Below are 230214 nucleotides of genomic sequence, written 5' to 3' on the forward strand. Positions count from 1 at the left end.
TCGCAACTTTGAAATCCCTGATATTTTGTTCCTGGTGATCCAAATAAAGCGTCCCCTTATTCCGGATACCCTCTTCCATTTGCCAGGTGATCAATTGGGCCAACAATGATCGTTGAGGCATGATAAGCGCTGCACCAAACTGATTAGCCTGCCATTCTACCCAATGTTTTTCTTTTTCCAGCACATGTTTGCGTGTTTCCTTATTGTAAGCGGAGTCGGCTTGTGCCTCATATAATTGCTGGGACATTTCTAAATGCTCATGAAGAAAAAAATGTCCAATCTCATGCGCGCAGACGAAAGCAAACTGTCCCGTATCAGTTAAAGCAGGATTAATATAGATACTTTTATTTTCGCGGTCATAAAAGCCGTTCAAATGCGCCTTCCCTTCCGGCATCGGGCCATCTGTAAAAAAATTCAAGCCGTATTTTTCCGCCAGATAAAGTATAAATTGATCCATTGGCAAAGGTCTGCCACGATACAAAATAGAGCCATCGAACTCGCTAATAATCTTTTTAGTCATGTCCTCGATCAGGTTCTTTGACAAATGCTCCAGGCCCGAAATCTCCTGACCCGGCTGCTCCCAATAAATCTTCGAATTTAGCTGACTTGTCAAATGATGTCCGATCAGTTTGTCCCAATCTTCGCTGTCCATTTCATTCTGTTGCAAAAGGTTACGGATTTCAGCAAGCTTATTTGCCTGTTCGCTCCAGGAGACTACCGGTGCAAAATCAACAAGCGGATGTTTTCTCCTCGATTTATTATGGAGAACGATGTTCGCTTTGCTATCCTTATCCACTTGGATAAACATAAAACGGCGATTTTTAAGAATATTGAGCGCTGATTTTTGCATGCGGCCTGTCGTCACAAAAACACCTTTTACATATTCACCCGCGACCTGCCCGATCTTCGCCACAAATTCCTCAACATCATTGACCGGTACATCACCACTATAATCTTTACATTCGATCAAATAAAGCAAATGACAACGTTCTGCACCTTTTGGCCAAACCTCAATACTCAGATCGAAAATGATATCACCTTCCCGGTCTTTTGAAAAATAAGGCGGCTTCCTGAACACTCTGCATGTTTCAGGCAATAAACCAAAATTACCTTCCGCAATAGAAGTTTGTATAATATCGTAAGCTCTCTCTTCAAACAGGTCTCCCTTAAGCGTAGTATTCATTTATAATTATTTATTTCCGTAAAAATACTGGTATCTCCATAACTTAAAAAATATTTAACCTGCTAATTTTTAACATCATACCATGGAATAGTGGAGAAATAAATTGATAATATTTTTAGCATTATTCGTTATTTTGCATTCCATTTACTAAAATATGCAATGTCAGCTTTGTCTTCAAGAAAAGAATCTGTTAAAGAAATCGCATATTTTCCCGAATTTCCTTTATAAGAATATTTTCGGCGAAGAACACCGGCTGGTGAACATCAACCTGGGAAATTTCGATGACTTTCATTTTACACACTCGGGTTTTTATGACAAGGAAATTTTATGCCGGGAATGTGATGGAACGATATTGAGCCGTTTGGAAACCTACGCCAGCAATAAACTATATTTCAACGGCAGTGAACGCTCCCGAAGTGAGGTTAGAACAGAATTGCTAAGCGGCGGTGATGCCGTGCCAGCTATCAGATTTCATAACATGGACTATGCAAAGATTAAATTATTCCTGCTATCGTTACTGTGGCGCACGCATATTTCTAAACAAGCTTTTTTTAAAGAGGTGCAATTAGGCCCCTATGCAGAGAAATTACGCCGGATGCTCTTAAATCATGATGCTGGCAAAGAAGATGAATTCGAAGTCATCTTAATGCATATCGATTCCAAAAAAACCCGGCCTGAAAAAGGATTATTCCAGCCCCGCCAGCTAAGGATAGATGGCAATTATCAATATGCTTTTTACATTGACCGCATCATTTATCATTACAATATTTCCCCGCACAACAAATCCAGCATTTACACCAAAGGCATTGTTAAAAATGACGGCATCTTTGACATCTGCCTCCTGACAGACGCCATGGCCAGGAGTTATTTCGATTCCATCCTCGGCCAGCGGATCACGCTCAAAAGTAATCCTGTAAAATAATTATGTATTACTAAAATAATTAGTATTTTAGTAACCTGTTCTTATGTTATTAGTTGGCTAGGCGTAATAAATAGGGCGAAAAATATATTTCAGGATAGTTCTTTGTATATTAGTTGATTAAACCTCAATAGTAATCACCAAAGATTTCTAAATGACCGAAACCGATTTTTCCGCTAAAGAACCCTCATTAGGTTATTATTATCAATTAAGGCTGGGTCTATATCTTATTTTAAAAGCAAAGGCCAAACCAAAATCAATTATTAAGATTGAAAACCTGGATGATATTGTCATAGAGGATGTGGATACAATGGATTTGTTTCAAACCAAACTGCATATCAATTCGATCGCAAATTTGACCGATGCCAGTCCCGACTTTTGGAAAACGATCCGGGTTTGGAGTGAGAATATTAAAAATGGCTACGTAGATGTAAAAAATACGGTGTTTACGTTAATGACGACTGCCGCAATAGGTACTGACTCTTTTATTGAAAATCTAAAAACCATCGATGAACTTAGGGATACAGGCAGTATTCAAAAAGCAATGTTGAAAATCGCTTCTGAATCCACAAGTGTCGCTAACGCAAAAGGGTACGCAGCCTTCCAAAGTTTGACAGAAGATGAGCAGTTCGATCTAATCAACAACATTACTGTACTTGATAATAGCTTGTCGATCGACCAGGCATTGACATCCATTCAGGCGGAATTGAGATATTCCACACATCCTAAGAAGTTAGATTCTTTAATCGAAAGATTAGAAGGTTGGTGGTTTCAACTGTGCATATTACTGCTACAGGATAAAATTGATCATATCTCTCTTGAAGAAATACAAATTAAAATTGCCGGCATCAATGATTCCTTGAAAGATGACAACCTGCCAGATGATTTCGCTAACCCGATAGAGATTGATGAAGAATCATTGGAAGACTATCAAGATAAATTGTTTGTTTCTCAGCTTAAATTAATAGCGGTAAAATCAAATATGCTGCGGAGTGCGATAAATGATTTTCACCGGGCATTTAAACAACGCTCTAAATGGCTAAGAGAAGAATTAACAAGCGTTGACGACGAAGAGCTTTTTGAAAAGAGGTTGGAGGATCACTGGAGCAATATTTTTGCCATGATCAAAGATGATTGTGAAGGAATGGACGAAGCCAGCCTGCAAAAGATCGGCCACGACTTTTATAAGAAATTCTATATTGAAAAAGTCCCGCCGATCAAGATCCGTGAACGTTTCACCTCGGAGTATTTAACCAGGGGCAGTTGCCACATTTTGTCTGACAAGAAAAAGATTGGCTGGCACCCCAATTACACAGATCTATTGAACTATATATGATTACTAAAAATTGGGAAGACCGGTCCATAATTACAGCTAACCTCCTAAATCCTGCATTTTGCGGGGAGGTGATCCGCAGAACCGTGATCAGTTTCAATGAAAATGAAAAAGGGTTGGCTATGCCTTTTGTATTGGCGTTTTTGATACTGCCAATTGTGTTACATAAACGGACTAGACAAAAAATGCCGGTTAAGTCCACTACTTACTTTCATTCATGGGTTGAAGAAAATGAGGCTGTTTTTATAGGTTTCGCAGATAGAGCTAAACAAATGATGCCGTTCACCAGGGAAGCTATTTCTTTTTTAATGATCCAGCAGGCAATGACTGTGGATGAAGAAGGATTTGTTTACGCCGGTCGATATAAAAAAGCAACCCCGAAAGGCGAAAATACGGAGGAGATAAACGAGATCTATAAAAAAGCCGAATTGCTTGGCAAATGGTTAAGACTCACGGGTAATCCTCAAACTATATTTATGTTTTTAAAAATCAGACCCTAATGCAGCTCAAAAACATCATTCTATATAAAGACGCCGAGCACGTTCGTGTGCTGCCATTTGAACTTGGTAAAGTTAATATCATCACTGGTGAATCAAAGTCCGGTAAGACCGCTATCATTGATATCGTAGATTACTGTCTGGGAAGTACGGACTGTAAGATCGCGGAAGGTGTGATCAAAGATCAGGTTCATTGGTTCGGTCTGACCGTGGTATTTGAGAGCAAAGAAGAATTTTTTATCGCACGGTTAAATCCTAATGTTAGGGGCACGCAAACCGTTTCCGAAATTTATTTAGAAGAAGGGCCTTTTGAAAGCGCCCCGCCTTTTGACAACATTCATAACAACAGTAATACCGCCGGACTAAAGGAACTACTGTCCCGTAAAATTAATATCGCTGAAAATTTGCAAATGGTCGAAGGTAATACCCGTGACGCCTTAGAAGTCAATTTTAAACACTCCAGGATCTTTTGCTTTCAACCCCAAGGACTTATTGCGCAGAGGGATTATCTTTTTTACAATCAAACAGAACCCTTCGTTCCTCAGGCGATCAAGGATAGTCTTCCATATTTCCTGGGGGCGGTCAGGGAAGACAATTTAAAGATCGAACAACAGATCACTCAAAAAAGACGAGAGCTAAACAAGCTTTCCCGTGATAAGAACGAAGCTGAAAAAATTCATGCGGAGGGCGTCAGTAAATCATTTTCCTTAGTCGAAGAGGCTAAGCAAATAGGAATAATGAACAAATCAGTCGTTGTCGGCAGCGTCCCTGAAGCACTTGTAGCATTAGATGGCATTAAAGATTGGGAATATCAAGTTAATATTGAACCCACGGGAGAAAACTCTGCCTTAAAACAACTGATTGACCAAAGATCAGCTTTAAGGGAGGAATTAGGCACATTGGAAGATACCATTAACGCTACGCAAAGCTTTGTAAATAATAATTTCTCCTATTCAGATGAAGTGGAACACCATAAAATCAGATTAGAAACCATACACCTTTTTCACGAAACAGATCATGATCACAAGAAATGCCCATTGTGCGAAAGTCAGTTATCAATCGAAATACCCAAAGTTGATGTCATTCTGCAATCTTTAAATTCACTTAGTAAAAGCCTGGAATCAACCGTTCGTGAAAAACCGCGCTTAAACAACTATCTCAAAGAACTTGCCGAAAAACAGGAAAATTTCAAATCTGAGATCGTAAAAGTAGAGCAAAGTCTGTCCGCCCTCTACACAGAACGTGAAAATGCCAGAACTTTAAGAGACCTTAACTTAAGACGCGGAAAGGTCATAGGACGTGTCAGTCTATTTTTAGAAAGTGTTGATTTTACAGAAGACAAATCGATCGATTTGAAAATTGCGGCATTGAAAGCAGAAATCGAAAGTTTAATGTCGGGAGTAGATAAGGAAACAAAAGATGAAAAACTGGTTTCTATATTGAGTAAGATCAATTTACAAATGTCTAAATGGGTGGATAATTTAGATGTGGAATACAAAAACGCGCCAATAAGATTCGACATCAATAAATTAACAATTTTTGCCGATACAATGAACAAACCGATCGGCTTGGGACAAATGGGTAGTGGCGCCAACTGGGTTTCCTATCATCTTCTTATCCATTTCGCTTTACATCAGCATTTCATCCAGGCTCAAAGACCGGTTCCACACTTTTTAATGCTCGATCAACCATCCCAGGTTTATTTCCCACCGGAAAAGGACATAGACAATACCGGCGAAATTCGGGAAAGCGCTGATGAGGTCGCTGTACGTCAAATGTTTGAATTTATCATTGATACGACCATAGCCATGGAAAATGCGTTTCAAGTTATAATTACAGACCACGCCTTCTTAAAAACAGATAAATTCAGAAGCCATGTCCAGGAAATCTGGCGAGATGGCGTTAAACTGATCCCCGAAAGCTGGTACCAACAAGAAGATTAAGTCAAAATATTAGACTCCTAAAACCACAAAAAATTGCTAACAGCTACACCTACCAAACGCGGCACCGGAATATCCATTTGGGGTGACGATGAAGATCTCCGGGCGTTATATCAACTTGTCCATACCCTTGCCGGTGACAGCGAGTATACTAACGACTCAAAAGGCGGGCGAGTACAAATATTACATTGCTTTGCTTACGAGATAAGACACGCGTACCAAGAAAGCCGCCTAACAAAACCCGTGACCATCACTGAAGGGGTTCACCAAACTGATTTTGGTTTCAATTTTTCTTGGATCGATCTATTGTTCACCTTAAACTGCCTGCGATTTAATGCTGCTTATACACCAACTGAACCTGATGATCAAACAACCCTCGATCGTTTAGAACAAATCACCCGGCAGGCGCTTCAAGAATTCGACACCAAAGGAGCGCAGGAAATAGAGCGGTTCGTAGGTCCGCATCTGCTCAATGTAAATCATCCCTGGATCTGGCAATTCAACCAACAACTTGAAATCGACTACATGGAAATGAATGTCAACAAAACCCGGTTTCGTAATATACCAAATCTATTGCGCCGAACAGAAAAATGGAGTCCGCTTCATTCCTTTCTAATCGGTAACATTAAAGCAACCGCTAAAGAATTAAATTGCGACGTTTATGAAATTGAGTATTTGGAATACCCAAATATCAAATGGTGAAACTCAGGCATCCAGATCTGCACCCACATACCGCCCGCCGCGTACTTTGTCTTTACCAAAGCGTCTAATATACTGTTCGGTGATCCGGTCTTCCATGCTGTACTTTACCTGATAGCGTACGTCTGCGACCCGCACGGGTTGGTGCACTTTCGTCCAGTAAGCGCCTTTGCCATTGAAATGTAGGTTCATGCGGTTGACCAAGTCAAGTGTGTAACCAATATAATAGCACCCATCGGTCAATTCCAGCACATAAACGATCCCGCTTTCCTGGTGGCGTAGCCGGCCGGCTAATTTATGGAAAGTGGTGTTGTAATCCCAACCTTCCATTTTCATGACGAAATCGATCAGGTCGCCGCTTTCCCCGCAAACTTCACATTTATAACTGCCTTTCCTGGCGTTCCAGATCAACGTTGGATAAGGACCTTTATGAAACGGGCAGTTGCATTGTAACTGTCTATTCATGCTTACATATTTGCGCACGGTATCCTGGATATTCGTTAATCGCGCTACTTCCTTTCTTAACATATCAGATCATTTTAAAACGTTCCGGCCCGACGGCCATTAATCCTTCACAGATGATGCCCAGTGCGGCGCAGGTGGCTTGGAGTGTGCTGAGGTACCTGCTTTCGGTGTTGCTGAATGCGGGCCAGCCGTTGCGGCTGAGGAGGATGCGGGTGGCGCCGGCTTTGAGGGCGAGTTGGGTGATCCAGCTGATGTTGGGCAGGACGGCGCCGGCTTCGCTAAAGGCGAGCAGTTCCCGTCCGGCGGAGATCAACAGGAGGGTGTATTGTAATTGGGTTTCGCGTTCGAGCAGGGCCGCAGGTAGGCATAGCAGGCTTGTTCGTCGGGCAGGTATTGTCCTTTGGGTTGCAGGCGGCGGCTGAACTCGGTGGCGGCAAGGATGATGGTGGCTTTCGCCGGGCCGATGCCTTTAAATTCGCAAAGTTTGTCCATGTCCATACTGGCTACCGCAACGATATCATTTTGCTGTAGCAAGGTCTCACAGATCAGGTGCAATGGCACCTTTGGTGTGCCCGAGCGCAATAGAATGGCCAGTAGCTCACTGTCTGTTAAGGAAGCCGCACCGTTGAATTGGAGTTTCTCTCTTGGCCGCTCCATTGGCGGCAATGATTTAATGTTCTCCATAACTATAACGTCTTAAGATCATCGCCACTGCTTCCACGAAAAACTCAAAATCACGCTCGAACAAAATAATTGTTGAACGATCATACTGTCCAGGCTCTTTAGTATCCGACCGGGTGATCTGTAAATATGGCTTCTTGTTTTTCGCTTCCATCAGGTCCACGAAATAATGCCTGTCCTCATCCCCGAAATGCTCCGAGTCTAATCTTCTTTTTTGTATCGTTTCCATAACTGATTGATTTGTTGGTACAAAATTCAGTGAAACAAAAATTGATTTGGTTGTTTTAACCTTTTATAGCCGTTTCTAAACGTTTAGCTTATGGAAGAAAAACTTTGTTTGAATTGCGGGGAGCCGGTCGGTTCCGGCCGTAAAGACAAGAAATATTGCAGCGATGCTTGCAAGACGGATTATAACAACAACAAGGACGAAAGCAGCACCCCTGAAATGAGCCTGGCCAAATACATGAAGCGGGTACAACAAATTTTAGTAAAGAACCGGGAGATACTCGACCGGTGCTTAGGCGATAAGGACACCATTTCCATGGACAAACAAGACCTGGACGGCCGGGGATTTATCTTTAAGTATTTTACCAGCCGCACCCGTGTCATAAAAACCGGCGAAATTTATTGCTTCTGTTTCGAACTGGGCTATAAAGAAATGGAAGACGAACGCGTGATCATCGTCCGCCGGGAACGGGAGATCGTTACTTGATCTGCCGGTAACTGATCGCTTCGGCCAAATGAACCAGCGTGATCTGCGGCGCAGCCGCCAGGTCGGCGGCAGTGCGGGCCACTTTTAAAATACGTTCATATGAACGCGCACTCAGTTTATACTGTGCCATCGCCTGGTTCAATACTTCTTCTTCGGTCTTGCCCAACCTACAAAATTCCCTAACCATGCGGGTATCCATCAGCGCATTACAAACACCTGCCCGTCCCATCTGAATATTGCGCGCAGCGATCACCCTCTTACGAATGGTTGCGCTGTTTTCAGTTTTAGTTATTTTCATATCCGCCGGGCCAACCCCGATATGCAGGTCGATCCGGTCCAATAATGGCCCTGAAATTTTACTCCTATAAATCCTGATCACCTGTGGTGTACAGGTGCATTTGCGATCTGGATGTCGAAAGAACCCACAGGGACAAGGATTCATCGCCGCCAGCAAAACAAAGTTCGCCGGAAAATTAACCGAGTAGCTGGCCCGCGAGATCGTGATCTGCCGTTCCTCTAAGGGCTGCCGCAACACTTCCAATACTTTACGCTTAAATTCCGGCAGTTCATCCATAAACAATACCCCATGATGCGCCATAGAGATCTCACCCGGCATCGCTACCGGCCCGCCACCGACCAAAGCGATATCGCTCGCCGTATGATGCACCGACCGGAACGGGCGCTGGGTCATTAAACCGATACTATCTAACTGTCCCGCCACGGAATAAATACGGGTCGTTTCTAAGGCTTCTTGTAAACTGAGCGGTGGCAAGATACCCGGCAACCTCGTCGCCAGCATGGTCTTACCCGTACCCGGTGGCCCGATCATCAAACCGTTATGACCACCAGCCGCCATGATCTCCAAAGCCCGCTTCACGTTTTCCTGGCCCCGCACATCGGAAAAATCCGCTGCATAGAGTCCATCATCTTTGGCAAATAATTCCCGGGTCTTGATAACGACTTTTTCAGCTTTAGTCGTTCTATTCAAAAACTCAACCACTTCCGTCAATGTTTCAAAACCAAAAACCGCCAGGTCACTGACCATAGCGGCTTCATTCGCATTCTCTTTAGGCACCACCAAGCTTTTAAAGCCAGCCTTTCTTGCTTCAATAGCCACCGACAAAGCCCCCTTGACAGGCCGCAGTTTTCCTTTTAAGGACAGCTCACCTGTAAACAAAAAATCCTCCATCTTTTCCGGTGCCAACTGACCCGAAGCTGCCAAAATACTCAGTGCAACAGGCAGGTCAAAAACAGCGCCTTCCTTACGAATACCTGCCGGTGCCAAACTGATCAATATCTTCTGCCTCGGCATATCAAACCCGCAAGTTGTAATCGCGCTTTCCACCCGAAACAAACTCTCCTTAACCGCTTCACCCGCCAGGCCCACGATAAAATAACTAACCCCGGCACAGATCCGCGTCTCCACCTCAATAAACACGGCGTCGATACCCACCAACGCCGCGCTATTTACACTCACCGTCATTAATTCTCTTTCTTATCCAGCATCATCACTTCACTCACGATCACCTCGGTCACGTAATGTTTCGCGCCATCTTTGTCCGTATAAAAACGGTTCGCCAAACGCCCCTCAATAGCGATCTGGCTGCCCTTGTCCAAATACTTTTCCGCGATCTCCGCCTGCCGGTTCCACAAAATAAGCTGGTGCCAATGCGTCTCCTGCACCGTTTCACCCTTACCATTTTTCTTGTAATAATTGGTCGCCAAACTGATCTTCGCCACCTTCTTATCCTCATCAATTGCCTTCAACTTCGGTGCCGCGCCCAACCTCCCGGTCAACCGCACGCTGTTACTTAAATTATTCATACCACAAAACTCAGCAGTTACATTTCAATTAGTCGCCAAATACCCGTTTACAACCGTTTCTATCCGTTTAAGGCAGCTGCGTAACGATAAAGGATCGGAACGCACCGGGCTCTCGGCGCTATCTCCTGCGGAGGATAACCCTGCCGATCCCTGCCGCATCAGTACGGCATTTTATCAAAAGCCTCCAGGCCGATAGAAGTGGCTGCGCAGGAAGACAAACACATACACAGTTATTCCCAGAATAAAGAGTGAAAAAGAAAACAATGCTCGGAATAGACGGCGCATACGAACGCATAATGACCTCCGCTGCGCTGCGGCCACCCTTCGGGACTTATAGTTCTCCAGCACCTTACTATACCGGCATTTAAGGGCTTTCTTTTTTACTCTTTTTTCTTTGAAAAAAACTACCCGGGGAGGGTCGCAAAGCAAATCGGGATAGAATAGGAAGCGAAACAGAAATTATTCATTTAATAACAAAAGACATGGAAATCACAGGAAGATTGGTAGCAGATGCTACAGTAAGAGCGGTAAACGCCGACAAAAATGTAACAGGTTTTAGGGTTGCCATTAACCGCAACTATAAATCACAGGGGGAACAAAAACAGGAAACGGCCTATGTAGAATGTACCTACTGGCGCACCGATGCGATAGCATCCTATTTAACAAAAGGTATGGTGGTGCATTTACAGGGATTTATGACCGCCGAGCCGTGGGTAAGCCGTGATGGTGAACCAATGGCAAGCCTGAAATTCCGCACGGATGATATTACCATGCTGACCAAATCGGCAAGTAGTAGCAATAAAAAAGACCAAAGTAAAGCCACCGAAAAGGGGAACAAAACAGGTGTACTCAAACCGAGTAAACAATTTAACTAAGCGTTTAGAGCCGTTTCTAATCGGTTAAATGGCAGACTAATACAAGGCAGTAAATCAATTTTGAACATTAAAAAATTAAAGTCATGGCACACAATCTTTTTTATAACAACGAAACAGAAAAACACAGTTTTTTCAGCGTAAAGGAAAAAGCATGGCACGGTTTGGGGCAGATCGTAGAAGATTACCCAACAAGTGCCGAAGCTATCCGCTATGCGGGTTTAAATTATACCGTAGAGAAACGCCCATTATTTACCAATTCCTTAGCGAATGAATTAGCGGATTTGGATAATGGCGAATTTCCCAAGACCGATGTACCCAATTTTTTTGCTACCGTCCGCACGGATAATAATTCAGTTTTGGGCGTGGTCGGCAAGGACTACGAAGTGGTACAAAATGCGGATGCGTTCCAGTTCTTTGATGCGATTGTTGGCGGGGAAAGCGGTATCAAATACGAAACCGCAGGCGCATTGGGCAAGGGCGAACGCATATTTATTACGGCTAAACTGCCCGATTATATCAAGGTAGGTAAACAGGATTTAATAGAACAATACTTATTCCTGACCACTTCGCACGATGGTTTTGGCAGTATCACCGCCGCTTTTACACCAACCCGTATCGTTTGCAACAATACCTTAAATGCGGCTATGCGCAACCATTCCAATGGTATCAAAATACGGCATACCGCTTCGGCAAACGACCGTTTGAAACAGGCACATACGTTAATGGGTATTTCGCACATCATGGCGCAGGAGTTAGAGGAACTGTTTAATCATTGGGCAAAGGTGCGTATCACGGACAATGAAGTTAAAAAACTGATACAGGTCGCTATGGCACCCAACAAGGAAGTAATCAGCAATTTGGAATTGGGTTTGGTGGACAAACTATCGACCACTTACACCAACATCGTGGAGAATACCTACGCCTATGCGATGGGCAACCCGACACAGCAGATGGAAACCACCGCGGGGACATTGTTCGGCGCATATAACGCCATTACAGGCTATTACCAAAACGTCCGCAATTTCAAAGACGGCGATGCCAAATTCAAATCCATCATGGACGGGACAGCCAAGCAACGGGCGCAGGTTGCTTTTGACCTTTGCGGGGACTTTGCCCGTCATGGTGCGGATGCGCTTAACCTTTTTAAAAACTAAGAACATGCAACCATTAAGAATGCTCACAAATGTAACAAAAGCAAGGCTTTTGCACAGCTTGTTAATTCAGGAGATACCCGGTTTTTTAGGGTATCTCAACGAATTGACCGACACGGTTTTGAATGACAAGGAACGTATTGCCGCCGAGTGGAACGACCAGTTATTCGGGATGGATTTTTGGTTTGAACTGGTCGAACAAGCACAAAAAGTATTGCGCAAATACCCTAAAGACCTGTGCAAAAGTGCCAGTTTATTTGCTGACCAGTTATTTGAAGGTTACACCGCCATTTTCACCGTACACGGCTTAACGCAATATGTGGCGCTTGGCAAGCATATCGACCCTAAGTTTAAACCCGCCGTAGAACTCTTATTTAGCTGATATGAAAGCGCATCAAAATTATACTATTCCCTGCGGTTTGCTCTTGATTGGCATTTGCTTACTTATCCGCTACCATATCGGCAGGCGCAGGTTTAACCGCAGGGGAATTGGTGGCTTACAGCATTTTTTCAGTTACCGCAAAGCGGTTGCCGTTGGCTTTTTGGAAAGGCTTTTATTATTTATTGCTAACATCTGCGGTTTGGCAGGCTTGTTTTTGCTTGTATTGAACGCCTATAACTCATAAACGATGAGAACGATACAGATTGACCTTTATGGTTTAGACGAACTATCAGAAGAAACACGGGGTAAAGCCTTGCAGGCTTATAGCCATATCAATGTTGATGACGATTGGTGGCAGTTTATTTATGAAGATGCTAAAATGGTGGGCTTAAAGCTTACAGGTTTTGACATTGACAGGGGTGCATATTGTAATGGTGAATTGATAGCCGATGCCAAAATATCTGCTGATTTGATATTAGCTAATCACGGCGAAGTGACGGCAACTTACCAAACGGCAAAAGCATTTATCAGCCAATGGCAGGGTGATAGTGATAATCAGGAAGAACTGGACAATAGATTTTTGTCGGGCATTCTTAAAGACTACTTAGCCATTCTGCGGTATGAGTATGATTATTTGACAAGCGAACAGGCTGTTATGGAAGCCATTATAGGCAATGATTATCTATTTACCGCAGACGGTAGAAAAGCAAACCGATTAGAAAATTTAGTAAAAATCCAATGAGCACATTAACCAATAACACAGACCGCCGAGCCATTCAATTATTGGCGAACACTTTGCGATTTTTTGAGGGCACGGCAAACTTAGGCATGACCGCCATTGATGCCAATGAAGCAAGGGAAGCAGAGAATTTAATTAAGCGGATCATTGAAAGTAACGGATTTAAAGCCCGTTACGAAAAAGGTCAAAGAACAATTTTAACAACTATTAAAAATCACACATTATGAAAACTAATTTTTTTCAGCAAATAGCAGATTTAGGCTTTAGTGGCAATTTCCTGCTGAATATCCATCAGGATGATAAAGGGCTACAAACCGTTTCGGTAGTCCTAAAAAAAGACAAGGCAGTTGACGGCTTACCACCCATGCTTTTCAGGGCGACCGCTGACGAATTGGACGAGGGTTTTTTTGACAAACTCGCCGAACCTGTAACGTTAACCAAAGGATTGATTAGCAATATTGAAAGCTATAAAACCGAATTGGATAAAGCTAACAAGAACGCCAAACCCGATAAGTCCAATAAAGCGGCTGTTACCGAACCTGACGATGACGACAAAGACGATGATAGCAACCTGTTCACGCCACCCGAGGACGATAAGGAGGCCAAAGCCGAAAAGAAACGCTTATATGATGAAGCGTTGGACAAGGTTAAGACATTGGCACAAAATACCAAGTACGCCGAAGCACTCGCCCAATTACCCGATGTAGCTGATTACCCCGACAAGGCCGAAGCCATCGAAGCTAAACGCAAAACCTTGCAGGCGGGTAAGGAAGCCTACGACAAATTAACCGCCAGTTTTAACGATTAATCAAAATTCAGTATGAAAACGATGATTTTACCAAGGGTATTCCTGCACAAAGAGAATGGACAGGATATCCGGTTGACCGACCCGAATGACACTTTTACGATAGCCGATGTGCAGAATTTCTATGCAGGTACTTATCCCATCCTGACCAATGCGAAAATTACCGGCCCTGAAATTAAGGACGATGAAGCGCAGTACCGTTTTGAAAGTACGATGGGGACGAAAGGATAATAGATGAAAGCGATAACAAAAAACAGAATAGTAAAAATTAACAGGAAAGGCGACCAATGGAAAATACAACAGTTGTTCGGAGAGTTGGCAGAGCGGTTAGACCGCCTGCCCGATGCAGACGAGGTGCGGCGCAATCCGTTAAGGAGCGCACCCGCAGAGTTAACGGAAATGGTTTTTTAAATCACAGCTTCCTCCCGTTTTGGACTTTTTCAGGTAACCGGGAGCGGATAGCAAGGGAGTATTTCAGCTCCCTTGCCAATCTCTGCAAGCATTACAACTTAGCTATACCACAAAGCTGTTTATCTTTTCCGCAGGATATTTTTAGCACTTGGCAGGACGTAGAAAAACAGGTGCGGGAAGTTGACCGGGAACATCATTGCATGATTTTACAGGATAAGGGAAAACAGGCGGTTTTATCGGTGGTCAAGACCTTTGATTTGAGCCAATGCCTGTTTTATATCCCTGTACGGGCCTACTGGAATTGGTCGCAATGCGTTAAACACGAGCGCATCACCGAACTGGTTACCGTCTTGTTCGCTTATCTGCACCAAGTGGTAGATATACCCTTTTACGCCGAGAACGGCAGTTTTATGGATTACCAATATGATACGTTAGAGCAATGGATAAGTGAAGCGGAGGACGAGGGTAACAATGACGAGGAACAAAAAGAATGGCGGCAGGAGCAGGAAGATACCCTTTACGAGTTGAGACGGGCAGGCGGTCACATCATGCCCATTATCAAAAACCCCGACTGGTTGAATAAGATGGAGGGGGTTATTTCCAATTACCATCATCAAGACAAATGGGAACTGGAATGGGAATTACTGGCTATTGAGTTTTTACAGCTTTATCACCAATATCCAAAACGCTCCCTGCCTGAATGTATCCATCGAGATTTGGTTTATCCCGACGAGGACGAGCGCATCACCTGCTATCAATATACAGGCTTTTATTGGAGCGGTAAGGATTGTTTCAGAGATGAACTCAACGAATTGATTAATTCCAATTTTCAGGAAATGCGTGTAATGGATGAACCCACAGCGGTGTATTTCTTTGATACGATGCCGGAGCCTGACCGCAAGGATTTTGATTTCGAGACCCGATTGTTCGATTTGATGGAACGCTTACGGGATTTACTAAATGATTACGACCATGAAGAACATTACCCAACAGTTTAACAGCGGCTTTGCGCCGTTCAAAGCCCTGCTGATTTACAGGCATGATAAGGAGGAGCAAATCAACCAGTTTCAAAGGGACGAAAAGGAAACCCATATCTACGTGGAAAGCTACGATATTGGAAAAAGCGGTCAGCCGATTAATGCCCATCCGTTGAGCCAAAGCGAAATGATTGCCTTAGCAGACCTTTTACAAACCTCAAAAGAACTGCAAAGCAGTTACCTCAAAAGTAATGGTTTGTTACCGCAGAACGTCTTGTATATCAATCAGCAGGCTAACGGCTATGCGGTATGGTACACGCCACCGCAGGAAGTGAACTTGTTTTTTGTGGATAGCCTGCATATACCAACAGGCAAATTTAATATCCCTGCCATGCTTTGGAAAGCTAATGCGGAACGTTTGACGGTATATGCTTTAAAAGGGAAAGCCAAACCAACTGAAAATACCAAACTTTGCCATGCGCCTTACCTCAATATTTATGCGGGTGGGCAGGTCTGTATGGGGACGGTACAGATCAATATTGGCAAAAGCACCTGTTTAGAGGATTTTATGCAAACATGGGAGCGGTATTTCTTTAACAGCAATTTCAGCCATTCCATTAATGGCAACAACAGCACCAAATCCAATACCACCGATTTGTGGCGTTCCCTTGCGGGAACAGGTCAGCAATTCCCGCAAAACGAATTAATCCAAACCAATTTAACCCTTAAACAAATCATCACATGAAAACTAAAAAAACAGATAAACCTGCTGTACACATTATACAAAAGGAATTGTTACAGCCCTATAACCCTGTTACCGTTAATTTAATTGGTGCAGGCGGTACTGGTGGTCAGGTATTGACCGCACTCGCAAGAATGAACCATGCGCTTATCGCTTTAGGCCATGCAGGATTATTTGTCAGGGTATTCGATGATGATACCGTTGATACCGCCAACCTCGGCAGGCAGTTGTTTACTACAGCCGAATTGGGGCAACCCAAATCAGTTGCTTTGATTAACCGCATTAACCGTTTTTTTGGCACAAACTGGAAAGCCGAAACTTTGCGTTATGATAAGCAATCCATAACGGATAGGGATTTAGCCAGTGCGGTAATTACCATATCCTGCGTGGACACCGTAGCCGCCCGTTACGAAATAGCAGGGATATTAAAATCCCTCGCTAAAAACTATGGTGGACGTAACCAGGTCAAATACTGGATGGATTTTGGCAACAGCCGTTCCAGCGGTCAGGTCGTTTTGTCCACTTTGGAAAAAATAAAACAACCCGCTTCTGATTTATACAGAACAGTTGAAAACCTGCCATTGGTTACCGATGAATTTAAGGAACTGCTGTTATCGTCCGAACAGGCTGACAATACGCCGAGTTGCTCGCTGGCCGAAGCACTCACCAAGCAGGATTTGTTCATTAACTCTGCTTTAGCAAATTGTGGCGCATCCCTATTATGGCAATTATTTCGGGAGGGGATTTTATTCAACCGTGGGTTTTTCCTGAACCTGAAAGATTTTAGAACACAGCCGCTTAAAGTGGCTTAACAGCACAATTATGAAAATCACAGATTTAAACGGCTTTGACCTCGAAATAGATAACTTGCAACTGGCCATTATGCAGGCCGATGATTACCGCTATTATGCACACCTAAATCCTGAACACCGATTAGCGGATGAGCGATTGCAAAGCTATTGGGAAGATATTTATCAAAAATTAATACAATTACAATCATGAATTACATAGTTATAGAAATGCATGGTGGTGCAGAATACGCCATCATCGTAACAGACGAGAACGGACAAAACAAAGTATTTGAAGAACGACAAGAAGCCGAGGCAGAAGCTGCCGACTGTCAGGACGGTATCGTTATTGAACTTTAAAATAATTTGGCTCCCCACCGGGGAGCCTTTTTTCGCCCCGTGTTTTGCCTGTTGATTGTTTTTAGCGGTGCAAAACACGGGGCGCTGCTATGGGCTGACTGCTATAAAAACTCCTCTTAACCGGATATGTTTTGCCAGCTTACAACGTGGTATTTTGTCCTTTTCTCATTTTCAGATCCGCCATAGATCAGCGTCTTATTCACCTTTGCGGGAGCGGCAATTTCTTCAAACCGGTCCATTTCTTTAAACAAACCAGTGCTAATAGTTTGTGTGGCCTTTATCTCGAAAATGGAAAAGTTCTGACCCTCTTTCATGAGCAGATCAACCTCATGCGCGTTGCTATCCTGCCAAAAATAATAGTCCTGATGTAAGTATAAATGCTGGTTCTGTTTTTGATATTCTGCCAGGATCATGTTTTCAAATATGTGCCCTTTCAGTCTGTTCTCTTCCAATTCTTCAGTAGTTCTTGTTCCTAACAAGTGATTTAAAAGACCGGTATCATAAAAATATAATTTAGGGCTTTTGATCAATCGTTTATTGAAGTTCTGGTGGTAAGGCTGCAAAAGAAATACGATATAACTGCTTTCAAGTATAGAAAGCCAGGCTTTGGCGGTGTTATGTGATATATCGCACTCATTAGCCAGGGCACTAAAATTCAGCAATTGTCCGGCACGACCGGCACACAAACCTAAGAAGGTGCGAAATAGCTTAAGATCCCTTATATTCATTAATTCTGTCACATCTTTTTCTATGTATGTCTGAATATAATTCGCATAAAAAATAGCCGGATCAATATCTCTGTCAAATATGGCCGGATAGAATCCTTTGATACTCGCCTGTGTGTACGAATTTGCTAATAGATCCTGTTGTTTTAACTCTGTAAAGTCTAAAGGCAGTAATTTGAATAAAGCAACCCTACCTGCCAGCGTTTGAGTAATGCTATTTAAAAGATGAAAATTTTGAGAGCCTGATAGGATATATTGTCCCATCATTTTAGATTCGTCAACTCTGCCTTGTATGTAAGAAAATAGTTCCGGCACCCGCTGCACCTCGTCAAGAATAACTTTCTGATCATACTGATTTAGAAAACCAATAGGGTCATCCAACGCAAACGAGCGGGTATTGGGGTTTTCAAGGCTTACATACCTGTAATCACTGAACAACTCTTTTAACAAAGTGGTCTTTCCCGACTGTCTTGGACCGGTAACAGCCAATACCGGAAATTTGCTTGTTTGAGCCTTTATAATAGGCGCGATTTGTCTTTGAATAAACTTGCTCATAACTATAAATCTAAGCAAAAATAAAGATTACTTACAATTTACATAATATAAATTTACAAAATACATAACAATTACTTACAATTTGCATAATAAACACACTATGTTTATATCTTGGCAATTCGATTACTAGCTGATAATCATGATTACCTGAAAAGCACTGATCGGGAACATGCGCCTGGTGACGTATTGAGGTGAATTTAAAAAATAGTATTCCTTAATTAATTCTACATTACGATACGTGATGCTAAATTCAATCATTAAACCTCATATTTGCAGTTAATGATGGAATAACAAACATAATTTATTAGATAAAGCATTGTATTGTTGTAAAATAATTGTATTATTGTTGATAAAAGCAAGCATTAATACCATTAAAAGCATTTAGTGATGGAAAAAACTAACACGGATTGGTATGCCATGAGCGATCAGGGCATTTTAACCCTCATCGGCCAGTTCATACAGGAAAGCCGTTTACAGCAAAATAAAACTCAGCAACAAGTCGCGGATTCCGCCGGAATCAACCGTTCCACCGTTGGCCAGATCGAAAAAGGGAATGGCGGTACACTACTTTCTTTATTGCAGATCTTAAGAGTATTGGGCCAATTACCTATACTGCGAACTTTTGAAGTAGAACAAAAAGTAAGTCCCTTAGCTTTAGCTAAGCTGGATCAGCAGAAAAGACAAAGAGCGAGGAATAACAACAATGATATCCCCAACACTAAAGTTAACTGGTAATGATCAATAGTGCATTTATAAATCTTTGGGATGAGCGTGTTGGCGCAATAGCATGGGATGCTGATAAGGGAGTGGCTAATTTTGAATTTGAACCTGCCTTTTTACGCAAAGGTTTGAATATTGCCCCGCTAAAAATGCCTGTTAATGCTGCAAACGGAAGGATCTTTTCATTCCCCGAATTACGAGAAAGCCAAACCTTTAAGGGATTACCCGGACTGTTAGCGGATGTTTTACCTGACCGCTATGGAAATACCCTGATCAATGCCTGGCTGGCAAGGGTTGGCCGCCCTGCGGATAGTATGAACCCGGTAGAAATGTTATGTTTTATCGGTCAACGTGGTATGGGAGCGCTGGAATTTGAACCTGTTGAACCAAAAGGCAGGAACACCTCTACCAAGTTAGAAGTAGATAGCCTGGTTGAAATATCGGAAGCTATACTATCGGGTAGAAAAGACTTTCATACAGACCTTTCCAAAGATGAGGAAAAGGGATTGCTGGACATTTTAAAGATCGGCACCTCCGCCGGTGGTGCCAGGGCTAAGGCTGTTATCGCGTACAATCCAAAAACGGGTGAAGTCCGAAGTGGACAAGCCGAAGCACCAAAGGGGTTTACTCAATGGCTCATTAAATTTGATGGGGTGCATGATGCGCAATTCGGCACCTCAAGGGATTACGGGCGTGTTGAGATGGCTTACCATTTAATGGCGGTGGCCTGCGGCATTGAAATGACCGAGTGCCGGTTATTGGAAGAACATGGACGGGCACACTTTATGACCAGGCGGTTTGACCGCATCCCGGATAAGGGCAAGGTTCACGTTCAAACCTTTTGCGCTATACAGCATTTTGATTTTAGCCAGGTAGGTTCCTACAGCTATGAGCAACTTTTCCAAACCATGCGTTCTTTAAGACTTGATTATCCGCAGGCTGAGCAAATGTACCGCCGGATGGTTTTTAATGTTTTGGCGAGAAACTGTGACGACCATACCAAAAACTTTGCCTTTACGATGGATAAAAACGGGCAGTGGGCATTAGCCCCGGCTTATGATATTTGCCACGCCTACCGCCCGGACAGCCCTTGGGTCAGCCAGCAATCGTTAAGTGTCAATGGAAAAAGACAAGGTATAGACCGTAAAGACCTATTGGAAGTAGCCCGGCAAATGACCATTAAAAAGCCCGATGAGATCATCAGGCATATAGAAGATGCCTTAAAATCATGGCCGGATTTTGCGGTACAATGCCATGTGGAAACAACGTTACAAAAGGCAATAGCCGAGACCTTTGTATCTGTCTGAATAACAAGTTGACAGACCGTAGCAACAGTTATTGACCTGATGCTACCTTTTTAAATCAGCCATTCATTTTTGTTTTACACGACTGCATTTTGCAAGCGTATCCACTGGTAGCCTTGGTTGGGCTCGAACCTGGAACCATAATTTTAAATTATAGGGAAAACCGATATTTTTTAGTATTTTTGAGTATGCTTGAGAGGTAGGATACCAGCATGGCTACCATAGCCATGAAAATACCATTTAAGTGATTGAATATCAGCGATATTATAAGATACAGGAATAGCCCAGGTGGGCGCACTCTGGTAAACAAACAAGCCTTCCCTAACAGGAAGGTTTTTTTGTGTGTGTATGTTTGAGGATCGCTTTGACATACAGCGCATTAAGGCTAGATTGGTATTTTAATACTAACAGAACAAATAATTTGCATCATATTGCCGATCCGTGCCGGTCATTATTATCCAACTTATGCTGGAGCATGACAGACACGATCTACCATGACAAACCGAATTTATCTTTCAGCCAGCCGCACTGTTTCCTGTTCCGTCATCGGTTAGTTTATGCCCCATAATTATCTATTTCCTCCTGACCTTTGCACGATATAAAGAACGACATTGACTCATTGAACATAAACTGCCGTCCTGCATCAAAGAGGTTGATCCTTAATCCGTTAATACTAATTGATCCTGACATTACCCAATGCGTTGGGAATGGTGAGCCATGGCCAATACTTTTTCAAGATAATTTCTGAATTTTGGAAAATAGAGGTATACAATTACATGGCCTCTTCGGCCTTACCATCGAACCACAAAAATGGGGTAATGTTCTGATTCGATTTTAAATTACTCATAATTATTAAATTTATTAACATACTAAATAATTATTTCGAAACAATTAATCTGTCTTGTAGTTCAAACATCAGTTAATACTTGCAGTAAAATGAAATTATGCGTATCGCCCATCTTATATTAACCTATACAGACCCGTACCAGACTGAAAGGGCAATAAAAAACATGTGGCATGCTGATTTCGACTTTTATATACATGTGGATAAAAAGTTTGATATTAAACCGCACCTGTTTTTAAAGGAGATTCCTAACGTATATTTTATATGTGATAGGGTGGATGTTAAATGGGCCGGATTCAACACGGTATTGGCTACCTTTAAATGTATAATGGAGATTGTTGAAACGGGAATTAAGTATGATTTTATAAACTTTTTAAGCGGACAGGACTATCCCCTGAAATCTGCATTAGAATTGTGGGATTTCTTTTTTAAAAATATTGGGAAGGAGTTTTTAAGTTACCGGGATATTAAAAATGATTGGAAAGAGGGTTTGCTAAGAATGGAAAAATATTATTTTACTAATCTCAACTTTAAAGGGAAAACCTTTTTGGAAAAAGTTGTAAATTTTATAATGCCAAAACGCAAAATCCCTTATGATTTGCATCCTTACGGCAAATCAATGTTTTGGATGTTAAGCCCTGACGCTGCCATGTACGTTGCACATAGGGTTCAAAACGATGTTAAATTGGTTAATTTTTTTTCACTGTGTTGGGGTAGCGATGAATTTGTTTTCCAAACAATTCTGTTAAATTCTCCCTACAAGAACAATATAGTGAATGAAAATTACCGTTATATTGATTGGTCACTGGGCGGTGCAAGTCCTAAAATTCTTGACGAAAGCGATTTTCATTCTATTAGCAAATCAAACATGCTTTTTGCAAGAAAGTTGAATTTTCCTCAAAGCACAAAACTTGCTGATATGATAGATACTTATTTGTTGAAGCTTAAATAGTTTATGGCCTATATTATTAATTTATTAACATTTAAGGACACACGCGGTACATTAACGGTATTGGACCAGGTAGTAAATTTTGAGATTAAGCGACTGTTTTATATTTATAATGTTGATTATTCCAATCGCGGAGGTCATCGGCATCACGAAACTCATCAGGCTGTTATATGTATTCAAGGCTCCTGTAAGATAATTAATGACGATGGAATCAAACAAGAAACGTTTGTGTTAGATTCGCCCGAAAAGTGTTTAATAATAAGGCCCGAAGACTGGCATATAATGCATGATTTTTCTACAGATGCTATTTTATTAGTATTGGCATCAACAGCATTTGATCCTAAAGATTATATTTATGAGCCCTACAATCACACCTTATGAAGATCTAAGGTTACTAAACCAACCTTTTGAAAATCAATTTAAACAAAAATTAAATAGTTTTTTAGAAGAAGGGTGGTACATTTTAGGCAAGGAGGTTGCGCTATTTGAAAAAGAGTTTGGTGAATATCATAATGAAAAGTATGTTGTAGGCGTGGCCAACGGCCTGGATGCGCTTATCCTGTCTTTAAAATGCTGTAATTTCGAAAAAGGCCGCGAGGTAATTGTTCCGTCAAATACTTATATAGCGACAATTTTAGCTATATTGCATTGTAATTTGATCCCGGTATTAGTAGAACCTAACATTCATACCTATAATATCGACCCCGAAAAAATTGATGCGGCTATAACAATTCATACTGTTGCTATAATGGTTGTGCATTTGTATGGGCAATGCTGCGATATGGCTGCAATACAATCAATCGCTGAAAAATATAAAATAAAAATAGTTGAGGATTGTGCTCAAGCTCATGGCGCTACCTATAAAGGGAAGTTAGCAGGCACGTTTGGCGACTTTGCCGCTTTCAGTTTTTACCCTACTAAAAATTTGGGGGCATTAGGCGATGCCGGAGCTATTATTTGTAAATCAGACACAGATTACGAGGTGCTTAGACAGCTACGCAATTATGGCTCTGGCCAAAAATATCATAATAGTTTAATTGGTTATAATTCAAGATTAGATGAAATTCAGGCATCATTTTTAAGAGTAAAACTTCCTTATCTCAACCAAATAAATGAGCACAAAAACAAACTTGCATTGATCTATCTGGAACATTTAAACGATGTATTTATTAAACCCCTGGTAAAGCCCAATTATTATAATGTGTACCATATATTCAATATAAGGCATCCTGATCGAGACAAGATCAGGGCATACTTGTTAGAAAATGGCATTACGACCGAAATACATTACCCTATTGCCCCGCATAAGCAAACGGCTTTAAAAGCAATGAATCATTTAAATTTCCCCATTTCATCAGAGATACACCAAACAACTTTGAGTTTGCCTTGCTCTTATATACATAGTGTTGAAGATGTTCACAACGTAATAAAGATTTTAAACAAGTTTAATTGAGCGACTATGTATTATTTGATAAAGGAAATGGTTCCCTCTATATTTCATACTTTAAAATGGTACAGCTTTAAATATGGGTGGAAAGGTGATTACAAAACATATGAAGATGCTAAGGCTCAATGTGCCGGTTACGACGAGGATCATATTTTACAAAGAATTATTGATACAACCAACAAAGTTAAAAACGGAGAAGCCGTTTATGAACGTGATGGTATTATTTATGATGAAATCAAAGAAAATTTTCATTTATTGAGCACGCTTTTACTTATTGCAGGCAAAAATAATAATAAGCTTACCTTTATTGATTTTGGTGGCTCACTCGGAACTTCATACTATCAAAATATAAGTTATTTATCGCACTTAACTCAATTAAACTGGTGTATTATTGAGCAGCCAAAATTTGTTGACGCCGGAAAAAAGGCTTTTGAAAACGAGCATGTTAAATTTTACAATTCTTTAGAGGATTGCCTGGCTGTGCATCCACATCCGGATTTAGTATTGTTTTCAAGTTCATTACAATATATGAGCGATCCCTATAAGGTCTTAAAAGTTATTCAGTCATTCAAGATTCCTTATATTTTAATTGATCTTATCGGCTATAATGACAAAAAGCAGGATAGAATAACTATTCAGCATGTTCCGCCGGTTTTTTACGGCATTGAGGCATCTTATCCGTGTATGTTTATCAATCGGGATAAATTGGAAGCTCAACTATCTGAAGTTTATAATAGGGTATTTGACTTTATTGTTGAATCAGAGAAATATTACATTGGTTTAAAGCCCTTTAAATACGAAGGCTCGTTATGGCATATTAAGACGTTGACTGATACCAATGTTCAATGAATGAAGTAATATACTAAGTTGGTTAGAGTAGAAGACTCATAATCTTTTGGCCCCTGGTTCGAGCCCAGGTGGGCGCACAAATTAAACCCTCTTAGTTTTACTAAGAGGGTTTGTTGTTTTGGCTGTAAAAATTTCTTTAAGCTCCCGCTACCAATAAATTCTTAACTATCAAATTGTGGGTGTCCCTGGTACTTAAGTGCGCACTTGCATGCCGATGCCTGTGTAAAGCAGTTTTGCAAAGGCCTGAAAATATCGGAAATTAACCCTCTTGTGGGAAATGCCGGCAGAATTTTATTTTAACCTGCTGCTTTTAGTTACCCGTTCTATTACCGCAGCCAGTTCATCAAGCTCAAATGGTTTAGCCAAATAAGCGTCAGCTCCGGCACTTTGCGCTAATGAGGCGATGTCGGCATTAGCTGAAAAGTAAATTACGGGCACTTGCCGGTACCTGACCGAATTTTTTAGGGTTTGGGTAGCGATAATCCCGCCCTGGTTAGGAATCCAGTTATCCATGAAGATGACTTCCGGGTTAATATTCGCCAGTTTGTCCAGGATATGGTCGCAGTCGGTAAAGGTATATACTGTCCAGCCCTGTTCGGTCAGGATATAGGAAAAAATGGTGAGTATATCTTCCTCATCATCAAAGATGGCCAGGGTTTTTCCTACAGATTCGTTTGCTAAAGACATCATAAGGGAGTTGGAAAAAATCAGACGACAGCTTTTGTTTTTACAATCGGCATGGTGAACAGGAAGCAGGTGCCTTTATTAAGTTCGCTTTCTACCCTAATCGTGCCGCCATGCATGTTTACAAAATCTTTTACTAATAATAAGCCCAGGCCGGTACCCTTTTCTTTACTGGTACCCAGTAAAGAGGCGGCACTTACCTGGCCAAACAGCATTTCGCGGGTTTGGGTTGACATGCCCACTCCGCGGTCCCGGATGCAAAGTTCTATCATCCCATCGCTGGCCGTAGCGGTTACAGCAACACTCTCGCCCCCGGCGGGCGTGTATTTTATAGCGTTAGTTACCAGGTTTTGCAGGATGGAGCGGAACATCAGCGCATCGGCGTGGATATACAGGTCCTCGGCCACCTGGTTCTCAAGCATGATCTCCTTCTGCTGCGCATTTTCCCGGAGAAGTTCCAGCGACTCGTTAACATATTGCCGCAGGTGCAACTCATGAGGGCTGAAGTTGGTCTTTTCGCGCTGCTCCTTGGCCCAATCTACCAGTTCATTCAACTGGTCTAATATCTTATGCGATGTACGGTGAATAATACTGGCGAACATTTTAATCCGCTCGGGTTGCAGCTTTTCAGCATCGCGCGAGAGATTTTCGGAGGTGGCCAGCAGCGCTGTTAGCGGGTTACGCAGGTCATGCGAGATAACCGATAAAAACTTGTCCTTTGACAGGTTCAGCTCCTTTAATTCCTGGTTGACGCCTTCCAGTTGCAGGGTGCGATCCAATACCCGCTGTTCCAGGCCCTGGTTCATTTGAATGAGTTCCTGGTTAATGGCCTGCAATTTTTCTTCCTGGCGTTGCAGTAGCTGGTTCTTACGGTACAGCTCAGTAAACACAGCTACTTTTGACCGCAGCATTTCAGGATTGAACGGCTTGCGGATAAAATCTACCGCGCCTGCTTCGTAACCTTTAAATACGGCGGCTTCTTCGTAATCGTGTGCAGTGATAAAAATGATGGGGATCTGCCGCAACTTATCACGCTCATAAATGAGCGCCGCGGTTTCGTAGCCATCCATAATGGGCATTTTTACATCCAGCAGGATCAGCGAAAAGTCTTCCTCCCTCAATAAAAGGCGCAAGGCTTCCCGTCCTGAGGTAGCTCTGTAAAAAGTATATTTTTCCTTATCCAACACAACCTCCATTGCTAACAGGTTGTTTTCGTTATCATCTACAAGGAGTATTCTTGTTAGTGGTTCTTCTGACATCTGCGTTTCGGCTATAGCGTTTGGTTCCATTATTATTTTATTTGATCAGCCACACCCGCATTAGGGCTAATAACTGCTCGGTTTTCACGGGCTTGGTAATATAATCTGACGCGCCGGACGAGATACATTTCTGCCGGTCGCCAATCATCGCTTTCGCGGTCACCGCAATAATAGGCAGGCTCTTGTTCCGCTGTTCCTTGCGGATGATCTGTATGGTTTCATAGCCATCCATTTCCGGCATCATGATATCCATCAGCACAATATCAATGCTCTTGTCATTGTTCAATATTTCCAGCGCTTCGCGCCCGCTTTCGGCTGTTACGACGTTAATTTTAGAGCGCTCAAACACAGCGGTCAGCGCAAACAGATTGCGTACGTCGTCATCAACTACCAATACTTTCCGGTTATCCAAAATATCTTTGGTATCCCTGATACTGTTGATCATTTTTAGCTTGCTTTCACTGATATATTTTTTATCAATATGCAGTGTAACCAGTATCTCTTCCAGCAAGTGTACATGAGAGTTAGGGGTTTTGGTAATGATTTTATGGTTAAGGCGTTTTAACTGGATCAACTCGTCCTGGGTAAAGTCGCGGGCCGAATGCAGTAAGATCAAGGTTTGCGACTGCTTAAGCAGGTTAATCTTATTCAGCAGTTCCATGCCGTTGGCATCAGGCAACACGTAATCCAATACAATGCAATCGAACAACTCCTTTTTCAGTACCGACAGCGCTTTTTGCGCAGTGGTTGCACTAAACACTTCGATCCGGTCGTTAGCCAGCAATTCAGTTACGCGCTGTAGTTCCTCTTCATTGTCCTCAATAACCAATACTTTTCTTTTGGCGTACTGGTGGAAGTTAACTATCCCCGAAATCAGTTCGGCCAGTGAAGTATTGGACAGTGGTTTAAGGCTGAACGATTTGGCACCAGACTTTAAAGCCAGGAGCTTGTTATCCTCGCCCGAGATTATATGTATCGGGATATGCCTTAAATTGATATCAGTTTTTAATAACTTCAAGATCTTCCAGCCATTAGACTCGGGCATGTTTACATCCAGGGTTATGGCGACGGGGTTGTATTTGATAATACTGTCAAATATCTCCAGGTAGCTTATTGCTACCACCACCTTCAGGTTAAGATCATGCGCCTTGTCGATGAGTATTTTGGTAAAGCGGATATCATCTTCTATAACCAGCAATACCCGATCTTCGGCCACAATATTGTGGCGGTCATCATCTATGGCCAGTTCGGCAGTATCAATAAGGTTGGTGCGTTGGTGCGCAGCCGGATAAACCTCTTTTACTTTAACCGGTGCCGATTTTTCTTCATTGTATTTCAGCGGCAGATAAAGCGTAAACGTACTGCCTTTGCCTAATTCACTGCCTACGGTGATAGTACCGCCCAATAGTTCGGCGAAACCTTTACTGATGGATAGCCCCAAACCTGTACCGCCGTATTTACGGCTGGTTGAACCTTCGGCCTGCTGGAAGGCCTCGAAAATGATGCCCTGGGTGTTTTTAGAAATACCGATACCGGAATCTTCGATAGAAAAGGCAATGACCGAATCATTTGGACTAAGCGGGTTTTCCTGTCCGGGGGCAGGCCGGAAGATACTTAGTTTCACGCGGCCCTTTTCTGTAAACTTAAATGCGTTTGATAATAGGTTTTTTAAGATCTGGTTAAGGCGCTGCATATCTGTTTCCATCAGTTCGGGCAGGCCATCCTCCATCCCGATCTCGAATTTAAGGTTCTTCGCTTCAGAGATCGGTTTAAAAGTAGATTCAACAAACGCGGTAATCTCTTTAAAACTTACCGGCATAACATCCGCAGCAATAACACCCGATTCGATCTTAGAAAGATCAAGGATATCATTGATCAGCTGGATCAGGTCATCGCCGCACGAATGGATGGTTTTTGCAAACATTCTTTGTTTCTCGGTTAAGTTACCTTCGGGATTTTCAAATAGCTGCTGTGCCAGTATCAATAAGCTGTTAAGCGGTGTACGCAACTCATGCGACATGTTGGCCAGGAACTCAGACTTGTACTTAGATGTCAGCGTAAGCTGCTCTGCTTTTTCTTCCAGCGAGCGCCCTTTATCATGCAACTCATCATTCGCGCGCCTTAACTCTTCCTGTTGTGCCGAAAGCTCGCCCGCCAGCGATTGCGACTGTGATAACAGCTCCTCAGTACGGGTATTGGTTTCGATATTGTTCAACACGATACCGATACTCTCGGTTAACTGATCCAAAAAGTCGATATGCGTATCACTAAAGTTTTCAAAAGAGGCCAGTTCAATAACCGCTTTTACATTATTTTCAAACAGTACCGGTAGTATCACCAGGTCGATAGGAGCGGCGTTACCAATACCCGAGCTGATCTGCAGGTATTCATTAGGCACATTAGCCAGCCTGATACGCTCCTTATCGGTTGCGCACTGGCCTACCAGTCCTTCACTTAACGAGAATTCCTGGTCTATCAGCTTGCGGCTCCTTTGCGCGTAGCCGGCAAATAGTTTCAGTTTAGGTTCGTCAGATAGTTCAGGCTGCTCTAAGATATAGAATGCCCCATAGCGCGCGTTTACCAGCTCTGCCAGCTCTGATAATACTTTGTTAGCCACCGCGTTGCGGTCGCGCTGGCCCTGCAGCATCTGCGCAAACTTGGCAAGGTTGGATTTTAGCCAATCCTGTTCGTGGTTACGCAGGGTGGTGCCTTTAAGATTGGCAATCATCTGGTTAATGGTATCCTTCAACGCTTCCAACTCGCCTTTTGCCTCCACGCGGATGGTCCGGGTCAAGTCGCCCTTGGTTACTGCCGATGCAACTTCGGATATGGAACGCACCTGCACGGTTAAGTTTTGTGCCAGCTGGTTTACGTTCTCCGTCAAATCTTTCCAGGTACCTGACGCGCCCGGCACACTGGCCTGGCCACCCAAACGGCCCTGCACACCCACCTCACGGGCCACTGTAGTTACCTCATCGGCAAATACCGCCAGGGTGTCAATCATTTCGTTAATGGTATCGGTTAACTGCGCCACCTCGCCCAGGGCGTTAATGGATAAGCGCTGTTTTAAGTTTCCTTTGGCAATACCGGTTGCCACCTTTGCAATACCCCGGATCTGCCCGGTTAAATTGGAGGCCATCTGGTTTACCGAATCCGTTAAATCCTTCCAGGTACCGCCTACACCTTTTACGTGCGCCTGGCCGCCCAGTTTACCTTCGGTACCCACCTCGCGTGCCACACGCGTTACTTCGGATGCGAACGAGTTTAACTGGTCCACCATCGTGTTGATGGTGTTCTTCAGGTCCATAATCTCGCCTTTTACGTCGATGATTACCGTTTTAGAAAGGTCACCGCTGGCCACCGCTTTGGTTACTTCGGCAATGTTACGCACCTGCGAGGTTAAGTTACTGGACATCTGGTTTACAGAATCCGTTAAATCCTTCCAGGTCCCGGCTACGCCCGGCACAAACGCCTGGCCGCCCAGGTTACCGTCGGTACCCACCTCGCGCGCCACGCGCGTTACTTCGGATGCGAAACCACGCAGCTGGTCAACCATGGTATTAATGGTTTCTTTTAACTGCAGGATCTCGCCGCGCACGTCAACCGTAATTTTTTTGGATAAGTCGCCGTTGGCTATCGCGATGGATACATCGGCTATGTTACGCAACTGGGCCGTTAAGTTACCCGCCATTTTATTTACCGAGTCGGTTAGATCCTTCCAGGTACCATCCACACCCGGCACATTGGCCTGGCCGCCTAATTGCCCTTCAGATCCCACCTCGCGTGCCACCCGCGTTACTTCGGATGCGAAACCACGCAGCTGGTCAACCATGGTATTAATAGTGTCTTTCAACTCCAACAACTCGCCTTTGGCATTTACGGTAATCTTACGCGAAAGGTCACCCTTGGCCACGGCCGTAGTTACCTCGGCAATGTTACGTACCTGCGAGGTCAGGTTATCGGCCATTTTATTTACCGAGTCGGTTAAATCTTTCCAGGTACCGCCTACACCCGGCACGTTGGCCTGGCCGCCCAGCTGCCCTTCCGAGCCAACCTCACGTGCCACCCGCGTTACTTCGGAGCCGAATGAGTTGAGCTGATCCACCATCGTATTGATCGTGATCTTTAGCTCCAGCATTTCACCCTGTACGTCAACCGTAATCTTTTTGGATAAGTCGCCCTTGGCCACCGCGGTGGTTACTTCGGCTATATTACGCACCTGGCCGGTTAAGTTACCCGCCATCTGGTTTACAGAATCTGTTAAATCTTTCCAGGTACCACCTACACCCGGTACGTTGGCCTGACCACCCAATTGCCCTTCCGAACCCACCTCACGCGCCACCCGCGTTACTTCGGACGAGAAGGAGTTAAGCTGATCCACCATCGTGTTGATGGTGTTTTTCAGCTCCAGCAACTCGCCTTTGGCATCCACCGTTATCTTCCGGGATAAATCCCCTTTTGCTACCGCGGTGGTTACCCCGGCAATGTTACGCACCTGGTCGGTAAGGTTACTGCCCATCTGGTTTACAGAATCGGTCAAATCCTTCCAAACCCCGCCTACACCTTTTACACGGGCCTGCCCGCCCAGTTTACCCTCGGTACCTACTTCCAGTGCCACCCGTGTTACTTCGGAGGCGAACGAGTTTAGCTGATCCACCATGGTATTAATGGTTTTCTTCAGCTCCAGCATTTCGCCTTTTACGTCAACCGTAATCTTTTTAGAAAGGTCACCATTTGCTACCGCGGTGGTTACACCCGCTATGTTACGCACCTGCGAGGTAAGGTTACCCGCCATACGGTTTACAGAATCTGTTAAATCTTTCCAGGTACCCGCAACGCCGGGCACCTTGGCCTGGCCGCCCAGTTTACCTTCGGTACCCACCTCCAGCGCCACCCGCGTTACTTCGGATGAGAAGGAGTTTAGCTGATCCACCATCGTATTGATGGTGTTTTTTAGTTCCAATATCTCGCCTTTAGCTTCCACCGTAATCTTTCGTGAAAGGTCACCCTTGGCCACCGCGGTGGTTACCGCCGCTACGTTACGAACCTGCGCGGTAAGGTTACCCGCCATCTGGTTTACCGAATCGGTCAGCTCGGCCCATACACCGGCCACACCTTTAATTTTTGCCTGCTCGCCCAGCTTACCTTCTGATCCTACCTGTCGTGCAACGCGGGTTACCTCCATCGAGAATAACTGCAGCTTTGAAAGCATCTGGTTTGATTCCTTGGCTATCCGCAAAAATTCTCCTTTTAGCGGATGGCCTTTGATCTCCAACGGGATATGCTTGGAAAGGTCGCCGTTGGCTACCGAGTTGATCATGCCGGCAATCTCTAACGTCGGCGAGGTCAGGTCCTCAATCAGGTTATTTAAGGAGCTTACACCGTTGGCCCATTCGCCTTTAGCATCGGTAAGCGTTATGCGCTTGGATAGGTTTCCCTTTTTACCGATCGTTTTTTCGGCCGAGGAGATCTCGGCCACAAAACGCTCGTTCATGTCAATAATTTCGTTAAGTACCTCGCATATCCGGCCATTAATGCCTGCCTGGGTTACCGGCATACGCACATCCAGCTTGCCGTTTTTTACCAGCGACAATACTTTTAATAATTCTTTCAGGTCAAGAGAATCAGCAGGATTAAGTTCGGTCACTTGGGTCCCGGCTAATACTTCATTTAATAAAATATCGTCCTTCATTTGGGGTTAGGTTATTTTGTTGATCGTAAAAATTGCGCGATATACTAATTTTATATTTGTAAAAACTAAACTGTATTAGCTTTAAAAAAGCCGGGTAACCTTGATTTATGTATACGTAGTTATTTTATTACGTAATTTTATACGTAGTTATTGTATAGGTGGTTATTGAAAAAAAAGACTAAAAAATCCCCGGCACGTGCAAATTATCGATGTATAGCCTGTACGAAACAACGGTGATAATTATTTTGTTTTAAGCAATTATATTTTTTTGGTTAATATTTTTCGGTAATAAATATAAGGCATCGATGCAGGATATGCAAGGCAAAATGAGAGGGGGGATCTATTTATCCCGGTTTAGTACACGGGTAGGCGTAGCTGTATAGGGCCGAAGCTATAAAAACTTCAGCGGGCAGGTTAATTTTAAACTGTGGCAGTGTTATTATTCAAACTGTAGTTCCCACTTATCTTCGCCGGCATCTACAACCCTAAAAATTCGTCTTTCAACCGACTGGCTGCCGTCGGCCGAACTGAGGCGCACAACATCATGATCATGAAACTCTTCTGTTTTTGACACCATAATAGCGTTTACGCCATGCGGATCGCCGGGGACTGTTAAAATTTTCATATGATTTACGGTTTATATAATCAGCTAACAACGCAGGGTTAAATAAGTTTTTGTTGTTTTTGGGTGGCTGGAACCTACCCGAAGGGCTTAAGAAAGTAGGTCCGATTTGTGATTGAGCGGGTTGCCGGGGGTACCGATCTCAACAACTTTGGTGCCGCCGGCATTCACAAATCCTTTATACCCAAATGTAGTAGTAACATAATGACCGGTACCCTCACGTACAGTATTCAGATGTTTTGCCTGCAAAGGATCTTGGCTGAGTATATAGAGCTCGGGTTTCGACCAGGTTTTTTTCATGTAATTTTTTTTAATGGAAATCGACTGTAATTTGCAAGTAATATGCAACATTTCAGTTAATTATTTATTGCTTTTAACTAAAATTTTCTTATTATGAAATGCACTCGCGCCAAATCTAATTGTTAACCGTCAAATATTTGGTAATATTGAAATAGCATTATCGCGCCAAAACCCGGATCATGAAAAAATTAATAGCTGCATTTGTATTACAAGGTTAGATCAAAGGGAGGCTGACGTGAAAGACGGCCCCCTTGGTGGTATTGTCGTTGATGCGGATGGTGCCCTGATGTTGCTCGACCAGCAGCTTGCAGATGTATAAACCCAGGCCGGTGGTGGTTTCGCCCGAGGTGCCCGGTCGGCCCGCCGGCGTGAATTTCTCGAAGATGGAAGCTTTCAGTTCCTCCGGGATGCCTATGCCCCGGTCGGCGATGCTGACGATTAATTCGGCCCTGGTATTTTCGGCGGTTACAGTAATCTGGTCGCCGGGGTAACTGAATTTTATGGCGTTGCTGAGCAAATTGCCGAACACCCGCTGCAGGTGCACGGCATTGCCGGATACGGTAGCCTTTGTTGCTTTAGGTACATGCGTAAGGGTAATATTTTTTTCGGTAAGCGCCAGCTTAGCCTGCGTATAGCAGCGTTCAAGAATTTCATTAACATTCACTTCATTATATTGAACAACGCTTTCAGTTAGATATTCTGATTCCAGGAACAGGTTAAGCAGTTCCAGGATATAATCGACAGACTGACGCGAATAGCCTATTAGCTCTTTATTTTCCTGTTTTTTTATATTGTCGGCCAGCAGGTTATTGATGGTGTAAATATTTGTTAAGGGGTTTCGCAGGTCGTGCGCCAGGCCCTGGAGCTGCCGTTGGTTATATAAACTTACCCGCTGGTAATAATTTAAAATATCTTCGCGGCAAATGATACCTGAAAAGACGCTGCCCTCGTTAACCGGTAAAGCCTCGCAGAACGATTCGTTCATGATGGCCAGCACTTCGGACACTTTTTGAGTGGGATATACCGTAGGTTTAAGCTTGACACAGTCGGCTATTAAATTATAAGTGCTTGAGGCAACATCACCGGCGGTGATGATGCCGAATATTTTTTCGTCATCTAAAACCACAAGTGCGGGTTGGGTAGACAGGGCATGCCTTATAGACTCGACACCCTTGTAGGCATCGGCGGTTTCATATTGCCTCCGGAAGAGCTTATCGATGGTCATAGGTCCTCAATTTCAATTTCCGCCATCGTTATTTTTAATTTAAAATCTACTTTGATCAATTCGCCGTCTGATATAAAATCAAAAACCCTTTCCCTTAATATAGCGAGGATTTTTGTGACCGATAGTTTAGCGAGCAACCGCTTATTAATAAAAACCGCCTCCACCTTTTCGTGATCGACCTCAAACATCTCATAGCCGTTAGGCATCAGCATTTCGAACGATTTACGTAAGCCAAGTTTGCCCTGGCTGCCGTTGCGGCCCAAAATAAGGATGTCCTGGAAAGGAGGGAGCTTAATTTCCTGGAAACTAAGGTTGATAGTATACTTAAATGTGGGCTCTTTTATCATAAATCATTGGGTAATTTATTATGATTAGGTGGTTGATTTAATTGTTTTAAAGTTGCTGGAATAAAGCAGGTATAAACGGGTGCTATCCGGGTATATGTGGGTACCGTAATTGCAAATCGTGATATTGACAGTGTATCTTCCCGCGTACCGCGCCAAAACCATAAAAACACCTTATTTAAAAACGTTTTATATTGAATATATAAATTATGTGCCATGCGAAGGTTAAGGTATTTGCAATATCGATTTTTACACGGTTAAAAATACTAACTTTTAGTCACTCCTTTTAAGAATAATGATATTCTTACATTATTTAAACAGTGTGTTGTTTCACTAAACTTATCACGCCGCCAAAATAAGCAATTTTCATTTGTTTGAGCATCAGTACCTAACAGGTAAATTGAACGTCAAAATACTTACTTAAAAGTTGTTTGATTTTTGTTTCACCCTGAAACAAAAAGCCTGTTTCAATCCCCAAAAAACTATCATTTTACAATTATTTGATTATCAGTCACAAATAGTAAAATAATGTGTAAAAATCATGACGTATAAGTTGTTTCATTTTGTTTCATCGGTTTTTGGCAAATTTCTTATTTTCAAGCTGTTAAGTCGAAATCCTGTTTCACTTGTTTCATTTGTCTCGCGTTTTTGTGAAACAAAACAAGCACGCCAAACACTATCATATCTGCCTTTGCCAACGCCTCTTTTTTTATTAGGTTTGTATATGACCAAATCCCCTTTGCAATTTGCGGTACGCCTGTTTGGTGGTATGCTGCTGGTAGTGATGTCGTTAAGTTTCAAGGCATCGGCTCAAAACGTTTATAATTTCACCAGTGGGCTTTCCATAAGGGTTAGCGCCAATTATAACCGGGCGGCGTTTTACCAGGACGCGTTGGCGTACGCCCTGTATACGGCCACCGTTAAAACCCCGGCAGAGGGCGCTACCCTGGGTACAAACCCCGACCAAAAATGGACGAAGGTAACGGCTGACACTGCTAAGAAATTCAGACTGCGGGGCGGCGAGGGCAGCTATCTGTACTTCGGCTACGACTCGCCAAAGGAACAGGTGGCCATATTAAACTTTAGCGGTAACAGCGCAGTCTTCGTAAACGGCCAGCCGCACATGGGCGACCCATACAGTTTTGGCTGGATGAACATTGTAGTTAAACTAAAAAAGGGCCGTAACGATTTCTTCGCCCGCGGCAGGGTAGTGCAGGGCAGCCTGACGTTCCCCGATAAACCGGTATTACTGGACGTAAGGGATGCTACCAGGCCGATTATCCCGGCAGGCAGCGGCACGGCTAAAATGAAGGTGGGTGTAGTGGTTATTAATACTACCGCCTTAAGGCTTACCAACCTGCAAATTGTAAGTACGCTGGGCGGCAAACAGGCCCGGAGCACACTGCAAGCCATCCCCGCTTACGCTACCCGTAAGGTTTATTTTGATATTGACGGCACCACTATACAGGGGAAAGGCATGAACGATTGCGCGCTTGAACTGCAGCAAAACGGAAAGTTAATTGACAGGGCCACCCTTAAAATTGAAGGCGTAACCAAAGGCGATAAATACAGCGAAACGTTTGTGAGCGCTATTGACGGCAGCCTGCAATACTACTCGGTAGCGCCACAGGTTGGCGGCCAGGTGGATGGGGCGGCGCTGTTCTTTTCGGTACACGGTGCAGGGGTTGAGGCTATTAACCAGGTAAGGGCCTATAAATCTAAAGACTGGGGCAACCTGGTTAGCCCTACCAATCGCCGCCCGCGTGGCTTTAACTGGGAAGACTGGGGCCGCCTTGACGCGCTGGAGGTATTGGCCATAGCCAAAAACGAATTTAAACCCGACCCGCAGCATATTTACCTTACCGGCCACTCGATGGGTGGGCATGGTACCTGGTTCCTGGGTGCCACGTACCCGGATAAATGGGCGGTGATTGCGCCATGCTCGGGTTACCCTACATTGAAAACTTATGGGTCGGCAGATGGGATCATCCCGGATACCAGCTCGACCGCCTTCGGCAAGCTGCTGTTAAGCGCAAGCAACCAAAGCGATGTGCCCAAACTGGCGCAGAACTACAAGCAGGTAGCTGTACATATCTTACATGGCGACGCGGATGAAACCGTACCGGTAATGTTTGCCCGGCAGATGAAGCAGTTGTTAGCCGGTTTCCATGCCGATTTTCAGTATTACGAGTACCCGGGCGGCTCGCATTGGTGGAGCGATGAGGCGGTGGATTTTCAGCCGATATTTGATATGTTTAAAAGGCATACCATACCAAAGGATAATGATATTAATGTGATTGACTTTACGACGGCCAGTCCTGGGATATCGGCCTCCAACCATTGGGCAACGATATACCAGCAAGTGGTGCCGTTCCTGTACAGCAGGATACAGCTAAAAAGGAATAATAAATCAAGCACCATATCAGGCACGTCAGAGAATGTCGAGCTGCTTAAGCTAAAGCTTTCAGGCTTTGACAAAGGCCGGACCGTGAATGTTATGCTGGATGACCTGGCCGCAATTAAATACACCACGCTAAGCAATAATGACAGCATCTACCTAAAAAAAGCCGATAAAGAATGGAAGCTTGTTGACCAGCCTGATCTGCATGACAAAGGCCCGCACCGCAACGGTTCGTTTAAAGAGGGCTTTAATAAAAACCTGCTATACGTATATGCCACCGGTGGTACCGTGCAGGAGCAGCAATGGGCCATAGGTAAGGCACGCTATGATTCCGAGAGCTGGTATTACCGCGGTAACGGGGCTTTTGATATCATCAGTGATAAGGAATATTCGAAAGCTAAATACCCGGGCCGCAATGTGGTGCTGATAGGCAATGCTAATACCAACGCTGCCTGGAAAACCTTGCTGAGCGATTGCCCGGTATCGGTAGCCAACGGCAGTATTAAAGTAGGCACCAAACAGTTTACCGGTACCGACCTTGCCGCTTACTTTGTTTGGCCGATGGCAGGCACCGCCGATAACACGATAGCCGTAATTGCCGGAACAGGCATTGAAGGTATGAACGCTGCCAATGCCAACCAGTACTTTACCGGTGGCAGCGGCTTTGCCGATATAATGGTGTTTAGGTTAGGTATGTTAAAGGATGGGATAAACCAGGTTGTGCATGCAAGCTTTTATGATAACCAGTGGAAGGTGCAATAGTAACATGCTTTTTAAAAATATAGGTGTTAGGGGATGTATGCTGATACTGATCTTGTCGGCCTTTGGGGTAGCACAGGCGCAGGATAAGATAGCCTGGATAAGGCCCGAAACAGCATCGGGCAGTAAAACCTGGGGGATACATAACGGCATTGTATTTAGCATATGGCCCAACGGCGTTGAGACTGGTGATAAAGGTACCGGTGGCCCGCGGGGGTTAATAAGGGTAGGCTATGAGTACGGGGGCAAGGTATACCTCATCAATTATATCGCCATTGAGCCTGTGGTTGATAGTAAGATGGAGTTTAGTGAGATCTCGCCCTCGGCTATTGATGGTAGATGGGGTAAGGTGTTTTGGGCAAGCGATAACGAAACGGATAATGCCTATAATCCCGCCAGTTTAAGCAGGGGCATCATATCTCACCCAGACCCTAACAAACCAGAGACAGAACAACTAACCTTATTTGTATTTACCGAACAGTTCTTAGACAAAGCCAACCCTTACCTCAAGCTAAGCATCCGCAGCGACCGGCCCGAAGAAATAGGTATTGAGCTATTTAATAAAGCAAACAGCGCCAAAATGGATAGATGCGCGCTTACCGCTACCATGGGTAACTATTCGCGCTTAAGGCTGTTGCACCTTAATAATGGGGTTATAGATTCCAGGAAACTGTATAGCGGGTATACAGGTATTGATTTTATTGAAAAAGAAGCCTATCCGATAGCTCAATTCCTGCGGCTTAAGGATGGCAGCCCCATCGCGATAGCAACATCAAGCGAAACCCTTGCAGAGTTAACCTCATGGCCCACTGACAGTGCTTACATTGCTAAACGGGGCTGGCGATATCGACCCAATTTTAAACTGACACAATACTGGCGTAAGGATGCCACAGGTTATGACCGTTCGACTGTAGTAAGGGTAAACGGACGGACAAAGTATTGGGCCGTAGCCAGTAAAGATCCCAAACAATATGTAGACCTGCCCGGCGGCCCTGCGTTTGAAAACTTTGAGTTGCGGGAGCCATATTACACCGGTCAGAAGTTTTATTATGGCCTTACCCGTAAAACTGTAGCAGAGCTAATTAAGCAATAAATGTTTAAATTGAACCACATTAAAAGCATTTAAAGCGATGTTAAAAATTATTAAAATTCCTATTACTTGTATTGTAGTCTGTTTATTATTAGCGATAGGTTTTTCGTCATGGAAGACCGGGGCTGCAACTATAGTTAAATACCAACAAAAAGATACCAGCCTGCGCGACGTAATTTACGGCAGCAATGTTAATGCCGATGGCAAACAGCAAAGCTTAATAATGGATATCTACTTTCCACCCAATGTAGCCCCCGGTAAAACCTATCCAATGGTGATGCTGATACATGGTGGTACATTCTTAAACGGAAGCAAAGGCAATCTAACCACACATTGTAAAGAACTGGCCGATTCAGGTTTTGTGGCAGTTTCTATAGATTACCGCCTGGGCTGGAATGCCCTAAGCGCCCTTGGCGGATGCGATAAAGTTGATGTAAATAGCCTGACGCTGGCTAATTATCGCGCCATACAGGATACTCACGCAGCTATGCGTTTCCTGGTAGCAAATGCCGGTCAGTATCATATAGATGCAAAATGGTTATTTATTGGCGGGGGTAGTGCAGGTGCTATTACCGCGCTTGATATTGCCTACGTAAACCAAAAATTTGCTAATGATAAGTTTGCTGTCGCCGTTACTGCTTTAGGCAATATTGATACAGCCAGCAATAAATACACTAACAAATTTAAAATAAAAGGCATTTGTGATATGTGGGGCGCTTTACCTGATTCTACACTCATCAACAAAAAAACCGCTTTACCAACCATATTTTACCACGGCACTGCCGATAAAACTGTACCATATGATAGGGGATATTACATGCCAAATTGCACACGTGTACCTGAGTTGTTTGGTTCGGCGTGTCTTTACAGGCAAATGGTAGCAGCAGGGAAGGTGGCAGTATTTAATACATCAATAGGTGGCAAGCATGGCCCTGTAGAGTTTACGGGTAAAGTTATAGCCAGTAATACAGCCTGCTTTTTTCACAAGGTGATGCAGGGGAAAGCTAAAGGCGGCGAATTTGATAAGGTGATTATGGGTTGCCACTAACAAACGCCGTGTTAACTACCTGTCATTTTTAGAAAATATGCGGATGGTTTTCATATACCTGCCCATATAATAAGTGTTAAGTGGAGTTTCTGTAACTCCCCAGGCTTTGCCCGATGTGGAATGAATAAACTTTAACCCTTCTTTAGGCTGGTTAATAATGATGCCCATATGGCCTATTTTACGGATGGTGCTGTCTGTGCCGGTAAATAGTATCAAATCGCCGGGTTTGGCATTTTTAAGGTCGACCTCGCGGCCCACATAATTAAAATCTGCGGATGTACGGGGCACCAATATCCCAAAGTGGTTAAACACATGGGTAATAAAACCCGAGCAATCAAATCCCTGCGCCGGGTCTATCGATCCATATTTATACGGGATACCAATAAGCGTATGCGCGAACCCTATAACTTGAACAGGTGTAGTACTGCCGGTAAGTATGTTGGTGTAGCGGTGCACACTATCAGCCTTGCTGACATCAAGCGGCGGATATATTTTCGCTTCGATAGGGTCCGGGCCGCTGCACGAAAATAGATTGATTAACAGGATGAACGCTAAATTATACATACGCATACTTACACTACGCAAAACAGGGACAAATGTTCTGTCGCTGCTGCAAGGTTAATATTTCAATACCGCCAAAATAGGCGCATGGTCTGATACTTTGGGCTCAACTATTACTTCGTGTGAAATTACTTTAAAGTCAGATCCCGGGGTGAAACTGATATAATCAATCGTTTTGTTGGGCCTATCAGCGGGAATAGTAAAACCACAGGTTTGGCAGCTTCGGGTAAAGTGCTGGTCCAGTTTATTAATAACGTTTGTTCCCGGTTGCGCGTTCAGGTCGCCGGCCAGTATAAATGGTAGTTTTATGGTTTTAGCAATATCGATGATCTCCTTTATTTGCAGGTCGCGGTTGGTTGGTGGGCCTTGCGCATCTAAATGCGTGGTGCCAAACATAATGGATTTACCGCCCGGTAAACGGATCTCGGCGGTAAGCAATACGCGGTGTTCGCCTTTGGTGCTTTCAAGGGTAGGCAGTTTATGTACTACCGGGTTAATCAAGTTGTATTTGGATAGGATGGCTACGCCATATTCGCCGCCGCCGTAATCAATCGCCTTGCCAAAATAAACATTCATACCCGTTTTCTTTCCAAGTTCAACGGCCTCGTCAATCTTTCCATCCCTGCCGGTATTTACGTCTATCTCCTGTAGGGCCACTATATCCGGGTTTTGGTTTTTGATAGCGGCAGCTGTTCCGTCAATATCAATTAAGCCGGTTGCGGGCGGGCTGCAATGGCGCACATTGTAGCTCATTATGCGTATGATGTTTGTTGCAGACACCTGCGACTTGTGTACAGTGCATGACCCTGTAAGGATGATTATAAACGTTAGGGATAAATACTTCTTCATAGTAACAATTGATTGGCTTTATAGGGACTAATGTAAGCTGATTTTAACTATCAAACCAATAGCAATAAATAAAACAGGATAATATGCCTTACTAATTAGGTAAAAACCTAAAATATTACACCGCTTTAATTCTATTTCTTTGGATTGGTAAGGTATGAGTTGTTGACTTATTAAGTCAAACAACGATATCGATCCATAATAACTAAATTAGCTAAAGTTTAAAACCATAACTATGATATTTAAAAGATTGCACCTGGTAGCATTGTTTCTTTTTTTAACCGTGTTTGCGGCGCAGGCACAAACAACCGCTGTTGATGCTACGGCAAATCAGCATCTGAAAAAACTACAGCAGCAATTTATCGATGAGCGTTTTGGTATGTTCATCCACTTTAACATCCCAACATATATGGATGCCGATTGGCCCGACCCGGAAGCATCACCATCAAACTTTAATCCAACCAAATTAAATTGCGACCAATGGGCTAAAGCGGCAAAATCGGCCAACATGACCTACGGTTGCTTAACCACCAAGCACCATAGTGGCTTTTGTATATGGGATACCAAAAGCACCGACTATAACGTAATGAACAGCCCGCTTAAGCGCGATGTTGTAAAAGAATATGTTGACGCTTTCCGCAAAAATGGCATAAAGGTATGGTTGTATTATTCGATATTGGATACCCACCACAAACTACGCCCTAACCAGATCACACCAAGCCATATAGAAATGGTTAAAACCCAAATAACCGAGCTGCTAACCAAATATGGCAAGATAGAAGCCCTGGTTATTGATGGCTGGGATGCCCCATGGTCGCGTATAAGCTATGATGATATCTCTTTCGAGGATATCTATCACCTGGTAAAAAAACTACAGCCTGACTGCTTATTGATGGATTTGAACGGTGCCAAATATCCTAAATTGGGCTTATACTATACTGATATAAAAACATACGAAATGGGTGCCGGCCAGCGTATGGAAGCTGGCAGCAATACCATGCCTGCATTAGCCTGTTTGCCTATCCAAAGCTCATGGTTTTGGAAATCAAACTTCCCGACTACACCAGTTAAAACTGCAGCCAGTTTGGTTAATGATTATTTGATTAAATTAAATAATGACCGTTGTAACTTCATCCTTAATGTAGCGCCAAATAAAGACGGTTTGTTTGATGATAATGCTATTGCCGAGTTAAAAGAAATAGGCAAGATCTGGAAAAACGATGGCCCATTGGCTGCATTGCCAGATAATGATGCGCCTATTATATCATCAAACCTGGCTAAAAACCAGGCAGCCAATTCAAGCTGGAGCGATGATATGAATATCAGCGACTTTGCCAATGATGACAGCTTTAATACTTCATGGCAATCAAGCCCAACCATTAAACAACCATGGTACGAGATCAGCTTTAAACATGAAACCGGTTTGAATACCATTGTAATAGCCGAGCGCCGTGCCAATATCAACAAATACAAACTGGAATATTACGCGGCAGGTGAGTGGAAGCCGATATTAGATGGTGATAAAACTACCAACGTAAAAATACATCGCTTTAACCGCATTTGGGCCAACAAAATCCGTATGCAAATTATTGGCTATAACCGTACACCATCAATATCCGAATTCGAGGTTTACAACGAGCAACGATAGATTATGAATATCTATTAAATTCTATAGATTTAATAGACTTGTTGTAATGATTTGTTGAATTTTTGAGTTGTTTTTCAACAAAATTGACATTGTGTTAAAAATTAGTTAAATTTCAATCGTAAACGCTTAGCGGCGTTTATAGTTAACTGAATTTTTATTGGTTTTTAGCACGGTTGTACATTGGAAACAATTTCCAGGCGAAGTTTTTTAAGCAAAGGATCAATGCTGGCTGGCGGGGCGTACCCGGCAATGCTGGCGTTGGGCATGCTGCGCCCGGCACCCGCCCACGCGTTTAACCTGGAAGGTAACGGCAACGGCAAAAAGATAATTATTTTAGGCGGAGGCCTTGCAGGTATGACCTGTGCTTACGAGCTGAATAAGCTGGGCTATAATTGTACAATCTTAGAAGCCCGGAGCCGGGCCGGGGGGCGTTGCTGGAGCATCCGTAATGGCAGCACCAATACCGAAACCGATAAACCAACCGCTACAGCCAAATTTGACGATGGCCTTTACTTCAACGCCGGCCCGTCGCGCATCCCGCACCATCATCAACTTACTTTACATTACTGCAAAGAATTAAATGTGCCCATACAGGTTTACAATAATGTAAACGAAGGGGCTTATTATTTTGCCGAAGGTAAGGGGCCGCTATCCAACAAAAAAATCCGCGTACGCGAAGTTCATAACGATATGCGTGGCTACATGGCCGAGTTGCTTACCAAGAGCGTTGATAGCAGCACCCTGGATAAAGCATTAACTAAAGAAGAAGCGCAAAAAGTACTGGAATACTTAGCTGCCGAAGGCGGGCTGGATATTGATAAGCTATATAAGGCATCGGCCCGCAGGGGCTATACAGAAACACCGGGCGCAGGGGATAGACCGGGGAAGATCGGCCAGCCGCATAAATTGGCAGACATGATCCAATCCGGTTTATTAGACCCTGATTCTTACAATGTTGCCGAATATACGTATGAGTTGCAAATGACCATGTTCCAGGCTATAGGGGGCATGGATATGATAGCTAAGGCCCTGCAAACTAAAGTAACACCTATGCTGAAGTTAGGTGCCGAGGTAACCAATATAACCAACCTGCCCGAAGGCGTAAAGGTAGCTTATAAGGATGCGGCAGGCGCACATGAATTACAGGGAGATATCTGTATCTGTACCATCCCCCTGCCCGTATTAAGTAACATCAATAATAATTTTTCGGGCGATGTAAGCCGTGCTATCGACTACATCAACTACATGAAGACCGGTAAGATAGGCCTGCAATTTAAACGCCGGTTTTGGGAGGAGGATGACCATATTTATGGCGGTATTACCCATACTAATAACGAATTAACCCAGATCTTCTACCCATCATACGATTACCTTGGTAAAAAGGGGATACTAATAGGTTATTATAACTTTAATGATAAAGCAAAACGCACCGGCGATTTAAGCTATGCGGAGCGAGAAAAACTGGCTTTGGAAAAAGGCCGGTTAGTACACCCGCAATATGATCAGGAGTTTGAAAAATCGTTCTCGGTAAGCTGGCATAAAACCAAATATAATTTAGGGGGATGGGCAGAGTACAATACCGAGACGCGAAAAACCCAATACCCGGTATTATTAAAGCCGGATAAACAGGTATACTTTGCCGGCGAGCACTTAACCTATTTAAACGCGTGGATGGCCGGCGCGTTTGAGTCGGCCAGGAGTGTGGTAAGCGCGGTACATGCACGCATAACAGAACAGCGGGTAAGCTATCCCGCAACAAATATTAAAGGATAAAATTAACTAACTCACGCTAAAACAGTAACAAGATGTCAAACGAAATTAACCGCAGAAACTGGATCAAAACCAGCGCTATGATGGCCGGGGGACTGGCCTTCCTGGGTGGTACGGCAGATAAACTGGCCGCTGCACCCCTCATTAAAAAATTAAATCAGGGTGAAGAAGTGCTAACCGAGGAAATGTTCCTTAGAGGTGCGCCTATCGAGTTAAAAGCCAGGTTAAACGCAAACGAGAACCCGTTCGGCCCATCACCAGCTGCCAAGAAAGCTTTGATGGAAGCCATTGATAATAGTTTCCGTTACCCTATGCGTTCTATCGGCGACCTGGCCGAGAAGATAGCTAAATACGAAGGTGTTTCGCCATTTAATAATGTCATGATGGCTGCGGGTTCAACACCATTGTTGATGGCTGCCGCTATGCATTATAGCGAGGGGGGTAAAGATATCATCACCGGCGATCCATCTTACGAGGATCTGCCATCACGTGCCGTAAAGTTTGGCGCCAAATGGGTAAAGGTTCCGTTGACACCTGATTATAAATTAGATCTTGACGCTATGGAGGCGAAGGTTAACTCAAATACAGGTCTTGTTTATATTTGTAACCCCAACAACCCTACCGCGACAGTTGTTGATACTGCAAAATTGAAAGCCTTTATTGACAGGGTATCAAAAAAAACTACCGTATTTGTTGATGAGGCTTATATTAACTATCTGCCAGATCCGGATGCTGTAACTATGATTGGCTGTGTTAAAGCAGGGCAGAACGTTATTGTAGCCCGCACCTTCTCTAAGTTATATGGTTTTGCCGGTTTACGCTGTGGCTATATCATAACTCAACCCGAAATTATTGGGACACTATCTAAGTATGCCGATGGCTTTGGCTTATCTGCTCCAACCATTGCCGCTGCAATGGCTGCTTATCAGGAAAAAGACTTTTTACAGGATGCGTTAAAAAAGACGATGGCGTCGAAAGAGTATTTGTATAGTGTGTTAAAAAAAGAAGGTTACGAATACATCCCGTCATCGGCAAATTTTGTGATGTTCCCATTAAAAATGGACCGGAATAAATTCTCTGACGAGATGTACAAACGTGGCGTAGGTATCCGTACCTGGAAACTGAACGGTAAAGATTATTGCCGGATCAGCATAGGCCGTATGGACGAAATGGAAGCTTTTGCCGATGCCTTTAAACAAATATCATAACACCAAACAGGAATAATAATGCGTAATATATTTTTAACCTTTTGCCTGCTGTATGTAACCGCGACTACATCGGCACAGCAAAAGACCCCGAACCCTCGCCCGTTAACAATGGATGAGTATACCAAGGCAAAAACTTATACTATTGCCGACCTTGACAAGGATACCTATGTTAAGTTTGACGGTGCCTATGTGCTTGACCGTTATGAAAGCCGGAAGCCATACTTTATTACCGGCAGCGATAACTTAAAAAAACGGATAGACCTTTACAAGTTCATAGCCAAAGAGGGTATGCAGGAAATTGGCCTGATGGTATTTTATACCAGCGAAACGGGCAAACGCTACCAGGCTTTAGTACCCGATTTTACTGCAGACGGCAAGGTTTGGGGGGCTTATTTTCAGGATATTGATGATATTAATAAAGTAGAGAAAAACTTTATTCTGAAGTTATCTTATGTGCTTTCAAAGGAAATGAGCTTTCAGCAATACAAGGTATTGAATGGTGGTAAGGACATGAAAGAAGAATCGGCCACTTATGGTAACGATATCTGTTTCCCCGGCGATGAATTGGTGACTATGGGTAACGGAACTAAAAAGCTGCTGAAAGATATTAAAAGCGGCGATAAGATAATTACCGTCGACCCGATTACGCACCAACCATCTGCAACTAAAGTTAGAGAGCTAACAGTACATGCAGCTAAAAACTATGCGTTAACGCAATTGGTACTGGTATTGGCAACCGAAACGAATACAGCAGCTGCAGTAAATATTAACCTGCGTGCCAAAGTTTTAAAAGCAACACCTAATCACCCTATGATGACCAAAGACGGCAGCGCCAAAATGGGCGATGTAGCGTTAGGTCAGCAGGTGCTTTGCTTGAACGAGCAAACCGGCAAATACGAAGCCTTTACCGTGCTGCAAAAGACAGAGCATGGCGGCGGTATGCAAAAGGTTTACAATATAGTTGCCGAAAAAGGCAGTACATTTTCAATGAACGGTGTTATGGTAATGCAAAAATAGTATTGTAGCAATCAATCTGTTACAAAGCGGGTAGCCTAAAACTATCCGCTTTTTTGTTTATTTGCGTTAACTAATTATGATCAAGCAGTTTTTATTTATTATTGGTGTTTTATTTGGGGTGACTACTGGGGAGGCGCAGCAGCGGAAAATCCCGACAGATATTGCAGGTAAACAAATATTGTACGGTAAGGACCTGATTGCCCGTACGGCTTATTATTTTGGCCCCAAAGGCAAACTTGGTCATTTAACTAATGGTATGAATTGCCAGAATTGCCATAACGCTGCCGGCACTAAGTATTACGGACTGAATCTTATTTCTACCGCCGCCAACTACCCGCAATATATGCCGCGTACCGGCGATGTAATGTCAATAGCAGGGCGTATTAATGGCTGTATGCAGCGGAGTTTGAACGGGCGGGCCTTAGATACCACCAGTCGCGAAATGAAAGCTATGGTAGCTTACATGAAGTGGTTGGGGAAAGGTGTAGCAAAAGGGCAGAAGCCACCCGGCAGCAGTGTTTTAAAACTGGCTTACATGGATAAACCTGCCGATCCGATAAAAGGCAAAGCGGTTTTTAGGCAAAAATGCCAGGTTTGCCACGGCGCAGAAGGGCGTGGACTAAAAGTTGCTAACGGCGCGGTTTATACTTACCCGCCGCTATGGGGTAATGATAGTTATAATGATGGCGCAGGCCTTTACCGTATAACAACGTTTGCCGCTTTTGTAAAAAGCAATATGCCTTTTGGCACTACTTATAAAACCCCGCAATTAACCGATGAAGAAGCCTGGAATGTAGCTGCGTTTGTTAATTCGCAACCAAGACCACATTTTGATCAAAGTAACGACTGGAAGGATATAAGCAGGAAACCTATTGATTTCCCGTTTGGCCCGTACGCAGATCCATTTAGCGAAAGCCGGCATAAGTTTGGCCCTTACCAACCAATTGCAGATGCGCGAAAATCAACCGGTAAAAAATCATAACTTTATATTTTAAACAACACATACATGAAAAACTTAGTTAAATACTTCGTAATTATTTTAGCAGTAGCATCAATAAAAACTGCATCGGCACAATCAAATGCAGATTTTAAAGGGGCTGAAGCAAAATTACCACACTATAAAGCCCTTTATTTTGTTGACGATACGGCGTCTGCCAAAATAGGCATGACACTGCGCAACATCAACAATGCTATTGAAGACCCGCGTTTAAAAGGTAAAGTTGAAGTAGAGTTAGTTGCTTTTGCAGGAGGATATACTATGTTTTTGAAAGCCGGTAAGTATGAGTCGCAATTAAAAGCTTTACAGGCAAAAGGTGTCGTGTTGGCTGAATGTGAAAATACCATCAGAGAAAGAAAAATTGACAAAGCTACTTTGTTCGACTTTATAGGTTACGTACCAAGCGGCAATGGCGAGATAATCATCCGCGGTAACGAGGGCTGGACAATTGTACATCCATAATAATATAGATGATGAAAAAGGGACTGCTATTAATAACTTTTGTATGTAGCGGACTGTTTGCATCAGCGCAGGATATTAAGGGTAATTATGCTATTAAAAATGTGCAAACCGGAATGTTGTTGCGCATTAAAGATGCTAACTCAAAAACCGGCACCCCAATAGTGGCCTATTATCCAGAGAACTGGAAATGTATGACGTGGGATTTTAAAAAGACTGAGGCGAACACTTACCAGTTGCGTAACCTTTTTAGTAATAAAACCTTACAGCCAACAACATTGGCGAGCGCAAATGTGCCGTTTAACGAACAGCTACTTATTCCCGGCGAAGCTAAACAGCAATATGAGTTTATTCCGGTTAAGAAAGATACTTACCTGATCAAACTTAAAGGTACTGATCTGTACCTAACTCCGGCCGATCCAAAAGGCGAAGTAAATTCGGCTATTGTATTGGCAGCCAAAAAAGGTACGCCCGACCAGCAATGGTTTATTTATGAGCAGGCGCCTACTATGTAAGCCATGTTGAGAGCCACCGTGGGCAAGTGGTATAGTCATTGTAGATTAAGTACCGACATACTGGTTTAGTGTAACCAGGTTATTCAAGGCATCACCGGCGGTATTGTTAAAATAGATATAAACGGTTTTACCTTCCTCCACCCACTCTTTAATGTACAAGCCGTATTCATATAAAATATCGTCTTCATAGCTACCGCGGTACCGGCCACCCGGTCCGTGAAAGCGTACATATACTACATCTGTATCAATAGGCTGCATAGGTGCCGCCGAAGCAGGCATATCATGCAATACAAAACTGGAATTATATTTCTCCAACAATTCATAAACATCGTCGCTATACCATGACGGATGCCTGAATTCTACCGTTAATTTCCAGCCGTTGTTAAGTTGGGTAACAGTGGCTAATAAATTATCCAGTTGTGTGGCATTTGCTATCGTGTTGCTGGGTGGTAGTTGGATCAGCAAACAGCCTTTTTGAGCTTTTGGTATATCTATGGCCTGCATAAAATTTTGTACATCCTGCGGTTTGAAAACCAGCTCCTTGTTATGGGTGATCTCCTTCCATAATTTGTAGGTGAATTTAAAATCATCAGGTACTTCGTTGCTCCATTTGGTAACTGTAGCGGCTTTAGGTAGTTTATAAAAAGAGCTATTAATCTCTAAACTATTAAACAATGTAGCGTAATAGGACAGCCTTGATCTGTCCCGGTGTTCGGGCGGGAAATCGCGCTTGGGTATGGGTGTTAACAGGCCGCTGGTGCCGGCATAAAAATTTTTGGTGGTATCCATAGCTAAGCAGTCGCTGGTTGTTTGTTAACCGTTTTATTACGGATGAAAATTAATGCCATTAACGCACCTAAAAAACCCAGCCCCGCGGATATTCTCATAATATTAGCGTAAGCATTGATAAACCCTTCGTGATAGGCTTTTTCTATAACAGGTTTGTCTTGAACTGCAATATTTGCAGGCACTTTGGCATTACCCAGGTCAGTCACTTGCTGCATTACCAATTGTTTGTCTTTTGTATTAAGTGGAACAGTTTTTATTTGTGATTGCAAAGCGCCCGAAAAGAACAGCACGGCCAGCGCGCCAAATATCGCGTTAGCAAACACGCCCGAGATCCGCGTCATAGCATTGTTAATGCCCGATGCTGTACCCGAGTAATGATCGCTTACTGATGCCATTACGGCGGCTGTAAGTGGTGCAACTGTAAAGGACATGCCCAGGCCTAAAACCAGCACACCGGGGAAGAAAGTAGTCCAGTAATCTGCCGGCCCGCCGGTTTGTTTAACAAACGATAAGATGAGCAAACCTGCGCCGGCTATTGCAGGGCCAAGTACGAGAAATAAGCGTGGGCCATGCTTGTCGGCCAAACTACCGGCAAAGCGGGCAATGGTTATCATTAAAACCGTAAAAGGCAAAAAAGTTAATCCTGATTGCAATTGGCTATACCCCTGTATCTGTACAAGGTTAAGCGATAAAAACAACATACCTGCACCCAAACCTGCATACAGGAAAAACGTAAGTAAATTGGCGCCGCTAAACGTGCTGTTGGAAAATAATTTAAGCGGCATCATTGGGTTGGTGCTCGTTATTTCAATAATTATAAATATTACCAGGAAAACAGTACCGGCAACAACCGAGCCGTAGGATTGGATATTAACCAGGCCGACAGCCGGCATACGCAAAAAGCCAAAAGTTATTAAAGCTAAACCCAGGGCTATGGTTATAGCGCCTGCAAAATCAAGGCTTTGTTTGTTATCCTGGTCTTTTATCTCGGTTACTTTAAAAGCCAGCATTAGCAAGGCCGCTACGCCAAACGGAACATTGATAAAAAATATATAGCGCCATAAGCCCGCATCGGCTAAGGCGCCACCCAATATTGGCCCGCCCATAGTTACAACTGTAGTAAATGCCGACCATGTGCCGATAGCTCTACCACGCTCTTTAGCGTTGATGGATGATGAGATAAGTGATAAGCTGCCGGGTATCATTAAAGCCCCGCCAATGCCTTGTAAAAGCCTGCAAATAACCAGCGTTAAAACACTGCCTGATAATCCACACGCCGCCGAGCCGGTGATGAAGATAAAGATCCCCACCATAAATATTTTTTTGCGACCCAACTTATCTCCCATGGCACCACCTATTAAAATAAGTGAGGCCAGCATGAGGAGATAGGCGTTCAAGATCCAGAACAGATCGGCGCCCGTAGCTTTTAAACTTCGCTGTAGTGCCGGTAAAACCACATTTAAGGCCGTCGCATCAATAAATGCCATAGCCGAAGCGAGAATGGTTGATACCATTATCCATTTACCTGCCGCACTGTTAAGCGCTACTGTTGCCATTGTAAGTTAACGTAGTTAAAATAATTGAGTTTCAATTATTTTCTAAAAAGAGCCAACGGATAATTTATGGCTTATAGCTTCCTGCTTCTTGCATGGTAAAAAAGTAAAACTGATACTGAAATTTAGAGCCCATATTTAAAAATGCAGTAAATAGCTCTAAAGCCATCTTTCCAGCCAATTTTTTTTCCATCTTCATAGGTACGGCCGTAATACGATATACCGACTTCATATATACGGATGCGTGGTATTTTTGCAATTTTCATGGTAACCTCGGGCTCAAAGCCAAAACGTTGTTCTTTTAAAACAAGGCTCTGTATAATTTGGGTGTTAAACAATTTATAGCAGGTTTCCATATCTGTAAGGTTAAGGTTTGACAGCATATTAGATAAAAATGTTAAAAATTTATTACCTATAGTATGCCAAAAAAACAAGATTCGATGGGGGTTGCTGCCCATAAATCTTGAGCCATAAACAATATCAGCAAAGCCCTTACATACAGGTTTTAACATGTCATTATATTCGTCAGGATCGTATTCAAGGTCGGCGTCCTGTATAATAAGGTATTCGCCGGTAGCTTTGGCAATACCGATATGTAAACATGCACCCTTGCCCTTATTAAAGGGTTGTTTTAAATACACAATATCAAGCACTGCATTTTCTTTATGGTAATCAGCTATTGCCGAAGCCGTATTATCGGTTGAGCAATCATCAACAATTATAATCTCTTTTTTAATATTGTTTATAAGCGTTACATTTTTTATTTTATCCAATATCAAATGTATAGTACTACCCTCATTATATGCCGGGATAATTATGGAAAGCTTATTAATATTCATTGATGTATTATAGCTTAATTAGTATTGGCTAAGGCTTTATAAATTGCATATCCGGTGCTCTGGTATATTTTTTCAAATTTTTTATATTTTTCAAACCGGGTAAGATATTTTATTGAATCTTTTTTAAACTGATTCTGTGGATATAGTAAATAAATATTCCCGGCATTTTTTCCATAATATAGCGTGGTTTTATGCCTGGCATCATTATTAAAATGAAAGTTAAGAAAATTATCTTCTAATAATACCCTGTTATTTCTAATTTCTAATGCCATATGTGGCGCCGTTAAATAAAATATATCCCTGCCTTTATTATTCAGGTTATCAAGGCTATGAATTTTATTGATCAAATCTTGCGGGTAAGGGGATGTCAAACCACTATAATCGCTTACAGTATTTTTACTTTTAATATGAAGTTTAATAGCGTTAATGTAAGTTATTGCATTAAATGCCGTATACATAATAACCAACCCCCACAGCAACGTTTTAGCTAATTGCCCTCGCCAAAATATAATAAATAATGTGGGGGTAAGTAACACAGTAATGATCATGAAGTGACGATATTCATAAGATACATCTACATTCATAAAATAAATTAATGTATAAAAGCATATGCTCACCCCGGCAAAGCATAGCAATACAGTTTTATATAATGGAGTTATATTACGGCTTTTAATTATCAAATAATATACTGGTAATACAACAACCATCCCAATTAACCAATGGATTGTCTTGTTTAGTGTATGTAACGAAAAGAACCCCAAAAATGGCGCAACAACAGGATATGCCAATATTCGTAGCTGTATCCTGATTCCTAAAGATGAATCGCTAATATTTCTATTATGGTTTAAAAATAAGAATTTAGATGCTACAAGGTAGATAACTAAGGCTATGCCTAAGCAGGAGCCATTTATAAATATCTTTTTGAAATCAAGATTTTTAAATGAGATGAAAGGTAAAACCGAAGTTGATAAAAACAGGTAAAGCAAAGCGCCGCAAAAAATATTGGTAAATGATGCTTTAAGAAAAAAGCCAATTGCTGATAAAAGAACTAATAAAGCTAAGTTTGAAAAATTTAGCCGGTCGCGCTTAATTACCCAATAAATAAACCAGGGGCAATAGGCAAGCATTAAAATTCCACCACCGTCATACACAAACAAATTGTCCCAAAAAAAAGGCTGAAACAACGTGAAAAGCAATAAACAAAGTGCAGTTATTGAAGTTGGGTAGCCATCTTTAGCTATCCTGTCTTTTTTTTTAATTAGCTTTGAGTATAGTTTATAGATACCAAAGCCGGAGAATAAAAGGCAAATTACGATAAGTATTTTTAACGCGATACTGAGCCTTACGTTAAGGCATTTTTCAATAAGCATAGGTAACGCAAACTGGCCTGGCGACCACCACGACACAAACTCGTTTTCGTCTTCATTTATATTTGAGGTTTTTGGGTGTTGATAATGGTTAAACGGTATGTGCCTGTAACCGTTGTCTGTCATTTTAAGTGTCAAGGCCGTATCCGGAACCAAATTTTGAAATGATACACAAACAACAATCATAGCTATAACTATATAACTAAAAATTGCTATGTAAAGAATGTTTTTAAGTTTGCTATTATTCAAATATCAATGAGTTTAAAACCGGTGTTATTTATGATATTGCTTTAATTCTGTCTTTAATTGTTGTATCTGTTCTTGCGCCTGATGGTTTTCCAGGAAATAATAAATTGCCGCAATTAAAAATATCTTACCTAACACAAATACACCGGCCATTATCCATCTCCATGCTTTATGCACGCGCATTTGGCTTGACTCGGCCTCAACCTCAATAAACTGGTTACCGTTGTTGTAATAATGACGGTTGTTGGCTCCGCGATCACTTATTGGTGGGGTGTCGCCAGGTACAATAAGTGCGTTAATGCCACGCTCTATTTTTTCAAACATTCCCGGTGGTGGCGGTATTGAAATATGGCGGGCAAGAGTTTCGAGATCGGTTTCTAATTGAAATAATGCGTCTTGTATTTCAGGATATTGTCTTTTTAACAGCAGCAATTGCCGGATTTCTTCTTCTGAAGCCGAACCCAATACATAGGACTCCAATACCCCGCTTTCTATGTATTTTTTAATTTCCATTTAATCTCCTTATAATACAAAATGCTTCTTTCAATAAAGTTTTTATCAGCTCTTCAGATTTGTTTATCTCCCTCGATAGCTCGGCGGTAGTTTTCTTGTTATAGTAAATACTGCAAAAAACATGCTTTTGTGCTGTAGTCATTTTATCAAGATACTTACAGGCTATGCTATTATTTATATTGACAACAGCTGGTGCTTTATACCCTTTTACCGAATCATGAAAAGGTATAAGTTCTTCCCTGGCAAATCTTAATAACTGTACCCAGTTATTATTTTCACTCCAATTTGTACAGTTATTTTTTTGGGCTATTGTATTAAAAGTTTTTAGCAGATACTCTTCAGCTACCACTTTGTCTTTAACTACCTCATTAATATAGCCCAATAACATAGCCGCATAATTATCATATAATATATGTATGCTCGGCGGTTTATTTTGTAGTAACACCTTTCCTTGTTTTCTCATAATTATTCCTAATCCAAGTAAATCCGCGTCCCAAAAAAGTCATGATAGGTATTTACGCGTAAAATTATAAAACTTTGCCGTACTTTATAATTGTATTTTAACTGTTAAGCAATAGGTTTAATACCGTTTATTTAAATTTATTTAAACAGGTAGTTGTAATAAGCTAACTTGTACCTGATAATTATTATAAACCATTAATAACCAGTGCGATGAAAAAGATTAACAATGGTGTTTGCCTGGCCTTGATTGCCGTCGCTATAGCAAATGTTGTTTATGGGCAATCATTGCCACGATTTAAAAAACATGTTATCACCAACGATTTTATATCAGAGGGAGTTGCCGTAGGCGATGTCAACCATGATGGTAAAACAGATATCCTGGCAGGCACCTGCTGGTTTGAAGCACCCGATTGGAAACGCCACGAGATAGCACCGACAAAAAGCCTGAAACCAGGCACCGAATACAGCGATTCATTTCTTGATAATAGTATTGATGTTAACCTTGATGGCTGGACAGACCAGGTAATAGTTGGCTACCCCGGCGAACCCGCAGTATGGTATGAGAATCCTAAAAATAAGGAGGGCTATTGGAAAAAACATGCTGTAATGGATGGGGTAGGTGTTGGCAACGAATCGCCAAATTTTGTCGATGTTGATGGCGATGGGCGCATAGATATTTTATGTGCCGATGTAAAAGCTAAACAAATGGTTTGGCTAAGCCCGCCAACTAAAAAAGGCGATACTATCTGGACGAGATACCCAATCAGCGCGGCTAATATTCCGGGAACGGACCGCTATTCGCATGGATTAGGCATGGGTGATATTAATAAAGATGGCCGTAACGATGTAATGATAAAAAGTGGTTGGTGGGAGGCACCGGTTGACCGCAAACAGCCCGACTGGGTTTTTCATCCGGCGAACTTTGGCGATGATTGCTCAGAAATGTATGTGCTGGATGTTAACGGCGACGGATGGAATGATGTAATAAGTGCGTCGGCGCATAAATATGGCATTTGGTGGCATGAGCAGGTTAAAGATGCGCAGGGAAATATCAACTGGAAGCAACACGAGATAAACCGGGATTTTTCGGAAACGCATGGTATGGCGTTAAACGATATTGATAATGACGGCTATCCTGATCTTGTTACAGGTAAAAGGTGGTATGCGCACAACGATACCGATACTGATCCTGGCTCGCACGAAGCGTCAGTAATTTACTGGTTTGAGTTTACGCCGGGCATAGCGCCTTACTTTGTTCCGCACCAGATTGATAACGATTCAGGTGTGGGTTTGCATGTAATTGTAAAGGATATGAATAAGGATAAAAGGAAAGATATTGTGATATCTAACAAAAAAGGCGTATTTTATTTCGAAAATACACGTTAAGAATATCAAATACTATCATCTATGCCTTTAACCCGTAAACAAGCCTACCGCCGAATAGAAATTACCCGTATACTATTAATTGCCATAGGCATAGCCTGCGCGGCCTTTGGTTTAAAAGGATTTTTGATCCCTAACGAGTTTATTGATGGTGGTGTTACCGGCATTTCCTTATTGATAAGCTCCATAACCGGCTGGCCAATATCTATATTGATACTGGTAATTAATATCCCGTTTATCTGGCTGGGTTATAAACGGGTAGATAAGCTGTTTGCCCTTAAAACACTCATAGCTATAATTATTTTAGCACTGGTATTGTATTTCGTTACTTTCCCATTAGTAACTAAGGATAAATTACTTACCGCTGTTTTTGGGGGATTCTTCCTGGGTACAGGTATAGGGCTGGCCATGCGCGGCGGCAGTGTTATTGATGGTACTGAACTGTTAGCTGTTTATATAAATCCGCGTTCTGCGTTATCTATCGGGCAGATAATCCTGGTGATTAACATCTTTATATTTGGGATAGCGGCTTTCTTTTTAGGGATCGAATCGGCTTTGTATTCAATCCTCACTTACCTGGCGGCAACGCAAACCATCAACTATATAGTACAGGGTTTTGACGAATTTACATCAGTAACCATCGTGTCGCCCAAAAGCGAACTGATAAAAAATGTAATAATGCGCCACCTGCATAGGGGCGTAACGGTTTACAAGGGCGAACGCGGCTTTGGCAAAACAGAAATCACCAATAAAAATGTAGATATTATAGTAACTGTAATAACCCGCCTTGAGGTGCAGCGCCTTGTTGCACGTGTGCAGCAAATTGATCCCGCTGCTTTTATTGTTACCAATTCCGTATCAGGAGTACGGGGTGGGTTAATAAAAAGGCAACCGTTAGATCATTAATTAGTAATTATCGTAAATGTGGTTTGGCATACCCTATTTTTACAAGTATCTAGCCGTAATGGTAGCGATTGCGCCATAAAATCGGATTTTGGCAGATATTTTAAAGTCTTTTTGTCAGTAAAAGTGATTTGTGTCATGTTGGTGACAAAATGTCTGTTAAAATTTTTAATTTTATTAAAGAGGTGTAAATCGCAAATTTATAATCGCAATTTTTGACGAAAATAAAAAAAAAGGCATTTTTTTTTGGTCAAAATCAAATTCTGAGTGCTTTTTCTGCTTTTTGAGTGATGAAAAATCGTAATATTTCCAATTGTCAGCATTTTTTTGGCTTATTTCTGATATTTCCTGAAAAGTTAATTTATTTAATTTTTTAAGACACCTTTTTTTTCTGATCGATTTTAAATCGCAAATAATCTATTCGCCAAACCAAATAATTAAATGCGAATTTTTTAATTAAGCAATTTCAAAAAAAGGCTTTTTTGATGATAAAAGGCCATAAAATTTTATGGCATATTTTGTGACGCAGGCAGTGCATATAGAATGCAATTTGTTCTTGTCTCGTGATCCCTATGGATATCAGAAAGAAATAATTGTTTTTCTGAAGAGATATTAATTATTTAATCACATTAAATCAAAACATCATGTTAGTAGTATTAGAAGTTGTTGCATTATTAGCCGCCATTATTGTTCCTTTAGCTTACGGTGCTAAAAGAGCCGAGTCAAGAAGGTCATCAAACTAATAAGTAAAAACTTAATAGTATAAAAAAAGGGATAGCGAATGCTATCCCTTTTTTTGTTTTATAAATTCTTAATTATTCAGCATAATTCCCAATCGGCTTAGTTCGATTTCGCCGGTGCCCGTTAATATTACAATGCGCGAGTTTGCTTTAGGTCTGATCCAATGCAGGGTATGCATTTGTTTCAGCATAGCCGCGCCCAGTGCCCCGGCTAAGTGATGTTTCCTTTCGGTCCAGTCTAAACAAGGTTTTGCAAAATTACGTTTTGCTCTCCTGATGTCGGTTACATTCAAACCCATTTGCCCGAACCAGTGCTCGCCATTTGTACTAACTGTAAATTCATTATTACCAGGTATCAGGATCTTTTTATTTACTAATGATTGTGTAAGATCAACCGCGATTTTACCGGCCAGATGATCGTAGCAAGTTCGGCAATACTGTATATCGCCGTTTGCGAAATGCTTGTTACTTGCCTCTTTTGTATGAGGCATTAAGTTACAAATTGCCTCAATAGCATAAGCCACCTCGGGCCTTGCAAAGCTATAATAACGGTGTTTGCCCTGTTTATCAGCCTTTATAAAACCGGCTTCTAATAATTTATTTAAATGGTTGCTTGCAGATTGGGGCGACACATTCGCTACTAATGCAAGTTCGCCGGCGGTGTAAGCGCGGCCATCAAGCATGTTCCATAACATATTTGCTCTTGCCGGCTCGGCAATTAAGCCAGCTACTGTTGCAAACTGATCATCGGTTTCCATATTATTTATCATTGTAAAACAAAGCTATAACAATATAAAACTTCATGTTTCATTTTAAAATGAATTGTATCAAACCCATTAATATTATCCTTGCAGAACTTTATAATTAATTACTTTTAACTGCATGGAAAAATCAAAAGGCCTTATCGTTTATATTTTTTACGCCATACTTGTTTTAACCTGGGGCAGCTCATTTATCCTGATGAAGATAGGGATGGAGTATTATACGCCGGCCCAGGTGGCCACCATACGGCAGGTATCAGCATTGATAGCGCTGGCAGGCTTCGCGGTATTTAATATCCGTAAGATCCCCGTAAATAAATTAGGTTACGTATTATTGACTGCCGCCTTAGGCATGTTTATACCTGCCTATCTGTTTTGCTATGCAGAAGCAGGCATGAGCAGCGCCATAGCGGGTATTTTAAACGCTTTAACCCCGGTATTTACATTGGTGCTGGGCGCATTGTTTTTCAAACAACAGATCTTACGGATGCAGCTGGTTGGATTGGCCATAGGTATTATTGGTATAGCCTTGCTGGTATTGGTAAACGCAAAAGGCCAATTAGATGTTAACCATTTTGGATTTTTTGTAATATTAGCCACCATTTGTTATGGTTTGAATATAAATATTGTTAAAACCTATTTATCAGATCTTAATCCGTTGCATGTTACTACCGTAGCTGTTATGTTTGCGGGTTTGGCTTCTTTACTATATCCGCTGATTACCGGTGGATTCCATATTTGGCCGCTTACAGCGCAAAACAAGATTCCCCTTATTGCCTCCATAACTTTAGGGGTATTTGGTACAGCAATGGCGCAACTGCTTTTTTACCAGGTTATTAAACGCTCATCGCCGGTGTTTACAAGTTCAATTGTGTTTGCCTTACCTGTAGTGGCTGTTTTTTGGGGCGTGTTTGACGGAGAAACAATAATGGCCTGGCATTATGTAGGTATGGCTTTTATAGCCAGTGCAATAATTGTTATTAAGCGGGCGAAGTAAGTGGGGTATATAGAGGGTAAAACAAGCTAAACAGGTAACAATTGTACTACAAAAACTATAGGATATAATCTATTTTGAATTTAGAATCAATCCGGATAAGCAATAGGGCATGGTTTTGAAGCTGGAATTTACAGCTTTCTGACGGTGTTAGGGGGGATTGTTGTTACTGTAAAAGGCTTGTGATAGCATATAGCAGCTTATACCAATTTGCCGCTATTGATTTTGAAGCCATATTAATTAACTTTGTTGCATAGCTATTATTAGTAAGACGAAAAACAAAGCAACATAGCGCCTGTTAAACCTCTGACCAAATAATAAGTCTGTACTAACAAATAATCAATTAATATAACATACTAATACCGACATGAAGAGGATTACCATCTTAACTGCTATTATTATTGCAATGTTTGCTGTAAACTCATTTGCACAAACAGTTGTAAAAAAATCTACCAGCAAAACCACTGTAGTTAAAAAAACTACAACAACATCATCTGCTAAAGTAAGTGCTGTAACACTTGAACAAGGAAAACAGTTATTAGCTAAAAACGATTGCTTAAGCTGCCACAAAATGGATGTGAAAATTGTAGGCCCTGCATATAAAGACGTAGCCAAAAAATATCCAGCAACAGCAGCAAATTACGAAATGCTTACGCAAAAAGTAATTGCCGGCGGCAGCGGTAACTGGGGCGATGTACCAATGTCGGCCCACCCATCAGTGCCACCTGCTGATATTAAAAAAATGGTGCAGTACATCTTGTCTATTAAGTAATATAAGCATAGTATTAAGGCATTTTAACAATGCCTGTAATTTTTAACTTACAAAGTATACCAGCCGGTATAGTAATCATTATATTAGTGATTATTATACCGGCTTTTTAATTTAACCAATATAAACCTGAGCCCGGATAATTAATTACTGGTTTGCTATGCTATTGCAGTTTGGCAGGCGGTTATGATTATTTAAACCATAATTATGAAGAAAAATTACAAATGGCTTTTAGGCGTAGCATGCGCATCGGCAGTGCTATTCTACACCTGCAAATCGGTACAAAAGTATGTTACGCAATATCCGGTACAACGCGATGAATCGGGCAGGATCCTGGTTGATATGCACCCAGACCCAACCCCGAAATCTCCGGAAGAGGAGATGAAGCATATTTACACACCTCCCGGTTACCACCTGCAACTGGTTGCGGCCGAACCTATGGTTAGTCAGCCCGTAGCTATTGCCTGGGATGGCGATGCCCGCATGTATGTTGCTGAATTAAATACGTATATGCTGGATGTTAGTGGTAGCGGCGAACGGAACGCTACGTGTAAGATAAAACTTTTAGAGGATACCAATGGCGATGGGCTGATGGACAAAGTAACCGTTTTTGCCGATAACCTTTTAATGCCGCGCACGCTGCAGCCGCTTGATAAGGGGCGTTTATTAATAAGCCTGACCTATTCAAATAGTGTTTTTTGTTTCCAGGATACCAACGGTGATGGTGTGTCTGACAAAAACTGGCTGGCTTACGAGAACAACGGTATCAATACCAATAACCTTGAACATCAAAAAAGCGGCTTAATCTGGAACCTGGATAACCGTATGTACTTAACTTATGATCCCGTTAGGTATACCATGAAAGGCGACCAGGTTATCCCTGACACGCTGGTTGAAGGTACCGCCGGCCAATGGGGTCTGGCAAATGACGATTATGGACGCTTGTTTTTCTCCTCTGCCGGCGGCGAAGATCCAGCCTATCTTTATCAGCAAAACATTCACTACGGGCAGTTTGATTTCAGGGATCGTTATGATCCGGAATTTATCCCGGTTTGGCCGATAGTAACTACGCCGGACGTACAGGGTGGCCTTGGCCGCCTACGTTTAAAAGACAGTACGCTTAACCATTTTACAGCAAGTAACGGTCAGTCAATATTTAGGGGGGATAAACTACCTGCGGATATGAAAGGTGACTTATTTATTTGCGAACCTGTGGGCAGGTTGATCCGCCGTGCTAAGGTTACCAATACTAATGGTAAAGTAACACTTAGAAACGCTTATGATAAGGCAGAGTTTTTAGCATCTAACGATTTGAACTTTCGTCCGGTCAATACTATTACCGGCCCTGATGGCTGTATGTACATAGTTGATATGTACCATGGTATAATCCAGGAAAGCGAGTGGACAAAAGCGGATAGTTACCTTCGCCCAAAAATCCAGCAAAAAGGATTGGACAAAAATATTGGCCGTGGCCGTATCTTCCGTTTGGTGCACGATGATTATAAACCATCGAAAGTAAAACCTCATATGTTGGAAGAAACCAGCGCGCAGTTGGTTGAGCACTTAAACAGCCCAAATGGCTGGTGGCGGGATAATGCCCAAAAACTACTGGTGCTGCGTGGCGATAAATCTGTTGTGCCCGCTTTAAAGGCTCTCGCAGTTGGCGGCGGCCAGTTAGCTCGCATTCATGCTTTATGGACCTTAAATGGCTTAGACGCTATGGATGCCGAAACCTTTGCAATCGCATTAAAAGATAAAGATCCTGAAGTGCGTAAAACTACCGTTTGGATAGGCGAGGACTATATGAAAAAAGATGCCCAGGCGATAGATCTGCTGGCTAAAATGAGTGATGATGCAAGTGCCGATGTTCGTTTCCAGCTATTGCTCACCATGCGATTTGTCAATTCTGCAAAATCAAAAGATATTATTGCGGGCCTGATCAAAAATTATCCAAATGACCCATCGCTTGCAGCATCGCAAAACACTTATGAAAATAAGATAAGAGCAAGGGCCGAGCAATTGGCAAGACAAAAGTTACTTAACGCGCAAAGCGCTAAGTTGGTAGCAGCAGGCTCGTTGATATATAAACAACTATGCTTTACCTGTCATGGTACAGATGCTAAAGGTATCATATCAAATGGTGCCGGTATGATAGCGCCGCCACTGGCTGGCAATCCTGATGTTAATGCTAACGCGCCTGATAAGCTGATACGCATTTTGCTTTACGGCTTAAACGGGCCTATCAGGGGCGCTAATTATGCCGACGCTATGCCGGCGTTAGGTGGAAATGATAATGCCTATATAGCGGCTGTAATAAGCTATATCCGCAGCGACTTTGGTAACAAGGGCCGCGCGGTGTTGCCCGAGGATGTACAGAAAATACGTGATGCCACAACAGGCCGGACAAAAAGCTATACCATGGCCGAACTGGACGGCGTAAGGCCAATATTGGGTTATAGATAGCAAATCTTAACTTTAGTAAAAAGGGATCAGCCTGTTTGGCTGATCCCTTTTTTTATGACGATTAAATTAAACACAATTAACCTAACCGTTTGTTGTTGTTTTAATGAATACGGAAGAATTAATACAAACAGCTGCAGCACTAATGGCTGGCGACAAAGGCTTGCTGGCAATGGACGAAAGCCTGTCTACCTGTAATAAACGCTTTGCCGAAGCAGGTATTCCTCAAACAGAAGAATACCGACGCAAATACCGGCAGTTAATAGTTACTACGCCCGGTTTAAACGAGAGCATTAGCGGGGCGATATTGTTTGATGAAACCATCTATCAATCAACGGATGACGGCGTATTGTTTATAGATGTGCTGCATAAAGCCGGTATCATCCCCGGTATCAAAGTAGATGAGGGTACGGTTGATATGCCCGGATCGCCTAAAGAAAAGATAACCAACGGACTGGATGGTTTAGATATCCGCCTGAATAACTATTACGGCCTGGGTGCGCGTTTTGCTAAATGGCGTGCGGTGATAACTATTGGCGATGGTTTACCTACCACAGCTAATATTAAAGCAAATGCCGAAGCTTTAGCCAAATATGCCCGTTTATGCCAGGAGGATGATATCGTCCCTATTGTTGAGCCGGAGGTTTTGATGGATGGCGACCATACTATCGACCGCTGTTATGAGGTGACCGGGGCTACTATAAAAGAATTGTTTATACAGTTGAAAGCACAAGGCGTATTCCTGCCGGGGCTGATACTAAAACCCAATATGGTGATAGCGGGTGAAGACAGCAAGATCAATAACAGTACCGATGAGGTAGCAAAAGCTACAGTTAATTGCCTGTTAGCGTCTGTGCCTGCTGAGGTAGGTGGGATAGCGTTTTTATCAGGAGGCCAATCGCCGCAAGAAGCCACAAGGCATTTGCATGAGATGCATGTATTGTTTAGAGATAAGCTGCCGTGGCCGCTTACCTTCTCGTTTGCAAGGGCCATACAGCAACCGGCATTGGACATTTGGAAAGGCAAGGACGAAAACGTTGAAGCAGCACAACAAATGCTTGCTTTCAGGGCAAGTATGGATAGCGCTGCGCGTGCGGGCCGTTATAGTGTAGATATAGATATATGAAGAAGCTAATTGTATTTGACCTGGATGGTACCCTTGCAGAAAGTAAGGCGGCTATAGACGGAGAAATGGTAAAGATCCTGAACGCGCTGATAGACGTAGTTAAAGTGGCTATTATATCAGGCGGCGACTGGCCGCAGTTTGAAAAGCAGGTATTATCGCATTTAACCAATAAGCAGTCGTTTAAAAACCTGTCTATACTGCCAACCTGTGGCACTAAGTTTTATCAATATAAGTCGGGTTGGAAGAAGCTATATTCCGAAGACTTCACATCCGAAGAAAAGAAAAAGATAGTTGGCTCATTAACTACCGCTGTTGAAGAACAAGGCTTTAAACCCGAGAAAACCTGGGGCGAACAAATAGAGGACAGGGGCAGCCAGATCACCTACTCGGCATTAGGGCAGGAGGCGCCATTAAATGCAAAGAAAGAATGGGACCCCGGCTTTGCCAAACGCAAGAAGATCCAGGCAGCTTTAAGCAAAACTATACCGGAGTTCTCTGTGAACCTGGGTGGCACTACGTCTGTCGATATCACTAAACCCGGTATTGATAAAGCCTACGGCATTAAAAAGTTAAGAGAGATCTTAAATATCAAAAAGAAAGAAATGATATTTATAGGGGACGCCATATTCCCGGGTGGGAATGATTACCCGGCTAAAGAGGCCGGCGTGGTGTCTGTCTGCATCAAAGATCCCAACGAAACCAAACGCGTTATTCAAGGTATCATAGCCTGCCTTGACAAGAAAGGTAAATATGACACTGCATTCTTGTAACTGTAGGCGATCCACTTTAAAAGGTGGATCATGTGGATTATGTTTTTTGACTAACTATTTGATAGTTAACTATTTAATTTTTTGAGCGGATCACTTTGGATCACTCTTATTCGTCAGGATTTTTAGCTATATTACTTACGTAATTTGCTAATAATCAAACAGTTTGAAAATTGCTATTTTTGGCTGTTGTTTGGGTGAGTGGATCATCGGACGTGGATCACGCCTAAGAATCTTAGGTATCATGATTTAGAATTTCGTTTTAGTGCCGGATTCTTATCAAATACTTTAAAACAATCCCGTTTAAAAATTATTGTATAATCAAACTTACTGCCATGAACATGAAAATATTTGGAATTGCAATGATTATCCTGGGCCTTATTATGGTTATATGGACCGGGTTTACTTACACCAAAAAAGAAAAAATTATTGATGCCGGCCCTCTCCAGGTTTCGGCCGATCGGGAAAAGTCGGTTAACTGGCCGCCCTATGTAGGTGGCATATTGTTAATTGGTGGTATTGTAATTGTAGTTACGTCGAAGAAAAATAGTTAAGCCGCCCATCTTAAACTTATTATGATAACTGTGAAAAAAGAAGGCGTTATTTTACGCCCTTCAAACCTTGTTTTTGAGAATGAAGGAGTTTTAAACCCTGCCGTGATAAAAGATGGGAATAATGTCCATCTTTTTTATCGGGCAGTAAGTAAAGGTAATTTATCTTCTATTGGTTATTGTGAGCTGGATGGCCCGTTAACAGTTGCAGAAAGGTTATCTAACCCGTTGTTATATCCCGAGTTCGACTTTGAAAAACATGGGATGGAGGACCCACGCATAGTTAAGATAGCCGATACGTATTATATGTGTTATGTCGCTTTTGATGGTACTGACGCATTGGGATCCGTTGCCATTTCGACAGATTTAAAAAACTTCGAAAAACAGGGTATTATAGTGCCCCAGTTAAAATATAGCGATTTTGACGATTTGGCTAAAAGTAATGCCGGCATTATTGAACGCTATCGTAAAGACTATAATGCGCCCGACAACATTGTCATGGATAAGGATGTGATGTTCTACCCACGCCGCATAAATAATAAACTTGCTTTTTTACATCGAATAAAACCTGATATTCAATTGGTTATGGTTGATGACCTGGGCGATTTAACTTTTGATTTTTGGGAAAGTTACATTTCCAATCTCGAAGAAAACATCCTTCTGAAACCAAACTACCTGCATGAAATAAGTTACGTGGGTGGTGGCTGCCCGCCTGTTGAAACCGAAGCCGGCTGGCTGATCATTTACCATGGGGTACAGGATGTTGGCACGGGTTACCTATATTCGGCATGTGCCGCTTTGTTTGAGCTGGACGACCCGCTGAAGGAAATTGCCAGGTTACCCTACCCGCTGTTTAAACCCGATCAGCCTTACGAACTTGCCGGCGATGTGGATAATGTTTGCTTCCCTACAGGTACCGCCCTGTTTAACGATACATTATATATTTATTACGGCGCGGGTGATGAGGTAATAGCCTGCGCTTCGGTTAGCTTATCGGCTTTAGTTGAAGAGTTATTAACGCATACAACTCCGCAATCGATAGCATAGTTTCGGTATTTTAGGGTTGTTAAAGCAGGTTATAAAAAGTATTATTGCTGTCTGCAAATTATAAACCCAGCAATGAAGAATTTTCTTGATGACGATTTCTTATTAGAAAGTAAAACCGCCCAAAAACTATATCATGACTATGCCAAATCGATGCCGATCATTGATTACCATTGCCATTTACCACCTGATGAGATAGCTGCCGATAAACAGTTTGCAAACATAACCCGCATATGGCTTAACGGCGACCATTATAAATGGCGCGCTATGCGTGCAAACGGTGTTAATGAGGCCTACATAACCGGCGATAAAAGCGATTGGGAGAAGTTTGAAAAATGGGCGGCAACCGTGCCTTACACCTTACGTAACCCATTATACCACTGGACACACTTAGAATTGCAACGTTATTTCGGGATCACCGGGATCCTGTCTCCCGCGACAGCGAAAAAAATATATGATGAATGCAGCGAAAAACTGCAATCGCCGGAATATAGCGTGCGCGGCCTTTTGAAGAAATTTAAGGTTGAGGTAGTAGGTACAACCGATGACCCTTTAGATAACCTTGCTCATCATCAAAAAATAAAACAGGATGATTTTGGCGTACAGGTATTGCCATCGTTCAGGCCGGATAAAGCAATGAATGTGGATAATGTGGCTACGCTAAATGCTTATATCAATCAGCTTGAAAAAGTAGGAAACACTAGCATTAACGATTTAGATGATTACCTGGCAGCGCTTAAAAACCGGCATGATTATTTCGCGGCTAACGGCAGTAAACTATCAGATCACGGGTTGGATCATATCTACGCGGCCGACTATACCGAAAATGAGATCAAAGCCATCTTTAAAAAGATAAGGGCTAATGATGCCATAACTGCTGATGAGAACCTGAAGTTTAAATCGGCGCTGTTGTACCAGTTTGCTTTATGGGACCATGAAAAAGGCTGGGTGCAGCAATATCACCTGGGTGCCCTGCGCAATAACAATACCCGCGGGCTGGCAACTTTAGGCCCCGATACCGGCTGGGATTCTATAGGTGACTTTACGCACGGTAAAGCATTGTCAAAATTCCTGGACAGACTGGATACTGATAATAAATTAGCAAAGACCATCATTTACAACAGCAACCCGGTTAATAACGACCTGTTTGCCGCCATGACCGGTAATTTTAATGATGGATCAGTAGCCGGTAAGGTACAATTTGGTTCGGGCTGGTGGTTCATGGATCAGAAACAGGGGATGATAGACCAATTGAATTCCTTATCAAACATTGGCCTGTTGAGCAGGCTGGTGGGTATGCTTACAGATTCGCGCAGCTTTATGTCGTTCCCAAGGCATGAGTATTTCCGCAGGATACTGTGCAACCTGTTAGCCACTGATATTGAAAATGGGGAGTTGCCAAATGACCTGGCATGGACGGGTAAAATTGTACAGGACATTTGCTACAATAACGCCAGGGAATATTTTGGTTTTTATGAGTAAATATTTAACGCCCGTCATTGCGAACGAGGAACGAGTGTGGCAATCTCTACACGATAGGTTTACGATTTACCTGGCGTGTAGAGATTGCCACGCTTCGCTCGCAATGACGTGTTTGTAAAAAAAGAGGGCTCACCATTTGGTGAGCCCTCTTTTTTTATGATGATTAAATGAAACTATATTTTAACCTTAAACACCAACTTCTTGATCAATCCTTCGCCAATCATGGGCGCATGTACATCCTCGGGGTAAAAAATAACAAACTGGCTATCTTTTAGTGCGAAGTACATATCAGGCTTATCACCATAAAATAACACATCCTTCTCGTCGTTGTATTTGCCTTTTGGGCTTTTGCAGTCGGTGCGGGGTTTCCAGCCAATGGTTTCGTTTCCGCGGATGCAAAACTGGATATCGATATTTTTATTATGGCACTCAAATTTATCAGTAGCAGTTTCGGCGGTCTTGCCTTCAGCTTCTGATGCTATTACGATCAGTCCGTCAGTAATATCATGTTTACCAGCAGCCAATGTTTCTAAATCGGTCGAGTTGATAAACTCAAACGCAGCCTTGAAATTTGTATGCAGGCCGTAATATTTTTCGGCACTTGCAAGTGTGTCTATAATCATAATCTAATAATTATCTCTGTACCCTGCCAGAACCATCACCCTTAACCAATTCCTGAACTTCGCCTAAAGTAGCGTGGTTCAAATCGCCCGGGATAGTGTGCTTAATTGCAGAAGCAGCTACGCCAAATTCGGCAGCATCACCTAATTGCATGCCGGTTACTAAACCGTAAATAAAACCGCTGGCGAATGAGTCGCCACTACCTACACGGTCAATTATGCGTACTTCGTATTGTTTGGTATGATAAAACTCTGTTCCATCATATACCAATGCGCTCCAGCCGTTATCAGATGCACTATGGCTCTCTCTTAAGGTAGAGGCGATATATTTAAAGCCGAATTTCTGTTGCATTTGTTTGAAAACGCTTTTGTAGCCGTCAAGGTTCAACTCGCCTTTGGTTACGTCGGTGCCTTCGCTGGTAAAGCCTAAGGTGGTGTCGGCATCTTCTTCGTTGCCAATACAAACATCAACATACTGGCAAAGCTCGGTCATTACCTGGCGTGCTTTTTCTTTGCTCCAAAGCTTTTTACGGTAGTTTAAGTCGATGCTGGTAGTAATGCCTTTTGCTTTGGCGGCTTTTAAGGCAGCTAAAGTAAGTGCGGCAGCTTTATCGCTAAGGGCAGGGGTGATGCCGGTAGTGTGGAACCAATCGGCACCTTCAAATATTTTATCAAAGTCAAACTCGCTTGCATCAACTTCTGATATTGAAGCGTCGGCACGGTCATAAACAACCTGCGATGCACGCATAGAAGCGCCGGTTTCTAAAAAGTAAATACCTAAGCGCTTGCCGCCACGTGCAACAAACTGCGTATCAACACCATAACGGCGCAGGTGGTTTATTGCTGCCTGGCCAATTGGGTTTGCCGGTACTTTTGATACAAACGTCCCGTTTAAACCATAGTTGCAAAGTGCTGCTGCTACGTTGGCTTCGCCGCCACCATAGGTAACATCAAAACTATCGCTTTGTACAAATCTTTTATAATCAGGAGTTGATAACCTTAACATTATTTCTCCAAGGGTTACGACTTTTTTAGACATCGTTATTGCGCTGTTTTAAATTGAAAATAAGTTTATAGATACTACGTGGTTTTTATCCGAAGTGACCAAAAGTACATTAAACCTGACTAATTATGAAGATTTTTAGCGGAAAAATAACTACAATCGATTGCATAAAAATCGTCACTATTTATGGAAGGAGTCGCTTTTAAACTCAGGTCTATAGGAGGCACCTCCGGAGCCTCTATCTCATTGGGTTCCTGCTATAAACAGGCAACTCCTACCGGAGTTAGGTTTAAAACATACACAGTTCCAGAGGAACTACCTGTTTATAGCATATAAGTGATAGTTTTAATGGCTCCACAGGAGCCCCCTCCTTTAAAAGCGGTTTTCCGCTATTTATGACCGGCGGTTTACCAGTTTTGATATTTCTTTTCTACATTTACCATCCAATTATTAAACAACAAATGGATAAGAAAGCCACAATTTTAAAACTGATACCCGAGCAAGGTATTTTGCCCCTGTTTTTTAACAAAGACGCTGATGTTAGCGTAGATATATTACACGCTTTATATGCCGCAGGCATAAAAACAATTGAATACACCAACCGTGGCGAAGCCGCATTAAAAAACTTTGCCAAACTGCGCGAAGTTTGCGATAAAGAATTAGGCGGTATGTATTTAGGTATTGGTACCATTAAAGACCGCGCAGGCGCGCAGGCATTTATTGATGCAGGTGCCGATTACATCATCAGCCCCGGACTGGTTGACGAAGTAGTTGAAGTCGCGGATAAAAATAATGTGCTTTGGATCCCCGGCTGTATGACCCCATCAGAGATCATCAAAGCTGAAAATTTGGGCGCTAAGGTTATTAAACTATTCCCGGGCAATGTATTGGGTCCATCATTCTTATCGGCTGTTAAGGCGGTATTTCCAAACTTATTGTTTATGCCAACGGGTGGTGTCGAGTTGACTAAAGAGAGCATTGGCGGCTGGTTTAAAGCAGGTGTTTGCGCCGTAGGTATGGGTAGCCAGCTAATTAGTGCCGCCGTTATGGAGGGTAAAAAATATGCAGAGCTTACAGAATCAACCAAACAAGCTATCGCGATAGTAAACGCGAGCAGATAATTTTTTGTCATTCTGAGCGGTAGCGAAGAATGACAAGTTTTATATATAATTTGACTATGGCCGACCAACTCAATAATCCACTTCATGGCAAAACATTGGAGAGCATCCTCACCGAGCTGGTAGCCAAATATGGCTGGCCGGAGTTGGGCTACCGCATCCGCATTAATTGTTTTTTGGAGGATCCCAGCATTAAATCAAGCCTTAAATTTCTGCGTAAAACGGATTGGGCAAGAAAGAAGGTGGAAGAGTTGTATGTGAAGGGGAAATAGCCCCCTCTAAATCTCCGCCGGCTGGGGAAACTTTTAATTTGGCTTTTTAAGCCCTCCCTTCCGGGGAGGGTTGGGAGGGGCTTATACAGCTAACCAACTATACTCATCCTTCAACAAAGCAAATGTACTCCGTGGCGCAAGATCCAAATAAGGATAAGTAACTTTTGATAAATACAACCCCTGCGGGTAAGCCGGTATAATAATGGCCGGAGTTTCTTTGCTGATGAGGTGCGATTCAAATTCGTCCACACTCATTTTACCACGACCAATATCCAGTAATCTGCCCATAATTATCCTTATCATCTTACTTAAAAACCGGTTAGCCGAGATCTGGAAACGCAGCTTGTCGCTTTGCGCATCAGTAAATAAAGCTGCTGATGTTACGTTGCAAATGGTATGATCGTTCCGGTCAGGGCTTTTGCAGAAACCACGGTAGTCGTTATAAAGCGGCAGTAGGGCTACGGCGGCTTTCATTTTATCAAGGTCCCAGTTCTTTTCAAGATATAACGCGCTGAATTCGCTTAAAAATGGGTCTTTATAAGTATGGATAAAGTAATCGTAGGATCGTTGGATGGCATCAAAGCGGGCGTGGGGCAGGCCCTCCATGGGGATGATATCAAACACTGCGATATCATCAGGCAGGATCTTATTCAGGCGGAAGAAAAGGTCGAAATCCCATTCCTGTTCCACGTCCATATGAAAAAAGAACTGGCTGGCGTGTACCTGGGCATCCGTACGGCCACAGCCTGAGATGTAAATGGGCGTTTTTAATAATCCGCTTAGCGTGGTTTCCAACACCTCCTGCACATTTAATACACCCGGATGTTTTTGCCAGCCACTGTATTTAGTGCCATGATAACCGATGTGTATGAAATAGCGCATAGACCCTCTAAATCTCCCCAAAGGGGAGACTTTAAATGTACAATTTATAAAATATGTTTGAAAGCCCTCCCCATTGGGGAGGGTTGGGAGGGGTGGTTAAACTTTTTTCGGCGGCAAATCAAAAGCGATAGCTTCATGCTCAAAATGGCCTTTGTGTGAGCCATCGCAAAAAGGTTTGTTTTGCGACATGCCGCAACGGCAAATAGATACTATAGTGCGGCCCTGTAAGCCGTAGGCATTGCCCTGCATATCAACAATTTCAAAATCGCCGTCGATTTTTACTGATCCGTTATTATTAATGGTAAGTTTTGTGCTCATATATAAATTATGTTTGCAGCAAATATAATTTAATGGCGACAGGGTTTTTACACTAAGTGCTATTCAGAATCTATCTTAACTTTCCCTTCAGCATTTCTTTAACACCGCCAAACCATTCGTCCTTCAAAATACTCAGAATTATAGACGACCGCCGTTCGCCATGATACAAAAACATATGATTTCTTAATATACCTTCAACCGTGCAGCCTATGCTTTTCATGGCGGCAATGCTGCGTTCGTTACGTGCATCGGCCCTAAACTCTAAACGCTCAAAGCCCATGGTTTCAAATACAAAGGATAATAGTAAAAACTTGCAATGTTTATTTACTGCTGTCCCCCTAAAATCTTTGCCGTACCAGGTGTACCCTAACTGTACGGATCTATTATCATTCTGTATATCATAAAAGCGGGTGCTGCCTGCATACCTGCCAGTGGTTTTATCGTAAACTATAAATGGATATTCCTTACCTGCTTCGCGGTTTTCCTGTGCTTCGGCGATATATTCGCGCATGCCGTCTTCGCCGGCAGGGTTCTTTGCTGAATAATACCAGGTATCAGTCTCGTTCAACGCGAAGGGCAATAGATACTCCAGATCGGTAGTTACCAGCGGCCTGAGTAATACGCTCTTATCTTCTAACGTATAATCTGCATTTTTATTGATGTTTTGGGCCATTTGTTGATTTTTTAATAATTGTTAAAATGTTTTATTGAAACAATCGTCTACTTTGATACTGAGAATTGAAACAATTGCTAATATTTGCAAATAAACATACATGCCGCCAGAAAAACCTCATACCGATCAAAAAAAACCGCCGGGTATATTCGCTTTGCTTAAGCCCTATGGCGGTTTAGTAGCACTGCTGTTGGTGTTCGCGCTTTTAAGTAACGGCATTAACCTTTTGCTGCCAAAGCTGATAGCCAGTGGCATTGACGCCTATACCCATAAAACTTTTGATGTAAAGCACCTGGTTACGCAGTTTAGTGTTGCGATTGGGCTGATATTTATATTCGGCTATCTGCAAAGCGTTATCCAAACCTATGCGTCAGAACGTGTAGCGCGCGACTTGCGGACCAAGCTGTCTGACAAGATCTCCAAACAGAGCCATGCTTTTATAGAAAAGGCAAATCCATCAAAATTGCTTACCAACTTAACTGCGGATACCGATTCGATTAAGCTGTTTGTATCGCAGGCCATCGTATCAATTGCTTCCTCGTTATTTATCATTGTAGGCGCCAGTGTTTTATTGCTGACCATTAACTCGCGCTTAGCTTTAACGGTTATAGCTATCATTCCTATAATTGGCGGGACGTTTTTTTATGTGTTAAAAAAGGTAAGGGCGTTGTTTATTGAAAGCCGCCAGGTTATTGATTGGTTAAACAAGATCATTAACGAAAGCATTTTGGGCGCTGCGCTGATAAGGGTTATCAATTCGCAAAACCTGGAAACCGCTAAGTTTTTGGAGGCCAACACCAAAGCCCGTGATTTTGGCTTGTCTATATTACGCATGTTTGCCGGTTTAATACCTGTTATTACGTTTACTGCCAATCTTTCGGCATTAACCATACTGGCGTTGGGCGGGCATTATGTGATAAACGGCAGCATGAGCCTGGGGCAGTTTGCAGCATTTAACAGTTATTTATCTATGCTGATATTCCCGATACTTATCATCGGGTTCATGAGCAATATTATAGCCCAGGCAACGGCATCATATACGCGTATAAGCATGATACTGACCGCGCCTGATATGGAAGACAGCGGAACCATTACCGACGCTATAAAGGGCGATATAGCGCTTAAAAACATCACCATAAGCTACGGGCAAAAACCGGCATTGAAAGATGTGTCGATGGATATAAAGGCCGGATCAAAAATTGCCATTATAGGCCCTACTGCTGCGGGTAAAACACAATTACTATACCTGCTTACCGGCTTAATCCCCGCTGACAGCGGCGAGGTAGAATATGACGGCAAACCCATCAGCAGCTATAACAGCGAGGCTTTTCATAGCCAGGTTGGTTTTGTTTTCCAGGACAGTATCATCTTTAACATGAGCATCCGCGAAAATATCGCGTTTAGCGACACTGTTACCGATGAATCGCTGCAAAAAGCAATTGATACGGCCGAACTGAAAGACTTTATTGATAGTTTGCCTGAAGGGTTGAATACCATAGTGTCCGAACGTGGCTCAAGCCTATCGGGCGGGCAAAAGCAACGGATAATGCTGGCGCGGGCATTGGCCGTTAATCCCAAAGTTTTGTTGCTTGATGATTTTACCGCGCGGGTTGATGCCAATACCGAAAAGAAGATCCTGGCCAATGTGCAGGTAAATTATCCTGAGATAACTTTACTATCAGTAACACAAAAAATTGCCGCTATTGAACATTACGACCAAGTTATATTGTTGATGCAGGGCGAGGTTATAGCAAGCGGGTCGCACACTCATTTAATGGAAACCAGCCCGGAGTATGTGCAAATTTTTAATTCACAACAAAGCACCAGCAATTATGAATTATAATTTGAACAACCTATCGGAGCAAGCCGGAAAGACATCAAACCTTGCCGCACTGAAAAAGCTATTGCAGTTAATTGCCCACGAAAGGCCTACCCTGATACTGGCTACATTTATTATCCTCATTAACTCAACGCTTAACCTGCTGGGCCCGCTTATTATTGGGCATACTATTGATAAATATGTGCAAACCAAACAGTACCATGGTGTGCTGGTAAACGCGGGCATATTGCTGGCCATGTTTATGGTGGCTTTGGCTACAAGCTACGGGCAAACCAAGCTGATGGGAGGGGTGGGGCAGCGGATGTTGTTTACCCTGCGTAATGCTATTTTTAATAAGTTGCAGTTATTACCGGTTGATTTTTTTAATCAGAACAAAGCCGGCGACCTGATATCGCGGGTTAATAATGATACGGATAAGCTGAACCAGTTTTTCTCGCAATCATTGGTTCAGTTCATCGGGAGTATAGCTACCATGACCGGCGCCGGGATATTTTTATTGCTGATCCATGTTCAGTTAGGATTGGCGGCCATAGCGCCTATGCTTTTAATCCTGTTGTTTACTACTATTGTATCGCCATGGGTTAAACGTACCAATGCCAAAAATCTGAAAAGTGTAGGTGGCATGAGCGCCGAGATCCAGGAGAGCCTGAACAATTTTAAAGTGATCATCGCTTTTAACCGCCGCGATTATTTCAGGAAACGGTTTGATGGTGCTAACCAGCAAAACTATAAAACGGCTATAAGCGCAGGGTTAGCCAATAATATTTTTATGCCGGTATATAGCCTGTTTTCCAGCGTGGCGCAGTTAACGGTATTGGTGTATGGGATTTATTTGATAGGGACAGATTTTTCTATTGGTTTGCTTATCGCTTACTTATCATATGTCACCTTGTTCTATAACCCGCTTAGGCAATTGGCAGCCTTATGGGCCAACTTCCAGACGGCTATGGCGGCGTGGGACAGGATCTCGCAGATCCTGGGTTTAGAATCTAACCTTGTTAATGTTGACGCTGCCACAGCCGAACCTGAAGCCGCACTGTTAGAGTTTAAAAATGTCCATTTTGGTTATGCTGATGATCATGAGATATTACATAACGTCAGCTTTAAAATGGAGCGGGGCAAAACCTATGCATTAGTTGGTCCAACCGGTGGTGGTAAAACCACTACGGCATCATTAATTGCCCGGTTGTATGATCCAAACAAAGGCGTGGTATTATTAAACGGCAAGGATATAAAAAGTTATGATGCCGAAGAGCGTTCACAAAAAACAGGCTTTATTTTACAGGAACCTTTTTTGTTTACCGGCACCGTACGCGAGAATATTTTATATGGTAACGCGCTGTATAAAGATCATACCAGCCAGCAAATGGAGCAGGTAATTGCCGACGCCAACCTGGGTAGTTTATTGGCGATATTTGAGAGTGGATTGGATACCCGGGTAACATCAGGCGGTGACAGTATCAGCCTGGGGCAGAAACAAGTGATCGCATTTATGCGCGCCGTTTTACGTAATCCCGACTTGTTGATACTGGATGAAGCTACCGCCAATATTGATACCATTACCGAAAAACTATTGGGCGATATTTTAAATAACCTGCCCGAAACTACAACCCGGGTAATTATAGCGCACCGCTTAAATACTATAGAAAAAGCGGACGAGATCTACTTTGTAAACTCGGGCGAGGTTAGCAGGGCAGGGTCGTTAAACGATGCTATGGACATGTTGCTGAAAGGGAAAAGGGTTAGTTAATATTGAATCAATACTAATTATGATCCTCTTCCTCATCCACCAGGTTTTTAGGCAGCGTTACCGTAAAAGTTGATCCAAAACCGGGTGTTGAGTGCACCTGTATATTACCCTTATGTTTTTCAATTATTCCAAATACAATTGACAGGCCCAGGCCGGTGCCTTCGCCAATGTTTTTGGTGGTGTAAAAAGGTTCAAATATGCGTTGTTTAACCGCCTCGGTCATGCCTATCCCCGTATCTGTTATCTTTATTGTTATATGGCCGGGATGGTCATAGGTATAAATAGTAATACTTTCATTAGCATATTTTGGTTTTGCTTTTATAGCCTGGATACTATTGTTAATTAAATTAATGAGCGCCTGGTTTATCTTACCCGAATAACAGTTTAACGGTTCTATATCATCAAATATGGGTTTTACTTCGATAAAGTAAGGTATGGAGCTTCTTAAGATAACCAATGTGCTTAGTATAGCTGTATTTATATTTGCCGGTACCAATGCCATTTCATCCATCCGGCTAAAGGTGCGGAGGCTTTGTACTATCTCTGCAGTACGCACCGCGCCATCTTCAATACCATCCAACAACACATACACTTCATTCTTAACAAATTCAGCATCTATTTTTTTGTTGAAATCATTAGCATCTTCAAGCAGGTAGGGCTTATCAGGATTATTTGCCGCTACCTCATATTTGGTAAGCAATAAAAACAACTCATCAAAATCTACACGCAGGGGTTTAACGTTCGAGCTAACAAAGTTTATCGGGTTGTTTATCTCGTGCGCCACACCGGCGGTAAGCTGCCCAAGCGAAGCCATTTTCTCCGTCTCCAGCAATTGTATTTGTGCCGATTTCAGGTTATCAATAGTTACCGACAGGTTTTGATTGGTTTGTATTAATTCCTGGGTACGGTCTTTTACCTTGTTTTCTAAAAAGATATTTTGTTCGGTTATTAAACGCTCATTCTCCCGTGCAATAGTAAGTGCTGTTAACTGCGATTCGGTATTCTGGCGCCTGTAAAAATTTATTTTATCTGCTAACGCTACCGAGAATAATATCAATTCAATTAACGCGCTATAAATAACCACATTAACCGTAAAGTTATTAAAAGGAACCAAACCGCTATTACGCGAAATAGATATTAATAGCGCTATTAAAAAAAAGCCCCAGCCTATTATGAAAAACTTAGCCGGCTTAAACCCTTGTATATAAAGTATGGTAACCAACACCAATAAACTGGTTGATGTAGTTACTGTAGCCATGGTAATTAACGAATAGGCGAAATGGGTGTAATCAAAAAAAGTTGCTATAAGCGATATAAAATACAATACGTACAAAAACTGGTAAAATTTATAATACTGCTTAAGGTTTTCCTTGAATTGTAAAAACTCCCCGGCAAATACCAGCAACGAAAATCCAAAACATATTCTTAAAACCGGGGTAACGTAATTATTCAGAAACTGAAGATTGTCCGGAAATAAATTACTGCCAAAGCCCAGTAATAAGGATTGGTTTATCCCTAAAAATACAATGTAAATAACATAGTACAGGTAGTTTTTATCGCCAATAATAACCAGCAGCATTAAATTATACAGGGCCATTATTATGAACATGCCCACCATGGCACCGTTCATCAGGTTATCTATACTGCGTTTATGGATAAATTGGTCGGCACTGTTTATTTCTATAGGGATAACTGTAGATGCGTTACTTTTTATCCGTGCATAAAAGGTCCTGGAAGAGTCGGGCGTTATTGGTGCATTAATCAACGTAATACTTTGCGTTAGCATGTTTGTATTATACATGGGGTCCTTGGCAGACAACCCCTTAAGAGCAGCCTCTTTATGCCCGTTACGGATTATGGTATCCATGTAATAGATATCAAAATCGTCAATAATGCTTTTACCAATAGTAACAGGTAAATAAGATTGTGTGGTGTTGTTTTTTATTGTGAACTTTAACCAGGTGACAGATTTGGAGTAGGTTAATCGGGCGAAGGCTGCAGTGATGCTGTGAAATTTACTGTTGTTTACGGCGTCTTTAGGCAGCAATACATTATTAGGATCTTCCAGTTCTAAAAAATATTTGTTTGTTAAATAGCGCGTTTCATCATTTTGGATTTTTAAAGTATCTGGCTTTGCAGCAAATGCGGCAATATTTTGTAGGAAGAAGCATAGGATTAACAATATTTTTTTCATTTTTACGGAAGCAGTACATTACCAATTGGTAATGACTATAAAAATGCACAGAAAATTAAAAAGTAAGGCATTTTTTACAATTTAAAATATAAACCGGGTATACCCCTTAAAATTTTATCATGGCAATAGGTGTATTATATGTTGATGACGAGATTAATAATCTGAATAGTTTTAAAGCTGCGTTTAGGCGTGATTTTGAGATATTTATAGCAAGCTCGGCAAAAGAAGGCCGTAAGATACTGGATACCCAGGAGATAGGGGTGATTATAACAGATCAGCGCATGCCGGGAATGACAGGGATTGAGTTTTTAGAATCGATATTACCTGTTTACCCTGATACGATACGGATACTGTTAACAGGTTTTTCTGATATAAATGCGGTTATGGATGCAATTAACCGGGGCCAGGTTTATAAGTACCTGGTTAAGCCATGGCAAAACGATGAACTAAAAATGTATATTGAAAACGCGCTTGAAATTTATAATCTGCGTAAAGAAAATAAAGACCTTGCCCGTAAACTACAGCTGGCTCATGCAGAGCTTAATGCCATTGGGAAACCGCGTGCGTAACTGGCAACTGTTTTATAAAAAGGTACGTATATTAATATAACAATACTGCTTAGTAAACGTTACTATTTTTAATAATTTAACTTATTTGAAGAAGGCATTTTGTGCATTAGTAATTCCCCTGTTACTAATTGCGGGTAACGCTTATTCGCAAAGCAACAAAGGGACAGAGTTTTGGACCGGCTTTATGGCCCATAACAACGGCGTGGGAGGTGCCAGAGGTAGTAATATGGTGCTATATATCACCTCAGACGTGTCAACTACCGGCACTGTTACAATTGGTGGTAGTATACTGCAAAATTTTACGGTAACTGCAAACCAGGTAACATTTATTGATATACCTACTGCCGCTTACTTAAACGGGTTTGGTAAGTTCCCCAATTCAGGCATCCATATAACTTCTGTAAAGCCGATAGCCGTTTATGCACATATTTATGCCAATAATGTATCTGGGGCAACTTTATTGTTGCCGGTTAATGCTATGGGCAAAGAGTACGTATCGCTTAATTACACCCAAATTGCTAATGCATTGCCTGGCACCACGCCTTATTCTACATTTGCAATAATTGGTATAGAAGATAACACAAGCGTATCAATTACCCCGTCAGCACAATTGTTAGATGGTTCGCCTGCTAATGTCCCGTTTACTATTACCTTAAATAAAGGCGAGATATACCAGGGACTGGCATTAACTGATTTAACCGGTACAAAAATTCAATCTATAAGTACCAGTGCCGGTACATGTAAAAAAATTGCCGTGTTCTCAGGCAGCAGCCGCATCGCTATAGGTTGTACCGTTGGTAATAGTTCAAGTTCTGATAATTTATTTCAACAGGTTTATCCAACCTCAACCTGGGGAAAAAACTATGTTACCGCACCACTGGCGTCAAGGCCGTTTGATGTTTACCGGGTAGTCTTAAGTATACCAAATACAAATGTCACACTTAATGGTGCTGTTGTGCCGCAGGCAAACTTTGTTAATGGACTATACTTTGAATTTACGTCGACACAAACTAATATCATATCGGCAGATAAGCCTATACAGGTTGTGCAATATTCGCCTACACAAGGGCAAGCGTTAAACTGTACTACAACAGGCGGCGATACCGGTGACCCGGAGATGATCTACTTAAGCCCAATTGAGCAAGGGCTAAATCATGTAACATTATATTCGGCAGGATATTACGCCATTAGCCAAAGTTATATCAACGTAGTTATTCCTACGTCTGCCGCATCATCATTTACACTTGATGGCCTGCCTTATACTAACTTTCGGGCCATACCCAATTCAAATTATTCATATGCGCAAATCGCGGTGACGTCCGGACCGCAAGCTAGTTCGGGAGGATCAATAACATCGGGTACGCATACCATTAATGCTTCGGTGGCATTTAATGCTATTGCTTATGGTTTTGGCAATTTTGAATCATACGGGTATGCCGCCGGGACTAATTTGCAGGATCTAAATGAATATGTAGTTTTAAAGGATCCTAAAAATCCCACAACTACGCAAACAACAGGCTGCAGCAATATTACTTACAATCTCCAGGTCACCATCCCTTTTCAAACTACCAACATATCCTGGAAAATTGATGGTGTTACAACGTTTACTGATACTAACCCCGTTGTTAAATCTACTACAGTAAAAGACAACATAATGCTATATACCTATGAGTATAATGCACCAATAAATTTTACTGCAGCTACTCACATCGTGGTTGCTACTGTATTTAACCCGGTTGCTGATGTATGCGGGTCGAACCAGGATATAGAAAACGGGTTTACAATTACCGAGCCGCCGGGTCCTGATTTTGATGTTGCTGCCAGCAATTGTTTGGGAGATTTAACCGTATTTACTGATAAAACTATACTTGCATCGGGCAATACCGTTAAAAATTGGTTATGGGATTTTGGTGATAACACAACCTCTACAGACCAAAACCCGGTGCATAAATACGCCGCCGGGGGGAATTATAATATCAGGTTAACAGTTACAGATTACAATGGCTGCATAAATGTATCGAATGCGAAAACGGTACATATTACTTCCAGGCCGGTGGCGGGCTTTAATGTTTCAAACCCCGACTGCCCGGGACAAACCATTACATTCAATAATACATCAACAACCGCAGAGGGAGTGATTAACAAATGGACGTGGGATTTTGGCGATAGCACAACAGTATCTTTTACTAATGGGGCGCCGGTTACGCATACTTTCACTACGGCAGGTACTTATAACGTTAAATTAACTGTTAATACTGATAAAGGCTGTGTGAGTGATGCTTTTACCAAAGCCTTAATAGTTAATCCGTTGCCTGTAGTTGATTTTGTTGTGCCGGACGTTTGCCTGGCTGATGGGGCCGCCCCATTTATTGATAACAGTACGATAGCTGATCATACGGAAGCCGGCTTTACCTATTTATGGGATTTTGGTGATCCTCAATCTACAGCGGCAAATAATAGATCAACTTTAAAAAACCCGAAACATACTTACAGTGCTGTAGGCATTTATAATGTAAAGCTAACAGTGACCTCGCAAAACGGTTGTACTAACACTTTACAAAAATCTTTTACGGTAAATGGGTCAACTCCTAAAGCGGATTTCAGGGTGGAAAATAATTGTAGTGGCGAGGATATTGTTTTTGATGATTTGTCGACTGTCGATGCATATAACATCACAAAAATAGTTTGGTATTTTGATTATAATGGCAATCCCGGTATATCAGAAACTTATACAAGAACTGATATGCATGCCGACAAAAAATACACACATCATTATACTTTGTTTAATACGCCGGCGCAAAAAACATACAATGTGCGTATGGATGTTTACTCGGGCCAAACATGTGTAAACACTGTTTATAAAGCTATTTCCGTTAATGCTAATCCGGTAATTGGTTTGTTAATTAATAACACACCAATTACAAACAATGGTAATGTTCCGGCTGATATATCGCTATGTTATGAAGGGGGGGCTACTCAGGTAGTTGAAGATAAAAGCATATATGCAGGTACTGGTATATTTACCGGGCCGGGGATCTCATCAACCGGGCTATTTAACCCTAAAACCGCCGGAACCGGTACGTTTACAATTAATTATGGGTTTACAGCAGGTATTGCAGGTTGTACCTATTCCACCAGTTTTAAAATTACCGTTAATCCAACCCCGGTTGTATCGTTGCCTGCACAATATACTGTGCTTGAAGGTAACCAGGTTACCATACGGGCCGTAGCTGCTTTGGAAGGCGGTAATTTCACTTACCAATGGTCGCCATCAGCAGGTTTAAGTAGTAATAAAATTGCAAGCCCGGTTGTAACGGCATCAGAAGATACCAAATATACAATTACAGTTACCTCTGATAAAGGATGCGCTGTATCTGCGCAAACAATGGTACATGTTTTAAAGGTGCCTGTTATTCCTAACGCATTTACACCCAATAACGATGGTATAAATGATACGTGGGATATTAAATACTTAAATGCATATCCAAATGCGGTAGTCGAAATATTTAACCGTTACGGTAATAGGGTGTTTTTATCATATGGTTACACCTCGCCCTGGGATGGACGCTTTAACGGTGCAGACCTGCCTGTGGGCACGTACTATTACATTATAAGCCCTAATAGCGGCCGTAAGCCTGTTACCGGTTACTTAACAATTATAAGGTAATGGATTTTATAGCTTACTTTAGGTGGATATTGGTAAATTTAGAGCTAATTTAATACCTGGGTCTTGAGTACCGGAACAAATAATAAACGCATAGCTACATACCTTGCTACAGGTATTATTTTAGCTTTATTATGCTCTTTTTTTAAAGTACAGGCACAACAAAGTAATCAGACGGTAGTAAATGGCGCAAATACTGCAGCCGTCAACTTCGGTTCGGGATGCACGTATAACTGGACCAACAGCAATCCAACTATAGGGCTGGCGGCCAGTGGCACAGGCGATATTGCAGCCTTTAAAGCAATTAATAATACCAATAGCCCAATAACAGCTACCATAACGGCCACCCCGGATATATCTGGATTTGCTTATATAGCCTGTTACGGAACTGCATTAGGCGGATATATAGATGTAATTAATACTACTACCGATGTAAAAGTACGTACCATACCTATAAACGCGTATCCGCAAGGGATAACAGTAAGTAAAAACGGTGATGTGGTATACACTACCAATCAAAACGCTGGTAAGAATATAAAAATACTTACAGAGACAAATACGGTGAGTCCATATACTGCAACAGGCTACGGCATAGCTTTGGCTCCGGACGAAAATACCTATTATTACACCAGTGGTAGCGGTAGTTCGCTATTTGCAGTTAATACAATTACAAATAATACGGCTATAATTAATGTTGGCAATAACCCTTACGGCGTAGCAGTAAACAGTGACGGTAGCCGCGTGTACGTTGCAAATAATGGCTCAAATACGGTTTCGGTTGTTAATACGGTAAATAATTCGGTTGCAACTATCCCGATAGGTTTGGGCTTTAAACCCTATGGTATAGCGATAGCAAAAACCCCTAACGAAGAATTAGTTTATGTAACTAATTCCGGAAACAACACAGTTACCGTATTTAAGGGTTCTAATAATGGGTTATTAGCGGTTATCCCTGTAGGTACGCAGCCAGTTGGTGTTGCCTCAAGCCCGGATGGGGCTTTCGTGTATGTTACTAATAAAGGAGATAATACCGTATCAGTAATAAATACAACAGCCAATACCGTGACAAAAACTATTACCGTTGGTAGTAATCCCGTTGGGGTATCTGTAACCCCTGACGGCAAGAAAGTATACGTCGCCAATAGCGGCTCGTCGACTGTGTCCGTAATAAATACAGCAACTAATGTCCTGTCTGTAAATGTGGATGTATACAATAAGCCCGAATCATTTGGCAATTTTATTCCAAAAGGCGATTGTCAGGCAGTTACATTCACAATAACAGTAAACCCTACACCAACAACTGCTACAATTACCACTAATGGTTCTTTATCGGCATTAAATACGGTATATGGTACACCATCAACAGCGGCTACATTTACGGTATCGGGAACTACTTTAACAGCAGGCATTTTAGTTACCCCACCGTCCGGCTTTGAAGTAAGTATTGATGATATTACATTTGGTAATACAATTACAATACCTGTGGGCCCTGGCGGTAAAGTTTCGGCCGTAACAGTTTTTATAAGATTGAAAGCAAATGCAGGGGCAGGTACCTATTTTGGTGATGTGGTGCTTAGCACCCCCGGGGCCTTAAATGCTACAATAGCAACAAACAGCAGCTCGATAGCTAAAGCCCAATTAAATATAACGGCCACTAATGCCAATAAACCCTATGGGACGCCATTGACAGTTGTTACCGGCTCAACTAATTTTACATGGTCGGGCCTTCAAAATGGCGAAACAATTGGTAGTGTAACGCTAACTTATGGTGCCGGCGGATCGCTTAATGCCGCGTTGGGTACTTATCCGGGCTCAATAACACCGTCTGCCCCTACCGACGGTACTTTTTTGGTTGGTAACTATACGGTTAATCCATTTGCGGGAGATCTTACAGTGAATAAAGCACCGTTAATAATAACTGCTGATAATAAAACAAGAGACTTTGGGGCGCCTGACCCTATATTTACAGTTACTTATAGCGGCTTTGCAAGTAACGAGGGTGCAGCACAATTAACAACGCAGCCTGTAGCAACAACAACGGCCACTATTAATTCATTACCCGGGCAGTATGCTATTACAGTTACCGGCGCATCGGCCATTAATTATACAATTACTTATGTGCCGGGTATTTTTACCATTAACCCGGTAGTACAGCCTATTACGGTACCAAATGCATTTACACCTAATAATGACGGCATAAATGATACCTGGGAAATTAAATACTTAGCCTCGTCCTATCCCAACTGTACGGTTGAGGTGTTTAACCGTTATAACGAGCGGGTATATTTTTCAAATGGTTATGCTGTAGCCTGGAACGGAGAATATATGGGTACTAATTTACCTTTTGGTACTTATTATTATGTTATAAATACCCATACTAATATTAAATCTTTTGCAGGGTATTTAACTATTATCAGGTAAAATAATACCTGCCTTCTGCGATTAATTTGTTAAATTTAACTGTTTTATGTACAGTTAGATTTGGTACATTTATCACCCAATTAGCCTTGAAATCAACTATCTGCCATACCGTACCCTCTTATGTAATAAGCAAGTTGTTTATTATTGGGACTGCTTTGTTGTTTTTTTTGGTCCCGCAAAAACTAACGGCGCAAACAAATATCAAAGTTAATGTTAATAATGGCGATGTCGTAAACCTTGTGCCGCTACCGCCTGCAGGATGTTATACCTGGACCAATGATAATACGACAATGGGCTTGCCGGCAAGTGGGGTAGGTAATATTCCCTCATTTACGGCTAAAAACAAAGGGACCGCGCCTATAATCGTAACAATTACGGCTACAACTAAACCACTAAATCAATATGCTTATATAGGTACAACAGAAGTACAAACCTTGTCGGTAGTTAACCTGGTAACCAATGTGGAAGAAGCCACCATCCCCATAAATTCTGAAGTTTGGGGTATAGCAATAAGCCCGGACGATAGATATGTTTATATAAGCAGTGCTAAACAAATTATAGGGACTGTTGTAAATAATGTTATATCTAAATTTGACACCCAGACCCGGACGGTAGTAGCAACATACCCCGTATTTTCGCCGCAATTAAAAGTAAGCCCTGATGGTAAAACATTATATGTTGCCGGCGGATTAATACTTGAAACAAAAAACTTAACCAAAATAGGGACGTTCAAAACCGCGAATTTTAGCGCTTCTTTAGCTTTAAGCCCCGATGGAACTAAGATTTATACCACTAATTCTGTTTATGATATCCCAACCCAAACTTTAACAACAATAAACACCGGGGGTAACTATGACCTGGTAATAAGCCCTGATGGTAAAAAATTATATATATCTGGTAATAGCCCGACAGCAATGTTTGTATATGATATAAGTACAAATACCAATCATAAAATTATTACCGGCCAACCCAGTGCCAATATAGCTATCAGCCCGGATGGCAGCAGGATCTATGTAGATAATTATATAACCGGTGATGTACTAGTGATAGATGCCGCTACTGAACAAGTTGTAAAAACTCTTGTAACGGGTTTTAAACATAAGGGAATTTCTGTTGGTTTAAGTGGTGATCGATTAGTTTGTATAGATGAACACGGAGGAAGTGCTATTTACAGTACAACTGATTATAGCCTGGTAAAAAGATTTGAAGCGCTTAATTATATTGGTTTTGCTACAAATACGTATGGCAAATTTACTACTACCGGCTCTTGTTATGCTCCAAATGTAACTTATACCATAACCGTGTACCCGGAGCCGGCTATTATAAATACCAGCGGTACGTTAAGCGCCATGACCACAACTTATGGTACGCCATCATCACCACCAAATAGTTTTACTGTTTCAGGTGCTGACCTTGATGGGGGTATCCTTGTACAGCCGCCCGCCGGCTTTGAAGTAAGTACCGACCAGGTAACCTATAAAGATGATCTGACTATACCTGCCGCAGGTACAATTGTATCTAACACCACTGTATATGTCAGGCTTAAAGGCACTGCGCCGGTAAAAAGCTATGGTGGTAATGTGGTTTTAAGTTCTGCCGCCACTACGGTTAACGTAGCTATCCCAACAAGCACCATCAATAAGGCGCCATTGACTGTCAGCTCAAAACCTATAAAAAAGACATACGGATCTGTATTATCCGGTTCAATCACTACTGCAAATGTATTGGCACCAGGATTGAAAAATAATGAAACAATAGGCAGCATATCCATAACCTACGGAAGCGGCGGTAAAGCAACAGACCCGGTATCTATTTATGTAGATGCTGTAAAAGTAGCAGCTGCAACGGGTGGTACCTATACACCCTCAAACTATCTGACACCAACATACGTTAACGGTAATTTGGAGGTTATCGGTGCGCCCTTAACTATAACAGCTGATGATAAGGAAAGATTTTATGGTGATATTAACCCGGTATTCACTTTTAAATACAGTGGGTTTGTAAATAATGAAGGTGTGGCGCAACTAACAACTTTACCGGTTGGCAATAGCGCAGGACCAACCGCTGCGATAGGGAAGTACCCTATAACAATTAGTGGTGCCGTCGCCCCTAATTATACTTTAAATTATGTGCCCGGCGCACTCACGGTTAAATCTACCTTAGTTACAGTAAATACCGCTTTTACGCCCAATGATGACGGCATAAACGATACCTGGGAAATAAATAAGATCGGTCAATATAATAACTGCACTGTAGAAGTTTTAAACCGTTATGGCGAAAAAGTATTTTATTCTATTGGTTACCCAGTAGCCTGGAACGGAAAGCGTGCCGGTGCAAACTTACCTACGGGTACTTATTATTATATTATAAAGTTAAACAGCAGTATGAAGCCCCTTACAGGTTATTTAGCTATTATACGTTAATGCTATTATAATGAGTTTATTACCAGTTCAATATCAATTGAATTTAATAACTTAGGGGGTACCAATTATATCCTGAATATACCCCTATGTGTAGTGCCTGTAAACGCGTAATAAATTATTTGCTTTTTGCGGCTGCGTTGTCATGTCTTCTTTTTATACCCGCAAATGTTAATGCGCAGGTTAACCAGGTGGTAAATGCTGGAGCTAATACTGCCCCGGTTACTTTTCCCGCCACTGATTGTGTTTATAAATGGTTAAACAGTGATCCATCAATAGGTTTGCCGGCTAAAGGCACCGGCGATATAGCCTCCTTTATTGCTAAGAACAGTGGCTATGCGCCGGTTACCGCAACTATCAACGCCAGGATAATACCTGCTTTTGGCTACCAAACCGTTGGTACTACAACCTATGCTGTAGATTTGACAGATGATACACAAGTTGCCGCAATACCAGTAGCTAACGCCAGCCTGCAGGGCACAAGCCCCGATGGCAGTGCGGTATACTTTATGAGCGGTACAGATAACCATACCTTGTATAAAGTTGATGGAAGAAATAATAAGCTATTAGCTACTATCCCGGTAAGTGCAGGTTTTTACAATACCTTTCAGTACTCAAATATAAACGGTTTGTTGTTTAACCCCAACGGGCAGAAAATATATACTTATAGCGCTCAGGCCAGGGCAGTAGTGGTTATTAACACAGTAACAAATGCGGTAGAGAACATGATTAGTTTACCCCCCGGACCAAGTTATAACCCGCTTATCAAAATGAGTCCTGACGGCACCCGGATCTACCTGGTAAGTGGTGATTCCTCAAACCAATCTTTTTTAACCATTGTAAATACAGTAACAAATAGCGTAGCCTCAAATACTAATTTGGCAATAAGGGCAGGCCAGATATTTTTAACTGAGGATGGAACTAAATTATTCATATCCAGCAGTACTGCAGGTAGTAACCAGGTTTTAACGTCGTACGATACAATTACAGGTAATGTAGCCGATATCCCCATGCCTGCAGGGATGACGTTTATGGCTATAAGCCTTGATGGCCAGAAAGTATATTTTCATCAAAATTCGATAGTAGATTATGGCTATCCTATTCATATTTTGGATATTAAAACCAGTAACGTAACTCCTGCAAACCTGGGTTTTTTGTATAACGCGAGTATTATGCTTAATCCAAACGGCGCGTATGTATATTTCACCGAGCATGCAACAGGTACTATAAAAGTGTTCTCCACAACAACTGACGCTCTTGTAGAAACAATTAAGCAGTCTGCCCAGGTTGGTATTAATGTAACGAACCAGCAACAACAGCTAAATTTTGACGGTAGCCTGCTATACCAGACTATGCAGGTGTCTATAGGCAATATCGAAAGGCGCGCTTATTTGCAAGTGATAGATACTAAAACTAATAAGGTTATAGATTCAATCCCTCAGTCTGCCCCTGTTAACCCGCTTATTTTATCAAGGGGGGCTGATCCATGTACCGGCAACCCGGTTACTTTTACTATAACAGTAAACCCGCCACCGCCGGTAATTACTGCTACCGGCACATTAGCAAACGTTGATGCAGTTTATGGTACTGCGGAAGCATCAACAAGTTTTATGGTATCAGGTACAAATTTACCTGCCGGTATCCTGGTAACCCCGCCCGCAGCTTATGAAGTAAGTATAGACGGAATAGCATATAGCAGCAACTTAACCGTTGGATTGCCCGGTAAAGTTTTGCCTACCAAGGTTTACGTACGTTTAAAGCTGACGACCCGGGTAGGTAGTTATTCGGGCAATGTCGCATTAAGTAGCGGCACAGCCAACGCAACTGTGCCAACGGTTTTAAGTGCCGTAAAGCGTGCGCCATTAGTTATTACGGCCCCTATTACAAAAAAATATGGTCAGGTTTTAAATGACGCGGGGCGTTCAACAGTGTTTACTGCCGTTGGCTTAAAAAACAATGAAACAATAGGTGGTATAACCATACATTACAGTGCCGGGGCTGCTGCAAATGATGCTGTTGGTACCTATACAGGTGCAGTAACTGCATCTGCAGCTGCAAATGGTACATTTTCATCGGCAAATTATACAATTGCCTATCCGCAAAGCGATGTAATTGTGGAGGCAGCACCCTTAACTATAACTGCCGATGATAAGGAAAGAAATTATGGTGAAGCCAACCCGGTACTTACTTTTAAATACAGCGGGTTTGTAAATAATGAAAGTACGGCACAATTAACCAGCCTGCCGGTAATTAGCACAGCCGCGGTACTTACATCACCGGCAGGGCAATATCCAATTACAATAAGCGGCGCTGCAGCACTCAATTATACATTTAATTATGTGCCCGCTACATTTACAATTAAATTAACACCAGTTACCATAACCACAGCTTTTACACCTAATGGCGATGGGATTAATGATACATGGGATCTGAAAGCTATTGGTCAGTACCCTGGCTGTACTGTCGAGGTTATGAATCGTTACGGTTATAAGGTCTTCTATTCTACCGGCTACCCCAACGCGTGGGATGGAAGAAGCAACGGAGCAAATTTGCCTGTAGGGACGTACTATTATATTATAAAGCTAACCAGTGATATTAAACCACTTACTGGATATCTCACTATTATCAGGTAGCGGGTTAAAATAATTAAAAATATGTTGCGACAACTATATAGCATATATGTCAGAAAAGCTATATTCGTTAATTAATTATCATTTTTTATAATAATTAAGTTATAAACCTGTTTTATTATTCTTGTAATGAATGCAATTACAACCAATTATACCTGTGCGTAAAATATGTGGCGTAAATTTTTGATGAAGAAATATTTATATATATTGGTGTTTTTTGCTTTTATTATACAGGCATCGAAGGCGCAGCAATTACCACAGTATACGCAATATGTATTTAATAATTACCTCTTAAACCCGGCTGTTACGGGTATTGAAAACTATACTGATGTTAAATTAGGTTATCGCAGCCAATGGACGGGCCTGAATGGTGCCCCGGTAACCAGTTTTTTGACAGTAAATACACCAATAGGAAATAATTTTATAAATGGCGATGCTACAGCTTTTCCCGGTGGAGGAGGAACAAACCCATCAAGCCGGTTATATACACAAAACTATATGGCCTCAGAGCCTCATCATGGCATAGGCTTTACATTGGTAACCGATAAAGCAGGCCCGATAACACAAACTAATGTAGCGGCAACATATGCGTACCATCTTGGTTTGGCACCAAAGCTAAATTTGTCTGTCGGGGTAGCCGCCGGGTTTAACCGCATTAGCTTAAATACATCAGAAATCACATTAGGCACAGCCCTTGATCCGGCCATTGCAAATGGTGATAACAGCCAATGGAAACCAGATTTGGGGATAGGAGCATGGTTATACTCTGGCGATTATTATTTTGGCGTATCTGTACAACAGCTATTAAAGCAAAACCTTTATTTCAGCACTACCAATACCGCTGTTGATGTTAGTAAAACCGTGCCTCATTATTTTTTAACCGCGGGTACAAAACTTTATATGTCTGACGATATCACCTTATTGCCTTCTGTTTTAATAAAACAAATCCAACCGGTACCATTAACTTATGATGTTAATCTGAAAGCCTCTTTCCAGGATAAATTCTGGTTGGGTGGTTCATATCGCCATAACGATTCATTTGGCATACTGGCAGGTTTTAACTTAAGCTCGTTCATTAATGTTGGTTACTCTTATGATATAACCACATCATCCTTAAACACGGTAAGTAACGGTACGCATGAAATAGTGATAGGTTTGTTGCTTAATAACAGGTATAAGGTTACTTGCCCGCAGCACGGGTTTTAGCCCCTTTGGGGAGAGATTAGAGATTGGTTAATTAGTGATTAGAAAGATCTTAACCATAAGTTAGCAAAAAGGCGATCAGGTTTGAAACCTATATCGCCTTTCTATTTTTTTTATAAAGCCTAATCACGAATTACCAACTACAGCTCCTTCCTCAATCTTGCTACCGGGATATTCATTTGCTCACGGTATTTGGCTACTGTACGGCGGGCTATGTTATAGCCGGCGTCTTTTAATATTTCGGTCAATTTTTCGTCGGCCAGTGGGTGGCGCTTGTCTTCTTTACCTATATGTTCTTCAAGGATCTTTTTAACCTCTTTGTTTGATACTTCTTCGCCGCTATCGGTTTGGATGGCTTCAGAAAAGAAAGATTTTAACAGGAAGGTGCCATGTTCCGTTTGTACATATTTTGAGTTAGCTACCCGCGATACGGTTGAAATATCCATGCCGATTTTATCGGCAATATCTTTCAATATCATTGGTTTTAAACTCTTATCGTCGCCGGTTAAAAAGAAATCGTATTGGTAATGCATTATAGCATTCATAGTTTTTAGCAAAGTTTGCTGGCGCTGTTTTATAGCATCAATAAACCACTTGGCCGAGTCTAACTTTTGCTTAACAAATTGTACAGCTTCTTTTAGTTTTTTATCTTTTTGCGACGACTTATCATAATGCTGAAACATTTCCTGGTAAGAGCGGCTCACCCGTAGTTCGGGGGCGTTTTTTGAGTTAAGCGTGAGTATCAGCACGCCGTCGCTATTCTTGATATGAAAATCAGGAATAACCTGCATTTGTTTGCTGTTTACTTCGTTTGAGTCGCCCGGTTTTGGGTTAAGTTTTAAAATTTCATTAACCACACCCCGCAGCTCAACCGATGTCATGTTTAATGATTTCTCCAGCTTATCATAATGCTTGCGGGTAAACTCATCTAAATAATGCTCAACAACTAAAATCGCTTTATTAATTATAGCGTCGGAAATATCTTTGCGGCGTAATTGTATTAATAAACATTCCTGCAGGCTGCGTGCCCCAACTCCCGGGGGATCAAAGCTTTGTATCAGCTTCAACATATCTTCAACTTCCTCGTCCTCGGCCATTACGTTTTGCGAGAAAGCCAAATCATCAGTAAGCGATGTTATCGGCCTGCGCAGGTAGCCGTCATCATCCAGGCTGCCAATTATCTGATTGGCTATCTTAAAGTCTTTGTCAGACATAGGCAGCATATCCAACTGCGATTGCAATAGCTCGAAAAACGAACTTTGTACCGCAAAAGGTATTTCTTTACGGTCCTCCTCATCATCGCCATTTTGGTCATAGCGCGATCCGTATTCGTTTACATTATCTTCCTGCAGGTAATCGTCAATGTTAAATTCATCCATCTCGCCACGCTCTTCATCACTGGTAAAGTTGTCGTCATCCGGGTCGCGGTCAGGGTATTGTTCTTCGGGTTCGTTAAGGTTTGTTAAGCTCAGGTCTTCCAACGCGGGGTTCTCTTCCAGTTCTTCTTTTATACGTGTATCTAAAGATACAGTAGGCACTTGCAACAATTTTATAAATTGTATTTGTTGCGGCGACAGCTTTTGTAGTAGCTTTTGTTGAAGGTTCTGTTTTAACATAATAAGAGAAGGCAAATCTACATCAAATTACCTATAACTTTAAATCTTGTTTGAAATCAAAATCGATTTAACAGTAAATGACTAAAAACAATATTTGTTTGGATGACGTGATAATTTTATGATAACTTTATAAATATAATTTGTAAAAATATGGCTATTGTAAAAGAATTTAAAGAGTTTGCCATGCGCGGCAACGTAGTTGATCTGGCGGTTGCCGTTGTAATAGGTGGGGCATTTGGTAAAATTGTCAGCTCGTTGGTAGATGATATTATTACCCCAGCTATACTTACTCCTGCGCTAAAAGCTGCACACTTAACTAACCTGGCCGAACTGGTGATACCCGGCACCGGTATTAAATATGGCAATTTTTTGTCGCAGGTTATTTCATTTATAATAGTAGCTATAGCGCTGTTTTTAATTGTAAAAGCAATAAATGTTACTAAAAAGAAGGAGGAAGCAGCACCGCCAGTGCCACCGGAACCAAGTAAGGAAGAGATTTTGCTTACCGAAATACGCGATTTGCTGGCAAAGAAATAGTCGTTTTGCCCGTTAATGAGCGTTATTGATTTTCAAACAATTAATTATCAACAACGGGCTGTTAACTTTTTTTCAAAATGTATGTTTGAAAAATTAAATAATTACAGTACATTTGCGCTCTTGTTTTAAAAAAACAAATAGAATAAAAAATCATGAAAAGAACGTTCCAGCCTTCTCAAAGAAAAAGAAGAAATAAACACGGTTTCCGTGAGCGCATGTCTACTGCTAACGGTAGAAGAATATTAGCAGCAAGAAGAGCTAAAGGCAGAAAAAAACTATCTGTATCTAGCGAAGGCCGCCATAAAGCATAGATTGTAGGTTACTGCTCTGTTCCCAGGGTTTGAACCTGTTGTGTTTAATTACGGTTCATAATTAGTAACTATGTACACCTTTACAAAAGAAGAACGGTTATGTAATAAAAGGCTTATTGATGAGCTTTTTCATAGCGGTTCTTCTTTTTTATGTTATCCCTTTAAAGCTTCCTGGCTTTTAATGACAGAGCCTCAGCAGGTTCCTGCACAAATTGTTTTTTCGGTTTCTAAAAAACGCTATAAGCGGGCAGTTGACCGTAACCTGATCAAAAGGCGCATGCGCGAAGCTTACAGGCTAAGCAAGCAACAGCAATTATATGAGCAGTTAAATAATACCGATAAGCGGATAATACTTTCTGTAGGCTATATTGGTAAAGAAATAGCCCCTTATGAGCTTATTGAAAAAAAAATTCTCAAGCTTTTAACGCAACTTAATACCGAAATTGCTAAATGAGAGCCGTTGCAGCTATATTTAAAGCCCTTATAGGCGCTTTTTTTGTGTTGCTGATAAGAATATATCAATACTTTATTTCGCCGCTTACAGGCGCCTCATGCCGTTATACGCCCACTTGTTCGCAATATGGGGTAGAGGCTATAAAAAAGCATGGTGCTTTTAAAGGCGGGTGGCTAACTTTAAAGCGTATTGCCAGTTGCAACCCGTGGGGTGGCCATGGCCATGACCCAGTACCGTAATTAGCGATGAGTTATAAGTTTATTAGTACTCAAACCCAATACTCAAAACAGAATATGATTATACTTCAAATTGAAACTGCTACTACTGTATGCTCTGTCGCCCTGGCCAGAGATGGGGCAGTTATAGCCTTTAAGCAGTTGGACGAGCGCAATATCCACGCAGAAATAATAACACTTTTTATCGATGAGCTGATTAACGCTGCGGGTTTGAAATATAGTGATATAGATGCTGTGGCAGTAAGCAGTGGCCCGGGATCGTATACAGGATTGCGCATAGGCGTATCAACAGCTAAAGGCTTGTGTTTTGCTTTGGATAAACCACTTATTGCAGTAGAAACTTTAGCTGCAATGGCGCAGGGAATAATTAATGAAGGTGATATTGATGCCAATACCCTGCTTTGTCCTATGATTGACGCGAGACGTATGGAAGTTTACACGGCGTTATTTGACGTTAACGGCGGGATTATAAAACCCACGTCTGCAGAAATTATTGATGAAAATAGCTTTAAGGGGCGGTTGCAAAATAATAAAATATTGTTTTTTGGGGATGGCGCAGAGAAATGCCGCGAAGTGTTGAGTGCTAACCCTAATGCACAATTTGTAACTGGTTTTGCTAATTCAGCCACGCACCTTACCAAAAAGGCTGCTGAAAAATTTATCGCTGCTGATTTTGAAGAAGTAGCTTACTTTGAACCTTACTATCTAAAGGATTTTTTAGTTACCCAAAAAAAGGCTTAATAGTTTTTATCTTTTTTGCCAAAGATACTATCCCATATTTTACCCACGAAACCTTTATCCCCATTAGGTATTGAGCTCGAGTTTAACCGGCGCTCAATCAACGATCCGAATTTAAAGGATACTCCTATATAAAAATCCATACCCGTAAAACCTCCCTGGTTTACAAGAACCTGTGTTTGATCGGGATCCGTGGCAGAGTGTATCGCATTGCCTAATAGTTGCCCTGTTTGGAAAACGCGTTCGCTGCCAATAAAAAACTCAGAGTTGTCTTTTTTAACCATGAACTGTACGCCCAAATTAAACAATTTCAGGTCATTATATGAGGCTGTAACCGTTCCGATGAAATTATTGTGTTGTATTGGCGCAACTAAAGCTGCTGTAAATCCGGGATAAAAAACTTCTTTTGAGCCTATAATAGTTGGCGAAAATGTAAAGTTATGATCTCCCCCAATCCAGTAAGTTTTATTGATACTTAGTTCAAGCAAACCATTGGTTGGCGAAGTAAAACCTTTTTTAACCTGGCTGCCTGTGGTTAGGCTATCTAACCCGTTGGTAATAATTTTTTCACGCTCACTGCTTGAAAAGTCGGTGAGGACTTTGGAGCCTTCAAAATTAGAAATTAACGATTTACTGCTCCAGTGTATAAAACCAAGATCTTTAAGATTGAGTTGCCATTTATAACCGCTTTCATCGCGGTATGAAGTACCTATACTTATCGCGGCACCAGGATTTCTAAACGATGGTAATATTTTTTTAGCATTCGATTGCCCTTCAGCGCTGCTGGCATAAGTTGTACCCTGTAAAGATAATGTAGCGGCATCATTAGTCTGATCAAGCGATATACTTGACTGATAAATATTAACTTTTCCGTAACTAAGACCTGATAATGCACTAAACTTTGCACCAAATGCAAATTGCTTTGTAAGCTGCTCGCGATAGGTGAATGAAATCTGATGATAGGCCTGGTAAAAAAACTGATCATTAAATATATTAGTATAATTTGCATTGTTTAACCGTTTAAACCCATTAAACAGTGCAATGGATTCATCTGTAGCCACACCACGAGCTTCGGCTTTTGTACTAAATGAAAAGCCAGCTTCCTGGTCACCGTCTTCGCTGGCAAACAATTTAAACATAATAAAATATGAATTTGCATTCAGATTTATGCGGTTATATGCCCCCTTGCCTATTTCTAAATTAGCCGTATTATAATATGACTCGAATGCCCTGGTTTTTAATGCTGCCTGGCCATTGCCAGCTACATAAAAGTTGGTGCTAAAGTTTGGGATAAAAAAGTTGAAGGCAAATTGCTTAGTGGTGTCCGGGATAAAAGCCCTTTGAGCAGGGTTTTCGAATGAATCATATAATGAGCCGGTATTGTATTGCGCAAATTGTTGCCCAAAAACCTTAACGCTGACCAGGAAAAAACACCATACTAATAAACCTTTCTTCATTTAATTACGGTAACAGGGGGAATAACTTTCTAAAGATAAAATTTCAAAATCTATTATTAGTAAAATAAATTTATTAATTGTTTTTGTTTTATTCCGGGTTATCGGGCTGGTTAAGATTCATGCAAAAACTGGTGTAGAAATTTTTGTCGGCAGCAATTAACTGGTATGACGCGGCGTAGAAATTTTTCCAACCTGTTTCATTGGTTTCAAAATCATGGTAAAAAGTATCACCAAGGTCCCGCTTTAATATGGATTGTGCATTTTTAAAGTTAATGTACCAGGCAACATTGCTTCGCTCGGCCACCAAATTATTAAATTGGCTATATTGTTGTATTTTGCTCTGATATTTATGGTTAATATACGTGTCGCTATAGCTTTTCAATTCAGACTCGCTATTGGCTAATATCAAGTAATTGTCAACTATCATAAACCATGGGTGATTAAACAAACTAAAGGCATCGCCTAACAGAAAAAAAGGCAGCTTGTTGTAATTAAACTGGCCAATCTCATCGGTTGTCATTCTGCTTATATTCTTTAGTACCGGTTTAAAGGCCGGTCCATCTGTTAAGGCTATAATGGCATACTTTTCCATATAACGCGTGGTAATAACCGCAAACTCATTGCTTAATACCTGGTTAAACTCTGTTATTAAACTAATGCCGGTCTCGGTTTTAACTTTTTTAAATATCGAGTCCTTTTCATGCTGAAGTTTTGCCCTGATATGCCAGTCGGACAAGTTGATTTTAAATTTCTTGGGATCAGAAACGGCAAAACTTAAACTATAAGCAGTAGTTGATGGGAAAATATCTTTAAGCTGGTTTACAACCGGCTGCTGGTTAGCAAATAAATTTAAATATCCGGCAGGTTGATCGCGCTCAATGTTTGAGAAGCCTGTAAATAGTAAGGCATCATTTTTAAAATTCAAATTCAATGCGGCTAATGCCGGCAGCAGCTTAAAGCTTTTAAAAATATCAGTATTCTTGTTTTTAAACAACGCCTCAAATAAAGGATTTAACTGGTTGTAATTAATATAAAGATTAGCCAGCGAATTTGAGTTTTGCTGATCGGGCAATTTTAAAAATTGTTTTTTGTCTTTATTTGGTATGTAACGCGCGCTCTGACCTATCAGCTCTTTTGAGAAACTTCCTGTAAATATGCCGCGGTCTTTATTAATAAAGTAAAATCGTTTTTTAAGAGAGCCGGAATAGATGGTATATCCTTTTTTTCCGTCAATATTAACAGGGGTCACTAATACCCCTTTGTTTGACTGCCCGGTTAGTTTATCAAAAACTTCAGGCTTAAAGCCTTTTGCAGCTGCTATGGTTATTAGTAATGCTATTGTATGATCTTTTAATGGGTGTAATGAGATAAAAGTGTTTTGCCCTGTAAAGAACTTTTGAAGTGCCCGGTTCCCCAATACCTGCGAACGTAAAGTGTCTAATTCATTAACCTGTTGTTTGCCAATAACGGCTGCAAACAGTTTGTTGCCTTTAAAAATATCGTAAAATCCATCATCGTTATTAAACTCAAAAACCAGTGCCGTGTTATCAGGAATGGTACTCATAGTTTGGCTGGTATGCAGCCCGGTAGTGTTTAAGTTTTCAAAATAGACAACTGTTATAGCTATGGCAGCCATAAACAAAATTATTGTGATAATAATAAGTCGTCTCATCGTAATAGTTTACGCTGCAAGTTAGATTTTTACAGCCATGCATTCAAGTAATACTTTCAATTGGTTAACTTAGCCTTTTAAATTTTCATGAACAGATCAATAATAATTACTGCTGCAATATTTGGTATGGTGGCCGTTATAGCCGGCGCGTTTGGTGCGCATGGGTTAAAAGCCTTAATTACACCATCGCAATTAGAGGTATGGCATACCGCCGTCGAATATAATTTTTACCACGTTTTTGCCTTACTGTTCCTGTCAACTATAGCCAAAAATGGTAGTGGGTGGATAAAAGCCAGCTTTTATTTGTTTGTTATGGGGATAATATTATTTTCAGGATCATTATACTTATTGGCCTGCCGCGATTTGTTGCATATTGGAAGCGTAAAAGTAATAGGCCCTATAACGCCTTTAGGCGGTTTGTTATTTATAATTGGTTGGCTGTCACTTGCCATTGCAGCTGCGAAGGGTAAATAATTATGCTTGAATTTACCGAAGGCCCATATACCGAACGAAAAACACTTTTCGTCGAAGTGATTTTACCGCTGGCTATTGCTAAGAATTATACCTACAGGGTACCTTTCGAGCTAAATAATATAATAGCTATTGGCAAGCGGGTGGTGGTGCAATTTGGTAAGAGCAAACTTTATACTGCGATTGTTTCGGCTATAACTGAAAACCCGCCTGAAAAATACGAAGCCAAATATTTACTGGAGATATTAGACGACCGCCCGGTTGTAACTCCAAAACAACTGCAGTTTTGGAAATGGCTGGGCGAATACTATATGTGTAACGATGGCGAAGTGATGAACGCCGCTTTACCATCAGCCTTAAAATTAGCCAGCGAAACAAAGATCGGGCTTAATAAAGAATTTGAATACGATAAGGCTATGCTTCACGACAAAGAGTTTTTAATTGTAGAAGCGCTTGAGATCCAGCCTGAACTTACCATAAGCGACATTGCCAAACTGTTAAGTCAGAAAAAAGTGATGCCTATACTGAAGGCACTGTTCGAGAAAAACATCATCAACATATCTGAAGAAGTAAGCGATGGTTACAAACCACGTAGACGTACTTTTTTAACCCTTAACCCGGCTTACCAGGCACAGGATAGTTTGAAAGATCTGTTCGCTATACTTGAAAAGCGTGCACCTAAACAGGCCGATGCTGTACTGGCTTATATTAAGCTGGCACGTCACCAAAAAACCATATCAAAAAACGAATTGATAGAAGAGAGCGGCGCCGGCGCATCAAGCATTAATTCGTTAATTGAAAAAGAGGTTTTTGTTGCCGAGGAAAAAAATGTTAGCCGTTTGTTTTTTGAGGAAGAGGACCTGGATGCAAATTTTGAACTAAGCACCCAACAGCAGGAAGCATTCGCCGCTATAAAACAACAGTTTGAGCAAAAGGATGTGATTTTACTGCATGGGGTAACCTCATCAGGCAAAACACAGATCTATATAAGGCTGATAGAGCAGATGATTGCGCAGGGTAAGCAGGTACTTTACCTGTTGCCCGAAATAGCGCTCACAACCCACGTAATAGAGCGCCTGCGCCAATACTTTGGTGCCAGTATAGGTGTTTATCATTCGCGTTTTAATGATAACGAACGGGTGGAGGTCTGGCAGAAGGTTTTGAATAATGAATACAAAGTTGTGTTAGGCGCAAGGTCATCAGTATTCCTGCCATTTGCCGGCCTGGGATTGATAATAGTTGATGAGGAGCATGAAACATCCTATAAACAGTTTGATCCGGCACCACGCTATAATGCCCGCGACGCGGCTATATTCCTGGCTAATATGCACCAGGGTAAAGTATTGCTGGGGTCGGCAACGCCGTCATTCGAAACTTATTTTAATGCCCGTACCCATAAATATGGCTTTGCCGAACTGACAGAACGTTACGGCGGCATAGAAATGCCGATAATAGAGGTAGTAAGCATTGCCGAAGAAACGAAGAAGAAAACCATACAGTCGCATTTTACTAGTGTGCTGATGGCTGATATTGAGACCGCGCTGGCTAATAAAGAGCAGGTAATATTGTTTCAAAACCGCCGCGGCTATGCGCCTGTTTTATTATGTAAGATCTGTGCTTATACACCCAAATGTATTAACTGCGATGTGAGCCTTACTTATCACAAACACACAGGTAAACTGCATTGCCATTATTGCGGTTATAAAGAAGACACACCTTCTATCTGCCCGGCATGTGGATCGACGCATTTAGAATACCGGGGTTTTGGTACCGAGAAGATAGAAGATGAACTAAGCTTATTATTACCCGCCGCACGCATAGCACGTATGGACCTGGATACCACACGTTCACGCAACTCTTTACAAAACATACTGAATGATCTGGAGGAGAAAAAGATAGATATACTGGTAGGTACACAAATGGTAGCCAAAGGGCTTGATTTTGCCGGTGTAACGGTAATAGGCGTTATTAGTGCAGATAGTTTGTTAAAATTCCCCGACTACCGTGCTAACGAACGCAGCTACCAGATGCTGGCACAAGTAAGCGGCAGGGCCGGCCGCAGGGGGAAACAAGGTAAGGTAGTGATACAAACTTACGACCCTGCTCATCGGGTTATTAAACAGGTTATAGACAATAATTACGCCGAGCTTTATTTTACCGAAATGGAAGAACGTAAGGCTTTTCATTACCCGCCGTTCTATCGTATCATCAACCTTGATATCAAACATAAAAATCCAGAGATATTGCATAACCAGGCAACTTACCTGGGCAACCAGTTACGTAGCCATTTTGGCGAAGAAAGGGTTGTTGGTCCGCAGGTGCCGTTGGTAAGCCGTATTCGTAATTATTATATCCAATCTATTATGCTAAAGTTTGAGAAGGATGGCGTATCTATCAACAAAGTAAAAGCCACTATAAGGGATGTGATAACCCAGTTTCAAACCACTAAACTAAGTAAAGGCAGTATAGTACAGCCGGATGTGGATCCGTATTAATTACCTGCTTTCAATAGTCTTTATAAATATTTGGTTGTATTTTAAATTGGCGGCAATACCACATTGGTATTTGCTATCAAGCAGGTTATAAGACACTTTTACTTTAAGATCAGCCTTTTTATAAGTATCAGGTAAATTGGTAGGGTGATAGTAAGTGGTATCTATCTTTACCATCCAGCCACAGCCATCACTTGTCACCGGGCCTATGTCTACTATTGTAGCATCTTTTTTTACCAGTTGTGTATCTTTCCGTTTGATGTCGATCAGCTTAATTTCTGGCAAACCTTTACCCCATCCGCATATAAATTTTGTGTCTAAAAGGCGGTAACGGATAATCACTTTTACGCCGTTTTCTTTAAATTCGTTAGAAAGGTTGGTAGCATGGTATTCTTTAGTTGTATCAACCCGGACAAACCAGTCGCAGCCATCAAGAGCAACAGAACCAGAATCATATATTTTTGCTTCGACTGTAAATATGCCGTCGTCTTTTTTACAAAGTGAGAATGTAAAGACGATCAATAATGCGATGATCAATAATAAGGCGGAGATTAAAGTCTTGTTCATAGGTTTTAAGATTAGTGGCTGCTGTAGTTGTTTTTATTTGATGAAACGATATTGTGAAAATTTCGCTACATGCACATTGATTTATTTTTAATCGGTTCGCAATCAGGCATACTCAAAATATTTGTTTTCGCGGTGGCTTATCATCATAAATACAACTCTGTTTTTGTATAACTTTACCCGTATAATGGCATACAAATACATAGATAATTACCGCGAGCAGGGAGCAAGGAAAAAACTGGTAGAAGAGTTAAGGAAGAAAGGCATTGAGGACACGCAGGTGCTGGCCGCCATTGGTAAAGTAACGCGTCACTATTTTTTTGATGAGACATTTTGGAACCAGGCCTACAAGGATATCGCTTTCCCGATAGGCGAGGGACAAACCATTTCGCAACCCTACACCGTAGCTTACCAAACCGAATTACTTCACATAAAAAAAGGTGATAAAGTATTGGAGATTGGTACGGGTTCCGGCTATCAATGCTGCGTATTGTTAGAAATGGGCGCTAAAGTTTATACTATTGAACGACAAGAAAAACTATATGAACGTACCCGCCGGGTATTGCCACTAATGGGCTATAAGCCACGTTTCTTTTTAGGCGATGGCTCAAAAGGCATCGCCAGTCATGAGCCTTACGATAAGATAATTGTAACAGCCGGCGCACCCACAGTGCCCGAAATACTATTAGGCCAGCTGAATATTGGCGGTACGCTTGTTATCCCGGTAGGGGACGAGAATACGCAAAAAATGGTAACGATACTAAAAACCGGGGAGCATGATTATGAAAAGCATGTGCTGGATACTTTTAGATTTGTGCCGTTGGTTGGGGATAAGGCTTGGTAACTAAACCCATATAAGTTACAAGACAAATCATGTTTTGATTTCATGGTAGGCTTTGCAAGCCAATTTAAGTTTATCATAAAATTATATATATGAAGAAGTTATACATTTTTCTGTCTGGTGCTGTTGCTTTAGTAATTTTAAGTTTATTTTCTTTTAAAGCTACTGCTGCCGAGAAGATAACAATCACCACCTCGCCGCAAACCGCGCGTATTTATGTAGACGGTATCCAGATGGGTACCGGAAAGACTGTAATAAAGGTTGAGAAAAATTCATGTGTAACCGTAGAAGTGAAAATGGAAGGCTATGTACAGGAAACGCGAAATTACTGTAACAAAAAGGGTATGGCCGATCCCCCTAAATCAGATTATATACAATTACAGGAAGATGAATCTTTTACTTCTTCTATCGAGTCAAACATCGCCAATACAGAAATACAGGTAAACGTAAAAAACGGGAAGACAAAAGAAGAGGCCTGGAAACAAATTATGAGCACGGTACTGGATAAATTTGATGTGTTAGAAAATAGTGATGAAAAGGTTGGCTACTTAAGGACTTCATGGGTGGGGATTTCTTTCAAATCCAACACGATAAGGATAAGGCTCATTATTAAACAGTCTTCAGAGACCCCGCTAATTTACCGGGTAAAATTTGTATCAGAATCATCGGGCCGCAGTAGTACGCCTTATAACGCCGATGAGCAGTATAGGCCATTTAATCGTATTTTAAAAAAGTATGATGGCTTTTTGGATGAGTTAACAACCAGACTGAAAAATTAAGTGCCGTAGTAAATAAGGCTACTTATTTACACCTAAAACAATATAATATGGACTGAGCCTGATGAATTATCTCTTCATGGCCCGGTCCATTTCAACTTTAGTATCACGCTCTTTAAGGGTTTCGCGTTTATCAAAGGTCTTTTTGCCCTGGGCCAATCCAATCTCCAGCTTTGCAAAGCCGCGATCGCTGATAAACATTGCAAGCGGAATAATAGTCAATCCTTTTTCTTCGCCGCGGGTTTGAAGTTTCTTTAATTCTTTTTTGTTGAGTAACAGTATACGGTCACGCTTAGCTTCGTGGTTATAGAATGATCCGAAAGAGTATTCGGCTATATGCAGGTTGCGTACATAAAGTTGCTCATTAATAAACGTGCAAAAAGCGTCATTAATGTTTGCCTTTCCCTGGCGGATAGATTTGATCTCGGTACCCAACAGCTTTATCCCGGCGGTATATTTGTCCAGGATGATATATTCAAAATAGGCCTTTTTATTCTTTATGTATATTTTATCGTCACTCATAACTTCGTCGCTGCAAACTTAAAGAAATTAGTGATTAGTTAATTAGTGATTAAACATTAGTTGGAAACATATGCTAACTAATTTTTAATTAACCAATCTCCAAATACTAAACAGTTGGTTTAACTACCAATACCGGCACATTAACCATATGCCTTACCTTATTAACCGTGGTGCCAAAAATAAGGTCCTTAAACGCTTTATGACCGTGCGACCCCATCACTATAAAATCTATCTTGTTACTATTTACAATGTCGGCAATAGCCTGCGCGGCTATGCCATAACCAATTTGCGCCTCGGCTTTATATCCTAATTTTTTTAGGGTATCAACATACTTTTTAAGATTATCCACATCACTTTGTGTCTCGTGGTCCAACACGTCGCCACCATAATAACGTGCTCCTGCAGTTTCAACTACGTGGATCAGCGCGTAAGTAGCCTTTTTACCCCCCTGCATTATGGCATGACGTAAAGAGTTAGTGTCGTTTTCAGAAAAATCAATACTAACACCAATATGATGATATTCTATTGCACCCAAATCGCCAATTACAGCAGCAATACCGTGCGGAATATAAATAGGTATATCCTTATGTTTAAACAACCAGGGCCTTATAGTTACATATATTAATAATAAAGCTATGGCTATTACTACCGGTATTACCAAGATATACATCCAAAAAGCGGTTGACGGCGATGCTGTCGCCCAGCTATTAATCTGCTCGTAAACCAATTTGGCGTTTAAGCCAACAATAATAATGGCGCTTGCCCAGGCAGCAATTTTAACTTTAAGGCTGATGGCAAAATTGCCCATCTTCTTTTTATCGGACGTAAAATGTATCAGCGGGATAACCGCGAAACCTAACTGTAAACTCAACACCACCTGGCTTAGTATGATCAGGTTGCCCAAACCATCCTCGCCAGAATAGATAATGGTAAACATGGCAGGCACAATAGCCAGTATCCGGGTTAACAAACGGCGTAACCAAGGCTCAACACGCAGGTTAATATGGCCCTCCATAATGATCTGGCCGGCAAGGGTGCCGGTAATGGTAGAGCTTTGGCCCGCTGCTATTAAAGCAATAGCGAATAATACAGGCGCGGTTTTGCCAAAAATATGCTCGAGTAATTTATAAGCATCCTGGATCTCGGCAATCTGGAAGTAACCGTTTTTAAAGAAGGCGCTGGCTGCCAATATCAATATAGCCGCGTTTACCAAAAACGCCAGGTTAAGTGCAATAACTGTATCAAACAAGTTAAATTTTATAGCTGTTTTAATGCCTGCATCTGTACGGGTTATTTGCCGGGTTTGTACTAATGACGAATGCAGGTACAAGTTATGCGGCATTACCGTAGCGCCAATTATGCCAATGGCGATATATAATGCGCTGCCGGTTAAATTACCGGGTATAAAGCCTAAAGCCACTTCTTTAACATCGGGCGTCACAATAAACATCTCAATTAAGAAAGAAAGACCTACTATAAATATCATCGACACAATAAAGGCCTCTAGTTTACGCATCCCTTTGTTCATCAGGAAAAGCATCAGCAACGTATCAGTAATAGTTAATGATACGCCCCATATCAATGGTAAATGAAATAGCAGGTTTAATCCTATGGCCATACCGATGATCTCGGCCAGGTCGCACGCTATAATGGCTATCTGGGCCAATATATAAAGGCAGAAATTAACAAAACGGGGATAGGTTATCTTTGATGCCTGTGCCAGGTCAAGCCCGCGCACAATACCTAACCGCGCGCTAAGCGACTGTAATAGCAGGGCAATAAGGTTTGATGCTAACAAAACCCAGATCAACCTATAACCAAAAGCACTGCCGCCGGCTATATCTGTAGCCCAGTTACCGGGGTCCATATAGCCAACGCTTACCAGGTAAGCAGGGCCTATAAACGCTAATATTTTTTTCCAGCCGGTTTTGTTTTCTGTCGAAACCGAACTATGGACCTCACCTAATGATTCGTTATGTTTTTGGTTCATACAGCGATCAATAAATTTTTAGCCACTTCACGGCTTATATGTGTAGTGTTTTTTTCAACCTGTAATATCATGGAGTTATCGTATTCAATAATGTCTGTCACTGTTATTTTTTTTCCGATGGTTAGCTGTTGTTTTTCAAGATATTGCAAAAAGCTTGATGAGTGGTCGCGTACACCTGATATCACACCGCCTTCATTCACACTTAGGCCGGCAATGGGTTTAAGCTCATGTTTTTTTAAATTGCCATTACGGTCGGGGATAGGATCGCCATGCGGGTCATGCTTGGGATAGTCCATAAATTTATCAAGGCGGTCTATTAATTCTACTGATGAAATATGTTCCATTTCCTCGGCCATTTCATGCACCTCGTCCCATTTAAAATTTAGCTTCTCCACCAAAAAATATTCCCAAAGGCGGTGTTTACGGATGATATGCAAAGCAATTTTTTCGCCCGTAGTATTAAGCGTCACCCCTTGGTACTTTTCGTAATTAATCAGCTCTTTATCAGCCAGTTTTTTAAGCATATCTGTAACCGATGCAGCTTTGGTGTTTAAAGCTGCAGCTATCTGGTTGGTACTCACGTTCAAATCATTTAACGAGAGATGGTAGATTGCTTTTAGATAGTTTTCTTCGGCTAAAGTATTCATTTAAGCAAATCTAATAAAATTTTTAGACTTGTCTAAAAATGGATGTTAAAAAAATTATATTTTACATATCTTGATATTGAAAAATATAATTTTGTACTTTGTTGTAAATTAGAGACAAGGTTATGGCTGCAGAATTAGATAAGATAGACCTACAAATACTTAAGACCTTACAAGAGAACGGAAGAATAACAAATCTTCAGCTTTCAACAGAAATAGGATTGTCGCCGGCGCCGACTTTGGAGCGTGTGCGAAAACTGGAAAATGCCGAATATATTAAAAGTTACCATGCCCTGGTTGATGAAGAAAAACTGGGCTTGGGTATTAAAACTTTTATACAGATCTCGCTGGATTTTCACCAAAAAAACACCATACAAACTTTTATTGACGAGATACAAGCTATTAAAGAAGTAACGGAGTGCCATCACGTGACCGGCCAGTGTGATTTCCTGCTGAAAGTTTACGTACGCGACATTAAATCATACGAGCAACTGATCATGGAAAAGATAAGCCGCATAAGCGTGGTTAAAACGTTCCAGACGATGATGATCATGTCTACCAGTAAAAAAGAGCCAATAGTGCCGCTTGAATACTAATTATTGACTTAATGAATTATTGAATTGTTGATTTAGGTAAATTCAATAATTCTGTAATTCAATAATTCATATCTAATGTATTTGCCAGTCAATCGGCTTCTCGCCCTGTTGTTCTAAATAAGCATTAGTTTTAGAGAATGGTTTAGAGCCAAAAAAACCGCCATGGCTAATCGCTAACGGTGATGGATGTGTTGATTTGACGATAAGGTGTTTGTTATCATCAATCAATATGGCTTTTGATTGCGCGTAAGCTCCCCAAAGTATAAATACTACACCTTCTTTCTGGTCAGATATAGTTTTAATAACCATGTCGGTAAACTTTTCCCAGCCTTTTTTCTGGTGCGAGCCGGCATTAGCAGCCTGCACGGTTAGTGTGGCGTTTAACAGCAGTATGCCTTGTTCTGCCCATTCAGTTAGGTCGCCGGTAGCGGGGATTTTGAATCCGGGTATGTCTGTCGCTAATTCTTTGTAAATATTTTGCAGTGATGGTGGTACACGCACACCCTTCTGTACAGAAAATGATAATCCATGTGCCTGGTTTGGGCCGTGATAAGGATCCTGCCCTAATATTACTACCTTAACTTCGTTAAATGGGGTTTTGGCAAAGGCAGCAAATATATCGGCACTTTTAGGGTAGATTGTCTTGCCGGCTTGCTTCTCTTCCTTTAAAAAATCCTTAAGCTTAAGCATGTAATCTTTGCCAAATTCGCCACTTAAAACTTCAAGCCATGATGCTTCTAATTCAATTGCCATAAATATTCGCGAAGTGTTGATTAAGAGTACAAATAAACGGATATTTGCACTTCTAAATTATAGGATAACAAATTATGTCAAATATAGTTCGGCTTATAGTAGCCTGCGTTTTTTTTGGTGCCGCTGTCGCACTTTGTGTATTCGGATTTTGGGGATGGGGGATATTGGTACTGCTTTTAGGCGGTATAATCCTGCTGTCGTTTTTCTTTAACGAGAACATGATCATCGCACAATACTTTTTGCGTAAAGAGCAATCAGACAAGGCAGAAGTATGGCTGATGAAGGTAACCGATTACGAAAAGCAATTGCATAAAAACCAACATGGTTACCACAACCTTTTGTTAGGTTTGATCGAATCGCGCAAAGCGCCATTGAAATCAGAAAAATATTTCAAGAAGGCATTATCATTGGGTATGACCATGTCGCATAATACAGCCCTGGCTAAATTAAGCCTTGCTGGTATATCAATGGCTAAACGTAACAAGCGCGAGGCAACGATGTATTTGCAGGAAGCGGCTAAGGATGATAAGAATAAATTGCTTACCGACCAGATAAAGATGATGAAGCAGCAGATGGCCCAAATGGACAAGCAGGTAGTAAAAGGCGGTTATCGCCAACAGTTTTAACTGCAAAAAAATAGCCTTTAAACATATTGTTTAAAGGCTATTTTTCTTCTATCGAACTGAAATAATCAGGCTCTGACGAGTGATTTTTATTGTAGCTGATGTTCCTGTCAGGGATTGAAAGTTTATCATCAGAAGGATCGGCAACCTCTACCAGTTTTAGTAAACTTCTGATAAATGACAGGTTGAAATTCGATCTGTTAAGTTTGATCAAATATTCGCTTTCGGTAATTTCTAATATTGAGTTAGTCATAACTTTGTATAAGATGTGTATTTGTAAAGTTATACAACATTTTGAATTCCAAAGTTTCGTTGATTTTACTATTATATTAAAGAATTGTTAATAACAGTTGTGGAGAATGTAAATTCCACACTAAATATAATATAGCAGGCCAAAATAAAACTATTCAAACCAGGCCATCACAACTTCTTTAGCAGGCATAGTAATTTCCAGTTTCAGTTTTTTACGCATACCCCCCAGATCATTAAACACCTTGTTTGGGTTGCCGGCTTTTAGTTCCTCAACGGTGTTGAAGCCCATTTTATTTAAAACAGGTACCCATTCGGCGGGCACACCAATATTTGTAAAGTCATCCACGCTGGCAACTTTAGCCTTTTTCTCGGGCCGCATTTGCGGGAAGAACAATACTTCCTGTATAGTGCTTTGGTTAGTCAGCAACATCACCAAGCGGTCAATCCCAATACCCAGGCCTGATGTTGGCGGCATACCGTACTCTAACGCGCGTAAAAAGTCGTCGTCCATCGCCATAGCTTCATCATCGCCACGGCCGGCTAATATCAGCTGCTCTTCCAAACGCTCGCGCTGGTCTATCGGGTCGTTTAACTCCGAGTAAGCGTTGGCTATCTCTTTGCCATTTACAAATAATTCAAAACGCTCAACCAAGCCATCTTTGGTACGGTGCTTTTTGGCAAGCGGCGTCATCTCGATAGGATAATCGGTAATATAAGTTGGCTGGATCAGGTTAGCTTCAACTTTAGCGCTAAAGATCTCGTCTATCAGTTTACCTTTACCCATTGACGCGTCAACCTCAATTTTAAGGTCGGCACAGGTTTCGCGTAAGCCGGCTTCGTCCATTTCTGATACATCAATGCCGGTGTATTTCAATATCGAATCATACATCGATAAGCGTGTGTATGGCCCTGCAAAGTTTATTTCGTTGGCACCAACCTGTACGGCTGCAATACCGTGAACAGCACGTGCAACTTCTTCCAGGCAGTTCTCCACCATTTCCATCATCCATATATAGTCTTTGTAGGCTACATATATTTCCATGGCGGTAAACTCGGGGTTGTGAGTACGATCCATACCCTCATTACGAAACATTTTACCAAACTCATATACACCATCAAATCCGGCAACGATAAGGCGTTTTAAATATAACTCGTTAGCTATACGCAAAAACAGCGGCATATCCAGCGTGTTATGATGTGTAGCAAACGGCCGCGCCGCCGCACCACCATGTACAGGCTGCAGGATAGGGGTTTCAACTTCCATCCAGCCCTGGTTATTAAAGTAATTACGCATGGCGCTTATCACTTTAGACCGTTTGATAAAGATCTGTTTATATTCAGGATTAACCGTTAAATCAACGTAGCGCTGGCGGTAACGCATTTCGGCATCGGTAAAGCCATCGTGCATGTTTCCTTCTTCGTCGCGTTTAACAACGGGTAATGGTTTTAGCGATTTAGAGAGAATGGTCATTTCCTGTACGTGCACAGAGATCTCGCCGGTTTGCGTTAAAAATACGTAGCCTTTAATCCCAACATAATCGCCGATATCCAATAGCTTTTTAAATACGGTATTGTATAAGGTTTTGTCCTCGCCCGGGCAAATATCGTCGCGTTTCAGGTAGATCTGCATGCGGCCGGTGCTATCCTGTATCTCGGCAAACGATGCGCTGCCCATGATACGGCGGGTCATGATCCGCCCTGCAATGGTTACACTTTTATAAGTATCCGGGTTAGCCTCGAAATTATCGGTAATGTCCTGCGCAAAATCAGTAACCTTATATTCTTCGGCAGGATATGGGTTAATGCCTAAGGCACGTAATTGTTGTAATGATTCGCGGCGTATAATTTCCTGTTCGGATAGTGCAATACTCATGTTTTGTAACGATATTTTATTAAAGTTGCAAAAATAGGATTTTTTTGGTGAGTAGCGGTCTTAGAGTGCGAGTTATGAATAATGTATTTTTTTGAACGCTAATCGATACCTTTGTTATATGAACGTTAAGGTTATTGCTTTTGATGCTGATGATACACTTTGGGTAAATGAGCCCTATTTCAGGCAATCTGAGGAAGCTTTTTGTACTTTGCTGGAAGAATACCTGCCGCGCCACGAACTGGAGCGGGAGCTGCTTAAAATAGAAATAGCAAACCTTGGTTTATATGGTTACGGGATAAAAGGTTTCATTCTGTCGATGATAGAAACAGCCATGACCGTAACCAATAATATGATCAGCTCCAAAACTATCGGCGAGATAATTGACTTGGGCAAGCAAATGCTTAACCAGCCTATTGAGCTATTGGATGGTGTAGAAGAAGTATTAAAGGAACTTAAAGGCAAATACCGGTTGGTTGTTGCTACCAAAGGCGACCTGCTTGACCAGGAACGCAAACTACGCAAATCAAACCTGAATAGCTACTTTCACCATGTTGAGATCATGTCTGAAAAGGATGATGCCAATTATTTGAAGCTGATCAAACACCTGGATATCCGCCCGAGCGAATTGCTGATGGTGGGCAACTCGCTTAAAAGTGATGTGCTGCCGGTATTGAATATCGGCGGTTATGCCATCCATGTGCCCTACCATATTACCTGGGCCCACGAAGAAATTGAGCAGAGCATAGATAGCGGTATGTTTAAAAGCGTGGAGTGTATTAAGGATGTGTTGGCTTTTGTTTGATCTTTATGATCCACGCGAATGTGGATCAAGTGGATCAAGCTGGATCAGGATTTTATCTAATTATTTGACAATCAGTATTTTGGTAAAATCAGATGGATCAAAATGAATCGCCTTTTAGGTCAGGTTTTTTATAGCTGATTTATTTGTAAATAGCTGATAATTATATTGTTGCAATTTTGCCGATTTTTAGGGGTTGGATCAAGGACTTTGTATCAAGTTGGATCAAAAAACTGGTCTTAAACTTCCTGCGAGGAGCGCAGCTCTGCAGCGTGCGATTGCCACGCTACGCTCGCAATGACAAATTTTAATCAGCCTCCACATCCCCGGTATACAATTCCTCAATTGCGTCAGCATATTTTTTTTCTATCACTTTACGCTTGGCTTTCATGGTAGGAGTGATCTCGCCGTCTTCCATGCTGAAAGGTTTGCGTTTGATCTTGAAGTTTTTAATGCGCTCAAATTTTGCCAGCTCGTTAGATAGTTTTTTAATATCCTGGTTTAGCCAGTCCTTTATCTCTTTGTTCTCAATAAACGGATCGGGTTCTTCAAAGAAGGTATCGTCCAACCCAAACTGTTCCTGTAAAGCCTCTTTTGCCGGGATGATGAACGCGGTAATGTACTCTTGTTTATCACCCAATAAAAACACCCCCTCAATTTTGGGGCTTTTCAGGTAGGTATTCTCTACCGGTGTTGGGTAAACGTTTTTGCCGTAAGCGTTAACCAGCATGTTTTTTAGCCTGTCGGTAATTTGCAGGTTGCCTTTAAAATAACGGCCGATATCGCCGGTATGCAGCCAGTTGTCTTTGTCTATTGTAGCAGCGGTCTCTTCAGGCTTATTCAGGTAGCCCTTCATCACGCAATGCCCGCGAACGATGATCTCGCCCTCTTCCGACTGAAAATCTTCCTTAAACGATTCGTGGGTTTGTATAGTGTAGATCTCCCTGGTATCAATATTTTGTATAGCTACCTCTATTCCAGGTACAATACGGCCAACGGTGCCATAAATCTGGCGGTGAACTTCTGTAACAGCCATTACCGGCGATGTCTCTGTAAGTCCGAAACCTTCCAGTACTTTTATACCAAGGTCGCCAAAAAACTCGCCGATGTTTTTGGGCAGGGCGCCGCCGCCTGATAGCATGATCTTTAGGTTACCACCCGTACGCTCTTTTATCTTGCTGAATACTAATTTTTCGGCTACGGCATGCTGCCCATTTAATATCAAGCCCGATTTTTTACCGTCCTCGTTAGCTATGCGGTATTTGCGGCCAATATCCAGTGCCCATAAAAATATTTTTGCTTTCACTCCGCCTGCGCCGGTGCCGTTTTTCATGGCGCGGTCGTGTATTCGTTCTAATAATCGCGGTACGCAATTCATCACGTTTGGCTTAACCTCGCCCATGTTTTTTGCCAATAACTCCAGGCTTTGCGCGAAGGCTATTTTAGCGCCCGAGTACAAGCAAACATGATAGGTAGCCGTACGCTCAAATACGTGCGATAGGGGGAGGAAGGATAAAAACACATCCGTTTTTTCGATGATGGGGATCTGTACCAAGCTTACCCGCACATTCTCTACCAGGTTTTTATGTGTTAGCATTACACCTTTGGGGATCCCGGTAGTACCGGAGGTATATATCAAACATGAAAGATCAGATGGTAAAATGGCCTCGCGTGCAATTTTAATGTCCGATACATGCTTTTCAACCAATGTTAAACCAATACTTATCAATTCTGTAAACCCGATAATACCCGCGTTTAACCGTTGTTTTTCCAGGTATTTCTCATAATCATCAAATGCCGGGATGATACGTTCGAGCGCGGGGCAGTTGTTGGCAATTTTAAGTACTTTCCTGAATAAAAACGGATTGCCGCAAATGATGGTACGCGCACCCGAATCATTTAAAATGTACTCAATTTCAGTCTCAGTAAGGGTAGGGTAGATGGAGGTATTTACGCCACCAATTTGCTGCAGTGCCTGGTCATAATAAATAAAATCAGGACCGTTCTCTATGATCAGCGCCAGCTTATCGCCTTTTTTTATGCCGATATCTAAAAACCAGGCAGAGATAGCGTCAATCTTATCTAATGCTTCGCCATAGGTAATATCAACCCATTCTTCGCCCACTTTATGACTTAAAAAAGTATGTGTGGCAGGATGGATGTGCTTAACTAAATAGCGTATAAGGCTGGGTACGGTTGGGCGCTCAGTTACTGAATTCATTTATCTATAATCAGGTTTATAAGAGAAACAAAGCTAATTTTATTTTTCAAAAACGGAAAGCCTGGCAAATTGCGGTAGCCGTGATATTTTTACTACCTTCATGGCATAATTACTATCACTACATATCAACAACGGATCACTAAAAATCCGAATCCTTAATTAGGATAACATGCACCGCTAAAAAGCGGCCGGCTTTGTATTATCCTTTCTTAATCCTGTTTATTATTCAATTATTTATTGCTTTTAAGGCTTTGCAGGCATTGATATGCCTATATCTAAACAAAATGGAACAAAAATCCAATAAAACAACAGTGGCCGAATTTTATAAACGCATAGTTGGCCAGCGCGATAGTTCATTGATCAACCAATACGTACACGAACACTATATACCACATAGCCCAATGGGCCGGGATGGGCGCGAAAGCTTGTTTGAAATGATCGAATTTTTAAAAACGCTGCCGCCACCGGCCGAAACCAAGTCGCCGGTAAAGCGGTTAATAGGCGATGGCGAGTTAGTGATAATCCAACTCGATATCTCATTTATGGGTAAGCGTATGGTTGTGATAGATTTATTTCGCGTGGCGGATGGGCTCCTCGCTGAACATTGGGACGCCGTGCAGGAGATAGCTGCCGAAAATGACTTGATGACAGATGGAGCGTTGATCATTAATAGCTATGCAGATACTGATGCTAACCAACTGTTGGTAAGCAATTTTTATCGGGATGTATTTGAAAATCACGATACTCGCCTGCTCAATAGCTATCTAACAACTGATTATATCGAACATAATTTAGCCGAACGCCTGGATGACTATTATCATCATTCAATTAAGGTTCATCGTATAATATGCGAGGGCGATTTTGTCGTTGTTCAATCAGAATATCTCAAAGATTCTCAATCGTTCGCTTTATATGATATCCTGCGAATTGAAAACGAAAAAATAGCAGAACACTGGAGTGTGCAACAGGCAATACCTGATGTTATGCCGCATACTAACGGGATGTTGTAATCCAGGTAACAAAAAAGCCATCCAGTATTAACGGATGGCTTTTTAAATATTGTTAGGATACGGTTATACCGAGAAGCTCTCGCCGCAACCGCAGGTACGGCTGGCGTTAGGGTTATGAAAGTTAAAACCTTTACCGTTTAACCCGTCCGAGAAATCAAGCTCGGTGCCTGCCAGGTATAAAAACGATTTCATATCCAGGCACATGCGTACGCCCTTGTCTTCGAAAAACTGGTCGCCCTTTTTCTCCTCGTTATCAAAATCGAGATTATAAGATAACCCAGAACATCCTCCCCCTTGTACAGAAACCCGCAGGAAATAAGAGGCATCAAGCCCCGAATCACGCATCAGATCCTCTACTTTACTTTTCGCTTTATCAGTTACAGTTACCATTTGTTAGTTAGTATTGAGTCTTGAGTGATGAGTTTTGAGCTGCAGAGCTGTTAAACTCACTACTCAAAACTCATCACTCAAAACTTAATTAGTGATGCGATTTTTCAACTTCCAAAGCTTCCATGCCATTTTTAACGCGGAAGTCGTTGATAGCTGCTTTAATTGCATCCTCTGCCAAAACAGAGCAGTGAATTTTTACCGGTGGCAATGCTAATTCTTCAACAATATCCATGTTGTCAATTTTCATTGCGTCGTCGATAGATTTTCCTTTTAACCACTCGGTAGCTAAAGATGATGAAGCTATAGCCGAGCCGCAGCCGAAAGTTTTAAACTTAGCATCAGTGATGATGTTGTCATCACCTACCTCAATTTGCAGGCGCATAACGTCGCCGCACTCTGGTGCACCAACTAAGCCGGTACCCACCTTATGACTGCTTTTGTCTAAGGTACCAACGTTGCGCGGGTTGGTGTAATGATCAATTACTTTATCTGAATATGCCATTTTCTTGTGTGTTTTATGTTTGTTGTACGTATTACGTTGTAAGTTTTACGTGTTTGTTATTGTAAATTTTCATCTAACGTAAAACGTAAAACGTCCCACGTCTAACATTAATTAGTGTTCTGCCCACTCAATCGAGTCAAGGTCAATGCCTTCTTTAAACATTTCCCAAAGCGGCGACATGTTGCGTAAGTTTGTAACCGCTGTTTTGGTTACTTCAACAGCGTAATCAACCTCTTCTTCGGTAGTGAATCTTCCCAATCCAAAACGTATCGAAGAGTGTGCCAGGTCATCAGATAAGCCTAAGCTTTTTAATACGTATGATGGCTCTAAAGACGCTGATGTACAAGCCGATCCTGAAGATACAGCCAGGTCCTTCATTGCCATCATTAAACCTTCGCCCTCAACATATTTAAAGCTGATGTTTGCAACATGTGGCAAGCGGTGCTCAACGTTTCCGTTTACATAGCTTTCTTCTAATACGGTTAATGCGTTTTGTAATTTATCGCGCAAAGCTGATAAACGTATTGCTTCGCTTTCCATTTCAAGTCCGCACAGTTCTGCAGCTTTACCCAAGCCAACAATACCCGGTACGTTTAATGTGCCTGAGCGCATACCGCGTTCGTGGCCGCCACCGTCCATTTGTGCGGTAACTTTAACACGCGGCCCTTTACGGCGTACGTATAATGCACCTACGCCTTTAGGTCCGTAAAATTTATGTGCCGATAAGGCTAAAAGGTCAATACCGTCTCTGTTTACATCAACAGGTATTTTACCAACCGCCTGTACTGCATCAGTCATAAACAATGCGCCGTATTTATGTGCTATAGCTGATATTTCTTTTATAGGTTGTATAACACCTATCTCGTTGTTACCATACATAACAGAAACTAAGATAGTTTCGGGCGTCATGGCGGCTTCTAATACGGCAAGGTCAAGCAAACCGTCTTCTTTAACAGGCAGGTAAGTAACCCTACCGCCCAGTTTTTCAACGTGTTTACAAGCGTCTAATACAGCTTTATGTTCGGTAACCGTAGTAATAATGTGGTTGCCTTTTTCTTTATACATTTCAAAAACACCCTTAATAGCAAGGTTGTCTGATTCTGTTGCTCCTGATGTGAAGATGATCTCTTTCTCGCTTGCACCAATTAATTTGGCCACTTGCTCACGTGCATAATCAACACCTTCTTCTGCTACCCAGCCAAACGGATGGTTGCGGCTGGCAGCGTTACCAAACTTTGTAGTGAAGTATGGTATCATTGCTTCCAGCACTCTTGGGTCCATAGGTGTGGTAGCATTGTTATCAAGGTAAATTGGGATATTCATATCTAAATAATTAATAGTACAAAGATATGCAAACATTTTTATTTAAAATCATTCAATATAAGGGAAAACCGTCATATTAAACTAATAATTTAAACTTTAGGTCACTTATAACGTATAGTTATTTAAAAGTGTTGGTTAATCTATTTAAAATTTAAGACCTTTGCTTTTTTAACAAGCGGTTCGCCAAATCCTTAAAATTTTTGTAATTTTAAGTGTTGTTACTAATCATAATGGCAACCGCAAATTCTAATAACTACATTGATGAGTATCATTCACAATAAAGATATCGGTACCAAACAAAAGGCCCTTGCTATTAACCTCGACCCCAAAATTTACGGCTCATTTGCAGAGATAGGCGCAGGGCAGGACGTTGCCGCCAATTTTTTCAAAGCCGGCGCTTCATCAGGTACCATTGCCAAAACCATGTCGGCCTATGATATGACTGTTTCTGACGCTATTTACGGTGCATTAAAAGTTAAACGATATGTGAGCGAGTCGCGCCTGATGGCGATGCTTAACCACGAGTATAATCTGCTGATTGAGCGGCTGGCCGAACAGCGCGGTGATAACACAACTTTCTTTGCTTTCTCTGATACCGTATCAACCCTTAACTATCATAAAACCAACGAGGCCCATGGCTGGATGGGTGTGCGTTTCCAGTTAGAGCCAAACGGGCCGTTTAACGACGTGATACTACACGTTAAACTGCTGGATACCGACAATAACCTGCAGCAGCAAGCCGTAGGTGTATTAGGTGTCAACCTGTTATATGCCTGCTTTTACTATAACGAAGTAGCGCCGGCGTTTTTGCTGTCGCTGATGGACGAATTAAGCCGCGACCGTATCCAGATAGATATGATCCAGTTTGAGGGGCCAAATTTCGAGAAGGTGGACAACCGCCTGATGAGCCTGCACCTGGTTAAATACGGTTTCTCTGACGCGGCGCTGTTTGGGCCGGATGGCGAGAACGAGCAACCATCAGAAGCTTTATATAAGAAACATGTTGTGGTTATAAGGGGCCGTTTCCGCCCGATAATTAACGTGCACCTGGATATGCTGAACACCGGCGTTAAGCAGTTTATGCAGGAGCCCGATGTTGATAAGAAGAATGTGGTGGTGGTTACCGAGCTTACCCTGCAATCGCTGGTTGAGCGGGATGCCGACCCTAACACGGAGATTGACGAAAAAGACTTCCTTGACCGGGTGGATATCCTGTGCTCGTTAGGGCAAACGGTGTTGATATCCAACTTCCACGAATATTATAAACTGGTGTCGTATTTGTCAAAGATCACCAGCTTAAAGTTGGGTGTGGTACTGGGCTATCCTAACCTGGAATATATTTTTGGTGAAGAGCATTATAAGGACCTGCCCGGCGGGATCCTGGAGTCATTCGCTACGTTGTTTAGCCGTAAGGTGAAGTTGTTTATATACCCAACGCTGCGTAACGGCGTTATCATGAACTGCCTGCGCTTTTACCCGCCGCCGCATTTAATCGACCTGTACCGCTACCTGATAGCGAATAACAAGATAGAAGACATCCGCAACTACAACGAGAATAACCTGCATGTACAAACTGATATTGTATTGCAATTGATCAAACAAGGGGCGGATGGCTGGGAGCAATTTGTACCACCCGAAGTTGCCAAGATGATAAAGGAACGCTGCCTGTTTGGCTACCCTTGTGCTGTTGACCCTGCAACTGGCGAGCCGGCTAAAACGGACGAATTGCTACGAAGTAATCCTTAATTTTCGACGTGTTTTGTTTCACGGGTATATGAAACAGATGAAACAAGTGAAACAATATTTTGACTTATCTAATTGTTAATGAGTGTTTTGTGAAAAAGAAGTGAAACAAAATGAAACAAGATTTTAAGTTAAGTTATTGTTAATAAGCGCTTTGCGAAAAGTTGGTGAAACAAGAATAAAGCGACTTATAAGCCGGTAAACAAGAAATTTATAGCTAAAGTCATTTATTTCGGCATATTTGTACATGAACAAAATAGAGCATATTGGCATTGCCGTGACCGACCTACAAGCTGCCGGCGACCTGTATGAAAAGCTATTAAATACCACCGTTTATAAGATAGAAGACGTAGCCACCGAAGGCGTAAAAACCGCGTTCCTGCAAAGTGGACCTAATAAGATCGAACTGCTTGAGGCATCTTTTGCCGATAGCCCCATTGCCAAATTTATAGCCAAAAAAGGGGAGGGAATCCATCATATCGCGTTTGAGGTTGATGATATTAAAGCAGAAATGGCCCGCCTTAAAAGTGAAGGTTTTATTTTGTTAAGCGATGAACCTAAGCCAGGTGCAGATAATAAGCTGGTTTGTTTTGTGCATCCTAAAAGTGCGGGTGGGGTGTTGGTGGAGTTGGTGCAGGAGGTGAGGTAAGTAGGGTGAGGAAGTAATCACAATGATTTTAAGTTCATAATAAAAATCATAACTTTGAATATAAGAAGCAACGGAGGAACTTATTATGAGAATAACAATTGATATAGATAGTAAGAGTGAGTTAGAAAAGTTATCTGCTTTGTTTAAAACATTTAATACGGTTACGGTTGTATCGTCCGATGAACCTATTATGCCCATAATTAAAGGTGATAAGAAAATTGATCCAAAATCTTTGTTTAGTATCTGGGTAAAAAAACCAAAATCGTTAGAAGATATTCGTAAAGCCGGCTGGCAAAGAAATTAAGTATTTGTAATGGTTTTGTGTGATACTAACGTCTTTATTCACGCTTTTAATGGCAGGCAGGATACTATTGATAGACTAACAGAAGTTGGTTTAGAAAACGTTGCACTTTCGGTTATAACAGTCATGGAACTTTACCAGGGAATGAGTAATAAGATTGAGCTGGCCCAAATGAAACGAAAGATAAAATACTATGATATTGTTGAGATAGATGCAGAAATATCTAAAATGGCCGCTACGTTAATCGAAGATTTTAGGTTAAGTCATAATTTACAGATACCTGATGCAATTATCGGTGCCACCGCTGTAATTTGTCAAATCGCTCTTTTTACTTACAACACTAAAGATTTTAATTTTATACCTGGTATAAAATTGATTTAATATTATCCCTTGTTTTAAGGTAAAACTCCGAACAACGTAATTAAAATCACCAATCTTTAATCTTGAATAACTAATCTTCAACACCCTGTTAATAATTTTTTTATTTCCCCTTTCTAGTTTACAATTAAAATACTACATTTGCACCTCTTTTATAAGAAGATTAAACAATGAAAAAAGATCTGCATCCATCAAACTATAGATTAGTTGTATTTAAAGATATGTCAAACGACTATTCTTTTATCACTAAATCATGTATCGACACCCGTGAAACTGTAAAGTGGGAAGACGGTAACGAATATCCATTAGTAAAATTAGAGATTTCTCATACATCGCACCCTTTCTATACCGGTAAAATGAAACTGGTTGATACTGCTGGTCGTATTGATAAATTCCGTACACGTTATAACAAGTAATATCAACTTGTTAATAAAATATTTACCGGTCCCGGCTTTGCAGTCGGGACTTTTTTTATTTTTGCGCTATGGCAATTATCCTGTTTGACGATAGCGCACACCTATCGCTTCTGCCCTTAACTTATACCCGCCCGGTTGCCGACCTGCGCATTGGTATTTTAACCATTGCCGAAAAGTGGGCCAAATACCTGGATACCACGTATTCTTTTCAAACACAACCTTACCTGCAAGCTAAATTCCCGATAAAATTAGGAGTTGATGATCTGTACATCAACGGCTCTGTTTGCCCGGACGAAGGTTTAGTTGAAGCCATAAGCCAGCTAAAAACCGGCGAGGCGTTAAAGCAAGGCGATTTTTTGATCGCGGCTAAAGCAGCCACTGATGCGGATTTTAGCCGGGTTGTTAATTATGATCCGTTTTTCATCAGCATAAAATATCCTGAACATATTTTTAGCAAAAACGATATTGAGCTGCGCAAGGATTTTAAGCTGCTTACAAAAGGCAGAACAAGCGCAGAGATAAGCAATACTAATATCATTATCGGTACAGATTTTTTTGCCGAGAAAGGCGCTACTGCCGAGTGCTCGACCTTTAATACTACAAACGGCCCTATTTATTTAGGTAAAGACAGCAGTGTTTGGGAAGGTACCAACATCCGCGGGGCTTTGGCGTTATGCAATAATTCGCAGATTAAGATGGGCGCGAAGATCTATGGCGCTACTACTATTGGGCCGTATTCAAGAGTAGGCGGCGAGATCAATAACGCGGTTATATGGGGTTATTCGTCTAAGGGCCATGAAGGCTATTTGGGCAACGCCGTGATGGGCCAATGGTGCAATATCGGTGCTGACAGCAATAACTCGAACCTTAAAAACAATTACGCCGAGGTAAAACTGTGGGATTATACTACCGGACGCTTCCGTAAAACGGGCCTGCAATTTTGCGGCTTAATTATGGCCGACCATGCCAAATGCGGTATCAATACTATGTTTAATACCGGTACAGTAGTAGGGGTTAGCGCCAACGTTTTTGGAACGGGCTATCCGCGTAACTTTGTGCCTGATTTTGCCTGGGGCGGCGCGCAGGGTTTCGAGGTATATACTATCAAAAAAATGTTTGAAACCGCTCACTTGGTTTTCGAACGCCGCGAAATGGAGTTTGATGAAAAGGAGCAGGAGATATTAAAAACCGTTTTTGAATTGACGGAGAGTTACAGACAAGTATTTTAACATATAGCTGTATAACGTAGCGATGGGTTTCAAATCCCTCACTATTAATGCTAATTACATATAACATTAAAACCAATCATGAGAAAAAAAATCGTAGCCGGAAACTGGAAAATGAACTTAGATTATAACGAAGGTTTATCCTTGTTCAGCGAAGTTGTAAATATGGTAAATGACGAAGCTACCGGATCACAGGAAGTAGTAGTTTGCAGCCCTTTTATTCATTTACACAGCCTGGTGCAATTGGCTAAAGGTTCGGCAAAGGTTGCTATCGGCGCGCAAAATGCCCACCAGGCAGAGAGCGGCGCTTATACCGGCGAGATCTCGGCCAAACAAGTAAAATCTACCGGCGCTGCTTACGTAATTTTAGGCCACTCAGAGCGTCGCCAGTATTTTGGCGAGACTAATGAGCTTTTAGCTAAAAAAACCGATACGGCGTTAGCTAATGACCTTAAACCGATATTCTGCATTGGCGAAACATTGGCAGAGCGCGAAGCTAACGTGCATTTTGATATCATCAAAGGCCAGTTGGTTGAAGGCGTATTCCATTTAGATGCTGCTGCATTTAGCAAATTGGTTTTAGCTTATGAGCCTGTTTGGGCCATTGGTACCGGTGTTACTGCAACGTCAGACCAGGCGCAGGAGATCCACGCTTTTATTCGTAAAGAAATTGCTGGTAAATATGATCAGGGTGTAGCGGATGCTACCACCATTTTATACGGCGGAAGCTGTAACCCGAAAAATGCTGCCGAACTATTTGCCTGCGCAGATATTGACGGCGGTTTAATTGGCGGCGCGTCTCTAAAATCACGCGATTTTACGGATATTGTAAAAGCGTTTAATTAGACGTTAGGAATGATAATAATTGAGAAATCAGACCAGCTGAAGTTTGGTATAGCATCGAAGGTGTTTTTACCTGTTTTGGCTGGTTTGATTCTTTCAATGTTTATCTATCAAATTTATTCACGGTTTAATCCAGCCGAGGACGGTGGTATAGATAGTTGGTCATTGGTGTGGATAATTGCTTTAATCGTTTATCCGTTACTCTCATTAATACAATGGCCGATTGTCGCTTTTATTTGGAACAGGATAATTGTTCAATCTAAATCTTTTCTATTGTCCTGTCTGGTTACTGTATTGACTCTAAGTATCTCCTTTGGTGTTTTTTTGGGCTATCTAAGTTGGGCAAGGCAATTTGCCCTAAAGGATTTGATTATGGCTATTTCAATAGTGACAGTAATCCAACTGTTATATTGGACTATCAATTTTTTTGTTCTCTTTGCTTTAGAAAAATCTAATTCAACCATTTGAAATAAAGTAAGTAGATGTTGAAGTATCTAATCAAAATCATACTGCCCCCTTTAATTGCCTTTTTTGCGTTTGCTTTATTTGTAAAGCTTACGCCTGATCTTCATCGGATTAACGGCTTAGAAAACCTGGGCGACTACACAGTACCCGGCCTGATAGCATACTATAAAATATTCGCACCGGGCCAGATACTAATTGCCTTACTAACCCAATGGCTCATAGCCATGCCGCTTTGGAAGAAGATATTGGCGAAACCTAAAGCAGCTATACTTATTTTTAGTTTGATGCTGTTTGTTTGCACAGTTTGCGCATTTGGACTGGCATATATCATTTGGGATCCCGCTACTGCTGTCGGTTATTTGATCCAGATTGGCCTGTTTATGACAGGGGTACAGGTGTTTTACTGGGTGATAAACTTTTTATCGCTGTACCTGTTGGATTTTAAATCATTTAAAAAGGCTAAGCCCGAAGCCGAAACTGAAGAATAACTATGAATTACTACGAACTTACTTTCACTACCCAAACCACCGAAGCTTACCAGCAGGACCTTTTAATTAATGCTTTGGGCGAAGGGGGTTTCGATACATTTGAAGAGATCGAATCGGGCTTTAAAGCTTATATCCCGGAAACGGATTTTAAGGAGGATGCTATAACAGAAGCACTAATGCCTTACCGGGATATGTTTGATTTTAGTTACCAAGTAACGCTCATTCCCCAAAAAAACTGGAACGAGGTATGGGAAAGTAATTTTGAACCGATAGCCATAGGCAATGCGGTATTTGTTCGGGCTACTTTCCACGACCCACGCCCCGAGTTTAAGTACGAGATCGTTATCGACCCTAAAATGGCTTTCGGTACCGGGCATCACCAAACTACCGCTATGGTTTTACAGTTGATGCTGGAGAATGATTTTGCTGGTAAAAAAGTACTGGATATGGGCTGCGGTACAGGTATATTGGCCATCATGGCATCCAAATTGGGCGCCACTGATATCGCAGCTATTGATTACGACCCGGTATGCTATGAAAGTACCGTCGAAAACTCACAGCTAAACCATATCAATAATATTACCGCCCTTTGCGGCTCGAAGGAAGCTATACCTAACGAGCAATACGATACCATCCTGGCTAATATCAACCGCAATATATTGATCGACCAGATGTCGCGTTACTCGGAAGCTTTAAAGCCCGGTGGCGAAATCTATTTCAGCGGTTTTTATGAATCGCCCGATCTGGATATTATCAAAGCCGAGGCCGGTAAATACGGCATGAACTACATCACCCATAAAAAAGACAAAGAATGGGTAGCTGCTAAGTTTGTGAAGTAATGTTTTTCTCCTTGTCATTCTGAGCTATAGCGAAGAATCTTATACGCTTTACTCATCGCACTTACAAGATCCTTCGCTATCGCTCAGGATGACAATCTGAGTAAAACCCAATTTACATTTTTAATTGTCCCCTCAGGGTCCTCATTGAGAGACCCGGAGGCAACTGTGAAGTAGTATTAAACTTAACTGCAGCAAACCCAATTTACATTTATGTGTTTTATTTGACAGAGTAAACTGCTGCACCAATTAACTTTGTACCGTAATTAACTTTTAGACTAAAAAAGTCAAAAAGACATATATCTAAATTTCACTGTCATGAAGACCTATCTTGTACCTATCGATTTTTCGCCCGCATCAATAAACGCTGCCGGGTTTGCTGCCGAACTGAGTAAACAAACCAATGTTGAAAGCATCATTTTACTAAACGCTTATTACGTATCGCCTATTGAAACGTTGTTACCCAATCCGGATATGGTGCAGGTGTTTGAAGAGGAGGTAGAACAAAACGCGGCGGACAGGATAACAAAGCTTACTCATTTACGCGATAAGCTAAGCAAAAAGGTAAGGGCAGGGGTACAGGTCAGTATCCATTTAAACCGGTCGCATTTATTACGCGCTGTGGTCGAAAACGTATTTACAAAAAATGCCGACCTGGTAATTTTAGGCAGTAAGGGCAACAGCAGCCGGAGCGACTCGGATATAGGGAGCCACGTTGTCAGCATATCAAAAGCCAGCCCGGTGCCTGTAGTTGTGGTGCCGCCGGGCTATAGTTTTAATGACATTAAAAGGGTAGTTGTAGCCTGCGATTTTGAAAAGGTTAAGGATACCGTTCCGTTAGCGTCACTAACACGCCTGCTTGACAAGAAGAAGTTTGAGTTACTGGTGGTTAATGTCGACAAAGAAAGCAAGCACCAGGCGGGTGATGCCGAACGTATAGCCGAAGGAAGCGCCTGGTATGATATGCTTGCCCCTTATAAGCCCAAATATAGCTATGTTAACAGCCCGGATGTAATAAACGGGATATTGCAGTTTGCTACCGATAATGACGCGCAATTGGTAATAGCACTACCGCATAAATACAGCTTTTTTCAGTCGCTGCTGCATGATAGTGTGTCGCAGCAACTGGCAGCAAGCTCGGCGGTGCCGGTGCTGTTATTGAAATGATAAATGCTTTGTTAAGCCAATGGTTTTTGTGTTAATTTGCACCTGTTTACAAGCATAACCTGCGAAAAATACATGAGGGTACATTTTATAGCCATAGGCGGCAGTGCTATGCACAACCTGGCCATTGCACTGCATAAAAAAGGATTTGAAGTAACGGGATCAGACGATGTGTTATTTGAGCCCTCTGTATCGCGCCTGGCGAAGTATGGCATATTACCTGCGGAAAATGGCTGGTATCCTGAAAAGATCACTACAGATCTGGACGCCATTATTTTAGGCATGCATGCCCGTATTGATAATCCTGAACTACTAAAAGCGCAGGAACTGGGTATTAAGGTTTACTCTTACCCCGAATACATTTACGAACAATCAAAAGATAAATTACGTGTTGTAATAGGGGGTAGCCACGGCAAAACCACCATTACATCCATGATCTTACACGCCCTTCAAGCTGCAGGTAAAGATTTTGATTACCTGGTTGGTGCACAGCTGGAAGGCTTTGAAACAATGGTGAAGCTAACCAAAGAAGCACCCATTATTGTAATTGAGGGCGATGAATATTTGGCTTCGCCGATAGACAGGCGGCCGAAGTTTCATTTATACAAAGCAAATATTGGTGTGATAAGCGGGATAGCCTGGGATCATATTAACGTTTTTCCTACTTTCCAGAGTTATATAGATCAGTTTAAGATCTTTATTGAGACTATACAGCCCGGCGGTACTTTAATTTACAGCGAGACAGATGCGGTTTTAAATGAAGTGGTTGCCGGGGATGAATCACATGTAAGCAAACAACCCTACGATTTGCCTGTGTACAGCATCGAAAATGGAATTACCACTATTTTGTCTGATGGCGAAAAGTATCCGCTTGAAGTATTTGGCGAACATAACCTGTTAAACATGCAGGCGGCCCGTTTGGTATGCGAAGGCTTAGGCATCAGCAAAGCTGATTTTTATAGATATATTACAACCTTTAAAGGCGCGGCGCGTAGGTTAGAACTGGTTGGTAAGAGTGATAACGCTACCGTTTTTAAAGATTTTGCCCACTCGCCGTCAAAATTAGAAGCAACGATACATGCCGTTAAAACCCAGTTCCCGGACAGGAAGCTAATAGCCTGCATTGAACTGCACACGTTTAGTAGTTTAAATAAAGATTTTTTAGCCCAATATGCCGGCACCATGGATGAGGCCGATGTTGCTATTGTTTTTATTGATAAGAAAACTTTCGAACAAAAAAAGATGGAACCCTATCCCGCCGAAACGGTACAGGCTGCTTTTGCTAAAAATGATTTGACTTTTTTTAATGATCCTCAACTATTATTAACTGATTTACAACAGCTTAAGTTGGTTGATGCCAACCTGTTAATGATGAGTTCGGGAAACTTTGGTGGAATTGATCTGATTCAACTTAAAAATAAAATATTACAATAATTGTTTTAAATAAAAAAATATTAGTAACTTTATTAACTATTGAGAAACCCTTACCCTATTATTACAGACCCTAAATGAAGTCACTAGGAAAAAAAATCAGACTATTACGTCACCAGAAGGCATGGAGCCAGGAAGATGTTGCAAAGAGGTTAGATATTTCTATTCCTGCTTTTTCAAAAATTGAAACAGGCATAACTGATATTAACTTATCTCGTCTTGAACAGATCTCCAATTTATTTGAGATGTCGGTAGTCCAGTTATTAACTTTTAATGACATGGAGCAAGAGCAGAAATTTGTTAACGAACTGGATTTGGTTAATAAAAAATTGACCGACAGGGAAGTTGAAATTATAGAATTGCAGAAAAAAGTTATTGAACTTTTTGAGGAATTAAGGCATAATAAAGCTACCGCTTAATTAGCGTAACGCTTATCTAATATATTAAGGCTTATACAGGCTACATTATGCATGTATGAGCCTTTCTTTTTGCCGTAAATTAATTAAATATATAACGCATAGTTAAATGCTTGTTGGCAAACGTAGCTTCCATAGATTTGTGTAAGGCTACCATCTTTTCGTTAAAATCGCCTACCCATGATAGTTCCAACACGTTATATTGTTTAAGCGGTAACACATACTCGCCTAATTTTATAAATAGCGCCGATTCAAGGCCATGGTTTTGAAACTTTTGTTTAGTACCCATTACAATAGCCCGCATGCGTGTAACGCCTTTCCATTTATAATATAAAAATTTAAGCTTACCTACTAAATCAAGCTTGCCGTGTAATGGTTTTAGCATTTGGTTGGCATCAGGCAATACGATGTTAAATGATGCTGGTTCGCCATTGACATAAGCAAACCAAATTAAATTCTCATCCATAATTGGCTTCATTTTGGTGAAGCTTTCTAATATAGTGTTGTAAGTAATAGGGACAAAGTTTTCAAATCCCACCCAGGCATCGTTGTATATTTCAATAAAATCAGCAGCAAATTTTTTTATTTGTTTTGCTTCCAGGTGTTTAAATTCATACCCCGGTTTTTGGCTAACCCATTTAGCTATTTTATAAAAACGTTCGGGGAAGGGCTTATTTACATCCAAATGGTTGGTTATCTGCTCGTACATTTTTTTAAACCCGTAGTTTTCAAAAAACGCCTGATAATAGGGCGGGTTATAATTCATACCGTATGATGGCGGCGAAAACCCCTCTACCAGCAATCCCCAAAAGGTATCGTTTTCGCCAAAATTAATAGGGCCATCCATAGCTTGCATGCCGTTTTCATGCAACCAGTTTTTAGCTGCATCAAATAACATAAAGGCGGCTTGTTGGTCGTTTATGCATTCAAAAAAGCCCATGCCGCCCGTTGGCTGCTCATAGTTATAAGCTTTCTTTTCGTTGATAAACGCGGCAACCCTGCCAATCAATTCGCCTTTGTCATTTTTTAAGATCCAACGGGTGCATTTGCCGTATTGATGAAAATTATTTTTAAGCGGATCAAACACTGCTTCAATATCATTATCAAGCGGGCAAACCCAGTTGTCGTCATTTTTATAAATTACGCGGGCTGTGTTTAAAAAATCTTTTTTAGTGGCTTTGTCTTTAACTTCGGTTAGGATCATGCAGGATTATAAAAATATAAAAAAAGCATCCGAAAGGGATGCTTTAAAATACGTTATGTAATAAATTATTAATAATCGTCGTCATCGTCATCGTCGCCGAACTCTTCAAAGCCCAGGTCATCTAAAGGGCCATCAAAGTCTTCGTCTTCATCAACTACCTTTTTCTTAGGCGTTGTTTCCAAATCGTCGTCATCATCTTCTGCATCCGTGTCCCTTGGAATGTTCTTGTCTGCAATTTTTTTTGGCGTTCCCATGCGGTAATTGTTTATTATAAATAAAATTGGATAAGCTTATACGAATTTACAAAAATCTATGCTGATACGTTGTTGTTATTTATTAGTAAAAATAACGAAAAATCAATTTGAAAGAAAAAACATTTAAAATTTATTCTTGTTGTTCGCCAATTGATGTAGAGTTATCTATAAGTTCTTTAATATTAGGTAATTCTTGAATATTATTTATCCCAAAATAGTCCATAAATAGTGCGCTGGTGCCATATAAAATTGGTTTTCCTAAGGCTTCCGACTTCCCGTTTATTGCGATCAACTCCTTTTCTAACAACTTTTGTATCGAATAATCGCAGTTTACCCCGCGAATCTGCTCAACTTCGGTTTTAGTTACCGGCTGCTTGTAAGCAATAATAGCCAACGTCTCTAAAGCGGCCTGGCTCAGTTTCTTTTTTGATCGTTGTAATTGTAAAAGGCTGATAACCGGGTGGTAGGTTTTTTTAGTTAAAAACTGGTAACCATTGCTCAGGTTAACCAACTCGATGGCAAAGTTTTCTGCCGAGTATTTAGTTTTTATATTTTCAATACTGCCGGTTACCTCATCAAGCAAAAAATCGCGTTCAAAAGTCGCCTGCAAACAATACACTATCTCTTCAACACGTATGCTTTGTTCCGAAGCAAAAACAAGAGCCTCTATATACAATTCAGGATTTTCCATTATTCAGTAAAATTAGTATTCCCCGCAGGTGTGACAAGTTTATTTTTAAAAAAACGGCACTATATAGCTGGAAATATAATAATTGACATTTTTTTAATTGCAGGTTAATTGATTGTCGCCTTGGGTATAAAACGTGGCATAGTTATTGGCTCGTCCATTTTGGACGAAAATTAGAAAAAATGCAATTATTTACCATTTTTTTAATAAAATATCAATAATTCCTGAAAGGAGTGATAAGATATTGAAAATATGAAAACCGCATCAAATACATTAAGCGTATCTAAAAAAGGAACATCAGTAAACAAACAACTAAAAACATATCTGAAACAACAATCAATTACTTCCTTATGAAAACAGAAACACTAATTGAAAATGCTGACGTGAACATGGCCCGGAGGTCGTTTTTACGTTATGCCGGAGCCGGGGCCGCCGCTGTTGGCGTACTTGCTGCAGCGTCTTGTACCAAAGGTACTGACAATAACATGGGTATGCCCGTTGATCCGCCAAAAAACACCGGTATTGATATCGGCGCTAAAGGCGATTTGGCAATATTAAACTACGCCTATGCGCTTGAACAACTTGAAGCCGCTTTTTATATTAACGTTGCCGCACACATGTACACAGGTGCTTCGGCAGATGAAATTGCGTTACTAACTGACATTCGTGACCACGAAGTTGCACACAGACAGTTTTTTAAGGCAGCATTAGGTGCTAACGCAATTGTATCATTAACTCCAAACTTTAGTGCTATTGACTTTAGCAGCCGTACACAGGTGCTGGCAGCAGCCAAAGCTTTTGAAGATACCGGTGTTAGTGCATATAACGGCGCAGGTTACCTTATCCAAAACACCGAGTATTTGCTATTAGCCGGTAAGATCGTATCTGTTGAAGCACGCCATGCTGCATACATCCGCAACCTGGTTAGCCCGGGTAGTTTTGCTGACAGTACTATACTGGATGCAAGCGGAATGGACAAACCGCAAACTATTGCACAGGTATTGGCAATTGCAAACACTTACCTTACAACTAAAGTAAGTGCGTCTAATTATGGTTATGTAGCATCTTAAAAACAGAAAAGTCATGAATTTATTTGGATTAATAGAAGAAATAGAAAAAGCAGACCCTGAGTTTCAGGACAGGATCAGCCCACGTCGCGACGCGATAAAAAACATAACAAGCTTTGGATCGAAAGTAGCAGTAGCCGCTTTACCATTTGCTTTTAGCACCTTGTTTAAAAAGGCTTATGGCCAAACAGCTACACCAACTGTAAACGATGTATTAAACTACGCTTTAAAACTGGAATACCTTGAAGCAGCTTTTTATAATGCGGGTGTAGCTTCAAGTTTAGGCTTTTCAGCAGCCGAAAAATCTTACCTGGTAACTATACAGGGACATGAAAATGCGCACGTTGCATTTTTAAAAAGTGTTTTAGGATCAGCTGCTGTGGCGCAAAATACGCAAGGGAATAACGGCACGTATGATTTTACTGCCGGTGGTACCTTCCCAACTGTATTAAGCAATGTTGATACTTATTTTGCAGTAGCGCAAGCTTTTGAAGATACCGGGGTACGTGCCTATAAGGGCCAGGCCGGCTTTTTAGCAGGTAATCAAGTAGTATTAACCGCTGCGTTGGATATTCATTCGGTTGAGGCGCGTCACGCATCGGCAATACGCCAGATCCGCAGATCAAGAGGTGCAACTACTACCAAACCATGGATAAGTGGTGCAAATGATACCGGTATAGCTGCAGTAAATGGCAACTATGCGGGCGAGGATAACCTGGTACAAGGTGGCGTAACTATAACCACTTTAGCCGGTGTTAACGGAAACGTCGCAACTTTAGCTGCGACCGAAAGCTTTGATGAACCTTTAACTTCTGCACAGGTAGTTGCGTTGGTAGCTCCTTTTGGTGTGAAGTAATTAATATTAAATATCTATGTTTTAAAAACGCCCTTACTTTTGTTGGGGCGTTTTTTTAATAATTTATTACCTGCTCTTCTAATTGTGCAGGCACATCGCGCCACTCGTATTTTTGGTTACGCAGCTGGGGTTCAAAACCGGCAGCTATTATAGAATCCTGGATACCTTTGGCAGTAAACCTATGCGGTGCGCCTGCGGCAGATACTACATTTTCCTCGATCATTATCGAACCAAAATCATTAGCACCGGCATTTAAGCAGATCTGGGCAACTTGTTTGCCTACAGTTAGCCATGAGGCTTGTATGTTTTTAATATTTGGCAGCATGATGCGGCTTAAGGCTATCATACGGATATACTCGTCGCCGGTTACATTGTTGGTTATGCCGCGCACCTTGCGTAACAACGTGCCGTCATCCTGGAACGGCCAGGGGATAAAAGCAATAAAGCCATAGTTTCCCTCAGGTTTTTCGGCTTGTACCTCGCGGATCCAAACCAGGTGCTCAAAACGCTCCTCGATAGTCTCCACATGGCCAAACATCATGGTAGCCGAACTTGGCAGGTTTAACTGGTGAGCCGCACGCATCACATCCAGCCACTCTTTACCGCCGCACTTGCCTTTTGATATCAGCCGGCGTACACGGTCGTTTAAAATTTCTGCACCTGCACCGGGTAATGAGTCAAGGCCCGATTCCTTCATAGCCCTTAACACATCAATATGGCTCATGTTCTCCAGCTTGGCAACGTGCGCAATCTCAGGCGGGCCTAACGAGTGTAGTTTAAGGGTAGGGTATAGCTCTTTTAGTTTGCTGAACAGGTCTGTATAAAAACTCAATCCCAGATCAGGGTGGTGGCCGCCTTGCAGTAAAAGCTGGTCGCCGCCCAGGCGGAAGGTTTCTTCTATCTTTTGTTTATAAGTCTCAATATCGGTAATGTAGCTATCCTCGTGGCCAGGGCGGCGGAAGAAATTGCAAAACTTGCAATTAGCTATACAAACATTGGTGGTATTAACATTACGATCTATCTGCCAGGTTACTTTACCGTGTGGCACTTGCTTTTTACGCAGCTCGTTAGCTACGTACATCAGGTCGGCGGTTGATGCATTATGATGCAGGTAAACACCTTCCTCGATACTTAAAAATTCAAACCGCGAAGCACGCTGTAACAGATCGGCAGTATTCATGCAACAAATATAAGGATATTGTAGGTAACGATTGGTTGTTGGATATCTGTAGGGTGTAAAAAAAAGTACTGCTAAGCGTTTACCTGTCAGCGTGGACTCACCCCGCGACTCTTCGAGCGCTGCCCTCTCTTCCTCAAGCGGGAAAGAGGGCAAAAGTTCGATAGTAAAAACCACCCTCTCTCCCGCTTGCGGAAGAGAGGGTGGTCCAGCGAAGCGTAGACCGGGTGAGTCTACGCGACAGGCTAAACGATATCACTCTTTCACAAACTCCAGCAGATCTCCCGGCTGGCAATCCAATGCATTACATATCGACTCCAGCGTACTAAACCGGATAGCTTTTGCTTTGCCGGTTTTAAGAATGGAGAGGTTAGCCAGCGTCAGATCTACTTTTTCCGATAGCTCATTTAACGACATTTTTCGCTTTGCCATCATTACATCTAAATTTACAATGATAGCCATGATTATACGGTTAAGTCGTTTTCTGTTTGAAGTTCTATGCCGCGTTTAAATATCTGTGCAATTATAAACACCAAACCTGCAACAAATATATGGCCACCTGCATCTACCTTCATTTCAATTATGCCTGTTACACTTAATACATAATGTGCGTGTAAATCATTAAGGCCGGCAAGCAGTCCTACTACTACTAATATATAACTGATCTGCTCAATTATTGCCGTTATTTCAAGTGTAAAAGGGTTTGCAAGTTTTACCTTCGATAGCGTTTTAATCACCAGGAAACACAAAAATGCTCTTGAAGTTGATAATGCGATGTCAAAGAAAACGGATACAGTGTAATGAAAACCACTAAACTGCTTCAAGTGGTATAAATTCCACCCCCTATACAGGTTTTTAGCGGCATCCGGGTTAAAATAACTTATACCATAGCAAACCAGCACTGCGCCGGCTTCTATCATCAGGCCGATGAACGCTATCCACGCCAGTACGTTCATTACTTTAAGAATTTGTTCGGTTCTTGTTTTCATATTTTGTTTATTGATTTTAGCTAAATAAAAATCAAATATCAATAATATTTTATTGATAAACAATAAATATAAAAAAAATATTTATATCCGTGTGATTAAGCGAAGCGATGACAGGGGCAAATCCCGACGCTTGTTATTTGGTAATTGTGTCTTCCAATGGAAGCGTAAACCAAAAAGTACTGCCCTTACCTGGCTCACTCTCGGCCCAAATTTCGCCGTTATGCCGGGTTATTATCTCTTCAGAAAGAAAAAGGCCAATACCTAAGCCTGATATGTTTGGACTACCTTCCTCCACGCGATAAAACCGTGAGAATATTTGTTTCAATTTTTCCGGTGGAATACCTACGCCAAAATCTCGGACACCTACTTTAATGTTATTTTTTTCACGCCTGAGTGATATAATGATCTGGTTAGAACCGGGTGCGTAACGGATGGCATTGGTAAGCAGGTTATTAATCACCTGCTCAATCCGGTGTGCGTCGCCGTTAACATATAATTCTGAGATGTCGGTTTCAAGGGTAATTTTGTGTTTGTTATTGCCATGTGCAAAAAGTTCGATCACGTTTTCAATAACCTGGCGAATATCAAAGCGCTCTATGTTAAACCGCAATTTTCCGGCTTCAATACTCGATACATCCAGCAAGTCTGATACCAATGCGTTCAACTTTTTAACCTGGAGAATGGTTTTGGCTACAAACCGCTTACCTTTTTCATCGGTTACAATAGTACCCAATAACTGCAGGTAACCGCTGATGCTGGTTAAGGGTGTTTTAAGTTCATGACTGGCCAATCCTATAAATTCGTCTTTTTTGTCATTAAGCGCTTTAACCTGCTCAAATAGCCGGGCTTTTTCTTCCTGAGCGTTTATGTGTTCGCTAATGTCGCGTGCTATTTTTGATGCACCAATGACCTTGCCGTTATCATCAATAATAGGAGATACAGAAAGCGACAGTGAGATTTGCCGGCCATCCTTAGCCTGGCGAACAGTTTGAAAATGATCTACTTTTCGGCCATTAGTGATCTCGCCGATGATAAAAGATTCTTCCTGGAGCCGTTCCGGAGGGATAATTGTTGAAATATGCTTACCGACGATCTCTTGCTCTGTATAGCCAAACATTTTTTCGGCTGCTTTATTCCAACTGGTTATAATACCTTCAAGCGTTTTACTCAGGATGGTATCGTCCGAGCTATCGACGATAGCAGCCAGCATACCCTGTTTCTCATTGTTTTGTTTATAGATACTGATATCGCGTGCTATTTTAGAAGCTCCAATCACCCTGCCCGAAGGGTCGGTAATTGGTGAAACGGTAACTGATATGGGAATAAGACTGCCGTTCTTCGCCATCCTCATGGTTTCAAAATGGTCTATTTTATTACCTTTTGAGATGTTACCAATTATGACATCTTCTTCACTAAGTCTATCGGGCGGAATGATGAGCGAAATATGCTTACCCACGGCTTCTGCTTCGGTATAGCCAAACATACGCTCGGCCGCCGGGTTCCAACTATTAATAATGCCATCGAGCGTTTTACTAATAATGGCGTCATCAGAAGTAGCTATAATAGAGGCAAGTATGGCCTGCTTTTGGTCTGTTAAACTGATATGATCTGACAACGGAGGAGATTGGCTGGGCATGTTTTTATCCATTAAACAAATAAACCATTAATATTTCATTTTGTTGTAAAAATGCTTTTTAGTGTTATCAAGATTAAATATTTAATAATTTGAGCTTATACGTTTATCGTTCAAAAAATGGTACAATCTAACTAAATCACACAACCTTTCTCCAACTTTAAAACTTTATCCACACTCTCCGGTATCTCGTGCTGATAATGCGTAACATATATTAATGTTACCTTACTCAGGCTGCAAATAGTATCAACCAAATTTTTAAAATGCTGCTGTTGGTGAGTGTCCATCCCCTGGCAGGGTTCGTCAAATATCAGCAGGGGTGGGTTCTTTATTAATGCCCGGGCCAGCAGGCAAAGGCGCTGTGCGCTGGCGGGTATGTTTTTTAATAAGGTGCGGGCATATTGATCTATCTCCAGGGCCTTCATCCAGCGCAGCGCGGTTTCGGCTTTTTGTTTATTGCTGGGTCTGAATAAACCTAAAGTATCATAATAACCCGACTCGATCACCTGCAAACAACTATTATCGGTAGGGAAATACTGGTGCAGCTCGGGCGATACAAAACCTATCTTTTTTTTAATATCCCAGATGCTTTCGCCGGTGCCGCGTTGTTTGTCAAATAAAATCATGTCGTTGGCATATGCCTGCGGGTTATCGCCGTTTATTAAGCTTAACAGGGTTGATTTACCCGCCCCGTTACGGCCAAGCAATGCCCAGCGGTCGCCGGCGCTTACCTCCCAGTCTACATCATTTAAAATCACATTGTCGCCATATTTAACATGCACTTTATTCATGCTGATGATATGCCGATAGGTCTCAGCCTCATGGGTATTTAACAGCGATCTTAGCTCGGCCCTATCTATCACATCATCGTCATGCGGAGCAACCAGTTCAGGTTTAAAATCAGCTTTGCTAAACGTATTTATGATGGCGCCCTTTTTTAATACAGCTATGTTGGTTATCGCATCCGGTATTTCATAAGGCGATGTAGCCATGACAATGGAAATTCCGGACGCAGTTATCTCCTTAATTATCGCATTAAACTCCTGCCGCGTTTGCACATCAAGGCCGGTTAGCGGGCTATCCAGCAACAACAATGCAGGGTTCTTTAACAAGGCGGCAGCTATCCTTAACCTTTTGGTTTCGCCGTTTGATAGTTTGATGAGTTGCTTATGGCTTAGCCTGTCCAGCTTTAGCGTGGTAATGATCTTATCAAAATGCCAGTACAAGTTTGGCTGCGACGCCGGTTTTATGGTATGCAGGTACTGGGCAACTGTTAGGGCATCCTCGCTATCCATCGAGTTATAGCGTTGCTGGTAATAAAAATCGCCGGTATTGCTCAGGTTCTTAAAATGATGTTTAGCCTCAACCATGGCCACCAGTTTATGATGCGTTAGGTGTTCAGGGCTGCCGGGATGTTGTTGCAGGTAATCTTCAAAAAAATGATAACGAACCTCGCCGCCGGTTACATTAAAATTACCGGCAATGGTTTGCAGCAAAGCGCTTTTGCCCGATCCGCTTTCGCCAACCAGCGCCCAGTTCTTACCTTTATTTATAGTGAAGGTTAAATTGCTAAATAATAATCCATTTACAGACCGTACGGTAATTTGCCGCGCAGAAAAAACAGGAGGTGCCATAGGCGGTAAAAATAAATATATACCGGGCAATAATTCGGCTAATTTCTAAATAAAGGATAGGGTGTACCCATTGCTATACATTATGCAGCGCACAGCCAAGGTAATACTAAGCTAATTTTAAAGTTTAAACGATAGGCTTAGTTATTGTATGTAAAACAGAAATAATTTAAACCATGAAAAAATTAAACATTTCTCTAATCCTTTTGGCAATGATTGCCCTAAGTGGCTGCTCTGTTATAACAGGTATTTTTAAAGCCGGTGTTTTTGTAGGCATATTGGCTATAGTAGTTGTGGTTGCTGTAATTATATGGCTGTTCTCGATGTTTACAGGTGGTGGAAAATAAATTAGTTTAAAGTTAATTTTTGGCCCGCTTTTGGTTATATCAAGTTACATAAATACCAATAAAAATGGAAAACAATAAAGCAACAATCGAAACTTTGAACGACCTGGTTCAAATTAACAACGACCGTATTAAAGGGTACGAAAATGCCGTTAAAGAAACTGAAGACGCAGAATTGGTATCTGTTTTTAATAACAAGATACTGGAGAGCCAGCAGTTTAGATCAACCCTGACAGAAGAAGTACAGGTTTTGGGTGCCGATGGCGATACCAGCACCAGCGTAAGCGGTACTATACACCGTACCTGGTTAGAGCTTAAGGCCAAATTTACCGGTCATAGCAGCCACAGTATTTTAGAGGATTGCGAGTTTGGCGAGGATGCGATTAAAAAAGCTTACCAATCAGCTTTAGACGGAGAGCATTTGCCGGCTTATATAAGGGATATATTGAACGATCAAAAAATGATCCTTGATCAATCACATGATGAGATCAAAGCCCTGCGCGATTCAGTAGCGAATTAATTTCAAGAAACACTATTAAACAAAAAAAGCCTCCACGGTAAACCGGGAGGCTTTTTTGTTGTAACTAAAAGAATTACATTTTTTTAGCTGTATCAACTTTAGCAGTGTCAACTTTAGCAGTATCAACAACTGTAGTGTCAGTTTTAACTGAATCAGTTTTTACTGAATCTGTAGTAGCAGTGCTTGAACCTTTGCAAGCAACGAAAGCAGAAACAACTAATGCTAATGCTGCGATTTTGAATGAATTTTTCATGTTAAAATTTTTTAAAGTGACTATATAGTTTTGATATTAATACAATAAACAACAAAAGGTAACCCACTATTTGTAAAATAATGTGCTACCCTTTGCTAAAAAACTAATAATCAAGTATAAAAAGTGAAAAATTTATTTTTTAACCGAATCTTTTTTAACGCTTGTTGTTACCGTAGTAGTGTCTTTATGCGTCGAATCGCCCACAATTGTGGTGTCTTTTTTAACTGAATCAACTTGTTTAACAGTTGTGCTGCCTCCGCAAGAAGCAAATGAGGTAATGGCCAAAGCTATGGCGGCAATCTTCAATAAATTTTTCATGATGTAAATGTTTAAATGGTTTGTATAGTTTAATACGATAAATACCGAAAGGTAACCCTATGTATAACTGCATGAAAAATTTACCAACAAAAAAGGGAGCCACTGTATACACAATGGCTCCCTTAAAAAAAACTAAATAATCGACTTTAAAATTTTAACAAAGACTACATCTTTTTAGTAGTATCTTTTTTAGTAGTGTCTTTTTTCGCAGTGTCAACTTTAACAGTAGTATCAGTTTTTACTGAATCAGTTTTTACTGAATCTGTAGTGGTAGTTGATTTGCCTTTGCAAGCAACGAAAGAAGCCATAACTAAAGCGATAGCTGCAATTTTGAATGAATTTTTCATCTTGTTTTTGGTTTTAAAGTGAGTATTAACTAACAGCAATCTAAATAGGTTGCAATTTTTCAATGTTAGCTAATAGTTTTTAACGCCACATTAGAACGAGATTAGAATTAGATTAGAAAAACAAAGGCGCGCCAATTAGTCCGCCTTTGCGAATAAATATCAGATAGCCCCTTAAGGTTTTTTATGCACCTCGGTAGTTTTGGTTTTAACCTCAGTTTTTTGTGTGCTTATAGTAGTGTCTTTCCTTAAAGAGTCGGGCATCATGGTGTTGGTGTCTTTCAAAGTGGTATCAGTGTTGGTGACAACTGTAGATGAATCAGTTTTTACGGAATCGACAGTCGAGGTGTTCTTGCCCTTGCAGGCTGCAAATGATGCAGTGACAACTAAAGCTAAAAGGCCGTTTTTTAATGTGCTTTTCATGGTTATTCGTTTTAATTTAAAGTAGCGGTTAAAATATATGATAACCCCTATACATTAAACATGCCAAATAATTTATAAGCGGTATTTAACTGTTTGCAAACTAAAAGGTTAATGGGTTGATGCGCGCCTGGCAGATTTTTTAGGGCGCTAACCGCGATTTTTATTTTAATTTAGATTTTTATTACCGGTATTGGGTTACCATTTGGTATAAATAGTATTAAGTAATGTATATAACTTGTGAATAAACACTTAAAAGATTCAGCGCCAACAGACAGCGAGGTTATTCTTGGGATACTAAATAATTCGGAAAGCGCTTTAAAACGATTGTATACGGCTTACTTCCCGATGGTATTACAGCTAATCATCAACAACAATGGCAACGAGGACGATGCAAAGGATATTTACCAGGAAGCTATAATAGTTCTTTATAATAAGGTTAAGGCCGGCGATTTTGAGTTAAGCAGTAAACTTAAAACTTACATTTATTCTATCTGCCGCAGGCTTTGGTTAAAAAGACTGAGCCAGCTTAACCGTTATGGTGGTGATATAAGAGATTTCCAGGAGTTTTTGCCGATTGAGGAAGAAGATGAGGAACAACATAACGACCGTAACATACAGTTTACTAAAATGGAAGGCGCGCTTAAATTATTGGGTGAGCCCTGCAAAACCATAATGGAAGACTTTTACATTAACAATAAATCAATGCAGGATATCTGCGAACGTTTTGGCTATACTAATGCAGACAACGCCAAAACACAAAAATATAAATGCCTGCAAAGGCTGAAAAAATTATTTTTTCAGCAGAAATAAGGAGGAGTAAGATATGAGTGAAAATCAACTTTTAGAAACAATTGAACGTTACCTTAACGGCGAAATGAAAGCCGATGAGCGTAAGAAATTTGAATTGCTGCGTAAAGAAGATGCCGAGCTGGACAGTAAAGTTGTTGAACATAAATTTTTCACCAACCTGCTTAAGCAATATGGCGAGCGTGTTGAGCTGGAGAGCCGTTTAGATGCTATCCATGATGAGATTGATGTGCATACACTTAAAGAGAGCCTGATGATTCACCCCGTGTGGATCGTACAAATGTGGCGCAACCATCATTCAAAAATATCTGTAGCGGCATCGGTAGCTATATTTGGTATTTTAACCTTTATGCTGGTTACCGGTAAATTTAACAGCGATAGCAATATAGAGCAGTTAAAGAGCGAGGTTAACCTGTTGCATAAATCTACCAATAGCGCTATCAAATCTATAAATGACATTAAATCGGGTAAAGGCGCTCCGGCTGTTGAAAGATATAGCGCCACAGGTACCGGTTTTGCCATCACATCTGATGGGTTAATTGCCACTAACTACCATGTTGTGCGCGACGCTTCTGCTGTATCGTTACAAAATGCTGATGGTATTACTTTTAAAGCTGATGTGATATACACTGAGCCGGAGCATGATATCGCTATCTTAAAAATAACTGATAGTACTTTCAAGCACTTGCCTACAGTACCATACACTTTTAAAAGAGCCGAAGGAAGTATAGCCGAGCAGATCTCGACGTATGGTTATCCTGAGGGTATAGAGAATTATAACCAAGGTTACTTATCATCACTATACGGACAAAACGGTGATACCTTACATTATAAAATTAGCATGGCCATTAACCCGGGTAATAGCGGCGGCCCGTTATGGGATAGCAGAGGCAACGTAATTGGTATTACCGATTCAAAACAATCAACGTTTGAGGGCGTGCACTTCGCTATCAAAACAAAATACTTATTGGATGCTATCAAAAACATCCCTGCTGATTCTTTAGATAACAAAATTGTTTTAAGTAAAAAGAATATGCTAACTGGTTTAACCGAAGCGCAGAAAACAGCGAAAGTTAAGAACTTTGTATTTATGGTTAAGGTTTATAATCAATAAATACACCATTTACCTATGAACGGGAAAAGGCGCTTTTATAGCGCCTTTCTTGTATATAAATAATTTTAATAATTGTCATTTAAACGATTGAGAGAAGAAAAACTTACCTATCCACTTCCCCCAAAACAATATCGATTGAACCAAAGATAGCTATCAGGTCAGCGATCATAACACCTTTCGAAATTTCTGGCAGTACCGATAAATTATTAAAACTTGGTGCACGCACCTTGGCGCGAAACGGCACTTCCGATCGTGGATCGGTATGCATAAAGTAAAAGCCAAGCTCGCCTTTGGCGCCTTCGCATCTTACATAATAATCTTGTGGTTTTGGGGTGAGCTTGCGGGGTAGTTTAGCACGCGGATCAAAATCCGGGGTGCGCTTTAACTCCTTTTGCAGGCGGTCAAGACATTGCTCCATAATGCGTAAGGATTGTTCTATTTCGTCTATACGCACTTTATAGCGGTCCCAGCAATCGCCTACGGTACCCATCTGACCTGTTCCTATCGGGATCTCAAAATCAAGTTCAGAGTAAACAGAATAACCGTCAATACGGCGCAGATCCCATTTTAAACCTGAGCCACGCAGCATAGGGCCCGAGCAGCCATAGCTAATGGCTACATCGCGGGGCAATACACCAACATTTGCTGTGCGACTGATAAAGATCTGGTTATCAGTTAAAAGCTGGTTAAGCTGTACCATTTTGGGCCTGAAGTAATCAATGAACTCACGGCAGCGCTCTTCAAAACCTACCGGCAGGTCATAAAACAAACCACCTACCCAAATATAGTTATACAACATGCGCGAGCCTGATGCCCATTCCAGCATGCCCATAATATGCTCACGGTCCTTAAATAACCACAGGAAAGGGGTGAAGGCCCCGATATCAATACCGTAAGTACCCACCGCTATCAGGTGCGATGCGATGCGGTTCATCTCGCAAACCAGCACGCGGATATATTCGACACGTTTGGGGATATCTTTATCAATGCCCAACATCCGTTCGACACCCATTACCCAGGCGTGGCTGTTATTCATTGATGCCAGGTAATCTAACCTGTCGGTAAACGGAATAGTTTGCTGATAGGTTAGTGCCTCGGCATGTTTCTCGAAACAACGGTGCAGGTAACCCATATGCGGGATAACTTCTTTAACTATCTCGCCGTCTGTTATCAGCTCCAATCGTAAAACCCCGTGTGTCGACGGGTGCTGCGGCCCCATGTTAAGCACCATGTCCTCAACGGATGCTGCAACTATTTTTTGATTGTAGTTTATTATCGACTGGTTGTATTTGGCAGCCAGTGGCTTGAAATTGGGATATTCTATTTTTATATTCGGGTCTGTTGGCGCCGGGGGATAGCCGATCTCTATACCTTTATAATAATGGGCGGCTTTATAATCCTTTCTTAAGGGGAAACCTTCCCAATCATCAGGCAATAAAATACGGCGAAGGTCGGGATGTCCTTCAAAAAATATACCTGTCAGGTCATAAGCTTCACGCTCATGCCAGTCGGCAGTTTTATAAACTGATGTCAGGCTTTTAAACGTTGGCAGTTCATCGCCATCGCGGTTGTTTTCCTGAGTAACTTTAAGCGTAAGCTGTAACTTATAAGGGATGGAAGCTAATTGATAAACCACACCAAACTTGCCTGCCTCAACACCATAATCAATCCCGGTAAGGCAGGAAAGAAAATCAAAGTATGTTTTTGGATTATTGCGTAACTCCAAACATACGGCATCAATCCGGTCGGGGTCAATCAGCAGCGCAGGCTGCAGGCCGGTAAGTTCCTCGCCAACAATTATTTCGGCACCAAACTTCTCTGTAAGTAAAAGTTTAATATCCTCAAAAATCATGGGGCAAGGCGTACTTTTTTCCAGTTTTTGTTATCGATCTTTTTATAAGCGATACGGTCATGCAGGCGGCTTGGCCGTCCCTGCCAAAACTCTATCAAGCGTGGCTTTAAAATATAACCGCCCCAAAAAGATGGTTTTGGTATTTCGTTATCGCCATACTCGGCTTCCAGCTGGCTCATTTTAGCCTCCAGTTGTTCACGGTTAGGGACCTCCTGGCTTTGCGGCGATGCTAAAGCACCTATCTGGCTTAGTTTAGGCCGCGATTGAAAGTATTTTTCAGATTGCTCTTTGCTCAATTTCTCTATAGTGCCTTCAATACGCACCTGCCTTTCCAGCTCTCCCCAAAAAAATACAATTGCAGCATTTGGGTTCTTGGTCAGCTCTTTTCCTTTACGGCTTAGGTAGTTGGTGTAAAAAGCAAAACCATTCATGTCAAAACCCTTTAGCAAAACTATACGGGCAGACGGGCGGCCATCAGGAGTGGCGGTGGCCAGTGTCATGGCGTTCGGTTCAGGTATTTCGGCTGCAACAGTCTCATTAAACCATATATCAAACTGTTTTATCGGGTTTACATTTATGCTGGTTTCTGATAAAGTTGCAGCGCTGTAATCCTGTCTTAAATTCTGTAATTCTTCTTTATTCATTTACTGCAAACTTACAAATTAATTATACCGTAAATAGTTAATATTGTATACATGCCGAACATATTTTACGTTACCTTGTTAATTTAGTCGTAATATAAAAATAAGCCTATGCTAAATACTATCACAGCCGCCGCTGGGCGCTTGTTAATTTCGGAACCATTTATGCTGGATCCAAACTTTAAAAGATCAGTTATTATATTGACAGAATATGCCGAGAGCGGCGCCATGGGCTTTATTTTAAATCATCAAAGCGAGTATTTGCTGGGGGATGTTTTGCCCGATACTTCCTACTCTGAAATCCCGGTTTATATTGGCGGGCCGGTTGCTGCCAATACCCTGCACTTTATACATTGCGTACCTGATAAAATTGAAGGCGGCATTGAAATTTGCGATGGTATATTTTGGGGCGGCGATTTTGAAATTATAAAAGAATTGATATCAAGTTATCAACTAAACCAAACTGAAATAAAATTTTTTATGGGCTACTCGGGCTGGACCCCAAGCCAGCTAGACGAAGAGCTAAAAGAAAATAGCTGGATAATTGCAGAGAAGTGTAGCGCGGATACTCTTTTTAACGTTTCAGAAGAAAATATGTGGAAGGAAGTAGTGATAAGCCTGGGCAGCAGGTATGCTCACATTGCTAATTTCCCTGAAAACCCACAATTGAATTAAGGAATCAGTAGTTTTAAATTAAAGAACTCGTATCATGATAGTTAAGAAAATAGCTGTATTTATACTAATTGCCGGCTTTTTTAGCTGCCATAAAGCCCAGCAACAAGCTGCTTGTGGTACCCAAACATGTACTCTTGTTTTTGCGCAGATAGGTGTGCATTTTGCAGATTTTAATGGCAGCCCTGCATCGGTGCTAAATTTTAGTGCCATTAACCAGCGTACCAAACAAAGTACAGTACCGGCCAGCCCTACCGGTGGCCCCGCCGAACCAGGGTATTATATTGTTGCTGATGATAATGGAAAAAAAGATTTTTCGACCGAAGGCGATGATGTAGTAGTATCAGGAACCAGCCCGACTACAGGCCAAACCAAAACAGTAACTTATAAAATATCAGGTGGATGTAATTGCCATGTAGAGAAAATATCGGGCGAGACTACTATTGTGTTTAATTAGAGTGCTCAGGGTTGTACGCATTTAAAACTGTCCGTTTATGGGCTGTTTGTGTTATAACTCACTCAGGTCAATTTGATGGCGCATTAAAAATTCTCTCAATAATTTCATGCAATGTAGCGCCTAAGCAATATTTTACGTTTCAGCATAAAATCAAAGTATTATGTTCAAGAAATTAGGCGCCCTGTTATTAATTATCAACTGCATTAGCTGCCATAAAAGTAACCAACAAGCCTGTGGTACGCAGGTATGTACATACCTGTTTGCTATAATTACTGTGCATTTTGCAGATAGAAATGGCCAGGGCGTAAGCGTCCAAAATTATAGTGCCGTTAATCAACGTACGCACGAAAAATTACTTCCGACAGCTCAGTTAGATGCGTACCCGGGTACTTATGCTGTAGCAGATGATAATATGCGAAGCAAGTTTTCTAATGAAGGCGATGATGTAGTAGTATCAGGCACCAGCCCAACTACAGGCCAAACCAAAACAGTGACGTTAAAGATCTCGGGCGGTTGTAATTGCCATGTGAATAAAGAGTCCGGAGATAATACTGTGGTGTTTGATTAGTTGTTTGTTTTCATTTCCTCCGCCGATTCCTCAACTTTTTTCTTCAAAGCCTCTTTGTAGGCGATCAGGTTTTTAACTACAGCTTCATCAGCCGTTGATATGATCTGGGCTGCCAGGATCCCCGCATTTTTAGCAGCGTTTAAAGCTACAGTTGCAACCGGGATGCCGTTTGGCATTTGCAGGATAGAGAGGATAGAATCCCAGCCATCAATAGAATTGCTTGATTTAACCGGTACACCAATAACCGGCAAATGCGTTAACGATGCCACCATACCCGGCAAATGCGCCGCGCCGCCTGCACCCGCAATAATAACTTTCAAGCCACGACCGGCAGCCTCGCGGGCGTAAGTAAACATACGATCAGGCGTGCGGTGAGCCGATACTACCGTAATTTCATAGGCAACGCCTAATTCTGCTAATACGTCGGCAGCGTCCTGCATAACCGGTAGATCCGATTTGCTGCCCATTATTATTCCGATGATTGGTTGGTTCATATTTTATTTTCATTCTTATTGCGAGGAGCAACGGCGAAGCAATCGCGAACTATGCTAATCTTCTAATTTTCTCCTTAAGATTGCAATGCTACGCTCGCAACGACATAATTGTATAACTAACTAATAACTTTCAAAGTTTTTTGAACGAACCTCGCCGTTTCGATCGCTTTCGCCCTGTCGGCATCTACAATGGTAACATGCCCCATTTTTCTAAATGGCTTTGTTAATGCTTTGCCATATAAATGTACATATACGCCCGGGCATTTTAATATTTTTTCTATTCCCTGGTAAACGGCCGGGCCTTCAAAGCCGGGTTCGCCCAAAACGTTTATCATTACGGCATTGCTTAGGCAGGTGGTATCGCCTAACGGCTGGTTAAATATAGCGCGTAAATGCTGCTCGAACTGCGAAACTACATTCCCCTCAATACTTTGATGGCCGCTGTTATGCGGGCGTGGGGCAAGTTCGTTTACCAAGATCGTACCATCCTTAGTTAAAAACATCTCGACAGCCAGCAAGCCAACTATTTTAAGATCCTCGGCTATTTTTTTGGCGATACGTTCGGCCTCCTCCTGGATCTCTGCGGATAGGGTAGATGGAGATATCAGGAATTCAACCAAATTAACTTCGGGGTTAAATTCCATTTCGACCAACGGGAAAGTGCTAACCTGGCCGCTTTCGTTACGGGCCACAATTACACCTATTTCTTTTTCAAAATCAATTAAACGTTCTACTATGCTCGGCTCGGTAAAAGCGTTGGCCAGGTAACTTTTGTCAACCACTTTATAAACGCCGCGGCCGTCATAGCCATCACGCCTTAATTTTTGAATGTAGGGGTAAGGGAACTCAACTTGCTGCAGATCATTAACAGCTGTTATCAGCTTAAATTCGGCAGTAGGGATTCCATTCTCTTTGAAAAATTGCTTTTGCAAGCCCTTATCCTGTATCAGGCGAATAATTCTTGGCTGGGGATAAACTAATATCCCTTCTTTTTCGAGTTGCTCCAGCGCGTCTACATTTACCTTCTCAATCTCGATGGTAAGCAGATCAACCTTTTTGCCGAATTTATAAACGGTTTCATAATCGCCCAACGATCCAACCACAAATTCATCACATAGCTTGCGGCAGGGAGCCTCGTGGTCGGGGTCCAAAATTTTAACCGTTACGTTATAATTAATAGCTTGTTGTATCAGCATGCGGCCCAATTGTCCGCCGCCTAAAATGCCCAGTTTCAGATCTCCGTAAAATGCTTTCATTGATAATGCAAGTTTACCGTTAATCTTTCAAAAATTGATGAGGAATTTTGGGATTGTGCACATGATAGCGATGGGTTTAAAACCCGTCGCTATGATTTACGATTGCTTATTGTGTTTATCCGCTACCAAAACAACAGGCAATCCAATACATATTATCAATGCCAACACCCCTTTTATAATTGGAAGTGGATGAGCAGGGAACGTACCTATTTTACTTAGCGGAATTACCGCCAGGTTCATGATCATCCATGCAAAGGCACCATAAACAATAGCCACGATATATTTATTTTTTAACCCAGTCAGGAAGGCGGGATACCAAACATAAAACGCAGTGGTAAATAAATAGGCTGTCAAATAATGAAATACCACACCGGCAACAATCATTTCGGGCCCGCCTGCAAAGGCGGCTTTGCCAAACATGCCGCTGGCAATGTACCTGAAAATAACTTCGGGGCCAAGGTTTAAATTAAACATTATGGCCCAGGCCGCATCAAGTGTTCCGGTTACTAATCCTAACCAAAGGATGGTTTTTAAAGCGTTGTTGTAGAATGTTTTAGTTGGCATGTATCAAAAATATAATTTGATCAGCCATTTATCAACTGTTCGCCCTCTATCTTTTTTTGCAGCTCGATAATGGCGCCTATCAAAGCTTCAGGGCGTGGTGGGCAGCCTTGTACATAAACATCAACAGGTATAACCTTGTCGACACCTTTTACAACATGATAACCGTGTTGCCAGTAAGGGCCACCGCAATTGGAGCATGATCCCATGGAGATAACATAACGCGGCTCGGGCATTTGCTCGTACAGACGTTTAATGCGCTCGGCCATTTTAAAAGTTACGGTGCCGGCTATGATGATAACATCAGCCTGGCGTGCAGATGGACGCGGGAAAACACCTAATCTATCCAAATCATACGTAGAAGCGTACGACCCCATCATTTCGATAGCGCAGCAAGCTATACCAAAACCCATTGGCCAAAGCGATGATAGCCGCGACCAGTTTAGCAGATCGTTTAACTTGGTGACTATTACGCCGCCGCCCTCGCTGTTAATATAGTTACTCATCGGTTGATTTTTTAAAGGTAGGCTTAAACATAGGTTTGCGGATAGGAGCAGGCGCTGTTGTAGCAGCGGCTGGAGTAGCAATTGCAGCAGCTGTTGGTGTTGGCTCTAAAGCAAATTCTCTAATTTTAAAAACACTTTGTTCAATGTTTAACTGATCATATAATGATGCCGGGATATTGGTGTTTGTTACAGGTGTTTCGGGTTTGGGTTTTATCCAGTCCAAGTCGCCTTTGCACCATACATACACCAGGCCCAGTATCAATATCCCCAGGAAAATAAACATCTCTGCTAAAGAGAACCAGCCCCAGCGCGCGTCGGCAGCAATAATTTCGTGGTTCCCAAATACCGTTGCCCAAGGGAAAACGAACACCATCTCCACATCAAACAATAAAAATATAAGGGCAATTACATAGAAACGCGAGTTAAAAGGTAGCCAGGCATTGCCGGTTGGTTCTTCGCCGCACTCGTACGATGTTAGCTTTTCGGGTGTGGGGTTATGGGGGGCAATTAAGCGGTTTGCAAAAAACATCAGGCCCACCAGGATTATTCCTGTAATTAAAAAGATAAGTATCTTTCCAAATTCTGATATTTGCGAAACTTCAACCATGCCGGCAAATTTAATAAAACAAACAGATTTTGATGCTATAATTATTGGCGGTGGCGCGTGTGGGTTAATGTGTGCTGTGCAGGCCGGATTTTTAGGCAAGCGCACGCTGGTATTAGAAAAGAACGACAAGGTAGGCGCGAAGATATTGATAAGCGGAGGCGGGCGCTGTAATTATACTAACCTGTACGCATCATCAAAGCAATTTATATCTCAGAATGAGCATTTTAGTAAATCGGCTTTTGCGCAATGGACAGTTGATGATACCATCAGCTTTTTTGAAACCTATGGTATTGAAGGGAAGGAAAAAACATTGGGACAGCTATTCCCCACCAGTGATAAGGCACGCGATATTGTAAAAGTTTTTACTGATCTGTGTGATGACCTGGGGCAGGAGGTCCGCTGTGAGGCTGATGTTAAAAGTATTGAGCAAACCGCCAACGGTTTTGAAGTGATTTATGAAAAGCACGGACGCGAGGTGAAATTACAAACTTTTAAAGTTGTGATAACTGCCGGCGGCCTGCCTATACAAAAAATGGGTGCTACTGATTTTGGCTTGCGCACCGCCCGTAAATTCGATATGAAAATAGTGGACACGGCGCCCGCGTTGGTGCCGCTTACCATTACAGGCAAAGATCAACAATGGTATGAACAACTCTCGGGCAACAGTATTTTTTGCAGGGTTTGGAACGACAGGGCCAGTTTTGAAGAGAATATCCTGTTTACTCATTGGGGACTTAGCGGACCGGCGATATTACAGATCTCATCTTATTGGAAAGCAGGCGAGTTTATCTACATCGACCTATTGCCAAACGAAAATATTATTGAGCTTATAAATGAAGAGCGCGAAGTGAATGGCAAGAAGATATTACTGAATTTCTTATCGACCATATACACCCGCAAGTTTGCCGAAGCATTAGATGGTTATTTGCCGATAGAGAAGAACCTGGCATCGCTAAGCAAAGCCGACCTGGAAACAATAGCTGATCTTATCCATAACTTTAAAGTAAAGCCTGCCGGCGATAAGGGGTATGATAAGGCCGAGGTTATGCGTGGTGGCGTATCAACAGATGAACTTTCTTCAAAATCATTAGAAGCAAAAAAAATACCCGGCCTGTTTTTTGGCGGCGAGTGTGTTGATGTTACCGGCTGGCTGGGTGGCTATAATTTTCAATGGGCCTGGGCCAGCGGGTTTGTCATCGCACAGAACCTATAGATTTAATGGCTAAGCCGAATTCAAATTACACTCAAAACTCACAACCCGCTACTCACCACTAAAATATTATATTTGTCGCCATGAGCAATAAGCGGGTTCTATATTTAAACGGTTATCAATGGCTTTGGGTATTGTACATTGCTGTGGCTGCTTATACCACCTTGTTTAAATACACCCGTAATATTGATAACAATTACAAGATCTTCCGTGCATCATACTATCACGCGCGCGAAGAAAAAACCTTGTACGGCTTTTATCCGCTGGAGTACGGCGACGAGTATTTTTACGGACCCGTTTTCCCGGCTATCATAGCGCCCTCGGCATTATTGCCGCATGGCTGGGGTTTTTTATTATGGGAGGTTGCCAACGCCATAGCTATTTTAATGGCCATACATTTGCTGCCTTTTACTCAACGGCAGAAAAATCAACTACTGCTGCTCTGTGCTATAGAATACGCCAACTCCATATTTTACATGCAGTTTAACCCGGCTATAACGGCCATGATATTGCTCAGTTTTATTTTGGTTGAGCGTGGGCGCGAGCAATGGGCAACATTGTTTATTGTGTTGGGGACTTTAATTAAACTCTATCCAATAATCGGCCTTACTTTCTTTTTATTCTCGAAAAACAAGGGCAGGTTTGTGTTATGGTCGGCAATATGGTCGGTGGTGTTTTTGGCGTTGCCGATGTTGATAAGCAGCCCGGCTTATGTATTGAACTCGTACCCGCAATGGTTGAGCGCGTTGCATGGAAAGGTAGGACTAAACGCCTATTTTGATTCGCCGCAGGATATTTGTGTAATGGGGGTTGTAAGGCGCGTTACAGGCAATATTAACATCCCTAACCCGCCGTTTATTGCCGCAGGTGCCTTATTGTTCTTGCTGCCTTTACTAAGATTCAGCCAGTATAAATCATTTAAATATCGTATCCAAACGCTGGCATCGGCATTAATATTTATAGTGATATTTAGCACCGGCGCCGAGCATCCCACCTATATTATAGCTGTAACCGGAGTATTTATCTGGATGCTGATACAGGATAAGCCTTATAGTACCACCAATATTATATTCCTGGTATTGGTATTGGTAATAACAGGGTTGGGCCTGACAGACGCCGTACCTAAGTTTATTCGCCAACCATATATCGCTCGCTACTCTATAAAGGCCTGGCCGGTAATCATCATCTGGGGAAAAATTGTTTATGAATTGCTGTTTAATGATTTTGTAAAACAGAAATCAAAGATTGACCAGCAATTCGATCGGTTTAAGGGTAAAGATTGGTTAATGAAGATTAGTTGATCACTATAGCTTACATCTTGACAATATATCCTCTCGGTATTAATGTTGTCCAAATACTCTGTCAAACTTATCAATAGCGTTTATAAAATAACTATATTGCTATTAAATATATTCGTAATGCAACCTAAATTTTTTCAGTTTATCGTCATCACTTTTATCTGTTTAAGCTATCAAATAGCATCGGCGCAAAACAATAGCATCGGCCATCCCAATCAAATCTTTATATCGCCGTTAAGGATAATTGACTTGGCTAACCCCGGTATTGAAATTGGCTATCAGCGTGCCTATGGAAAAAATTTGGCAACAGCAGTTTCAATAGCACGTATGATTGATTTAGTGATAGCTCATTTACCAGATGATCCTCGGAATATCAGTAATTACAAAGGTTGGCGTTTACAGGCAGAACAAAAATACTTTTTACCAACATTTAATACTAACCGGCCATACCTTGCTGTTGACGCGATGTATTTGAAAGTAAACTATGATAGCAATTCAACTTTTGCAACCGATACAGCCAAAAATGCGCCTACGTACAGTGACAATTTTCATATTGATAAATCTAATTTTTCTGTCAACGCTAAAATTGGTATCCAAATCCCTGTAAAGCATTTTATTTTTGATTTTGTGGCTGGTATAGGTTTAAAACACAGACTTGCTATTCGCAGCGGACTTGAGAACCCAAACGCCTATGAAAATACACCTGTAGATGTTAATATCTGGACCGAAACAAATAAAGCAGGCAATGAATTCACATTAAGCCTGCCTATAAATATACGGGTAGCCTATGAGTTTTGACGAAAAGGATCTCAATAAAATCCCGCTGATCGTCAATCACCAATCTTATTTTATCCCACCCCCCTGCACCTGCCTGAAATAAGTAATCAGCTTATCCATACTCTTCGGGCTGAATTTTTTGGTTTTGATCTTTTCAACCACGTCAGGCTCGTCGCCCATAACTTCGCTCATTACATCAATAAAATTCTCATCAGTTATGGGTTTCATTGAGGCTGTGTTTTCACCGTAAAAGTATGTGGCTTTGCCGCCACGTCCGCCACCACCTCCGCCACTCCCGAAGATAGGGATGGAAATACCTCCACCCACACCGCCGCCGAAACCGCCACCACCACCTGTACCACCGCCGGCACCAAGGCTAATGCCCGGTCTAAAGCCGGAGCCACCGCCGCCGCTGCCACCGCCTCGTACAAGAAACAAACGTTCCGGGCCATCAACTACCACCTGCACAAAATCCAATTGATAGGCCGACCATCCTACAGGTGCCGCAACTATAAAGCTGTCCCTACCTGCTACAAACGAGCGCAGGTCGCTGGCACTTAGCTTAATGGCGTCGGCTTTGGCGTCTTCTTTATATTCGATGAAGGCTTCGTCCCTTATAGGGCCTTTTCCGCCGGCACCCAGGCGGATTAAGCCTGTGCTTAGGTTGCCTTTAACGTCATAAAAACGGCCGGTCTGCCAGCTTTGCGATTTTGCTGTTAGAAATAACAACATGAAGCATAAATTGATTAAAATTGTGCGCATAAGATATAAAAATAAAAATAACGCATTTTTAGCAAATTTAATATGATTACTGTTGATTTACGCAGCGATACTGTAACCAAACCCACGGCCGGCATGCTGGAGGCCATGTTTAATGCCAAAGTAGGCGATGATGTTTTTGGCGAGGATGAAACCATAAACCACTTAGAGCAAAAAGCCGCTGATATATTTGGTATGGAGGCTGGCATCTATTGCCCATCAGGCACCATGACTAACCAGATAGCCATAAAATGCTTCACACAGCCGCTGGACGAATTGATTGCGGACCAAACCGCGCACGTTTACCGTTACGAGGGTGGGGGAATAGCATTCAATTCGGGTGTGTCAACGCGTTTGTTGAATGGTTACCGTGGGATATTGACATCCGAAATGATAGAGCCTGAGATCAATGCAGACAATATTCATTACCCGCACACCAGCCTGGTAGTGTTAGAAAATACGGTTAACAAAGGCGGCGGTAGCTGTTATACTTTAGATCAGATCAAACCTATTGCAGAGCTTTGCAAAGCCAAAGACCTGAAGCTGCATTTAGACGGCGCACGCATATTTAACGCGCTGGCCCATACCGGCGATAAAGCTGTTGATTACGGTAAATACTTTAACGGGATCTCGGTTTGTTTATCTAAGGGATTAGGGGCGCCGGTGGGCTCGGTTTTACTGGCTGATAGGGATACCATCAGGTACGCCCGCCGGATCCGTAAGGTACTGGGTGGCGGCATGCGCCAGGCCGGCTTTTTAGCTGCTACAGGTATTTACGCTTTGGATCATCATGTGGAGCGTTTAAAGATAGATCATGCCCATGCGCAGATCCTGGCCGGGGCGCTAAGAAATTCATCCGCAGTAACCAACGTACTGCCTGCCGAAACCAATATCGTTTTGTTTGATACCGTTGAGCCGGCAGATGCAGTGTTACAGAAATTAGCTGCACAAGGCATCCGGGCAATGTCAACCGATAAACACCGCATCCGTTTTGTATTGCACCTGGATGTGCACCCGGAACAGGTGGAGCATGTGGTTAAAGTTATTGAATTATTGGGCCGGTAAGTGTTTCACAAATAGTGAAACACCTGAAACACTTTTTGCCAATAACCATCTGTAAATAAGTGTCTTACAAAACAGGAGTGAAACACTTTGAAACAGTACAAATACTTTAGCCGGAAGCATTAATTAGCTGTTAATAAACGTGTTATAATTATTTTTGACTTTTTGACTAATTGGAGTGAAACATCTAAAGTGAAACACTTATAAACCTATTTCAGAACAAGTTAATCCGGCACGCGTTCAACCGGGGGAAATCCCTTTTAAAAATTAAAATCTTTTAAGAAGGCACCTCCGGAGCCTTCCATTGTGTTTTTTATTACTATAAACAGGTTACTCCTCCGGAGCTTAAAAACAGAGAGTTCCGGCGGAACTACCTGTTTATAGCAAATACCAACAATCTTTAACGGCTCCAGCGGAGCCTCCTATTCTCAAAAGCGATCTCCCTCCGTTCAACCAATAAACCAGTGAACTATTTAACCAACCGGTCACCCATTTGGCGTTCAACCATCCAGCCCGGGTACTCTTTTGGCAGTGCGCTTACTTCATCTATCTTTTTCAGTTCATCTGCTGATAAGGTGATCGCTATAGATTTTAAATTATCATTTAACTGATCAATCGTTTTAGCGCCAATGATGGTGCTGGTTACACCTTTTTGCAAACGCACCCAGGCCAATGCCACTTGTGCTACAGAAACATTGTGTGCCTTGCTGATATCACCTAACACATCAATAATATCATAAGCCTTCTCCTTATTTATAGGCGGGAAATCAAACTTTTCACGACGCGAATCTCCGGGAGTCTCGTTATTACGGGTATATTTTCCCGACAGGAAACCACCTGCCAGCGGGCTCCATGGCAATATCGCCAGGTTCTGATCGGCAGCCAGCGGAACAATCTCGCGCTCAATATCACGTCCCGACAAGGAATAGAAATATTGCAAGCCTACAAATTTGTTCCAGCCATTTTTATCGGCAATGCCCTGTGCTTTCATCACCATCCAGGCGGGCCAGTTGCAAATTGCTATGTAGCGTACCTTGCCGGTTAACACAATATCATTTAAAGCGCGAACAGTTTCTTCTATGGGTGTAAAAAGATCAACCCCGTGAGCGTAGAGCAGATCTATATGGTCCAGCTGTAAGCGTTTTAAACTGGCATCGACAGATTGAAAAATATTTAAACGGCTCAGGCCAACATCATTAACATCCTTGCTCATGCGCCCGCGTACTTTGGTAGCTATAACAAGGCTGTTGCGGTTTAAACCAAGATCGATAATTGACTGCCCCAATAATTCTTCTGATTTACCAAACGAGTAAACATTAGCTGTATCAATAAAGTTAATGCCGGCATCTACAACGGTTTTCATCATCTGGTTAACCTCTTCCTGCTGCACGCGGCCAATGTTGCCCCAAATGCCTTCTTCGCTGCCGCCAAACGTCATGGTGCCGAAACAGATCTCGGATACCAGTACGCCGGTATTTCCTAAAAAATTGTATTTCATAAGTTGTTGTGGTTTTGTTGTGAGATAAAGTATAAAGTTGCGGTTTGTGTTTAAATAAAATGGTCAGGCGAGGGTAAAAAAGCCACCTTTACCGCTTGCTGAAGAGAGCGTACGCTATAATTTCCAAAATACGATCAAGCTATCAAACTTATAATAAATCCTCTTGTTATTACACCGATGAACAGATTGGTAAAAAAACTCGAAAAGATTGGCCGCGACCCTAAAACAACTGCTAAAGCTGTAGGCCTGCGCTATGCCGCCGACTCAACCCCCGGCTATACCCGCAAAAAGGCAGGCGAGGGGTGGAGCTATCAAGATGCTGATGGCAAAACGATTAAGGACAAGGAGTTAATTACCCGGTTCAATAAACTGGTTATCCCGCCGGCATATGCCAATGTCTGGATCTCGCCGTATGAGAACGGGCACCTGCAATTTACCGGTACGGATGCCGCTGGCCGCAAACAATACCGTTACCATGCCGACTGGAACAAGATCCGTAATCAATCTAAATATTATAAGCTGCAAACCTTCGCGTCGCATTTGCCCGAGATCCGTAAGCAGGTAGATAAGGACCTTGCCCGTACCAGCTTGGATCATGATAAAGTGGTGGCTTTGGTAGTACGATTAATGGAGCTAACCAGCATCAGGGTAGGTAACGAGTCGTATAAAAAATTGTATGGATCATTTGGTTTAACAACCCTGCAGGACAGGCACGTTAAGATAGACGGCACTAATCTTAAATTTGAATTTAAGGGCAAGAAAGGCGTGTTCCATAAAGTCGCCTTGCAAAGCCGTAAGCTGGCTAAACTGGTAAAACAATGCCGGGATATACCGGGGAAAGAACTTTTTCAATATTATAAAGAAGATGGCACGCGGTGTTCTATCGGATCCGGAGATATCAATACTTATTTAAAAGATATTAGCGGCGAGGATTTCACCGCTAAAGACTTCAGGACATGGGCCGGCAGTGTTAGCGCACTGTATGCCTTTAAAGAAGCCGGCGAGTTTGAAACTGTAACCGAGTGTAAAAAGAAAATAGTTAGCGTGCTTGACGAGGTAGCTATTAACCTGGGCAACACCCGTACGGTTTGTAAAAAATACTATGTGCACCCAACGGTAATTAAGAGCTACGAAGAGGGCAGACTATTCCGCTACATCAAGCAATTAGATGAGGATAAAGATGTAAAAGCCTCCGAGCTTAATATTGCCGAAAAGGTACTGTTAGAGATATTAGATAAAGAGAAGCTGGCTGAGGCGAGTTAACAAAAAAGCCATGTCGCAATCCGGCATGGCTCTCAACTGATATTAATTGATCTAACTATTTTGCTTTTTTGGTGGTGATAAATAGTACGCCATTTTTGGCCTTATCGCCATATTTATCCAACATGTCTTTGTCTTTATTTACACTTATCTTTTCTATTTCAGACACGGGTAGTTTTTTCATCTCTTTTTCAGAAGCCTCTTTTCCATCTATCATTATCAACACGCTGGTAAATTCGGTGGTTGTGGGTTTTTCATTGGTATTGTATTCAAATTTTGATGTGGTAATTTTAGTACCGTCCTTGCCTGTTATTTTAACAAGGTCATCGCTTGTTACAAAAACGAAGTTTCTGGCGGTGTCGCGTTTTATAAAAGTAACCGATCTTGGCTGTGTAGGTTCAAAACCTGATTCTTTACCATTTATCCTGATGCGGGTTGTACCACCCGGAAGCGCTTTAAATTGGCCGCCAACAATGTCTATAGTTTGCAGATCTTTAGGTGCCACTTTTTCAAATTCTTCTTTGGTTACTTTCACACCATTTACAATATAGCTATCCGGCTCGCCACCTTTACCGCCAACCATTTTAATGATATAGTTTTTTGTGCTGTCTCCGCGCTCGTCTGTTTTAATTGTATAATTAAAGTTCTTATTAACGCCGCTATCAGTCATGACAATTATGCGGGTTACTTTTTTAGGCTTTATCGTATCAATTGCCACAACCTTTTTTAAGGCCGGTTTATCATTATTAAGGTTTTTTGGTGTGGTAATAGTTATTAATTTATTAATAGATGCCGTAATAGATCTATAGGCAACTTTACTATTTTTAACCAGCTCGGCTTTCGACGCGCTAAATACACATAGGCATATTAGAACAACCGGCACTAAAAACGCGTAGCGCGTCAGGTTCGCGTTTGACGACCTTTTAGCGTTCATCATCTTAATACGTTTCTTTAGTGTCGAAAAGTTAAAATGATTGGTGATACCCGCCGATGCCGTGGCGGCAATGCTTACATTTAATAAGCTGTACTGGTAAGCTTTGGTATCGATGCCTGCCTGCAGGATCTTACGGTCGGTAAGAAACTCAATATTTTCGCGTACGGCTTTCTTCATCAGCCAAACACCGGGGTTGAACCAGTAAAACACCAGGCTTATTTCGGCCAGTAAAATATCAAGGGTATGCCATTCTTTAACGTGTACCTGCTCGTGCTGGAGGATGCTTTTAAGGTCAGCAGCGTCCAGGTTATCCGGGTTAATATAAATGTTCTGCCAGAAAGAAAACGGACTGATATTGGCAGTAGTAACCCGTACATCATGGTCCAGTATAGTTACCGGTTTTGAGTTTAGGTATAGCTTGTATAAAGAGAACAGCTGTACCAATAATCGCGCAGCAAAAACGGTGGCGCCAAACCAAAAAATAATTGTGGCCCAATACCAATAGCCCGGCTGCTGTATAAATTGCTCGGGGGCTTTCCAGTTAAGAACTACCTGCTGTACAGGTTTGGCAATTTGCTGGTGGCGCAGTAAGAAATCGTTTATGTTAATAAGCGGATAAATAGACGAGAAGATAATCCCCAAACCTAAATATACCCGGTTAAGCGTATAAAAAGTAAGCTTACGCAGCACCAGGTAATAGCCCAGGCAAAATATGATGAGCGCTATATTTACTTTAAGCAGGAAAATAAATAATTCTGGCATAGCTATCATGATTTAGGGTTTTCAATCAGGTTAATTATCTCTTTTAATTCGGTAGCGCTTATCTTTTTATTTTTAGCGAAAAAGGTAACCAGGTCTTTGTAGGAGTTTTCAAAATAATCGTTCACAAAGCCACTCATAAAGCGTTTTTTATACTCTTCTTCTTTAATAGCTGCTTTGTAGCGGAACGAGTTACCCATTTTTTCGGCCGTTACAAATCCCTTGCGTTCCAGGTTTTTTATGGTTGATGCCAGGGTAGTGTAAGGGGGCTTTGGCTCGGCTATCGCGTCAAGGAAATCTTTAATAAAACCTTCGCCATGCTGCCATACCGCCTGCATAGCTTCTTCTTCTTGTATTGATAATTTTTCCATTGCTGTACGATTACTTCGTAAATCTACGATTTATTCGTAATTATACAAATTTATTTTCAAAATACTTCAATAAACCGGTTACTTTAACATAATTTAACAACATGGCAACAACTACAACGGTAATAACAGGGGCAACATCGGGTATTGGCGAGGCAACGGCCATCGCGTTAGCAAAAAAAGGGCATGGTTTGTATTTATTGGTACGCGATGTTGCTAAAGGTGAGGTACTTAAAAAGCAACTGGTAGCCGAAACAGGGAACAAAGAGATCCATATTATTTATTGCGACCTTACTGATTTAGCCACCGTTGTGAAAGCCGCCGACGAATTAACCGCCAAACTATTTAACATAAACGTGCTCATAAATAACGCCGGCGGTATGTTTAATAATTTTACATTAACGAAGGATGGCTTTGAGCTGACTTTTGCTTCCAATCACCTGGGGCATTTTTTGCTGACCAAACGCCTGATGCCTTTGTTAGAAAAAGGCCATGCGCGCATTATCAACCTAAGCTCTGATCTGCATAAGTCAGGCAAGCCTGACCTGGATAATTTTAAAAATCCGGCTACGTACTCGGCGATAAAAGCTTATGGCAATAGCAAACTGTTTAACATTTACTTTACCAAATCATTAGCCGAAAGGTATAAGGACAAAGGAATTACAAGCTATGCGCTGCATCCGGGGGTAGTTAAAACCAGCTTTAATTCAAAACTTACCGGCTTTATAAAATTCTTTTTTTCGCTGGCTACCCCATTTATGATCAGCCCCGAAAAAGGTGCGGAAACCTCTGTTTACCTGGCTACTGCACCTAAGCTGGAAACAAAAAGCGGCCAGTACTTTTACAAGAAAAAGGTAAAGAAACCTGCCGCCATAGCAAATGATACCAATGCGCGTAATAACCTTTGGGCTTTAAGCGAAGAATTAGTTAAATCCTTTTATGTGTAATATTAGTATTACTATATTAATAATGTTGCAACATTCAAAATAATGAGTTATTTTCGATGACTTAAACATGACAATTATGCGTTTCAATAAAAAGTTATTAATTCCTATATGTTTGCTTTCTGGTGTGATCCTCTTAGCGTCAATGACCTTGATACAACAAAAGGAAGAGGATGAAAAAGCAGTAAACCTTAAAGTATTGCCAAAAAATATCTCTCATAAAGACCTTGAAAAAGTAATGGGTCAGTGGGCGTCATCATTAGGTGTTAGATGTAATTTTTGCCATGCACGTAACGATGAAACCAAAAAGATGGATTTTGCCAGCGATGCCAAACCAGAGAAAAAAATGGCCCGCGAAATGTATTTAATGGCAACCAAGATCAATAAAAAATATTTCAAAAGCGGTGGTAAAGATTCTATCGGCGTAGCCAAATTAAGCAGTGTTAATTGCTATACCTGTCACCGCGGTGTTGCGCATTTAGAAGAAGCAACCTGGCCAAAACGTGGTGGTGGTGGTCCTGGTGCTGGTGGCCCGGGTGTGCCTCCGGGTGTTCAGCCAAAACCACAAGGTGGCCGTTAAAATGAAAATAAACAAAATATAAAATGCCCCCGGTTTGCCGGGGGCATTTTTGTTAGATATGGTATGTTATTTAGCTATAAAAGAACCCGCTATATAGTCTAGCCACTATTTGTGGTAGTATATTGAGGTATTGTAGCATTTGCAGGCTGTTTATCTTTTGCGGGCCCAAACATCAGCATGTAGCACTTAATGAATAATATAAAAACTATAAATATTACCATCAGCATAAATTGAAGGTCGTCCTTGGTTCTTATTTTATTGTTGAACCAAGACCATGGTTTGGGGGTTCTGTACATATTCTTCTCAGTTAGTCGTATATAAAACGCTTGAATATTGATAAAGTTTTAACTGCGGCGTAAAATAATTTATGATGACATAAATATTACGATGATTGTAAGAATGTAACATACAGGTTCCTGATTTAAACAAATCTGTTACATTTGTTAGTTATGCAAAAAATATTGGTTGCCAACCGGGGCGAAATAGCCTTAAGAGTAATGCGTTCTGCACGCGAAATGGGTATTAAAACAGTGGCTGTTTATTCTGCCGCCGATAGGGACGCCCTCCATGTACGTTATGCTGATGAAGCCGTATTTATTGGCGAAGCGCCATCTAACCAATCCTATTTGGTGGGCGATAAAATTATTGACGCCTGCCGGCAAACCGGTGCAAAAGGGATTCATCCAGGCTATGGCTTTTTAAGTGAGAATGCAACATTTGCCCGCCAGGTTCGCGAGGCCGGGTTGATACTGATAGGCCCTTCGCCCGAGGCTATGGAGATTATGGGTAACAAACTGTCGGCAAAAGCAGCGGCCATGAAATACAATATCCCCATGGTGCCCGGTACCGAAGAAGCCATAACCGATGTTAATGAAGCAAAGAAACGCGCGGTTGAGGTTGGTTTTCCCATCCTGATAAAAGCCGCTGCCGGTGGCGGTGGTAAGGGTATGCGGATAGTAGATACCGTGGCCGATTTTGAAGAACAAATGCAACTTGCTGTATCAGAAGCTACTTCGGCTTTTGGGGACGGTTCTGTTTTTATTGAGCGATATGTATCATCGCCCAAACATATTGAAATACAGGTGCTGGGCGACACGCATGGTAATATAGTGCACCTGTTTGAACGCGATTGCTCGGTACAGCGCAGGCACCAAAAAGTAATTGAAGAAGCACCGTCGGGCATTTTAACGCCCCAAATCCGCGAAGCAATGGGTAAGTGTGCGGTTGATGTGGCCCGGTCTGTTAACTATACCGGCGCAGGTACGGTTGAGTTTATAATGGACGATCAGCTTAACTTTTACTTCCTGGAAATGAATACCCGCCTGCAGGTTGAGCACCCTGTAACCGAGTTGATAACAGGGATTGACCTGGTAAAAGAACAAATAAAGATTGCAAGGGGCGAAGCCATCAGCTTTAAACAGGAAGAGCTGAAGATTAACGGCCACGCAGTCGAATTGCGGGTATATGCCGAAGACCCCGCCAATAATTTCCTGCCGGATATTGGCACACTGCAAACTTATGTAACACCTAAAGGGCCCGGCATCCGTGTTGATGATGGTTTTGAGCAGGGGATGGAGATCCCCATCTATTATGACCCGATGATAGCCAAGCTGATAGCCTATGGCAAAGACCGCACAGAGGCCATAGAACGAATGGTACGTGCCATAAACGAATACCAGATAACCGGTATTACCACCACTTTAGGTTTCGGCAGATTTGTTATGCAGCACGAAGCTTTTACATCGGGTAATTTTGATACGCACTTTGTAAAGAAATATTTTACGCCCGAAGTATTGCAAACCGGTAATGAGCAGGAAGCACTAATAGCCGCCCTTATAATGGAGCAGTTACTAAGTGGTACTAAAAACACGGTTGAAGAAAGCGCTAATCAACCGTCAAACTGGGTAAAAAACCGCCGGGAACTGTAGATACGCAATAGATTACGTCTCAGGATAAAATATTTTGTAGTGCAGTTCTAATTTTTTCAGGATCAATGGTCAGGTCGTCTGCCAGGTTACGATAATGTGTTTCGCCGGTATTGTCTTCAAAAATGGCGTAGTATTGCAATCCTAAAGCCGATGATAAACTCCTGAAATAATCAGGGTAATAGCCGCTGGGAAATAGTTCAATCAATATCGTACCAGGCGCACAATTGATGATATTGGTGTATGAAGCGCCATGCGGGCCAATGATAATCTTAGCATTTTTGTACAGCGTAATTTGCTCGGCAACGGTTTTGGGCGTGTCTTCAATAATATCAAAATCAAACTCCTTTAAAACTTTTATCACCTCATTCTCATTGATGAGCTTACGCCTTGATTTGCGCTGAACGTAGATCCGTTCGCCTGTTTTACCGACACTTGCTTTTGGCACTAAAGTTTCTCGTAATAAATTCAGATCGCTTTTATTAGGATAGTACCAGCTATCGTTATTGCCCAGGTAATAATGAGTTGCCTGTACATTATGCGTTTTGCTATCCAGCACCTGGTCTGCTGCTACACCTGCATATGATAGTAGTTCCTGCTCGAAAGCGGTATGTACCAGTGGGTAAATAATTTTAGCCTTTTTAAACTCAGCGTCGGGCATCGCGCTTTTTATGCGTAGTAATTTAGCGTATATAAAATAGGTATAATCAAAATAACCATCCCCCCATTCGTGCGACCAAAGCACAATACAGGTATCGCATTTAACAACCGGGCGCTTATCACTTTTTAATAATGTTTTAACAAACAGCGCCGATCCAAAATCCAGGTCCAATACATCGCGGCCCAGTTTTACACCACCATAAGGGTAAATTGTCAGGTTATCGCTAACGCGATATACCGCCACTGCTGATGTTGCTACAGACTGGCTTTTAGCATAACTATCGTCAACGGGTAACCCGGTATCGCCGGAAGGCGGCAGCGTTAGTTCTTCACCAGGGTCTGAGAAGATCTGGTATGCTGCCAGCTTTTTTAGCGTAGCCGGTTTGCTTAATATTTTAGCGCCAAACAGGCTTGCCAACAATGGTATGCTTTGTTTTGCGGTGTCTCTTAAAAAAGCTTTTATCTTCTTCATGGTGCCGCTGCAATTATAGCAATATTATTAAAGAAGCGATTGTAACTCGGTAATTAAAGCTACCTGCGCCGGGTTGATCTTTGTTTTAGCTACCTCAACTGTAAACCAGTCGCCGCGGTCAATCTCGGCAAAGCTGGCTTTTTTACCAGATCGGGGAGGCCATTCTATTTCAAACAGGTTGCTTACTAATGTTGCCGGATCAATATCACCTGCTATGGCCCAGGCATGTACTGTTTTGCCGCTTTTTTGTTTGATAGGCGTAAGTTCAATGTACTCATCGCCGATAAGTTGCAACCCTGTCTCTTCAAAAAACTCGCGGTTAGCGGCTAATAACGGATCCTCGTCAGGTAAAAATTCGCCTTTTGGTATTGACCATGCGCCTTCATCCTTATTCTTAAAAAATGGCCCGCCCGGATGCACCAGGAAAACTTCCAGTTGACTACGAATGTTGCGGTACAGTAAAATTCCAGCGCTTTGGTTAGAGATATGCATACGTGTTTGATAAACCTAAATTAATATAATTAGTTTTGCTGTATGTTCACAGGTATTATAGAAACTTTAGGGAAAATAACCCATCTGCGTGCGGATCAGGGTAATTTGCATATTACGGTCGAGTCGGCAATTTCTAACGAATTAAAGATAGATCAATCTGTAGCACATAACGGGGTATGCCTTACTGTGGTAGCTGTTGAAGATGGTAAACATACGGTAACCGCAATTGAAGAAACCCTGAACAAAACCAGCTTGGGACACCTTAAAGTAGGCGAACCGGTAAACCTGGAACGCTGTATGCAAATGAACGCCCGCTTGGACGGTCACATTGTACAGGGTCACGTAGACCAAACAGCTGTTTGCACCCAGTTTAAAGCCCTTGACGGCAGTTGGGAGTACACATTTGAATATAACGCTGCCATAGGCAATGTAACGGTAGAGAAAGGCTCTATTTGCGTTAATGGTATTAGCCTGACGGTAGTTAACTCGCAGGCCAATAGCTTTTCGGTAGCCATTATCCCTTACACTTTCGAGCATACCAACTTGCACAATGTGAACGTAGGGTCGGTAGTAAACCTGGAGTTTGATATTATAGGCAAATACGTAGCCCGGTTAATGAACCGATAAGGTAGCTATCCGCGCTACACTAAAATCTTTATATTTTTTTTGTTTCTCATCGGGCTTTGCCCCTACGTATTTCTTATAATATTTTAACGCGCTCTTTTTATCCTTTAATTCGCTGTCAAACATAGTTGCCAAATAGTAATAGGCTATTGGCTGCTCATCGTACAGTAATCCTTTCAGGTAATTGTCCTTAGCTTTTTTAAATGATTTTTGAGTTTCGTAGCTGTCGGCTATCTCATTATAATAAGTGCCGGTGCTTGTAGATATGCTTAAGGTAATGGCCTTGTTAAAATATAGTATAGCTTTTTTTTGATCTTTAAGCATCTTATAACAGCCTGCGGTATAATAAGCGGTGTTTTCGGTTTGATTATCATCCGGAATTTTTAAAAGCGTAGCTATCCCGCAGTCATAACTTTTTGTCTGGAAATAAGCCCGGCCTAATTTAGCCATAGTTGCAGCAGTGCTATCGCCTAATAACAACAACTGCTCGCCGGTTTTAACCGTTTCTTTCCATTTACTTTGTACATAACTCAACCTTAGCAGTGTTTGCTGCAAAATGATATGGTCGGGATCTGCATTTATAGCTATGGCCAATATTTTTTCGGCTTTTTGATCCTGATCTTGTATAATATAAGCTTCGGTCAAATCAACCGCTACATCCGCATCGGTCGGATTAAGCTTATTTGCTTTTTCGAAATAATAAACTTCATTTTTTAAATCAGCCTTATCCCTGTTTATCTGGCCAAGCCGGTTGTAAGCGTTAAAGTTAAGGGTATCTAAAACCACCAACTTTTTAAAATAAAACTCAGCCTTGTTATTGTTCCCCCGGCGCTGGTTTATATTGGCAAGATTATATAAAACTGATTGATTGGTAGAATCGCGATCATAAACTCGTTGATAATAATCGGCTGCGTCTGGCAGTAACTTAGCCATTGCAGCGGTGTAAGCCAGGCGTGTTAATTCTTTCGCGTCGGTCACAGGTTCGGTATAAATGCTTTTTAAATAGGACAGTGCTTCGGCAAAACGCTGGTTTTGATAATATTCTAAAAGGAGTGCATCATCTGTTTTTCTGGTTTCTTGCGCACGGCTTTCTGTAGCAAAAATTACCAGGAACACGAGGGAAATCGATAGATATTTCATTTAACTAAATTATTAGTTATAAATGATAAATCCAAATTCGGAACGATTTTTGGTTAGGTAGTAATGTAAATGAACTTAAATTAAGAAAACAACATATGGATACGTTAAAGAAATTTGGATTAATGGAAAAGATAGTCCACGAATTGGAAGATCTAAAAAATAGCCAACAGGCAATTATTACAAAGCTTACTAAAATAGAAGTTGATAATATGGAACTTGGCGATAAAGGTTTAGAAAAAGTTTTGCCGGATATGCACCAACGTGTTGCTGATAACCTGGATGCAGTAGCTGGTTTGTTAGAAGATTTTGCTAATCAAACCAGTATGTTCAGCAGTAAGAACAACGTTACCGCTTTAAAAGAACAGGAAGCGATAAGCAACTTATAAGTAAATAAGTAACTTAATAAAAAAGGCTCCGATATCGGAGCCTTTTTTATTTCTATAAAGCGGTATAGGTACCGTCGTATGTTATGATCATGTTTCCGATGATGGCCTCGAGCTTGGCAGTACCGTTGGGCGACAGATCAAAGTTGTATTTGGTAATCTGGCTGCTGCCTTTAGGCTTGATGTTTATTACTACACTGCCGTTTTTCTTCTCTTTTACCTCATAGTCATACGCTGCGACTGAATTTTTGTGCGGGTCATCTTCAAACGATGTTACACTCCCTGTTCCTCCGTCTGATACCGTTTTGCTTTTACCGTAATAGGGCAGGTATGATACTAAAGAGTCCGGCGTTACTGTCGTGTAATAAGCGGCGTTTAGTGTAAAATGATTATCAGGTGTACCAGCGGAACTAATAGACGCCCCGGCACGTTCTACGGTTGGACTAAAAGTAGCAGCGGTAGCTGTAAACTTAAATTTTTTATCATCGGCCATTTTTTTGAGACCTGTAGCCGGTTGTTGCTGGGCCTGAGCGTTAGCAATATTGATGCTTACTATGCTTAATATTAGAAAGAATATGCGTTTCATTTTTTTAGATATTAGCGTTAATAAAATGTAATTGTATTAACTACAATACAGCTAACTATCTGTTTTAAAATGTTTAGTATTATTTATAATACAAAAACACGGGGTGGTTTAAAAGAAGGAACAGTAATCTGTATCGAATAATTATTCTATACTCTTGCCCTTCATAGCTGTGCCTATAGCATGATCCATCAAACGCTCTGCAAATGGCCGGGTAAACTCATTAACCAGGTCAATTTGTTTATGGATAGCGTCTTTATCGCCGGTAGTTAAGATCAATTTTAAATCGGATATATATTTTTCGGTAGAACTTAGTTCTTCGGCTGATAAGAAGCTGCCGTTCTTTTGCACAAAACGTTCAACGGTATATATCATTTGTTCGCCTTCGGTACGGGCCTCTATCAACATGCGTTGATTAACATCGTCTTTAGCGTGCGTAATGCTGTCCATTAACATCTGTTCAACCTGGTCGTCGGTAATGCCGTAGGTTGGTTTAACATCAACCTCCTGTTTAACTCCCGATCGCAATTCGATCGCCTGTATTTTCAAGATGCCATCCGCATTCAATAAAAAATTAATATCAACTTTAGGGAAGCCTGCCGGCATGGATGGTATACCTCTTAATTCAAATTCGGCAAGCTTGCGGTTTTCTTTTATCAGGTCGCGTTCGCCCTGGTAAACCGCAATTTTCATGTTTACCTGGCCATCTTTTGATGTGGTGTATTGCCTGCCTGCCTTAGTCGGTACTTTACTATTACGCGGGATGATGACATCCATTAAACCACCCATAGTTTCAATGCCTAAGGATAACGGGGTAACATCCAGCAATAAAATATCTTTACGGTTACCGGCCAAAATATCGGCCTGTATAGCCGCGCCTAAAGCAACAACTTCGTCAGGGTTAACCTCATCATGCACGGGGCGTTTAAAAAAGTCGCCCACCATCTTTTTAACCAACGCGGTACGGGTGGACCCGCCAACCATTACCACCTCGTCAATCTGATCGATGGTTAGTTTTGCATCGCGTAAAGCGTTTTCGCAGGCCGTGATGGTTTGCTGTACTTTAGGCAGTATTAATTCGTCGAATGTGTTTTTATCCAGTGTGCACCAGATCTCGCCGATCTTTTCATTAAATATGCTTTGGTGGCTCAATGCTTTCTTGGCTTCCTCAGCTTTTAAACGCAGCTCCTGTGCCAGCTCATGGTTAGCTATCAGGTTGGCTTTGTTTAGCTGATTCTTCTCTATCCAGTAATCAACTATGGCGCGGTCAAAATCATCACCCCCTAAAAAGGTATCGCCATTGGTTGATAGCACTTCGAAAATGCCGTTTTGGATTTGAAGGATGGATACATCAAAAGTACCGCCACCTAAATCGTACACAGCAATTGTTTTTGTTTCCTCAGGATTTAGGCCGATGCCATAAGCCAGGCTTGCAGCAGTAGGCTCATTTACAATGCGTAAAACGTCAAGCCCGGCCAGTTTGCCTGCATCGCGGGTTGCCTGGCGCTGCGAGTCGTTAAAATAAGCTGGTACGGTTATAACCGCACGGTTAACCGGGGTTTTTAAGGCATGTTCTGCACGGGCCTTTAATTCTTTTAATATCAGTCCCGATAGCTCTATCGGGGTATAAAACTTATCGCCTACGTTTATTTTTACCAGGCTCTCGCTATCATCGTCAATAACTTTATAGCTAAAAAAGTCTTTATAGTTTGCAATGTCTTTATAGCTGCGGCCCAGCAAACGTTTAACAGAAAATATGGTGTTTTGCGGGTCGGTTATTAAAAACTCTTTTGCTTCGTTACCTACCACAACATCGCCGGTTTGGCCAAAGTGTACAATAGAAGGTACCAAAACGCCTTTGCCGGTATCGTTTATTACCTGCGCGTTCTTTTCGGGATTAATAAAGGCCACCAGCGAGTTGGTTGTACCCAGGTCAATACCTACTATGATCTCTTCTTTTTGTATAGAGCCTGTTGCCAGGTTAATAGAAACTTTAGCCATTGCGTATTTTTAACAAACCGCAAATGTAGGTAGTTTTGGCTGATGCTATGTCATGTTATTGTGAATTGACTTAATTATTTGCAATTTGCATTACCCTATTATGATAAAATCTAAGTTTAATGTAATACTCCTTGTTCTTTATGCGACAGTACTGCTTTTTGCAGGCCCAATGACTGTCCATGCCCAGGAGTTTGGCGGTAACCCGCCATCGCTTAAATGGAAACAGGTAAACGTACCTGCCGCTAAGGTTATCTTCCCTGCCGGGATGGACTCGATAGCTACCCGCGTTGCCGATATTATTAACCGTATGGACGGTGCTACAAAACCTACTATCGGTTTCAAGCAAAAGCAGATCAGCATCGTATTACAAAATCAAACCACCATATCAAATGCTTACGTGGGCCTGGCGCCGTTCAGAAGTGAGTTTTATTTAACCCCCGACCAAAATAGTTTTGAGATTGGCACCCTGCCCTGGGCCGACCAGTTAGCTATCCATGAGTTTAGGCACGTACAGCAATACAATAATTTTAACGTTGGCCTATCGCGCGGCTTGCGGTTTTTATTTGGCGATGCAGGGCAGGCATTTGGCAATGACCTGGCCATACCCAACTGGTTTTTTGAGGGCGATGCCGTTTTTAACGAAACCCACGTAAGCCAGCAGGGCAGGGGCAGGCTGCCGTATTTCTTTAACGGTTATCGTGCCCTTTGGACTGCCAATAAGAATTACAGTTGGATGAAGTTGCGCAACGGATCGTTAATTGATTACGTGCCCGATTGGTACCCTATGGGCTACATGATGGTAGCTTACGGACGCGAGAAATATGGCGATGACTTTTGGCGGAAAGTAACCCATGATGCGGCTTCGTACCACGGTTTGTTTTATCCTATGCAGCGGGCAATAAAGAAGTATTCGGGCGAGGACTTTAAGCAATTCCATAGCAATGGTTTAAACTATTTTAAAGAGCAGGTTGCCTATAATTCAACCAACCTGCCTGCCACCCAAAACCGCCACTTTATTGCAAGTGAGGAATACCCGGCTTATGTAAACCCTAATACGGTTATTTATATGAAAAGCACCTATAACCGCCTGCCGCAATTCACCATCAATACCAACGGGCAGGAAAGGAAAATAAGCGTAAGGTCATTATCATTAGATAATTACTTTAATTATAACAAGGATAAAATAGTATATGCCGCACTAAAACCCGACGAACGCTGGAGCTACCGGGACTATAACGAGCTGCGCGTATTAGACGTTACCACCGGCGAAGAACGCCGTTTAACAAAACGAACCAAATACTTCTCGCCGGCTTTTAATGATGACGGTAAGCGCATAGTGGCGGTGCAGGTTGCAGCGTCGGGCAAAAACGAGCTGCATATTTTAAACGCGGTTAACGGGAAGGTCTTATCGGTTGTGCCTAATAAGGCTAACCTGTTTTATACTTATCCTAAGTTTTATAACGACCGGCAACTGGTAGCTGCGGTACGTAATGCGGCGGGCCAGATGTCGCTGGCCGTAATAGATATCAGGACGGGTGATGCCCGGTATTTATTAGCCTATTCTTATCAGCCAATCGGGGTGCCTTTTATACAAGGCAGCTTTATATACTTTTCGGCAACAGCCGGTGTAACTGATCGGCTGTTCGCGGTTAATATAAGCAGTGGTAAGTTGTTTGAAATTGATAGAGAAGGTATTAATAAATACCAGCCAACAGCCATGGCCAACAAACTGGCCTGGGTAGAGTTTACCGCCTTTGGCTACCGGTTGCAGGAGGCCGAAAATAACCTTTCCAAGTGGCGGGTTATACCTGATAACAAGGTGCCGGGTGAGCTGCCTGACTTCAAAATATCAGCTTTAAAAAGAGATTCGGCAACCGACCTGTTGCCAACGGTAGAGTATAAACCGTTAGCCGTAACCAGGTACAGCAAGGCGCATCACCTGTTTAACTTCCATAGCCTGATACCTGATTTTAACGACCCTAATTACACCGTTTCTTTACAGGGAGACAATATATTAAACACCTTCCAATCGCAGCTGCTGTTTAGCTATAACAGTAATGAAGGGTATAAAGAGTTTGGTTTCGACGCTGTATATGGTGCGTTGTTCCCCTTTATATCAGCCGGGTTTGATTATACGTTGGACAGGCGCGCGCGTTACCAGGGCATCAGTGTGTATTGGAATGAGAGCGACCTGCATGCGGGCCTGCAGGTACCGCTTAATTTAAGCAGCGGTAAACACTTAACAGGTTTAAACCTAACCAGCTCATTGCACTATAGTACTACCTCGTTTCAGCAAACTTACCAGGCGATATTAAATAAGGCTTATACCTATGTTAACAGTGGCATTAGCTTTACCAACCGGATCCAACAGGCCAGGCAAAATATATACCCGCGCTGGGGGCAAAGCATCGCCTTTAATTATAAAAGGGCGATAAGCGGGTTAAGCGCCAACCAGTTTTTGGCGACAGGCAGCCTGTACCTGCCCGGGCTGTTCATTAACCATAACCTTGTTGTTACCGGGGCTTACCAGCATAGCGGGCAGGACAATGTGGTTAGCTTCTCCAACAACTTCCCCTTTAGCCGGGGGTACACGGCCGAAAACCTGCTCAAAATGAATAAGGTGGGCGTTAACTATCATTTCCCGATTGCCTACCCGGATGCCGGGATAGCCAATACGGTTTACTTTTTACGGATACGGGGTAACCTGTTTTACGACTATACTGAGGGCACTTACTTCTATACCAACAAAACTATGGCCACCAGTAATTTCAGATCAACCGGGGCCGAGTTATATTTCGATACCAAGTGGTTTAACCAGGAGCCATTAACCCTGGGCATACGCTACAGCCGATTGCTGGATAAGGATGTTTTTGGAGGAGTGGGGCCTGACTTTGTAGAGCTGGTGTTGCCTGTGAGCTTTTATTAATTATTGAATTATTGATTGAGTGAATTATAGAGTGGTGATCCATTTGAAAATGTGGATCATCTGGATCACCTTTTTTAATTAAAGTATTGAAAATAAAGTATTTATATTTTCGAGCGGATCACTTTGGATCGCTCTTATTCGTCAGGATGTTTAAACGTAAATTTTATTAAACTTATTAATAATCAGGCAATTGAAAAATGGGTGTTTTTTGTCCTTTTTTGACGAGTGAATCACCTAACGTGGATCATGCCCAAGAATCTTAGGTATTACTTATTAAACTTTGTTAGCATTTTCTATCACCTTTCGTACCCTATCAACACTGGTAACATCTATCGCGTATTCGTCGCCGTAGCTGCTGCCCATAATAATGTGGTCGTTGTTGTATTGCATTTGGCTTTGTATGCGTCCCATTAGCGTGCCGTGTACTTCTGTTACCCCGGTGAAAAGTACCAGGTCGGCCACGTTAATTTCGGTAATGCCGCTGCCGGCCATAATAGTTATCCGCCCATCAGCTTGTTTAACCAGTTCGGCAATAACACGCGATCCTTCTATCGCCGTGCTTTTTCCGCCCGAGGTCAGGATCCGCTCAAAGCCCATATCAATAATATCTTCAAGTGCCTGCTGCTGGTCGTTACACATATCAAAGGCCCGGTGGAATGTAGCGCCTAAGCCACCTTTTTTGGCTAATTGTATCAACCGCGTGCAGCGCTCTTTATCTATCGTGCCATCAGCTTCTAATATGCCGGTTACTATGCCATCACAACCCGCCCTTACGCAAAATTTAACATCTTCAAGCATGGTTTCAAACTCTGCATCGGTATATAAAAAATCCGCGCCGCGCGGGCGTATCAATACATATAGTTTAATGTTGAGCAGTTTGCGGGCAACGGTTATGTGGCCCGGCGACGGCGTGGTACCGCCTGCTTCAAGATTGCCGCATAATTCAACCCGTACCGCCCCGCCTTCCTGCGCTGCTAATGCCGAAGTGATTGAATTGGCACAAACCTCTAACGATATCATGTTTATATATTAATCTTTAACATCGGCGTAATAGAACTTGCCTGGGATGATCAGGTCCTGCTTTTTGCTGTCGCAAACGGCATAGGTAAAACCTTTATGCAGGGCATAAGCACCATGCTCGCCTTTTTTATTGATGGCTAAAAAGCCAACCTGGATCTCTTTAGCTGTTTCAGGTTTTCTTTTCATGATCCGGTGACAAGCTTCTTTGCAGGCATCCTCGGGGCTGTAACCCTGGCGCATCAGTTCAACCACTAAAAAGCTGCCTACGTTACGTATCACTTCTTCGCCCACACCGGTTGATGTTGCACCGCCCACCTCGTTATCAACATATAAACCGGCGCCAATTATGGGGCTGTCGCCTACACGGCCATGCATTTTCCATGCCATACCACTGGTAGTACACGCGCCCGATATATTGCCTTTGGCATCAATAGCCAGCATGCCGATAGTATCGTGGTTGTATTTATCGCCCGGACGCCGGTTCTCGCTGTTCATTATGGGTTTGTACTCGTGTTTTACCAGCCATTTTTTCCAGGCTTTTTCAGACTCGGGCGTCAATAGCTTTTCGGCTTTAAACCCCTGCTCAATAGCAAACTGGCGGGCACCATCGCCAACCAGTAAAACGTGCGGGGTTTTCTCCATCACCAAACGTGCCACCGATATAGGATGTGCAATATCTTCAATTCCTGCTACCGCGCCGCAATTACCCTGCTCATCCATAATGCAGGCATCCAGCGTAACGTGCCCGTCGCGGTCGGGATAACCCGCCCGGCCAACACTATGGTTTTTCATATCAGCCTCGGGTATTTTTGCACCGGCTTCAACAGCATCCAGCGCCCGGCCGCCTTTTGAAAGTGTTTTCCATGCTTCTTTGTTAGCTGCAACGCCAAAATCCCAGGTTGATATAACAATGGGATAGTTAGCGGGCGCTGCATTTAAAACAGACTTAGCTATTGCGGATGCAGAAAGCGCTGTTAAAGAAGCGCTTATTGATGATATTTTAATGAATTTTCGGCGGTTATACATAATGCAATATAAAAAAAATGTGTCTTATTCGTTATCCAGTTCCTGCTCGTCAGAATGCGCCAGTATTTCACGGCATTTTTCAAGGTCGTGCTCAAATACTTTTAATTTAAAGGCGCCCAACGATTCGCTATAAAGCGGATAAATGCCCATGGCGTTTTCGTCAATAAAGCAGGATATACCGGCAGCCTGTAATATGCCAAGCGCTATTTCGGCTTGCATTAAATCTATATACGTTGCCAGCGTTACAATTTTATCTTCCATAGTAGGTTGTTTTATATATGATGTATGTGTATTATTTTTTAGTAGGCTCAAAACTGGCTCCGCAATCCATACAGATCCAGGTGCGGTAAAGATAAATGGGAAATGTAGAAATGAGAACAGCCAAAATAATAGAGAACCAATTGCGTTTAACAGGTGCTGCACTAAAATGCACATGGGTTGATTTACAGTAAGGGCAGGTCATTAGCTTATCACCAGTTTGCAGTACCACATCTTCTGCTAATATGTCGCGGCATTTTTCAAGGTCATGTTCAAATACCTTTATCTTGATACCGCCCATTGCCTGGTTATAAAAAGGGTTGGCTGCAAGCATATTATCATCAGCAATAAAACAAGAGATCTCGTTAGCTTCCAATCGCCCCCGTACAATCTCGGCTTCCATCGCATCATAATAGGAACGCAGCGTTACAATTTTATCTGTCATAAAACACCAATATTTACCCTAATGTAGCAGGATTTTTTTTAATTTGGCAGTAATGAACCGCATCGACCGTATATCCGCCATTTTAATACAGTTGCAATCGCGCAGGGTGGTAAAAGCTGCGGATATTGCCGAACGTTTTAACATCAGCCTGCGTACCGTTTACCGCGATGTTAAAACACTGGAAGAAGCGGGGATCCCATTAATTGGCGAAGCCGGCGTGGGTTATTCCATTATGGACGGCTACCGCCTGCCGCCCGTAATGTTTACCAAAGAAGAAGCCACCGCCTTTTTAACTGCCGAAAAGTTTGTAGAGAAGCTGACGGATGCATCAACTATGGCCAATTATAAGTCGGCCATGTACAAAGTGCGCGCCATATTAAAAACAACCGAGAAGGATTTGCTGGAAAGCATGGACGACCGCATAGCCGTTTTTAAATCGGTAGCCATACCCGAGACCGCCAATACAGATCATATCCAAACGGTATTGCATAGCATTGCTCAAAAAAAGGTTTTGGCGCTTAATTATTTTGCCCAGCATAGCCAGGAGCATACCAAAAGATATGTGGAGCCTATCGGGATATTTTACCTGTCGGGCTATTGGCATTTAATAGCCTACTGCCGTTTACGCAAAGATTACCGAGATTTTAGGACTGATAGAATTAAAAACCTTACCGTTACCGACGACCATTATACCGACGAACATCCGGCACTAAAAGAGTATATAGCCCAAACCGCCAAAGAAAAGGACCTGGAGGCCGTAGTTATTTTAGTTGATAAAAGCATCCACAGCCATTTAGAGAACCAGAAGTATTACAGCGGCTTTATATCTGAAAAACACATTGGTAATAGTATTGAAATGACTTTTTTAACCGCTTCGCTGGAAGGTTTTGCACGCTGGTATATGATGTATGGCGAGAAGGCCGAGATCATAACCCCGGATAGCTTGAAAGATAGAGTGAGGGTGTTGGCGGAGAAGTTATTACAGCGGAATTTTAGCCTCACCTAAATCCTCTCCAAAGGAGAGGACTTCGATGCAGGCATTTTTTTCCTACTGACATACTGCTGTCACTGCACGCTTGTTTATTTGTGAACAGATAGCATTACTAACTGTTAAACAATTACTAAAACAATCATCATGACAAGCATCAATTTAAACACAGCAATCACCATCAACGCACCTGCGGCATTGGTTTGGAAAGCCCTTACAAATCCGGAAATTGTTAAGCAATACTTTTTTGGCACCGAGCAAATAAGCGACTGGCAAAAAGGGAGCGATATTGTATGGACCGGCGAATGGGACGGCAAAACCTATCGCGACCATGGCAAAATATTGGATATTGTACTGGGTAGCTACCTGCAATACAGCTATTGGAGCAGTATGAGCAATTTGCCCGACATCCCCGAAAATTACCAGGTAGTAACTTATGACCTGTCTGAGACAGACGGCGTAACCACATTAACTATAAGCCAGGACAATGTTAAAGACGAGGCCGCCAAAGAGCACTCTGAAACAAACTGGCAATACATTTTTGGAGCGATGAAAAAGATGGTGGAGAATGGGGAGGTATAGTATTAATATTATTTGTCATTCTGAGCATAGCGAAGAATCTGCGAGTTTGCAATCGCCGATCGACAGATTCTTCGCTATGCTCAGAATGACAGATCTATCTGTTAAAGCTTAACCGCTTACCACTCATCTCGCTAACAAAACCACTCTCGCTCCAGGCCAGATTACCTGAAACAATAGTGTGTATTACCTTCGATCTGAATGTGGTTCCCTCAAACGGGCTCCAGTTACATTTGTACAGGATATTGGCTTTATTTACCTGCCAGGGTTTGTTAAGATTAACAAGTACCAGGTCGGCGTGATAACCTTCGCGGATAAAGCCGCGTTTTTCTATCTGGAAACAGATGGCAACATTATGTGCCATTTTTTCGGCAACTTGTTCTAAAGTTATTTTGCCGTGATGATAAAGCTCTAACATAGCCGGCAGCGCGTGTTGTACCAGTGGCCCGCCCGATGGGGCTTGCAGGTAGGGTAGTGCTTTTTCCTCAATGGTATGCGGAGCGTGGTCGGTAGCTATTACATCTATGCGGCCATCTAACACCGCGGCTAAAATACCGTCGCGGTCGGCCTCAGTTTTTACGGCAGGGTTCCATTTTACCAGGTTGCCCTTTTCTTCGTAATCTTTATTGCTGAACCATAGGTGATGCACGCAAGCCTCGGCGGTAATGCGTTTGTCTTTTAATGGCGTGGTATTATCAAACAGGTGTGTTTCTTTTTCGGTTGAGATATGGAGGATATGCAGTCTTGTATTATGTTTTTTAGCCAGGGCCACAGCCATTGACGACGATAAATAGCAGGCTTCCTCGCTGCGGATCTTTGGGTGCAGCCTAACGGGGATGTTGTCGCCCAATAATTGTTTATAATGAGCCAGGTTACTTTGTATGGTAGCCTCATCCTCGCAATGGGTAGCTATCAACATGGGCGATTGCATGAACAAATGCTCTAAAGTAACCGGGTTGTCAACCAGCATATTCCCGGTTGATGATCCCATAAAAACTTTAATACCACAAACGTTTTTAACATCGGTGCGCAAAACCTGGTCCAGGTTATCGTTAGAAGCGCCCATGAAAAACGAATAGTTGGCTAACGAGTTATTGGCCGCAATGGCATATTTGTCTGCCAGTAATTCCTGCGTTAATGTATTGGGTACGGTATTGGGCATCTCCATAAAAGATGTAATACCACCGGCAACAGCCGCGCGCGATTCTGAACGAATATCAGCCTTGTGTGTTAACCCCGGCTCGCGGAAATGTACCTGGTCGTCAATAGCGCCGGGTAACAAATGCAGGCCTTCGGCATTGATCACTTTGTCGGCGGGCACATCAATTTGTGCAGCTATTTTATCTATCAGGCCATCCTTTACTAAAATATCAGCAACGTATTGCTTGTTCTCATTTACTATGGTGGCTGCTTTGATCAGGATGGTGCTCATATAGCAAAGATAGTTTTATAGTTGAAAAGACGGAAAAGTAACCGGTATTGAAAGTTATTTAGCTTAAACTATAATTATTAATACACTGCGATATGGGTTTATAAACCTTTGATTAACAATTAGAAATATGAAACAATACACCTGTTTACGATGTAGTAAGTCTAAAATATAACCGATCGCGTATATCATATCACAATGAAATTTATTTACCGACAAAAATTCCTGATAATTTCGCTTTTTACTCTGATTGGTGTTTTCTTCCTGGGTTTCGCACTATACAGTAGCAATCAAAAATTATTAGCGTCAGAGAAATGGGTTGATCATACCAAACAGGTCATTAAGCAATCAGTTGCCATTTTTTCAGATAGTAAGGATCTTAAGATAAATTCGCGGGATTTTATACTTACTAATAATAGTGCCTTTGTTGATTCAATGAAGCTTACTGCAGGTAAGCTGTTTACCGATATAAAAAAACTAAAAAGCCTTACCCGTGATAATCTACTGCAACAACAACGTGTAGATTCGCTTGATATATATGTACATAAAAGTTTTGCGTTCGCTCTTGAGGTGGTCGCGGTAAGAAAACAGCTTGGTTTGCGGGCTGCTATAGATTTTTTATCTAACCAAAGCGATAGCTATTACTCGGTCACTATCCGCAGGGTTATTAACTCCCTACAGCAACAGGAGGAAACATTATTAAAACAGCGAAATGACGCGAATTTACGCACGCTAAGTGTGTTTTACCAATTTGCGATATTGATTTTTGTTTTGATGGTGGGCTTTACTATTGTGGTATTAATGATGGCGGGTTATTACTTGCTTCAAAACAAAGAAAGAGAGCAGCAAGCAACAGCGTTGAGTGCGGCTAATGCTGAATTATCTTTCCAAAATGTGGAAAAAGAGAAACGTGCCAATGAACTGGTAGTCGCAAATAAAGAGCTTTCGTACCAAAAAGGCGAAAAGAAAAAACGTGCCGGCGAATTGGTGGTGGCCAATAAGGAACTGTCTTTTCAAAATGATGAAAAAGAGAAGCGTGCCGCCGAATTGATAATTGCGGACGAAGAGCTTTTGTATCAAACCGGCGAGAAAAGTAAGCGTGCAGAAGAATTGGTAGTGGCCAATAAGGAACTATCTTTTCAAAATGATGAAAAAGAGAAGCGCGCCGAAGAATTGATCATCGCCAATAAAGAATTATTATTTCAGAACAATGAGAAAGAAAAGCGGGCTGCTGAATTAGCTGTTGCGAATGTTGAATTATCTTTTCAAAACGAAGAAAAAGAAAAGCGAGCTGCTGAATTAGCTGTTGCGAATGTTGAATTATCTTTTCAAAATGAGGAAAAAGAAAAACGAGCTGCTGAATTAGCTGTTGCGAATGTTGAATTATCTTTTCAAAATGAGGAAAAAGAAAAACGAGCTGCTGAATTAGTAATTGCTAATGTTGAATTATTTTATCAAAATAAGGAAAAGCAAGCACGTGCGGACGAATTGGCAATTGCAAACGAGGAATTGTTATTTCAAAATAGTCAGAAGGAGCAAAGGGCGGCCGAATTAGCAATAGCCAATAAAGAACTTATTTACCAAAATAAGGAAAGGGAAATGCGCGCAGTTGAGCTTGCTTTTGCCAATGAAGAACTGATTTTTCAGAATGATGTGAGAAAGATGGCCGAAAAAAATTTATCGCAAAGCGAGTCGCGGTTAAAAGAGGCGCAGGCCCTGGCTAAAGTGGGCAACTTTGAAGTTGATGTAATAAAGGAAATTGAAGTATGGTCGGACGAAATGTACAATATTTATGGGATTACAAAAACGAATGCAACGCCTTCGAAGGAGTTATTATTCTCATTTATTCACCCCGATGATCTGGTGGAAGTGAGAGAGGCTATGAAGAAGTCTACCAAATCATTTAACGCCTTTGCTGCCGAATTTAGATTTATAAGAAATGATGATGCCCTACGCTATGGATATATCGAAGCACGGTTTGACTGGAACAGCGATAAGGAACTGATAAGAATATACGGTATTATACAGGATGTTACCGAGCGAAAGCTTGCAGAGATTGAGCGTAAAAAAATATTGAACGACCTGATGACCCGCAATAGCGACCTGGAGCAGTTTGCCTATATCATATCTCACAACCTGCGTGCACCTGTGGCAAATATTATTGGCGCATCAAGCGCGTTAAACGATGTTGACGTTACAGAAGAAGAGAAAAGTATCCTTAAGCGGGCCATTAACACCTCTGTTATGAAACTTGATGATGTAGTACAGGATCTTAACCATATTTTACAGGTAAAAAGCAGCGCTAATGAAACCCGCGAAATCGTAATATTTTCTGAGTTGGTGGACGATATTAAAAACAGCATCCAAAATTTAGTTAAGCATGATGCTGATATTAATTACGATTTTGCCGATAAAAACGAACTGCTAACTATAAAACCTTACCTATACAGTATATTTTATAACCTGATATCAAACAGCATAAAATATTGCCGGCCGGATATTCCATGCAGCATAGAAATAAAAAGCACGGTAGTAAAAAACACGCTTCAATTGATATTTAAAGATAACGGCCTGGGTATTGACATGACAAAAAATGGCGACCAGGTTTTTGGCCTTTACAAACGTTTTCATGAAAACACCGAGGGCAAGGGCATGGGTTTGTACATGGTAAAAACCCAGGTAGAAATGCTTGGCGGCAAGATCAACGTTACAAGTGAAGAAAATATAGGTACAGAATTTATTGTAGAATTTGAATTAAACGATTAATTTTTCAACCCAAAAATACCCGGATAAGCCAAGGCTGCTTTTAAGATAAAATTAAGCGAATCAGTTACCCATATTTCGTTATTTATAGCCATTTGCAGTACTTGCGCCGCTGGTAGGGTTATTACCTGGATATCCTCGGTAGCGTCAAGCTTTTGCACGGCGTTAAATTCCGCATCAAACAATATAAAGCCGTAGGTTACCTGTTTTAGCTTGGTGGGGTTATTAGCTATCTTTCCTAATGATATCAATTTGTCGGCAGTAGTTTTAATGCCGGTTTCTTCCTCCAGCTCATTTAAGGCAGATTGGATAACCGACGTATTTTTTTGTTGCATCCCTCCGGGCAGTTCAAGCAATATCTCGCCCATACCGTGCTTATATTGTTTAACCAGCACCACTTCGTTGTTTTTAGTAACAGGTAGCACCTGCACCACATCCCCTAACGGCGAAAAATAATAATCGTCGACAATATTGCCGTTAGCCAGCTTTACCTTATGCTTAAGCAACGGGAACCACGGGCTGGGCGATACGTCATGTTCGCTTAATACTGTCCATTTTTGTATTTCTTTATCTGGCTGCATGGTGCTATAAATAGAATCTTAAAATCAGCCGATTTTAAGACGCGTAATAATTTTTAGTATGGTTACGGATATGCCCCTTGCCTGGAGCTGTAAATAATATAAATTTTCCGGGAAAAGTAGACGCACCGGGTGATGAGTGTGTGATCAAATGTTCATGAGTTCCTACATGGATACCATTTTGAACCGGGTTTGAAGATAGGAGATAGATTTCAGGCTTCTGCCATTGTTTTTTATTTTCAGACATTGGGTATTTAAATTTAAACCAAAATAACTAATTATATTGTTCTTAGTGGTAATTATCTTATATAAAAACATATTTTTTTTACTTAGCTAAAGGACAGGTAACTGTTAGCCTAAACCAACTTCAACCTTTATCCTTTCACCTAAAAGAAAAACCTATCTTTGCCGCATGGGTGCAAGCTTTGAAGATTTTAAATTTAACCGGCAAATTTTAAACGCAATTGCCGATGCCGGTTATACCGAGGCTACGCCTGTGCAGCAAAAAGCCATTCCGCCAATATTGAACGGACAGGATGTAATGGGTATAGCGCAAACAGGTACCGGTAAAACCGCCGCCTATGTTTTGCCCATCATTATGCGCCTTAAATACGCGCAGGGCGACCATGCGCGTGCGCTTATCATTGCCCCAACGCGCGAGCTGGCTATGCAGATAGAGGAAAACGTAAAGGCATATTCTAAATATACTGATCTGCGGATCGTATCTGTTTATGGCGGCCTTGGCCCCAAAACCCAGATAGAAATTATTAATAAGGGTGTTGATATTATAGTAGCCACCCCGGGTAGATTCATGGATATTTATTTAGCCGGCCATATCGTAACCAAAACCTTGCAGGTATTGGTATTGGACGAAGCTGATAAAATGATGGATATGGGCTTTATGCCCCAGATAAACCGCATATTGGAAGTTGTGCCTGTAAAACGGCAGAACCTGTTGTTCTCGGCTACGATGTCTGATAAGATCCAGGAGCTATCAGGTAATTTCCTGGAGTTCCCTACGGTTATCGAAGTTAGTCCGCAGGCTACACCGGCCGAAACAGTGACACAAAAGCTGTATCATGTGCCCAACATGAAAACCAAGATCAACCTGCTGCGCGAGTTGCTGAAAGACGAAGGCGATATTACCAAGCTGATGGTTTTCTGTAAAACCCGTACAGTTGCAGAGGATGTATATAAATTCCTGTTGCGTAAGTACGGCGAGGGGCAGGTGAGAGTGCTGCATGCCAACAAAGGGCAAAACACCCGCATTAACTCCATGAACGCGTTTAAGAACGATGAGGTGAAGATATTGGTGGCCACAGATGTAGCTTCGCGGGGGATTGATGTGAGCGACGTGAGCCACGTTATTAACTTTGATGTACCGGTTGTTTTTGAAGATTATGTGCACCGTATCGGCCGTACGGGCAGGGCCCTGCAATCGGGCGTTGCTATAACGTTTTGTAACCCTACCGAGGAATATTATGTAGGCAAGATTCAAAAACTGATAAAGCAAACTATCCCGGTTGAACCTATGCCTCCCGAAGTTTTTATTGAAGAAACGCCTTACGAGGAGCGCCAGGATCAGAACCGCGAAATAGATCTGCAAAAGCGTAAGGAAGATCCTGATTTTAAAGGAGCCTTCCACGAAAAGAAAACAATGAACCAGCGCAAGAAGTTTGATGCCGAAAAGGCCAAACGTACCGGCGCCGGTGGCCCGCCAAAAAAAGGCAAGCCAAAAAATTTTAAAAAGAAGCATTAGTAAATGAAGATCAAAATAACACCCTTAAATTTTGCCACTGCATTTTTCCTTATCCTGTCTGTTTATATCTGGATAAACGGGGCCGCTATTACCGGCATGAAATTTACCCACCTGGGTGGCGCAATAAGCCTTATATTTTTGCTGTTTGCTTTTGTAGTGTCATTTATGGATATTATGTTCCGTAATTTCTTCCCCGATCTTAAAAAATTATGGCTGATTGAGCTAAGCTTTATAACTTTGGCCACTATTATATTTTTACTTGTTAAATAATTTAAATGAAGACTGCTGAAATAAAAGTTACCGTACAGCTTGATGATAATAATGTCCCTGAAAATATTTTATGGGAATCTACCGATTCGACCAATAAAGAGGCTGTGCCTGTAAAGTCGGTAATGCTGGCGCTATGGGATCAAAATTATCAAAACGCGTTACGTATCGACCTTTGGACAAAAGATATGCCGGTTGACGAAATGAAGATCTTCTTCTACCAAACGCTGATGACCATGGGCGACAGCTTTTTACGCGCCACCGGCGAAACCAACATCATTGAAGACCTGCGCGACTACTGCGCGCACTTTGCCGAAAAAATGGAAATAGCTAAAAAATAAACTACCCATGAGAATCCCTTCACTTGTATCATTTATAGGTTTTGTACTGTTAATGGCAGGTACCTGGTGCCCGCTATTGCGCCCGTTCCACTTATTTAATATGAATGTTTATGCACTTAACCAACCTTATGGCCTGGTTATTTTGCTGGTAGCTGTAATTGGGATCTTAGGCATAGGGTTAAACAAAATTAAACTGGTACGTATAGTGTCGTGGCTATCATTGGTGCTGGTATTACTGTTGTTTATAGCAGCATACATGAAAGTACACACCAGCTTTAGCTTTATCCCGTTCAAATCACTCGCCGGATTTTTAGCCAGTCAGATAAAATTTAAATGGGGATGGTACATATTATTTACCGGCCCTTTGCTGGCACTGGCAGGTTCTATGTTGAAAACTTCAAAATACTCCAGATAGGAGTATTAAATATTTGCAACAAATATCAAACACAACTGTTAACTGTTGCGTTGCGTAAATGCAAACAAGTTTTTTTTACATATTTGTAATTCCAAACTATTTATAATGCTAAAATTATCTTTCCGTAACCAGGTTCTGGCCGGTTTTGCTGTCTCTATCCTACTTGTTTTTATTGTTGGTATTCTATCTTATAATAGCATTAATCAATTAGAGCGTGATACCGAAATGGTTGATCACACTCAAAAGGTGATTAAAACATCAACCAATTTACTGCAACAACTGATAGACGGTGAAACAGCTATGCGCGGTTATTGCGCTACTAATAAAAAAGTATTTCTTGAACCATATAATGCTGCTATCCCCGTTATACATGCTGATCTGGAAGATCTAAAAACCTTAATCGCTGACAATCCTATCCAGGTTAAAAGGCTTGATTCACTGAATACGCTGGTAAATTTCCAGCTAAATATTTTAAAAACTAATATTGAAACCTTAGAGCCCAAAGGCTTAGCCTTTATGGTTCAAAACAATATGTTTGTTACCGGCAAGCAAAGTATGGATAGTGTCCGTAGAATTATTGCTCAGGTTATTGATACCGAAAATAAATTACTTGCCGAACGTAAAGCCAGCTCAAAAGCCGCATCAACAAACGCCATTGTGTTCATCATGGTTGGCTCATTAATATTCCTGTTGATAATTATTGTGTTATTCTACTACATACAAGCCACTTTCGCGAAGCAAAAGAAAATTGAAGAAGAAATATCGATAACCAATATCGAGCTGGAGAAAGTATTGGGCGAAAACGAAGCTAAGAACTGGTTGCTTACCGGTACCGGAGCGCTGAACGAGAAAATGTCTGGCCAGCAAAGCGAAAAGGAATTAACCGGCAATGTATTGGCTGAAGTGTGCGAGTATACACAAGCTTTAACCGGCACCATTTATTTATATAACGAAACAGAAACCAGGCTTGACCTATACTCAACCTACGCGTTCTCAAATTTTACCGCTATAAAACAAACCGTTGCCTTAGGCGAAGGCTGGATAGGCGAGGTTGCCAGGAGCGGTAAGGCTACTGTTGTAAAAGGTAAGCTGAATAACAAGATAGAACTGCAATCATCTGTATTGTTAAATGAGCTTACAGAAGCGTATGTAGTGCCTTTCTTCTTTGATAAAAAATTAAAGGGAGTTATTGAGCTTGCTTATAATCACGAGCTTAAAGGTAACGACCGGGATTATTTAACTGCTATAACAAACGATATCGGCATAGCCGTAAACACCGCCCAGGCGCGCACCATAATGCATGATTTGTTTGAAGAAACGCAACAACAAGCCGAGGAACTGGGCGCACAGCAGGAAGAAATGCGCGTAACCAACGAAGAGCTGATGAATAAAACAGAAATGTTAGAAGCATCAGAAGAAGAGTTGCGTGTGCAACAGGAAGAACTGCGCACCATTAATGCTGAGCTGGAAGAGAAAGCCAGTTTGCTGGAAGAAAAGAACCAGGCTATTGAAGAAGCACGCGCCGCCATCAACATTAAAGTTGAAGAGTTGGAAACTACCGGCAAATACAAGTCGGAATTTTTGGCTAACATGAGCCATGAGCTGCGCACGCCGTTAAATAGTATATTGGTGCTGGCGCGGATCTTAAAAGATAATAAACCGGCTAACCTGTCAGAAGACCAGATAAAATATGCCAGTGTAATATTTAATGCCGGTAATGACCTGTTAACGCTTATAAATGATATCCTTGATCTTTCAAAAATTGAATCGGGCAAGTTGGATATGCAAAATGAGGATACCAAAATAACCGGGATCCTGGCAGATATGGAGAGCCTTTTTGCCGAGGTTGCATCCAGTAAAAAGATCAGGTTTACAACAAGCATTACAAACGTTGAGCCTATCATATTTACAGATAAGATTAGGGTTGAGCAGGTTATTAAAAACCTATTGTCTAACGCTTTTAAATTTACGCCTGAGGATGGGGCTATAGCTATAAATGTTAATGCAGGCAAGTCGCCGCAAACAGTAAGCTTTAGTATTAAAGATTCGGGCATTGGTATCCCGGCTGATAAGCAAAAGATCATATTTGAAGCATTTCAGCAGGCCGATGGTTCAACCAGCCGTAAATATGGAGGTACCGGTTTGGGGCTATCTATCAGCCGCGAATTAGCATCCCTGTTAGGCGGTGCTATTACGTTGCAAAGCAAGCAGGGTGAGGGCAGCGAGTTTACATTAACCATACCTGTACAAGCTAAAGCGGTAGCCATTACTGAGGATGAAGGCGACGTACAAACGGTTGAGACTTTTGCGCCCGAGAAAGAGTTTTTAAGGCCAATTACCAGGCCTGCAAGCCAGCCGGGCAGGGACCCGCTTGTGGTTATTGTTGAGGATGATAAAAACTTCGCCAATATATTGCAGGATTACTCGCGCGATCATGGTTATAAATCTGTGGTGGTAAATGAAGGAACCAATGCGGTACAGACCATTAAAGACCACAAGCCCGACGCTGTTATATTAGATATTATGCTGCCCGGTAAAGATGGCTGGCAGATCCTGAAAGAACTTAAACAGGACCCCGAAACAGCCGGTATCCCGGTGCATTTGATGTCGGCGGGTGATGCTGCTGAAACAAGGGTGCGTAAAGAAGGCGCTATAAGCTTCCTTAAAAAGCCGATAGATACCGGCACACTTGATAAGCTGTTTGGCGATATAATGACTAATACGGGTACCAAGTTTAAACAGATCCTGTTGGTTGAAGACCATAAGGCACAAAGCCAGGCGTTAAAAGAAATGATGCAGAATAACGGCATAACGGTCGATCAGGCATTTGATGGCGCGTCTGCGTTCCAGATGCTGCATGATAGTGATTATCAATGTGTGATACTCGATTTGAACCTGCCTGATATTTCAGGCCTTGACCTCTTAGACAAAATAAAGGAAGTCGACCGTTTCTCGTCATTACCGGTAATTGTAAATACCGCAATGGAGTTGGATAAAACATCGGTAAGCCGCCTGATGAAGTACGCTAACGCGATGGTTGTTAAAACCAATAAATCGTCAGACAGGCTGATAGATGAAGTGAACCTGTTCTTGAACAAAATAAGCAATGCGCCGGTGGCCGGCAGCTATGCTGCTAAAGCAGCGGCTAATAGTGCGGCTAAAGACGGCGTTAAAGGTAAAAAAGTGTTAATTGTTGACGACGACATGCGTAATATCTTCGCGTTAAGCAGTGCTTTACAAGGCTATGATATGAAGGTTGAGATAGCCGGCGATGGCGAAGAGGCAATTGCCAAGTTGGAAGATATGGAGGATATTGATATTGTGCTGATGGATATTATGATGCCTAAGATGGATGGTTATGAGGCTACACGCTACATCCGCAAGCAAAGCAAATGGGCAAGGCTGCCGGTGATAGCATTAACAGCAAAAGCTATGAAGGACGATCGCGAGAAATGTATTGAGGCAGGCGCTAACGATTATATAACCAAGCCCGTTGATATGGATAGGTTAATAGCTTTAATGCAATTATGGTTGGATAAATAATATGCCAAACGCTGTCGAAACAATATCTGCACCCCAGGTTATCGAGATCATTGAGCTTGTAAAAAGAATATATGGATTTGATTTTGGCAGCTATACCAAGGCATCTTTAAAAAGGAGAATGACCCGTATAATGCAGTTGAGAAAGCTGCAGTTTTACGATTTGAAACATGTGTTGGTAAATGACCGGGCGTTCTTCCAGGATTTTTTAGAAGAGATCACGGTAAATGTTACCGAAATGTTTCGCGATCCATCATTTTACAAAGCATTTAACCAGCAGGTTATACCTTACCTGGCATCTTATCAGCATAGTAAAATATGGTGTGCTGGCTGCTCAACTGGCGAGGAGGCTTACTCACTGGCTATATTGATGCAACAGGCCGGACTGCGAAAAAAATCATTCATATACGGTACTGATATTAATACCGAATGTCTTAAAGAAGCAAAAAAAGGCATTTTTAGCCTGCGCAAAATTAAAAGCTATGCCGAAAATTACCAGCTTGCCGGCCTTGAGGGTTCAATAACAGATCATTTTACCATATTATATGACGCGGCAAGCATCCATAGCGAGTTGAAACAAAATACATTATTTTCCGTACACAATTTAGTGTCTGATAATGTGTTTAATGAGTTTCAACTGATCACTTGCCGCAACGTGTTTATTTATTTTGAGGTAGTGTTGCAGGAGCGCATCCTTGACCTGTTTTACAAGAGCCTGGCACCACTTGGCTTTTTGTGTTTGGGTGCTAAGGAAACCATACGATCCGACAGCTTCAGGAAAAAATTTAAGGTAATTAATCAAAAAGAAAATATATATCAGAAAATTGGCTCTTGACGATAATATAGTAAAACGCTGGCGCAATACCGACCTCCTTTTGTTAGGTGGTTCGGCAGGGTCGTTTAAGCCCATCTATAATTCGGTAAAAATTTTCCCAGCCAATCTTAATAAAACGGTGATCGTTGTTATTCACCGAAAAAAAAACTTTTTTAGCGAAATTGAAAAACTGTTTGCCGAAAGCAGCCGTATGTTGATGCGCGAAGTTAGTGACAAGGACATACTAAATAATAACACTATTTATATTGCGCCTGCAAACTATCATACCCTAATTGAAAAAGATAAGTCTTTTAGTTTGGATGTATCTGAGGCGGTATGGTACTCAAAGCCATCAATTGATGTGACCTTTGAGAGCGCGTCTGAAATATATAAGGAGCGTTGCACTGCGGTTTTATTTTCCGGCGCAAACGCCGATGGAGCAGAAGGCTTGTTAAAACTTCGCAACAACGGCGCGCTAACCATAGTGCAGGATCCGGATGAAGCTGAGATGAGCGAAATGCCGCAAGCGGCTGTTAAGATGAATGCAGCCGAATACATTTTAAAAACACAAGATATATTTGATCTTTTTCAACGATAAATAGTAGTACAGACCCTTATAATAATTATGCCGATCCCCGTAAATATTCTTATTGTTGATGATAGGATAGATAACATTGTGGCGCTTGAAGCTTTGTTGAGCCGGAGTGATATTAAGCTTTTTTCAACCACCTCGCCAAACGAGGCCCTTAAAATTGCCTGGGAAAATAATATTGCCATAGCACTGGTTGACGTGCAAATGCCAGAGATGGATGGCTTTGAGTTTGTTGAAGTGTTAAAATCAAACCCAAAGACCCGGGATATACTGGTGATTTTTGTGACTGCTATATCCAAAGAAACCAAATACGCTGTTAAAGGATTGGGCGTAGGCGCTGTCGACTACCTATACAAGCCACTTGATCCATATATAACATCGGCCAAAGTTGATTCATTTATACAATTGGCCCGGGCGCAGGCCGAGGTAAAACAAAAAAATGATGAGTTGCAGGATTTTGCCCTGGTAGTAAAAAATTCGGCGGATATTATTTGTGTTGTTGATGCCGAAACTTTTCGCATAAAAAGCATTAACCCTGCTGTAGAAACTATCCTGGGCTTTAAACAGGTAGAGCTCATTGGCAAAAGTATTGTAGACCGTGTGATAGATGAAGATAAAGCCGCTTTCCGTAAGCGGTTAGGCGACATTATTAAAGATAACATAACCCTGGCAGTGTTAGATTACCAGTTTGCTACCTTCGCTAAAAACCCCATATCGGCAGAGTGCCGGGTATCATATCGCAATAAAACATTGTTTTTTAACATCAATGATGTTACCCCTCAAAAAAGCTACGAGAGCCAGCTGATCAAATCAAAAGAAGCTGCCGAGATTGGTAAAAAAGCCAAAGAAAGCTTTTTGGCAAACATGAGCCATGAGTTGCGTACACCCATAAATGGCATCATAGGCTTAACCGCGTTATTGCGCAAAACCGAGGTTAACGACCAGCAAAGCAGTATGCTTGACCTGCTGGAGGTTTCATCGCAATCATTATTAGGAGTTATTAATGATGTGCTGGATATTTCAAAGATAGATGCCGGTAAGTTCAGCATCATAAGGTCGCCACATAATTTGAAGGATTTGATACAGTCTGTTTATCGCCTGCTTAAATTTAAGGCTGATGAAGAGCATATAGAGTTTTTTATGCATGTTGATCCGGAGATACCGGAGTACTTAATGATAGATTCATTAAGAATGAACCAGATCCTGATGAACTTGCTAAGCAATGCTATTAAGTTCACTAAAAGGGGGCATGTTAAGTTAACCGTATCGTTATTAAAAAAAGAAAGCGATAAAGTTAGACTACAATTTGCGGTAGAGGATACAGGTATAGGTATCCCCAAACACAGGTTGGCGGATATCTTTGAGTCGTTTGAGCAGGCTGATGATGAAACAACAAATAAATTTGGTGGTACCGGCCTGGGCCTTGCTATTGTTAAAAAACTGGTAGAACTAAAAGGGGGCGACCTTACTGTTGACAGCCGCATAGGCAAAGGCAGCATTTTTACTTTTACCAATAGGTATACTATAGCCGCCAAACCAAAGGACTTATTGGCCAAGAAGCCCGAACATTTGCTTAAGCCATTTAATAACATAACCGTGCTGGTGGCCGAGGATAATTTGGTTAACCAATTTATGTTAGCAAAAATATTGGCCGACTGGAAGGTGAAAGTAGATATGGTAAACAACGGGCTTAAAGCTATTGATAAGTTAAAAGAGAATGATTACGATATCATATTGATGGACACCCACATGCCGGAATTGAATGGTTACCAGGCAGCAAGAAAAATAAGGATAGATTTTGATGAGCCTAAACGGAGTATCCCTATCATTTCACTATCAGCCGCATCATTTGATCATGAGCAGCAGGAAGCTTTACTATCCGGGATGAACGATGTGCTGTCCAAGCCATTTTTGCCGGGCCAGCTGCACGAAAAAATGGAGAAATTATTAAACGAAAGGGCGGCTAAAGCTCAAGCTTAGTTTGCCCTACACCCATAACTTTTGCCTCGTGCTCAAGGAGCCATTGTTTGCGCCATAAGCCACCGGCGTAGCCGGTTAGGCTTCCGTTAGATCCAATAACCCTGTGGCAGGGCACAACTACCCACAAATTATTTTTGCCGTTGGCTGATGCTATGGCGCGGATAGCCAAAGGGCTGTTCATTCGTTGCGATTGCTGGTTGTAGCTTATGGTTTTGCCATATTCTATCTTAAGCAATTCATCCCAAACCTGCTGCTGGAATTCTGTACCATCTTGTTTTATCGGCAGATCAAAGTCTTTCCGCGTACCTGCAAAATATTCATCAAACTGCTTTGCCGTTTCTTTAAGTAAAGGCGTATCGGCAGGAGTAGCCTCATGTTCACCATCCAATATATGGATCCGGCTGATGAAACCATCTTCTTCAGTTATCTGGACTATACCCACCGGGGTTTTATAATACATTACTGGCATAAGGTAAATTTAGCTCTTTTTCACTAATCGCCAATTAACTAATCAACAATCACTATTTTTACCCCGATGAAACTCGTAGATCAAACGTGGGAGTTGTTTAAAAAAGAAATTGTGTTGGAATGGCGCTCTAAGTATGCTTTTAATGGTGTGCTGCTGTATGTGGTTTCAACAGTGTTTGTATGCTATATCTCTTTTAACCTTACCCCGGGGTTTGATAAAAGCCAGGGATACAAGGTGGTGTGGAACGTTTTGTTCTGGATCATCATCCTGTTTGCATCAGTAAATGCCATCGCCAAAAGTTTTATGCAGGAAAGCAAAAGCAGGCTGCTTTACTATTATGGTATCGCCAGTCCGCACGCTATTATCCTGTCAAAAACCATTTATAATATTTTGCTGATGTCATTACTTAGCATACTGGCATTACTGGTTTACCTTGTCTTCTTCACCAATACCATTGGCGACCCCTTATTTTACTTTTTAGTAGTGGTATTGGGCAGCTTCAGCTTCTCTACTGTTTTTACAATGATATCAGCCATTGCATCAAAAGCGGGTAATAACGGCACATTAATGGCGATACTGAGCTTCCCGGTTATTATCCCCGTTATTTTAATATTGATCCGCCTGAGTAAAAACGCGATGGATGGCATAGACCGCAGCGTTAGTTATGGCGATATTGGCGTGCTTTGTGCTATAAACGCTATAGTTATGGCAACAGCTTTGTTACTCTTCCCATATTTATGGCGCGATTAACAATACTAATACTTAAAATCCGTTTCTATTATCATTTTACAATACGCGTATAGCTACTACATGAAATTATTAAGGATATTATTACTACTCGTACTATTGCCTGTAATCGTCCGGGCACAAAGTGTAGCCATTACAGGTAAAGTTTTTGATGCAGATACTAAAGCGCCCGTACCCGGTGCCAGCGTATTTTTAAGCAGTTCATCCTTCGGTACTTCAACGGGTGCAGATGGGGCATTTGCATTACACGGGCTCAGGGCCGGGCAGTACATCCTGGTGGTTACCGCGGTAGGATACGAAAGTAATACAGAAACCATATTATTAAATACGGAGCCTGTTAAGCTGGATATAGGCTTGTCTATAAAAGTTACCCAACTTAAAGAAGTTAAAATAACCGGTATATCAAAGTCTGATAAAAAAGCGGCCCTTAAACGGTTTAAAGAAGAGTTTATCGGTACCGATAAAAACGCAGGCGATTGTAAAATTATAAACCCAGAAGTATTGAACTTTGCCTTCTATGAAGATAAACGCGTTTTAGAGGCATCGACCAATGAGTTTTTAGTTATCGAAAATAACGCTTTGGGCTATCGTATTAAATATATGCTTAAAAATTTTAAGAGCGATTTAAATACAGGTGATGTTACTTATGCCGGCAGCCAGGTTTTTGAAGAGATGGACGGCGGCGATTCGAAAAAGAAAAGATGGCATAAAAGACGAGATGAGGCTTATTATGGCTCGGCGAGGCATTTTTACAGAGCCTTAGGTAAAGATAGTTTGGCCGCTGCCGGGTTTAAGATCTATCGATTAACACGCCAGTTTAATACAAGGCGCCCTCCGGAGAATGTTATTGATGAAAATATAGAAAAGTACAGGCACTCCAGCATGGACTCTACTTTTTACTGGATGGGCGTTAAAAATAGCTCGCATTACACCAGGCAAAAGCTGATAGGCAGGGCGCAAGTGGCTGTAAACAGTATAGTGCAACTAACAGATAGGCAAGGGTTGTCGGCCCTTATGTTCCAGGATCATTTATATGTAGTCTACACAAAAAAATGGGAGACAACTTATTTTAGAGATGTATACCGTGTGCCCCATGATTTGAACTATGCCACCACAATAGTTAGTTATACAGGCGATAACCATGTGTTACTGTTTGATAAAAATGGCTCCATTATAGGCGATAGCCCGTTATATGAAGGCACCTGGTCGCAGGCCCGTCTGTCAACCTTATTGCCGGTTGATTATACGCCTTACGAAAAACAACCATAACAACTGTGTCCCGGCAAATTAAAACAAGATTAGAATATTTATATTTACGCTTGTTCTCCTTAATATTTTAGTTCTAAATGTTTTATTTAGCGGTTTAAAACACCCAGTGTTAAATTAAGTATGCGGTTTGCCCGGTTTATAGTGTTGTGTTTTCTTTACCCGGTTTTTACCATGGCGCAAACCGTGAGCATAACCGGTAAGGTTACATCAAAAGAAACCCATTCGCCGGTGCAACGGGCCAGTGTTTTTTTAAGCAACTCATCATTTGGTACCAGCACCGCAAACGACGGTACTTATAGCCTAAACAGGCTTAGGCCGGGCCAGTATACGTTGGTGGTAACCTCGGTAGGCTTTAGCGACTTTACACAAAAGGTACAGGTAGGTGATGACCCGATTACCTTAAACGTTGAGCTGGAACCAAAAGTAATTCAGTTGAGAGAGGTGGTGATTTCGACAACGGCCAAAGCCGACTGGAAAAGAAACTTCGAGCAATTTAAAAGAGAATTTATTGGTACAGATGCAAATGCAAAACTATGCCAGGTACTTAACCCCGACGTATTGTATTTTACCTATAGTAAAAAGAAGTTATTGTTAGGGGCCGAGACCGACAACTTCCTGGTGATTGAAAACCGTGGATTAGGTTATCGGGTTAAATTTTTGCTTAAAGATTTTAAAAGCGATGGGATAAATAACATAGTTAGCTATGGCGGGCAACGTTTATTTGAAGAATTACCCGGATCAAAATCACAAAAAAAGAAATGGGATGAAAACAGGGATATGGCTTACTATGGTTCGCCCATGCATTTTTACCGCGCGCTTTATACAGACCAGTTAACCCAGGAAGGATTTGAAGTGCGTCGCCTTACACGCTATTTAAACCCTGAGCGTCCAACCGACGAAATAATTCATCAAAGAATGACAAGGTATAAAACCTTCGCCCGTCCCGATTCGCTTAACCATTGGATAGATATTGCCAACTTTTCAAAATACACCCATGAAAGGATATCAACTGTCCCCTGGTATTCGGTCGAGTTATTACGAACCACCCAGCAGGCGGGTATTTATGCTATTACGTTCCCAAATTACCTATATGTAATGTATACCCGGAAGCGCGATGAGAATAATTATAAAGATATTTACCGCCCGTTGGACATGCCTAATTACGAAATAAGTGTGGTTACCTTGTTTAATAACCCGCCATACGCTTTATTTGATAAGAATGGCATTGTAATAAACGGCGACCCTCTATATGAAGGTGCCTGGAGCAAAGCCCGCTTGTCTGAACTATTGCCGGTTGATTATGTACCTACGCAAAGCTTCGAGGCACTTCAACATAAATAAGCGGTCAACATAAATAATTATTACATTTGCTGTCTCACATTTAAACATGAAATTTATATATCAAACATGGTGGAAAGTAATAGTAGTAATACTCATACTTTCTACATTTATAACCGGCTTGATACTTCCGGTACCCCGGTTAAACATCCTTCATGAAACCATACGCAACCTGTATTTCCATGTGCCTATGTGGATGGGGATGTTAGCTGTATTTTCTATATCGGTATTTTTTAGTATCAAGTATTTAAGCACGGGTAAGGAAGAGTACGACCTTGCATCGGTTGAGTGTGTAAATACCGGCCTTCTTTTTTATACCCTTGGATTAATAACGGGTATGATATGGGCAAAGTTTACCTGGGGCGAATTTTGGAGCGGCGATCCTAAACAGAACAGCGCAGCCATCGCTTTCTTACTGTATTGCGCGTATATCGTATTACGTAATTCGATTGATGAAGAGCAAAAACGAGCTAAGATCTCGTCAATATATAATATTTTTGCTTTCCCAATAATGATTGTGTTAATATTTGTGTTGCCAAGGATGACAGATTCATTGCACCCCGGCAGCGGTGGTAACCCTGCCTTTGGTAAATACGACTTGGATAGTGGTATGAAAGTGGCATTTTATCCCGCCATGTTAGGCTGGAGTTTTTTGGCCATATGGATAGCTACCCTGCGTTACCGTATCCGTTTAATTGAAAACAAAAGAAACAGCATATACTAACATGAAAAGATCTATATCCTTATTAATATTCCTTTTATCTTTTGTAACGGCATTTGCCCAGCAAACACAATCTGTTGAAATGGCCGACGCGTTTCGCAGCTCGGGTAAAATATATGTGGTAATAGCCACAATTGTTATAATTTTTCTCGGTTTGGCCATTTATCTGTTCTCGATAGACAGGCGATTAAAAAAAATCGAAAAAGAAAAGTAGTCCAAAAAATACGCTATAATTGTTTAAACATAGTTTTTATACTATTGTTACCAGAAGTATACAGTATAATGACATAATAAATTGCGAATTTGTTAAAATTTGTATCAAATTTGCATCCTTTATTAAGAAAATCATATTTATAACAACAAATTATGGCTACAAATAATCCAGCCGCTAATCAGGAAACACACTTCTTTGCCGACGTGTGCGGTAACTTTGATTATGCAGCACAATTTACCAAGCACGATGCCGGTCTGTTAGACCAAATAAAATCATGTAATAGTGTCTATCGTTTTCGTTTCCCTATTCGCCGTGGCAATAGCTTTGAGGTAATTGACGCCTGGCGCGTTGAGCACTCGCACCACCAGTCGCCAACAAAAGGCGGTATCCGCTACAGCGAAATGGTTAACGAGGACGAAGTAATGGCGCTTGCCGCCTTAATGACCTACAAATGCGCTATCGTAAACGTTCCGTTTGGTGGCGCTAAAGGTGGTATTAAGATCAACCCTAAAAACTACACCGTACAGGAGTTAGAGAATATAACCCGCCGTTATACGGTGGAACTAATCAAGAAAAACTTTATTGGCCCCAGCATTGACGTACCTGCACCCGATTACGGAAGCGGCGAACGCGAAATGAGCTGGATAGCCGACACCTATGCTACCATGAACCCGGGCCAGCTGGATGCTATGGGCGCTGTTACCGGCAAACCAATTGCCTTGCATGGCATAGCAGGCCGCCGCGAAGCAACAGGCAGGGGAGTGGCTATTGCTGCCCGCGAATGTGTAAGCGTTGCCGAGGATATGCAAAAGTTAGGTTTAACGCCTGGCGTAGCCGGTAAAAAGGTTATTGTACAAGGTTTAGGTAATGTGGGTTATTACTCGGCTAAGTTTATGTCTGAATTTGGCGCGCTGATAGTTGGCTTATGCGAATTTGAGGGAGCTGTCTATAACGAGGATGGATTAGATGTTGAGGCCGTGTTTCAGCACCGTAAAGCCACCGGATCTATCCTGGGCTACGCTGGTGCCAAAAAAGAATTTAAGAACACCATGGAAGGCCTGGAGCAGCCATGTGATATCTTAATACCTGCTGCGTTAGAGAATCAGCTTACTGTTGACAATATCCGCAACATTAAAGCTAAAATTATAGTTGAAGGCGCTAACGGCCCAACCAGCCCCGAAGCCGAAGATATATTTTACCAAATGGGTGGTATTGTAGTGCCTGATATGTATGCCAACGCCGGTGGTGTTACGGTATCCTACTTCGAATGGTTAAAAAACCTTTCGCACGTAGCTTTTGGCCGTATCAACCGCAGGTTTGAAGAAACTACCAACCTTAACCTGGTAAACATGGTTGAAGGTATCACCGGTACTTCTTTAACTCCCCTACAACGCGCGACCATTGTTAAAGGCGCGTCCGAGCTGGAATTGGTAAACTCTGGTTTAGAGGATACCATGATCCGCTCGTATCATGAAATAAGAGAAACATATAAAGCCAATGATAAAATTGACGGTATGCGTACCGCAGCATTGGTAGGCGTTATTAATAAAATAGCGGTGTCTTACCAAAATTTGGGTATCTGGCCGTAATAATGTTTTTTAATTTAACGAGAAAGGGCCCCGATAGTTCGGGGCCCTTTCTCGTATAAATAAAGGTTTACAATATCTTAATGTAATAATTAAAATGATTTACATATAAGTAAACAATGTTTCTTAAATTTATTTTTTTCAGTTACCCCTGTGTTCAAAAAGATATTTATACTATTCCTGTTTATTAGTGTTAAATCACTCGCTCAGACCTTGCCATTTAATATTGGTTTTGAGGATGGATCGTTTGCTGGTTGGGTATGTGCTGCAGGTGTTATAACAACCGATGGGACGATAAATTTAAGAATCGTAGACCCAATTCCGGGGCAGCACACTCTTTTTAGAAGATTAAATGATGGTAATGGATTAGACCCTTATGGCGATTTCCCGGTTGTGTGTCCAAACGGAAGCAATTATTCTATACGATTAGGTAATGAACAAACCGGAGCACAAGCCGAAGGTATAAGTTACACTTTTACGGTGCCCAGCCTTAGCCAGTCAAGTATAACATTTAATTACGCTGTTGTTTTGCAAAATCCTCCTCATGGCGCAAATGAACAACCTAAATTTACTGCGAAGGTGTATGATATTACCGACGATAAATATGTTGATTGTCCGTCATTTGACTTCGTAGCCGGAACTTCATTACCGGGATTTAATTTGTCATCAAAAAAGGCGACCGGAGGCCGGGGCGCAGCAATAGACATTTATTATAAAGATTGGTCGACAGCAACGATAGACTTGCGCAGTTATATAGGAAAACAAATGCGCATTGAGTTTGCAACAAATGATTGTACTAAAGGTGGTCATTTTGGTTATGCATATCTTGATGTAGGCGACGAGGGCACCAGGCCCCCCATTACAGGAAATGCTTATTGTGCAACCCAAACGTCTGTTACATTAAAAGGCCCCATCGGTTATTCAGAGTACTTATGGTATAATGATGATTTTTCAAAGTTTATTGGCAGTGGGCAAGTGCTTAAAATATCACCCGCCCCGCCTAATCTTGCTAAATATGCTTTAAGGATATTACCATATGACGGTGTGGGCTGTGTTGATACGCTAAACACCGTTATTAATAAAATTGATAATGGGTTTAGATTAAAACTGGTTGATACCGTACACGGTTGCGCCAATACCGGGGTCGATCTTACTACCGCATATGTAACCGATGGCAGTAGTCCCGGGATGAAATACACCTACTTTCTTGATGGGGAGGAAAAAGCGCAGGTAAACAATCCTAAAGCAATTGTAACCTCAGGCATTTATTATATAAAAGGTATAAACAATGAGGGGTGCGAGAGTACATTACCTATATATGTTAAGATAGAACCCCCCGTTTTAAAGCTTAGTAAACCTGAACCGGTTACTTTTCCAGCAACGGTAGACTTGTCAACCACCTACGTAAAACAAAGTGGTTTATCCTATAGCTATTATACGGATGCCACCGCCACAATCCCTTTAACAAATTATAGGGCTATAGATCATACAGGCAAATTTTATGTCAAAGCTATAAATACTTATGGGTGTAGTGCTATAGCAAGCGTTGATGTCACAATTTTACCGCCACCCCCTTATATTATATCAGCGGTAAACGCTTTTACACCTAACAATGATGGCGTGAATGATTATTTTAATTTACATATTGAAGGATATGTAAAGTTTAATAAACTCGATGTATTCAATCGTTACGGCAATTTGGTATATACAGCCAAATCTTCGGACACATCATGGGATGGCAGCTTTAATGGTAAAAACTTACCTGCCGGTACCTATTACTGGCTGTTTGATGGTACGGATACTTTTTACAATACCAAAATAACCAAAAGTGGGTCGGTTGCTATTATCCGATAGATCGTAATTATCCCTCCCCAAAAAAAAATCTATAGGGCTTAAATCGGGCCGCGAAATTCAATCTACAACTTCAAGCAACGCTTAGCTACATGCTAACGTAATAGCTAATATCTAATTAGCTATAATACCTAATGTTTCTTAAATTCACTTTTTAAGACAAATGCCCCGTGTTTAAAAACTTGGTTATAATATTCTTATTATTAAGCGTAACATCGTTTGCTCAAAGCTTGCCTGCTAACATAGGCTTTGAAGACGGTTCGTTTAATAATTGGAATTGTGGCGCAGGCACAATAAACGGACAAGGAGTAATTAGTATGGGCACAAGTGCGCCTATTCAGGGACGGCATACTATTTTTAATAAGCAGGCAGATGCGCAGCGGGTTGATCCCTATGGTAAGTTTCCTGTTGTTTGCCCCAATGGCAGCAATTACTCTGTAAGGTTAGGAAATGACGATGTAAAACACGAAGCCGAAAGTATTAATTACACTTTTTTTGTACCTACCGAATCGAGCTTAGCTTATGCCATAACTTTTAATTATGCCGTGGTTTTGCAAAACCCGCCGCACAAGGATTTTGAACAGCCTCGGTTTACCGCGCGTGTTTATGATGTATCAGACGGGAAATATGTTAGCTGCCCATCTTTTGATTTTATAGCGGGGTCGCTGCCCGATTTTAAACAGGCGCCTCAAGTATTAAAAGATAGTGATGGTTTGGTATCGCCGGTATATTATAAAGATTGGTCGACAGCCACACTCGATCTGCACAAATACCTGGGTAAATTGATGCGGATTGAATTTACTACCAACGATTGCGTTTATAACAGGCACTTTGGCTATGCTTATATTGATGTGGACGAAGGTAAATCGGCACAGCCAATTCAGGGCGCTACTTATTGCCCCGGGCAAAAATCAATTATGTTAAAAGGCCCCGAAGGATTTGCCGGCTATGAATGGTATAATGAGGATATGTCGCAAAAGCTCAGTACCGGGCAAAATTTTGAGTTATACCCGCCGCCGCCAAACCTAACCAGGTATGCGTTAAAAGTTACACCTTACTCCGGATTGGGCTGCGAAGACGTTTTATATACTATGGTAACAAAAGTAGAAACCGATTTTAAGCTGCAATTAGTAGATACCGTATACGGCTGCCCGGAAAGCGGGGTTGATTTAACAGGTAAATTTGTAACGGAGGGCAGCAGTAACAGATTAACTTATTATTATTATGAGGATGCTTCACTATCCACCCATTTGCGCGACTCGACACACGTGGTGCTGCCCGGAACTTATTATATACAAGGGATAGGCGAGAACGGCTGCTCTGACGCAAAACCCATTCATGTTAAGCTTACCCCACCCGTCGTACAGGTTACCGACCCCGAGCCCGCCAGATACCCGGCAACAGTGGATGTTACAAGGACATTTGTAAAGCAGCCCGGCAATACGTATGGTTATTATGCGGATATACACGCCACCATACCGTTAACCAATTATACAGCAATAGATAAAAGCGGAATGTATTTTATCAAAGTGCAAAGCGCTTTTGGCTGCGAACAGATAATGCCGGTGCGGGTAACTGTGTTACCGCCGTTACCCTATGTTGTAACTGCACCCAATGTTTTTACCCCAAATAACGATGGCGTGAATGATTTTTTCGCGCTGCATATAGAAGGTTATGTAAAATTTGGCAACCTGGATATTTTTAACCGAAATGGGCAGTTAATGTATTCCACAAAATCACAGGCAGCCTTTTGGGACGGTAATTTTAAAGGTAAGGACCTGCCGGCCGGTACCTATTACTGGATCTTTGATGGGTTAGATACCTATTACAATAACAAGATCAAAGAAAGTGGCTCCATCTCTATCATTCGATAATTTATTTAGATAAATTCTAAATAATATATATCCTTAGTAATAAACATTATTACCTGTACGTTTTGTATTTTTGTGACCTTTAATTAAAAGAAATAAACCGTAAATGAAAAAGTCTTCCATATTTGGTCTTGTTGTAATAGCCATAGCTATTGCCGTGATCATCAGCGTTTATTCTACCTCAAGTACCTATGGCTCGTTTAAGGATGCAAAAAGTACAGACACAGAATTGCATGTTGTAGGCCATCTAAATAAGCAAAAGCAACTATATTACGACGCTACAAAGGATGCCAATTACTTTTCATTTTATATGAAGGATAACAAGGGCGAAGAATGTAAAGTAATATTCACAGGTAGTAAGCCACAAGATTTTGAACGTTCTGAACAAATTGTTTTAACGGGTCAAATGCAAGGTAATGAGTTTCATGCCAAACATATATTGATGAAGTGCCCGTCTAAATATAAGCAGGATCAGGTAGAAGTTACCGAGGTCAAAGCAAAACAAGCCAACATATAACATATATTATTTTTTAATGGATACAGCTTTTAAAGGCGAACACCTTTTACCGGGCCACCTGGGCCAGTTCTTTACTATTTTGGCATTTGGCTCGGCCCTGTTTGCGGCAATAAGCTACTATTTTGCAACTACCAACCCTGTTGATACTTCATGGAAACGCCTGGGCCGTTTGGGCGCTTATATCAATACCATAGCTGTTATAGGTATTGGCGTTTGTTTATACTACATCATCTTAAATCACCTTTTTGAGTATTATTATGCCTGGGAGCACTCCTCAAGAGCGTTACCAACCCATTATATCATCTCGAGTTTTTGGGACGGGCAGGAGGGCAGCTTCTGGCTATGGACCTTCTGGCAGGCAGTATTAGGAAATATCCTGATCTGGAAAGCCAAATCATGGGAAACCCCGGTGATGGCCGTAGTTTCGTTATCGCAGGCAATACTGGCAACTATGCTTATCGGCGTTGATATATTTGGCAGCCGTATAGGTACCTCTCCGTTCATTTTGCTTCGCGAAGCTATTAACCTTAAAGAGCAGGTACCAATATATGCAACCAATCCAGAGTATTATCACAATTATTTAACCTACATAAAAGACGGTAACGGCATGAACCCGTTATTGCAAAATTATTGGATGGTTATCCACCCGCCGACGTTGTTTTTAGGTTTTGCGTCAATGGTTGTGCCTTTCGCTTACGCAATAGCGGGCCTTTGGCAAAAGCGTTATAAGGATTGGGTGCATGCAGCTATCCCGTATGCTTTGTTTGCCATGATGATATTGGGTACCGGTATTATTATGGGCGCGTTCTGGGCGTATGAGTCTTTATCGTTCGGTGGTTTTTGGGCCTGGGACCCGGTAGAAAATGCTTCCATCATCCCATGGTTAATATTGGTTGGCGCAGTACACGTTATGATCGTTTACAAAAACACCGGCCACTCTTATATTACCGCGGCCATTTTGGTGCTGATGAGCTTTGTTTTGGTATTGTACGCATCGTTCTTAACACGCAGCGGTATTCTGGGTACAACTTCGGTACACTCGTTTACTGATGCAGGCATGTTCTGGCACTTAGTGGCTGATGTAGTGATCTTCCTGTTGATCGCCATAGCTTTACTGGCTATCCGCTGGAAAGAATTACCGCGCACAAGCAAGGACGAAGAAACCTATTCGCGCGAATTCTGGATGTTTGTCGGGGCGATATTTTTATGCCTGTCGTGCTTCCACCTGGTGGTGGTATCATCTATTCCGGTATGGAACGCCATGTTTGGCACCAAACTGGCCCCGCCGGCCGATCCGATAAAGCATTACAATATTATACAGGCATCGTTTGCCGTGGTAGTTACGTTACTAACCGGCTTTACCCAATTTTTAAAATATAAAAAAACCGATACCACCAAGTTTGTTATCACCAGCGCAGTTTATTTGGTGATAGCAGGTTTACTTACCCTGCCGGTTGTTTATTTTACCGGCGCTAACAAACTAAACTTTGTATTTATATTGATAATGGTAGGCGCCATTTATTCGGTTTTAGCTAACGGAAAGGTATTGGCAGATGCATTAAAAGGTAAATTTAAGCTGGCCGGTTCGGCAGTAGCGCACATTGGTTTTGGGCTGATAATGATAGGCGCTTTAATATCTGCAGGCACCAGCAAGGTAATATCAGAAAATACAACCGGCGGCGGGCAGATCACCGAAGAGTTTGTTAAAGCAAAAAATAACCCGCGCGAAAACATCACCCTGTATAAAAATCAGCCTGTCGTGATGGGCAAGTATACCGTTACCTATTTCGGCGATTCTATAGCCCCACCTAACCATTATTTTAAAATGAGTTATAAGGTGATTGATGCTAATGGTAAGGTTACCGAAGAGTTTATATTAAAACCCAACGCACAGGCAAATGCCAAGATGGGTTTGATCGCATCGCCGGATACGAGGCACTATTTATTTAGCGACCTTTATACGCATGTTACTTATACCAACGCTATGGAAATAGGCGAGGGTACAGAAGCGGCGGGCCACGACGAAGCTAACGACGATAAAAAATACGAAGCCCCTTTCACCCGCGAGGTTGCACCGGGAGATACTATCCGTTTTAGAGATGGCTATGCTATATTAAGCAGCATTGGCCGGATTGATAAAGTGCAGGATATTACACTTACCGATAAAGATGTTGCCATAGGCGCCAAGTTACAGGTTGTTGCTAACGGCAAAAATTACGTTGCCGAGCCGGTGTACATGATCCGTAACAACAACGCGTTTGATTTTGCCCGCAAGGTTGAAGAGGCTGGTATAAAATTACGTTTCACTAAAGTACTGCCGCAAAAAGGTAAGGTAGAAATAACCCTTTACCAGCAACCGGAAAGCGCTAAGAAATGGATAGTAATGCGTGCCATCGAATTCCCGTATATTAACTTCCTGTGGTCGGGTACTATAATTATGGTTATTGGTATTTTGATTTCTATTTTTAGAAGAAATAAGGAGTTGAAGAATACATAATCAACCCCTCCCAGCCCTCCCCAAAGAAGAGGGCTTTGAATAGCATTATTAATTAACAAGATATAAAAGTCTCCCCGAAGGGAAGATTTAGAGGGGCTTATGCGTATCACCATCATCGGTTCGGGCAATGTAGCCACACATTTGGCAGCGGCGTTTAAAAACGCCGGGCACCGCATTGTTCAGGTTTACAGCCGCGATATGCAGAACGCCGCGTTACTGGCTTACCATGTTAAAGCTGAGCCAGTTGATGATCTGATCCTTATCGATCCTGAAACAGATATCTTTATCATAGCTGTTAAAGATGACGCTATTGGCTTAATAGCCGAGCAGCTGGCACCTTACCAAAAACTAATGGTGCATACCTCGGGCGCTACTGACCTATATGCCTTACTTGCATTCAGTGATAACGTTGGTGTTTTTTACCCACTGCAAACTTTTAGCAAGGCTAAGGAAGTTAACTTCCGTACCGTACCGCTTTGTATTGAAGGCGCTGATCAGGCTATCGGTAAACAGTTAAAAGAGCTTGCGCAGGGCATTAGTAACAGTGTTTATGATATCAATAGCGCGCAGCGGAAAACATTGCACCTGGCAGCTGTATTTGCCTGCAATTTCCCTAATTACCTGTATAACATCGCGCAGCAAATTTTGGCACAGCATGATCTTAATTTTGATCTTATTCGCCCGTTAATATTGGAGACTGCAGAGAAGGTGCAAAATAACTTACCTGCTGCTGTGCAAACCGGCCCGGCTGTACGTAACGACGAAACTACAATGAATAACCACCTGCAATTGTTAAAAGACATGCCCGGGTTACAGCAATTATATACTTTATTAAGTCAGGGCATTATCAAAATGGACATTGACCGGCACGGGGATAAGTAATTTTGTTACTTTTGCCAAAATGAATATTTTTAAAGTAAAGATAAACTTTGAGGAGGCGGGCCATGAAACAGTTGAGCTGCCTATTGCCGAGGGAGAATCTGTGTTAGATGTTTGCCTGGAAAATGGCATAGAGTTACAGCATAATTGTGGTGGCGTATGCGGTTGCAGCACTTGCCATATCTACGTTAATAAGGGTGCAGACAACGTTCAGGAGATTTCTGATAAGGAAGAGGATTTTATTGACCGTGCCGTTAACCCGCGTATTACTTCAAGATTAGGCTGCCAGTGCGTAATGATAGACGGAGATATTGAAGTTACCCTGCCCAATCAATCGCAGTTTTTAGGACACTGATAAGGTTGTACGTATTACGTTTGACGTTATACGTGGCGGTTATAAAGATAAAGACGTACTACGTACAACGTATCACATACAACAGAAAATAAAACGTACTACGTATAACGTACCACGTATAACAAAAAACAAATGACAGACGATAAATTTGCCCTGCCGATACACTGGAACGATCATGAAGACATCGCGATGTCGCTTTATGAAAAGTTTGGAGATGACTTTAACGAATCAAGAATATACCGCATCCGTTTTACCGACCTGTTAGAGTGGGTGCTGTCGTTGCCTAATTTTGCAGGTACCCGCGAAGAGTCATCCGAGGGACATTTGGAACAGATCCAGTCGGCCTGGGTTTATGAGTGGCGCGATAATCAATAATCTTTATAATAGCTGTAATCTTAAAATAGTTAATTAAATTTGTTACATGGAAAGCATCGTAATTAACCCAAAAACAAAAGATGAGGCCAAACTTATTACTGACTTATTGGAAAAGATGAATATCTCTTCAAAAGTTATTAGCGACGAAGAAAAGGAAGATATGGGACTGCTAATGATGATGAAAGAAGCTGATATGACTGATAGGGTATCGCGCGAAGAAGTTATGAAAAAACTGGCTTCATAAATGACCGCACCAAAAAGATATCTATAAAGTATTCCCATAATAATCTGTGCAATCACATCCTCTAATCAGTGTAATCCTTTCCAATGGAATCATTTTTAAATAAGCTAAAAGACATTACCACTTTTATTTTTGATGTGGATGGTGTATTAACCGATGGTTCTGTATTTGTTACCGAAACCGGCGAGCAAAGCCGCTCTTTTAACATTAAGGACGGTTATGCTTTACAGTTAGCAGTTAAGTGTGGTTATAATGTTTGCGCCATATCGGGTAGCCGTTCTAAAACTGCTATCTACCGTTTAAACAGCCTGGGTATTACCGATGTATTTATAGGCGCCCACGTAAAAACAGATAAATTTAAAAACTACCTCGAGTCAAAGCATATCCTGCCAACTAATGTGCTGTATATGGGTGATGATATCCCTGATTTGGGTGTAATGAAGTTAGCCGGCCTGCCTGTTTGCCCTGCAGATGCCTGCGAGGAAATAAAAGCAGCAAGCCAGTATATATCACCGCTTGGTGGCGGCAAAGGCTGCGCCCGCGATGTGATTGAAAAAGTGCTCAAGATCCAGGATAAATGGATGAGCGAAGAATCATATAGCTGGTAGGCTATTTCATCAAGGATTTATTGGGTTTGGTGTAAAGTGTTGCCTAAACCGCGGGATATTTTTTAGTATTGCAAATATTTTGAATACTAAGATATGAATGAACTTGACCCAAAACCCGGAAATTATACAACCAAATCAACCGTCAGCCGGCGAATCTTTATAGCTATTACCACAGGTGGATTAGCAAGTATAGCCCTTGCCCCGGCAATTATCGCACAAAAAAAAATAAAAGCTATTGCATTTGATGCATTTGTAATATTTGATCCCCGGCCCGTGTTTAAGTTAGTTAACCAACTGTTTCCGGATAAGGGTAATTAACTGGCAGACACCTGGCGCACTAAACAATTTGAATACACCTGGATCCAAACCTCTGCAGGTCAATATACAGATTTCTGGAAGGTGACAGAAGACGCACTGCTATTTGCCGCCGCCAAAATAGGCATTAGCTTAAACGCGGCAGATAAGGCTCAACTCATGGCTCAATACACTAAACTTGAAGCCTGGCCGGATGTGTTACCTGCGTTGAAAAAACTGCGCGAGCGCGGGATACGCTTGATGTTTTTATCGAACATGACCGGTAAGATGCTTAGAGCTAACAGCCGGAATGCACAGATCAGTGAATACTTTGAAACAATGATAAGTACCGACCAGGTTAAAACATATAAACCAGCGAAGGCTGCCTACCAGTTAGGCATAGACCATTTGAAACTAAAAAAAGAAGAAATTTTGTTCGCCGCATTCGCGGGATGGGATGCATGCGGTGGTAAATGGTTTGGATATCCAACCTTCTGGGTAAACAGGCAAAGCGCGCCTGCCGAAGAACTCCAGGTTACTCCCGACGGCATGGGCAAGAATATGAATGACCTGCTTAATTATATTTAATCAGTATTTTATTACCGCGCTCATGGCCAAATCCGTTCCAAATGGCATAAAATAACTAAAGGGTTTCCACTCGTGTTTAAAATTTAGCGCCCATATGTTCACCTTCTCGCCGGTAGCTGCCGATATACCTATGGCGGGGTGGTAGTTAGGCATCCTTGTCATCTTTTTTTCCTTCGGATTATAAGTTATAGAGTAGCCTGCATTATAAAAATCGCGCAGCCACTCAACCGCTACAAAAAAGGTGGTACCGGGTATGACGATGTTGTATTTTTTTAGGTTGATAGATACCTGGCTGCCGCTGCTTTTTTTCTCTTCAATTATTTTAGTACAAAGGTCGCGACCGGGGCCGTGGGTTATCGGATCAATATCATAGATCCGGACCCTGAATTTGGTACGATCAAGATATACCAGCCCCGTCCAGGTATGGTCTGACAGGTCAAGCCCAAAAGCAAGCCGGTTTAAGGTTATTTCTTTTAAAAAAACACCGGGCTTGCTGGTATAAAATTGCTGGGCCAGCTGCAGGTATTCAAAATTTGCAGTTTCGGTGTTAATACCCGCATAATGTACTATGTCTTGTTTACGGTAATCATTCAGCAAGGTATCATCCTTATATTTTACTTTTTGGTTATTAATTTCGATGGTGTACCTGGTTAGGCGTATCGTATCCATGTTGCTTAACGCGTTTAACGGTATTTTAAAAGGTATATAGGTTTGCGTATTTAAAATTACGGTGTCAAGCATACGGCTTAAATCGCCCGGGATTTTAAATATACCGTCCTGTTCGGTAGTTATGGATAGTTTGGCTCTAACTATAGTTACTGCTGTTGATGCCACCGGCTTACCGCTTAAACTATCAACTACATAAAACGTATTCATTTTTTGCTGGGCGTTTGCTACCAGGGTAAATGTGCAGGCTATTAGCGTAAATATCTTTTTCATAACCAAACATTAATAATGTACAGTGGCTGATAAGGCCACGTCCCACGGATCATATCCCTGGGTAGCTTGCCAGCCGCGGCCAACTTTAGTATAAAGTACGGCAGGTTGCAATGTTTTTTCATTCATATAGCCTATCAAAAAAGGTTGATAAGATACCCGGTATTCTGATGCATCTTTAAGCATTTGGTAGCCATGCTTTGTAGTCCAGTCGAGCTTAGGCGAGTTAGACACTTCAAATATCTCATTGTAAGGTGTTATTAGCCATTCAATAGCTACATAGAATTTTTCGCTTGGAATAACGACGTACTCTTTACTCAGATCAATATCAACCCGTGCGGAATTATCTGATAAAGAAACAGTTTTGGTAAATAGTACATCGCCGGGGCCGCCAACGTCAGCTTCCGCCATAACATGTATTAAAAATTTAGTATACTTATTACGTACAGCATAAGTAGGGCTTGTAGGTAGGTCCTGCCGGCCCAATGCAATGCTGGTTAAAATTGCATTGGCTCGCGGTGCTGTAAAAAGTTTAGCTAATGGTACACGTTGAACAATAACCTGGGTTGCGTGATAGTATAAGTTACTTCTGCCACTGTTTTTTAAATCATAATTTAAAAAACGGCCCAATATAATCTGTTTAACTTTTTTATTGTTGATAAAAACCTCATTAAGCTCTGTGTTTGCGGCCTCCAGCGCAATTAGCACATGTGGCAGATAGGCCGATACCGGTAATTTAAATGGTTTATAACCTACGCATGTAAATAGCAGTGTGTCATTTTTTTCATGGCTTTCATACATTAAGCTGAAGTAGCCACGCTCGTTAGTTTGGGTTGCTGCCCGCTCTCTTAATAGTTTTACGGTTACACTGGGTATAGCAATATCTGTTATACTGTTAATAACCTGTCCATCGTATACACTTTGCCCCAGGCAAATTATAGGTAAGGAGCATAGTACCAGTAATAAAATACGATAGCGATTTAGGCTTGCCATGTTACTAAAGTTATTAATATTTAATCACCGCCTTTATAGCAAGATCTGTAAAATCGGGCGAGTAATCGGTAAAAGGTTTCCATTCATGTTTTAAATTAAGTGCCCATATATTTAATTTATCTCCTTTTATGGGCGATATGCCTATTGATGGCCTGTAATTGGTTAGTTTTTTTATTTTCCTGTAGTCGGCGTTATACACGCGTGTATAGGTCATGTTATAATAATCGCGCAGCCATTCTACCGCTATAAAAAATGTTTTATGGGGGATAATGATATTGTAAGTTTTTAAATTTGTACCCACCCCACTCTCATCCCGGTCCTTAATTTCTATTGTTTCATTACAAAGGTCCTTACCCGGCGCACCCGTTGCAGGGTCAATATCATATACTCTGATTCTGAATTTGGTGTGCTCCAGTTCTGTATACCTATTTTGGTAAGGGTCTCGGTCCCTACCTCCGGCCCAGTCATAATTAAGGTTAAAAGCCAGCCGGTGTATAGTCACATTTTTCAATATGGTACCTTCCTTTGCAACAGTAAATTGTTGGGCCAGCTGCAAATACCCAAACGGGCTATCGCCGCTATGCAAGCCGGTATAATACCCAACATCCTCTTTCCTGTAGTCGTTTAACAAGGTATCAGCTTTTACATTCACCCTTATATTACTTACTGTTGGGCCCGGCAATTTTTTTAGCCATAGGGTATCCAATCCATTTAGCAGATGCAGCTGAATTTTGCGTTCCGCATAATTTTGTACATACAATATAACGGTATCCCGCATTTTATCCAGGTCGCCGGGTATGGCGAACACCCCATCTTTTTCGGTAGTGATAGATAGGCCGGCCCTTATAATGGCTACAGACACTGATGGAACCGGCTTGCGTGTATCCTCGTCAATCAAATGAAAAGTATTTATTTTTTCTTGCGCGTTTGCGTATAAAGAAAAAATGCAGGCTATTATTAAAAGCGCTTTTTTCATATTTTAATATCTTACTGTCGCAGATAAAGCAAGCTGCCAGTTCGTAGACATTGGTTGCCATTTAACATTATCTTTTGATATCCAGCCATAGGTGCGTTTAGAGCCGGGAAATAACGTAAGGAACGGTTGATACATGATGGTGTATTCAGAAGCGTCCTGCAACAATTGTTTGCCTTTTTTTGTTGTCCGCCTTACTTTATTTTCTACATCCAGCTTAATAACCTCGTTACGTATTACTTTTAGCCACTCAACCGCTATGAAAAATTTGTCGGCAGGTATTACTATTTTTTCGTCTTTCAGGTCTATCGTCACTTTTAAAGAATTATCGTTTAATACTATCTCTTTTGTGAAGATCTTTTGATCGGGTTGTCCGCTTATTGTATCACACGTCATAACATGTATTAAAAAGCGCGCATACTTATTTGATGTAGCTAAAGGGAAGTTTACCAATTTGTCGGGGATATCCAGGTCGCGCCTGCCCAGTGCTATTGTAGTAAGCAGCGCGTTAGGGGCCGGGGCTGTAAAAAGTTTGGCAAAAGTGCCAGGCGTATAAAAAGGGGCAGTTCTATAGATCGCGTAATAGTCGTTCATCAGATCTTTAATGTCCGATACACCAAACCTGTCCAACGTTTCAGTTTTAAGCTCGCCGCTGCGGATGTTTACCTGCGCCAATTGGTTATTTGCCGGGGTAAGCGGAATAAATATCTGGTTTTGGTAAAGCGATAACGGCAACAGAAAAGTTTTATAGCCAACGTAGGTAAAAGCCAGCGTATCATTAGCTATGTTATGATCAACAATTAACCTAAAGTAACCGTGCTCATTAGTTTTAGTGGTCGATTTCGCTTTTATTAAAGTTACGTTAACATCGCCAACGGGGGTTTCTGTTATAGCGTTTATAACTTGCCCCTGGTATACAGCCTGCCCAAAGCAAAATGCTGGTAAGAAATTTAACAACAGTAAAATGTAACGATAGTTTAGGCGTATCATGCCACTAAGCTATTTGTAATTTATGAATTATTTACGTACTTATAAGTCAGGAATTTTATTTGATAGAATGTTTACAATCAATTTATGTTCAATTGGTTAAGCCAATAATATATTATGCCGGTTTCATTTGTTTCATCATGCCGGTGAAACAGCTTAACTTTACACCGTAAAAAAAACTATGAATAAATTTCCACCTATCATATTAGCCTCTAAATCGCCACGCCGGCAAGAACTGTTAAAATTAATGGACCTTGATTTCCGCATCGTGTTAAAAGAGGTTGACGAATCATACCCTGATAACCTTACGCCCGAAGAGATTGCCTTATATATCGCTCAAAAAAAAGCTACCGCGTTTGACGAAACAGTAGGCGATGAACTGGTGCTTACTGCTGACACCATAGTAAGCATTGACGGCCACATATTAGGAAAGCCCGAAACCGAACAACATGCCATCGAAATGCTGCAGATGCTCTCGGGCAAAGTGCACCAGGTTATTACCGGTGTTTGCCTGTTTTATAAACAGCAATACCATAGTTTTTATGATGTATCTGATGTTACGTTTCGTACGCTTACGAATGACGAGATCATCAATTATGTAACTAAATACAAACCAATGGATAAAGCCGGATCATACGGCATACAGGAATGGGTAGGGGTTACAGCTATTGTAAAGATTGACGGATCGTACACCAATGTGGTTGGTTTACCTACAGAAAAGCTCTACCAGGCGTTAGTGAAACTATAAATAGGTGTGATCCACTTTGGGCGATCCACTAATCAAAAAGTGGCTAAAAATGCTGGTTGTACAATTGTTTGATTTCCAGTAAATTAAGTAAAATTTAAGCTCAATAGTCCTGACGAATAAGAGTGATCCAAAGTGATCCGCTCAAAAAGTTAAAACATTTATTTACAACAGGTTAGACAGAAATAGTGATCCGGGTGATCCACTTTTTAAAGTGGATCACCCGGATGTGAATTCGTTAACTTACTTCACCTTCAAAACATTATTCTTCCTGTTCACATCAGGCAGCGCGTTATCCGGATCAATAGTTACTGATTCGGCTTCGGTTGTAGTTGGTATAGTAAACGTAGTAGCTTTATTCTGAATCCAGGTTTCAACAGGTAAGTAAATGCGCTCTGTACTGCCATTCTTCAATTTAACCTCAACCGTAAAAGGCATAGCCATTGGTTGCTTGTTGGCTATGGTTACCTGGATGCCGTTTTGTGCTTTACCATCAACATATTTGGTGCTGATTAACGCCAGGTCAAGGCTATAATTATTATAGAACCAGCCGCGCCAAAACCAGGCAAGGTCCTCGCCGGCACCGTTCTCCATTGATCGGAAGAAGTCGTTTGGCTGCGGATGTTTAAAGGCCCATTTTTGGATATAGTTTTTAAAAGCATAATCAAACCTGTCCTTGCCTAAAATTTGCTCGCGCAGCAATATCAGGCCAAAAGCAGGTTTAAAATAGGTTAGGGGATGGCGATATTTCTCGGGTATCGCATCCGGGTTGGTCATAATGGTTGGCGATTCAGGATCGGTTATAGCCGGGATGATCTCATCGGCGGGGTTACCGCCGCCGGGAGCGTATTCGCCATCGCGTTTAGGCGCATATTCGCCTTTATTAAATACGTCAGACGCGTATACATCAATAAAGGTATTAAAACCTTCATCCATCCACGCATGGCGGCGCTCATTGCTGCCAACTATCATGGGGAACCAGTTGTGGCCTATCTCATGCGCTGTTACCCAGAACAGATCCTTGCCCTTGTCTCCAATGCCATCAAACAGAATACCCGGGTACTCCATGCCGCCGGCAATACCGGCCTCGTTAACAGCACAGGGATACGGATAGACAAACCATTTGGCCGAGAAGTATTCGATAGCGCCTTTCAGGTATTCGGTCGATCTTCCCCAGGCATCATTACCCGCACTCTCTACAGGGTATACAGACATGGAGAGCGACTTTTTGCCACCGGGAAGGTTGATCCTTGCGGCATCCCACATAAAGGCTTTAGAGGCCCCAAACGCCACATCGCGGGTGTTCATCATTTTAAAGTGCCAGGTAAGGGTTCCCCTGTTAACCGGGCGCGATGCCGGGTCGGTAACTTCGGCAGCACTGCGTATCATAATGGTTTTATCGCTGTTATGGGCCTGGTTGTAGCGGGCCAGCTGTGTAGCTGTCAATACTTCAGCAGGGTTCATCAATTCGCCCGATCCGGCCACGATCATATCCCATGGAACGGTGACATTGTAGTCAATATCGCCATACTCGCAATAAAACTCGCCGCTTCCTAAAAAGGGTAGGGTGTCCCAACCCTGCGTATCATCGTATACACACATCCGCGGGAACCATTGCGCTATTTCATAGATCTTGCCGTTTTTGGTATCGCAATAATCGGTACGGCCGCCAAAAGCGCCGGGTATAGTATAGTGATATTTTATTGACAGGGTAATCTTACCGCCTTTAGCAGCCAACGCACCTGGCAGGCGTATTTGCATGCGGCTGTCATTAATTACGTAATAGGCTTTTTCTGTCTTGCCGTTTAGCGAGATCAATATGGATTCAACCTGGTACCCGCTGGTATGTGCTGTTGCAGCCGGCTGATTACCCGTTACAAAGTTTGAGCGTGCATTCTTTTTATAGGTGTTCTGATCCATCTGCAGCCATAAAAATTGCAGCGCATCCGGGCTGTTATTGGTATAGGTGATGGTAGCATCGCCGGTTAACGTTTTGCTAACCGTATCAATATTAGCTTTTAATTTATAGTCGGCACGGTTTTGCCAGTACTTTGGGCCCGGGTCGCCGTTTGGCGAATGAACTTCATTTCCCTTCTCGGTATAAAAACCCGGCGCAAATAGGCTGGCCGGATAATAGTTTGAATTGATGGTATCGTTACTGGTGTTACGGGGCTTTCTTTGTGCCTGTGATGCAATAGTGGATAAAAGGGCGACGCCCAGCAGCGTAAATTTTAATTTCATGTGTATCAGTTAAGGACAGCAAGATACACATGATAGTGCAGAAAATAAAACCTACCCGTTCATCATCTCAGCCAATACACCTTCTTTTAAAGAATAGGTGGACATGCAGACATTAGTGATGCCCAACTTTTCGATAATAAAGCGCGTCATCAGCGAAGCTACAACAATCATATCTACACGGATCGGGATAATCCCTTTCATACTTTTGCGTTCATCGTGCGATGAGGCTATCAGTTTGTCGGTAGTGTTAATGATGTCTGGTAAGTCAAAGTCGTGATTTTTTATAGCGAGATCAAAAGAGTTGCCTTTTTCTAAGGCTGTTAATTCAACAAAAGTTTCAAACGCACCTGAGGAACCGATGAGCGCCTCGACCGGGTATTTTGATGCTACCGCGATAAGGGTGGTCAGCTGTTCTTCCAGGTAAAGATGAAGGGAATTGATCGACTCGGCAGGAATGGGATCAGTGCGATGGAATTTATCCATCAGCCTTGCGGCGCCTATCTCAAAGCTTTGTTTCCAGAGGATGGTGTTTGCGTTGCATAATATAAACTCTACACTGCCGCCTCCAATATCCATTATGAGCGAGGTTTTATCGGATAGGCCACCGGCCAGTTTTACACCCTTGTAAATATATTCTGCTTCCTGTTCTCCATCAATCAGTTCTATTTGAATGCCGGTTTTATCAGCTACATCAGCAATAAATTGTTGGCCGTTCGAGGCGTTTCGCAAAGCGGAGGTAGCTATTGCTTTAACATCTTTTACACCATGGTTTTCAATATTATCTCTGAATTTTTGCATGGTATTGATACCACGCTCATAAGCCGCCGGCTGGATAATGCCTTTGTTTATACCGCCTTCGCCCAGTTTAACCGGGTCGTGTTCATGTACGACCTCTTTATAATCAGCAGCGCTGCCTTCGGCAATTAATAAGTGAAAGGTATTGGTGCCGAGGTCCATTACGGCGACACGTTGTTGTACAGAAATTACAGGGACCGGCTTTTTATCATCCATATTGGTTAAATAGGCTTAGATATAAAGTTAAAAATAGAATTAAAGTTTTACCTGCATCAATAAAAAACATCAAAACGCAAAAAAGGCTCAGAATCCTAAAATTCCAAGCCTTTAACGTTTTGCCTTTCAGCTTTTACCTTTATTCAAAATATTCTTTCATCCGTTCAAAGAAACTCTTTTCGTTTTTGCCCGGGTTGGGTTTAAAGTTAGGCGAGTTTTGCAGTTTCTCTAACAGCGCGCGCTCTTCATTGCTTAGCGCTTTCGGTGTCCAGATATTGATGTGGATCAGCTGGTCGCCGCGGTGATAGGAATTAACTTCCGGCACACCTTTACCTTTTAAGCGTAATATTTTACCACCCTGGGTTCCCGGATCAATCTTGATCTTGGCTTTGCCGTCGATGGTTGGTACTTCAATGCTGGTACCTAAGGCCGCATCAATAAAGGTGATGTGCAGGTCGTAGATGACATTGTTACCGTCACGTTTTAAAGTTTCATGCGGGATCTCTTCTATCAATATGATGAGGTCGCCGGGTACACCGCCGCGCGGGGCAAAATTACCTTTACCGCTCATGCTTAACTGCATGCCTTCGCTAACGCCGGCAGGTACATTTAAGCTGATGGTTTCTTCGCCGCGTACAACACCATCGCCATGGCAAACATTACATTTTGAAGTTATAACAGACCCTTCTCCGTTACAGGTAGGGCAGGTGCTGGTAGTTTGCATCTGGCCCAGTATAGTGTTGGTTACCCGCCTTACAGCGCCCTGGCCACCGCAGGTTTTACAGGTTTGGAAAGACGATTTGTCCTTAGCGCCAGTACCCTCGCAGGTTTTGCAGATGATCTGTTTGTTTACTTTTATTTTCTTTTCGGTACCGTTGGCAATTTCTTCTAATGTCAACCTTACTTTAATACGCAGGTTACTGCCACGGGCCACACGCCTGCCGCCTTGCTGCCTGCCACCGCCACCACCACCAAAGAAACCTTCGAAGGGGCTGCCGCCGCCAAAAATATCGCCAAACTGGCTAAATATGTCTTCCATATTCATGCCCTGGCCGCCATAGCCGCCGCCATTTGCCGATTGTGCATTAGCAGAATGGCCAAACTGGTTATAACGCTGGCGCTTTTCGGGGTTGCTTAAAACTTCGTAAGCTTCGGCCGCTTCCTTAAATTTTTCTTCGGCCGCTTTATCACCTTCGTTTTTATCAGGGTGATATTTAATAGCCATCTTACGATAAGCTTTCTTTATCTCATCAGCATCCGCACCTTTGGACACGCCCAGTACATCGTAATAATCTCTTTTTGACATTTTTATTTATTGAATTATCGAATTATTGAATTACTGAATTTTTTTGAGGGTGAGGATTGATCAAATCAATAATTCAATCCCTCAATAATTCAATAATTGTCACTTACGCTCCAACTATAACTTTAGCAAAGCGGATAACTTTATCGTTAAGATAATAACCTTTTTCCATCTCGTCAATAACCTTTCCCTTCAGGTCATCTGTAGGTGAAGGGATGTTGGTTATCGCTTCGTGCAGGTCGGCATCAAAAGGCTGGCCTATTGCTTCCATCGGCAACAACCCTTTTTGGGTAAGCGTGTTTTTTAACTTGTTTTGGATCAGTAAAACGCCTTCTCTCACCGGTGCAACTTCAGTTGCGTTTTCGGTGGCTTTTAAAGCGCGTTCAAAATCATCTAATACCGGTAATAAATTGGTAATTAAATCTTTACCTTCCATTTTGCGTGCATCTTCACGCTCTTTTACAGTGCGGCGCCTAAAGTTGTCAAACTCGGCATATAAGCGCAGGTATTTATCGTTGGCTAATGACAGTTCTTCTTTTAAAAGATCTTCTGCAGATTTTTCCGCAGGCGCATCTGTTTGCGGCGCGGCTGCAGTATTGTCAATAGTCTCGTTTATAGCTTCAGATGTTTCTGAAGTATCCGTCTTTTTTTTCTTCAACATATCGTTAAAATTCATAGCTGATAGTGCCAATCAAGTACCTTGCCATTAGTGTAAAACCGACAAGCTGACAGCGAATTTTATTTTTTACGCAGCTGTGTCAGTTTGTAATTGTCAAAATCGCTGATTATTCAGCACATTTTTATATTTTGCCGCCATGGGCGCGGCATCATCAAAAACAGACTGGAAAATAGTGCTGGCTTTTGCCGCGGTATATATTATATGGGGCACAACTTACCTGGCTATCCGGATAGGTATAGAAAGCATGCCGCCGTTTATAATGGCAAGCCTACGCTATTTAATTGCCGCTACATTGATGTTGGCATTTGTTCAAATAAAAGGTACCCCTGTTTTTGATAAGACAGTTATAAATAACCTGATGCTTGGCTCCTTTATGCAGACATGCGGGCAGGGTGCCGTATTTTGGGCAGAAAAATATGTTCCTTCGGGACTAACGGCAGTGCTGATATCAACCGCGCCAATATGGTATATAATTGCCGACAGGAGAAACTGGCGGGATTATTTTAGAAGTAAGCTTACCTTGTTTAGTATAGCTTTGGGGCTTGCAGGCGTGCTGATATTATTTAAGAATCAAACCATAACTGGCGGTGGTTCAACACAAATGACAGTTATTGCAGCCTTAGTAATCATAGCTGCTTGCTTTTGCTGGGTAATCGGATCGTTATATTATAAATACAACCACGCGCCGGGGGCGTTATATAAAAATATTGGCTGGCAATTATTAGGCGGCGCAATTGCTTGTTTATTGGTAGGCCTGGTAACAGGCGAGTGGAAAGAATTTAGTTTTTTCGAGGTGACGTTGCGCTCGTGGGGTGCGGTATTGTACCTGGCTATTGCCGGATCAATAGTTGCCTTTACCGCTATGTTTTTTTTGTTGGAAAGAAGACCGGCGCCCGTTGTTGGCACCTACGCTTATGTAAACCCGGTTATAGCCGTTATATTAGGATTCCTTGTAGCAGACGAACAAATAAATACCAGCCAAATTATTGGTATGGTAATTATTTTGGTTGCCGCTTACCTGGCAAACCAGGTTAAGTTTAAAGCAAGTACAAAGTAAAAATAAATCGACTTATGCTATCTGCGCGTCCTCTAACACTTTACCATTCTCGCATTTAATAATACGCGACGGGAAAGTGCGGATGATATGGTAATCGTGCGTAGCTATAACTACCGCGGTGCCCGATTGGCTGATCTGTTTTAACAGCAACACAATTTCTTCTGATGTATCCGGATCAAGGTTGCCGGTAGGCTCATCAGCCAAAATAATTTCCGGGTCATTTAACAAGGCACGTGCAATTACCACACGTTGTTGCTCACCGCCTGACAGCTCATGCGGCATTTTTTTAAGCTTTGAGCGCAGTCCCACTTTTTCTAATACATCCAATGTACGGTCGGCAATTAGTTTGGGGTCTGTCCAGCCGGTGGCGCGCATTACAAATTGTAAGTTTTGCTCAATCGTGCGGTCGGTCAATAATTGAAAATCCTGGAAAACTATACCCAGCTTACGGCGCAGGAAGGGGATATCCTTGTCGGTAATTTTATCCAGGTCATAACCGCAGGCATGGCCGGTGCCCACTTTAACAGCCAGGTCGCCGTAAATAACTTTTAACAAGCTGCTTTTACCCGAGCCGGTTTGGCCTATCAGCCATACAAAATCACCTTTATCAATATGCAGGTTAACGTTTGATAATACCAGGTGTTTTTGTTGAAATATATCAACATTATTTAACTTAATAATGGTGTTTCCTATCATTGCTTTATAGTTCTAATTTTAAGATCTGTCCAAAGGGCAGGTCCTTAACAATATTCATTATATACTCGGCTTTATCAGCCAGGCCAACTTTGTCTAACGATTTTTCGGGCCTGTCAACCCTGAAATAAGCCAGCAGGGTAAACTCGTCGTCGCGCAGCTGTACATAATCCGGTATTTTGGCAACGCCTTTAACTTTTATTACATACATTTTATTAGCTGTAAGCCGAAAGCACAAAGCTAAAAGCTTCTTTTACTTTCTGCATCAAATTTATCTTTTTTAGTTGAAAGCTATATGATATTATAAAATAAGCTTTCAGCTTCAGTCTTTTAGCTTTCAGCTTTAGTCTTTTAGCTTTCAGCTTAAAGTTAGGAAATCCATTGTATCAATCCCATCGGCATAATCCCATAATTTGGGTTGCTGGCTTTGGCCAAAATCAACCACCTGGCTTTTAACCTGTAAAGGTGCGGTGCTAACTACGCATTGGATATTTTCGGCGTCGGTATTAAGCTGTTTTTCTACTGATGCCAGATCATCATAATAACTATAATATAATACTGCCAAAGGCGATGTCAAACGTTCATCTTCTTTTAATATCAGGAAGTTGTTATCCAGATGCTGCTCGCTACCCACCAAAAATATCGACCGGTTATAGCCATAGTTATTATTGTACTTATTATGGTTGATGATGTCGTTATAAGGCTCTATCGCCTCAAAAAAAGTAGCCAGGTCATAGCCCTTCGGGATAAATAATTTAGATACATTACGGCAGCCTAAACCAAAATAATCAAATATATCATGGCCCAGGTTATATAGCTGCTCTTTGGTTTCATTGCCGGTAATTACGGCTACGCTGTTGCGGTTTTTGCGGATAATGTTTGGCACCTTGCCAAAATAGTAGTCAAAATAGCGTGACGAATTATTACTGCCGGTAGCTATAACCGCATCAAAATCTACCAGGCGTTCAACAAAGCTAAACTTGCCGGCAAAGCTGCCATCAATAGCTACTAACATTTGTAAAACATGTTTAATCAATCTTGCATCCTGTGTTGATGCTTTTATTAATGCATGATTACCTGTAACCAACACGCACAATACATCATGAAAGCCAACCAATGGGATATTGCCTGCCAATATAAGCCCCACTTTTTTTGGCGAAGTGTTTTTCCTTAGATCATATTTATTTAACCACGCAAACAGGTCATCCGCATTAAGCATTTTGCTTATGGATGTTACAGCACTGGTAACGCTTTCGGGTGTGAACCAGGCGTTGTAAATATGTTCGGTATTTATAAGTTGGGTCAGTTCTTCATCGGGGGCAGATAATTGTTGCCCAAGTACAGAAAATGTATTAATTAGGTCTTGAATGATGTTTTTTGACATATATATGGTAAGTAATCAAACTCTCAAATTCTTTTTTTGTTATATTTGCATACTTTGTTATTTGGACAAAGGTAATTGAGAATATAAGATTATTTTAAAAATATGGCGATTATAATCACCGATGAATGCATAAACTGCGGAGCTTGCGAACCTGAGTGCCCAAATAATGCTATTTATGATGCTGGTGCTGCCTGGCGTTTTAGTGACGGTACAGACCTTAAAGGCGTTATTGATTTTGGCGATGGTGTTACATTAAATGCAGAAGAAACACAAGCAGCTTTATCAGACGATATATACTACATTGTACCCGATAAATGTACAGAATGTGTTGGTTTCCATGACGAGCCCCAATGCGCGGCAGTTTGCCCGGTTGATTGCTGTGTGGATGATGAAAATGTACGCGAAACCCGTGAAGAATTGTTAGCTAAGAAAGATTGGCTGCACATAAACGGATAACAAATAAATATAAGTACATACTATATTAAAGAGGGAATACAATAAGATGTGTTCCCTTTTTTGTGAGTGAAACATTTAATTTTAGTTAACGTACAAGCAAACTGATATTTACAATGGAATACGGAATTTGCAATTTAGCTGTAATGCCTATGCGTGCCGAACCCAGCGAGCGCAGCGAAATGGTATCTCAGGTGTTATTTGGTGAGGCCTTCGAGATCCTGGAATGGAAGGAGGGGTGGGCACAAATAGTTACTGCAACCGATAACTATCCGGGTTGGGTAAGCAGGCTGCAATTTACCATGCTTGGGCACTTAAACTATCAGCAATTATTGCAAACCCCGCCAAAGCTAACTTATAAAGCTATAACCCAGGCCTGGAAGATCCGTGACAACAGCGTATTGTATTTACCTGCCGGCAGTTCGCTTTCGTTCTTAAACGGAACTACCTGCTACCTGGAGAAAGAAAAATTTGAAATAATAGGCCAGATAGGACAAAGCGACAGCATTGACCTTGTTGCCAAATCATTTATAAACACACCTTACCTATGGGGTGGCCGTACACATTTTGGTATTGACTGCTCGGGCTTTGTACAAATGGTATTTAAGTTAAAAGGCATGCAATTAAAACGCGATGCCAGTATGCAGGCAGAACAGGGCACACCAATCAAATCATTATCAGACGCGCTTATTGGCGACCTGGCATTTTTTGAAAATACCGACGGCAAGATAACGCACGTTGGCATGCTGCTTAACCGCGAAAACATTATCCATGCATCAGGAAAAGTTAAGATCGATGCCCTGGACGAGAAAGGCATCTTTTCTGAAGAGCAAAGTCGCTATACACATAAACTGGCTGCTATTAGGCGGATTTATTAAAAATTAATATCCCAGATAATAACCTTCTTATCATCACTGGCCGACAGTAGTTGTCCATCATGCCATGCCATTTTGTTTATAGACAAACGGTGGGTGTCATACCCTTTTTCACGGCTAATGACTTTGTAGAGCTTAAAATCGTCTGATCCCCAGAGCTTGATACTTTTGTCCATACTGGCGGTAGCAAAATAGGGTTGGGCAGGGTGGAAGGCAATGTGGTTCACAGCAAACAAATGAGCAGGAATGCTTTCCATTAATTCAAAAGTGGTAGTATTCCAGATCTTAACCTGCGCATCCCGTGATCCTGATACCAGGTAACTGCCGTCCGACGAGTACTGAAGCGAAAACACCGCCATGGTATGGCCTTTTAAGGTAGCTATTGGTGTATAGTCAATCAGATCGTAAATTTTAATGTCATTATCTCGGCAGCCAAAAGCCACCTGTTTTTCGTCAGGCGATATACTGATGCACCGTACCGTATCCGCAGAAACTTTTATGGTATGAACAAGCTGCAGGGTTTCCAGGCTCCAAATGGATACGGTGCCATCCTCAGAAACCACCAACAACTCTTTTTTGTTATTAACCGACTTGATATCAAATACAGGTTTGCGATGGTGCCTGAGGCCCGGAAGCAGTTGTTGTTTAATAAAATCAAATACCAGCACTTCGCCGCTGCGTAAACCGGTAAACATTAGCGGGTAACCCACAGGGCAATGAATGGCATATACTGAAGCCGCCACCGGGAACATTCCTTTAATAAAACTGTTGGTTTTTAAGCTCCACTCAACCACACCTTTATCATTGCCGCCAGTAAATAAAATACCCGGCTTTTGCGATAAGGTTAACGCAAAAATGGGGTTGCTGTGCCCGGTAAGTTCGGTGGCTTTTTGTACGGTGATCATTTGGTGGGTGGTGAGTTGTGGGTAATGAGTAGTGAAAACCAATCACTGATCTCTAACCTCTACTCACTATTTATGTCTTTGCTCTAAATTTTTGGCGATGGTTTCAAGGGTTAGCCCTTTTTCGCGAAGTAATACTATTAAATGGAACATCAGGTCTGATGCTTCATTTATCAGGTCTGTTTCGGTTTCGGCTAAGGCGGCAATTACGGTCTCAACCCCCTCTTCGCCAACTTTTTGCGCTATTTTATTTAAACCTTTTTGGCGCAGTTTATTTACGTACGATCCTTCTACCGGGTTCTCATACCGGTCGGCTACTATCTGCTCCAATTGCAGGATAAAATTTTGGTTGTAGTCTGTTTTAAAACAGGTCCTATCGCCGGTGTGGCAGGTAGGGCCATCGGCCTTAACCTTTATCAGCAGCGTATCGTTATCGCAATCTAAATGAATGCTTTTAACATGCAAGAAGTTGTTGCTGGTTTCGCCTTTTGTCCATAAGCGCTGTTTGCTGCGCGAGAAGAACGTAACAATATTTTCCCGCACGGTTTTATCATAGGCTTCCTGGTTCATGTAGCCCAGCATCAGCACTTCAAGGGTTTGTTCGTCTTGTATTACAACCGGTACCAGCCCGTCTGTTTTGTTAAAATCTATATTCATTTATATTTATCTTACTTCAATATTCCTGTCCCTTAAAATATTTTTAAGATCAGGTATTAATATCTCTCCATAGTGAAACACCGACGCTGCTAAAGCCGCATCAACATTAGTTTGCTCAAACACATCAACAAAATGCTGTACCGAGCCTGCGCCACCCGATGCTATAACGGGGATATTCACCGCGTCATTCACTTTCTTTAACAGCCCATTATCAAAACCGGCCTTGGTGCCGTCATGATCCATCGATGTTAGCAGTATCTCGCCTGCACCACGATTTGCGGCTTCTATTATCCAGTCTAAAGTTTCTTTTTCTGTTGGGATGCGGCCGCCATTTAGGTGGACTATATTTTTGCCATTGTTTACACGGGTATCAACCGCAATAACTACGAATTGTACACCAAAAGCTTTAGCCAGTTCGTCTATCAATGCAGGGTTACGCACCGCTGCCGAGTTGATGGAGATCTTATCTGCACCTGCATTTAACAACGCGTCAGCATCAGCAATTTCATTAATACCACCACCTATTGTAAACGGGATATTGATTTGCCTTGCTACTGCCTTTACAAGCTCCACCATTGTTTTACGACGCTCGTGCGTGGCAGTAATATCTAAAAATACCAGCTCATCGGCGCCCTGGCGCGAATAGTTCCAGGCCAGTTCAACCGGATCGCCTGCATCGCGCAAGTCGACAAAGTTTACGCCTTTTACGGTACGGCCGTCTTTAACGTCGAGACAGGGTATGATCCTTTTACTAAGCATGGGTTTAAAAGCGACCGTCATTGCGAGGAACGAAGCAATCTCTTAACTCTGCATTTTAATTTGCATGTGTAGAGATTGCTTCGTTCCTCGCAATGACGCTTTATTATATTTATATTGAGATGAGTGATTCTAAATTCCAGTTCTTTACTTCTTCAATGCTGATCTTACCTTCATAGATGGCTTTACCAACCACTACCGATTCAACTTTTAAGCGGTTTAATTGTTCGATGTCAGCCATAGAGCTTACACCGCCGGAAGCGATTAGTTTGATGAATGGCGAATGGTCAAGCAGCTTTTCATAAAGATCAACTCCGGCACCGCCTAATTTGCCGTCCTTGCTAATATCGGTGCATAAAAAGCGGAAGAAGCCCAGTGCCAAGCACCTGTCAACATAATCCATTAATTTAATGGGCGAACTTTCCATCCAGCCTGAATATTTGATTACTTCGTCCAATACATCAATAGCAACTACCACGTTATCGGCGCATCTGTCGCGACCGCAAAGGGCTTTGCTTAGTTCATCTAAAAACATCGGATTAGTTAAGGCTTGCGTACCCACGATAACCCGGTGCACGCCGGCGCCTACCAGCTCTTTTACTTTTTCAATACTGCGGATACCACCGCCATATTGCACCTGCATATCTGTTTTACGGATCACGTCAAACAAATATTCCTGGTTGGAAAAATCGTTTTTAGCACCGTTAAGGTCTATAATATGGATCAAATTAGTGCCGTTTGACTGATATTTTTCAATCATCTCCTCTAAAGTAACATCATAACTGGTTACTTGCTCATAGTCTCCCTCACGCAGGCGAACAACCTTTTTATTCAAAATATCAATAGCAGGGATTATATACATGTCTTTATAATTTTGAAAAGTTAGTTAATAATGTTTCGCCATAAACACCCGATTTTTCCGGGTGAAACTGGACAGCGTAAAAGTTGTCGCGCCAAATTGATGCCGAAAATTTAATATTATAATCAGTCGCGGCTAAAGTATAACTATTATCATACTCAATAAAGTATGAATGTACAAAGTAAAAATGTGAACCAACAGGAATATCTTTAAAAAGTGGATTTTCCTTTTCGGCATACACCCTGTTCCAACCGGTATGCGGTACTTTATGCTCTGGGTCGGCAGTAAATTTTAACGTTTTGATAGGGAAAAGGCCCAGCAGGTCAGAATTACCTTCTTCTGAATAATCAGTTAATAACTGCATACCCACACATATGCCCAACGTTGGTTTTTTCAATGCTTTTATAGCTGGTACCAGGCCAGAGTTGGTCAGCTTATCCATAGCTGCCCCCGCATGGCCAACACCCGGAATGATAAACCGGTCAAACTGTGCCATATCAGCCTCGGTATGTACCATACCATACTGGATCCCCAATCGCTCTAAAGCTGCTGTAAGCGAAAATATGTTGCCGGCACCGTATCTAATTATTCCGAGCCCCCCGCCACCGCGTTGGCCGTCGCTCCCCTCTGAAGGGGGAGTAAGCCCCCCTCCTTCGCGCAAGTCATCCCGCCCCCCTAAAGGGGGAGTAATGTTTGATGTTATATTTTCTTTATCTATTGAAGACATATTTATTCATTATTCGCGTTACATTTCTCCCCCTTTAGGGGGCAGGGGGGCGAGACCTAAAGTATCCCCTTTGTTGATGGTAAAACCATGTTATTTACATCACGCTTTACGGCCATTTTTATTGCCTTGGCAAATACTTTAAAAATAGCCTCAATTTTATGATGTTCGTTCTGGCCCTCGGCTTTAATGTTTAGGTTAGCTTTTGCAGCATCGCTAAACGATTTAAAGAAATGATAAAACATCTCCGTTGGTACGTCGCCAACTTTTTCGCGTTTAAAATCTGCTTCCCAAACCAGCCAGTTGCGCCCGCCAAAATCAATAGCGGCTTGCGCCAGGCAATCGTCCATAGGCAGGCAAAAACCGTAACGCTCAATACCTTTTTTATTGCCCAAAGCGGCAGCAAAAACTTCGCCTAAAGCGATGCCGGTATCTTCAATGGTGTGGTGCTCATCAATATGTAAGTCGCCTTTGGCGATTATTTCCAGATCGATACTACCGTGACGCGCGATCTGATCAAGCATATGATCAAAGAAATGCAAGCCGGTTGATACCTTGGCTTCGCCGGTACCGTCCAAATTTATTTTTACGTAGATGTCGGTCTCTTTGGTAATGCGTTTGCTTTCAAAAACACGCTCGCCCAGTTTTAAAAACTCATATATTTTTTTCCAGTCTGTCGTTTCTAACGCAACCACATCTTTTATATCAGTATTGTTCTGCGCTTCGTTACCCCCTAAGTTTGATTGATTATTTAGCCAGATTGCTTTTGCACCTAAGTTCTTCGCCAGTAAAACATCATTTCGGCGGTCGCCTATGGTGTAGGAGTTTGCCAGGTCGTATTTAGTTGTATCAAAATACTGCGTTAATAGCGCTGTGCCCGGTTTGCGGGTAGGCGCATTATCTGCCGGCCAGGTTTTATCTATATAAACAGCCGAGAAGTTTACCCCTTCATTTGCAAAAGTTTTGATGATGAAGTTATGCACCGGCCAAAAAGTATCTTCGGGATAAGCGGCTGTTCCTAAACCATCCTGGTTGGTTATCATAACCAATTCATACTCCAGTTCGGTTGCAATTTTCGACAGGTACTCGATAGCACCGGGATAAAACTCCAGTTTTTCAAACGAGTCTATTTGTTCATCAACAGGCTCCTTGATCATGGTGCCGTCGCGGTCGACAAAAAGTAGTTTCTGTAGCTTGCTCATTTAAAGTTTTTTAAAGTGTCGATCAATGTTTCATTCTCGGCCGGCGTACCCACAGTTATCCGCAGGCTGCCCTCGCAAAGATCAATTTTTGAACGATCGCGTACAATAATACCCTTTTGTACCAGGAAGTTATAAATCCCCTTGGGGTCGGTTGTTTTAACCAGGATAAAATTGGCGTCGCTTGGGTAAATATCCAGCACAAAATCAAACGCTTTTAAAGCCAGTACCAGCTTATCGCGCTGTAATAATGTTTCCTTTATCCAGCCGTTTACCTGCTCAACATTAGCCAAAGCTTTTAAAGCCAGCTGTTGTGATGATTCGTTGATGTTATATGGTGGTTTAACCTTATTCATCACCTCTATGATCTCTTCGCTGGCAAAGGCCATACCTACACGCAGGCCGGCTAATCCCCAGGCTTTTGAGAGGGTTTGTAGCACTACCAGGTTTGAATATTCGGTCAATTCCTGTATAAATGTTTTTTGGCGGCTGAAGTTGATATAAGCCTCATCAACCACCACAATACCGTCAAAGTTATTCAGCAGGGTTTCTACATTATCACGATTAATGGAATTGCCGGTAGGGTTATTTGGCGAGCAGATAAAGATCAACTTGGTGTTTTGATCTATAGCTTCGGCAATACCTTCTAAATTCAGCTGGAACTCTTCGGTGAGCGAGACCTTTTTAGTTTGGATATCGTTGATATTAGCTGACACCTCATACATACCATAGGTAGGTGGTACTAAAATTACATTATCAACACCCGGGTTACAAAAGCTACGGAACAAGATATCAATAGCCTCATCGCTACCATTACCTAAAAATATATTGCGGACAGGCAGTCCCTTAATTTCGCTTAAACGCTTTTTAACGTTGTATTGCAATGGATCGGGATAGCGGTTGTACTGATCTTCCAGCGGCGAACCAAAAGCGTTCTCATTCGCATCCAAATACACGCTGGCCTCACCCTGGAACTCATCTCGTGCGGATGAATAGGGGGTTAGGTTTTTTATGTTTTCTCTGAGTATGTTGTTTAAATTAAACATGGTCTTAAGTAATTTGTCATGCTGAGCATGGCGAAGCATCTGCCGCGCGGCGTAAGCATAGTTTTGAGATTCTTCGCTATGCTCAGAATGACAATTATTGATATTCTATTTCTTCATCCTCACACTTACCGCATTTTTATGCGCGTGCAAACCTTCTAAATCTGCCAGTATTTCTACTGATGGCCCGATGTTTTTTATGCCATCGGGCGTAATATGCTGGAACGTAATTTTCTTCACAAACGAGTCAACCGATACACCCGAATATGCCCTTGCGTATGAGCTTGTGGGCAACGTGTGGTTAGTGCCCGATGCATAATCGCCCACACTCTCGGGTGTTAAATTACCTAGGAACACCGAGCCGGCATTGATGATTTGACCAGTGATCTGTGACCAGTGCTCTGTGGCGAGTATTAAGTGTTCCGGCGCATATTCATTGCTGAACTGCATGGCTTCATCCAACGTTTTTGTTATAACGATGTATGAATTATCCAGCGCCTGTTTAACAATCTCGGCACGCGGTAAAACGGCTGTTTGTTTCTCAACTTCGGCTAAGGTCGCGTTAGCTATTGCTGCCGATGTGGTGACCAATATGGATTGACTATCAATACCATGCTCAGCCTGCGCTAAAAGGTCGGCGGCAATAAACTCAGGCGTAGCGGTTTCATCGGCAATCACCAATACTTCCGATGGGCCGGCAGGCATATCTATAGCCGTGGTAGTGGTCGACTGGATAATGGTTTTAGCCTTGGTTACAAACTGGTTACCCGGTCCAAAGATCTTATCAACCCTGCTAATTGTCTCGGTGCCGTAAGCCATAGCCGCTATAGCTTGTGCGCCGCCTGCCATATAGATCTTATCAATGCCTAATAATAGCGCCACGTAAGCAATAAAAGCATTAACCTTACCATTTTTTTGCGGCGGCGAGCAAACTACTATTTCATGGCAACCCGCAATGCGTGCCGGGATGCCCAGCATTAAAAAAGTACTTGGCAAAACTGCTGTGCCGCCGGGGATGTATAAGCCAACTTTTTCAATCGGCCGTAACTCGCGCCAGCAGGTAACGCCGGGCATGGTTTCAACCTTGTCCTCGGCCTTTAACTGTGTTTGGTGGAACTTATAGATGTTATTATAAGCAATATCTAAAGCAGCTTTCTGGTCGGGCGATATGGTTGCCGCCATCTCTTCCAGCCCGGCTTTATCAAGGTACAGCTTGCTTAAAGTAACCTTGTCAAACTTATCAGCATAGTCAAACAAAGCACGGTCACCATTTTGCTGCACGGCGGCTAAAACCTCCTCAACAATAGCGCGTATCTCATTAGCCGGGTCAACATTACGCTGCACCAGCCTGGTGATATCCTGTTTACTTAAGTCTGAATAATTAAACTGCTTCATTAGCCGCCCTGCCCCCTAAAGGGGGAGTTTTTAATGTTTTATTTATGTGCCCAACTAATTGTTCCCCCTGTAGGGAGTTAGGGGGGCTAAAGTATTATCTTCTCAATCGGCATTACCACAATGCCCTGTGAGCCGGCTTGTTTTAGCTGGCTTATGCGGTCCCAAAAATCGCGCTCGGGTATTACGGTATGTACCGCAACCCAGCCTTCTTCGGCCAGTGGTAGTACTGATGGGCTTTTTACACCCGGTAACAATGCCAATACGCCTTCAAGATTAGATTTTAATACATTCAGCACCACGTATTTAGTTTCCTTGGCACGTAATACCGATTGGATGCGTTGCATCAATTCTTGTACCAGGTCATTCGTTTCGCTGCCTTTCGATCCTATTAATACTGCCTCGGACGCCATTACATCAGCAAAAGGTTTTAAGCCATTGCTTTTTAATGTGCCGCCGGTTGATACCAGGTCGCAGATAGCATCGCTCAATCCCAGGCCCGGAGAAATTTCAACCGAACCCGAAATGGTACGGATATCTGCATGAATATTTTGCTTTTGCAGGAACTTACCTAATATAACAGGGTAGGTGGTAGCTATTGATCTGCCTTCAAGGTGGTTTAGTTCGGTAATATCGCTATTGTTGGTGATGGCAATTTTTAACGAACATTTACCAAAGCCTAAGCGCTGTAAGTAGCTTACAGATACTTCGGTTTCTTCAATAACGTTTTCGCCAACTATGCCCAGATCAGCAATGCCGTCCTGTACATATTCCGGGATATCATCATCGCGCAGGAACAAAATTTCCAGCGGGAAATTAGAGACAGGAGAGATAAGCGAGCTCTTATAATTTTCAAAATTTAAGCCGCAATTTTTTAATAATTCAACAGATTTTTCGTTGAGCCGACCCGATTTCTGGATCGCTATTTTAAGTGTTTTCACTGAGTGTATTTAAGGGTACTACTATAAAAATTATAAACGGGGGTTGTTATTTCGCGTAGAAACATACATTATCTAATCACCACAAAGTGGTGATGGTGCAGATGCAATTGATGTATGTTATTTAGTCCCATTTTTATATAGTAAAACTATAGATAAGCGCTGCAAATATAGGCAGTTGTTTTTAAAATCAAAATAAATAGTAAAATGGTCGACTTTTTTTATTTGATCTCTTCGCCATTGTATTCAAAAATCGTCCCATCCTTTAAATCGTACAGATGCTTTAATTTATGTTCTTTTTCAATATCGTGGATATTGATCAACTCGACATTATCCAAACTTTTAAACCAGATATAGTAATAATGCTGCCGCTCATAAAACTTCGCAACATCCTTTTTAAAATAACGGTGCGGCACCAGGGTGGACGACATCCCGGTAAAGAAATAAACAGCCTCATCCGCATTGGACACCACAGGCTCGCCCGGTTTAAAAATATGCTTGTGTGACCGTAAAAACGCTACAAAAGGAGAGGTGTTCCAACTGTCGTCCGAGTAGCCAGGTACGCCATAATCCAGTTCATCATCGTAGCGTTCAAGGTCAACCTGCAAGGTCGAATAATCAAAAGCCAGCATTAGTAATATAG

234 protein-coding genes and 2 pseudogenes (2 of these 236 running past the window's edge) are annotated in these 230214 nt (G+C 41.9%); 134 read left to right on the forward strand and 102 right to left on the reverse strand.

From position 1 onward, the window contains the following. Nucleotides 1-1183: the 5' portion of an ImmA/IrrE family metallo-endopeptidase gene (locus ABIB50_RS00240; protein ID WP_429376235.1), read on the reverse strand. The gene continues 170 nt to the left of window position 1, outside the view; only the first 1183 of its 1353 coding nucleotides appear in the window; its start codon is at nucleotides 1181-1183; its stop codon lies off the left edge, out of view. Nucleotides 1184-1337: 154 nt separating this feature from the next. Here ABIB50_RS00240 and ABIB50_RS00245 point away from each other — a divergent pair, with 154 nt between their 5' ends. The 5 genes from ABIB50_RS00245 (at nucleotide 1338) to ABIB50_RS00265 (ending at nucleotide 6574) form a co-directional block, all read left to right on the forward strand. Next, nucleotides 1338-2105 carry a hypothetical protein gene (locus ABIB50_RS00245; protein ID WP_429376237.1) on the forward strand — a complete coding sequence of 256 codons (768 nt, stop codon included), beginning with the start codon at nucleotides 1338-1340 and terminating at the stop codon, nucleotides 2103-2105. Nucleotides 2106-2256: 151 nt separating this feature from the next. Then, on the forward strand, nucleotides 2257-3438 hold the full coding sequence (locus ABIB50_RS00250; protein WP_429376239.1) for an ABC-three component system protein: 1182 nt from the start codon (nucleotides 2257-2259) through the stop codon (nucleotides 3436-3438). Next, complete coding sequence (locus ABIB50_RS00255) at nucleotides 3435-3935, forward strand: three component ABC system middle component (protein ID WP_429376240.1); 501 nt, start codon at nucleotides 3435-3437, stop codon at nucleotides 3933-3935. Before ABIB50_RS00250 ends, ABIB50_RS00255 begins: the two co-directional genes overlap by 4 nt. Continuing rightward, nucleotides 3935-5875, forward strand: a complete 1941-nt coding sequence (locus ABIB50_RS00260; protein ID WP_429376242.1) for a DUF3732 domain-containing protein — start codon at nucleotides 3935-3937, stop codon at nucleotides 5873-5875. The genes ABIB50_RS00255 and ABIB50_RS00260 overlap by 1 nt, the downstream gene beginning before the upstream one ends. A 33-nt stretch (nucleotides 5876-5908) precedes the next feature. Further along, nucleotides 5909-6574: a DUF6904 family protein gene (locus ABIB50_RS00265; protein WP_429376244.1), complete on the forward strand. Its 666-nt coding sequence runs from the start codon at nucleotides 5909-5911 to the stop codon at nucleotides 6572-6574. A gap of 3 nt (nucleotides 6575-6577) precedes the next feature. On the opposite strand, the gene ABIB50_RS00270 is transcribed toward ABIB50_RS00265, so the two are convergent. Continuing rightward, nucleotides 6578-7099: a CHC2 zinc finger domain-containing protein gene (locus ABIB50_RS00270; protein WP_429376246.1), complete on the reverse strand. Its 522-nt coding sequence runs from the start codon at nucleotides 7097-7099 to the stop codon at nucleotides 6578-6580. A gap of 76 nt (nucleotides 7100-7175) precedes the next feature. On the opposite strand from ABIB50_RS00270, the gene ABIB50_RS00275 reads away from it, so the two are divergent. Next, complete coding sequence (locus ABIB50_RS00275) at nucleotides 7176-7367, forward strand: hypothetical protein (RefSeq protein ID WP_429376248.1); 192 nt, start codon at nucleotides 7176-7178, stop codon at nucleotides 7365-7367. Here ABIB50_RS00275 and ABIB50_RS00280 read toward each other — a convergent pair. Together ABIB50_RS00280 and ABIB50_RS00285 are read right to left on the reverse strand one after the other, a co-directional pair. Next, nucleotides 7346-7720: a UPF0758 domain-containing protein gene (locus ABIB50_RS00280; RefSeq protein WP_429376250.1), complete on the reverse strand. Its 375-nt coding sequence runs from the start codon at nucleotides 7718-7720 to the stop codon at nucleotides 7346-7348. The genes ABIB50_RS00275 and ABIB50_RS00280 overlap by 22 nt on opposite strands. Continuing rightward, nucleotides 7707-7946, reverse strand: coding sequence for a hypothetical protein (locus ABIB50_RS00285; protein WP_429376252.1), 240 nt, complete (start codon nucleotides 7944-7946; stop codon nucleotides 7707-7709). Before ABIB50_RS00285 ends, ABIB50_RS00280 begins: the two co-directional genes overlap by 14 nt. 90 nt (nucleotides 7947-8036) lie before the next feature. On the opposite strand from ABIB50_RS00285, the gene ABIB50_RS00290 reads away from it, so the two are divergent. After that, the gene (locus tag ABIB50_RS00290; protein ID WP_429376254.1) at nucleotides 8037-8429 is read left to right on the forward strand and encodes a hypothetical protein; all 393 of its coding nucleotides are present in this window, start codon (nucleotides 8037-8039) and stop codon (nucleotides 8427-8429) included. Here the strand turns inward: ABIB50_RS00290 and ABIB50_RS00295 are convergent. Together ABIB50_RS00295 and ABIB50_RS00300 are read right to left on the reverse strand one after the other, a co-directional pair. Beyond that, entirely contained in the window at nucleotides 8422-9912 is a 1491-nt protein-coding gene (locus tag ABIB50_RS00295; RefSeq protein WP_429376255.1) for a YifB family Mg chelatase-like AAA ATPase, read from the reverse strand. The genes ABIB50_RS00290 and ABIB50_RS00295 overlap by 8 nt on opposite strands. Next, a complete protein-coding gene (locus ABIB50_RS00300; protein ID WP_429376257.1) occupies nucleotides 9912-10253 on the reverse strand; it encodes a single-stranded DNA-binding protein in 342 nt (113 codons plus the stop codon). Before ABIB50_RS00300 ends, ABIB50_RS00295 begins: the two co-directional genes overlap by 1 nt. Before the next feature lie 482 nt (nucleotides 10254-10735). Here ABIB50_RS00300 and ABIB50_RS00305 point away from each other — a divergent pair, with 482 nt between their 5' ends. The 13 genes from ABIB50_RS00305 to ABIB50_RS00365 all read left to right on the forward strand — a co-directional run bounded on the left by ABIB50_RS00305 (nucleotide 10736) and on the right by ABIB50_RS00365 (nucleotide 17483). After that, on the forward strand, nucleotides 10736-11128 hold the full coding sequence (locus ABIB50_RS00305) for a single-stranded DNA-binding protein (protein ID WP_429376259.1): 393 nt from the start codon (nucleotides 10736-10738) through the stop codon (nucleotides 11126-11128). Between the two features lie 83 nt (nucleotides 11129-11211). After that, on the forward strand, nucleotides 11212-12282 hold the full coding sequence (locus ABIB50_RS00310) for a DUF932 domain-containing protein (RefSeq protein ID WP_429376260.1): 1071 nt from the start codon (nucleotides 11212-11214) through the stop codon (nucleotides 12280-12282). Nucleotides 12283-12286: 4 nt separating this feature from the next. Beyond that, complete coding sequence (locus tag ABIB50_RS00315) at nucleotides 12287-12661, forward strand: hypothetical protein (protein WP_429376262.1); 375 nt, start codon at nucleotides 12287-12289, stop codon at nucleotides 12659-12661. A gap of 1 nt (nucleotide 12662) precedes the next feature. Beyond that, on the forward strand, nucleotides 12663-12905 hold the full coding sequence (locus tag ABIB50_RS00320; RefSeq protein WP_429376264.1) for a hypothetical protein: 243 nt from the start codon (nucleotides 12663-12665) through the stop codon (nucleotides 12903-12905). A gap of 3 nt (nucleotides 12906-12908) precedes the next feature. Next, nucleotides 12909-13403, forward strand: coding sequence for a hypothetical protein (locus ABIB50_RS00325; protein WP_429376265.1), 495 nt, complete (start codon nucleotides 12909-12911; stop codon nucleotides 13401-13403). Further along, nucleotides 13400-13627, forward strand: coding sequence for a hypothetical protein (locus ABIB50_RS00330; protein WP_429376266.1), 228 nt, complete (start codon nucleotides 13400-13402; stop codon nucleotides 13625-13627). The genes ABIB50_RS00325 and ABIB50_RS00330 overlap by 4 nt, the downstream gene beginning before the upstream one ends. After that, nucleotides 13624-14208 (forward strand): PRTRC system protein E, encoded by a 585-nt coding sequence (locus ABIB50_RS00335; RefSeq protein WP_429376267.1) that lies wholly within the window; start codon nucleotides 13624-13626, stop codon nucleotides 14206-14208. The genes ABIB50_RS00330 and ABIB50_RS00335 overlap by 4 nt, the downstream gene beginning before the upstream one ends. A 12-nt stretch (nucleotides 14209-14220) precedes the next feature. Beyond that, the gene (locus ABIB50_RS00340; protein WP_429376268.1) at nucleotides 14221-14436 is read left to right on the forward strand and encodes a PRTRC system protein C; all 216 of its coding nucleotides are present in this window, start codon (nucleotides 14221-14223) and stop codon (nucleotides 14434-14436) included. A 56-nt stretch (nucleotides 14437-14492) separates the two neighbouring features. After that, complete coding sequence (locus ABIB50_RS00345; protein ID WP_429376269.1) at nucleotides 14493-15614, forward strand: hypothetical protein; 1122 nt, start codon at nucleotides 14493-14495, stop codon at nucleotides 15612-15614. Beyond that, nucleotides 15589-16338 (forward strand): PRTRC system protein B, encoded by a 750-nt coding sequence (locus ABIB50_RS00350; RefSeq protein ID WP_429376271.1) that lies wholly within the window; start codon nucleotides 15589-15591, stop codon nucleotides 16336-16338. The genes ABIB50_RS00345 and ABIB50_RS00350 overlap by 26 nt, the downstream gene beginning before the upstream one ends. Further along, nucleotides 16335-17147: a PRTRC system ThiF family protein gene (locus ABIB50_RS00355; RefSeq protein WP_429376273.1), complete on the forward strand. Its 813-nt coding sequence runs from the start codon at nucleotides 16335-16337 to the stop codon at nucleotides 17145-17147. Before ABIB50_RS00350 ends, ABIB50_RS00355 begins: the two co-directional genes overlap by 4 nt. A gap of 10 nt (nucleotides 17148-17157) precedes the next feature. Then, nucleotides 17158-17337, forward strand: a complete 180-nt coding sequence (locus ABIB50_RS00360) for a hypothetical protein (protein ID WP_377130531.1) — start codon at nucleotides 17158-17160, stop codon at nucleotides 17335-17337. After that, nucleotides 17334-17483, forward strand: a complete 150-nt coding sequence (locus tag ABIB50_RS00365; protein WP_377130530.1) for a hypothetical protein — start codon at nucleotides 17334-17336, stop codon at nucleotides 17481-17483. The genes ABIB50_RS00360 and ABIB50_RS00365 overlap by 4 nt, the downstream gene beginning before the upstream one ends. Nucleotides 17484-17599: 116 nt before the next feature. Here ABIB50_RS00365 and ABIB50_RS00370 read toward each other — a convergent pair whose 3' ends face one another. Continuing rightward, on the reverse strand, nucleotides 17600-18763 hold the full coding sequence (locus ABIB50_RS00370; RefSeq protein WP_429376275.1) for an ATP-binding protein: 1164 nt from the start codon (nucleotides 18761-18763) through the stop codon (nucleotides 17600-17602). A 387-nt stretch (nucleotides 18764-19150) separates the two neighbouring features. Between ABIB50_RS00370 and ABIB50_RS00375 the strand changes: the two genes are divergently transcribed. Next, nucleotides 19151-19498 carry a helix-turn-helix domain-containing protein gene (locus tag ABIB50_RS00375; RefSeq protein ID WP_377130528.1) on the forward strand — a complete coding sequence of 116 codons (348 nt, stop codon included), beginning with the start codon at nucleotides 19151-19153 and terminating at the stop codon, nucleotides 19496-19498. After that, nucleotides 19498-20790, forward strand: a complete 1293-nt coding sequence (locus ABIB50_RS00380) for a type II toxin-antitoxin system HipA family toxin (protein ID WP_429376277.1) — start codon at nucleotides 19498-19500, stop codon at nucleotides 20788-20790. The genes ABIB50_RS00375 and ABIB50_RS00380 overlap by 1 nt, the downstream gene beginning before the upstream one ends. A 486-nt stretch (nucleotides 20791-21276) precedes the next feature. Here ABIB50_RS00380 and ABIB50_RS00385 read toward each other — a convergent pair. Beyond that, nucleotides 21277-21513 (reverse strand): annotated as a pseudogene (locus ABIB50_RS00385) (VOC family protein). 218 nt (nucleotides 21514-21731) lie between these two features. On the opposite strand from ABIB50_RS00385, the gene ABIB50_RS00390 reads away from it, so the two are divergent. From ABIB50_RS00390 to ABIB50_RS00405, 4 genes are read left to right on the forward strand one after another with little or no spacing between them, the layout of a single operon-like run. Continuing rightward, nucleotides 21732-22583, forward strand: coding sequence for a beta-1,6-N-acetylglucosaminyltransferase (locus ABIB50_RS00390; protein WP_429376279.1), 852 nt, complete (start codon nucleotides 21732-21734; stop codon nucleotides 22581-22583). A 3-nt stretch (nucleotides 22584-22586) separates the two neighbouring features. Continuing rightward, nucleotides 22587-22961 (forward strand): sugar 3,4-ketoisomerase, encoded by a 375-nt coding sequence (locus ABIB50_RS00395; protein WP_429376281.1) that lies wholly within the window; start codon nucleotides 22587-22589, stop codon nucleotides 22959-22961. Further along, a complete protein-coding gene (locus tag ABIB50_RS00400; RefSeq protein WP_429376283.1) occupies nucleotides 22936-24033 on the forward strand; it encodes a DegT/DnrJ/EryC1/StrS family aminotransferase in 1098 nt (365 codons plus the stop codon). Before ABIB50_RS00395 ends, ABIB50_RS00400 begins: the two co-directional genes overlap by 26 nt. Nucleotides 24034-24039: 6 nt before the next feature. Further along, nucleotides 24040-24876 (forward strand): methyltransferase, TIGR04325 family, encoded by an 837-nt coding sequence (locus ABIB50_RS00405; RefSeq protein WP_429376285.1) that lies wholly within the window; start codon nucleotides 24040-24042, stop codon nucleotides 24874-24876. A gap of 291 nt (nucleotides 24877-25167) precedes the next feature. On the opposite strand, the gene ABIB50_RS00410 is transcribed toward ABIB50_RS00405, so the two are convergent. The 7 genes from ABIB50_RS00410 to ABIB50_RS00440 form a co-directional block, all read right to left on the reverse strand. Next, nucleotides 25168-25566: a response regulator gene (locus tag ABIB50_RS00410; protein WP_429376287.1), complete on the reverse strand. Its 399-nt coding sequence runs from the start codon at nucleotides 25564-25566 to the stop codon at nucleotides 25168-25170. A 17-nt stretch (nucleotides 25567-25583) separates the two neighbouring features. Continuing rightward, a complete protein-coding gene (locus ABIB50_RS00415; protein WP_429376289.1) occupies nucleotides 25584-26849 on the reverse strand; it encodes a hybrid sensor histidine kinase/response regulator in 1266 nt (421 codons plus the stop codon). 7 nt (nucleotides 26850-26856) lie between these two features. Further along, entirely contained in the window at nucleotides 26857-32511 is a 5655-nt protein-coding gene (locus ABIB50_RS00420) for a HAMP domain-containing protein (protein WP_429376291.1), read from the reverse strand. Between the two features lie 439 nt (nucleotides 32512-32950). Then, entirely contained in the window at nucleotides 32951-33136 is a 186-nt protein-coding gene (locus ABIB50_RS00425; RefSeq protein WP_429376293.1) for a hypothetical protein, read from the reverse strand. Nucleotides 33137-33223: 87 nt separating this feature from the next. Then, complete coding sequence (locus ABIB50_RS00430; RefSeq protein ID WP_429376294.1) at nucleotides 33224-33433, reverse strand: hypothetical protein; 210 nt, start codon at nucleotides 33431-33433, stop codon at nucleotides 33224-33226. Between the two features lie 214 nt (nucleotides 33434-33647). Next, the gene (locus ABIB50_RS00435) at nucleotides 33648-34658 is read right to left on the reverse strand and encodes an ATP-binding protein (RefSeq protein WP_429376296.1); all 1011 of its coding nucleotides are present in this window, start codon (nucleotides 34656-34658) and stop codon (nucleotides 33648-33650) included. Continuing rightward, nucleotides 34655-35005, reverse strand: coding sequence for a hypothetical protein (locus ABIB50_RS00440; protein WP_429376298.1), 351 nt, complete (start codon nucleotides 35003-35005; stop codon nucleotides 34655-34657). Before ABIB50_RS00440 ends, ABIB50_RS00435 begins: the two co-directional genes overlap by 4 nt. Before the next feature lie 721 nt (nucleotides 35006-35726). Between ABIB50_RS00440 and ABIB50_RS00445 the strand changes: the two genes are divergently transcribed. Genes ABIB50_RS00445 through ABIB50_RS00455 form a run of 3 tightly spaced genes read left to right on the forward strand, consistent with a single transcriptional unit; the run spans nucleotide 35727 to nucleotide 40300 of the window. Next, on the forward strand, nucleotides 35727-38165 hold the full coding sequence (locus ABIB50_RS00445) for an alpha/beta hydrolase-fold protein (RefSeq protein WP_429376300.1): 2439 nt from the start codon (nucleotides 35727-35729) through the stop codon (nucleotides 38163-38165). A 4-nt stretch (nucleotides 38166-38169) separates the two neighbouring features. Beyond that, nucleotides 38170-39255 carry a hypothetical protein gene (locus ABIB50_RS00450; RefSeq protein WP_429376302.1) on the forward strand — a complete coding sequence of 362 codons (1086 nt, stop codon included), beginning with the start codon at nucleotides 38170-38172 and terminating at the stop codon, nucleotides 39253-39255. A gap of 37 nt (nucleotides 39256-39292) precedes the next feature. Beyond that, a complete protein-coding gene (locus ABIB50_RS00455) occupies nucleotides 39293-40300 on the forward strand; it encodes a carboxylesterase family protein (RefSeq protein ID WP_429376303.1) in 1008 nt (335 codons plus the stop codon). A gap of 15 nt (nucleotides 40301-40315) precedes the next feature. Here ABIB50_RS00455 and ABIB50_RS00460 read toward each other — a convergent pair whose 3' ends face one another. Together ABIB50_RS00460 and ABIB50_RS00465 are read right to left on the reverse strand one after the other, a co-directional pair. Further along, the gene (locus tag ABIB50_RS00460; protein WP_429376304.1) at nucleotides 40316-40870 is read right to left on the reverse strand and encodes a C40 family peptidase; all 555 of its coding nucleotides are present in this window, start codon (nucleotides 40868-40870) and stop codon (nucleotides 40316-40318) included. A 48-nt stretch (nucleotides 40871-40918) separates the two neighbouring features. Then, on the reverse strand, nucleotides 40919-41710 hold the full coding sequence (locus ABIB50_RS00465; RefSeq protein ID WP_429376306.1) for an endonuclease/exonuclease/phosphatase family protein: 792 nt from the start codon (nucleotides 41708-41710) through the stop codon (nucleotides 40919-40921). 232 nt (nucleotides 41711-41942) lie between these two features. Here ABIB50_RS00465 and ABIB50_RS00470 point away from each other — a divergent pair, with 232 nt between their 5' ends. The 7 genes from ABIB50_RS00470 to ABIB50_RS00500 all read left to right on the forward strand — a co-directional run bounded on the left by ABIB50_RS00470 (nucleotide 41943) and on the right by ABIB50_RS00500 (nucleotide 49321). Beyond that, nucleotides 41943-43355, forward strand: coding sequence for an alpha-L-fucosidase (locus ABIB50_RS00470; RefSeq protein ID WP_429376307.1), 1413 nt, complete (start codon nucleotides 41943-41945; stop codon nucleotides 43353-43355). A gap of 180 nt (nucleotides 43356-43535) precedes the next feature. Further along, nucleotides 43536-45128, forward strand: a complete 1593-nt coding sequence (locus tag ABIB50_RS00475) for a flavin monoamine oxidase family protein (RefSeq protein WP_429376308.1) — start codon at nucleotides 43536-43538, stop codon at nucleotides 45126-45128. A gap of 32 nt (nucleotides 45129-45160) precedes the next feature. Continuing rightward, a complete protein-coding gene (locus tag ABIB50_RS00480; RefSeq protein ID WP_429376310.1) occupies nucleotides 45161-46333 on the forward strand; it encodes a pyridoxal phosphate-dependent aminotransferase in 1173 nt (390 codons plus the stop codon). An 18-nt stretch (nucleotides 46334-46351) separates the two neighbouring features. Beyond that, a complete protein-coding gene (locus ABIB50_RS00485; RefSeq protein ID WP_429376312.1) occupies nucleotides 46352-47350 on the forward strand; it encodes a Hint domain-containing protein in 999 nt (332 codons plus the stop codon). 76 nt (nucleotides 47351-47426) lie between these two features. After that, nucleotides 47427-48332: a c-type cytochrome gene (locus ABIB50_RS00490; RefSeq protein ID WP_429376313.1), complete on the forward strand. Its 906-nt coding sequence runs from the start codon at nucleotides 47427-47429 to the stop codon at nucleotides 48330-48332. 24 nt (nucleotides 48333-48356) lie between these two features. Continuing rightward, nucleotides 48357-48809 (forward strand): DsrE family protein, encoded by a 453-nt coding sequence (locus ABIB50_RS00495; protein ID WP_429376315.1) that lies wholly within the window; start codon nucleotides 48357-48359, stop codon nucleotides 48807-48809. 8 nt (nucleotides 48810-48817) lie between these two features. Continuing rightward, nucleotides 48818-49321 carry an RICIN domain-containing protein gene (locus tag ABIB50_RS00500; RefSeq protein WP_429376317.1) on the forward strand — a complete coding sequence of 168 codons (504 nt, stop codon included), beginning with the start codon at nucleotides 48818-48820 and terminating at the stop codon, nucleotides 49319-49321. A 45-nt stretch (nucleotides 49322-49366) separates the two neighbouring features. On the opposite strand, the gene ABIB50_RS00505 is transcribed toward ABIB50_RS00500, so the two are convergent. From ABIB50_RS00505 to ABIB50_RS00530, 6 genes are all read right to left on the reverse strand, one after another. Further along, nucleotides 49367-50110 (reverse strand): DUF72 domain-containing protein, encoded by a 744-nt coding sequence (locus tag ABIB50_RS00505; protein ID WP_429376318.1) that lies wholly within the window; start codon nucleotides 50108-50110, stop codon nucleotides 49367-49369. 2 nt (nucleotides 50111-50112) lie between these two features. After that, nucleotides 50113-51666 (reverse strand): MFS transporter, encoded by a 1554-nt coding sequence (locus ABIB50_RS00510; RefSeq protein WP_429376319.1) that lies wholly within the window; start codon nucleotides 51664-51666, stop codon nucleotides 50113-50115. A gap of 122 nt (nucleotides 51667-51788) precedes the next feature. Next, nucleotides 51789-52502 carry a glycosyltransferase family 2 protein gene (locus tag ABIB50_RS00515; protein ID WP_429376321.1) on the reverse strand — a complete coding sequence of 238 codons (714 nt, stop codon included), beginning with the start codon at nucleotides 52500-52502 and terminating at the stop codon, nucleotides 51789-51791. A 14-nt stretch (nucleotides 52503-52516) separates the two neighbouring features. Beyond that, the gene (locus ABIB50_RS00520) at nucleotides 52517-53995 is read right to left on the reverse strand and encodes a hypothetical protein (RefSeq protein WP_429376323.1); all 1479 of its coding nucleotides are present in this window, start codon (nucleotides 53993-53995) and stop codon (nucleotides 52517-52519) included. Nucleotides 53996-54142: 147 nt separating this feature from the next. Beyond that, nucleotides 54143-54628 (reverse strand): hypothetical protein, encoded by a 486-nt coding sequence (locus tag ABIB50_RS00525; protein WP_429376324.1) that lies wholly within the window; start codon nucleotides 54626-54628, stop codon nucleotides 54143-54145. After that, nucleotides 54618-55091 (reverse strand): sigma factor-like helix-turn-helix DNA-binding protein, encoded by a 474-nt coding sequence (locus ABIB50_RS00530; protein WP_429376326.1) that lies wholly within the window; start codon nucleotides 55089-55091, stop codon nucleotides 54618-54620. Before ABIB50_RS00530 ends, ABIB50_RS00525 begins: the two co-directional genes overlap by 11 nt. A 209-nt stretch (nucleotides 55092-55300) precedes the next feature. Between ABIB50_RS00530 and ABIB50_RS00535 the strand changes: the two genes are divergently transcribed. Continuing rightward, a complete protein-coding gene (locus tag ABIB50_RS00535; RefSeq protein ID WP_429376327.1) occupies nucleotides 55301-56476 on the forward strand; it encodes an FG-GAP repeat domain-containing protein in 1176 nt (391 codons plus the stop codon). A 21-nt stretch (nucleotides 56477-56497) separates the two neighbouring features. Further along, on the forward strand, nucleotides 56498-57379 hold the full coding sequence (locus ABIB50_RS00540) for a YitT family protein (RefSeq protein WP_429376329.1): 882 nt from the start codon (nucleotides 56498-56500) through the stop codon (nucleotides 57377-57379). An 808-nt stretch (nucleotides 57380-58187) separates the two neighbouring features. Here the strand turns inward: ABIB50_RS00540 and ABIB50_RS00545 are convergent. Further along, nucleotides 58188-58886 (reverse strand): ArsR/SmtB family transcription factor, encoded by a 699-nt coding sequence (locus ABIB50_RS00545; RefSeq protein WP_429376331.1) that lies wholly within the window; start codon nucleotides 58884-58886, stop codon nucleotides 58188-58190. 112 nt (nucleotides 58887-58998) lie between these two features. Here ABIB50_RS00545 and ABIB50_RS00550 point away from each other — a divergent pair, with 112 nt between their 5' ends. The 8 genes from ABIB50_RS00550 (at nucleotide 58999) to uxaC (ending at nucleotide 68070) form a co-directional block, all read left to right on the forward strand. Continuing rightward, nucleotides 58999-59874 (forward strand): DMT family transporter, encoded by an 876-nt coding sequence (locus ABIB50_RS00550; RefSeq protein WP_429376333.1) that lies wholly within the window; start codon nucleotides 58999-59001, stop codon nucleotides 59872-59874. A gap of 364 nt (nucleotides 59875-60238) precedes the next feature. Beyond that, entirely contained in the window at nucleotides 60239-60643 is a 405-nt protein-coding gene (locus ABIB50_RS00555) for a c-type cytochrome (protein WP_429376335.1), read from the forward strand. A 204-nt stretch (nucleotides 60644-60847) separates the two neighbouring features. After that, on the forward strand, nucleotides 60848-63103 hold the full coding sequence (locus ABIB50_RS00560) for a DUF7133 domain-containing protein (RefSeq protein WP_429376336.1): 2256 nt from the start codon (nucleotides 60848-60850) through the stop codon (nucleotides 63101-63103). 103 nt (nucleotides 63104-63206) lie between these two features. Beyond that, nucleotides 63207-64226, forward strand: a complete 1020-nt coding sequence (locus ABIB50_RS00565) for a class I fructose-bisphosphate aldolase (RefSeq protein ID WP_429376338.1) — start codon at nucleotides 63207-63209, stop codon at nucleotides 64224-64226. Continuing rightward, nucleotides 64223-64996 carry an HAD-IIB family hydrolase gene (locus ABIB50_RS00570; RefSeq protein ID WP_429376340.1) on the forward strand — a complete coding sequence of 258 codons (774 nt, stop codon included), beginning with the start codon at nucleotides 64223-64225 and terminating at the stop codon, nucleotides 64994-64996. The genes ABIB50_RS00565 and ABIB50_RS00570 overlap by 4 nt, the downstream gene beginning before the upstream one ends. A gap of 338 nt (nucleotides 64997-65334) precedes the next feature. Further along, on the forward strand, nucleotides 65335-65547 hold the full coding sequence (locus tag ABIB50_RS00575) for a hypothetical protein (RefSeq protein ID WP_429376341.1): 213 nt from the start codon (nucleotides 65335-65337) through the stop codon (nucleotides 65545-65547). A 21-nt stretch (nucleotides 65548-65568) separates the two neighbouring features. After that, nucleotides 65569-66591 (forward strand): hypothetical protein, encoded by a 1023-nt coding sequence (locus tag ABIB50_RS00580; RefSeq protein WP_429376342.1) that lies wholly within the window; start codon nucleotides 65569-65571, stop codon nucleotides 66589-66591. A gap of 72 nt (nucleotides 66592-66663) precedes the next feature. Then, nucleotides 66664-68070: a glucuronate isomerase gene (uxaC, locus tag ABIB50_RS00585; protein ID WP_429376343.1), complete on the forward strand. Its 1407-nt coding sequence runs from the start codon at nucleotides 66664-66666 to the stop codon at nucleotides 68068-68070. 173 nt (nucleotides 68071-68243) lie between these two features. On the opposite strand, the gene ABIB50_RS00590 is transcribed toward uxaC, so the two are convergent. Next, nucleotides 68244-68693, reverse strand: a complete 450-nt coding sequence (locus ABIB50_RS00590) for a YhcH/YjgK/YiaL family protein (RefSeq protein WP_429376345.1) — start codon at nucleotides 68691-68693, stop codon at nucleotides 68244-68246. Nucleotides 68694-68703: 10 nt separating this feature from the next. Continuing rightward, complete coding sequence (locus ABIB50_RS00595; RefSeq protein ID WP_429376347.1) at nucleotides 68704-69729, reverse strand: PfkB family carbohydrate kinase; 1026 nt, start codon at nucleotides 69727-69729, stop codon at nucleotides 68704-68706. Nucleotides 69730-70154: 425 nt separating this feature from the next. On the opposite strand from ABIB50_RS00595, the gene ABIB50_RS00600 reads away from it, so the two are divergent. Both ABIB50_RS00600 and ABIB50_RS00605 read left to right on the forward strand, forming a co-directional pair. Beyond that, nucleotides 70155-70814, forward strand: coding sequence for a bifunctional 4-hydroxy-2-oxoglutarate aldolase/2-dehydro-3-deoxy-phosphogluconate aldolase (locus tag ABIB50_RS00600; RefSeq protein WP_429376349.1), 660 nt, complete (start codon nucleotides 70155-70157; stop codon nucleotides 70812-70814). 56 nt (nucleotides 70815-70870) lie between these two features. After that, nucleotides 70871-71083 (forward strand): VF530 family DNA-binding protein, encoded by a 213-nt coding sequence (locus ABIB50_RS00605; protein WP_429376351.1) that lies wholly within the window; start codon nucleotides 70871-70873, stop codon nucleotides 71081-71083. 81 nt (nucleotides 71084-71164) lie between these two features. On the opposite strand, the gene ABIB50_RS00610 is transcribed toward ABIB50_RS00605, so the two are convergent. The 3 genes from ABIB50_RS00610 to ABIB50_RS00620 form a co-directional block, all read right to left on the reverse strand. After that, nucleotides 71165-71965 carry a tRNA pseudouridine synthase A gene (locus ABIB50_RS00610; protein WP_429376353.1) on the reverse strand — a complete coding sequence of 267 codons (801 nt, stop codon included), beginning with the start codon at nucleotides 71963-71965 and terminating at the stop codon, nucleotides 71165-71167. Nucleotides 71966-72061: 96 nt separating this feature from the next. Beyond that, nucleotides 72062-72283 (reverse strand): CDGSH iron-sulfur domain-containing protein, encoded by a 222-nt coding sequence (locus ABIB50_RS00615; RefSeq protein ID WP_429376354.1) that lies wholly within the window; start codon nucleotides 72281-72283, stop codon nucleotides 72062-72064. Nucleotides 72284-72353: 70 nt separating this feature from the next. Further along, nucleotides 72354-72956: a GNAT family N-acetyltransferase gene (locus ABIB50_RS00620; protein ID WP_429376356.1), complete on the reverse strand. Its 603-nt coding sequence runs from the start codon at nucleotides 72954-72956 to the stop codon at nucleotides 72354-72356. Nucleotides 72957-73056: 100 nt separating this feature from the next. On the opposite strand from ABIB50_RS00620, the gene ABIB50_RS00625 reads away from it, so the two are divergent. After that, nucleotides 73057-74799, forward strand: a complete 1743-nt coding sequence (locus ABIB50_RS00625; RefSeq protein WP_429376357.1) for an ABC transporter ATP-binding protein — start codon at nucleotides 73057-73059, stop codon at nucleotides 74797-74799. Then, entirely contained in the window at nucleotides 74789-76546 is a 1758-nt protein-coding gene (locus ABIB50_RS00630) for an ABC transporter ATP-binding protein (protein ID WP_429376359.1), read from the forward strand. The genes ABIB50_RS00625 and ABIB50_RS00630 overlap by 11 nt, the downstream gene beginning before the upstream one ends. Nucleotides 76547-76559: 13 nt before the next feature. On the opposite strand, the gene ABIB50_RS00635 is transcribed toward ABIB50_RS00630, so the two are convergent. Next, nucleotides 76560-78740, reverse strand: coding sequence for a sensor histidine kinase (locus ABIB50_RS00635; protein ID WP_429376360.1), 2181 nt, complete (start codon nucleotides 78738-78740; stop codon nucleotides 76560-76562). Nucleotides 78741-78859: 119 nt separating this feature from the next. Between ABIB50_RS00635 and ABIB50_RS00640 the strand changes: the two genes are divergently transcribed. From ABIB50_RS00640 to ABIB50_RS00665, 6 genes are all read left to right on the forward strand, one after another. Beyond that, nucleotides 78860-79309, forward strand: a complete 450-nt coding sequence (locus ABIB50_RS00640) for a response regulator (protein WP_429376362.1) — start codon at nucleotides 78860-78862, stop codon at nucleotides 79307-79309. 85 nt (nucleotides 79310-79394) lie between these two features. Continuing rightward, nucleotides 79395-82976 carry a PKD domain-containing protein gene (locus ABIB50_RS00645; RefSeq protein ID WP_429376364.1) on the forward strand — a complete coding sequence of 1194 codons (3582 nt, stop codon included), beginning with the start codon at nucleotides 79395-79397 and terminating at the stop codon, nucleotides 82974-82976. Nucleotides 82977-83039: 63 nt separating this feature from the next. After that, the gene (locus tag ABIB50_RS00650; RefSeq protein ID WP_429376365.1) at nucleotides 83040-85394 is read left to right on the forward strand and encodes an MBG domain-containing protein; all 2355 of its coding nucleotides are present in this window, start codon (nucleotides 83040-83042) and stop codon (nucleotides 85392-85394) included. A gap of 86 nt (nucleotides 85395-85480) precedes the next feature. Then, a complete protein-coding gene (locus ABIB50_RS00655) occupies nucleotides 85481-87817 on the forward strand; it encodes a gliding motility-associated C-terminal domain-containing protein (RefSeq protein WP_429376367.1) in 2337 nt (778 codons plus the stop codon). 86 nt (nucleotides 87818-87903) lie between these two features. Then, on the forward strand, nucleotides 87904-90447 hold the full coding sequence (locus ABIB50_RS00660; protein WP_429376369.1) for an MBG domain-containing protein: 2544 nt from the start codon (nucleotides 87904-87906) through the stop codon (nucleotides 90445-90447). Between the two features lie 183 nt (nucleotides 90448-90630). Then, nucleotides 90631-91650 (forward strand): PorP/SprF family type IX secretion system membrane protein, encoded by a 1020-nt coding sequence (locus ABIB50_RS00665; RefSeq protein ID WP_429376371.1) that lies wholly within the window; start codon nucleotides 90631-90633, stop codon nucleotides 91648-91650. Nucleotides 91651-91787: 137 nt separating this feature from the next. On the opposite strand, the gene rpoN is transcribed toward ABIB50_RS00665, so the two are convergent. Continuing rightward, a complete protein-coding gene (gene rpoN, locus ABIB50_RS00670; protein WP_429376373.1) occupies nucleotides 91788-93263 on the reverse strand; it encodes an RNA polymerase factor sigma-54 in 1476 nt (491 codons plus the stop codon). A 150-nt stretch (nucleotides 93264-93413) separates the two neighbouring features. On the opposite strand from rpoN, the gene mscL reads away from it, so the two are divergent. The 5 genes from mscL to tsaB all read left to right on the forward strand — a co-directional run bounded on the left by mscL (nucleotide 93414) and on the right by tsaB (nucleotide 95542). Then, nucleotides 93414-93800, forward strand: coding sequence for a large-conductance mechanosensitive channel protein MscL (mscL, locus tag ABIB50_RS00675; protein WP_429376375.1), 387 nt, complete (start codon nucleotides 93414-93416; stop codon nucleotides 93798-93800). A gap of 152 nt (nucleotides 93801-93952) precedes the next feature. Beyond that, nucleotides 93953-94111, forward strand: a complete 159-nt coding sequence (gene rpmH, locus ABIB50_RS00680; RefSeq protein WP_175268754.1) for a 50S ribosomal protein L34 — start codon at nucleotides 93953-93955, stop codon at nucleotides 94109-94111. A gap of 70 nt (nucleotides 94112-94181) precedes the next feature. Further along, complete coding sequence (rnpA, locus tag ABIB50_RS00685; protein ID WP_429376377.1) at nucleotides 94182-94565, forward strand: ribonuclease P protein component; 384 nt, start codon at nucleotides 94182-94184, stop codon at nucleotides 94563-94565. Then, nucleotides 94562-94804 (forward strand): membrane protein insertion efficiency factor YidD, encoded by a 243-nt coding sequence (gene yidD, locus ABIB50_RS00690; protein WP_429376379.1) that lies wholly within the window; start codon nucleotides 94562-94564, stop codon nucleotides 94802-94804. Before rnpA ends, yidD begins: the two co-directional genes overlap by 4 nt. Before the next feature lie 54 nt (nucleotides 94805-94858). Continuing rightward, nucleotides 94859-95542 (forward strand): tRNA (adenosine(37)-N6)-threonylcarbamoyltransferase complex dimerization subunit type 1 TsaB, encoded by a 684-nt coding sequence (gene tsaB / locus ABIB50_RS00695; RefSeq protein ID WP_429376381.1) that lies wholly within the window; start codon nucleotides 94859-94861, stop codon nucleotides 95540-95542. Here tsaB and ABIB50_RS00700 read toward each other — a convergent pair. Beyond that, the gene (locus tag ABIB50_RS00700; protein ID WP_429376383.1) at nucleotides 95539-96996 is read right to left on the reverse strand and encodes a DUF5723 family protein; all 1458 of its coding nucleotides are present in this window, start codon (nucleotides 96994-96996) and stop codon (nucleotides 95539-95541) included. The genes tsaB and ABIB50_RS00700 overlap by 4 nt on opposite strands. 88 nt (nucleotides 96997-97084) lie before the next feature. Next, nucleotides 97085-98632, reverse strand: coding sequence for a hypothetical protein (locus tag ABIB50_RS00705; RefSeq protein ID WP_429376385.1), 1548 nt, complete (start codon nucleotides 98630-98632; stop codon nucleotides 97085-97087). A 123-nt stretch (nucleotides 98633-98755) separates the two neighbouring features. Between ABIB50_RS00705 and ABIB50_RS00710 the strand changes: the two genes are divergently transcribed. Both ABIB50_RS00710 and priA read left to right on the forward strand, forming a co-directional pair. Further along, a complete protein-coding gene (locus tag ABIB50_RS00710) occupies nucleotides 98756-99142 on the forward strand; it encodes a DUF423 domain-containing protein (protein ID WP_429376387.1) in 387 nt (128 codons plus the stop codon). Nucleotides 99143-99144: 2 nt separating this feature from the next. After that, nucleotides 99145-101634, forward strand: a complete 2490-nt coding sequence (gene priA / locus ABIB50_RS00715) for a replication restart helicase PriA (RefSeq protein ID WP_429376389.1) — start codon at nucleotides 99145-99147, stop codon at nucleotides 101632-101634. Here priA and ABIB50_RS00720 read toward each other — a convergent pair whose 3' ends face one another. Beyond that, nucleotides 101635-102198 carry a hypothetical protein gene (locus tag ABIB50_RS00720; RefSeq protein ID WP_429376390.1) on the reverse strand — a complete coding sequence of 188 codons (564 nt, stop codon included), beginning with the start codon at nucleotides 102196-102198 and terminating at the stop codon, nucleotides 101635-101637. A gap of 184 nt (nucleotides 102199-102382) precedes the next feature. Between ABIB50_RS00720 and ABIB50_RS00725 the strand changes: the two genes are divergently transcribed. Then, nucleotides 102383-103039, forward strand: a complete 657-nt coding sequence (locus tag ABIB50_RS00725; RefSeq protein WP_429376391.1) for a protein-L-isoaspartate(D-aspartate) O-methyltransferase — start codon at nucleotides 102383-102385, stop codon at nucleotides 103037-103039. A gap of 89 nt (nucleotides 103040-103128) precedes the next feature. Next, nucleotides 103129-103815, forward strand: a complete 687-nt coding sequence (locus ABIB50_RS00730) for a PEGA domain-containing protein (RefSeq protein WP_429376393.1) — start codon at nucleotides 103129-103131, stop codon at nucleotides 103813-103815. Between the two features lie 66 nt (nucleotides 103816-103881). On the opposite strand, the gene smpB is transcribed toward ABIB50_RS00730, so the two are convergent. From smpB to ABIB50_RS00745, 3 genes are all read right to left on the reverse strand, one after another. Next, nucleotides 103882-104334, reverse strand: a complete 453-nt coding sequence (gene smpB, locus ABIB50_RS00735; RefSeq protein ID WP_429376394.1) for an SsrA-binding protein SmpB — start codon at nucleotides 104332-104334, stop codon at nucleotides 103882-103884. 106 nt (nucleotides 104335-104440) lie between these two features. Next, nucleotides 104441-106324, reverse strand: a complete 1884-nt coding sequence (locus tag ABIB50_RS00740) for an Nramp family divalent metal transporter (protein ID WP_429376396.1) — start codon at nucleotides 106322-106324, stop codon at nucleotides 104441-104443. Beyond that, complete coding sequence (locus ABIB50_RS00745; RefSeq protein WP_429376398.1) at nucleotides 106321-106971, reverse strand: metal-dependent transcriptional regulator; 651 nt, start codon at nucleotides 106969-106971, stop codon at nucleotides 106321-106323. The genes ABIB50_RS00740 and ABIB50_RS00745 overlap by 4 nt, the downstream gene beginning before the upstream one ends. Nucleotides 106972-107093: 122 nt before the next feature. Here ABIB50_RS00745 and ABIB50_RS00750 point away from each other — a divergent pair, with 122 nt between their 5' ends. Continuing rightward, entirely contained in the window at nucleotides 107094-107564 is a 471-nt protein-coding gene (locus tag ABIB50_RS00750; protein WP_429376400.1) for an Lrp/AsnC family transcriptional regulator, read from the forward strand. A 72-nt stretch (nucleotides 107565-107636) separates the two neighbouring features. Here the strand turns inward: ABIB50_RS00750 and ung are convergent, their stop codons facing one another. Continuing rightward, a complete protein-coding gene (gene ung / locus ABIB50_RS00755; protein ID WP_429376401.1) occupies nucleotides 107637-108317 on the reverse strand; it encodes a uracil-DNA glycosylase in 681 nt (226 codons plus the stop codon). Between the two features lie 74 nt (nucleotides 108318-108391). On the opposite strand from ung, the gene ABIB50_RS00760 reads away from it, so the two are divergent. Then, a complete protein-coding gene (locus tag ABIB50_RS00760; protein WP_429376402.1) occupies nucleotides 108392-108943 on the forward strand; it encodes a DUF2892 domain-containing protein in 552 nt (183 codons plus the stop codon). A gap of 37 nt (nucleotides 108944-108980) precedes the next feature. Here the strand turns inward: ABIB50_RS00760 and ABIB50_RS00765 are convergent, their stop codons facing one another. Beyond that, entirely contained in the window at nucleotides 108981-109193 is a 213-nt protein-coding gene (locus ABIB50_RS00765) for a hypothetical protein (protein WP_429376404.1), read from the reverse strand. A gap of 150 nt (nucleotides 109194-109343) precedes the next feature. Next, complete coding sequence (gene lysS, locus ABIB50_RS00770) at nucleotides 109344-111065, reverse strand: lysine--tRNA ligase (protein WP_429376406.1); 1722 nt, start codon at nucleotides 111063-111065, stop codon at nucleotides 109344-109346. 118 nt (nucleotides 111066-111183) lie between these two features. On the opposite strand from lysS, the gene ABIB50_RS00775 reads away from it, so the two are divergent. After that, complete coding sequence (locus ABIB50_RS00775; RefSeq protein ID WP_429376408.1) at nucleotides 111184-111867, forward strand: HAD family hydrolase; 684 nt, start codon at nucleotides 111184-111186, stop codon at nucleotides 111865-111867. Between the two features lie 304 nt (nucleotides 111868-112171). Here the strand turns inward: ABIB50_RS00775 and ABIB50_RS00780 are convergent, their stop codons facing one another. Then, on the reverse strand, nucleotides 112172-114085 hold the full coding sequence (locus tag ABIB50_RS00780; protein ID WP_429376409.1) for an AMP-dependent synthetase/ligase: 1914 nt from the start codon (nucleotides 114083-114085) through the stop codon (nucleotides 112172-112174). A gap of 284 nt (nucleotides 114086-114369) precedes the next feature. Here ABIB50_RS00780 and ABIB50_RS00785 point away from each other — a divergent pair, with 284 nt between their 5' ends. Next, a complete protein-coding gene (locus tag ABIB50_RS00785) occupies nucleotides 114370-115095 on the forward strand; it encodes a nuclear transport factor 2 family protein (RefSeq protein ID WP_429376411.1) in 726 nt (241 codons plus the stop codon). Nucleotides 115096-115158: 63 nt separating this feature from the next. Here the strand turns inward: ABIB50_RS00785 and ABIB50_RS00790 are convergent, their stop codons facing one another. The 3 genes from ABIB50_RS00790 to ABIB50_RS00800 form a co-directional block, all read right to left on the reverse strand. Beyond that, the gene (locus tag ABIB50_RS00790) at nucleotides 115159-115485 is read right to left on the reverse strand and encodes a HesB/IscA family protein (RefSeq protein ID WP_230544493.1); all 327 of its coding nucleotides are present in this window, start codon (nucleotides 115483-115485) and stop codon (nucleotides 115159-115161) included. Between the two features lie 88 nt (nucleotides 115486-115573). Then, a complete protein-coding gene (gene iscU / locus ABIB50_RS00795) occupies nucleotides 115574-115987 on the reverse strand; it encodes a Fe-S cluster assembly scaffold IscU (RefSeq protein WP_230544492.1) in 414 nt (137 codons plus the stop codon). Nucleotides 115988-116098: 111 nt separating this feature from the next. After that, nucleotides 116099-117310 (reverse strand): IscS subfamily cysteine desulfurase, encoded by a 1212-nt coding sequence (locus ABIB50_RS00800; RefSeq protein ID WP_429376414.1) that lies wholly within the window; start codon nucleotides 117308-117310, stop codon nucleotides 116099-116101. A gap of 261 nt (nucleotides 117311-117571) precedes the next feature. Between ABIB50_RS00800 and ABIB50_RS00805 the strand changes: the two genes are divergently transcribed. From ABIB50_RS00805 to ABIB50_RS00865, 13 genes are all read left to right on the forward strand, one after another. Next, nucleotides 117572-119056, forward strand: a complete 1485-nt coding sequence (locus ABIB50_RS00805; RefSeq protein WP_429376415.1) for a TonB-dependent receptor — start codon at nucleotides 117572-117574, stop codon at nucleotides 119054-119056. 244 nt (nucleotides 119057-119300) lie between these two features. After that, nucleotides 119301-119702, forward strand: coding sequence for a methylmalonyl-CoA epimerase (mce, locus tag ABIB50_RS00810; protein WP_429376417.1), 402 nt, complete (start codon nucleotides 119301-119303; stop codon nucleotides 119700-119702). A gap of 85 nt (nucleotides 119703-119787) precedes the next feature. Then, the gene (locus ABIB50_RS00815; RefSeq protein ID WP_429376419.1) at nucleotides 119788-120006 is read left to right on the forward strand and encodes a hypothetical protein; all 219 of its coding nucleotides are present in this window, start codon (nucleotides 119788-119790) and stop codon (nucleotides 120004-120006) included. 9 nt (nucleotides 120007-120015) lie between these two features. Further along, nucleotides 120016-120384 (forward strand): type II toxin-antitoxin system VapC family toxin, encoded by a 369-nt coding sequence (locus tag ABIB50_RS00820; RefSeq protein ID WP_429376420.1) that lies wholly within the window; start codon nucleotides 120016-120018, stop codon nucleotides 120382-120384. 167 nt (nucleotides 120385-120551) lie between these two features. Next, entirely contained in the window at nucleotides 120552-120797 is a 246-nt protein-coding gene (locus ABIB50_RS00825) for a type B 50S ribosomal protein L31 (RefSeq protein ID WP_175268733.1), read from the forward strand. A 68-nt stretch (nucleotides 120798-120865) separates the two neighbouring features. Continuing rightward, on the forward strand, nucleotides 120866-122026 hold the full coding sequence (locus tag ABIB50_RS00830; protein WP_429376421.1) for a GlmU family protein: 1161 nt from the start codon (nucleotides 120866-120868) through the stop codon (nucleotides 122024-122026). A gap of 78 nt (nucleotides 122027-122104) precedes the next feature. After that, the gene (tpiA, locus tag ABIB50_RS00835) at nucleotides 122105-122869 is read left to right on the forward strand and encodes a triose-phosphate isomerase (protein WP_429376423.1); all 765 of its coding nucleotides are present in this window, start codon (nucleotides 122105-122107) and stop codon (nucleotides 122867-122869) included. A gap of 9 nt (nucleotides 122870-122878) precedes the next feature. Beyond that, nucleotides 122879-123334, forward strand: coding sequence for a hypothetical protein (locus tag ABIB50_RS00840; RefSeq protein WP_429376425.1), 456 nt, complete (start codon nucleotides 122879-122881; stop codon nucleotides 123332-123334). A 14-nt stretch (nucleotides 123335-123348) separates the two neighbouring features. Next, complete coding sequence (locus ABIB50_RS00845; RefSeq protein ID WP_429376427.1) at nucleotides 123349-123819, forward strand: hypothetical protein; 471 nt, start codon at nucleotides 123349-123351, stop codon at nucleotides 123817-123819. A 2-nt stretch (nucleotides 123820-123821) separates the two neighbouring features. Beyond that, the gene (prmA, locus tag ABIB50_RS00850) at nucleotides 123822-124658 is read left to right on the forward strand and encodes a 50S ribosomal protein L11 methyltransferase (protein WP_429376429.1); all 837 of its coding nucleotides are present in this window, start codon (nucleotides 123822-123824) and stop codon (nucleotides 124656-124658) included. A 315-nt stretch (nucleotides 124659-124973) separates the two neighbouring features. Then, nucleotides 124974-125822 carry a universal stress protein gene (locus tag ABIB50_RS00855; RefSeq protein ID WP_429376431.1) on the forward strand — a complete coding sequence of 283 codons (849 nt, stop codon included), beginning with the start codon at nucleotides 124974-124976 and terminating at the stop codon, nucleotides 125820-125822. A gap of 72 nt (nucleotides 125823-125894) precedes the next feature. Further along, the gene (locus ABIB50_RS00860; protein ID WP_429376433.1) at nucleotides 125895-127253 is read left to right on the forward strand and encodes a UDP-N-acetylmuramate--L-alanine ligase; all 1359 of its coding nucleotides are present in this window, start codon (nucleotides 125895-125897) and stop codon (nucleotides 127251-127253) included. Nucleotides 127254-127327: 74 nt separating this feature from the next. Then, nucleotides 127328-127669 carry a helix-turn-helix domain-containing protein gene (locus ABIB50_RS00865; RefSeq protein ID WP_429376435.1) on the forward strand — a complete coding sequence of 114 codons (342 nt, stop codon included), beginning with the start codon at nucleotides 127328-127330 and terminating at the stop codon, nucleotides 127667-127669. A 79-nt stretch (nucleotides 127670-127748) separates the two neighbouring features. Here the strand turns inward: ABIB50_RS00865 and ABIB50_RS00870 are convergent, their stop codons facing one another. From ABIB50_RS00870 to scpB, 3 genes are all read right to left on the reverse strand, one after another. After that, the gene (locus tag ABIB50_RS00870; RefSeq protein ID WP_429376437.1) at nucleotides 127749-128870 is read right to left on the reverse strand and encodes a GNAT family N-acetyltransferase; all 1122 of its coding nucleotides are present in this window, start codon (nucleotides 128868-128870) and stop codon (nucleotides 127749-127751) included. Between the two features lie 68 nt (nucleotides 128871-128938). Next, entirely contained in the window at nucleotides 128939-129124 is a 186-nt protein-coding gene (locus ABIB50_RS00875; protein WP_429376439.1) for a hypothetical protein, read from the reverse strand. A gap of 130 nt (nucleotides 129125-129254) precedes the next feature. Next, nucleotides 129255-129815 (reverse strand): SMC-Scp complex subunit ScpB, encoded by a 561-nt coding sequence (gene scpB / locus ABIB50_RS00880; protein WP_429376441.1) that lies wholly within the window; start codon nucleotides 129813-129815, stop codon nucleotides 129255-129257. Nucleotides 129816-130162: 347 nt separating this feature from the next. On the opposite strand from scpB, the gene ABIB50_RS00885 reads away from it, so the two are divergent. Together ABIB50_RS00885 and ABIB50_RS00890 are read left to right on the forward strand one after the other, a co-directional pair. Then, nucleotides 130163-130882, forward strand: a complete 720-nt coding sequence (locus ABIB50_RS00885; RefSeq protein WP_429376442.1) for a ferritin-like domain-containing protein — start codon at nucleotides 130163-130165, stop codon at nucleotides 130880-130882. 13 nt (nucleotides 130883-130895) lie between these two features. Beyond that, entirely contained in the window at nucleotides 130896-131735 is an 840-nt protein-coding gene (locus ABIB50_RS00890; RefSeq protein WP_429376444.1) for a ferritin-like domain-containing protein, read from the forward strand. Nucleotides 131736-131790: 55 nt separating this feature from the next. On the opposite strand, the gene ABIB50_RS00895 is transcribed toward ABIB50_RS00890, so the two are convergent. From ABIB50_RS00895 to ABIB50_RS00915, 5 genes are all read right to left on the reverse strand, one after another. Further along, nucleotides 131791-132915, reverse strand: a complete 1125-nt coding sequence (locus ABIB50_RS00895) for a CofH family radical SAM protein (RefSeq protein WP_429376446.1) — start codon at nucleotides 132913-132915, stop codon at nucleotides 131791-131793. 252 nt (nucleotides 132916-133167) lie between these two features. Then, on the reverse strand, nucleotides 133168-133374 hold the full coding sequence (locus ABIB50_RS00900) for a helix-turn-helix domain-containing protein (RefSeq protein WP_429376448.1): 207 nt from the start codon (nucleotides 133372-133374) through the stop codon (nucleotides 133168-133170). Between the two features lie 2 nt (nucleotides 133375-133376). Beyond that, a complete protein-coding gene (locus ABIB50_RS00905; RefSeq protein WP_429376450.1) occupies nucleotides 133377-133901 on the reverse strand; it encodes a DUF2975 domain-containing protein in 525 nt (174 codons plus the stop codon). 133 nt (nucleotides 133902-134034) lie between these two features. After that, nucleotides 134035-135549 carry a PAS domain-containing sensor histidine kinase gene (locus ABIB50_RS00910; protein ID WP_429376452.1) on the reverse strand — a complete coding sequence of 505 codons (1515 nt, stop codon included), beginning with the start codon at nucleotides 135547-135549 and terminating at the stop codon, nucleotides 134035-134037. 119 nt (nucleotides 135550-135668) lie between these two features. After that, nucleotides 135669-137168, reverse strand: a complete 1500-nt coding sequence (locus ABIB50_RS00915; protein ID WP_429376454.1) for an ATP-binding cassette domain-containing protein — start codon at nucleotides 137166-137168, stop codon at nucleotides 135669-135671. 173 nt (nucleotides 137169-137341) lie between these two features. On the opposite strand from ABIB50_RS00915, the gene ABIB50_RS00920 reads away from it, so the two are divergent. After that, nucleotides 137342-137512, forward strand: coding sequence for a hypothetical protein (locus tag ABIB50_RS00920; protein ID WP_429376455.1), 171 nt, complete (start codon nucleotides 137342-137344; stop codon nucleotides 137510-137512). Between the two features lie 64 nt (nucleotides 137513-137576). Continuing rightward, entirely contained in the window at nucleotides 137577-138029 is a 453-nt protein-coding gene (locus tag ABIB50_RS00925) for a PA2169 family four-helix-bundle protein (protein WP_429376457.1), read from the forward strand. A 73-nt stretch (nucleotides 138030-138102) separates the two neighbouring features. Here ABIB50_RS00925 and ABIB50_RS00930 read toward each other — a convergent pair whose 3' ends face one another. From ABIB50_RS00930 to ABIB50_RS00945, 4 genes are all read right to left on the reverse strand, one after another. Further along, nucleotides 138103-138282, reverse strand: coding sequence for a hypothetical protein (locus ABIB50_RS00930; protein ID WP_429376459.1), 180 nt, complete (start codon nucleotides 138280-138282; stop codon nucleotides 138103-138105). Nucleotides 138283-138414: 132 nt separating this feature from the next. Beyond that, entirely contained in the window at nucleotides 138415-138600 is a 186-nt protein-coding gene (locus ABIB50_RS00935) for a hypothetical protein (protein ID WP_429376460.1), read from the reverse strand. Between the two features lie 164 nt (nucleotides 138601-138764). Beyond that, nucleotides 138765-138947, reverse strand: coding sequence for a hypothetical protein (locus ABIB50_RS00940; RefSeq protein ID WP_429376462.1), 183 nt, complete (start codon nucleotides 138945-138947; stop codon nucleotides 138765-138767). Between the two features lie 171 nt (nucleotides 138948-139118). Then, nucleotides 139119-139367 carry a hypothetical protein gene (locus ABIB50_RS00945; protein WP_429376464.1) on the reverse strand — a complete coding sequence of 83 codons (249 nt, stop codon included), beginning with the start codon at nucleotides 139365-139367 and terminating at the stop codon, nucleotides 139119-139121. A 237-nt stretch (nucleotides 139368-139604) separates the two neighbouring features. Here ABIB50_RS00945 and ABIB50_RS00950 point away from each other — a divergent pair, with 237 nt between their 5' ends. Beyond that, a complete protein-coding gene (locus tag ABIB50_RS00950) occupies nucleotides 139605-140177 on the forward strand; it encodes an RNA polymerase sigma factor (protein WP_429376465.1) in 573 nt (190 codons plus the stop codon). A 13-nt stretch (nucleotides 140178-140190) separates the two neighbouring features. Next, entirely contained in the window at nucleotides 140191-141288 is a 1098-nt protein-coding gene (locus ABIB50_RS00955; protein ID WP_429376466.1) for a S1C family serine protease, read from the forward strand. 103 nt (nucleotides 141289-141391) lie between these two features. On the opposite strand, the gene ABIB50_RS00960 is transcribed toward ABIB50_RS00955, so the two are convergent. From ABIB50_RS00960 to pdxH, 3 genes and pseudogenes are all read right to left on the reverse strand, one after another. Next, complete coding sequence (locus tag ABIB50_RS00960) at nucleotides 141392-142519, reverse strand: NADH-quinone oxidoreductase subunit D (protein ID WP_429377452.1); 1128 nt, start codon at nucleotides 142517-142519, stop codon at nucleotides 141392-141394. A gap of 159 nt (nucleotides 142520-142678) precedes the next feature. Then, nucleotides 142679-143140, reverse strand: a pseudogene (locus tag ABIB50_RS00965) (NADH-quinone oxidoreductase subunit C); the annotation flags it as partial. Beyond that, a complete protein-coding gene (pdxH, locus tag ABIB50_RS00970) occupies nucleotides 143137-143784 on the reverse strand; it encodes a pyridoxamine 5'-phosphate oxidase (protein WP_429376468.1) in 648 nt (215 codons plus the stop codon). The pseudogene ABIB50_RS00965 and the gene pdxH, both read right to left, overlap by 4 nt. Before the next feature lie 108 nt (nucleotides 143785-143892). On the opposite strand from pdxH, the gene ABIB50_RS00975 reads away from it, so the two are divergent. The 3 genes from ABIB50_RS00975 to ABIB50_RS00985 all read left to right on the forward strand — a co-directional run bounded on the left by ABIB50_RS00975 (nucleotide 143893) and on the right by ABIB50_RS00985 (nucleotide 145478). After that, on the forward strand, nucleotides 143893-144456 hold the full coding sequence (locus ABIB50_RS00975; RefSeq protein WP_429376469.1) for a YqgE/AlgH family protein: 564 nt from the start codon (nucleotides 143893-143895) through the stop codon (nucleotides 144454-144456). 34 nt (nucleotides 144457-144490) lie between these two features. Next, nucleotides 144491-144910 (forward strand): hypothetical protein, encoded by a 420-nt coding sequence (locus ABIB50_RS00980; RefSeq protein WP_429376471.1) that lies wholly within the window; start codon nucleotides 144491-144493, stop codon nucleotides 144908-144910. 160 nt (nucleotides 144911-145070) lie between these two features. Further along, the gene (locus tag ABIB50_RS00985; RefSeq protein WP_429376473.1) at nucleotides 145071-145478 is read left to right on the forward strand and encodes a hypothetical protein; all 408 of its coding nucleotides are present in this window, start codon (nucleotides 145071-145073) and stop codon (nucleotides 145476-145478) included. Here ABIB50_RS00985 and purE read toward each other — a convergent pair. The 5 genes from purE to ABIB50_RS01010 all read right to left on the reverse strand — a co-directional run bounded on the left by purE (nucleotide 145475) and on the right by ABIB50_RS01010 (nucleotide 148902). Continuing rightward, nucleotides 145475-145972, reverse strand: a complete 498-nt coding sequence (gene purE, locus ABIB50_RS00990) for a 5-(carboxyamino)imidazole ribonucleotide mutase (RefSeq protein WP_429376475.1) — start codon at nucleotides 145970-145972, stop codon at nucleotides 145475-145477. The two genes, ABIB50_RS00985 and purE, sit on opposite strands and share 4 nt — an antisense overlap. A gap of 116 nt (nucleotides 145973-146088) precedes the next feature. Continuing rightward, entirely contained in the window at nucleotides 146089-147228 is a 1140-nt protein-coding gene (locus ABIB50_RS00995) for a 5-(carboxyamino)imidazole ribonucleotide synthase (protein WP_429376477.1), read from the reverse strand. A gap of 96 nt (nucleotides 147229-147324) precedes the next feature. Next, the gene (locus ABIB50_RS01000; RefSeq protein ID WP_429376478.1) at nucleotides 147325-147792 is read right to left on the reverse strand and encodes a hypothetical protein; all 468 of its coding nucleotides are present in this window, start codon (nucleotides 147790-147792) and stop codon (nucleotides 147325-147327) included. 20 nt (nucleotides 147793-147812) lie between these two features. Beyond that, the gene (locus ABIB50_RS01005) at nucleotides 147813-148295 is read right to left on the reverse strand and encodes an NADH-quinone oxidoreductase subunit B (protein ID WP_429376480.1); all 483 of its coding nucleotides are present in this window, start codon (nucleotides 148293-148295) and stop codon (nucleotides 147813-147815) included. Continuing rightward, entirely contained in the window at nucleotides 148288-148902 is a 615-nt protein-coding gene (locus tag ABIB50_RS01010) for an NADH-quinone oxidoreductase subunit A (protein ID WP_429376481.1), read from the reverse strand. Before ABIB50_RS01010 ends, ABIB50_RS01005 begins: the two co-directional genes overlap by 8 nt. Here ABIB50_RS01010 and ABIB50_RS01015 point away from each other — a divergent pair. From ABIB50_RS01015 to ABIB50_RS01025, 3 genes are all read left to right on the forward strand, one after another. Further along, nucleotides 148901-150115, forward strand: coding sequence for an NAD(P)/FAD-dependent oxidoreductase (locus ABIB50_RS01015; RefSeq protein ID WP_429376483.1), 1215 nt, complete (start codon nucleotides 148901-148903; stop codon nucleotides 150113-150115). The two genes, ABIB50_RS01010 and ABIB50_RS01015, sit on opposite strands and share 2 nt — an antisense overlap. 80 nt (nucleotides 150116-150195) lie before the next feature. Beyond that, nucleotides 150196-151413, forward strand: a complete 1218-nt coding sequence (locus ABIB50_RS01020; RefSeq protein ID WP_429376484.1) for a glycosyltransferase family 87 protein — start codon at nucleotides 150196-150198, stop codon at nucleotides 151411-151413. Between the two features lie 117 nt (nucleotides 151414-151530). Next, nucleotides 151531-152208 (forward strand): hypothetical protein, encoded by a 678-nt coding sequence (locus tag ABIB50_RS01025; RefSeq protein ID WP_429376486.1) that lies wholly within the window; start codon nucleotides 151531-151533, stop codon nucleotides 152206-152208. A 45-nt stretch (nucleotides 152209-152253) separates the two neighbouring features. Here the strand turns inward: ABIB50_RS01025 and ABIB50_RS01030 are convergent, their stop codons facing one another. Next, on the reverse strand, nucleotides 152254-152919 hold the full coding sequence (locus ABIB50_RS01030; RefSeq protein WP_429376487.1) for a hypothetical protein: 666 nt from the start codon (nucleotides 152917-152919) through the stop codon (nucleotides 152254-152256). A 72-nt stretch (nucleotides 152920-152991) separates the two neighbouring features. Here ABIB50_RS01030 and ABIB50_RS01035 point away from each other — a divergent pair, with 72 nt between their 5' ends. After that, entirely contained in the window at nucleotides 152992-154011 is a 1020-nt protein-coding gene (locus ABIB50_RS01035; protein ID WP_429376488.1) for a threonine aldolase family protein, read from the forward strand. Between the two features lie 466 nt (nucleotides 154012-154477). Here the strand turns inward: ABIB50_RS01035 and ABIB50_RS01040 are convergent, their stop codons facing one another. Then, entirely contained in the window at nucleotides 154478-155506 is a 1029-nt protein-coding gene (locus ABIB50_RS01040; RefSeq protein WP_429376490.1) for an aldo/keto reductase, read from the reverse strand. Nucleotides 155507-155683: 177 nt separating this feature from the next. On the opposite strand from ABIB50_RS01040, the gene ABIB50_RS01045 reads away from it, so the two are divergent. Continuing rightward, the gene (locus ABIB50_RS01045; protein ID WP_429376492.1) at nucleotides 155684-156769 is read left to right on the forward strand and encodes a DNA topoisomerase IB; all 1086 of its coding nucleotides are present in this window, start codon (nucleotides 155684-155686) and stop codon (nucleotides 156767-156769) included. 55 nt (nucleotides 156770-156824) lie between these two features. On the opposite strand, the gene ABIB50_RS01050 is transcribed toward ABIB50_RS01045, so the two are convergent. Continuing rightward, a complete protein-coding gene (locus ABIB50_RS01050) occupies nucleotides 156825-158462 on the reverse strand; it encodes a M56 family metallopeptidase (protein ID WP_429376494.1) in 1638 nt (545 codons plus the stop codon). A gap of 5 nt (nucleotides 158463-158467) precedes the next feature. Beyond that, nucleotides 158468-158830: a BlaI/MecI/CopY family transcriptional regulator gene (locus tag ABIB50_RS01055; protein WP_429376495.1), complete on the reverse strand. Its 363-nt coding sequence runs from the start codon at nucleotides 158828-158830 to the stop codon at nucleotides 158468-158470. Between the two features lie 101 nt (nucleotides 158831-158931). Between ABIB50_RS01055 and ABIB50_RS01060 the strand changes: the two genes are divergently transcribed. The 3 genes from ABIB50_RS01060 to accC all read left to right on the forward strand — a co-directional run bounded on the left by ABIB50_RS01060 (nucleotide 158932) and on the right by accC (nucleotide 162279). Then, nucleotides 158932-159774, forward strand: coding sequence for an SDR family oxidoreductase (locus tag ABIB50_RS01060; protein ID WP_429376497.1), 843 nt, complete (start codon nucleotides 158932-158934; stop codon nucleotides 159772-159774). A gap of 76 nt (nucleotides 159775-159850) precedes the next feature. After that, entirely contained in the window at nucleotides 159851-160351 is a 501-nt protein-coding gene (locus tag ABIB50_RS01065) for a c-type cytochrome (protein WP_429376499.1), read from the forward strand. A gap of 449 nt (nucleotides 160352-160800) precedes the next feature. Beyond that, nucleotides 160801-162279 carry an acetyl-CoA carboxylase biotin carboxylase subunit gene (gene accC, locus ABIB50_RS01070; protein ID WP_429376501.1) on the forward strand — a complete coding sequence of 493 codons (1479 nt, stop codon included), beginning with the start codon at nucleotides 160801-160803 and terminating at the stop codon, nucleotides 162277-162279. A 19-nt stretch (nucleotides 162280-162298) separates the two neighbouring features. Here the strand turns inward: accC and ABIB50_RS01075 are convergent, their stop codons facing one another. Together ABIB50_RS01075 and ABIB50_RS01080 are read right to left on the reverse strand one after the other, a co-directional pair. Further along, complete coding sequence (locus ABIB50_RS01075; RefSeq protein ID WP_429376503.1) at nucleotides 162299-163408, reverse strand: glycosyltransferase family 61 protein; 1110 nt, start codon at nucleotides 163406-163408, stop codon at nucleotides 162299-162301. A gap of 27 nt (nucleotides 163409-163435) precedes the next feature. After that, a complete protein-coding gene (locus ABIB50_RS01080) occupies nucleotides 163436-163900 on the reverse strand; it encodes an NUDIX domain-containing protein (protein ID WP_429376505.1) in 465 nt (154 codons plus the stop codon). Nucleotides 163901-163942: 42 nt separating this feature from the next. Between ABIB50_RS01080 and ABIB50_RS01085 the strand changes: the two genes are divergently transcribed. Next, complete coding sequence (locus ABIB50_RS01085; protein WP_429376507.1) at nucleotides 163943-164527, forward strand: riboflavin synthase; 585 nt, start codon at nucleotides 163943-163945, stop codon at nucleotides 164525-164527. Here the strand turns inward: ABIB50_RS01085 and ABIB50_RS01090 are convergent. Further along, nucleotides 164513-165664 carry a tetratricopeptide repeat protein gene (locus ABIB50_RS01090; protein WP_429376509.1) on the reverse strand — a complete coding sequence of 384 codons (1152 nt, stop codon included), beginning with the start codon at nucleotides 165662-165664 and terminating at the stop codon, nucleotides 164513-164515. The two genes, ABIB50_RS01085 and ABIB50_RS01090, sit on opposite strands and share 15 nt — an antisense overlap. 95 nt (nucleotides 165665-165759) lie before the next feature. On the opposite strand from ABIB50_RS01090, the gene ABIB50_RS01095 reads away from it, so the two are divergent. Further along, nucleotides 165760-166050: a hypothetical protein gene (locus ABIB50_RS01095; protein WP_429376510.1), complete on the forward strand. Its 291-nt coding sequence runs from the start codon at nucleotides 165760-165762 to the stop codon at nucleotides 166048-166050. 52 nt (nucleotides 166051-166102) lie between these two features. Here ABIB50_RS01095 and ABIB50_RS01100 read toward each other — a convergent pair whose 3' ends face one another. After that, nucleotides 166103-166633: a DUF4251 domain-containing protein gene (locus ABIB50_RS01100; protein ID WP_429376512.1), complete on the reverse strand. Its 531-nt coding sequence runs from the start codon at nucleotides 166631-166633 to the stop codon at nucleotides 166103-166105. 141 nt (nucleotides 166634-166774) lie between these two features. Beyond that, nucleotides 166775-168631 (reverse strand): Fe-S protein assembly chaperone HscA, encoded by a 1857-nt coding sequence (gene hscA, locus ABIB50_RS01105; RefSeq protein ID WP_429376514.1) that lies wholly within the window; start codon nucleotides 168629-168631, stop codon nucleotides 166775-166777. 100 nt (nucleotides 168632-168731) lie between these two features. On the opposite strand from hscA, the gene ABIB50_RS01110 reads away from it, so the two are divergent. After that, entirely contained in the window at nucleotides 168732-171557 is a 2826-nt protein-coding gene (locus ABIB50_RS01110; RefSeq protein ID WP_429376516.1) for a hypothetical protein, read from the forward strand. A 273-nt stretch (nucleotides 171558-171830) separates the two neighbouring features. Here the strand turns inward: ABIB50_RS01110 and ABIB50_RS01115 are convergent, their stop codons facing one another. Genes ABIB50_RS01115 through ABIB50_RS01130 form a run of 4 tightly spaced genes read right to left on the reverse strand, consistent with a single transcriptional unit; the run spans nucleotide 171831 to nucleotide 174306 of the window. Next, nucleotides 171831-172577, reverse strand: coding sequence for a copper homeostasis protein CutC (locus ABIB50_RS01115; RefSeq protein ID WP_429376517.1), 747 nt, complete (start codon nucleotides 172575-172577; stop codon nucleotides 171831-171833). A 9-nt stretch (nucleotides 172578-172586) separates the two neighbouring features. After that, nucleotides 172587-173603: a N(4)-(beta-N-acetylglucosaminyl)-L-asparaginase gene (locus tag ABIB50_RS01120; RefSeq protein WP_429376518.1), complete on the reverse strand. Its 1017-nt coding sequence runs from the start codon at nucleotides 173601-173603 to the stop codon at nucleotides 172587-172589. A gap of 24 nt (nucleotides 173604-173627) precedes the next feature. Beyond that, entirely contained in the window at nucleotides 173628-173864 is a 237-nt protein-coding gene (locus ABIB50_RS01125; protein ID WP_429376520.1) for a putative signal transducing protein, read from the reverse strand. Between the two features lie 31 nt (nucleotides 173865-173895). Further along, complete coding sequence (locus tag ABIB50_RS01130) at nucleotides 173896-174306, reverse strand: DUF2007 domain-containing protein (protein WP_429376522.1); 411 nt, start codon at nucleotides 174304-174306, stop codon at nucleotides 173896-173898. Nucleotides 174307-174358: 52 nt separating this feature from the next. On the opposite strand from ABIB50_RS01130, the gene ABIB50_RS01135 reads away from it, so the two are divergent. Next, entirely contained in the window at nucleotides 174359-175312 is a 954-nt protein-coding gene (locus ABIB50_RS01135; protein WP_429376523.1) for a helix-turn-helix transcriptional regulator, read from the forward strand. Between the two features lie 129 nt (nucleotides 175313-175441). Then, the gene (locus ABIB50_RS01140; protein WP_429376525.1) at nucleotides 175442-175876 is read left to right on the forward strand and encodes an SRPBCC family protein; all 435 of its coding nucleotides are present in this window, start codon (nucleotides 175442-175444) and stop codon (nucleotides 175874-175876) included. Nucleotides 175877-175970: 94 nt separating this feature from the next. On the opposite strand, the gene ABIB50_RS01145 is transcribed toward ABIB50_RS01140, so the two are convergent. Further along, on the reverse strand, nucleotides 175971-177305 hold the full coding sequence (locus ABIB50_RS01145) for a dihydroorotase (RefSeq protein WP_429376526.1): 1335 nt from the start codon (nucleotides 177303-177305) through the stop codon (nucleotides 175971-175973). Nucleotides 177306-177500: 195 nt separating this feature from the next. Between ABIB50_RS01145 and ABIB50_RS01150 the strand changes: the two genes are divergently transcribed. Next, the gene (locus tag ABIB50_RS01150) at nucleotides 177501-180068 is read left to right on the forward strand and encodes a CHASE3 domain-containing protein (protein WP_429376528.1); all 2568 of its coding nucleotides are present in this window, start codon (nucleotides 177501-177503) and stop codon (nucleotides 180066-180068) included. Here the strand turns inward: ABIB50_RS01150 and ABIB50_RS01155 are convergent. Further along, nucleotides 180065-180646 (reverse strand): NUDIX hydrolase, encoded by a 582-nt coding sequence (locus tag ABIB50_RS01155; protein ID WP_429376530.1) that lies wholly within the window; start codon nucleotides 180644-180646, stop codon nucleotides 180065-180067. The two genes, ABIB50_RS01150 and ABIB50_RS01155, sit on opposite strands and share 4 nt — an antisense overlap. 34 nt (nucleotides 180647-180680) lie before the next feature. Further along, complete coding sequence (locus ABIB50_RS01160) at nucleotides 180681-180890, reverse strand: hypothetical protein (RefSeq protein ID WP_429376531.1); 210 nt, start codon at nucleotides 180888-180890, stop codon at nucleotides 180681-180683. Between the two features lie 165 nt (nucleotides 180891-181055). On the opposite strand from ABIB50_RS01160, the gene ABIB50_RS01165 reads away from it, so the two are divergent. From ABIB50_RS01165 to ABIB50_RS01200, 8 genes are all read left to right on the forward strand, one after another. Further along, nucleotides 181056-182402, forward strand: coding sequence for a DEAD/DEAH box helicase (locus ABIB50_RS01165; protein WP_429376532.1), 1347 nt, complete (start codon nucleotides 181056-181058; stop codon nucleotides 182400-182402). A 3-nt stretch (nucleotides 182403-182405) separates the two neighbouring features. Continuing rightward, nucleotides 182406-182672, forward strand: coding sequence for a hypothetical protein (locus tag ABIB50_RS01170; protein ID WP_429376533.1), 267 nt, complete (start codon nucleotides 182406-182408; stop codon nucleotides 182670-182672). Nucleotides 182673-182677: 5 nt separating this feature from the next. After that, nucleotides 182678-183010, forward strand: coding sequence for a gliding motility protein GldC (gene gldC, locus ABIB50_RS01175; RefSeq protein WP_429376534.1), 333 nt, complete (start codon nucleotides 182678-182680; stop codon nucleotides 183008-183010). Between the two features lie 7 nt (nucleotides 183011-183017). Further along, nucleotides 183018-183425 (forward strand): hypothetical protein, encoded by a 408-nt coding sequence (locus tag ABIB50_RS01180; RefSeq protein WP_429376536.1) that lies wholly within the window; start codon nucleotides 183018-183020, stop codon nucleotides 183423-183425. Between the two features lie 105 nt (nucleotides 183426-183530). Beyond that, nucleotides 183531-186968, forward strand: a complete 3438-nt coding sequence (locus tag ABIB50_RS01185; RefSeq protein ID WP_429376538.1) for a response regulator — start codon at nucleotides 183531-183533, stop codon at nucleotides 186966-186968. 1 nt (nucleotide 186969) lies between these two features. Next, entirely contained in the window at nucleotides 186970-187800 is an 831-nt protein-coding gene (locus ABIB50_RS01190) for a CheR family methyltransferase (protein ID WP_429376540.1), read from the forward strand. Next, entirely contained in the window at nucleotides 187790-188377 is a 588-nt protein-coding gene (locus ABIB50_RS01195) for a chemotaxis protein CheB (protein WP_429376541.1), read from the forward strand. Before ABIB50_RS01190 ends, ABIB50_RS01195 begins: the two co-directional genes overlap by 11 nt. A gap of 27 nt (nucleotides 188378-188404) precedes the next feature. Next, nucleotides 188405-190351 carry a response regulator gene (locus tag ABIB50_RS01200; protein WP_429376543.1) on the forward strand — a complete coding sequence of 649 codons (1947 nt, stop codon included), beginning with the start codon at nucleotides 188405-188407 and terminating at the stop codon, nucleotides 190349-190351. Here the strand turns inward: ABIB50_RS01200 and ABIB50_RS01205 are convergent. Continuing rightward, on the reverse strand, nucleotides 190335-190811 hold the full coding sequence (locus ABIB50_RS01205; RefSeq protein WP_429376544.1) for a methylated-DNA--[protein]-cysteine S-methyltransferase: 477 nt from the start codon (nucleotides 190809-190811) through the stop codon (nucleotides 190335-190337). The two genes, ABIB50_RS01200 and ABIB50_RS01205, sit on opposite strands and share 17 nt — an antisense overlap. Before the next feature lie 75 nt (nucleotides 190812-190886). Here ABIB50_RS01205 and ABIB50_RS01210 point away from each other — a divergent pair, with 75 nt between their 5' ends. The 17 genes from ABIB50_RS01210 to ABIB50_RS01290 all read left to right on the forward strand — a co-directional run bounded on the left by ABIB50_RS01210 (nucleotide 190887) and on the right by ABIB50_RS01290 (nucleotide 206771). Continuing rightward, nucleotides 190887-191570 (forward strand): heme exporter protein CcmB, encoded by a 684-nt coding sequence (locus ABIB50_RS01210; protein ID WP_429376546.1) that lies wholly within the window; start codon nucleotides 190887-190889, stop codon nucleotides 191568-191570. A 60-nt stretch (nucleotides 191571-191630) separates the two neighbouring features. Beyond that, nucleotides 191631-192836, forward strand: coding sequence for a carboxypeptidase-like regulatory domain-containing protein (locus ABIB50_RS01215; RefSeq protein ID WP_429376548.1), 1206 nt, complete (start codon nucleotides 191631-191633; stop codon nucleotides 192834-192836). Nucleotides 192837-193007: 171 nt separating this feature from the next. Next, nucleotides 193008-194177, forward strand: coding sequence for a carboxypeptidase-like regulatory domain-containing protein (locus ABIB50_RS01220; protein ID WP_429376549.1), 1170 nt, complete (start codon nucleotides 193008-193010; stop codon nucleotides 194175-194177). A 19-nt stretch (nucleotides 194178-194196) separates the two neighbouring features. Then, entirely contained in the window at nucleotides 194197-194898 is a 702-nt protein-coding gene (locus ABIB50_RS01225; protein WP_429377454.1) for a cytochrome c biogenesis protein, read from the forward strand. A gap of 1 nt (nucleotide 194899) precedes the next feature. After that, a complete protein-coding gene (locus ABIB50_RS01230; RefSeq protein ID WP_429376551.1) occupies nucleotides 194900-195109 on the forward strand; it encodes a CcmD family protein in 210 nt (69 codons plus the stop codon). 152 nt (nucleotides 195110-195261) lie between these two features. Further along, the gene (locus ABIB50_RS01235; protein ID WP_429376552.1) at nucleotides 195262-196698 is read left to right on the forward strand and encodes a Glu/Leu/Phe/Val family dehydrogenase; all 1437 of its coding nucleotides are present in this window, start codon (nucleotides 195262-195264) and stop codon (nucleotides 196696-196698) included. Nucleotides 196699-196848: 150 nt separating this feature from the next. Further along, complete coding sequence (locus ABIB50_RS01240) at nucleotides 196849-198549, forward strand: gliding motility-associated C-terminal domain-containing protein (RefSeq protein ID WP_429376554.1); 1701 nt, start codon at nucleotides 196849-196851, stop codon at nucleotides 198547-198549. A gap of 179 nt (nucleotides 198550-198728) precedes the next feature. Continuing rightward, nucleotides 198729-200420, forward strand: coding sequence for a gliding motility-associated C-terminal domain-containing protein (locus ABIB50_RS01245; RefSeq protein ID WP_429376555.1), 1692 nt, complete (start codon nucleotides 198729-198731; stop codon nucleotides 200418-200420). A gap of 103 nt (nucleotides 200421-200523) precedes the next feature. Next, nucleotides 200524-200934 (forward strand): cytochrome c maturation protein CcmE, encoded by a 411-nt coding sequence (locus ABIB50_RS01250; protein ID WP_429376557.1) that lies wholly within the window; start codon nucleotides 200524-200526, stop codon nucleotides 200932-200934. A gap of 16 nt (nucleotides 200935-200950) precedes the next feature. Next, nucleotides 200951-203431 carry a cytochrome c biogenesis protein CcsA gene (gene ccsA, locus ABIB50_RS01255; protein ID WP_429376559.1) on the forward strand — a complete coding sequence of 827 codons (2481 nt, stop codon included), beginning with the start codon at nucleotides 200951-200953 and terminating at the stop codon, nucleotides 203429-203431. Between the two features lie 99 nt (nucleotides 203432-203530). Further along, nucleotides 203531-204313 carry a Rossmann-like and DUF2520 domain-containing protein gene (locus ABIB50_RS01260; protein WP_429376560.1) on the forward strand — a complete coding sequence of 261 codons (783 nt, stop codon included), beginning with the start codon at nucleotides 203531-203533 and terminating at the stop codon, nucleotides 204311-204313. Nucleotides 204314-204332: 19 nt separating this feature from the next. Beyond that, nucleotides 204333-204665 (forward strand): 2Fe-2S iron-sulfur cluster-binding protein, encoded by a 333-nt coding sequence (locus ABIB50_RS01265; protein ID WP_429376562.1) that lies wholly within the window; start codon nucleotides 204333-204335, stop codon nucleotides 204663-204665. Nucleotides 204666-204797: 132 nt separating this feature from the next. Further along, nucleotides 204798-205040, forward strand: coding sequence for a Fe-S cluster assembly protein IscX (iscX, locus tag ABIB50_RS01270; RefSeq protein WP_429376564.1), 243 nt, complete (start codon nucleotides 204798-204800; stop codon nucleotides 205038-205040). A 46-nt stretch (nucleotides 205041-205086) separates the two neighbouring features. Then, the gene (locus ABIB50_RS01275) at nucleotides 205087-205284 is read left to right on the forward strand and encodes a hypothetical protein (protein WP_429376566.1); all 198 of its coding nucleotides are present in this window, start codon (nucleotides 205087-205089) and stop codon (nucleotides 205282-205284) included. An 83-nt stretch (nucleotides 205285-205367) separates the two neighbouring features. Next, nucleotides 205368-205889 (forward strand): KdsC family phosphatase, encoded by a 522-nt coding sequence (locus ABIB50_RS01280; RefSeq protein WP_429376568.1) that lies wholly within the window; start codon nucleotides 205368-205370, stop codon nucleotides 205887-205889. 93 nt (nucleotides 205890-205982) lie between these two features. Then, nucleotides 205983-206207 (forward strand): hypothetical protein, encoded by a 225-nt coding sequence (locus ABIB50_RS01285; RefSeq protein WP_429376569.1) that lies wholly within the window; start codon nucleotides 205983-205985, stop codon nucleotides 206205-206207. Next, nucleotides 206208-206771, forward strand: a complete 564-nt coding sequence (locus ABIB50_RS01290; RefSeq protein WP_429377456.1) for a haloacid dehalogenase type II — start codon at nucleotides 206208-206210, stop codon at nucleotides 206769-206771. On the opposite strand, the gene ABIB50_RS01295 is transcribed toward ABIB50_RS01290, so the two are convergent. Genes ABIB50_RS01295 through ABIB50_RS01310 form a run of 4 tightly spaced genes read right to left on the reverse strand, consistent with a single transcriptional unit; the run spans nucleotide 206772 to nucleotide 210663 of the window. Beyond that, entirely contained in the window at nucleotides 206772-207710 is a 939-nt protein-coding gene (locus tag ABIB50_RS01295; protein ID WP_429376571.1) for a hypothetical protein, read from the reverse strand. A 9-nt stretch (nucleotides 207711-207719) separates the two neighbouring features. Further along, a complete protein-coding gene (locus ABIB50_RS01300; RefSeq protein ID WP_429376573.1) occupies nucleotides 207720-208700 on the reverse strand; it encodes a carboxypeptidase-like regulatory domain-containing protein in 981 nt (326 codons plus the stop codon). Between the two features lie 13 nt (nucleotides 208701-208713). Continuing rightward, the gene (locus ABIB50_RS01305; protein ID WP_429376575.1) at nucleotides 208714-209676 is read right to left on the reverse strand and encodes a hypothetical protein; all 963 of its coding nucleotides are present in this window, start codon (nucleotides 209674-209676) and stop codon (nucleotides 208714-208716) included. A 3-nt stretch (nucleotides 209677-209679) separates the two neighbouring features. Further along, nucleotides 209680-210663: a carboxypeptidase-like regulatory domain-containing protein gene (locus ABIB50_RS01310; protein ID WP_429376577.1), complete on the reverse strand. Its 984-nt coding sequence runs from the start codon at nucleotides 210661-210663 to the stop codon at nucleotides 209680-209682. A 178-nt stretch (nucleotides 210664-210841) separates the two neighbouring features. Between ABIB50_RS01310 and ABIB50_RS01315 the strand changes: the two genes are divergently transcribed. Further along, on the forward strand, nucleotides 210842-211408 hold the full coding sequence (locus ABIB50_RS01315) for a Maf family protein (protein ID WP_429376579.1): 567 nt from the start codon (nucleotides 210842-210844) through the stop codon (nucleotides 211406-211408). A gap of 240 nt (nucleotides 211409-211648) precedes the next feature. On the opposite strand, the gene ABIB50_RS01320 is transcribed toward ABIB50_RS01315, so the two are convergent. The 4 genes from ABIB50_RS01320 to ABIB50_RS01335 form a co-directional block, all read right to left on the reverse strand. Beyond that, entirely contained in the window at nucleotides 211649-213646 is a 1998-nt protein-coding gene (locus tag ABIB50_RS01320) for a M1 family metallopeptidase (RefSeq protein WP_429376581.1), read from the reverse strand. Between the two features lie 51 nt (nucleotides 213647-213697). Further along, nucleotides 213698-214657 (reverse strand): exopolyphosphatase, encoded by a 960-nt coding sequence (locus ABIB50_RS01325; RefSeq protein WP_429376583.1) that lies wholly within the window; start codon nucleotides 214655-214657, stop codon nucleotides 213698-213700. A gap of 139 nt (nucleotides 214658-214796) precedes the next feature. Continuing rightward, nucleotides 214797-215963 carry a molecular chaperone DnaJ gene (gene dnaJ, locus ABIB50_RS01330; RefSeq protein WP_429376585.1) on the reverse strand — a complete coding sequence of 389 codons (1167 nt, stop codon included), beginning with the start codon at nucleotides 215961-215963 and terminating at the stop codon, nucleotides 214797-214799. A 103-nt stretch (nucleotides 215964-216066) separates the two neighbouring features. Then, nucleotides 216067-216621 (reverse strand): nucleotide exchange factor GrpE, encoded by a 555-nt coding sequence (locus tag ABIB50_RS01335; protein WP_429376586.1) that lies wholly within the window; start codon nucleotides 216619-216621, stop codon nucleotides 216067-216069. Nucleotides 216622-216775: 154 nt separating this feature from the next. Between ABIB50_RS01335 and ABIB50_RS01340 the strand changes: the two genes are divergently transcribed. After that, nucleotides 216776-217696, forward strand: coding sequence for an EamA family transporter (locus ABIB50_RS01340; protein ID WP_429376588.1), 921 nt, complete (start codon nucleotides 216776-216778; stop codon nucleotides 217694-217696). A gap of 12 nt (nucleotides 217697-217708) precedes the next feature. Here ABIB50_RS01340 and ABIB50_RS01345 read toward each other — a convergent pair whose 3' ends face one another. The 3 genes from ABIB50_RS01345 to ABIB50_RS01355 all read right to left on the reverse strand — a co-directional run bounded on the left by ABIB50_RS01345 (nucleotide 217709) and on the right by ABIB50_RS01355 (nucleotide 219773). Beyond that, nucleotides 217709-218392, reverse strand: a complete 684-nt coding sequence (locus ABIB50_RS01345) for a cell division ATP-binding protein FtsE (protein ID WP_429376589.1) — start codon at nucleotides 218390-218392, stop codon at nucleotides 217709-217711. Between the two features lie 4 nt (nucleotides 218393-218396). Further along, nucleotides 218397-218600 (reverse strand): fructose-6-phosphate aldolase, encoded by a 204-nt coding sequence (locus ABIB50_RS01350; protein WP_429376591.1) that lies wholly within the window; start codon nucleotides 218598-218600, stop codon nucleotides 218397-218399. A gap of 147 nt (nucleotides 218601-218747) precedes the next feature. Then, the gene (locus ABIB50_RS01355) at nucleotides 218748-219773 is read right to left on the reverse strand and encodes an acyl-CoA reductase (RefSeq protein WP_429376592.1); all 1026 of its coding nucleotides are present in this window, start codon (nucleotides 219771-219773) and stop codon (nucleotides 218748-218750) included. 102 nt (nucleotides 219774-219875) lie between these two features. On the opposite strand from ABIB50_RS01355, the gene ABIB50_RS01360 reads away from it, so the two are divergent. Together ABIB50_RS01360 and ABIB50_RS01365 are read left to right on the forward strand one after the other, a co-directional pair. Beyond that, nucleotides 219876-220229: a 4Fe-4S dicluster domain-containing protein gene (locus ABIB50_RS01360; RefSeq protein ID WP_429376594.1), complete on the forward strand. Its 354-nt coding sequence runs from the start codon at nucleotides 219876-219878 to the stop codon at nucleotides 220227-220229. 113 nt (nucleotides 220230-220342) lie between these two features. Continuing rightward, nucleotides 220343-221104 (forward strand): NlpC/P60 family protein, encoded by a 762-nt coding sequence (locus ABIB50_RS01365; RefSeq protein ID WP_429376596.1) that lies wholly within the window; start codon nucleotides 220343-220345, stop codon nucleotides 221102-221104. Here ABIB50_RS01365 and ABIB50_RS01370 read toward each other — a convergent pair. From ABIB50_RS01370 to ABIB50_RS01415, 10 genes are all read right to left on the reverse strand, one after another. Then, nucleotides 221101-222006 (reverse strand): WD40 repeat domain-containing protein, encoded by a 906-nt coding sequence (locus ABIB50_RS01370; protein ID WP_429376598.1) that lies wholly within the window; start codon nucleotides 222004-222006, stop codon nucleotides 221101-221103. The two genes, ABIB50_RS01365 and ABIB50_RS01370, sit on opposite strands and share 4 nt — an antisense overlap. 66 nt (nucleotides 222007-222072) lie before the next feature. After that, a complete protein-coding gene (gene hisIE, locus ABIB50_RS01375; RefSeq protein WP_429376600.1) occupies nucleotides 222073-222660 on the reverse strand; it encodes a bifunctional phosphoribosyl-AMP cyclohydrolase/phosphoribosyl-ATP diphosphatase HisIE in 588 nt (195 codons plus the stop codon). Between the two features lie 6 nt (nucleotides 222661-222666). After that, the gene (gene hisF / locus ABIB50_RS01380) at nucleotides 222667-223419 is read right to left on the reverse strand and encodes an imidazole glycerol phosphate synthase subunit HisF (protein ID WP_429376602.1); all 753 of its coding nucleotides are present in this window, start codon (nucleotides 223417-223419) and stop codon (nucleotides 222667-222669) included. A gap of 109 nt (nucleotides 223420-223528) precedes the next feature. Continuing rightward, a complete protein-coding gene (locus ABIB50_RS01385; protein WP_429376603.1) occupies nucleotides 223529-224278 on the reverse strand; it encodes a HisA/HisF-related TIM barrel protein in 750 nt (249 codons plus the stop codon). A 4-nt stretch (nucleotides 224279-224282) separates the two neighbouring features. Next, nucleotides 224283-225002: an imidazole glycerol phosphate synthase subunit HisH gene (gene hisH, locus ABIB50_RS01390; protein WP_429376605.1), complete on the reverse strand. Its 720-nt coding sequence runs from the start codon at nucleotides 225000-225002 to the stop codon at nucleotides 224283-224285. 56 nt (nucleotides 225003-225058) lie between these two features. Then, nucleotides 225059-226201 (reverse strand): bifunctional histidinol-phosphatase/imidazoleglycerol-phosphate dehydratase HisB, encoded by a 1143-nt coding sequence (gene hisB / locus ABIB50_RS01395; protein WP_429376607.1) that lies wholly within the window; start codon nucleotides 226199-226201, stop codon nucleotides 225059-225061. Continuing rightward, nucleotides 226198-227244, reverse strand: coding sequence for a histidinol-phosphate transaminase (gene hisC / locus ABIB50_RS01400; protein WP_429376609.1), 1047 nt, complete (start codon nucleotides 227242-227244; stop codon nucleotides 226198-226200). Before hisC ends, hisB begins: the two co-directional genes overlap by 4 nt. Before the next feature lie 105 nt (nucleotides 227245-227349). Continuing rightward, nucleotides 227350-228636: a histidinol dehydrogenase gene (hisD, locus tag ABIB50_RS01405; RefSeq protein ID WP_429376611.1), complete on the reverse strand. Its 1287-nt coding sequence runs from the start codon at nucleotides 228634-228636 to the stop codon at nucleotides 227350-227352. 86 nt (nucleotides 228637-228722) lie between these two features. After that, the gene (gene hisG, locus ABIB50_RS01410) at nucleotides 228723-229574 is read right to left on the reverse strand and encodes an ATP phosphoribosyltransferase (RefSeq protein ID WP_429376613.1); all 852 of its coding nucleotides are present in this window, start codon (nucleotides 229572-229574) and stop codon (nucleotides 228723-228725) included. 218 nt (nucleotides 229575-229792) lie between these two features. Beyond that, nucleotides 229793-230214, reverse strand: partial view of a hypothetical protein gene (locus ABIB50_RS01415; protein WP_429376615.1) — the end only. The gene runs 1093 nt beyond the window's last position; only the last 422 of its 1515 coding nucleotides appear in the window; its start codon lies off the right edge, out of view; the stop codon is at nucleotides 229793-229795.

The sequence above is a fragment of the Mucilaginibacter sp. UYCu711 genome (assembly GCF_050433825.1).
GTDB lineage: Bacteria > Bacteroidota > Bacteroidia > Sphingobacteriales > Sphingobacteriaceae > Mucilaginibacter.

Coding starts and splice junctions, on each gene's coding strand:
- ABIB50_RS00245 (WP_429376237.1), top strand. CDS start 1,338: ATGCAATGTCAGCTTTGTCTTCAAGAAAAGAATCTGTTAAAGAAATCG.
- ABIB50_RS00250 (WP_429376239.1), top strand. CDS start 2,257: ATGACCGAAACCGATTTTTCCGCTAAAGAACCCTCATTAGGTTATTAT.
- ABIB50_RS00255 (WP_429376240.1), top strand. CDS start 3,435: ATGATTACTAAAAATTGGGAAGACCGGTCCATAATTACAGCTAACCTC.
- ABIB50_RS00260 (WP_429376242.1), top strand. CDS start 3,935: ATGCAGCTCAAAAACATCATTCTATATAAAGACGCCGAGCACGTTCGT.
- ABIB50_RS00270 (WP_429376246.1), bottom strand. CDS start 7,099: ATGTTAAGAAAGGAAGTAGCGCGATTAACGAATATCCAGGATACCGTG.
- ABIB50_RS00280 (WP_429376250.1), bottom strand. CDS start 7,720: ATGGAGAACATTAAATCATTGCCGCCAATGGAGCGGCCAAGAGAGAAA.
- ABIB50_RS00285 (WP_429376252.1), bottom strand. CDS start 7,946: ATGGAAACGATACAAAAAAGAAGATTAGACTCGGAGCATTTCGGGGAT.
- ABIB50_RS00290 (WP_429376254.1), top strand. CDS start 8,037: ATGGAAGAAAAACTTTGTTTGAATTGCGGGGAGCCGGTCGGTTCCGGC.
- ABIB50_RS00295 (WP_429376255.1), bottom strand. CDS start 9,912: ATGACGGTGAGTGTAAATAGCGCGGCGTTGGTGGGTATCGACGCCGTG.
- ABIB50_RS00300 (WP_429376257.1), bottom strand. CDS start 10,253: ATGAATAATTTAAGTAACAGCGTGCGGTTGACCGGGAGGTTGGGCGCG.
- ABIB50_RS00305 (WP_429376259.1), top strand. CDS start 10,736: ATGGAAATCACAGGAAGATTGGTAGCAGATGCTACAGTAAGAGCGGTA.
- ABIB50_RS00310 (WP_429376260.1), top strand. CDS start 11,212: ATGGCACACAATCTTTTTTATAACAACGAAACAGAAAAACACAGTTTT.
- ABIB50_RS00315 (WP_429376262.1), top strand. CDS start 12,287: ATGCAACCATTAAGAATGCTCACAAATGTAACAAAAGCAAGGCTTTTG.
- ABIB50_RS00320 (WP_429376264.1), top strand. CDS start 12,663: ATGAAAGCGCATCAAAATTATACTATTCCCTGCGGTTTGCTCTTGATT.
- ABIB50_RS00325 (WP_429376265.1), top strand. CDS start 12,909: ATGAGAACGATACAGATTGACCTTTATGGTTTAGACGAACTATCAGAA.
- ABIB50_RS00330 (WP_429376266.1), top strand. CDS start 13,400: ATGAGCACATTAACCAATAACACAGACCGCCGAGCCATTCAATTATTG.
- ABIB50_RS00335 (WP_429376267.1), top strand. CDS start 13,624: ATGAAAACTAATTTTTTTCAGCAAATAGCAGATTTAGGCTTTAGTGGC.
- ABIB50_RS00340 (WP_429376268.1), top strand. CDS start 14,221: ATGAAAACGATGATTTTACCAAGGGTATTCCTGCACAAAGAGAATGGA.
- ABIB50_RS00345 (WP_429376269.1), top strand. CDS start 14,493: ATGGAAAATACAACAGTTGTTCGGAGAGTTGGCAGAGCGGTTAGACCG.
- ABIB50_RS00350 (WP_429376271.1), top strand. CDS start 15,589: ATGAAGAACATTACCCAACAGTTTAACAGCGGCTTTGCGCCGTTCAAA.
- ABIB50_RS00355 (WP_429376273.1), top strand. CDS start 16,335: ATGAAAACTAAAAAAACAGATAAACCTGCTGTACACATTATACAAAAG.
- ABIB50_RS00360 (WP_377130531.1), top strand. CDS start 17,158: ATGAAAATCACAGATTTAAACGGCTTTGACCTCGAAATAGATAACTTG.
- ABIB50_RS00365 (WP_377130530.1), top strand. CDS start 17,334: ATGAATTACATAGTTATAGAAATGCATGGTGGTGCAGAATACGCCATC.
- ABIB50_RS00370 (WP_429376275.1), bottom strand. CDS start 18,763: ATGAGCAAGTTTATTCAAAGACAAATCGCGCCTATTATAAAGGCTCAA.
- ABIB50_RS00375 (WP_377130528.1), top strand. CDS start 19,151: ATGGAAAAAACTAACACGGATTGGTATGCCATGAGCGATCAGGGCATT.
- ABIB50_RS00380 (WP_429376277.1), top strand. CDS start 19,498: ATGATCAATAGTGCATTTATAAATCTTTGGGATGAGCGTGTTGGCGCA.
- ABIB50_RS00390 (WP_429376279.1), top strand. CDS start 21,732: ATGCGTATCGCCCATCTTATATTAACCTATACAGACCCGTACCAGACT.
- ABIB50_RS00395 (WP_429376281.1), top strand. CDS start 22,587: ATGGCCTATATTATTAATTTATTAACATTTAAGGACACACGCGGTACA.
- ABIB50_RS00400 (WP_429376283.1), top strand. CDS start 22,936: ATGAGCCCTACAATCACACCTTATGAAGATCTAAGGTTACTAAACCAA.
- ABIB50_RS00405 (WP_429376285.1), top strand. CDS start 24,040: ATGTATTATTTGATAAAGGAAATGGTTCCCTCTATATTTCATACTTTA.
- ABIB50_RS00410 (WP_429376287.1), bottom strand. CDS start 25,566: ATGATGTCTTTAGCAAACGAATCTGTAGGAAAAACCCTGGCCATCTTT.
- ABIB50_RS00415 (WP_429376289.1), bottom strand. CDS start 26,849: ATGGAACCAAACGCTATAGCCGAAACGCAGATGTCAGAAGAACCACTA.
- ABIB50_RS00420 (WP_429376291.1), bottom strand. CDS start 32,511: ATGAAGGACGATATTTTATTAAATGAAGTATTAGCCGGGACCCAAGTG.
- ABIB50_RS00425 (WP_429376293.1), bottom strand. CDS start 33,136: ATGAAAATTTTAACAGTCCCCGGCGATCCGCATGGCGTAAACGCTATT.
- ABIB50_RS00430 (WP_429376294.1), bottom strand. CDS start 33,433: ATGAAAAAAACCTGGTCGAAACCCGAGCTCTATATACTCAGCCAAGAT.
- ABIB50_RS00435 (WP_429376296.1), bottom strand. CDS start 34,658: ATGACCATCGATAAGCTCTTCCGGAGGCAATATGAAACCGCCGATGCC.
- ABIB50_RS00440 (WP_429376298.1), bottom strand. CDS start 35,005: ATGATAAAAGAGCCCACATTTAAGTATACTATCAACCTTAGTTTCCAG.
- ABIB50_RS00445 (WP_429376300.1), top strand. CDS start 35,727: ATGACCAAATCCCCTTTGCAATTTGCGGTACGCCTGTTTGGTGGTATG.
- ABIB50_RS00450 (WP_429376302.1), top strand. CDS start 38,170: ATGCTTTTTAAAAATATAGGTGTTAGGGGATGTATGCTGATACTGATC.
- ABIB50_RS00455 (WP_429376303.1), top strand. CDS start 39,293: ATGTTAAAAATTATTAAAATTCCTATTACTTGTATTGTAGTCTGTTTA.
- ABIB50_RS00460 (WP_429376304.1), bottom strand. CDS start 40,870: ATGCGTATGTATAATTTAGCGTTCATCCTGTTAATCAATCTATTTTCG.
- ABIB50_RS00465 (WP_429376306.1), bottom strand. CDS start 41,710: ATGAAGAAGTATTTATCCCTAACGTTTATAATCATCCTTACAGGGTCA.
- ABIB50_RS00470 (WP_429376307.1), top strand. CDS start 41,943: ATGATATTTAAAAGATTGCACCTGGTAGCATTGTTTCTTTTTTTAACC.
- ABIB50_RS00480 (WP_429376310.1), top strand. CDS start 45,161: ATGTCAAACGAAATTAACCGCAGAAACTGGATCAAAACCAGCGCTATG.
- ABIB50_RS00485 (WP_429376312.1), top strand. CDS start 46,352: ATGCGTAATATATTTTTAACCTTTTGCCTGCTGTATGTAACCGCGACT.
- ABIB50_RS00490 (WP_429376313.1), top strand. CDS start 47,427: ATGATCAAGCAGTTTTTATTTATTATTGGTGTTTTATTTGGGGTGACT.
- ABIB50_RS00495 (WP_429376315.1), top strand. CDS start 48,357: ATGAAAAACTTAGTTAAATACTTCGTAATTATTTTAGCAGTAGCATCA.
- ABIB50_RS00500 (WP_429376317.1), top strand. CDS start 48,818: ATGATGAAAAAGGGACTGCTATTAATAACTTTTGTATGTAGCGGACTG.
- ABIB50_RS00505 (WP_429376318.1), bottom strand. CDS start 50,110: ATGGATACCACCAAAAATTTTTATGCCGGCACCAGCGGCCTGTTAACA.
- ABIB50_RS00510 (WP_429376319.1), bottom strand. CDS start 51,666: ATGGCAACAGTAGCGCTTAACAGTGCGGCAGGTAAATGGATAATGGTA.
- ABIB50_RS00515 (WP_429376321.1), bottom strand. CDS start 52,502: ATGAATATTAATAAGCTTTCCATAATTATCCCGGCATATAATGAGGGT.
- ABIB50_RS00520 (WP_429376323.1), bottom strand. CDS start 53,995: ATGACAGACAACGGTTACAGGCACATACCGTTTAACCATTATCAACAC.
- ABIB50_RS00525 (WP_429376324.1), bottom strand. CDS start 54,628: ATGGAAATTAAAAAATACATAGAAAGCGGGGTATTGGAGTCCTATGTA.
- ABIB50_RS00530 (WP_429376326.1), bottom strand. CDS start 55,091: ATGAGAAAACAAGGAAAGGTGTTACTACAAAATAAACCGCCGAGCATA.
- ABIB50_RS00535 (WP_429376327.1), top strand. CDS start 55,301: ATGAAAAAGATTAACAATGGTGTTTGCCTGGCCTTGATTGCCGTCGCT.
- ABIB50_RS00540 (WP_429376329.1), top strand. CDS start 56,498: ATGCCTTTAACCCGTAAACAAGCCTACCGCCGAATAGAAATTACCCGT.
- ABIB50_RS00545 (WP_429376331.1), bottom strand. CDS start 58,886: ATGATAAATAATATGGAAACCGATGATCAGTTTGCAACAGTAGCTGGC.
- ABIB50_RS00550 (WP_429376333.1), top strand. CDS start 58,999: ATGGAAAAATCAAAAGGCCTTATCGTTTATATTTTTTACGCCATACTT.
- ABIB50_RS00555 (WP_429376335.1), top strand. CDS start 60,239: ATGAAGAGGATTACCATCTTAACTGCTATTATTATTGCAATGTTTGCT.
- ABIB50_RS00560 (WP_429376336.1), top strand. CDS start 60,848: ATGAAGAAAAATTACAAATGGCTTTTAGGCGTAGCATGCGCATCGGCA.
- ABIB50_RS00565 (WP_429376338.1), top strand. CDS start 63,207: ATGAATACGGAAGAATTAATACAAACAGCTGCAGCACTAATGGCTGGC.
- ABIB50_RS00570 (WP_429376340.1), top strand. CDS start 64,223: ATGAAGAAGCTAATTGTATTTGACCTGGATGGTACCCTTGCAGAAAGT.
- ABIB50_RS00575 (WP_429376341.1), top strand. CDS start 65,335: ATGAAAATATTTGGAATTGCAATGATTATCCTGGGCCTTATTATGGTT.
- ABIB50_RS00580 (WP_429376342.1), top strand. CDS start 65,569: ATGATAACTGTGAAAAAAGAAGGCGTTATTTTACGCCCTTCAAACCTT.
- uxaC (WP_429376343.1), top strand. CDS start 66,664: ATGAAGAATTTTCTTGATGACGATTTCTTATTAGAAAGTAAAACCGCC.
- ABIB50_RS00590 (WP_429376345.1), bottom strand. CDS start 68,693: ATGATTATAGACACACTTGCAAGTGCCGAAAAATATTACGGCCTGCAT.
- ABIB50_RS00595 (WP_429376347.1), bottom strand. CDS start 69,729: ATGTCTAAAAAAGTCGTAACCCTTGGAGAAATAATGTTAAGGTTATCA.
- ABIB50_RS00600 (WP_429376349.1), top strand. CDS start 70,155: ATGGATAAGAAAGCCACAATTTTAAAACTGATACCCGAGCAAGGTATT.
- ABIB50_RS00605 (WP_429376351.1), top strand. CDS start 70,871: ATGGCCGACCAACTCAATAATCCACTTCATGGCAAAACATTGGAGAGC.
- ABIB50_RS00610 (WP_429376353.1), bottom strand. CDS start 71,965: ATGCGCTATTTCATACACATCGGTTATCATGGCACTAAATACAGTGGC.
- ABIB50_RS00615 (WP_429376354.1), bottom strand. CDS start 72,283: ATGAGCACAAAACTTACCATTAATAATAACGGATCAGTAAAAATCGAC.
- ABIB50_RS00620 (WP_429376356.1), bottom strand. CDS start 72,956: ATGGCCCAAAACATCAATAAAAATGCAGATTATACGTTAGAAGATAAG.
- ABIB50_RS00625 (WP_429376357.1), top strand. CDS start 73,057: ATGCCGCCAGAAAAACCTCATACCGATCAAAAAAAACCGCCGGGTATA.
- ABIB50_RS00630 (WP_429376359.1), top strand. CDS start 74,789: ATGAATTATAATTTGAACAACCTATCGGAGCAAGCCGGAAAGACATCA.
- ABIB50_RS00635 (WP_429376360.1), bottom strand. CDS start 78,740: ATGAAAAAAATATTGTTAATCCTATGCTTCTTCCTACAAAATATTGCC.
- ABIB50_RS00640 (WP_429376362.1), top strand. CDS start 78,860: ATGGCAATAGGTGTATTATATGTTGATGACGAGATTAATAATCTGAAT.
- ABIB50_RS00660 (WP_429376369.1), top strand. CDS start 87,904: ATGTGTAGTGCCTGTAAACGCGTAATAAATTATTTGCTTTTTGCGGCT.
- ABIB50_RS00665 (WP_429376371.1), top strand. CDS start 90,631: ATGAAGAAATATTTATATATATTGGTGTTTTTTGCTTTTATTATACAG.
- rpoN (WP_429376373.1), bottom strand. CDS start 93,263: ATGTTAAAACAGAACCTTCAACAAAAGCTACTACAAAAGCTGTCGCCG.
- mscL (WP_429376375.1), top strand. CDS start 93,414: ATGGCTATTGTAAAAGAATTTAAAGAGTTTGCCATGCGCGGCAACGTA.
- rpmH (WP_175268754.1), top strand. CDS start 93,953: ATGAAAAGAACGTTCCAGCCTTCTCAAAGAAAAAGAAGAAATAAACAC.
- rnpA (WP_429376377.1), top strand. CDS start 94,182: ATGTACACCTTTACAAAAGAAGAACGGTTATGTAATAAAAGGCTTATT.
- yidD (WP_429376379.1), top strand. CDS start 94,562: ATGAGAGCCGTTGCAGCTATATTTAAAGCCCTTATAGGCGCTTTTTTT.
- tsaB (WP_429376381.1), top strand. CDS start 94,859: ATGATTATACTTCAAATTGAAACTGCTACTACTGTATGCTCTGTCGCC.
- ABIB50_RS00700 (WP_429376383.1), bottom strand. CDS start 96,996: ATGAAGAAAGGTTTATTAGTATGGTGTTTTTTCCTGGTCAGCGTTAAG.
- ABIB50_RS00705 (WP_429376385.1), bottom strand. CDS start 98,632: ATGGCTGCCATAGCTATAACAGTTGTCTATTTTGAAAACTTAAACACT.
- ABIB50_RS00710 (WP_429376387.1), top strand. CDS start 98,756: ATGAACAGATCAATAATAATTACTGCTGCAATATTTGGTATGGTGGCC.
- priA (WP_429376389.1), top strand. CDS start 99,145: ATGCTTGAATTTACCGAAGGCCCATATACCGAACGAAAAACACTTTTC.
- ABIB50_RS00720 (WP_429376390.1), bottom strand. CDS start 102,198: ATGAACAAGACTTTAATCTCCGCCTTATTATTGATCATCGCATTATTG.
- ABIB50_RS00725 (WP_429376391.1), top strand. CDS start 102,383: ATGGCATACAAATACATAGATAATTACCGCGAGCAGGGAGCAAGGAAA.
- ABIB50_RS00730 (WP_429376393.1), top strand. CDS start 103,129: ATGAAGAAGTTATACATTTTTCTGTCTGGTGCTGTTGCTTTAGTAATT.
- smpB (WP_429376394.1), bottom strand. CDS start 104,334: ATGAGTGACGATAAAATATACATAAAGAATAAAAAGGCCTATTTTGAA.
- ABIB50_RS00740 (WP_429376396.1), bottom strand. CDS start 106,324: ATGAACCAAAAACATAACGAATCATTAGGTGAGGTCCATAGTTCGGTT.
- ABIB50_RS00745 (WP_429376398.1), bottom strand. CDS start 106,971: ATGAATACTTTAGCCGAAGAAAACTATCTAAAAGCAATCTACCATCTC.
- ABIB50_RS00750 (WP_429376400.1), top strand. CDS start 107,094: ATGGCTGCAGAATTAGATAAGATAGACCTACAAATACTTAAGACCTTA.
- ung (WP_429376401.1), bottom strand. CDS start 108,317: ATGGCAATTGAATTAGAAGCATCATGGCTTGAAGTTTTAAGTGGCGAA.
- ABIB50_RS00760 (WP_429376402.1), top strand. CDS start 108,392: ATGTCAAATATAGTTCGGCTTATAGTAGCCTGCGTTTTTTTTGGTGCC.
- ABIB50_RS00765 (WP_429376404.1), bottom strand. CDS start 109,193: ATGACTAACTCAATATTAGAAATTACCGAAAGCGAATATTTGATCAAA.
- lysS (WP_429376406.1), bottom strand. CDS start 111,065: ATGAGTATTGCACTATCCGAACAGGAAATTATACGCCGCGAATCATTA.
- ABIB50_RS00775 (WP_429376408.1), top strand. CDS start 111,184: ATGAACGTTAAGGTTATTGCTTTTGATGCTGATGATACACTTTGGGTA.
- ABIB50_RS00780 (WP_429376409.1), bottom strand. CDS start 114,085: ATGAATTCAGTAACTGAGCGCCCAACCGTACCCAGCCTTATACGCTAT.
- ABIB50_RS00785 (WP_429376411.1), top strand. CDS start 114,370: ATGGAACAAAAATCCAATAAAACAACAGTGGCCGAATTTTATAAACGC.
- ABIB50_RS00790 (WP_230544493.1), bottom strand. CDS start 115,485: ATGGTAACTGTAACTGATAAAGCGAAAAGTAAAGTAGAGGATCTGATG.
- iscU (WP_230544492.1), bottom strand. CDS start 115,987: ATGGCATATTCAGATAAAGTAATTGATCATTACACCAACCCGCGCAAC.
- ABIB50_RS00800 (WP_429376414.1), bottom strand. CDS start 117,310: ATGAATATCCCAATTTACCTTGATAACAATGCTACCACACCTATGGAC.
- ABIB50_RS00805 (WP_429376415.1), top strand. CDS start 117,572: ATGAGTATCATTCACAATAAAGATATCGGTACCAAACAAAAGGCCCTT.
- mce (WP_429376417.1), top strand. CDS start 119,301: ATGAACAAAATAGAGCATATTGGCATTGCCGTGACCGACCTACAAGCT.
- ABIB50_RS00815 (WP_429376419.1), top strand. CDS start 119,788: ATGAGAATAACAATTGATATAGATAGTAAGAGTGAGTTAGAAAAGTTA.
- ABIB50_RS00820 (WP_429376420.1), top strand. CDS start 120,016: ATGGTTTTGTGTGATACTAACGTCTTTATTCACGCTTTTAATGGCAGG.
- ABIB50_RS00825 (WP_175268733.1), top strand. CDS start 120,552: ATGAAAAAAGATCTGCATCCATCAAACTATAGATTAGTTGTATTTAAA.
- ABIB50_RS00830 (WP_429376421.1), top strand. CDS start 120,866: ATGGCAATTATCCTGTTTGACGATAGCGCACACCTATCGCTTCTGCCC.
- tpiA (WP_429376423.1), top strand. CDS start 122,105: ATGAGAAAAAAAATCGTAGCCGGAAACTGGAAAATGAACTTAGATTAT.
- ABIB50_RS00840 (WP_429376425.1), top strand. CDS start 122,879: ATGATAATAATTGAGAAATCAGACCAGCTGAAGTTTGGTATAGCATCG.
- ABIB50_RS00845 (WP_429376427.1), top strand. CDS start 123,349: ATGTTGAAGTATCTAATCAAAATCATACTGCCCCCTTTAATTGCCTTT.
- prmA (WP_429376429.1), top strand. CDS start 123,822: ATGAATTACTACGAACTTACTTTCACTACCCAAACCACCGAAGCTTAC.
- ABIB50_RS00855 (WP_429376431.1), top strand. CDS start 124,974: ATGAAGACCTATCTTGTACCTATCGATTTTTCGCCCGCATCAATAAAC.
- ABIB50_RS00860 (WP_429376433.1), top strand. CDS start 125,895: ATGAGGGTACATTTTATAGCCATAGGCGGCAGTGCTATGCACAACCTG.
- ABIB50_RS00865 (WP_429376435.1), top strand. CDS start 127,328: ATGAAGTCACTAGGAAAAAAAATCAGACTATTACGTCACCAGAAGGCA.
- ABIB50_RS00870 (WP_429376437.1), bottom strand. CDS start 128,870: ATGATCCTAACCGAAGTTAAAGACAAAGCCACTAAAAAAGATTTTTTA.
- ABIB50_RS00875 (WP_429376439.1), bottom strand. CDS start 129,124: ATGGGAACGCCAAAAAAAATTGCAGACAAGAACATTCCAAGGGACACG.
- scpB (WP_429376441.1), bottom strand. CDS start 129,815: ATGGAAAATCCTGAATTGTATATAGAGGCTCTTGTTTTTGCTTCGGAA.
- ABIB50_RS00885 (WP_429376442.1), top strand. CDS start 130,163: ATGAAAACAGAAACACTAATTGAAAATGCTGACGTGAACATGGCCCGG.
- ABIB50_RS00890 (WP_429376444.1), top strand. CDS start 130,896: ATGAATTTATTTGGATTAATAGAAGAAATAGAAAAAGCAGACCCTGAG.
- ABIB50_RS00895 (WP_429376446.1), bottom strand. CDS start 132,915: ATGAATACTGCCGATCTGTTACAGCGTGCTTCGCGGTTTGAATTTTTA.
- ABIB50_RS00900 (WP_429376448.1), bottom strand. CDS start 133,374: ATGGCTATCATTGTAAATTTAGATGTAATGATGGCAAAGCGAAAAATG.
- ABIB50_RS00905 (WP_429376450.1), bottom strand. CDS start 133,901: ATGAAAACAAGAACCGAACAAATTCTTAAAGTAATGAACGTACTGGCG.
- ABIB50_RS00910 (WP_429376452.1), bottom strand. CDS start 135,549: ATGGATAAAAACATGCCCAGCCAATCTCCTCCGTTGTCAGATCATATC.
- ABIB50_RS00915 (WP_429376454.1), bottom strand. CDS start 137,168: ATGGCACCTCCTGTTTTTTCTGCGCGGCAAATTACCGTACGGTCTGTA.
- ABIB50_RS00920 (WP_429376455.1), top strand. CDS start 137,342: ATGAAAAAATTAAACATTTCTCTAATCCTTTTGGCAATGATTGCCCTA.
- ABIB50_RS00925 (WP_429376457.1), top strand. CDS start 137,577: ATGGAAAACAATAAAGCAACAATCGAAACTTTGAACGACCTGGTTCAA.
- ABIB50_RS00930 (WP_429376459.1), bottom strand. CDS start 138,282: ATGAAAAATTCATTCAAAATCGCAGCATTAGCATTAGTTGTTTCTGCT.
- ABIB50_RS00935 (WP_429376460.1), bottom strand. CDS start 138,600: ATGAAAAATTTATTGAAGATTGCCGCCATAGCTTTGGCCATTACCTCA.
- ABIB50_RS00940 (WP_429376462.1), bottom strand. CDS start 138,947: ATGAAAAATTCATTCAAAATTGCAGCTATCGCTTTAGTTATGGCTTCT.
- ABIB50_RS00945 (WP_429376464.1), bottom strand. CDS start 139,367: ATGAAAAGCACATTAAAAAACGGCCTTTTAGCTTTAGTTGTCACTGCA.
- ABIB50_RS00955 (WP_429376466.1), top strand. CDS start 140,191: ATGAGTGAAAATCAACTTTTAGAAACAATTGAACGTTACCTTAACGGC.
- ABIB50_RS00960 (WP_429377452.1), bottom strand. CDS start 142,519: ATGGTGCTTAACATGGGGCCGCAGCACCCGTCGACACACGGGGTTTTA.
- pdxH (WP_429376468.1), bottom strand. CDS start 143,784: ATGAATAAAGAAGAATTACAGAATTTAAGACAGGATTACAGCGCTGCA.
- ABIB50_RS00975 (WP_429376469.1), top strand. CDS start 143,893: ATGCTAAATACTATCACAGCCGCCGCTGGGCGCTTGTTAATTTCGGAA.
- ABIB50_RS00980 (WP_429376471.1), top strand. CDS start 144,491: ATGATAGTTAAGAAAATAGCTGTATTTATACTAATTGCCGGCTTTTTT.
- ABIB50_RS00985 (WP_429376473.1), top strand. CDS start 145,071: ATGTTCAAGAAATTAGGCGCCCTGTTATTAATTATCAACTGCATTAGC.
- purE (WP_429376475.1), bottom strand. CDS start 145,972: ATGAACCAACCAATCATCGGAATAATAATGGGCAGCAAATCGGATCTA.
- ABIB50_RS00995 (WP_429376477.1), bottom strand. CDS start 147,228: ATGAAAGCATTTTACGGAGATCTGAAACTGGGCATTTTAGGCGGCGGA.
- ABIB50_RS01000 (WP_429376478.1), bottom strand. CDS start 147,792: ATGCCAACTAAAACATTCTACAACAACGCTTTAAAAACCATCCTTTGG.
- ABIB50_RS01005 (WP_429376480.1), bottom strand. CDS start 148,295: ATGAGTAACTATATTAACAGCGAGGGCGGCGGCGTAATAGTCACCAAG.
- ABIB50_RS01015 (WP_429376483.1), top strand. CDS start 148,901: ATGCCGGCAAATTTAATAAAACAAACAGATTTTGATGCTATAATTATT.
- ABIB50_RS01010 (WP_429376481.1), bottom strand. CDS start 148,902: ATGGTTGAAGTTTCGCAAATATCAGAATTTGGAAAGATACTTATCTTT.
- ABIB50_RS01020 (WP_429376484.1), top strand. CDS start 150,196: ATGAGCAATAAGCGGGTTCTATATTTAAACGGTTATCAATGGCTTTGG.
- ABIB50_RS01025 (WP_429376486.1), top strand. CDS start 151,531: ATGCAACCTAAATTTTTTCAGTTTATCGTCATCACTTTTATCTGTTTA.
- ABIB50_RS01030 (WP_429376487.1), bottom strand. CDS start 152,919: ATGTTGTTATTTCTAACAGCAAAATCGCAAAGCTGGCAGACCGGCCGT.
- ABIB50_RS01035 (WP_429376488.1), top strand. CDS start 152,992: ATGATTACTGTTGATTTACGCAGCGATACTGTAACCAAACCCACGGCC.
- ABIB50_RS01040 (WP_429376490.1), bottom strand. CDS start 155,506: ATGAAATACAATTTTTTAGGAAATACCGGCGTACTGGTATCCGAGATC.
- ABIB50_RS01045 (WP_429376492.1), top strand. CDS start 155,684: ATGAACAGATTGGTAAAAAAACTCGAAAAGATTGGCCGCGACCCTAAA.
- ABIB50_RS01050 (WP_429376494.1), bottom strand. CDS start 158,462: ATGCCAGAATTATTTATTTTCCTGCTTAAAGTAAATATAGCGCTCATC.
- ABIB50_RS01055 (WP_429376495.1), bottom strand. CDS start 158,830: ATGGAAAAATTATCAATACAAGAAGAAGAAGCTATGCAGGCGGTATGG.
- ABIB50_RS01060 (WP_429376497.1), top strand. CDS start 158,932: ATGGCAACAACTACAACGGTAATAACAGGGGCAACATCGGGTATTGGC.
- ABIB50_RS01065 (WP_429376499.1), top strand. CDS start 159,851: ATGCGTTTCAATAAAAAGTTATTAATTCCTATATGTTTGCTTTCTGGT.
- accC (WP_429376501.1), top strand. CDS start 160,801: ATGCAAAAAATATTGGTTGCCAACCGGGGCGAAATAGCCTTAAGAGTA.
- ABIB50_RS01075 (WP_429376503.1), bottom strand. CDS start 163,408: ATGAAGAAGATAAAAGCTTTTTTAAGAGACACCGCAAAACAAAGCATA.
- ABIB50_RS01080 (WP_429376505.1), bottom strand. CDS start 163,900: ATGCATATCTCTAACCAAAGCGCTGGAATTTTACTGTACCGCAACATT.
- ABIB50_RS01085 (WP_429376507.1), top strand. CDS start 163,943: ATGTTCACAGGTATTATAGAAACTTTAGGGAAAATAACCCATCTGCGT.
- ABIB50_RS01090 (WP_429376509.1), bottom strand. CDS start 165,664: ATGAAATATCTATCGATTTCCCTCGTGTTCCTGGTAATTTTTGCTACA.
- ABIB50_RS01095 (WP_429376510.1), top strand. CDS start 165,760: ATGGATACGTTAAAGAAATTTGGATTAATGGAAAAGATAGTCCACGAA.
- ABIB50_RS01100 (WP_429376512.1), bottom strand. CDS start 166,633: ATGAAACGCATATTCTTTCTAATATTAAGCATAGTAAGCATCAATATT.
- hscA (WP_429376514.1), bottom strand. CDS start 168,631: ATGGCTAAAGTTTCTATTAACCTGGCAACAGGCTCTATACAAAAAGAA.
- ABIB50_RS01110 (WP_429376516.1), top strand. CDS start 168,732: ATGATAAAATCTAAGTTTAATGTAATACTCCTTGTTCTTTATGCGACA.
- ABIB50_RS01115 (WP_429376517.1), bottom strand. CDS start 172,577: ATGATATCGTTAGAGGTTTGTGCCAATTCAATCACTTCGGCATTAGCA.
- ABIB50_RS01120 (WP_429376518.1), bottom strand. CDS start 173,603: ATGTATAACCGCCGAAAATTCATTAAAATATCATCAATAAGCGCTTCT.
- ABIB50_RS01125 (WP_429376520.1), bottom strand. CDS start 173,864: ATGGAAGATAAAATTGTAACGCTGGCAACGTATATAGATTTAATGCAA.
- ABIB50_RS01130 (WP_429376522.1), bottom strand. CDS start 174,306: ATGACAGATAAAATTGTAACGCTGCGTTCCTATTATGATGCGATGGAA.
- ABIB50_RS01135 (WP_429376523.1), top strand. CDS start 174,359: ATGAACCGCATCGACCGTATATCCGCCATTTTAATACAGTTGCAATCG.
- ABIB50_RS01140 (WP_429376525.1), top strand. CDS start 175,442: ATGACAAGCATCAATTTAAACACAGCAATCACCATCAACGCACCTGCG.
- ABIB50_RS01145 (WP_429376526.1), bottom strand. CDS start 177,305: ATGAGCACCATCCTGATCAAAGCAGCCACCATAGTAAATGAGAACAAG.
- ABIB50_RS01150 (WP_429376528.1), top strand. CDS start 177,501: ATGAAATTTATTTACCGACAAAAATTCCTGATAATTTCGCTTTTTACT.
- ABIB50_RS01155 (WP_429376530.1), bottom strand. CDS start 180,646: ATGCAGCCAGATAAAGAAATACAAAAATGGACAGTATTAAGCGAACAT.
- ABIB50_RS01160 (WP_429376531.1), bottom strand. CDS start 180,890: ATGTCTGAAAATAAAAAACAATGGCAGAAGCCTGAAATCTATCTCCTA.
- ABIB50_RS01165 (WP_429376532.1), top strand. CDS start 181,056: ATGGGTGCAAGCTTTGAAGATTTTAAATTTAACCGGCAAATTTTAAAC.
- ABIB50_RS01170 (WP_429376533.1), top strand. CDS start 182,406: ATGAAGATCAAAATAACACCCTTAAATTTTGCCACTGCATTTTTCCTT.
- gldC (WP_429376534.1), top strand. CDS start 182,678: ATGAAGACTGCTGAAATAAAAGTTACCGTACAGCTTGATGATAATAAT.
- ABIB50_RS01180 (WP_429376536.1), top strand. CDS start 183,018: ATGAGAATCCCTTCACTTGTATCATTTATAGGTTTTGTACTGTTAATG.
- ABIB50_RS01185 (WP_429376538.1), top strand. CDS start 183,531: ATGCTAAAATTATCTTTCCGTAACCAGGTTCTGGCCGGTTTTGCTGTC.
- ABIB50_RS01190 (WP_429376540.1), top strand. CDS start 186,970: ATGCCAAACGCTGTCGAAACAATATCTGCACCCCAGGTTATCGAGATC.
- ABIB50_RS01200 (WP_429376543.1), top strand. CDS start 188,405: ATGCCGATCCCCGTAAATATTCTTATTGTTGATGATAGGATAGATAAC.
- ABIB50_RS01205 (WP_429376544.1), bottom strand. CDS start 190,811: ATGTATTATAAAACCCCGGTGGGTATAGTCCAGATAACTGAAGAAGAT.
- ABIB50_RS01210 (WP_429376546.1), top strand. CDS start 190,887: ATGAAACTCGTAGATCAAACGTGGGAGTTGTTTAAAAAAGAAATTGTG.
- ABIB50_RS01215 (WP_429376548.1), top strand. CDS start 191,631: ATGAAATTATTAAGGATATTATTACTACTCGTACTATTGCCTGTAATC.
- ABIB50_RS01220 (WP_429376549.1), top strand. CDS start 193,008: ATGGCGCAAACCGTGAGCATAACCGGTAAGGTTACATCAAAAGAAACC.
- ABIB50_RS01230 (WP_429376551.1), top strand. CDS start 194,900: ATGAAAAGATCTATATCCTTATTAATATTCCTTTTATCTTTTGTAACG.
- ABIB50_RS01235 (WP_429376552.1), top strand. CDS start 195,262: ATGGCTACAAATAATCCAGCCGCTAATCAGGAAACACACTTCTTTGCC.
- ABIB50_RS01250 (WP_429376557.1), top strand. CDS start 200,524: ATGAAAAAGTCTTCCATATTTGGTCTTGTTGTAATAGCCATAGCTATT.
- ccsA (WP_429376559.1), top strand. CDS start 200,951: ATGGATACAGCTTTTAAAGGCGAACACCTTTTACCGGGCCACCTGGGC.
- ABIB50_RS01260 (WP_429376560.1), top strand. CDS start 203,531: ATGCGTATCACCATCATCGGTTCGGGCAATGTAGCCACACATTTGGCA.
- ABIB50_RS01265 (WP_429376562.1), top strand. CDS start 204,333: ATGAATATTTTTAAAGTAAAGATAAACTTTGAGGAGGCGGGCCATGAA.
- iscX (WP_429376564.1), top strand. CDS start 204,798: ATGACAGACGATAAATTTGCCCTGCCGATACACTGGAACGATCATGAA.
- ABIB50_RS01275 (WP_429376566.1), top strand. CDS start 205,087: ATGGAAAGCATCGTAATTAACCCAAAAACAAAAGATGAGGCCAAACTT.
- ABIB50_RS01280 (WP_429376568.1), top strand. CDS start 205,368: ATGGAATCATTTTTAAATAAGCTAAAAGACATTACCACTTTTATTTTT.
- ABIB50_RS01285 (WP_429376569.1), top strand. CDS start 205,983: ATGAATGAACTTGACCCAAAACCCGGAAATTATACAACCAAATCAACC.
- ABIB50_RS01295 (WP_429376571.1), bottom strand. CDS start 207,710: ATGAAAAAGATATTTACGCTAATAGCCTGCACATTTACCCTGGTAGCA.
- ABIB50_RS01300 (WP_429376573.1), bottom strand. CDS start 208,700: ATGGCAAGCCTAAATCGCTATCGTATTTTATTACTGGTACTATGCTCC.
- ABIB50_RS01305 (WP_429376575.1), bottom strand. CDS start 209,676: ATGAAAAAAGCGCTTTTAATAATAGCCTGCATTTTTTCTTTATACGCA.
- ABIB50_RS01310 (WP_429376577.1), bottom strand. CDS start 210,663: ATGATACGCCTAAACTATCGTTACATTTTACTGTTGTTAAATTTCTTA.
- ABIB50_RS01315 (WP_429376579.1), top strand. CDS start 210,842: ATGAATAAATTTCCACCTATCATATTAGCCTCTAAATCGCCACGCCGG.
- ABIB50_RS01320 (WP_429376581.1), bottom strand. CDS start 213,646: ATGAAATTAAAATTTACGCTGCTGGGCGTCGCCCTTTTATCCACTATT.
- ABIB50_RS01325 (WP_429376583.1), bottom strand. CDS start 214,657: ATGGATGATAAAAAGCCGGTCCCTGTAATTTCTGTACAACAACGTGTC.
- dnaJ (WP_429376585.1), bottom strand. CDS start 215,963: ATGTCAAAAAGAGATTATTACGATGTACTGGGCGTGTCCAAAGGTGCG.
- ABIB50_RS01335 (WP_429376586.1), bottom strand. CDS start 216,621: ATGTTGAAGAAAAAAAAGACGGATACTTCAGAAACATCTGAAGCTATA.
- ABIB50_RS01340 (WP_429376588.1), top strand. CDS start 216,776: ATGGGCGCGGCATCATCAAAAACAGACTGGAAAATAGTGCTGGCTTTT.
- ABIB50_RS01345 (WP_429376589.1), bottom strand. CDS start 218,392: ATGATAGGAAACACCATTATTAAGTTAAATAATGTTGATATATTTCAA.
- ABIB50_RS01350 (WP_429376591.1), bottom strand. CDS start 218,600: ATGTATGTAATAAAAGTTAAAGGCGTTGCCAAAATACCGGATTATGTA.
- ABIB50_RS01355 (WP_429376592.1), bottom strand. CDS start 219,773: ATGTCAAAAAACATCATTCAAGACCTAATTAATACATTTTCTGTACTT.
- ABIB50_RS01360 (WP_429376594.1), top strand. CDS start 219,876: ATGGCGATTATAATCACCGATGAATGCATAAACTGCGGAGCTTGCGAA.
- ABIB50_RS01365 (WP_429376596.1), top strand. CDS start 220,343: ATGGAATACGGAATTTGCAATTTAGCTGTAATGCCTATGCGTGCCGAA.
- ABIB50_RS01370 (WP_429376598.1), bottom strand. CDS start 222,006: ATGATCACCGTACAAAAAGCCACCGAACTTACCGGGCACAGCAACCCC.
- hisIE (WP_429376600.1), bottom strand. CDS start 222,660: ATGAATATAGATTTTAACAAAACAGACGGGCTGGTACCGGTTGTAATA.
- hisF (WP_429376602.1), bottom strand. CDS start 223,419: ATGCTTAGTAAAAGGATCATACCCTGTCTCGACGTTAAAGACGGCCGT.
- ABIB50_RS01385 (WP_429376603.1), bottom strand. CDS start 224,278: ATGTATATAATCCCTGCTATTGATATTTTGAATAAAAAGGTTGTTCGC.
- hisH (WP_429376605.1), bottom strand. CDS start 225,002: ATGTCTTCAATAGATAAAGAAAATATAACATCAAACATTACTCCCCCT.
- hisB (WP_429376607.1), bottom strand. CDS start 226,201: ATGAGCAAGCTACAGAAACTACTTTTTGTCGACCGCGACGGCACCATG.
- hisC (WP_429376609.1), bottom strand. CDS start 227,244: ATGTTTAATTTAAACAACATACTCAGAGAAAACATAAAAAACCTAACC.
- hisD (WP_429376611.1), bottom strand. CDS start 228,636: ATGAAGCAGTTTAATTATTCAGACTTAAGTAAACAGGATATCACCAGG.